Origin of the sequence: Listeria booriae (genome assembly GCF_000766865.1) — a bacterium.
GTDB lineage: Bacteria > Bacillota > Bacilli > Lactobacillales > Listeriaceae > Listeria_A > Listeria_A booriae.
Window position 1 is genome coordinate 115344 of record NZ_JNFA01000023.1, and the last position, 230686, is coordinate 346029.

Here is a 230686-nt window from a genome sequence, read left to right on the forward strand (position 1 = left end):
TGGTTACAGATGGCGTCGTACCAGGCATTTCCTACGCCGTCATCTCCCCAAACCGGACAAAACAACACGTGATCGGCATGAAACAACTCACCCCTGAAAAACTCATTCTAGAACCCGAGGCCGTCTATGATATCGCGTCTCTCACGAAAGTCATTGCGACAACAACACTTATTTTGCAACATATCGAAGCTGGGAAAATCCATTTGGAAGACCCCGTGATAACTTTTCTACCCGAATTTCGCTATCCAGAAGTCACCGTTTTGCATCTTTTAACACATAGTTCTGGGCTTGCAAAAAACATTCCGAACTATGCGATTGCATCGAAAGAAGACGTATATCGTTACTGCATAGAGACACCTCAAGCAACGCCGCCCGGCACAAATGTCACGTATGCCGATGCTAACTTTTTGTTGCTTGGCTATATTTTAGAAACATTGAGCGGTGATTTAGAAACACAAGTACAAACCAATGTGTTGGCGCCATTAAAGATGCGTGCAAGCAGTTTCAATCCTGATGCGACAAACACTTTCGTACCAACAGAACTTCACCCAGAACGCGGGCTTATTTCCGGGCAAGTCCATGATTTCAAAGCTTGGAAAATGGGTGGTGTCGCGGGACATGCCGGATTATTTAGCAATCTTCCCGACTTGATTCGCTTTACGAAAGGACTTTTGCATGAAGATAGCCCGCTTTTAAAACCAGAAACGATTGCCGCACTGCAACAAAACTATACGCCAAATTTAAACCGATCGCGCGGACTTGGTTGGGATTTAGTGCCTGCTCGTGACCATTTTGCGATTTACCATACGGGGTTCACAGGAACTTTTCTAGTCATTGACTTAGAGCAGAAAACAGCGCTCATCGTGTTAACCAATCGGGTCCATCCGAGCCGAGACAATGCGGAGTTTCTAGAGCGTCGCGAACATATTGTAAACCAATTTATGCAAGATATAGGAGGAAGATCATGACAATCGAAGAATACATGGAAGACGTTGCGCCAGAACAGAAAGAAGCTTTTGCAAGATTGATGCAAGTCGTGGATGAAAATATACCAACTGGCTTCACGAAAGAAATCCAATACGGCATGCCATCCTATGTCGTCCCAAAAACGCGCTATCCTGATGGCTATCATTGCGACACGAGCCTTTCGCTCCCCTTTTTCGCCATCGCCGCCCAAAAACGCCATATCGCGGTCTATCACATGGGACTTTCCGCTAACGAGCCGCTTCTTTCTTGGTTCCAAGCCGAATATCCTAAGCATATGACAACAAAACTCAACATGGGCAAAGGCTGCATTCGTTTCACCAACCCGAAAAAAATCCCCTACAAACTCATCGGCGAGCTAGCGAGTAAAGTCACCGTGGATGAATGGATTCACCAGTACGAAACAGCGATTAAAAACTAAAAAAGATTGAGGCGCTCCCAACATGGAAGTTTCCTCAATCTTTTCTTGTATCTTATCGAATTGCTGCGTTCACACCGGCTAATCGCCCTGTCACTAACGCACATGTGATATTATAACCACCCGTATAGCCATTAATGTCTAATATTTCACCACAGAAAAATAAACCTGGCGTCAACTTGGATTGCATTTCTTTTGGCACGATTTCCTTCACAGAAACACCGCCCCCAGTCACAAATGCCTTCTCAAAATCAAGCGTACCGTTTACTTGGAAAGCGAATTTCTTCAACGTTTCGAGGAAGCTTTGCCATTTTTTCTGCGCCACTGAAATACAATCCGCGTCTGGATCAATTTCCGCTCGCTCTAAAAGAAATAGCAACATCCGCTCTTGCATAAGCGATTTCAACGCATTTTTAGTCGCTTTTTTCGGATTATCTTTGACTAATTGCATCACTTGCTGTTCTAACTCACCTTTTGCAATGTCAGGAAAGAAGTCAATCGTCATCGTTAATTCAGGAACGGCAAATTTCTTCAACCCTTGAATCACGAACTGGCTACAGCGCAATGCGGCAGGCCCTGACACACCGAAATGTGTGAAAATCATATCCATTTGATGCGTAATAATCGCTTTTCCTTTTGGATTTAGTACCGATAAAGCAACATCGCGCAACGAGATACCTTGTAGCACTTTGCTTTTAATAAAAGGTTCGCTAGATGTAATCGGAACTTCTGTTGGAAAAAGCTCTGTAATCGTGTGTCCGGCCGCTTTCGCCCACGCATAGCCATCCCCAGTTGATCCTGTCCGAGGCACCGATTTCCCGCCAACAGCAATAATAACCGAGCGCGCAGTAATGTCTTGACCGTCTGTGAGCGTCACGCCAGCCACTTCCCCGTCCGCGTAATTCACCCGTTTCACTGGCGTTTTCATATATATTTTCACTTTCAATTTATCCAAACGCGAAATCATCGCATCGGCAACCGAACGCGCACTATCTGTCACCGGAAACATCCGACCATGATCCTCTTCCTTCAACGCCACGCCCAATTTTTCAAAAAAAGCGATAATATCTTCATTGTTAAATTCCGCAAACGGACTGTACATAAAGCGCCCATTTCCCGGTATATTCTTAATAATTTCATCCGCAGGCTTGCGATTCGTCACATTACAACGCCCGCCACCCGACAAAATTAATTTCCGTCCAAGCTTTGGCCCTTTTTCAACGAGTAGCACGCGCTTATTCTTCTCCGCCGCCGCGATAGCCGCCATCAACCCCGACGGTCCACCACCAATAACAATCACATCAAAATCCATCTTATGACCCCCATTAAAAAACGCCCTTTGCAGAGCGTCAAAAATCTAGTTTCGATTCATACCTGTAAAAATTAAAATCAATCTCAAAAGTTCCAAAACGGCTACTGCCATCGCTGCAACGTATGTCATTGCGGCTGCGCTCAACACTTTACGAGCTTGCGGTAATTCGTCTGATTCCACAAGTCCGAGTTGGTTAATTTGAACAAGTGCACGTTTGGAAGCATCAAACTCAACTGGCAACGTAATTAACTGGAACAATACACCGATTGCCATTAAAACAATACCAATCAACATCAAGTTTGGCAATGTCGCCAACATCCCGATAATAAGGAAAATCCATGAAGCGTTCGAGCTGAACATCGTAATCGGTACTAACGCGGAACGAAAACGCATAAATGAATAGTCTTGCGCATCTTGAATCGCATGTCCAACTTCGTGTGCCGCAACCGCAGTTCCGGCAATCGAACGACCATTGAAGTTCGCCGAAGATAAGAACACTGCTTTTTTACGTGGATCGTAGTGATCACTTAATACACCGCCAGTTTCTTGTACTGGAACGTTATGCAAACCATTCGCATCTAGAATTTGGCGCGCCACTTGCGCTCCTGTCAACCCTGTGCGAATCGCAACTTTCGAATAGTGTGAGTAGGTACTTTTTACACGATATTGCGCCCATAATGGAATCAAGGCCACAATCAGAAAATAAACAATATACATTTGTATACTCATAATAAATCCCCGTCCTCCTAGCTACTTAATACTTTTATTATATAGGAGAAACCGCCAAACCTCAATAACTTTTAAGCTTCATGAGGAAATTCTAATTTAAAAGCGGTATTTTTTAACGTTTTTTCATAAACCGTCCACAAAACAAAAATCGTCAGCCAAAAAGTGCAGTAGCCAATCACCGTGATATATTGATCCAAACCGCCATAAATCGGCATCTGGCCAAATAAGTAGTCAATCACATCATTATGTAACGTCCAAATCGCAGCAATCGCAAAATGCTGGAACTTAATTCGGTAAAACGGCGCATACACAAACGCCTGAATCGCCATCAAACCATGCGATACGAGCAACATCAAGGAAACCATATCCAGATGTCCCAAATCGATCATATACGCCAAATTCATCCCGACTGCCCACAGCCCATATTTCAACAGACATACAAACGCTAACGCCTCCATCAACGGCCAATGCTTCTTCGCAAGCCACGCCATCAACACAAACACAAAAAACAAAACAGCCGTCGGACTATCCGGCACAAACAGCCAAAAACGCGGCTCCGTAATTTCTAACTGCGGCAAATACCAAATAAACCCGTACACCGCTCCCAGTAAGTTCACTATAAATAACAGCCGCAAAAACGACCGATTCGCTAAATATCGATACATGACTCCCTGCTCCCCCAATCTTCTCATCTTTCTATCATACCAAACTTCGCCTAAAAAAACGAAACAAAAAACGAGTTCGGAACATAACCCAAATAAATCGGCGACAAGCGCTCGCATTCAGGGGATGCGAGCGTTTGTCGCCGATTTGTGTAAAGCAAAATTTTTCATCCTACCCAAAGTAAATGGCCCAGCGATTTTGCTTTATCTTGAGTTTTGTCCCAACCTCGTCACTATTTAACTATATTGTTTAAACTGTTCCATCAACTCTTGGAATCTTGCTTCATCATAATCATCTAGCGCCGCGTCAATTTCGACAAGTAACTTCTCTTTCGAAAAATGAGCCACTGCTGAATCTAAGAACTGGGCTGCTATTTGCTTATCAGAATCTGTGATAAGCAACTCTTGGAATGGGCTATCCTCGCGCACTAACGCATATTGCGGCGAAGTCACTACACCCGGAAAATGCAGCTGAATATATATTTCTTCGTCCCAATTCAAGCGAATATCGTGAAATGCTTTTTCTGGATCACTCGTTACGATATTGCCTTTAAAGAAACGAAACGGCTCATCATCCACACCATGAGAAGTGAGTACAAGTCCACGAGGGCAACCTTCCGCATTATCGACAAAATGAACATATTTCATAATTTGATCGTGCCCTGCAATATAATTAAGAATCCACATAGATTCTCTCATTTTCATTTGATGCTGACTTAATAACCATCTAACAAAGTCCTTTTTATCCTCAATGCTAATCGATGCTTTCATTTCACTCACTCCTTCCCATCAAAATGGGGATCTATTATTCATAATCTAACAAACTTAAAACTTCTTCATCACCAGGCTCAAACGTCAAATACTGCGCCAACACTTGCCCTGACTTCGCAACGTCACCATCTTCTCGCAAGAACAAACCGTATTCTTTTAAGAAAGTAGCATTATTTGCAAAATGCGGATAAGCAAGGTCATAACTTTCTTTTGCTTTATTATAATTATCTAGTTCCTGATATGCAACACTTACGTCCCAGAAAATTTGTGGCTCCGTTAAAATTTCTTGCTCAAGCGACTCTACCAACTCGACAATACCTTCGTAATCGGCTTTTTTCAGCAAAATCTTATTCACTTCCAAAATCGCATCAATGAACTCTGGATCAAGCGCAATCGCCTGACGGAAATAATGTTCCGCATCTTTTACCTGATCATTTTTCCAAGCCAATTTTCCAGCTTCTAAAAATAGTTCTTTATTGAATTCATCTTGTTTCAAACCATCTGCCAATGCTTGTAGCGCCTTGTCTGGTTCGCCATTTTCCTCATAGCTCTTGGCCAAATACGTGTATAGCGTCGTAAATCCAGGATCATGTTCTTTCAAATGTTCCAACGCATGAATCGCCTTCGTGTAATCTTTCGCTTGATAACTCGTCAAACCAAGCCCGAACAACGTATTCACATCTTCTTGTTCCGCTAGCGCCTTCTCATAATACGTAATCGCCTCTTCAAAAGCACCACTGCTCGCTAAACTTTCCGCAATTCGCTCATAAATCTGGCTGCCCGCAAACTCCGTCACGCCCGCATCAAGCACCGCCTGATAACTTTGCACTGCTGACGCAAATCGCGCAGTCGATAAATAAAATTCGCCTAGCGCAAAATCAATCACCGGTTCATTTGGCAATAACGCTTTAGCTTGTTCTAACTTCGCTTCTGTCACCTCATGAAGTCCTTGCATTTGATACAAATCAGCAAGCACAAGTAAACTCTCCGGATACGCGTCGTCTTGTTCATTTACTTGCTCCAAGTATTCCATCGCACCTTCGATATCGTCCTTTTCAATCGCAACTTCTGCGGCGCGAACGAGTAGCTCGCCTTCATCTTTATATTTGGCTAACAATAATTCATATAAATCCTCTGCCTCTTCTAGAAACCCAAGTTGAAATAATTGTTCCGCTAGCCAATATTGTTCTTCATCCGTCCCATCTTGTAATGCTTGTTGGAAATATTTCTGCGCCTCTGGCAAATTTTCTTGCTCCAAAGCCGCTAACATCTGCTCTGCAAATTTCATTGTTCATACTCCTCACATCTATCACATTTCGTAGGCTTATTATAACCAAAAGGTCAAAACAAGTCAAACAGTCTTTCTTATTTTCCTGATTTTACGCCAAACAAAAACGTGTGCTAAGTGCGCACACGCCAAGTCTTTTATTGGTATAAAGAAGCCACATCTTCAAAAAAGCTCGGATACGAAACATTGATTGCTTCTGCCTTTTCTAATGCAACATCCGAATCCGCTAACAAAGCTGCGATTTGTAGCATCATTCCCATGCGATGATCCCCGTAACTTTGAACAGTCGCGCCGTGCAATGTTTGGTTGCCTTCGATAATCATGCCATCGTCGGTCCCAACGAGCGCCACGCCCATTTTGGAAAGTTCCGTGACCACTGCATCAATCCGGTTTGTTTCTTTTACTTTTAGCTCTTCGGCATCTTTAATAACGGTTTGCCCATTCGCTTGCGATGCTAATAGCGCAATGACTGGCAGTTCGTCGATGAGGCGCGGAATAATGTCGCCGCCAATTTCAATGCCTTTTAAATCACTTGTTTCTACAATGACAGTTCCAGCGGGTTCATCCCCTGCCTTACTCGTCTGCTCCACCGTGATTTTGCCGCCCATTTCTTTGACAACATCAATAATACCCGTTCTTGTTGGATTAAGGCCCACATTTTCAAGCCGAATTTTGCTGTTAGGAATAATCAAACCTGCTACAATGAAAAACGCCGCGGAAGAAATATCGCCTGGAACGACAACATTTTGTCCTTGGAATTCTTGACCGCCGTTGACACGAATCGTTAAGCCGTCCGTTGTAATCGCGCCGCCGAATTGACGAATCATCTGCTCGGTATGGTCCCGCGTTTTTTCTTTTTCAATAATTGTTGTTTCCCCGTCTGCTTGAAGTGCCGCAAAAATAATCGCGCTCTTCACTTGGGCACTGGCGACTGGTAGCGTATACGTCATCGGTTGTAGCTTCGTTCCCGTCACTTTCACCGGAGCAAAATTGGCATCTTTCGCTTCAAAAATAGCACCCATTTCGCGTAACGGCAACATCACACGACCCATTGGACGTTTCCCAATCGACGCGTCACCTTCCAACGTGGCATCAAACGGACGTCCCGCTAAAATACCTAACATTAAACGAATCGTCGTCCCCGAATTCCCAACGTCAAGCGTCTCGTCCGGCCGTTTCAATCCGTCCCAACCCGTGCCATGCACCACAATCTTGTCCGGGAATTCCTCAATCCGAACACCTAGCGCGCGAAAAACACCAATCGTACTCAAGCAGTCTTCCCCTTTCAGGAAATTGCTCACCGTCGTTGTCCCGTTCGCTAAAGCACCGAACATAATACTGCGATGCGAAATCGATTTATCTCCAGGAACCCGAATCGTCCCGTTCAACCCTTGCTTATTCGTTACTAACTGCATCGTAATCCTCCCTCAAAAATGACATTGGTAATGGCTATACTTCTCAATACAGCGTTTTGCCCGTTCGCGGTCCTTCTCATTTTGGAACGTAATTTGCAAAATCCCCATAATGTCTTCCCGTGTTTCTAGAATTTTAATATTAATCAAGCTGATTTCTTCCTGCGCCAAAAATCCCGTCACTTCCGAAATCACACCAGGATAATCCGGCACATCAACAAACAAGTCATAAAAAGATGGAATCGCGCCTTCTTGATGCACCGGCAACGAATCCCGAAACTCTTTTGCCGTATCGAAAAAATGATGAATCGCCGTCGCGTCTTCTTTTTCCAACATCGCTAACGCCTCATTCATCCCGTCACGCCAGTTCCCAAGCAATTCGCGCAATGCCTCTTTATTCGAGAGCGAAATATCCGTCCACATCGTCGGATCAGAAGAAGCAATTCGCGTAATATCGCGAAAACCACCTGCCGCCAGTCGAAAAGCCGCTGGATGTTTTTGCGTAAAATCACTCGTCTGATTCACAAGTGCCGCCGCCACAATATGCGGTAAATGGCTAAGCATCCCGGTAATCGTATCATGTTCTTTAGCAGATAACTCCAAGAATTTCGCGTTCGTTCCTTCCAGCCACACCCGTAAGTCGGCCACATGCTTCGGATTCTCCCCCTCACTTGGCGTCAACAAATAATACGCATTCTCAAACAACAACGATTTCGCCGCCGTCACACCGCTCTTATGAGAACCCGCCATCGGATGCCCACCAATAAACACATGTCCTAACGCTTGAACAGCCGTCGCCTGCTCCATCACACGCTGCTTCGTACTACCCGTATCGGTAATAATGACATCCTCCTTCAACACATACGAAGGCAATTCCGCCAAAAAGCGCTCGGTTTGCTGCACCGGACAACAAAAAACAAGTAAATCCGCGCGTGACACGACATCCGCTAAGTTCGTCGTACCTTCATCAATAATACCGAGTGAATCTCCCGATAAAATCGTCTGTTCCGAAATATCAACCCCGATAATATGTGCCTGTGGATGTTTCGCACGAATACAAAGTGCAATCGACCCGCCAATCAGGCCAAGCCCGACAATAACGACTGTTCCTTTCATCTTTCAAAACCCCTTACTTCACTAATTGTTGTAACAACGCGATAACCGCCGCATTATCCGCCTTCGTACCCACTGTAATCCGCACTGCTTTTGGAAAACCTAAAGCCGAACCAGAACGCACAATATAGCCATTCTTCTCTAAATAACGGAAAACTTCATCGGCCGGCAACCCAATATCCACCAAAACAAAATTGCCTTGCGATGGATACACATGCACGCCCGCATTTGCCGCCGCAAAATCCTCATATTGCTTTCTACCCGCCGCATTTCCCTCGCGACAAGAAGCGATAAACGCGTCATCCGTCAACGCGATTTGCGCTAATTTTTGACCGAGTGTTGTTGTATTAAATGGCGGTCTGACGATATTGATTTGGCTAATAACAGCTTGGTTCGCCACACCATAACCAACACGCGAGCTGGCCAAACCGTAAATTTTACTAAAGGTCCGCGTAATAATCAAATTCGGAAATTCATGGATCAAGTGCATATGTTTTTCCGGTTGAGGGACAACGTATTCCGCATACGCCTCATCCAAAACAACTAACACATCACTAGGCACTTGGCGTAAAAAGTGAATGATTTCATCTAGTTCTATGTAATTACCAGACGGATTATTCGGATTGCACAACCAAACAACGCTTGTCGATGCATCGATAGCCGCTAACATTTGTGGTAAGTCATGGTCGCCCGCTTCTGTCAGTGGCACTTCGCGTAGTTCTGCACCTTCAATACACGCATTTTGCCGATATTGTGGGAACGTCGGTGTTGCCATCACCGTGTTTGTCGAAGGAGAAAGCAATGTCCGCGCTATTAAAGCAATCAGCTCGTCCACACCACTCGTGAAAACAAGTTCTTCTTCCTTCACACCATGATACGCCGCGACTTGCGTACGTAATTCCGTCGCCCAGCCATCTGGATAAATTTCTAAATCTATACGAGCGTCTTTCATGAACGCCGCAACTTTTGGTGAAACACCGTGTGGATTTTCATTGGAAGATAGTTTCGTAATTTCCGTTAAACCAAGTTCCGCCATGACTTGTTCTTCGCGTTTACCGGGCTTGTAAGAATGTAGCCCCGTCAATGTTTTTTTCCATTTCATGTTCCCATTCCTCCTACTTCGCCAAATCTGGTCGTAAAACGGTTGCACCTTCTAAATAAATATGCGCGACATCTTGTTGCGCCACATCGCCAACTTCCGCGTTGACCATCAACCGAATACACATCGCAAGCGCACCCGGAACTGGAATTTCCATCACACCCATAATCGGTACAAATTGAAACCCTGCTAGTTCACGAATCGGTTTGGCTGGAAATGCCGCATCAATATCGCTCGTCACCGAAACAATGACCGAGGAAATCGCTTCTGGTTCTAGTTTATTCGCCGTTACTATCTCCTGGAACAAGTCCGCCGAAGCTTTATAAATCGCCTCCGCTGTGTTCGTAGTTACCGTTGTTGCTCCTCTAATTCCTCTAATCATCCTTGCCCCTCCTGACTCACGCGCTTAAACGTCGCTTCAATGACATCATCCGTCACTTTTTGTATCGTAGGCTTGCCGATTTCCTCCAGCAAAACCATCGTTATTTCGTTAAATGTTGTTTTTTTGTCGTGTTTCATATGTTCTAATAGCACATCAAAATCAAGATTGTTCGGCAAATGAACCTCATAGCCTAGCGCCGCCAACCATTTCAATAACGCTTCCTTATCAAAATGAAGACCGAGCAACTGCTCACTCATATCCAGCGCGTAAATCATGCCAAACGTAATCGACTCACCGTGAAGCCACTTACCGAATGCGCCGTAAGCCTCCATCGCATGACCAAACGTATGACCAAAATTAAGAAATGCTCGAATACCTTGCTCCGTCTCATCTTGCGAAACAATCTCCGCCTTAATCGCAATCCCTCGCGCCAAGTACGGCGTCAAGTCCACCTCATATAAATCACGCGGTGTCTTGTACGTCTCCATCAATTCCACAAGCATAGCCGGATCGCGAATAAGCGCATGTTTCACTAATTCTGCAAAACCAGACCGCATTTCCCGCTCCGACAATGTGCCGAATAAAGACGTATCATAAATCACAGCTTCCGGTTGATAAAAATTCCCGACCATATTTTTGCCTAGCGGATGATTAATCGCAACTTTCCCGCCAACCGCACTATCATGCGCCAGCACCGTCGTTGGAATTTGATAAAACGCTATGCCTCGCATATACGTCGCAGCCACAAAACCGCCCAAGTCCCCAATCACGCCACCACCAAAAGCGACCAAAACCGATTTACGATCCAGCCCAGCCTCAATCGCTTTTGTCATCGCATCCTCATAAACCGCAAATGTCTTCGCCTCCTCGCCTGCAGGTGTCACATAATAAGACACCTTTTCAAGCGGGGCAAGCAGTTCATCCAATTTATTCAAATGCGCTTTCGCAACATTCACATCCGTCATCACAAACACTTGTGAAAAACGGCCAAGTTCTGCCACTAAGTTGTCCGCCTGTTCATGAAGCGCGTTTTTACTAATATAAACCGGGTATACTTTATCTTTCGTCGTCACTGTGATTTCTGCCATCTTTAAAACTCCTTCGTCATAGCACGATGTTCCTCCACATGCGCGCGAAGCACATCAAAACGATCGCTATCAAATTTATCTAAAACGGCTTGTGCGACTTCCCAAGCAACAACGGCTTCAGCAACAACACTCGCTGCAGGAACCGCGCAACTATCCGAACGCTCCACACTCGCATTAAAAACTTCCTTCGAATCAATGTCCACACTTTGTAATGGCTTATACAGCGTCGGAATCGGCTTCATGACACCACGAACAACGATTGGCATCCCGTTCGTCATCCCGCCTTCAAAACCACCCAAATTATTCGTCCGTCTCGTATAACCGTCTTCTTCGGACCATAAAATTTCATCCATCACTTCACTACCAGGCTTGCGTGCCGCCTCAAAACCAACACCAAACTCAGCGCCTTTAAACGCATTAATACTTACGATGGCTTGCGCAATTTTGGCATCCAATTTGCGATCCCATTGCACGTAACTGCCAAGTCCCGCTGGTACACCACCAACAACGACTTCCACAATCCCACCGATCGTATCGCCATTTTTCTTCGCGTCATCGATTTTTTGCTTCATTTCTTCTTCTTTTGCCGTATCTAAACAACGTACTGACGATGCTTCTGAGATTTCTTGAATTTCTTTAATCGAGTAATCCCGCGTCAATTCAGCGCGAACACCACCGATTTCAAGCACATGTCCTGCCACCTCAATACCAAGTTCCGCAAGCAACTTCTTCGCAATCGCGCCCGCTGCCACACGCACCGTTGTTTCACGAGCCGAAGAACGCTCTAACACATTTCGCATATCACGATGTCCGTATTTCATGCCGCCAATCAAATCCGCGTGGCCTGGACGTGGACGAGAAACTCTGCGCGACGCCTCGTTTTTCTCAGGAACAGGCTCAATGCTCATTACCATTTCCCATTTCTTCCAATCTTTATTCTCCACAAAAATAGCAACAGGCGAACCCATCGTTTTCCCGTGACGAATCCCTGCTGAAATCTGCGCGCGATCCGTCTCAATCCGCATTCTAGCGCCGCGACCGTGACCGCCTTGACGTCTTGTCAATTCTTTATTAATATCTTCCGCTAAAAGAGGCATCCCTGCTGGCAATCCCTCAATAATTGTCGTAAGGCCTGGGCCATGCGATTCTCCCGCTGTTAAGTATCTCATCTTCTCTACTCCCTTTCCATTTTTCAATCTATTAAAAACTAAAAATAATTTAGCGCTTTAAAGTGTATTTGTAATATCATATCATAATTCCAACCCGACGTAAACAAGAAAATGACGAAAGCACACGAGAATTCCCCATGTGCCTCCTATTCCTTATCCAGTTTATAACCAAACATCGATGGCTTTCTCATACGAAATCAATTCCTCTTCCTTGAAAAAAAGACCGATTTCCCGTTGCGCACTTTCCGGCGAATCCGAACCGTGAATCACATTCCGATTCATATGTACCGCCAAATCCCCGCGCATCGATCCTTGCTCTGCTTCTAACGGATTTGTTTTTCCCATCATATGACGCGCAAGCGAAATCGCCTCATCACCTTCCCAAACCATTGCAAAAACTGGCCCAGACGTGATAAAAGCTAATAAATCCGGAAAAAATGCTTTGCCGACATGCTCCGCATAATGTTGTTTTGCGAGCTCCTCATCAATTTGCATGAATTTAGCGCCGACCAATTTCAGTCCTTTTTTCTCCAAGCGGCCCACAATTTCACCGATAAGCCCGCGCTGTACACCATCTGGTTTTACCATTAAATACGTTTTCTCCATAGCTCATGCCTCCCTAGTATTTTCGTTTATCTAAAAACTGCACGATTTGTTTCAACGGTTTTAATTCTTTTGAAGGCGGGAATTCGTCTAAAATGCCGATTGCCTTTTGTAAATAGGTCTCGGCGATTGCTTCTGATTTAGCGATAGCTCCCGATGCCTTAATTGCCTCAATGAACGGCGCCATGTCTTCTTTCGTCGTCGTTTCTGAAATCTGACGAAGCTTCGCGCGAAACGCCTTGTCCTCCATTGCAAAAAAGACAGGCAACGTTACATTACCTTGGCGCAAGTCTTCTCCAGCAGGTTTACCGAGCGTTTTCTCCGATCCAGTAAAATCCAAGACATCATCGGTAATCTGGAAAGACATTCCCACATAATAACCGAATAAGAAAAGTTTGCGATGTAGCTTTGGATCAAGCTGAGCCACAATACCGCCAAGTTCACAACTAGCCGCAATCAATAATGCCGTTTTACGCTTAATGCGGCGCAAATACGTCCTCACATTTTGCTCAAAATCGTATTTTGCACGCAATTGCTCAATTTCACCAACAGCAAGTTCAACCGTTACTTTCGAAAGCACTTGATGCGCCTCTAAATTAGAAATTTTGGTCATGTATTCGAGTGATTTGGCAAATAGAAAATCACCGGTATACATAGCCACATGGTTGCCCCACTTCGATTTTATCGTTGGTAAGCCGCGCCGGACATCCGCATCATCCACCACATCATCATGAACAATGGAGGCCATATGTATTAACTCTACCGCGACAGCCGCCTGCTCCACTTGATTCCACTGAAAGTTGCCAAGTCGTGCCGTTAAGCAAACAAAAATCGGTCGAATCCGCTTGCCGCCAGCATTGAGCAATTGTAACGCAGCTTCTTCAACTAGCGGTGCTTGTTCGGATTTCACAGCAAGTCGCAACTCTTCCTCGATTGCCGCTACATCCGCTTGAATATTAGAATATAGAAAATTAAGTTTCATCTGCCCCACCTATTGTTCCTTCTTTTTATACCCAAAATGCGTCGCGCTTGCCCCACCACTATGTGGAACATAACGAACATGGTCAAATCCAGCCTCTTGAAACATATCTGCCAATTTCTTCATACCTGGGAAACTACGCGTTGATTCTTCTAACCACGCATACTCTTCATAACTTTTCGCAAAAAGTTTACCCATTAATGGCATCATATGGCGGAAATAAAAGAAGAACAACTGATTGTAACCCGGAATCGTTGGCGTGGACGTATCTAAACACGTGAGCAAGCCACCCGGTTTTAACACACGATACATCTCTTGCAACACCGTCATATAATCCGGCACATTACGCAACCCAAAACCAATTGTCACATAATCAAAAGAATCATCAGCAAACGGCAATTCCATCGCATTTCCGTGCATTAATACAATGTTATTCAGTCCCGTATTGGCAACTTTCTCTTTCCCTACTTCTAACATGTTCTCGCTGAAATCAAGCCCAATAACCGAACCAGACTCCCCTACAGCCTCCGCCATAGTAATCGTCCAATCCGCCGTGCCACAACAAACATCAAGCGCTGATGTACCTTCTCTCACACGCATTAATTCCATTGTTTTCTTACGCCATTTTGCGTGTAATCGGAAGCTAATCAAGCTATTCATTCGGTCATAACTCGGAGAAATTTTTTCAAATACGTTGTGCACTTTTTCTTCTTTCGTTTCGATCATTTTATCATTTCTCCTTATTGTCCGAGTAGCTCTTGCAACCGTTTCTCTGTCATTTCAGAAATCGCAAGCCCGTCCTTATTTGCCTTTATTTCCGTTTTTACTGTAACAATCAAATCTTCTAACCATGTCGCAAAATCAGCCTGTGCGTTCATTGCCATATAGCCATGCTCATACGCCGTTTTGAATAAAGATTCATTCTTTTTAAGCCACTTCTTGCGCTCTTCTAATAAATACGTCAACAAAATCGTGTATGCGCCAACTTGCACAAATGTTTCGCTACAACCAAAATGCGACGCAAATTTCTCGAAAATCGCGGTTTTGGATTTCACTAAATGCGCTAAATAATCCTCGTCACCCGTAATATGCAGCTGATACAAGTTCACCTTCGCCTCATTCGTCTCCTGCACCCCGCGCTGTAAAGATGCCAACAAATCAATCATGCCAAACTCGGCAAGCGTGCGGTAATACAAACTACTATAAAAATCGCCCGCAAGCACCGTCAACTGTCTTTCCTGCGACGTTTGCCGTGTGCGGTCGGTCACTTCATCAATGCCATCATGCGTATCATGCGCTAAAATAACATATAGTGTTGCGCCAATCACTTGGTTAGCTACAACATCATCCACATCCGTTCCTCTAATCGCCTCATGTAGCCACAACATCTGATCTTTATCCACTTCTGGTCCTTCAAAGTTCTCCCCAAGAAATCGATACGTCGTCCGATCTAAGACAAGTGCCTCTACCTGCTTTAACTGCGCTACGCCACCTTGATAACTCATTGACAAAATCCCCTTCAAATCTTGTTTATCACATACTCTAAATTATAGCATAATCGTTACAAAAACTGCTATATCTACTCGTTCATTAGTTTTTAATTAATGCCATCACTTCGCTGCGTAGTTTATCATCATTTCTAAAAGCACCGCGAACAGCACTTGTCACTGTTTTGGCACCAGGTTTATTCACACCACGAATTGTCATACACATATGTTCTGCTTCTACAATGACCATGACGCCAAGCGGTTTTAATTTGTCCATCATAATTTCGGCTACTGTCGTTGTGATTCGTTCTTGTAGCTGCGGACGTTTACTCACATCATCCACGACACGCGCAAGCTTACTAAGCCCAGCAACGCGACCATTTTGCGGTAAATAAGCAACATGCGCCACTCCGAAAAACGGTACTAAATGGTGTTCACACATCGATGAGAAGCGAATATCTTTGACTAGCACTAGTTCTTCATGTTGTTCTTCAAATACGGTATTAAAATGGACCGATGGATCTTTTTTTAGTCCAGAAAATACTTCTTCGTACATTCTTGCTACGCGCATCGGTGTATCTAACAAGCCTTCGCGCTCTGGATTCTCACCGACTGCTTCTAGTATAACTTTTACTGCATCTGCTATTTTTTGTTTATCTATTTGCTCCATTATTATTCCCCTTTACAAACCCGTTATAACCTACCTCGCTATTTTAACATAGGTAGGATATGAGGTAAATGTTAATTGCTTGGAGATTGGTCGTTTGGCTGGATAAATTCAAGATGTGACACCTGCTTCTATAAAATGAACCGCAGAATCATCCCAATATTTTTTGTAAACGGGACTCGTTTGGTCAGCCAGATTTAGTTGGTACATGCGGAATGTGACAAGTTGGTCTTTTGGTTGCCATTGTTCTTCATAGGAGTATTGGTAGTGCATGCCGAGTTGAATCATTACACCGCCGCTTCGAGGGTTGTTTCGGTCGTGTGTCGCCGTGACGAACGGGATGCCGTCTTTTTTTGCTTGTTCAAGAATGGCTTTGCCGGCTTCTGTTACGATACCTTGATGCCAAAATGCTTTGGTGAGGCCGTAGCCTAAGTCGTGGCTGTCGTTCATGCTGATGTTTATGTAGCCAATTGGGATGTTGTCTTCTTTTAGACAAATCGCGTATTGGTAGGCTTGCTTTTGTTTGTAGGCAGCGGCGTATTGGTTTTCCCAGTAGGTTTTGGCGTCTGTGAGGTTTTTTAAGGGGGACATTGGTAGGAATTTGTTTACTTCTTTGTCGCTGTGTATGTTTAGTAAGGCTGGTAGGTCGGATTGGGTGAATTTTCTTAGTGTTAGTCTGTTGGTTTGGAGGGGTGGGGTGTTTTGGATGGTCATTGGATTATCACCTCGGTTGGGATTTTGGTTGGTGCTGGGGGTATTTTCGTTTGGCATTTGAAAAGGTGTAGCAATAGATTAAACCCATGGATTAACCCATCGCTTCGCTCACGCTTATATTGGTGGCGTAATTCATTGCATTCAAACGCCACCAACAACAAAAAAAGAGCCCAAAGACTCTTTTTCCGTGCTTAAAAAGTGTATGTAATTATTTAACAGCTTCTTTAAGCGCTTTACCTGGTTTGAACGCAGGAACTTTGCTTGCAGGAATGTCGATCTCTTCCTTTGTACGTGGGTTGCGTCCTTTACGAGCAGCACGTTCACGTACTTCAAAGTTACCAAATCCGATCAATTGAACTTTTTCACCTTTAGATAAAGAAGTTTGGATAGTTTCAAAAACAGCTTCTACAGCTTTAGCAGCGTCTTTTTTAGAAAGATCTGCAAGCTCAGCTACGCTATTTACTAAATCAGTTTTGTTTGCCATTGTGTTTCACCTCCTTAAGAGAATAATACCAAGTGTTCAGGTCTTAGCTAACACTTCGCTATTCATTTTCCAAAATAAGCTAAACTTCTATGGAAATTCTCAGAAGAATTTCGGCTGGAATGGCATTTTACTGCCGTTTCAGTGATTCTGTTAAAAGATTATCACATTCTTCTTACAACTGCAAGGATTTAGAAGCGAAAGATAAAAAATTTCACGAACTTTTTTTCTTAAATCTTCTTAGTCCTAGTTGCACAAACGTGATTATATCAAGCTGTTAAGCATAATACTAACGCGAGAGTCCTATAATAGCAAGTAAAAACACGCCAAATAGCAAAAATAGTTCAAATTCCTTAAAAAAAACGCCGAAATCTGCTCCTTTGCCTGACAACTCTAGGTTTCAACTACTATTATCCTTCTAACATCATAGTTTGGAATTTTGCTTTTTCTGACGGGGTAATTCCGATTCCTTTTTCGAGATACGCGTCCACAGAACCGTATTCTTTTTGCATTTCATCGAAGGCGATTTCTAAATAGGCAGGTCGTGCTTCGGCCATCGGTCTGAAATTTTCTAAATCGATTTTTTTCTCGCTGTTGGAGAAGGCATTGACTAGCCCTTGCATTTCGCCTAGTATATTGTCGGCATATTGGTTTGTAAGCTCGTAATCCGCCAAAATCGTATTTTCAGGTATATCTAGTAATTTTAATAAAAGTGCGCCTAAAACGCCTGTACGGTCTTTTCCCGCGGTGCAATGAAATAGGAATGGCACTTCTTCTTTTTCGATGATGTCATTAAAAATCTCGCGGAAACCATCTTTGGACTGTACAAAAACGCGGTAACTCTCGCCCATCAATGGTTCATAGACGCGATGATCATCCGGAATATCGATTTTTTGTGATTCTGTAGATTCGTTTTTTGCAGTGCCGATTGGGATGTGCCGATTTTTGATGTGAGCTAGGGCTGGTGTCGGTTTGGCTGCGATTTCTGATGTACTGCGTAGGTCACAAATCCAACTCACGCCTAATTTTTCAAGTGTGTCTTTATCATTTTCGGTAATGTTGGTGAGCAGCGAAGATCGGTACAGCTTGCCCCACTTCACCGTTTTTCCAGCTGTATTGACATAGCCGCCTAAGTCGCGGAAATTAAAGCATCCTTCTAGCGGAATAGTCCGTTCGCCAATAACCGTATGCGTGCCATCGGGGTGCTGAATAATGAAAAATACTGGTGTGTCATCGGTTACAAGTACAAGCTTTGTTTCCTGATCCACAACGAGTAATTGTTTTTTCGAACTAGTAGGTGTTGCCGTATTGCTTTGAAAAATAATCGTACCTGCCAAAATATCCGTCGGCGACCAAGTCAATGTTAGCTGGTTGCCATGGCGATTTGTTTGTATCATATCTTTCCCTCCAAATCGTAATCTTTTCCTCTCCATCCTAGCACAAATCCAACCAAAAAACCTCTTACAGCCTAAGCCATAACAGGTTCTCGTTTTAGTATTCTTCTTTTTCGAGCTTCCGGTCGCGACCCATTAGGCGGTCAACGGCGGTTTGTGGATTTTCATCTTCGAACAAGACTTTGTAAATCGCTTCGGTGATTGGCATGTCGATTTGTAATTTTTGCGCCCATTGGTGAACGGCTTTGGCTGTGCGAACACCTTCGACAACCATTCCCATGTTCTCCAATACTTTGTCCAAGCTTTCGCCTTTACCAAGCATGTTCCCAGCGCGCCAATTTCGTGAATGGACACTCGTACAAGTGACGATTAAATCGCCAATACCTGTCAACCCGTAAAATGTTTGTGGATCAGCACCAGCCGTTACACCAAGTCGTGTAATTTCAGCCATACCACGCGTCATTAGCGCCGCCTTAGCATTGTCGCCATAACCAAGGCCGTCCGTAATACCAGCGCCAAGTGCGATAATATTTTTCAAAGCGCCACCGATTTCAGCTCCGATGACATCTTCGTTTGTATAAATACGCAAATTGTTGTTTAAAAAGGCATCTTGAACGATTTCCGCTGCTTCCAAATCTTTGCAACTCGCACAAAGCGTTGTCGGATGGTGACGAACAACTTCTTCTGCGTGACTCGGACCAGAAAGCACAACTAAAGCAGAACGTTTTTCAGGCGCTACTTCTTCTTCAATCACTTGCGTCATGCGTAAATTCGTATCAGGTTCAATACCTTTACTTACGTGTACAAGCAGTGTAGGCTCTTTTAAAGCATCATTTAATTGACTGCAAACAATTCTCATCGCGCTCGTCGGAATCGCAATAACGACCATCTGCGCGCCTTCTAAAGCTTCCTCTAACACAAGCGTTGCCCGCATCTTCGGAGAAAGCTCCATATCAGGAAGATAATGTTGATTGGTATGCTTCGTATTCAGTTCATCCACAACCTCCGGATGATTCCCCCAAATAACAACATCATGCCCATTCTCAATCAAAACCAACGCCAAACCAGTGCCCCAACTACCCGCACCAAGCACAGCAATCTTCTGTTTCTTCGTCATCAAACTCGCCCCTTTACTATTAAAAATTATGAGAGAACGTATAAATTAAGTTAAAACCTCTATCCTCAATATTTTCGCGTAAGACGTAAAATCCCGCTTTACACAAATCGAGCGAAAGCGTTTGTATCCTATCGGTTTGGTGGAAGCCGGAAGCGGAGCATACTTGTGTATGTGAGAACCGGAAGTCTACCAAACCGATAGGATGCGAGCGCTTGTCGCCGATTTACTCCGCATATGCACTAAAACCAATTTTATTTTCTTTGGCGTGGGATTAATCGAATTGGCGTACCGTCGAATGGGAAGGCCTCGCGGATTCGGTTTTCTAAAAAGCGTTCGTAAGAGAAATGCATGAGTTCTGGCTCATTTACGAATACAACGAATGTTGGCGGTCTAACAGCCACTTGTGTCGTATAGTAAATTTTCAAGCGTTTGCCTTTGTCCATTGGAGATGGGTTCATCGCCACGGCATCCATAATAACGTCATTTAGCAAGCTCGATTGTACGCGCAAGGAATGGTTATTACTAATATCGTTAATCATTGGGAAAAGATTCGTCAAGCGCTGTTTCGTCAATGCCGATACGAAAACAATCGGTGCGTATGTCAAGAACAAGAACTGTTCGCGAATATCTTGAATAAAGGCGTTCATTGTTTTCTCGTCTTTTTCAATCGCATCCCATTTATTTACAACGACTAAAATTCCGCGTCCTGCTTCGTGCGCATAACCAGCAATTCGTTTATCTTGCTCGCGAATTCCTTCTTCGGCATTTAGCACGACTAAAACAACGTCGCTTCGTTCAATCGCTCGCATGGCCCGTAATACGCTGTACTTCTCAGTGGATTCGTAGACTTTACCACGTTTACGCATACCCGCCGTATCAATCATGACGTATTCTTGCCCTTCATATTCATAATGCGTATCAATCGCATCCCGCGTCGTTCCAGCAACATCAGAAACAATCACGCGGTTTTCGCCTAGTAAAGCGTTCAAGATAGAAGATTTCCCAACATTCGGGCGACCGATAAGTGAGAATTTAATCACGTTATCATCGTACTCTTCCTCATCCAATTCAGGGAATTTCTTGAAAACTTCATCCAACAAATCACCAAGCCCCAAACCATGGGAACCTGAAATTGGGAAAGGTTCGCCGAATCCTAGAGAATAGAAATCATAAATTTGGTCACGCATTTCTGGATTATCGACCTTATTTACCGCCAAAACAACGGGTTTATTCGAACGATATAGAATTTTGGCTACTTGATCATCGGCATCTGTTACGCCTTCACGACCGTTTGTAATAAAAATAATCACGTCTGCTTCATCAATCGCAATCTCCGCCTGCGCCTTAATTTGCGCTAAAAATGGCTCGTCTCCTAAATCGATTCCGCCTGTATCAATAATATTAAAATCACGTCCAAGCCAATCTGCCGAATTATAAATCCGGTCCCGTGTAACTCCCGGAATATCTTCCACAATCGACACACGTTCGCCGACGATGCGGTTGAAAATAGTGGATTTGCCGACGTTCGGACGACCGACAATCGCTACTACTGGTTTAACCATTATTTCACCTTCTTTTTCTTTAAATTACTTTTTCAAACTTTCTTTAGTTTAACAGTAAATACGCCTAGTATCAACTTAAAGTTGCAAACAAAAAGCGAGAAATCAGTAGATGCGCAAACGATTATGCGTAACACCGACTCCTCGCTTCATTATAAAATCGAACTTATTTATTATCTGTGTCTAGATTTTTTAGTTTATCACCAATCAAGTCACCTAGTTGGAAACCAGTGCTTTCTTCTGGCAATTCGTAGTCAGCTACTTCTACAGGAGCCTCTGTCAATTCTTTAATGCTTAGTGACAAACGTTTGTCTGTTTCGTTAACATCAAGAACTTTGACTTCTACTTCTTGGCCTTCTTTTAGCACTTCTTGTGGTGTACCGATATGTTGATGCGAGATTTGTGAAATATGCACCAAACCTTCCACACCTGGGAAAATTTCAACGAATGCACCGAATGTTACTAAACGGGCTACTTTCCCTTTCAATACTGCGCCAACTGGAGCTTTTTCAGCGATATCATCCCATGGTCCTGGTTGTGTTTCTTTAATAGATAAAGAAATACGCTCATTCGCTGGGTCCACACCGATAACTTTTACTTTCACAGATTGACCTTCTTCTAATACATCAGAAGGTGCTGCGATGTGTTGGTACGAGATTTGTGAAATGTGAACAAGACCGTCGATACCGTCCATATCTACAAAAGCACCGAAGCTAGTTAGGCGTTGTACCGTGCCTTCTACAACGTCGCCTTCTTTAATTTCACTCAAACGAGCTTGTTTCTTACCAGCTTTTTCAGCTTCTACAACAGCGCGGTGAGATAAGATAACGCGGTTGTTCTCTGGCTCGAATTCTACTACTTTGAAAGTCAACGTTTGATCTTTATAAGACGCAAAATCTTCTACAAAATGGTCTTCAACAAGCGATGCTGGCACGAATGCACGAACGCCTAAATCAACCACTAAGCCGCCTTTTACAACGTCATTTACTACTGCTTCGAATACTTCACCAGATTCGAATTTCGCTTTAATATCATCTACAGAGCGAAGTGCATCTACTTTGCGTTTAGATAATACTAATACATCGTCTTCTACTTTCAAAACGATTAAATCCAACGTATCGCCAACACTAGCGACATCTGAGGCTTGTTCAATATGAACATTAGATAATTCACTGATTGGGACAACACCATCTAATTTGGAATCAGGTATGCCAACATACACCTGTTTATCCTCTACACTAGTAACAGTACCAGTGACTTTGTCGCCTTCTTCAAAATTTCTAACTTCTACATCATTTAATTCTTCAGACATGTATAGCCCTCCTCTAAAACATTTATCGTAATTAGGACTTCCCAAAGATTGACTGTTCCAAGTATAATTAAGCGCGTAAATGCGACAAATAAGCAGGAATATGACTTCAATCTAAAACGGTACTAGAAAATCCTATTGACGAGATAAATTCTCTCTCTACTAACTTCCTACAAAAGCACGAATTTGTCAAGTTTTTTCGGTTGTTTTTCGCGACTTTTCCTCATCTATGTGAAAAATAATTCGTAAGCCTAGACTTTTTCATTTTTTGTATAGACTACTGGTTGATTTTTGCTTCGGCTAATTTATGAATAGATGTAGCTACTTCGGCTATTGTCATCGATGTTGTGTCCAGTTCGATGGCATCTTCTGCTTTTTGTAGCGGGGAGTGCTCTCTTGTGTAATCGAGATGATCGCGCTCTTCAATTTCTTTCTTTAACTGCTCTAAATCGCTTGGGAAACCTTTTGCCACGTTTTCTTTGTAGCGACGTTCTGCACGTTCATCCACACTTGCTAGTAAAAAGATTTTCAGTTCCGCATTTGGCAAAACAGCAGTACCGATATCGCGACCGTCCATGACAATCCCGCCTTCTGTTGCAAAAACTTGTTGTCGTTTCTGTAGTTCTTCACGAACAACCGGATGTGCCGCAACTTCGGAAACATTCGCTGTGACTTCTAGAGAACGAATAATCTCCGTCACATTTTCTTCTCCGATAAACACTTGTTGTACTTCGCCTGGCTCAAAACGAATTTGCGTATTAGCAAGCATGTCGCCGAGCGCTTTTTCATCGTCTAATGGTATTTTTTGATCTAATGCAGCGTACGTTACGGCGCGGTACATCGCTCCTGTGTCAATGTAAATATAGTGTAGCTCTTTTGCGACAATTTTGGCTACCGTACTTTTTCCTGCTGCGGCAGGTCCATCAATTGCGATACAAATCTTTTTGCTCATGTCTTTATTCGACTCCTTCATTTATCTGAAATTGGTTTGGCAAATTTCTTCTCCAGCAGCAAGTAAAACGGCCAATTTCATGCGTGCTTTTTTGCTGTCGTAATCTTTTCCTAAAATAACGCCCCGCTTATAAAGATCGTACGTGCTACCTTCATAATCATACGTTGTGTACACATTGCCTTCTTCGGCACTCGTTGAAATCACAATTGGAATGCCGTCCGCTAACGCTCGTTCAATCGCTGGCATCATTTTCGGCGCTACTTGACCACGGCCAACACCTTCTAACACAATACCATCTGCACCAGCTTCTCGCGCCGCGTCAATGAACAGCCCGTCTGCTTCCAAATAACATTTCACAATATATATTTTCGGCATCTCCTGCTTAATTTCGTACGATTCATGCTCCACCGGTTTTTGATATAGAAAAACTTGGTCGTTATCGATAATGCCTAGGTAGCCAAATCCGAAGGCGCTAAATCCTTGAATGTTCGACGCGTGAACCTTCTTCACATAACGCGCCGCAAAAATCCGTTCATTAAAAACAACAACCGTCCCAGCATCGCGCAATTCCTTCACACTCGCCGTATAAATCGCATGACGAATATTAATATACGCATCCGACCCAGCTTCCCCTGGCGCCCGTTGCGACCCCGTCACAACGACCGGTCTAGCATCCCCAATCGCCAAATCCAAGAAATACGCCGTCTCCTCAAGCGAATCCGTCCCGTGCGTCACAACAATCCCGTCGTATGTATCATCTTCAAAAATCCGCAACACCAAATCCCGAAGCGACACTAAATCCGCAAATGTAATATGCATCGATGGCAACTGGAATGTCGAAAAAATATCAATTTGAATCTCCGCTGGCAACTCACATAATGCCGCCAACTCTTGTCCTGAAAGCTCCCCCGAAGCAAGCCGTCCAGACTCTGTTTTCGTACTAGCAATCGTCCCACCAGTCGTAATTAAAGCTACTTTCGCCAAAAAAACACCTTCTCCTCAGAAAAAAATCGAGAAAAACGATACACTGTTTGTTCTCGATTCTTCCATTATTTTCAAACTATCATTGTGGTATTTTCAGTACAGTGCCTACTGGTACATTATCCGAAGATAAACCATTGGCTTGTTTTATTTTTGCCACGTTTGCCGCTACATTTGTGCCACCATATGCTTTGCGTGCAATGCTGTATAGCGTATCACCTTTTGCTACCGTATGCGAAGATGAAGATGCTGCTGCTTGTTGTTCTTGTTTTTTCTTCGCTTCGGCGGCTGCCGCTGCTTGTTGCTGTTCTTTCTCAGCTGCTGCGGCTTGTTGTTTCCGCGTTTCTTCGGCTTTTGCTGCCGCTATGCGATCTTGTTCTGCTTTCTCAGCAGCTGCTTTTTGATCAGCTTCCTCTTTTGCTTTAGCGTCTGCTTGTTGTTTTTCAGCCGCCGCTTTTTGGTCAGCTTCTTCTTTTGCCTTCGCGTCTGCTTCTGCCTTCGCTTTAGCATCGGCTTCTTCTTTTGCCTTTGCTTCGGCTGCTGCTTTTTCTTTTGCTTCTTTTACTTTCGCTTCATTACTTGAAATATTGACTTCTTTTTCTTTCTTCGTTTCGGTTTGTGCTGTATTGGTCGTTACTGTGTCATCGCTATTCGGTCCGAAATTCAGCACAAATAAGTATACCGCTAAACAAACAATCGGGATAAGTAAGAAGAAAATGATTAGTAAGTTCAATATTGGATAACGAAATATCGCTTTCTTCGATTTATTAGCGCGTCTGCTTTGGGAGCGTGATGGGATTGAGTCTATATAGTCATCATCGTAATCGTCACCTAAATGTTTAAATTCTTGATCTTCTCCATTACCAAAGTTATCGTCGTCTTTCTTCACCATGCGCGACCCCTCCTCCATTCTGATATCTCATTCTCATATCCAGTGCACCAATAAAATTGAACAAGATATGAAACATAATCACCGAAATTAAATTCTGATTACTAAATTGAAATAGTCCTGCAATAATTATACTAGTTATTGTAACATTGAACAACAGATATACTTTATTTAAATAGCGAAAATGCACCAGAACAAACAAAATCACACTCGCCCAAAAACCAAAGTAAAATTGGATAACACCACGAAAAATCAATTCTTCCGTAAAACCAATCAGCACACAAAGTAACAAAATATCCAGTGGCTTCCGGTCTTTAAAAATCAGCTTATTCAGGCCCCCATCATCTGTAAAACGTTCAGGCAACACACGATCAAGCGCAATATTTATCGCCGCCCAAACAAGTGCAAGCCCCACCGCCCAACAAATCGGCTGCCAAGCAAAGCTCAATTCTTTCATCCATTGCAAAATACCAGTACTGATAAAAATAATACCAATTCCGAGTAAAATTAACAAGCCATTTTGGATGAAAAATACGCGTGTTATTTCTTTTTTCGTCATTTTCCGCATGACATCCACTTGGTTCGCCATAACTTCCTCCTATTCAAGCAAATATGCTAAATAATTTTGCCATGCCTGCTCGGTTTCGATTGGCTCGTTCTCACCATAAAAATCAGCCAGCGTCACACCGCAAATATCACAGCAGTTCACTGGTTTCGACATAGCGTCTGCCTCTTCGAAATAATCGCGAATAAACTGACGGCGACACGTGACTCCTTTTAGAAAGTTTAAGAAAGTAAATAGGTTTTCTTTTTTCCAGCGCTTACGAAATTGAATTTTTTCTTTGATTTGGTTTGGCGTGAAGCCCATTTCGCGGTAAAATTCTAGAAATCGCCGTTCCGTCACTGGCAATTGTTCCGTCAACGCTGGACTCAGGTGCACAAGCTCTTCTTCTGGCAAATCACGATCTTGCAATTGCAGCTGAATCGCCTCATCCCCATCAGCATACAGTAAAATCGCCACACTCGGCTCCCCATCGCGACCAGCTCGACCAATTTCCTGCAAGTACGCTTCTAAATCACCAGGCATATGGAAATGAATCACGAATCGAATATCGCCTTTATCGATGCCCATTCCAAACGCACTCGTCGCACAAATCAAATGCAACTGATTCTGGATAAACTGCTGCTGAATCGTCATCCGGTCCTCACCGCTCATATCCCCATGGTAAAACGCCGTTGCCAAACCGTGCATCTCCGCGATTTCATACGCATACCGCTCCGCTAATTTCTTACTAGAAAAATAAATAATACCCGGACCTTTGAGTGAGCCAACCAACTGGAGCAACTGCGCCTGTTTCGCGTTCCTCGTCTCCACTTGCTGTACCATCATCGCAATATTAGGGCGGTCCACCGAATGAATCACATCCACACAATCGGTTAACTGCAACTGCGTTTTAATATCCGCTCGTACTCTCCGCGTTGCCGTTGCCGTTAAAACAAGCGTGACAGGATTCCCCAACTGCGCACGAACAGTCCCAAGTTCCAAATAATCCGGCCTAAAATCATGGCCCCACTGCGAAATACAATGCGCCTCATCCACAACAAAAAGGCCAATCGACAACTGTGAGATCGCCGCCCGAACCCGCGGATTCCCAAGCATTTCCGGCGACACAAAAATAAATTTATAACTAGCAAGCGTCCCCATCGCCAACCGTTTTTCCTCACCAGTTAAAAAACTATTCAGCGCAATGACCCGTTTCTCGCCATTCGCCCGCATCCGCTCCACTTGGTCTTGCATCAACGAAAGCAGCGGCGAAACAATCAAAACCGCACCATCCATCAAATATCCAGGCAACTGATAACATACCGTTTTTCCAGTCCCCGTCGGCAACATCGCAAAACAATCCTGTCCTGCCAAAACTTGCTCAATGACTTCTTTTTGCCCCGCTCGAAATTCGCGAAATCCTAAAAACTGCTCTAACTGTTCCTCTAATTGCATTTCGCGCCGCTCCTTTTCACAATCAAAGCCAGCCGAATTTGGAAATAATCCAGTTCACCAAACGCCTCTTTGATTTCCTTCAACGACTGCCACGTTCCTTGCGCGACACCGTCCACTGCAGCTTCATCAATCCATGCACCTACCGAAAAATCAGGTACCGTCGCGGCAATTTCCACCAAATGATCTTGAATCGTGCTCCACTTCAAACGCCTAATCGCCATCACCCGCTCCGTATCAAGCCCTTGTCGCAACAAATGTAGCGTCTCTTGTGCCGAAGTCGTCAATTCCCGCGTCGCATCTGGCAGCAACTTCTGCAACATCGGAAACCGTTCCAACTGCGCCAACAACTTATGTAACCCGTCCAACCATTCAAAATAATACGCCCACGGCTCCATGTCGAGTTCCCCAGCAACCTGCAACCCCGTCTTACCAATGTAGTCGCCACCAGAAAACCGCGGCACATACAAATCCGCCTTCGCATCTTGCAACCACATAGCCAGTTCCCTATAAAACGCCGTCCGCGCCTCACTTCGCGTCTCTTCCTGCAACAAATAACCCAGCCACTGCTTCACGACAAACTGCGTCTCCTCATCGCGCACAATCGGCAAATAACGTTTCCGCTCATGCTTCCAGTTACTAAACACCTGCACCGCCAAAAGCAAGCGCTCAAAAAAAGGCGCCGTCCGACTCTGAAACGAAAACCCATCCAAATCGGCGAACCGCTCCGCAAAGCCCGATTCCGGCACACCCAAAAGCGATACGCCGTCCTCGTCCAACGCAATCCATCCCGCATCCCGCAACTGCCCCAAACGCGCATCAAAATACCGTTGTCGCATCATCGGCACACAGCCAAAAAAACGCGTCACATCAAACAAATGCGAATCCTGCACCGCCTGCCCCGTCCGTTTTCCCGTCACAATCGCATACAAAAAAGCAGGCTTACGCTTCCGCGGAAACGCAGCAATCACATGTAACAAATACTCATCCAACACATCCACATTCGCCCACTCCATTTCCGATACTTTCCCACTATTTTAACACGAAAACATCTGTTCGGCATCCCCATTTGCGAAATTTGCTAAAAAAGACTTTTGAGAGTAAAATCAAGTAGAATATCTCACGAAAGGAGTGTCTTCCATGAAATACACAATCGTCGACCAATCCACCTGCATTGCTTGCGGCGCCTGCTCCGTTCACGCCCCCGACCTATTCGACTACAACGACGAAGGCCTAGCATTCACGATACGAGACAACAACACAGGCACAGTACCCATTCCTGCTAACCTCGAAGAAGACGCCATAGACGCCGAACAAGCCTGCCCGTCTTTATCCATAAAAATAGCGGATCACCCGTTTCATGGCAACCCGCTCCAATATAATTCCTAATTTTTAAAAAGCATCTTACACCACACCATGATGCTTTTTATCTTTGCTTACTTTTAATTTAACAATCGTGTTTTTCATAATCCAAGAACGCATTCTGCCGTACACTAAGATAAATACCGCGCCGACAACCACACCTTTTAATAAGTTAAATGGTATAATCGCTGTCGTAACAAGCGCTGCAATATCTGTCCCAGCTGGCAAACCGCCCACCGTAATATAAAAAGGTAATACGACGAAGTAATTAAGTAGCGATATCACCACCGTCAACGTCACTGTTCCAATCCCAACCCCTAAAATCATTGCTTTGGTCGAACGCGCATAACGGAACACATAGTAGATTGGCAACACGAAACAAATGCCCGATAAGAAATTTGTCATCTCACCAACAGGTACACCAACAAAGCTCCCTGTCACTAAATACTCCAGCACATTCTTCACAAATTCAATTAAAATAATAGCTAGCGGACCAAACAATAAGCCACCAATCGCCGCTGGAACATCACTAAAATCAAGCTTCAAAAATGGTGCACTCGGCAATAACGGGAATTGAATCAACATGATGACAAACGCCACCGCTCCCAATACTGCAATACTTACAAACGTCTTTAAAGAATACTTCTTCATCAAAATCACTTCTCCTTAGATGTTCATCCTAAGAATCTGCGGTTTCCCTTTTTATCTACGACACTACACGAAAAAAATCCCCCGAAAAAAACAATCGAGGGATGGTATGTGAAATTCCAAACATGTCACGTATATTCAAACAAGACCTCCTGCAAACACAACAAAAACAAGTTGCGTCTTTAAAAGTGGTCACGCCAAAATAGACTACTGACAAGTCAATTTTTCAAGTAGGTACGCCAAACAACAAGCGAACCAACATCTCCTCCCATCCAGACTATACTGTCGGTTTTGGAATTGCACCAAATCAACCATCTCAAAAAGAAACAGTTCGTGGACTTTAACCACCGGTCGGGAATTACACCCTGCCCCGAAGATGAACGATATTTTATTTTTTGTTACTTGCTCATTGTATCATAAGCAATTCCTGCCTGTAAAGCCTGCAAAACTCATCCCCACGGAATATTGGTGGACAAAGATGCTGCAAGCGCCCGACTTTGTGTCAAACGTTTCTTACGAGCTTGACTCCGTTCCTCGGCATCACGACTAATCATTTTTTCCTCATCGCTTTGCGGGACAACAGTTGGTACTTCAACCGTTTTGCCATTATCGTCAATCGCGACAAACGTCAAAAACGAAGTCGCAGCCAAATAACGCTCGCCATCTTTTAAGTTCTCGGCAATCACTTTTACGAAAATCTCCATCGAAGAACGCCCTGTTGACGCCACATATGATTCTAAGCAAACCGAGTGATCATTTTTGATCGGTTGCAAAAAGTCCACGGAATCCGTCGATGCTGTGACAATCCCTGTACGGCAGTGACGGGATGCGCTAATAGAAGCCGTATCATCAATGTACGTCATCAAACGCCCACCGAAAAGCGTATTATGATTATTTGTGTCCGATGGAAACACCCGACTTGTTTTAATTACCAATGAATCTTTACAAAATTTTTGCATGCGTTCTGTCATTTTTACCAAACTCCTTTATACATCTGTGGAAAGCGGCAATGTGATAATGAATGTGGAACCAATGCCTAAGTTACTTTCCACGCTTATTTTACCATTATGCGCTTCGACAATATTTTTTACAATCGATAGACCTATTCCTGTGCCTGTTTTCCCGCGAACACGCGCTTTGTCGGCCTTATAGAAACGCTCAAATAGGAATGGGATATCTTCTTCGGCAATACCGCTACCGTTATCGATAATCTTAATCACCAGCTCGTCCGCATAGAAATTCGCCGTTTCATGGACTTCGACGACACCATCGTAATCCTCGCGCCCCGTATGACGAATCGCATTCATAATCAAGTTCACGAGCACCTGCTCCATCCGATCCTGATCAAATGTATATTCCAAATCCGGATCATCGGCTACCAACCTTAGCTTCACGTTATTTTCTTTCGCCAACACTTCAAAATTCGACACGACTTTATCAAGGAATGGCGCAATTTGTTCCCGTTCTTTATCTAATTGATTAAAACCTGCTTCCATCCGCGCCAAATCAAGCATATCATTCACTAATCGCCCAATTCGCAACGACTCATCATAAATAATCTGCGCAAATTCGCGAACTTCTTCATCGGTTTGCGCCACACCATCAATAATTGCTTCACTATAACCTTGCAACATCGAAATCGGCGTCCGCAACTCATGCGAGACATTGTTTACGAAATCCGTTTTCATTTTTTCTAGTCGTTTTTCCTCTGTCATATCACGAATAACCGTAACAATACTCCGGATGTCATCCCCGTTATAAAGCAATGTCAAAATCGCGACATAGGTCTGATCTCCGAACGAAATCTCGCCCACTTGCTCCTCACGCGTTTCCCAAATGTTCGACAACATCTCGTCTAGTTTTGGCGGAATTAGCACTTTATCGCTATTTTCCGTAGAAAAGAACCAGTCATGCAAGAACTGCTCTGCAGGCGGGTTGCTCAATATAATCGTCTTATCAATATTGAATTTAATAACCCCGTCCGCCATACCGACCAAAATATTCGATAACTGCTCCTTTTCTTGACGAAGCGCACTAATATTGTATTTCAGTTGCTGCGCCATTTTGTTAAAAGCAATACCTAAATCGCCAATCTCATCATGCGTATATGTCGGCACCCGATTATCAAAATTCCCTTTAGAAACCGCAATCGCAATCTTTTTCATTTCGCGGAGTGGGTAAGACATGCGCGAAGACAGAATATAAGACAAAATCGACGTCACAAGTACCGCTACAATCCCCGAAATAACTAGTGTTTTCGTCACTTGGCCGGTAATTTCTAGAATATCACCGTATGAGCGATACACATATACCGTACAAATATTCCCATCTAACGTCTTAAAACGCTGCGCTCCCATATGTACTGTTTCATCCGTCTGATCTTGATAGAAATTATAACTTTCACTAACGAAATCGCCTTTATCCAAATGTTCATTAAATTTCTGATTGCTAAATAGTTTCTGATAAGAAGCATCATCCAAGTGCATACTCGTTTGCTTAGACGCAATCACTTCTCCGTCCTGCTCCACAATAACCCCTATAGATTCATCCAAAAGATCAAAAGCCGGATCAAGCATATCCAAATTTTCTCCCGACTCAATCAAATTCCCTATGTGCTCTGTCGTTGTATGGATATCCTCTGTGATTTGTTCGGAATTCTTATCCCCATATGTAATGGCAATGAAAAAGCCCGTTGCAACAAGTACAGCCGTCAATAATAGAATGATAGAACCCCATATTTTCCCTACAATACTATGCCAAAATCTCATTCTCACCAGCCCTTTGATTTTGAATTTCATCCGCTTTTCACGCTTTATAGACCAAAAAAGATAGGCTTTGTCATTAATCGCACCATGCAAAACCTATCTAACTATTTTTTAACATTATTCCGTCTCTGTTACTTCAAACTTATAGCCAAGTCCCCAAACGGTTACAATCATTTTGGCAGCTTCTTCGGATACATCGTAAAGCTTCTCACGCAAACGTTTAACGTGGGTATCAATCGTACGCAAGTCGCCAAAGAACTCGTAGCGCCATACTTCTTTTAGTAACGATTCACGGTCAAATACTTTATCCGGTGACTTCGCCAAATAATAAAGCAAGTCATACTCTTTTGGCGTCAAGTTAATTTCTTGACCTTCCACGATAACGCGATGCGCCTCGTTATCGATTTTTAAATGTGGGAACGTAATAATATCCCCTGGAGCGCTCGTAGCAATTGGATGACTGTGTTGTTGCGCGCGTCGTAAAACAGCCTTCACGCGTAGTACAACTTCGCGCGGGCTAAACGGTTTTACTATGTAATCGTCGGCACCCACTTCGAATCCTTGAACACGATTGGCTTCTTCTCCTTTAGCTGTCAGCATGACAACTGGTGTTGCTTTATACTCCCGCAGTTCGCGGCAAACTTCGATACCATCTTTTCCTGGCATCATCAAATCAAGCAAAATAACATCATAACTATTATCAATCGCAAGCTGCAACGCTTGATCTCCGTCACTAGCTTCTTCAATTTTATAATTCTCACGTTCAAGATACATTTTCAGTAAACGCCTAATCCGGTCTTCGTCATCCACAACGAGAATTTTCACTTGCTCACTCATAGGTAATCATCCCCTTACTCGTTTCTCCAAAAAAACTGGAAACTTATTTCGGTATGTAGCTATTCCCCTAGTCTTTCGTACCTTTTTATTGACAGTTTGTTCACAACTTTAGCATAACATAAAATTATGCATATTGCTTCAACAAACCGCCATCTTTTGAAGAAATTATACATGTTTTTTTTAGTTTTAGCTATTTTAAAGCTTTATTTGGTCGAAAAAAGGCACATTTTTAGTTACTGACGGCAACAAAAAACTAGGGATAATGGCATGTATTCCCCTAGATTTTCATTAAAAATGTAAAATTATCTATGTTGTTTGCCTTACTAAATCTAGTTTTGCACCAACGTTATTATTTTTTGTCTCCAAATTGGGTTAAAGCTTTCAGTTTTTTTACTTCATGGTGGGTTAGTTCTCTTCGCTCACCAGCATTTAGCCCTTTTAAGTCTAAAAAGGCATAAGCTTCCCTTGACAATTTTTGCACAGGATGCCCGATGATGTCAAACATTTTACGCACTTGGCGGTTTCGGCCTTCATGAATGATGACTTCTACGATTGCTTTTTCTTTCTTTTTATCGAAAGATTGGAGGCGTACTTTTGCTCTAGCGGTTTTGCGACCTTCAAGCATAACACCGTTTTCTAGTTTGCGCAAGGCTTCTTTTGTTGGAATTCCTTTAACGCGGGCGATGTATCGTTTCTCTACTTCGAATTTCGGATGCATCAATTGATTCGCAAAATCGCCATCATTTGTCATTAATAACAAACCTGACGTATCGTAATCAAGACGCCCAACTGGATACAAACGTTCCGGAATATCCGTGAAAAAATCAGACACAACACGGCGCTTCTTATCATCAGAAACTGCAGACATGACGCTCCGTGGTTTGTACAGTAAGAAATAACGCTTCACTTCCTGTGTCAACTCAACGCCATTGACCTCGATTTTATCAGAATTGCCTACTTTTACGCCAAGTTCACGAACGACTTGTCCATTTACTTTTACTTTACCTTCTTCTATCATCACTTCTGCTTTTCTACGCGATGTGATACCTGCATTTGCAATTACCTTTTGCAACCGTTCCATCTTGCACCTCTTTTTTAGCACTGCTAATTATTCTTTACTTGCCGTTAAATCGATCGAAAAACAAATCCATTTCGTCTTGTACCATTTCCTCAGAATCTGCTGTATCCATCGATGGCAAATCTTCTATCTTATTCAAACCGAAACAATCCAAGAATTCAGATGTCGTCACATACAGTTTAGCACGACCAGCACCTTCTACGCGACCTTTATCCATTATTAACCCTTTAGCAATTAATGTATGAATCGGGCCATCCGTTTTCACGCCACGAATATCATCAATTTCCATCCGTGTAATCGGCTGCCGATACGCGATAATCGCTAGTGTTTCAAGCGATGCCTGTGACAATGTCGTATTTCCAGGAACCGTCACTAGTTTTCGCAAATAAGCGGCATTTTCCTTTTTTGTCGCTAGTTGAAATGTACCCGCAAGCTCTAACAAAAGAATGCCACGTTCTGGACTCTCGGCATAGCTATCACTCAATGTTTCCAATAAATTGAGGGCTTCAATATGGCTGATTTCCATAACCTCTGTTACTTGTTTTGTGCTTAATCCTTCATCACCCGCTGCAAACAGCAAGCTTTCCAGAATGCCTAATTTCTTATTCACGCCTCTTCTTCACCTCTACTAAAAACATATAACGTCGCAAAACTTCTAGACTGCGACACACCGATTTGGCGTCGCTTCATCAATTCTAGCACCGCTAAAAACGTAACGATTAACTCATCTTTTGTCGATGCCTCAAATAAATCTTCAAAAACAACACGGCCATCTGTCGCCTCAATATAATCCATCACTTCATTCATTCGCTGATCAATCGATATTTCTTGCTTTGTAATCCGCGTATGAAGCGGCTGGTTCAATTTTTTTCGTCGTAGCATCTTGTGGAACGCACCTAGCATATCGTTTAATGACACATCTAGATTCGCCTGTTTGCTTGACGTATCATATTCACCTAAGTCCATCGGCGCTTTACCAAAATAGAAATTACGCTCCGATTCTTTTTCCTTCAGTTGACGCGCAGCTTCTTTAAAGCGTTTGTATTCCATCAATTTCTCCACTAATTCATCCCGTGGATCGACCGAATCATCAAAATCCTCAAAATCGATTTCCAGTTCTTGTTTTGGCAGCAACATCTTGCTTTTAATCGCCAGAAGCGTCGCCGCCATTACCAAGTACTCGCTTGCCACATCTAGCTCCAGCTCTTTCATCATATGAATGTATTCCAAATATTGATCGGTAATTTCCGCCATCGGAATATCATAAATATCAATTTCCAGTTGCTGAATGAGTTGCAATAACAAATCAAGCGGGCCCTCAAAAGCCTCCACCTTAAAATTAATTCCTGACATACTTGTTCCCACCTTAATAAAGCGGTAAATCCAGTTGCACTAAGTTCTCATAGGATTCCCGTTGCACAACCAGTCTATCTTCTCCGTTTTCGACAAAAACAACAGCTGCCCGCGGAATTCGGTTGTAGTTATTGGCCATCGAGTAGCCGTAAGCCCCCGTACAAAATACCGCCAAAACTTCTCCTGCATCCGATTTTGGCAATGGTAAATCCCAAATCAGCATATCGCCAGACTCACAGCATTTCCCAGCAATCGCCACCGTCTCATCCGGTTCTTCCAAAGGACGTGACGCAATCACTGCATCGTATTTCGCTTCATATAAAGAAGGTCTAATATTATCCGACATACCGCCATCCACCGCAACAAATTTCCGAATCTCCGGCACCTCTTTACGCGAACCAATCGTATAAAGCGTCGTACCAGCCTCACCGACAAGGGAACGTCCTGGCTCAATCCAAATTTCCGGCATCGCAAGCGCATTATCCTGCGCCACTTCACGCACATCGGCAATAATCGCACGCACATACTCAGAAGGCGGCAACGGTTGGTCATCCGCCGTATAGCGCACACCAAATCCACCACCTAAGTTCAGCACCTCCGCATGAAAATCAAGCGAATCACGCCAAACCACCAATTGCTCCATAATCCGATGCGCCGCCAATTTAAACCCAGTCGTTTCAAAAATTTGCGACCCAATATGACAATGCAATCCAATCAACTGGAACGCCTCATTCGCCATCACACGACGAATCGCCTCTTCCGCCTGACCGTTCGTCAACCCAAAGCCAAATTTCGAATCATCTTGCCCTGTCAAAATATAATCATGCGTATGCGCCTCAATCCCAGGTGTCACACGAATCAATACAGCCATCCGCGCACCCTTCTCCTGCAACACATCCGCTAACAATTCAATCTCATAAAAATTATCAATCACGACACAGCCGATACCATAATCAATTGCCATTTCTAGTTCCTGTCTTGTTTTATTGTTCCCATGAAAATGAATCCGTTCCGCTGGAAAATCCGCTTTCATCGCAGTAAACAATTCGCCACCCGAAACAACATCTAACGACAAGCCCTCTTCATGCATCAATTGATAAATCGCCACCGTCGAAAAAGCCTTACTCGCATAAGCAACTTGCGCTTTCACGCCAAGCTCTTCAAATGTCTTTTTAAAACCACGAGCACGTTCTTTAATTAACGCAACGTCGTACACATACAGCGGTGTTCCATATTTTTGCGCTAGCTTTAAAGTGTCCACCCCTCCAATTTCTAGATGTCCAACTTCATTTACCCGCATCGTACCAAATGATTCAAACGCCACGTCAATCCCACCTTTTTGTTTAATTAGAATACAAAAGTTCTTTTATATAGTAGCATACAAGCGCACCGAGGTACAATAGCCAGTTACGAATTCATAGAAAAACGCCTCACACAAAATCAAGAAGGTGAGACGTCCACACATTATTTCACATTTTTCACAAGCGCTTTTACATACGTTAAAAATGTCTCTTTTACACGTTCCGTTGTTTCGATTACTTCTTCATGGTTTAGCGGTTGGTCAAGAATTCCCGCCGCCATGTTTGTAATGCACGAAATACCTAGGCAACGCAATCCGCAATGATTCGCGATAATGACCTCAGGAACAGTTGACATCCCAACCGCATCCGCGCCAAGTGTACGCAACATCCGGATTTCAGCAGGCGTTTCATACGTTGGACCAGTAAGCCCCGCGTAAACTCCTTCTTTCACGTCCAGTTCCAAATCTTGTGCTAGCAAACGAGCTTGTTCACGCAATTCTAAGCGATACGCATCCGACATATCTGGGAAACGTGGACCAAAACGGTCGTCATTTTTGCCAATTAGCGGATTTGTTCCTGTGAAATTAATATGATCCGAAATCAACATCAAATCCCCAGCGTGGAACAACTCATTCACCCCACCAGCCGCATTCGTCACGATTAAAATATCTACGCCAAGCTCCTTCATAACATGCACAGGGAACGTCACGTCTTGCATCGAGTACCCTTCATAAAAATGGAATCTACCTTGCATCGCAACCACTTCTTGATTTTCCAACTTACCAAAAACAAATTGACCAGCATGTCCTTCTACCGTCGATGTTGGAAAATGTGGGACTTGATCGTACTTCATCACAGTTGGCTCTGTAATCTCATCTGCTAAAACGCCCAAACCAGAGCCTAAAATCAAACCAATTCTCGGCTTGCCATCATAGTTTTCCCTAATTTTTTTTACCGCTTCCATTACATTTGTATAATTCATACTTCTTGTCTCTCCTTCTTAGCTTCTATATTTTAAGCACGCGGATGATATTGTTTGTAAACATCCTTTAATCGCGCTTTTGTTACATGTGTATAAATCTGTGTCGTCGAAATGTCTGCATGGCCTAGCAATTCCTGCACCGAACGCAAATCAGCGCCGTTTTCTAGTAAATGGGTTGCAAAAGAATGACGCAGCGTGTGAGGCGTAATCGGTTTATCAATGCCCGCTTTGGCCGCAATCTGCTTCAAATTCTTCCAAAAGCCTTGGCGTGTCATACCGCGACCATGATGATTCAAAAATACAAAATCATTGCGTTCAGAAGCCCGTCGCAAACGAGGCCGCCCGAATTCCAAATACCGTTCCAACACCGTCGTAGCCTTCTTACCGAGCGGAATAATCCGTTCTTTGTCACCTTTTCCGATCGTCTGAATGAAGCCCATCTGCAAATGTAAATCATCCATCTGCAAATTCACCAACTCCGTCACCCGAAGCCCCGTCGCATACAGAACTTCAAGCATCGCCTTATCGCGCATTCCAAGCGGTTTTGCACCATCTGGCGTTTCCAGCAACTTCTCCACATCATTCAAATTCAGTATTTTCGGCAACCCTTGCGCTTGCTTTGGCGTCTCAATCTGAATCATCGGATCACGATCCGCCAACTTCTCATGCAATAAAAAATGAAAAAAAGAACGCAAAGAAGCAATGTATCGCGCCACCGTTCGCGGTGACTTTCCTTCTGATTTCGCAAAAGCCATAAAGCCCACAATATGTATTCGTTCCACATCTCGAATCGCCATTCCGCCTTGCTCTTCCTCCAAATACCGCGCAAAATAACGCAAATCGCGCTCATAAGCCGTCAATGTATTCGTCGCCAACCCTTTTTCCACTTGCAAAAAATGCAAAAAATCGAGTATTAAATCATTCATTTCGTAATCTCCTCATTTTCGCGCGATGTCAACACATAGAGCAATTTTTCCTCGCTATTTTAGTATACCAAAAGTAAGCCTCATTACAAAATAAAAGAGGGCCCAAACATGATGAGCGCCTCCGATTCGTTTTATTCTGCTTTTTTTAATTTATTTTGGCAACTCGTGCAAATGCCTTGGAACGTCAAACGATGGTCTTTCACGAGGAAATGCCACTTCTGTTCCACTACTTTCTCCACGTCGTCCAGCAAATCTTCTTGAATCTCTTCTACCGAGCCACATTCTAAACAAACAAGATGATGATGGAAATGTTTCGCGCCTTCTTTTCGTAAATCATAGCGTGCCACACCGTCACCGAAATTAATTTTGTCCACCACTCGCAGTTCATTCAATAATTCGAGAGTCCGATATACTGTCGCCAAACCGATTTCTGGCGCTTTCTCCTTCACGCGTAAATAGACATCCTCCGCGCTTAAATGGTCCTTCTCATTCTCTAATAAAACCCGCACTGTCGCTTCACGCTGCGGCGTCAATTTATAGCTTGCTTCGTGCAATTGCGATTTAATCCGTTGAATTCGGCCTTCCATAACATGCCCTCCCTCAGGAACAAACAAGTATCCTTAGTAGCTAGTTTATAATAATTCTAAATAAAAATCAAGTCCTGTCATTTTCCAATAAATCTGCTAAACCAATTGAAACACATGGTTTTTTCATCTATTTAAAGATAGCATAAAAGGAATAAAAAGTCTATCGAGATTATCAATTACAACAACATGCCACTACTTATTTATACTAATTATCATTTAGCTTTCGCGAGCAAGTAAAGGAAATACGGTGCACCAATCACGGCCACAACAATCCCCGCAAAAATTTCAGAAGGCTGCACAATAATCCGTCCAATCGTATCCGCGACAAGCAATAATAACGCGCCGACCAACGCCGAAATCGGTAACACCCAACGATGTCCACTACCGACAAGCCGTCTCGCGATATGAGGCCCAATCAAGCCGATAAACGCAATGCCGCCACTGACCGAAACACAAGCCGCAGCTAAAGCAACTGCCACAACGAGCAAAATCAGTTTTTCCCGTTCCGTTCTCACGCCAAGCCCCGTTGCTACTTGATCGCCAAACCCGAGAATATCCATCGTCTTCACTTTGAACATCCCAATCGTCACCAACACAAGAAGCCACGGCAGCAATGCGAAAACATATTGCCAGTTACTCGCCCAAATATTCCCCGCAAGCCATTCCGCAACAATTTGATAATTTTCAGGATCTAGACGAATCGTTAAGAGTGTCATCAAGGCCGCGACCGCAGCAGACACCGCCACCCCAGTCAAGACAAGCCGGTTCGGTAACAATCCCTCTTCACGACTATACGACAACCCATACACGATAGCCGCGATAACAATAGCTCCCATAAATCCGACGAATGGCATAAACATAACAGGTACATCAAGCGTCGATGGAAAATACGAAATATACAACATCACCGCAAGCCCCGCACCATTATTTATCCCCAAAATTCCCGGGTCCGCCAAACCATTTTGCGAAACGGCTTGTAAAATCGCACCAGAAACCGCAAGTCCCGCGCCAACAAGCACCGCTACTACAATCCGAGGCAAGCGAAACTGCGAAATAATTAAAGTATCCTGCGCCGAACCTTGCCCAAATAACGTTTTAATAACATCTAGAAACGGAATTTTAGAAAAGCCTGCATTGACGCTATAAATGAACGTACCCACGAGCAAAATAATTAATACCGCCAAAATAACAAGGCGTTTGTTTCTCACTTTTTTCTCCATTGTCGTTCCCATCATTACAAACTCCTCCTTTCTTTCCGAGCTACATAAAGGAAGAAAGGAACCCCAATCAGCGCAAAAATAACACTAATCGGCGTTTCGTACGGTGGGTTAACCATCCGCGCGCCAATATCCGCGTACAGCGTCAATAAAGCCCCTACAATCGCCGAACAAGGAATAATCCAGCGATAGTCCACGCCAACCATATAACGCACCAAATGCGGCACAATCAAGCCGATAAAGCCAACAGGTCCTACAACCGAAACCGCAAGCCCTGCCAAAATAAGCACAATAAGCATCGACAATAACTTCGTCCGCGTCGTATTTTGCCCAAGACCAACCGCAATATCATCGCCCAAACTAAGAATTGTTACCGATTTACTAATCAAAATCGCCGCGAACAGCGCACCGAGCAACCAAGGCCAAACGACCGCAATTTGCGACCACTTCACACCAGCAACCCCGCCAGCAAACCAAAACGCCAAATCTTGACTCAGCTTAAAGTAAATCGCGATTCCTTCACTAAGCGCCGTCAACAAAGACGCAACTGCCGCACCAGCAAGCACTAACCGCGTCGGTGATAAACCACCTTTCACAAGCGCACTCACACCAAAAACCAAGACACAGCCAATCGCCGCACCAAGAAACGAAAAGAAAATCAGCGAATTGTAACTAAGCCCCGGAAAAAACGCAAAACAAACCGCTATCATAAAAGCAGATCCTGCGTTAAGCCCAAGCAAACCACTGTCCGCAAGCGGGTTTCGCGTCATCCCTTGCATTACCGCACCAGCAACCGCAAAAGCAGCACCTACCATCATGTCCGCCAACACTCGTGGAATACGCAATTCCCAAATAATTTGGTTTGTCGTAAGCGTCTTATCATAATGAAATAAGGCGTTCCATACCGTCGCCAAGTCAATATCCGCCGCGCCAACAGCAATACCAATAAACGCCGAAACTAGCAGTAAAGCAATACCTGCCGTCAGAATCACCGTCGCCATCACTGGACGCGTTTTTAATTGGGAAAGTTCTTTTGTCTTCATGTTTCCTAATCCCCCATCATATGTACGTGAAAACTGGCTTTTAAACCAGCTTCACCATTTTCTTACTCTTTTCCAGTTATTTTATTAACCAAAATTTCCATTTGTCCTTCAATCGCAATCGGATCATAATTATACATTTCATCGAAATCCATCGTATAAATATGTTTCGCTTTATATGCCGGCAAGTCTTTCCAAATGCTCGACTGCTCCATCTCATCTAGCGCCCCATTGCGGCTATCGCCGTGTTTAAAACGCGTGACAAACATGTAATCCGCCGCAAAATCAGGCAATACTTCTAACGATAATTGCTTGTAGCCATCACCTTTTATTACTTGATCTTGAATTTTTTGTGGCGCCTTTAATTGTAATGCGTTATACAGCACTTGTCCACCTCGACCCCAATTATCGCCGAAAACATAAAAGTTCTTATCATCGCCTTCATATAGTCCAACCGTTGCATCCGGCGCGATAGACCCTTTTATTTCTTCTCTTGCCTTCGCAGCTTTTTTATCGAAATCAGCAAGCCAATCTTTCGCTTCTTGCTCTTTACCAACTACTTTTCCAATCGCTGTGAGTTCGTCTTGCACATTTTTATACGTATTGTAAGGGATTAGGACTGTTGGCGCAATTTTTTTCATTTGGTTGTATTCATCTTCTTGCGATACAATAATTAAATCTGGTTGTAATTCCGCTACTTTTTCCGGGGAACCTGGATCACCAATGTCTTCCACACCTTTTTTATATGGCTCTAAATATGGATTTTGCAATACGAAAGATTTCGCGCCAATCGGTTTCACACCAAGTGCTGCGAGGGAACCCATGTATTCCGTCACCACAATTTTTTTCGGATTGTTAGGTATTTCTACTTTTTTACCGTTAGGCATGGTGTATGTATGCATTTCTGACTGCCCTTCCGCCTTTTGGTCACTACCACAACTTGCTAAAACAAGGCCCACAACTACTGTCATGGCTACCAGAATCATTTTTTTCATTTCAAACAAAACCCCTTTTCATTAATTGAGAATGATTATCAATATCACTTGAAAAAGTATAGCAATCTCCGTTTAAAAATGCAATCTTTTTAATAAAATTTTTTCTTGATGCCCCTTACCTATTGCAACTTGTGAGAAAAAAAACTATACTAGACGTGAGAATGATTATCAATCGCGCACAAAGGAGCGATGTTTCGATGAATAAGTTACAAACAGACAACTTACAAATAGCGTATGATAAGCGTGTCATTGTGGACGCTTTAAATATTGAAATTCCTAAAGGTAAGATTACGGCTTTAGTTGGCGCCAATGGTTCCGGAAAATCTACCATCTTAAAAACAATGTCACGCCTCATGAAACCATCCAAAGGCGGCGTTTTTCTGGATGGCAAGGCAATTCACCGACAATCAACAAAAGAAATCGCCAAACAACTAGCGATCCTACCACAAAATCCAACAGCACCAGAAGGATTAACCGTCACAGAACTTGTTTCTTACGGACGTTCCCCGCATCAAAGCGGCTTAAAATCCATGTCTCAAAAAGACCGCGACATGATTAGCTGGGCCATCCGCGTCACGAGTCTAGGCGATTTTGCCGACCGTTCCATTGATAGTTTATCTGGAGGACAACGCCAGCGCGCATGGATTGCAATGGCATTGGCGCAAGAAACAGATATTTTATTTTTAGACGAACCGACTACGTTTTTAGATATGACACATCAGCTTGAAGTATTGATGTTGCTCAAACAATTGAATTTACAAGAAAATCGGACAATTGTTATGGTTGTTCACGATTTGAACCACGCTTCACGTTTTGCCGATTATATGATCGCAATTCGCTCCGGCCAAGTCATTTCAGAAGGCGCACCCGCACAAGTCATGACCGAGCAGACGCTAGAAGACGTTTTTGGCATTAAAGCGGATATTATGGTAGACCCGCGGACTGGCGTGCCTTTATGCTTGCCATACGAAACGTGTCAAGCCTGTGAAATCCGACAAGTCGCAACAAAGATAGCAGGTGAAGTCATTGTCAAACTTGTATGACGTTACGATTATCGGCGGCGGTCCAGTTGGCCTTTTCACCGCATTTTACAGTGGCTTGCGCTCTTTAAAAACAAAGATTATCGACGCCGAGCCCGCAGTTGGCGGCAAAATCCGCTATTTCTATCCGGAAAAAGTAATTCGTGATATCGGCGGCATTCCTGCTATTAAAGGACACGATCTTGTGAAAAACTTACATGACCAAGCACTGACATTTAAGCCAACCATCGTGTGCAACGAACGCATTACCGATTTAAAGCGACAAACAGACGGCACATTCCTACTCATATCCGAAAACGGCACCCTACATCATAGTAAAACCGTCATCATCGCAGCCGGTAGCGGGACATATGAAGTGAACAAATTAGAAGCATCAGGCAGCGAGGCATTTGCGAGCCAGCTTCATTACGATATTCAAGACTTAACGATTTTTAAAGGGAAGCGCGTCGTTGTTTCAGGCGGTGGAAATGCAGCCATCGATTGGGCAGAAACACTCGATGCAATTGCCTCCGAAGTCCACCTTATTTATCGCGGTGAGAACTTCAAAGGACACGAAGAACGCGTCAAAGAACTGCACGATTCCAACGTCTTTATCCATGTGAATCACGAAATCACGGCACTTCAAGGCGACAGCCAAACGCTCACCAACTGCGTCATTCACTGCAACAAAGACGGCAATACAACCAAAATCGAAGCAGACGCTATTCTAGTCAACCATGGCGTCAAAGTCGACATCGGTTCCATGCAAAATTGGGGCTTCCATTTCGATGAATCTGGCATTGTCGTCAATCACGAAATGGAAACAAGCGTCCCAGGAATCTACGCATGCGGTGACATTTGTGCCTATCCACGTAAAATGCGAATCATCGCAGCTGGCATTCACGAAGGTCCAATCGCCATAAACAGCGCAAAAAACTACCTTGACCCCGACGCAGAACAAGTTGCCATGGTAAGCACTCACCATGAAAGTTTTCATGATTAAAAAATGCCTGAATCTTCCTTCTAAACAAAGGGGATTCAGGCATTTATTATTTTGCAGCTTTTCTCAATTCACAAGCCGCTTTAAAATTTTTCCAACTACCGAAATAGTAACGGATTAGCCGGAAATCTTGGCATTCGCTCATTGTCGGGAAACGTCGCATAATCTGCTCCATCTCCAACACATCGTCTATCAATTTATCCTTAATCGCTTGTCCCTCTTCTGCTTCGGCAAATTTCTTCAAACCAGCACGCGCTAGAAATGCCTCCCAGGAATCATAATATTCCATCACAGACATATATAGTGGGAATTCATACGGTCCACTAATAGGCGGTCTTCCTAATTCTTTGGCAATTCGTTGTACTTCTTCAATTAAGAACGCTTCCTTATACACTCGGCGTTGCACTTTTTCCAAGCCAGCAGCTCGTAATGCTTCTTGCCATGAGCCAAATAACCTGCAAGCAATTTTGAAATGTTCGTACATGCTTTGTCTAGGAACTCGTCCTTGCGTCGCTACTAACTGCTGTAATTCTGCAATAATAACTTCTTTCGTCACAATTGCTTCTTCTGCCATTCCCTTTACCCCTTTTCTTATGCCTTAAATAGTTGCGTTACATATATGTTTTATCATAAAATCAGCAAAGAAACAACTACCTATACAAAAAACAAACCCAAAATGAAACACTCAGGTTTGTTTTTGTTCTACCATACCACGTTCTGCAATCACAATCATCCGCATAAATTTATCAATAAGCGGTTGCATGTCTTCCATTGTCGCATCTGGATTTTTTTGAAGATAGACCGTCACTAATCGCGTAATATACTCAAATAAACTCTGGATCACATCAGACGCATCTTCCCGCGCCACATCCGCACGTAGCGTAAGCCCATCCAACATCTGATTAACAAACACGGTTTGCACTGCCATCATTTCTTTAAAGTACGCCGTCATACGCTCTGCCAAAGCTTCTGGAGGATTCGCAAACGACTGCATCATCAGCTTGAAAACAGCAGGATGCCGATGACTAAAAGCCAGTTTCTGCTTCGTCGACCAAATCGCCCCCTCCACAAAATTGCCCCTAGGCATATCATCCATCGACACTTCCTCCATCACCAAATCCACCGAATACGTCACCGCCGCCGTATAAAGCTTCTCCTTCGAGCCAAAATAATGGAAAATCAAGCCCTTCGACACACCAGCGACCTCGCAAATCCGATTCGTACTGGCCGCCTTATATCCGTGACTCGCAAACTCCTCCACCGCCACATCAAGTATTTTCGCTCGTTTGTCCTCCATCACACTTTCAAATCCTTTTTCTTATACAAAACAAACGTCAATGTCACGAAAACCACTAACGCACCAACAGAAATCCACACGTCCGTGCTATCCATCCAACTAGTCAATCGATCAGACGGAATCGCAAAATTAATCGGCGAAGCATATTGAAAGAAATCAACCGTATCATTCAGTCCAGAGAGAATTCCCAATATATACGTAATGAAAACAAGCGCCAAGCCAACCGGTGTTGATTGTTTTGCCGAACGGACAATCGCCGAGAAGCAAAAACCAGCACTCATAAACACAAAAGCAACCAATAATTCCGTTGTAAAAACACGTCCTAGCGACTGCATCAACTCACTCGTATTCGCCCCGTCCTGCTTCAAGAAAATAACCAGCACAGCAGAAATCACAAACGTAATCGCCCAAAAAGCAAGAAATGAAATCGCATTACCGACCATTTTCCAAGCCACAAGTTCCGAACGCGTAATCGGTTGCGCATAAAGAAACTCAATCGTACCATCCGTTTCTTCCTTCACAAGTGCCTGCGCCCCCATCATCGCCGCGTACACACAAGCCGCAATGAAAATATACTGGAAGACGTATGCAAAATAAGCATCAATTTTTGTTAAATCCGCCATTGAATTAATATGCAACACGCTCATCATTTCTTTTGGCAAAGCGTTCATCTTCGTGTTTACCAAATCCTGCATCGCGCTCGATTGCATACTAGGAAAGAACGCCATGAAAATACCGAGCACAACCGCCACAACTGCTGACCAAACAAGCAAGCTTTTAAAATGGGTTTTCCATTCAATTTTTAAAATGTTCATTTTGCCTTGCCTCCTTCGTACAACGTCATGAATTTATCTTCCAACTCTTGATTTGTAATCGACAAATCCTTAATCCCCTCGGCGCCAAGAATCGGCAACACCGTTTGCACATTCCCATCAAAAGTCAGACGAGCACTATTTTCCGTTGTTTCTACGACTTTCGCACCCGCATTCACGAGTTCCGTTACCGGCAAAGCCTGTCCTTTAAGCACGATAACTTTCCCTGACATCTCTTGATCCGCAATGTTTTCTAACGCAACAATCTCACCACCACGAATAAAAGCAGCCCGCGTACTATACTCCTGAATTTCGCGCAAATTATGACTGGATAAGAAAATCGTCATGCCGTCCTCTTGATTTTGGCGTGTCATTTCTTTAAACAAATGATGCTGCATCAACGGATCTAATCCATTCGTCGGCTCATCCAAAATCAACAATTTCGGCTTCGTAATAAGACCTGCCACAATTGCCACTTTCTTCTTATTCCCAAGCGACATATCCCCGAAATGCTTATGCGGATCAATATCAAACATCTCATAATAGCGCTTCATCTGCACTTGCGCCTGGTCAATATTATGAAACTTCGCCGCAAAACCGATAATATCATTAGCCGTCATTTGCGGATAATAACGCACCTCACTCGGCACATAACCGACCATTTTCTTAATTTCCGCCGACTGTTTCACAATATCCTTGCCAAGAACGGTCGCACTTCCTCTAGAAGCATAAATAAAGTTCAGCAAAAGCTTAATGGTCGTGGATTTCCCCGCACCATTTGGCCCAATAAACCCAAATAATTCCCCTTCTTCTACGGTCAAATTCACGCCTTCAATGGCTCGCTTCTTATGATAGAACTTCGTTAAATCGTGCGTTTCTATCGCCTTCATTTTCTACCCCTCCAATTCACAATTGACCATCTAGTCAATGCGATTATACTCCCGTTTGACCAAGTAGTCAATCATTAAGTTGCCCAACAAAAAAACGCACCAGCAAAACACTAATACGTTCTCATTTCTCACGATGAAACATTTAAAAATTCGGCGTAACTAAAATGCCACTGCACACCAAACTTATCAGCAATCATCGCGTATCCCTTACTCCAAAAAGTAGCTTCCAATGGCATATAAATTTTGCTATCCGCTTCGAATTTCGCATACATCGTCTGCAAATCTTCCAAATCATTGCTTTCAATAACAATACTCACATTATCGCCTACCGTCGCAGGAATCCCGTCCGGCATATCCGAAAGCATCACACGCAAGCCTCGCACATCGATTTCGCTGTACATAATCTGATCGCGATTCGCCGACTCACCCGAATTAGACGGGGCCTCTCCATATGTCGCCACATCTTTTGGCTCTACCTCAAAAATCGATGCATAATAATCGAGCGCCTCACGACAATTCCCTGTAAAATGTAAAAAAACAGCTGTCATCATTCTTCACAACCTCTCTTATCGCAGCGCATTTAATAATTGCCAATATTGCACAGCATACACCGTCTTAGCGTCACAAATCACTTTTTCTTCTATTAATTGTAACGCCTCATCGATATCCACTTCCACAATGTTCACAAACTCATCTTCATCCGCCTGCAATGGATTGGCCTGCTTCTTTAAATCCTTCGCAACATAAATATGTAACAACTCATCCGCAAAACCTGGCGACGTGTAGAAAGAAACAAGATGTGTCAGTTCATCCGTTTTAAAACCAGTCTCCTCTTCTAATTCCCGACCTGCCGTTAACATCGGATCTTCGTTTGGTTCAATTTTCCCAGCTGGTATCTCAACAATTGTTTTTTCTAGCGGTTTGCGGTATTGTTCTACCATAAGCATTTTATTTTCCGCTGTAATCGCAATCACTGCAACAGCACCAGGATGCTTGACAATTTCGCGCTTACTAAGCTTGCCATTCGGTAATTCCACATCATCTACGACTAATTTGATAATCTTCCCATCAAAAATCGTCTCACGTTTAACTGTTTTTTCTTCTAGTGAATCCATTCCAAACACTCCATTTCTCATTCGTTTTTCCCATTATACCATAACCTAGACTTAGGGTAATTTACATCGCACGACTGATAACATCTTTTCCGCCAATATGGTATGATATATTCAAATCAGTTAGCTTATATAAACGATTTTTTGTAACAGTTTCTACAAATACTTAATCCTTAAAAAAATAAGGAAGCCTAAGGAGAAGATAGACATGGTAGTATTTAAAAAATTTATGGCCTTCACTGGCTCAATCGTCTTAACACTTGTTTTGTTCGGTATTTTGGCAAGCATCTTTGTGAATAACTGGTTGCTCATTAGTAGCGTCACATTGGTTGTCGCTGTCGTGTTGTTCATCTTTTCTGCCAAAGCTGGGGATAAGGCACATGCGATTCAAACAGGTTTAACAAAAAAAGAATTTAAATACATTCGCACAAATCTAGAAGAATCCCGCGCCAAAATATTGCGTCTTCAAAAAATCACATCCGCACACCGTACGTTATTCACCTTCCAAGAACGCGATAAAACACTATTACTTACAAAACGCATCTACGGTATTGTGAAAGAAGAACCGAAACGCTTTTACGACGCAGAAGACTTTTTCTTCTCCCATCTTGATTCCCTTGTTGAGCTGACAGAAAAATATGCTTTCCTAGACAGCCAACCGGTGAAAGATAAGAAGATTTACCAAACACTTTCAGATACGCGTAGCCTTCTAAATGACTTAGGTCGCGTAATCGAGAAGGACCTTTTCTCGCTGCTAAATAAAGATGTTTCCAACTTGGATTTCGAGCTAGAAGTAGCCAAGAACTCCATTTCCAAGCAGCAGAAGAAATTTGAAAGGAGAACACCGAAATGACCGAAAACCAAAAGCCAAACGAACCTGAATTTCAAGCAAAAGAAGCACCAACATATACAGATCCAAAAGCAGAAGTAATCGATGCTAATTTCAACAAAACATTGGACGACCTGTTAGCCGATCCATTCGGAACAAACGGCTCACAAACCGTTCAAGAAATTGTAAATAACGAAAGCGATAAAGCCCCACGCCTTGTCGACATGTTGCCAGAAAACAACCGTCGCCAAGCCGTTGAGCTAGCTAAGCAAATCGAGCCAGGAAATCAAGCAGCAATTCTAGGTTACGGCGCACCTGCCCAAGCCAAATTGCACGATTTCTCCCACTCTATGCTCAACCAAGTTCAAAAGCAAGATGTTGGCCCAATCGGTGAAATTATCAGCGACCTGATGTTCCGCTTACAAGAAGCTGATCCCGATGAATTAGCAGCACGCAACAAGAACGTTTTCACAAAAATGTTCTCCCGTGTCAAACAATCCATCAACGAAATCACTTCTAAATATCAGAAAATGGGAACACAAATTGACCGCATCGCTTTGAAATTAGAACATGCTAAGAAGCGCTTAATGGAAGACAACTCCTTCTTAGAACAACTATACGACAAGAACAAAGACTACTTCCAAGCTTTAAATATCTATATCGCAGCTGGTGAACTAAAACAAGAAGAAATCAGTACCAAACTACTTCCAGAACTGCGCAAAAAAGCAGAGCAATCTGGTGATCAAATGGATTTCCAAGAAGTCAATGACTTAACACAATTCGCTGATCGCCTAGAAAAACGCGTACATGACTTAAAACTAAGCCGCCAAATCACGATTCAACAAGCACCACAAATCCGGCTTATTCAAAATACAAACCAAGTGCTAGCAGAGAAAATCCAATCTTCCATCATGACCGCTATCCCACTTTGGAAAAACCAAGTAGCTATCGCGCTAACATTGCTACGCCAACAACAAGCAGCTGAAGCACAGCGTCAAGTATCTGAAACAACAAACGAACTTCTAAAACGAAACGCGGATATGCTAAAAACAAATGCTATCGAAACAGCTCGCGAAAACGAAAGAGGTATTGTCGACATCGAAACACTAAAAGAAACACAATCAAGCCTTATCGAGACATTACAAGAAACATTGAAAATCCAACAAGAAGGCCGTGCCAAACGTGCCGTAGCAGAAAAAGAACTTGTTTCAATGGAACAAGAACTAAAAGACCGCTTGCTAGAACTAAAATAATTTGTCTAAAGAGGAGATTACGCCGATGTAATCTCCTCTTTTAATTTTGTTTTAAATTCTGATCGGAGCATGCTAAAGACAACCAAGTCATGATGCTCGTTTCGAAAATATTCATGTTCGCGTAACACGCCATCCTGCCTAAAACCCATCGCCTGCATCATACGAATAGATCGTTCGTTAAAGGCGTATACTTCACAATAGACCTTGTGCAAATGCAAATCATCAAAAGCTTCTCTTAAAAGCTCTAAAATTGCCTGCTTTCCATATCCCTGCCCCCAGCAATCGCGATCCCCAATCACAATCCCAAAAGCCGCGGTTCCATTCTCTCTGTCGATTAAACCAAGCTCTATCCGACCAATTACGCGTTCATTTAAAATAATACTGTACAATCGCAACGTATTATCCATTTTGACAAAATAACTTTCATACGAGGCCTTAAATGCTTCTAGCGAACGTGGTCTTGTTATACCGCTTAAATAAGCAATCTCGTCATCTAATTCCCAATCATGCATCACAGCCACATCTTCACGCTTGATAGGTCTTATACTTCCCTCTTTCTCCATTCTCCCTACAGCTCCCTATTACCATTCTAAATCAAGTATACCAATGATAGAAGCAGTCTTACAAGAAATTCCTTTAAAATCCTTCTAATTTCAAATTTTCAAATTGGAGTGGTCTCAAATTCGTCACTGTCAATCCGACTAATCTGACACTGTCTTCCCCACTATAAACATCATTCAAAAGACTAAGCCCCGCCTGAAAAATAATCTGCGCATCCTTCGTATATTCCATTAGCGATAATCGCCTAGTCACTGTATTAAAATCACTATATCGCAATTTCAAAACAACCGTCTTTCCCTGCTTCCCTATCTTCTCCAAAGAAGCTTCGATTTTCTGCGCGAATAAAAATAACGTATCTTGCATCAAACGCTCATCAAAAATATTATTCGCAAATGTTGTCTCCCTGCCTACCGATTTACGCTCTCGGTGTGGGTTCACTTTCGAATCTGATAAGCCCCTCACCGCACGATATAGTCGGTATCCTTGCTTATTCAACTCCCGTATTAAATCCCATTCACTCCAAGCCTTTAAATCGGCACCAGTTTCAATACCTAAGCGATGTAGCTTCTCAGCTGTCACCTTCCCAACACCGTGAAATTTCGTTACAGGTAAGCGCTCCAAAAAAGCCTCTGCCTCTTCAGGCAAGACAACTGTCATTCCGGCAGGCTTCTTAAAATCTGAGGCAATCTTAGCAATAAATTTATTATAAGAAACGCCAGCTGAGGCAGTTAGCCCAATTTCGTGATAAATGGCATACTGAATCTCCATCGCCACCTTCATTGCAGACTTAATTCCTCGTTTATTCTCTGTCACATCTAAATAAGCCTCATCTAACGACATCGGCTCTACTAAATCGGTATATCGATAAAAAATCTCACGAATTTGCATCGAGACTTCCCGATAATGTTCCATATTCCCATGAACAAAAATTCCATGCGGGCATAGCTTATACGCTTGTTTCGTAGGCATTGCGGAATGAACGCCAAACTTCCTTGCTTCATACGAACACGTCGACACAACACCACGCTTATTCGGGTCCCCGCCTATAATTAACGCCTTTCCGCGATATTCTGGATGATCACGCTCTTCCACCGAAGCAAAAAAAGCATCCATATCAATATGAATTATTTTACGCGTCTTATCCATGTCTTCATCGCCTTTCGATAACGAACGTTTGTTCTTATTTTTATTATACATAATACAGAACAAAATTTCAAGTATCTTTACGAACAAAAATAAAAAGCTGAAAAGAGCAAGGAAAAACCTAAACTCTTTTTCAGCTTCATTTCTTTTCGAAGGCACTTTTTCCAAAGAACTCAATCACGCGAGGCATTACTTGGTATAACCTAGAAATGATATTCATCGCGAATGGTAAATTGATTTCACGCTTGTTTTTCCCCATAATGGCAACTATTTTCGCAGCTACATCTTCTGGTTTTAACACGAGAAAGCCAACATTTTTTAAATAGTCACCCGATGCATCTGCAATGTCAAAAAAGTTCGTCGCAATCGGTCCTGGATTCACTGTTGTAACGTGGATTCCAGAAGGCTTCACTTCCATCCGTAACGCGTTCGAATAGCCCAATACAGCGAATTTCGTTGCAGAATACGCAGATGATTTCGGTGTTGCAATTTTTCCGGCTTGAGAGGCGATATTGATAACATGTCCTACTTTTCTAGCCATCATTTTCGGTAAAACCAATTGGGTTAGGCGCATCAGACCCAGTACGTTCGTGTCAAACATGCGCTCTACCGTATCAAAATCTGTCGTAACAGCCTCCTCAAAAATACCGAACCCGGCGCAATTAACGAGGACATCAATGTTTGTATCCGCCAATTTCGCCACCACTTCTTCAATTTCTGCAAAATTGGTCATATCCATTTTATGATACGTGCTAATTACGCCAAAATCTGCTTGAATCTGCGTTGTTAAACTCGCCAATTTCTCCGTACTACGCGCCGTTAAAATCGTGTGCGCGCCTTGTGCTGCGACCTGTCTTGCTAATTCTGCGCCAAGCCCGTTAGATGCCCCTGTAATCAGCACTGTTTTATCTTTTAAAAAATGATTCATCTTTTTTCAGACTCCTTTTTTATAGTTCAAATATGGCGAAATCTGTTGCTATTTCTGTGTTCGGAAAAATGGTACGGCATTCATCTACTAAGCTTTGATTATCATCCCGACTATACCGCGAACTGATATGCGTAATAATTAATTGCTTCGCCTCTGCATTTTTGGCAAGCGTTGCGGCTTCTAGCGTTGTCGAGTGCATATATTCACCAGCCATGTCTCCCATATCTGCAGCAAACGTGGCTTCGTGAACAACAACATCTGCATGACGCGCAACCGCTAGTTCGTTCGGCGTCACTTTCGTATCACCAAAAATCGCAATGACGCGCCCCTTTTTAGAAGGTCCAATAAACGCGCTACCATTAACAACGGTCCCATCTTCTAGCGTCACCGTCTTGCCTTCCTTCAACTCTTTAAAAATCGGACCAGGCTTCACACCAAGCGCAGCAAGACCAGCAGCATCAAGCGCTCCCGTCTTATCCGCCTCCTCAATCCGATATCCATAACTCAAAATACCGTGCTCCAATTCCTTACATGTCACTCTAAATGTCGCATCTTCAAACACGAGTTCATCTTCTATTTCCACAATCTCCAGCGGATATTTTAAATGCGTGCCACTAACCGCCAAGCTCGTCCGTATATAATTCGCAAGTCCCACAGGTCCATAAACCGTGAGCGCCGTTTCCCCGCCTTGAAAAGAACGACTACTAAGCAAACCCGGCAAGCCAAAAATATGATCGCCGTGCAAATGCGTTATAAAAATTTTTTCTAATTTACTCAATTTAATCGAGCTACGTAAAATTTGGTGTTGCGTAGCTTCTCCACAATCGAACAGCCAAATACTGTTTCGCTCATTTAGCATCGTGAGCGCAATCGCCGTAACATTACGACCTTTGGAAGGAACACCAGCCCCAGTCCCTAGAAAAATCAATTCCATCTTTGTCTCACAATCCCCTCGTCAACTTCTCACCATTAATAGTACCATATTTGCCAAATTTATTGAACTTCGCACCCCGCTAAAAATATATTTCGGCTCAATCAGTTGCACAAACCAAATCTAACCGCTAAAATAGTAAGGAATAATGAGGATGACTATGATTGCATTGTGTTCTATTACGCCTCATTTACGACAATACTCGAAATAAAGCCAGAAAGCGTGGTCCATCTATTTTTAGATTTTAGGATAAGCGTACATATGGCTTTACACAAATCGAACGCTTGCCGCCGATTTATGCAGAGTATGTCCACATATTTAAGAAAGAGGGTAAGTACGTATGACAGAAGTGAAAGAACAAGTGGCTTTAATAACTATTTTTGGCGGTACGGGAGATTTGGCAAATCGTAAACTTTACCCTTCGCTATACCATCTCTTTACAAAAGGATTTTTGAAAGAGAATTTTGCAGTGATTGGTACTGCTCGTCGTCCGTGGACAAATGATTTCTTCCGCGAAAAAGTAGTGGAATCTTTAAAAGGAATTGAAGAAGAAGGTTTTGATCCGCAAGATTTTGCTTCTCATTTCTACTATCAATCACATGATGTAACGAACCGAGAATCTTATGTTCAACTAAAAGATCTCTCCGATGAACTCGACAAAAAGTATGAACTGCAAGGAAATCGTCTATTCTACCTAGCAATGGCACCTAATTTCTTTGGAACAATTGCTAGTCGATTAAAGTCAGAAGGTTTTGTCGATAATGATGGCTTTAGTCGTTTAATTATTGAAAAACCATTCGGTCGTGATTTAGCGAGTGCCCAGGAATTAAATGAATCGCTACGTCAAGCTTTTGCGGAGAATGAAATTTACCGTATTGACCATTATTTAGGTAAAGAGATGATTCAAAATATTTCTGTTATCCGTTTTGCGAATTCTATTATTGAATCGCTTTGGAATAATCGCTATATTGATAACGTCCAAGTAACACTTAGTGAAACGCTTGGTGTAGAAGATCGCGGTCGTTATTACGAAGAAAGTGGCGCTTTGCGTGATATGGTACAAAATCATATTTTACAAATCGTATCATTGCTTGCCATGGAACCACCAATTAAGCTAACAACTCAAGAAATTCGCCATGAAAAAGTACGTGCGCTTCGTTCGTTACGTGTTATTGAAGGCGAAGATGTCTATAAATATTTCGTGCGCGGTCAATATGGTCCAGGTACTGTGGATGGCGAACAATTAGAAGGCTATCGTCAAGCTGAAAATGTCGATCCAGATTCTAATACCGAAACATTCGTAGCAGCCAAGCTAATGATTGACAATTTCCGTTGGAGCGGCGTACCATTTTATATCCGCACCGGAAAACGTTTAGCGAAAAAAGCAACACAAATTGCCATTCAATTCAAGAGTGTACCGATGAATCTATTTGGCGGCCAACAATCGCTTGCAGGAAATGTACTCGTGATACATATCCAACCAGACGAAGGTATCACACTGCACATGAATGTCAAAGAACCAGGCCAAGGAATGCTAACCATGCCAATCAACCTAAACTACGCCCACTCCTCACCAGACGGCATGAACACACCAGAAGCCTACGAAAAACTAATCCAAGACTGCCTAAACGGCGACGCAACCTACTTCTCTCATTGGGATGAAGTCTCCCTATCATGGAACTTCGTCGACAAAGTAGCCAACGTATGGTCCAACACGAAAGAACACTTCCCGAACTACACATCCGGCACAATGGGACCTAAAGAAGCAGATAAGTTGGTTGCGCAGGATGGGTTTGAGTGGTTTGAATGAAAAGCTGAAACAGCCCGTTTACCCCTGAAAGAGCTTGGAGCAGGCGCAATAAAAATCCTCTTTTGATTTTTATGGAGGCTGTGAAAGCTCCGAAGGGGTGGCTGTTGAAGCTGGATCGCGAGACATAGATACGTAACAACAGCATAGAATTCTCGCAAACATGATTGCCTAACCTAGAAAGCCTATCAATTAAGATTTGAAAACTAAATCCAAAAAGCAAGAACGGCCGCAGTAAAAAGCCGCTCTTGCTTTTTTTAGTCCTCTCAAATTCCCCAAAACCAAAACCATCTCCCCCCCACCCAATCATCGTTCCCTTTTTCACAAATCCATGTTACAATAAAATAGAACAAACCATAAAGGAGAATCAATATGCCAGAAAGCATTGACGATTATATCGATCGCGGAATTCATGGTGCGAAAGAAATCAATCCAGCCGAACGCAAGAAGTATCTCGGCACATTTCGAGAACGAATCGAAATCCAAATGAGCAAACAAGAAGTATTCGAAAAATATTGCACGAAAGAACTCGAACAAGAAATGAAGGACCATCCGAAAGCTAAATTATTGCTTAACGGTTCCATTTCCTACGAAATTTTGCGCGCGTATATTATGCTCGCAGAAAAACATAAACTGCCCTTCTCCATCGTTGCGCGTGAAGACGATGATACACCAGTTGGTCTCGTGCTAACGGAGGATTACGAAATCAACCGCGAAGACACGCACCTCCATGAAACACCGGCAATCACAGAAGACACCACGGGGAAAGTGACCCTGCTCGACAAAATTAGGGCTATATTTAAAGAATAAAAGGATGTGACACTTTATGCTTCACACGGTCGTTATCGCGCTTGCCATCCTTGTTTTCTTGCAAACGATTTATTTTTTCATACGAAAGAACACCGACATGGGCGTGATGTTTCTCCTCATCGGTGTTGCGTTATTAATTATTTCAACCATCGGCTAATTGAAAGGCTCGCCAGTATCCAATGCTGTGCGGAGCCTTTTTTGCATGTCGCCGATACCTTTTGAGCCGTGGAGTGGGAAGGAAAAAACTTGCTTTCCATTGGTTATTTGCTCTAGTAAGGGCTTAAATTTCTGTCCACCTAACATCGTAATGGATGCTTGTTGGATTCCAAGCGCCTGCCATTGCTGCGTTAACGCTTCTAGCCCAATCGTTTCTGGGGTCACTCCGCGTGCCGTAAACCTGACATCGTATGTTCCCAAAACAAGCGAATCGGGCTTTAAAAAACCATACTTCGGCGATAAAATAAGATAATCCCCATCAAACGTTTCCGCGTACGCCTTGCACAGCCGATGAAAATTCCCGGTATACGCTTCACTCGCCTTCACCGCACCTAAGTCGCTCTGTTTGTCCCAAATTTTCGGCTTTCCAGATGGAATAATAATCATGATACACCTTGATTCATCGGATATTCCCACAACACAATCCGACCGCGCGATTCGACTTTGTCTTGATCTGGCTGATACACGAACCCTGCTTTTTTCAACACTTGGATCGAATGCGTATTCGTTTCAAAACTCCTTGCAAAAATCCGCTTAATCTCCGGCTGAACTTGTAGCCACGCAAGCAATTCCATCAAAGCTTCTGACACGTAACCCTGATTTTGATACCCTGGTACGATGCTATAACCAAGCTCAATCTCCCCTGTTTCCTCAGGCTTGCCCTGTCCACCAATTTCGCCGATTATCTTGTTTTCCTCTTTCAAAACTATCAAATGCGTCCATTTCGTCATTTCTGGCTCTTTTTTGACGTTCTCTAACACATATGGTAGATAAAAAAAGAAATCAATACCTGGCCAGTCTCTGGACACCTCATAGCCCGATACGCGTTCTAGTTCGTCCACCCCTGCGATCGTTGCCTGAATCCACTCCAAATTATACTCTAACAACAACAGCCGTTTCGTTTCTAATTTTCCCATGACAAAACCCGACTTTCCATTCATTTATCTTACTCTAAAACTATCAAATTCTGCCTCAATGCGCAATTATTTTGCAGAATACCACCTGTTATTATTACCACATACTAATTTTTTCGAATCTTTTTTCATTATATTTGTATCCGCTTACACGTAGTTTTACCAATCAATTTGGCTATGTATTCTCGTTTTTCAATGAAATGCAAAAGCAATAAATTTTCAAAAAACAGTTGACATTTTCCCCTCAAAAGCTATAATTAATGTTATTACAAGCAACGTTATTTCCGACATACTTAAAACGGGCTACATAATCGAATTTTTAAGTATCTCATATTTTGATAAAAAGAGGAGCTAATGACTTATGAAAACTTTTAACCGAAATTACGTCATTACAATTTTATTACTCTAGCAAGGGTCTGGAACACTGTTTAAAACAAGCAGTCGTTTAGATCCTGTTTATCATTAAATGGGATTCTTATCTAGGCATCCCATTTTTTTACTCAAAAAATGGGGTGCTTTTTTGTTGCCAAGCACTTGATTTGCCGCTTATTTTTCAGACAAAAGGTCATGCTAGTGATTATATTCTAAAAATTCAGCTTCGACCAACAATTATAATTAAAGAAACGGGGTACATGCTCATGCGTAGTGATAAAATTAAAAAAGGTGTCGAACAAGCTCCAGCTCGGAGTCTTCTACATGCCACAGGTCAAATAAAAAGTCCAGGTGATATGGACAAACCATTTATCGCCATTTGTAACTCTTATATCGATATCGTTCCTGGCCATGTGCATTTGCGAGAGCTTGCGGATATTGCGAAAGAAGCGATTCGTGAAGCTGGTGGTATTCCTTTCGAGTTCAATACAATCGGTGTCGATGACGGAATTGCCATGGGACACATCGGGATGCGTTACTCCCTTCCGAGCCGCGAAGTCATTGCTGATGCTGCTGAAACGGTAATTAACGCCCACTGGTTCGATGGTGTTATGTATATTCCGAACTGTGACAAAATTACACCGGGCATGCTACTTGCCTCTGTTAGAACGAATGTACCTGCTATTTTTTGCTCTGGTGGTCCGATGAAAGCTGGTCTTTCTGCTACTGGTAAAGCTTTGACGCTCTCTTCTATGTTCGAAGCGGTTGGTGCTTTTAAAGAAGGTAGCATGAGCCAAGAAGAATTTTTAGATATGGAAGCGAATGCGTGTCCAACGTGTGGTTCATGTGCTGGTATGTTTACAGCAAACTCTATGAACTGCTTGATGGAAGTGCTTGGTATGGCGGTTCCTTTTAACGGGACAACGCTTGCTGTATCCGAAGCGCGTCGTGATTTGATCCGTGAATCAGCTTTCCATTTGATGGATCTTGTGAAAAAAGATATTCGTCCTCGCGATATTATTACACGTGATGCGATTGATGACGCTTTTGCGCTAGATATGGCAATGGGTGGTTCTACTAACACCGTGCTTCACGTTCTAGCTCTTGCAAATGAAGCGGAAATCGATTACGACCTAGAGCGCATTAACGAAATCGCAAGTCGTGTTCCCTACCTATCCAAAATTGCTCCGTCCTCTGCTTATTCAATGCATGACGTACACGAAGCAGGCGGCGTTCCAGCCATTATGAAAGAACTGGTTGAGCTTGGCGACGCGATTCATCCCGACCGAATCACCGTCACTGGCAAAACCATCCGCGAAAACGTAGAAGATGCCAAAATTCACAATACCGATGTTATCCATCCTAAAGAAAATCCTTATACAAAAACAGGCGGTCTCTCCATCCTATTCGGAAATATCGCACCAAAAGGTTCGGCTATCAAAGTCGGCGGTGTGGATCCTTCTGTATCCGTCTTTACCGGAAAAGCGATTTGTTTTGACTCGCATGACGCAGCGGTTGAAGCGATTGATAATCATACCGTTCGCGAAGGCCATGTTGTCGTGATTCGCTATGAAGGTCCTCGAGGTGGCCCAGGAATGCCAGAAATGTTGGCTCCTACTTCTTCCATCGTTGGACGCGGTTTAGGAAAAGATGTCGCACTCATTACAGACGGTCGTTTCTCTGGGGCAACGCGTGGTATCGCGATTGGTCATATTTCACCAGAAGCTGCAGCAGGTGGTCCGATTGCACTCATTGAAGATGGTGATACAATCGTGATTGACCTTCCAAACCGGACGCTAAACGTAGAAGTCGCGCCAGATGTTCTAGAAGCACGACGCGCCAACATCCCTAAATTTGTTCCGAAAATTAAAAAAGGTTATCTGGCACGCTACGCTGCACTTGTAACTTCTGCGCATACCGGTGGCGTAATGAAACTTCCAGATGAATTTCTAGAATAATAAGGAGAGGTGAAAAGAATGATGAAAGTAGAAAAGCAAGCAGCAACGACAACGAACAGTGGTGCTGAACTATTAATTCAAGCTTTAAAAGCGCAAGACGTGGATATGATTTTTGGTTATCCGGGTGGTGCCGTACTTCCTTTGTACGATGCTTTTTATGACTGTGATATTCCGCATATCTTAACCCGTCACGAACAAGGCGCGGTGCATGCTGCGGAAGGTTATGCGCGTGTAACTGGGAAAGCTGGCGTTGTTGTCGTAACTAGTGGCCCTGGCGCTACAAACGCACTGACAGGGATTGCTGATGCGATGAGCGACTCGATTCCACTCGTTGTTTTCACCGGACAAGTTGCGACGCCGGGTATTGGGAAAGACGCGTTCCAAGAAGCTGACATGATTGGCTTAACGATTCCGATTACGAAATATAACTACCAAGTTCGCGATGTAAAAGATATTCCGAAGATCATTAAAGAAGCGTTTCATATCGCTACGACTGGTCGTAAAGGTCCTGTTGTCATCGACTTACCGAAAGATATCTCGATTGCTTCGACCGACAAAGTCAACGATGACACTATCCATTTGCCGGGCTACCAACCTACTGTGATGCCAAACAGAATGCAACTTGAAAAATTAATGCAAGCCTTGGCCGAAGCAAGTAAACCTGTTATTTTGGCAGGTGCGGGTGTGAATCATGCTCGCGCTACGGCGGAACTACTTGATTTTGCAGAAAAGTATCAAATCCCAGTCGTCAATACACTACTTGGACTTGGTAGTTTCCCGCAGGATCATCCCCTATTCCTCGGAATGGGCGGAATGCATGGTTCCTACGCTGCGAACATGGCGCTCACAGATCCAGATTTACTGATTAACTTCGGTTCTCGGTTTGATGATCGGGTTGTCGGTGTGCCAAAAGAATTCGCGAAACACGCTGTCATTGCACATATTGATATCGACCCTGCGGAGATTGGCAAAGTCTTAACAACGAAAATTCCGATTGTTGCGGATATTAAAGAAACGCTGACACAATTGCTTGATATCGAAATCCCTGAAAAAGCAGATACGAGCCATTGGTACAAGTTAAATATGACGCGCAAAGAACGCCATCCATTCACGTATAATCGTGAGGCAAAAGCAGAAATCAAACCGCAAAAAGTTATCGAAATCATCGGTGACATCACGGCAGGCAAAGCATTAGTCGCGACCGATGTTGGTCAGCATCAAATGTGGGTTGCGCAATTTTATCCGTTTAGTCATGATCACCAAATCATGACGAGTGGCGGACTTGGAACGATGGGCTTTGGCTTCCCTGCAGCAATTGGTGCACAGCTTGCTTATCCTGAACAAACGGTTGTTGCTTTTGTTGGGGATGGTGGTTTCCAAATGACAAATCAAGAACTTGCGATTTTAAATGATTATATGATTAATCTAAAAGTCGTAATTTTAAATAATAGCACGCTCGGTATGGTACGCCAATGGCAAGAGAAGTTCCATAACGAACGCTACTCCCATTCGATTTTCCAAAGCCAGCCTGATTTTGTGAAACTTTCAGAAGCTTATGGTGTAAAAGCAGTTCGTCTGACGGACCCGACGACACTAGAAGCTGATTTAGCGGAAGCTTTTGCTTATCCTGGTCCAATGGTTATTGATTGTGTGATTTCACCAAACGAGCTCGTGTTGCCTATGATTCCACCAGGTAAAGCGAATCATCAAATGGAAGGAGTGGAATAAATGCGACGAATCATTACCGCAACAGTTAATAATTCAAGTGGGGTCCTCAACAGAATCACCGGCGTTATTTCCAGACGGCAATACAATATTGATAGCATTTCCGTTGGCTGGACAGAAATCGCCAATGTTTCCCGCATTACTATCGTCGTGCACGTCGACTCCCTTTATGAGATCGAACAAGTGACGAAGCAGTTAAACAAACAAATCGATGTGTTGAAAGTAAGCGATATTACCGATGACCCGCATATGGAGCGCGAACTAGCATTAGTAAAAGTCAACGCCCCTGCCGCAACTCGTGCTGAAATCAATTCCATCATCGAACCATTCCGAGCAACAGTCATTGATGTTGGTAAAAACAGCGTCGTTGTCCAAGTCGCAGGAACGAGCGAGAAAGTCAATGCCTTTGTGGACAGCATTCGCCCTTACGGCATTAAACAGATGGCACGAACTGGTGTCACTGGTTTTACACGAAGCGCCAAATAATTGTGAATCCCAGAAATCCTTTTTCTGAGAAATATAAAAAGATAAATCTATGGAGGTTAGGAAAATGACAAAAGTATATTATGAAGATGCAGTACAAAAAAGCGCGTTAGAAGGTAAGAAAGTAGCAGTTATCGGATACGGTTCACAAGGACACGCCCATTCGCAAAACTTACGTGACAACGGCAATAATGTCATTATCGGGATTCGCGAAGGAAAATCAGCAGAAGCTGCTCGCAATGATGGTTTTGAAGTATTATCTGTGGCTGATGCAACGAAAGCAGCAGATGTCGTGATGATTCTTTTACCAGACGAAACACAAGGCGATACGTATGAAGCTGAAATCAAGCCTAATTTAGAAGCTGGCAATGCCTTAGCTTTTGCACATGGTTTTAATATTCATTTTGACGTAATTAAACCACCGGCTGACGTGGATGTGTTCTTAGTAGCTCCGAAAGGCCCTGGTCACTTAGTTCGTCGTACGTTTGTCGAAGGTGGCGCGGTTCCTGGATTATTCGCGGTTTACCAAGATGCAACGGGAAATGCAACAGATGTCGCTTTATCATACGCAAAAGGCATTGGAGCAACGCGTGCCGGTGTTATCGAAACAACATTTAAAGAAGAAACAGAAACCGATCTATTCGGCGAACAAGCCGTATTATGTGGTGGTACAACTCACTTAGTACAAGCTGGATTCGAAACATTAGTAGAAGCTGGCTACCAACCAGAACTTGCTTACTTCGAAGTATTACATGAGTTAAAACTAATCGTTGACTTGATGTACGAAGGTGGCATGGAAAAAATGCGTCACTCGATTTCCAACACAGCAGAATATGGTGATTACGTGTCAGGTCCACGCGTTGTGACATCCGACACGAAAAAAGCAATGAAAGAAGTACTTACAGATATTCAAGACGGTACATTTGCCAAAGCATTTATTGATGATAATAAAAACGGGTTTAAAGAATTCCATCGCTTGCGTGCAGAGCAAAAAGGTCACCAAATCGAACAAGTTGGTGCAGCGCTACGCGAAATGATGCCATTCGTCAAACCACAAAACTAATAGGAAGAGAAATTGGGGATACGCAAAACTCGCCTGTCCCCTTTTCTAATATGAGGTGAAAAAACATGGCTTATATTCAATTTTTTGATACGACGCTTCGTGACGGGGAACAAACGCCTGGCGTCAACTTTAACCAGCAAGAAAAGATTCAAATTGCCAAACAGTTGGAAACGTACGGTATCGATGTTATCGAAGCGGGATTCCCGATTGCATCTGACGGTGACTTCCATTCTGTAAAAGAAATTGCTAGTGTGATTAAAAATGCAACGGTTTGTGGTTTAGCACGCTCGGTGGAACGCGATATTGATCGTGCCTATGAAGCGCTTCGTGACGCAGCAAACGCTCAAGTTCATGTTTTTCTTGCTACTAGTGATGTACATATGAAACATAAGTTAAAAATGAGCCGAGCCGAGGTTTTGCAGTCGATTAGCCATCATGTGGCCCACGCGCGTAAACTTTTCCCAATCGTGCAATTCTCACCGGAGGATGCGACGCGTACGGACCCTGCGTTCTTGGTACAAGCTGTGCAGGCTGCGATTGATGCGGGGGCAACGGTGATTAATATTCCGGATACGGTTGGTTTTACGAACCCGACGGAATTTGGTGCGCTTTTCCGCTACTTGCGTGAAAATATTCCGCGTTTTGATGAAGTCATTTTTTCGACGCATTGTCATGATGATCTTGGTATGTCGGTTGCCAATGCGCTTTCGGCGATTGAAAACGGGGCGCGTCGTGTCGAAGGAACGATTAACGGAATCGGCGAACGTGCTGGGAATACAGCGCTTGAAGAAGTTGCGGTTGCCCTGCATATTCGCAATGATTACTACAAATCGGAGTCAGGCATTATTTTGAATCAGACGAAGAAAACGAGTGACTTGATTAGTCGCCTTTCTGGAATGCCTGTTCCGCGTAACAAAGCGATTATCGGTGGCAATGCCTACGCGCATGAATCCGGTATTCACCAAGACGGTGTGCTAAAAGAACCTACGACTTACGAAATTATTACGCCTGCCCTTGTCGGTGTGGAGAAGAACTCCTTGCCACTTGGTAAACTTTCTGGACGTCATGCTTTTGTGACTCGCATGGAAGAGCTTGGTTATACGCTGACGGACGAAGAGAAAAACGATGCTTTCAAACGCTTCAAACATTTGGCCGATGTGAAAAAAGATGTGACGGAAGACGATTTGCACGCGTTGATCCTTGGTCAAAGTTCCGAACAAGCGGTTGAGCTAAATCATCTGCAAGTGCAATACGTGACTGGTGGTGTGCAAGGCGCGATTATCCGCATTCATACCGAAGATGGTACGGTATTAGAGGACGCAGCGACTGGTGCTGGTAGTATTGAAGCGATTTACAATACGATTAACCGCCTGCTAGAACAAGACGTGACATTAACAGATTACCGCATTCAAGCTATTACGGCTGGACACGATGCCCAAGCTGAAGTACACGTTGTCGTTCAAGACAACCAAGGCGAAACCTACCACGGAATCGGTATTGACAATGATGTGTTAACCGCATCCGCCAAGTCTTATCTACATGCAAGCGCCAAAGCCTCGGCTTCCAAACAACAACCAACAAATGAGGAGGTACCAGTCAAGTGAGCTACTCCATTACAGCCCTTCCTGGCGACGGGATTGGACCAGAAATTATGGCAAGCGGTCTAGAAATACTCGAGACACTTGCCGCAAAATTCCAACTCGATTTTACAATTGAAACACACCCATTTGGCGGTGCCGGCATTGACGCACATTCCGATCCACTGCCAGACGCAACACTTGCCGCGTGCCAAAAAGCAGATGCCATTTTGCTCGGTGCGATTGGTGGCCCTAAATGGGACGATGCGCCAAAACGTCCAGAACAAGGACTGCTTGCTCTTCGTAAAGCGCTCGGTTTGTTTGCTAATATCCGTCCTATTCAAGTGCCAGCTAGCATCACGCACCTTTCTCCTTTAAAACAGGAAATCGTTGAAGGCACCGATTTTATCGTCGTTCGCGAACTGACTGGTGGCATTTATTTCGGCGAACCAAAACATTGGGACGAAAACGGCGCGGTGGACACTTTAACGTACACGGCCGCCGAAATTGAACGCATCGCAGTTCAAGCATTTGAATTAGCGAAAACAAGACGCAATAAAGTTACCTCTGTCGACAAAGCCAATGTGCTTGCTTCTAGTAAGCTATGGCGCCAAATCGTCGAACAAGTGGCAACGCGTTATCCAGAAGTGACATTAGAACATCTCTATGTGGACGCTGCGGCGATGATTCTCATTCAGCGCCCTACCACATTTGACGTTATCGTGACGGAAAACATGTTTGGCGACATTTTAAGCGACGAGGCTTCTGTTCTTACTGGTTCGCTCGGCATGTTACCTTCTGCTAGCCATCCAGAATCAGGACCATCGCTTTACGAACCAATTCACGGCTCAGCGCCAGACATCGCAGGCCAAGACATCGCTAACCCGATGTCCATGATTTCATCGATTTCGATGATGTTACGGCAATCATTCCAACTTTTTGAAGCAGCAGATTATTTAGATCAAGCAGCCGCAGACACGATGGCAGCTGGTTTCCTAACGAAAGACCTCGGTGGCGACACATCGACTACCAATTTTACAAAAGAAGTTAAAAAACGAGTTAAAGGAGGAGAATAACAATGGCTAAAACAATGTTCGATAAATTGTGGGATCGTCACGTCATATTTGGAAAAGAAGGTGAGCCGCAATTATTATACATCGATCTGCATTTGGTACATGAAGTTACCTCCCCTCAAGCATTTGAAGGATTGCGAATGGAAGGAAGAAAAGTCCGCCGCACAGATCGCACATTTGCAACAATGGATCATAACGTCCCAACCGAAGATATTTTCAACATTCATGACGTCGTTGCAAAAAAACAAATCGATGCCCTTCGCAAAAACTGTGAAGAGTTCGGCGTAACACTTGCTGATGTCGGCAGTGAACGCCAAGGTATCGTACACATGGTAGGACCTGAAACCGGGCTAACACAGCCGGGCAAAACAATTGTATGTGGTGACTCGCATACCGCAACACATGGCGCTTTTGGGGCAATGGCTTTTGGTATTGGCTCCAGTGAAGTCGAACATGTCCTTGCTACGCAGTCCATCTGGCAACAAAAACCAAAATCAATGGGTGTCAAAATTAACGGTACCCTTCCAAAAGGTGTGTATGCCAAAGACATCATTCTCCACCTAATCGCAACATACGGCGTCTCATTCGGTAACGGATATGCCGTCGAATACTACGGAGAAGCCGTTCGCAATATGACGATGGAAGAACGCATGACCATCTGCAACATGTCTATCGAAGGCGGCGCTAAAATGGGCATGATGGCTCCCGACGAAACAACATTCGCCTACATCAAAGGTCGCGAATACGCACCAACCAACTGGGAAGAAGCCGTCGCTGATTGGAAAACACTGCCGAGTGATGCAGACGCAGCATATGATCGTGACATCGAAATTGATGTTTCTGAGCTAGCACCATATGTCACGTGGGGAACAAACCCAGGCATGGGCGTCCCTGTCACACAAGCCTTCCCTGCTATCGAAAATATCAATGATGAACGCGCGTATCAATACATGGGACTAGAACCCGGGCAAACCGCATCAGACATTGATCTAGGCTATGTTTTCATCGGCTCATGTACGAATTCACGTCTTTCCGATCTCGAAGAAGCCGCACAAATCGTCAAAGGCAAGCAAGTCGCCGACGGTATTCGCGCCATGGTTGTTCCTGGTTCGCGCCAAGTTCGCCTTGCCGCTGAACGCATCGGACTGGACCAAGTTTTCATCGATGCCGGTTTTGAATGGCGTGAGCCGGGTTGCTCAATGTGTCTAGGCATGAACCCCGACCAAGTACCAGAAGGCGTGCACTGCGCCTCCACATCCAATCGTAATTTTGAAGGACGACAAGGAAAAGGCGCCCGGACTCACCTAGTAAGCCCAGCAATGGCCGCAGCAGCCGCGATTCACGGCCGCTTTATCGATATTCGCAAAGGAGTGTGGCAAAATGGAAGCAATGGTGTTGCATAAAGGACGCACAGTCGCCCTAATGAATGACAATATAGATACCGATCAAATTATCCCAAAACAATTTCTAAAACGCATCGAACGAACAGGATTTGGCGAATTTCTCTTTGATGAATGGCGCTACCTTCCCGATCGTTCCTTGAACCCTGATTTCCCGCTTAATGCACCAGATCGTCAAGAAGCAACCATCCTGATTACAGGCGAGAATTTCGGTTGTGGCTCGAGCCGTGAACACGCACCTTGGGCCCTACTTGACTACCGTTTCCGTATTATTATTGCCGGCGGGTACAGCGATATTTTTTATATGAACTGCACGAAAAATGGTATTTTGCCAATCAGTTTGCCAAAAGAAGCGCGCGAGAAGTTGGCGACAATTCCTGCTTCTGAAGAAATCGCCGTTGATTTGCCGAAACAGCAAGTCATTAGCTCTGTTGGCACATATGATTTTGAGATTGACGCAACATGGAAAGAAAAGTTCATGAAAGGGCTAGACGATATCGCCCAAACAATGGAACACGAAGCAATGATTACCGCATACGAAAACCAAGCGCGTGCTTATTAAATAAAGGATGTGAGGAAGTTATGGAAATGGTTGATGTCGATGCTTTAGTTAGCAAACAAGACGTGCTAGACGCTCATGATACGTTAAAATCAATCGTCAAACACACACCTCTTGAAAAAGACTACTATTTATCGCAAAAATATGACTGCAATGTCTACTTAAAACGAGAAGATTTGCAATGGGTTCGTTCGTTCAAACTACGCGGTGCCTATTATGCCATCGCCCAATTAACCCAAGACCAATTAAAAAACGGCGTTACATGTGCTAGCGCAGGAAATCACGCACAAGGAGTCGCCTTCACCTGTCAAAAACTTGGCGTTCCTGCGACGATTTTCATGCCAACCACAACGCCCCAACAAAAAGTTTCGCAAGTGAAATTTTTCGGTGGTGAATTTGTGGAAGTTCGTCTTACTGGTGACACATTTGACGCCTCGGCGTACTCTGCGAAGAAATTCAGCGCAGAGCATAACAAGACGTTTATTGCCCCGTTCGATGATGCGAATATTATCGCTGGACAAGGAACGGTTGCCGTGGAAATGCTCGATGACCTAGACGCAGATTCATGCGATTTCGTTTTTGCAGCTATTGGTGGTGGTGGATTGGTTTCTGGCGTGGCCTCTTACGTTAAAGCTGTGAGTCCTGAAACGACGATTATTGGTGTAGAACCCTCTGGTGCGCCTTCGATGGCTAAATCATTGCTCGCCGGCAAGGTCGTCAATCTTCCGAAAATCGATAAGTTCGTAGACGGCGCGGCGGTAAAACAAGTCGGCCAACTAACGTACCAACATTGCGCGAAGTTGGTTGATGAAGTAACCGAAGTCGATGAAGGCGAAGTTTGCTCTACAATCTTAGACATGTACACAAAGCAAGCCATTGTCGCCGAGCCTGCAGGTGCTTTATCCGTCGCAGCGCTCAACCATTTCCGCCAACAAATCAAAGGTAAAAACGTCATCTGCATTGTCAGCGGTGGTAACAACGACATTAACCGCATGCAAGAGATTGAAGAGCGTTCCCTCGTATTTGAAGGCTTAAAACATTACTTTATCGTGAACTTCCCACAACGTCCTGGCGCCTTACGCGAATTCGTAAACGATGTTCTTGGTCCCTACGACGATATTACAAAATTCGAATACACGAAAAAAGTGAATCGGAATCAAGGCCCCGTTATCATCGGCGTCCTGCTCCAAAATCCAAATGATTATGAGAAATTATTAGAGCGAATTGCCGTCTTTGACCCAAGTTTCATGCCAATTAACGACAATCAAATGCTCTATACACTTCTTGTATAATAACTTAAAAAGATGCTGTCCACGTGGCAGGTCTTTTTATTTTGTGTAATATATTACTTTCCTTCTTTTTCCCAAACAGGTATAATGTTACAAACAGAATAAATAAATGCACACGCTATACAAAAAACTGGAGAAAGAAGTGATTTCAAATGACTGATTCAAGTAAAAACAGACTTTTTCAGCATGCCACATTAGCTTCATTGCTCGGCGGATTGTACGAAGGCTCGACGACATTTAAAGAATTGTTAACACATGGAGATTTAGGGATTGGGACACTTGATTCTCTTGATGGTGAATTGGTGATTTTAGATGGGGTTGCCTATCAAATACGGGCAAATGGGGAAGCTTATCGCATGAAAGAGACGGATACGACGCCTTACGCGATGGTCACGTTTTTTGAAGCGGATTTTGGTTTTGATGTAGATCAATTGACGACGAAAGAAGCGCTAGAAGCACGTATCGCACCCTTAACGCAAGGGCCTAATCTTTTTTATACGGTTAAAATGACGGGAAACTTCCGTATTGTTCATACTCGAACTGTGCAAAAGCAATCGCGCCCTTTTCTTCCACTCATGGAAATTTCGGACGATCAGCGCACCTATACGTTAGAATACATCACTGGAACAATTGTTGGTTTTTGGTCCCCTACGTATCTTCAAGGTGTTTATGTACCTGGATATCATCTGCATTTCATTGATGATTTACGAAAAGTCGGCGGGCATGTTTTTGATTATGAGATTTTGGAAGGTCGTATTGAAATCTCGCAGCAAACTGGAATCGAAATTGAGTTGCCGCAAAATACTGACTATTTAAAGAGCAACTTAGAAAATCCAGAAATAGCCGACCAAATTGAATCGATTGAAAAGGATGGCTAAAAAAAGATTGAGCAACCGCCAAAAATGACAGTCACTCAATCTCTATTCGCGTACTCTTGCTACCAAATTAAAGCTTAGTTACGTTATCAGCTTGAGGTCCGCGTTGTCCTTCAACGATTTCAAACTCAACTTTTTGACCTTCGTCAAGTGTTTTGAAACCTTCTCCTTGAATTGCGCTGAAGTGTACGAATACATCGTCGCCGCCTTCAACTTCAATAAATCCAAAACCTTTTTCGCCATTGAACCATTTTACTGTACCTTCTTGCATGTGTCAAAAACCTCCAAAAATTTTTTCTTAATATGTTCCTTTTACAAATACAAAACTTACTGGGAAACTGCTAAACAACAAGCTTACCTTTGTTTTCATATAAAAATTCACATATTATAAAAGATACTCATCGTACAAAGAATCAATATCCTTTATAACATGTGAATAAGCTCTTGCCAAGCCCACAGCATCCCAACAATGCACAAAAAGGGCAATATTAATTTTATTGATACACTTATTTTACCGCTTTCATTCTAAAAATGCAAGTAATATTTACCTATGTCAATGAATATTTTCGGGACATAAGAAGTGTTTTGTTTCACAATGTTTTCGCTATGAAAAAACCGCGACGGGCACTTTAGCCTTTCGCGGTTTTGTTAACTATTTTATGACGCTGCGATCTTTAATGCGCCATTTTACTAATAGATTATGCAGTGGTTCGCGCACTAGGAAATACACGCCGAGTGAGATGAAGATGGAAGCAACGCCAAATAGGAAGCCACCAAATACGTCTGTTGGGTAATGCACGCCTAGATAAACGCGGGAATACATGATGAAGAAAATCCAGCCTAAGCCGACAACACCAATCACGATTTTTGCCCACATTTGTCTTACTGTAAAAATTAAGAACATCGCTGCTAAGCCGTAAAAAACAGTGCTCCCAGTCGCATGCCCACTTGGGAAACTAAAGCCAGTCTCCGCAATCAATCGATCGAAGTTAGGACGTGGTCTTTGGAAGATGTCTTTTAAGATCGTGTTTAGCAAAACCGCACAAACAAGTACTGTTCCGCCAAACCACAGACCCACAACAAACTTGCGCATGAAGAATAAAATAACGACAACGATAACGGTTAAAATAATAGCGGTTTCTGCGCTTCCGATAGTTGTTAACGTCTCAATCAAACTTGTTTTGGAAGCGGAAATATTTGTTTGAATCCGGCTGATCCAATTTAAGTCAAATTTGGCAACCCAGCGCGGTTCTGAATTAACAGCCAGTGCTACGATAATAAAGATTAGTAGCGCAAAGCCACCGATTGCAAATAGCGGGATTGCTTTCTTTTTATTTGTGTTCATACATTTACTCCTTACATCACTTATTTTTTTGTAAAAATGCTTTCACTTCTTCTACCATTGCTTGATATTTAGCTTGTTCTCCTGTTTCGCTTTTTTCAAGAAGGTTCATTGTTGTTGCTGTGATAGCAAGTTTCCCATGATAAACAAAGGTGGCATTGCCGATAAGTTGCAAATGAAGCGCCCCTTCTTTATCTTTAGCTGCTGTCACTTGTACGCGCCCACCATTGTTATACACGTTTACAGGCGTTTCCAGTGTATCATTATGAAGCAGCTTTTTCATCAGACTTGAGGCCGACATCGCCGTTCCACACGCATTTGTAAAACCAACACCACGCTCGAACGTCCGCACATAAATCGTGTCTTCCGTGATATTTTTCACGAAACTCACATTCACGCCATCTGTAAAATAAGGATTTTTCCCATTTAAATACGTAGAAAGCGTTTCTTGTTTGTCCGAATCCAGCACATCCTGATCTACAAACGTAATTAAATGCGGATTGGGTACGGCTACCGCTGAAAAACGAAGCGTATCATCCAATGCAGGGATCACCTCATCATACAGCTTAGATTCCGGCCAGTTTAACGGCAAAGCTTCTGGTTCAAATAAAACAGGTGAAATTTCCACTTGATATGTCGGAATGTCATTGCCAATTTCAGCAGCTTTCGATACGTGCAGTGTTGCTTTCATCGTTTCTACCGTTGCTTCTGACACGCCCTCTTTTTCTAACAAGTAACGAGCCACCGTACGCAGCCCATTTCCGCACATAGACGCTTCAGAGCCATCTGCATTAAAAACTCGCATACGACCGATTGAGGTACCGTCTGAGGCTTCTGAGACGAATAAAATCCCATCCGCACCGCCGAGCATCTCATCACGATTACAAATACGAATAGCAAGCGCCGCCCGATTCGTATCTTCCCACGTCGAAATACCGTTAGCCACCTCATCAATCAGGAAAAAATCATTTTGCGAACCATGGACTTTTATAAAATCGATATGTGCCATACAAGGTCCCTCCAATTCTAAAAAACATCATGAGCACGAAGGAATACTCCCATCATGCTCACGCGTTTCAACGATTAATAATTTTCCGTTACAATTTCCGCACAACGTTTACACAAGGTTGGGTGGTTAGCATCTACGCCGACATCTTTCTTCACGACACGACAACGTTCACACGTTTCACCTTCTGCAACCGTCACGGCAACTGCTACATGCTGATCCTTCACCGCACCCTCAGGCGCCGCGTCAAGACCCGCCACTAATTCAAAGTCTGAGACAATCAATAATTGCGCAAAGTCACCTTCTAGTGAATCAAACAATTCTTTCGCTTCATCATCTGCGAATAATGTTACTTTTGCAAGCATTGATTTACCGATGATTTTCTCATTACGCGCTTCTTCCAATGCTTTTTGGACAACGTCGCGAATTTGCATGAACTGATCCCATTTTGCTGTAATCGCTTCTGTGCCTTGGTAATGCTTCACTTCCGGCATTTCCGACAAATGCACACTAGCTTCCGCCTGATTTCCAAGATGCGACCAAACTTCGTCCGCAGTATGTGGCAAAATTGGTGCTAATAACTTCGTAAGCGTCACAACAGCTTCATAGAACACCGTTTGCATCGCACGACGATCTTTGCTATCCGCTGCTTCAATATACACAACATCTTTCGCAAAGTCCATGTAAAACTGGCTAAGTTCTACCGTACAGAAATTATTGATTTGGTGATAAATCGCCGAAAACTCATATTTATCATAGTTCGCACGAACATTTTTTACTAACTCATCTAATTTAATAAGTAAATATTGATCGACTTCGCGTAAATCTTCGTAAGCCACGGCATTATTAGCTGGCGTGAAATCTGCCAAGTTTCCTAGTAAGAAACGCATCGTATTACGGATTTTACGGTAAACTTCCGATACTTGTTTCAAAATATTGTCACTGATACGCACGTCCGCTTGGTAATCAACAGAAGCAACCCATAAACGCACGATATCGGCGCCAAGTTGATTAATCACTTTACCTGGAAGCATTGTATTTCCTAGTGATTTACTCATTTTACGACCATCACCATCTAATGCAAAACCGTGACTCAACACATTACGATATGGCGATTCGCCAGTGATAGCAACGCTTGTCGTTAAGGAAGAGTTAAACCAACCACGATATTGGTCAGAACCTTCCATGTAAAGATCTGCTGGACGATTCAAGTAAGGACGCGCTTCTAGAACCGCTTGATGACTCGTTCCTGAATCAAACCAAACATCCATAATATCATTTTCTTTTGTAAATTCACCATTTGGACTACCTTCATGTGTAAATCCTTCTGGTAATAAATCTTTCGCTTCTCGTTCAAACCAAACGTCTGAACCATGCTCGCGGAACAATTCGGATACGTGATGAATCGTTTCATCTGTGATAATAGCTTCCCCGTTCTCTGCATAGAAAATCGGTAGCGGAACGCCCCACACACGTTGACGTGAGATAACCCAGTCGCCTCGGTCACGAACCATGTTGAACAAGCGTGTTTCGCCCCATGCCGGTGTCCAAGTTACTTTTTGTACAGCGTCTAGCAGTTCTTGACGGAATTTGTCAATAGAAGCAAACCATTGCGCTGTAGCACGGAAAATAACCGGTTTCTTCGTACGCCAATCATGTGGATACGAGTGCGTAATGAATTCCATTTTTAGCAATGCGCCGACTTCTTCTAGTTTTTCCGTTACCATTTTGTTCGCCGTATCATAAAATACACCTTCAAATCCTGGCGCTTCTTCTGTGAAAACACCACGATCATCTAACGGCGCCAAAACTTCTAAATTATACTTCTGTCCGATTAGAAAATCGTCTTCCCCGTGTCCAGGAGCTGTATGGACGGCACCTGTTCCAGCATCTGCTGTTGCGTGTTCCCCGTTCATTACTAAAGAATCGCGGTCATAGAATGGGTGTTTCGTAACGACGCGATCGAGTTCAGAACCACGAACGGTTTTGATAACTTCTGCATCTTCCCAGCCTAGTGTTTCACGCAAGCTGTTTAGCAAGCTTTCTGCTACAACGTATTTCGCGCCATTGACAGCAACGACTACGTATTCTAAATCTGGATTCACCGTAATACCCATATTGGCAGGCATTGTCCACGGTGTGGTTGTCCAAATAACGATGTTTGTATCTGTATCTAATACGCCTTTACCATCTGTTACTTTAAAAGCAACAAAGATAGATGCGGATTTCTTATCTTGATATTCGATTTCTGCTTCTGCTAGGGCAGATTCACTGGATGGTGACCAGTAGACAGGTTTTTTACCTTTGTAAATGTAGCCTTTTTTCGCCATTTCACCAAAAACTTTGATTTGTTCTGCTTCGTATTCTGGTTGTAGCGTGATGTACGGATTTGCCCATTCGCCAGTTACGCCTAGACGTTTGAAACCTGCGCGTTGGATATCGACTTGTTTGTAAGCATATTCTGCACAAAGTTTACGGAATTCAGCCACAGACATTTCTTTACGTTTAACGCCTTTGTTTGCTAATGCTTGTTCGATTGGCAAGCCGTGTGTATCCCAGCCAGGTACGTATGGGGAACGGAAACCGCTCATTGATTTTTGACGAACGATGATGTCTTTGATGACTTTGTTCATCGCGTGTCCCATGTGTAATTCACCATTTGCGTATGGCGGGCCATCGTGTAGGATAAATGTTGGTTTGTCCGCGTTTTTTTGTTGAATTTCGTCGTAAAGGTTCATTTCTTCCCATTTTGTTTGCCATTCTGGTTCTTTGTTTGGCAGGTTACCTCGCATCGGGAATTCTGTTTTTGGCATGAGTAGTGTATCTTTGTATTCCATTGGTTTTTGTCTCCTTTTTGTTTAAATATTTTTGAAAAGTGTATTTTGTTGATTTGAATGAAATGAAACTGCCTTCCTTTTAAAGGCTTTGTGATGAGAAACAATGTTTATGCTTTTGGAGTTTAGCGTCATGTTCGGCGCCTCCGGATCCAGCTTTGTTGTGGTTCTTGCGAAGCGTATTTTGCTGAGTTAGAACCTCAATATGCAGTTGAATGAAATGAAACTGCCTTCCTTTTAAAGGCTTTGTGCTGAAAACAATGTTTGTGCCTTTGGAGTTTGACGTCATGTTCAGCGCCTCCGGATCCAGCTTCACACGCCAGCCCTTCGGAAACTTCACGCCCTCCGAAAAAGTCAAAAGAGGACTTTTCCTGCGGCCGCTCCAGTTTCTGTCAGGGCTAAACGGGCGTGTTCAGCTTTTCGTTTTCAAAACAAAAAACCCATCCCCTAAAAAAGGGACGAGTTTATTTATCGCGGTACCACCCTTGTTGACATTGATTTTGTATCTTTGCCCACTTCGTTCCATCGTTAACGCCGACGTACGCTGTTTCTTAGTTGGCCATGTTCTGGCTGTTCGGAAAAAGAGCTCCAGAGTGATTTCTAATGTTCCATTCTATTGCTGTGCTTACACCGACCACAGCTCGCTTGAAAAATAGAATTTGGGTGGAACTTGTACTTGTCTCTATTATAGCTTCTCGATATTTAGTTCTTCTTCTACTTTCACTGGGTCAGCAGATTTTAACTCCGTCGCGTCGACTTCGTATTCCATCAGCTGTTGCCAGTCATCACTCTTAATTAAATCCATTTGTGTTTCTACTAGCAAGCGTAAACGTTCGCGGAAAACTTTCGATTGGCGTTTCAAATCTTCAATTTCAATCGCGATTTTACGTGCTTTCGATAATGAATCGCTTAAAATACGGTCGGCGTCTTTCTCTGCTTCACGTACAATTAACTTCGCTTCTTTGTCTGCATTATCAATCACTTGGTTCGCAGCTTCTTGCGCAACGATGAGTGATTTGTTCAGTGTTTCTTCGATGTTTGTGAAATGCCCTAGACGATCATCTCTGGAAGATAGTGTCTCCTCTAAGCGTTTCTTCTCTTTAATGAGTTGTTCATAATCCTTAATAATCTGATCGAGGAATTCGTTCACCTCGTCCTCTTCATAACCTCTAAAACCACGGCTAAACTCTTTGTTATGTATATCCAGCGGTGATAATGGCATGTTCAACACCTCCATATGGTCAAAGCCTAAGCAAATTCTAGGCTAGCCCTTCTATTATACCATAAAATTTGATATATACCTGTCTACTACTATAATAAAATTCCGACTTTCTCGCAAGTATTTTCGTCTTAAAAGTATAAAAATTACTTAAGATGACCGATTTCAATGCGAATCTTGTCTTTTTTCGTGTGTCCGTTGATTTCACCAAGTTTCACGCGACCAAATCCTCGAGCAGAAATAATATCTTTTTCCTCACATTCAAAATCTGGATTTTCTACCGTTTTCCAGTTCACTTTCACTAACTTCGCTTGCACGAGTTGTTTTGCTTTTTGACGAGAAATGTTATGCGCAGTTGCTACGACAAGGTCTAAACGCAAACTTGTAATCGTCGTGCTGGCGAATTCCCAGTCCAAATGAACAGGTAGCGAATCGGTCAGCGGCATTTCTTCCAACATGACATTCACTTTCCCTATTTTATCAAGTTGCAAACTAACATAGTCCTTCATTTCTGTCATCACGAAAAACTGCCACAGCTCTCCTTGTGTCAAAATGTCACCAAAAATATCGCGCTTCATTCCAAGCGACATCATCGTGCCCAAAATTTTCTGATGTGTTAGCGTCGTGAACTTCACCGGATAGCGAATATCATATAACGTAATATTAAAATCAGCGTCGGCCGGCTCATAATAGTCAGGGTAAATAAGCGCCCGTCTGCGTTCTGCATGGCTCACACCACCCCAGAATTTCACTTTTACATGCTCGTAACCACCAACAACCGTCTCTAGAATATAGCGTTGACGCGGGTCCATAAAGTCAGTCAAATGCGGCGTATACTGATCTTCGACTTGCACAATCCATTCCAAGGCCACATCAATAAACGCATGTTCTTCTGCTCTAAAATGTTGATAAATTCCTTCCATAAGCCCTTACTCCCTTTAAGTTAACTATTTCTTGCGCCACGTTAATATGGCCCCCATTTTAAATACCACTAAAAAAATACCGAAGACAAATCTACCTGATAAAACAGATAAGCTTCATTTCGGTATCCTTATTTACACAACAATCGGCAGTATATAATTATATACTAAGTACTGTAATCCAAACGTCGCCATTCGAATTGCAAAAAAGGCAATGATTGGCGATAAGTCAAGCACTCCACCAATCGGCGGAATGATTTTCCGGAACGGTGCTAAAACAGGCTCACAAATCTTGGACAAAAAGCGGCCAAATCCTGTTTCATACGCGCCTGGAAACCATGACATCAAAATATAAACGAACAGTACATACGGGAAGTAATCTAATACGACGAAAACATAATGTGCAATCTGATATGCTAAAATGTGTTACACCTCATTTACATAAAATCTTGTTCTTCCAACATCTCCGAAATCGCGCCATCAACTTCGACGTTCTCCGGTGTGCAAAGGAAAATATTATTACCGATGCGTTGGATATCTCCACCTAAAGCATACACTGTTCCGCTTAAAAAGTCTACAATACGAATAGCCTGATCGTGACTAATGCGCTGTAAATTCACAACGACTGTCTTATACTCTTTCAAGTAATCCGAAAGTTCTTGTGCTTCTGCGTAAACGCGCGGTTCTACTAATACCATTTGACTTGAAAATTGCGCACCATTCATGCTCACAACTTTATGCTCGTCTACCGCATCATTTTGATTTGTAAAATAATTTTTAGCTGTTGGTTTTTTCATCTTTTTCTCAGCGGGAACTTCACGAATGTATTGCTGTTGTGGTTTTGCTGCAACTGGCTGTTGTTCTTCTTCGTAATATTCTTCGCCTTCCTCATCTAAGAAAAAGTAAGATTTGAATTTATCTTTTAATCCCATCTGATTTACACCTCCACATTTAGTTTTCCTCTACTAAAGCTCTACCTACTCTGATAAATGTTGCGCCGTCTTCTATTGCAATCTCGAAATCGTTCGTCATTCCCATCGATAACTCATGACACGGAACGTTTGCGATTCCAAGCTTCTCTATTTCTAGTTGCAATGCTTTTAATCCTTGAAAAACGTGATGTAAAGTCTGCTCATCATCGGTGTTTGGAGCCATCGTCATTAATCCAACAATTTCGACGTGTTGATAGTTTTGTGATTGGACAAAAGCAAGCGCTTCTTCTGCGTTAAAACCGTGCTTTGTCTCTTCTTCGGAAATATTGACTTGTAAAAAACAGGCCACTTTTTCCGTTGCTCGTTTTTCAATCTCATCGGCAAGCGATTTGCGATCCAATGAGTGTAAAAAGCTTATATGTGGAAGGATGGCTCGGACTTTTCGTGTTTGCAGTGAACCGATATAATGCCAAACGATGTCGGTCTTATCCGCCAATGCTGCCACTTTTTCTGTAAAAACATCGGCACGATTTTCACCGAAATGGCGAACGCCTAAATCATATAGCTTTTCCATTGCCGCCACATCGACCGTTTTAGTTACGGCAACAAGATGGACATCACTTCTGTCGCGCCCACTTGTTTGTGCTGCTTTGGCAATCCTTGTTTCGATTTTTTGCAAATTGTCGTTATAGCTCATCTCATATCACCTAATTTTAAATAGTCTTTTTTAGCTGCGACGGTTACGATTGCGAATGAACGCTGGTACGTCAACATCTAAGTTCTGGCGTGGTTCTTCAACGTGTTGCGTTTGGCTTGGTTGCTCGTCTTGGGCTGGTGCTGCATCTTCTTTTACTGCGTAGCCTGGACGATTCACTTGGATTGCTGGGTTAGGACGACTTTGCGGTTGCGCTTTTTGTTTCGCTTGAGCTGCTTCGTCAAAACCTGTTGCGATGACTGTCACGATTAGCTCGTCTTGCAATTCATCATTGATAACAGAACCGAAAATCATGTTTACATCTTCATCTGAAGCCGAAGACACGATTTCTGCTGCTTCTTGTACTTCATACAAACTCAAATTAGAACCACCAGTAATGTTCATCAAAACGCCTTTCGCGCCGTCAATCGAAGTTTCTAGTAGTGGAGAAGAAATCGCTTTTTTAGCAGCGTCTGCCGCTCGATTTTCGCCTGTACCAATACCGATTCCCATCAATGCAGAGCCACGGTTTGTCATAATGGTTTTCACATCGGCGAAATCCAAGTTGATTAAACCAGGAACAGCAATTAAATCAGATATACCCTGAACACCTTGACGTAAAACATTGTCGGCTTCACGGAATGCTTCTAACATCGGCGTATTTTTGTCTACGATTTGTAGTAAACGGTCATTTGGAATAACGATTAATGTGTCTACTGCTTCTTTCATCGCTTCTGTACCAATCGCCGCTTGTTTCGTACGTTTCGGCCCTTCAAAACCGAATGGACGTGTGACAACGCCTACTGTTAATGCGCCCATTTCTTTTGCGATTGTCGCAATCACTGGAGCAGCACCCGTACCAGTTCCGCCACCCATACCAGCTGTAACGAATACCATATCGGCACCTTTTAATGCTTCTTCAATCATTTCGCGGCTTTCCTCAGCGGCTTTTTTACCGATTTCAGGAACAGCGCCAGCGCCTAACCCGCGTGTTAATTTCGTACCAATTTGTAAATGAACTTCGGCTTTGGATAGATTTAAAGCTTGTGCATCCGTATTGACTGCGATAAAATCAACGCCTTGGACACCATGCTCAATCATTCGGTTGACAGCATTGTTTCCGCCGCCACCGACACCAATTACTTTAATCGTTGCTAAACTTTCTGCACTCGTGTCAAACTCTAACATATTTTTTGCCTCCTAATTTTACCTTAATTACCGAAAAACACTTGCTTTCTAGTCGAAAAACGCGCCGAAGAAATTTTTCATTTTCGTGGATACTTTTTCTTCTTCTGTTTTCTTAGGTTTTTGTTTTGGCTTCTGATTGTAATTGTCTTCTGCGATTGGTTCTTCTGGAGCCGCGCCTAGGCTTCTGCCTTCTTTTTCGGCGGTTTGGTAGGCGTGTTTAATCAAACCAACTGCGGTTGTAAAACTTGGTTCGCGAACACCGATATAATCCGGAATCGCCAACCTTACATGGGCTTGAAAAACTTTACCGGCCAGATCAATCGCGCCAGGAATGGCCATCGAACCACCAGTTAGCACGTAGCCTCCTGGAAGATGTGATTTACCAACACGGTTTAATTCTTCTATCGTTAACATGAAAATCTCTTCCATGCGAGCCTCTACGATATCAGCGACTTCAAGCTGTGTGAAATGTTGTTGTTGGTCACTGCCAATGACATCAATGCCAAATGCGACATCAGAAGAAGCGTCGTCATAAAAAGCATAACCATGTTCTAATTTTACTTTTTCAGCGGTTGCTGTAGATGTGTTTAGACCAAGTGATAAATCTTTGGTAACATGATCTCCACCGACTGGCAACACGGTCGTATACGTTAACTTGCCTTGTTCAAAAACACTAATTGTTGTCGTTCCAGCACCAATATTAACGAGCGCTGTACCAAATTCTTTATCGTCTTCTGTCAATGAAATGGAGCCTTCTGCAAGGGGTTGGAGTACGATATCGGTAATTTCTAAACCAGCACGTTCAACGCAACGAAGCGTATTATGTAAGATCGTTTTTGAACCGGTAATCAACGTTCCTTCCATTTCAAGGCGCACACCTCGCATGCCTCTTGGGTCTGTTACTCCTTCTAGTCCGTCCACTACGTATTGCTCTGGGATGATACTAATGATTTCTCGTTCTGGCGACAATGGAACGACTTGCGCTGCGTCCATCACATTCCAGACATCTTCGTCGGTAATATCACGATTTTCGCTACTCACCGCGACGATTCCTTGGCAAGCTTCTAACTGCACTTGGCTAGAAACAATTCCAACAATAACTTGTGAAATATGCACTCCTACCATGCGTTCTGCTTGTTCAATTGCTTTTTTAATAGAATCCACTGTTTTATCAATGTCAATAATGACGCCACGTTTCACACCTTGTGATAGGACGTTTCCCACACCGATAATATTGAGTCTGTCGTTCGCCATCTCGGCAATAATTACTTTTACAGACGATGTTCCAATGTCTAAGCTTACGTAAATCTCGTTTTCTTCCATTTATCGGCACCTCCTTTATTTTGTTTTTACCTTTTATGTGTCTACTTGTAAAAATTTCAGTAGTAAGTTATCTATCAGTCATTTATGTTTTCAATTCATGGCGTTTGTCAGTTAAGATTCCCCTTTAGACAAACAAGATAGCAATCGTTAAAATTGCATAAAAATGTAAACTTGTTCTTACGATACCTAGTTACAGTCTACACCAAGAAACCTAGTAATAAAAGCACAAAGGATAATTTTCGGCAAATATTTTGATTTTTGTCAATTTCGCCTAAAAAAGAGGAATGTACGTTCTTGTTCTGCGGTTTTGCAGCCCGAATGAATGTTATTTTTCCCACATATTCACTTAATTCTTCTTACTGGCAGCTTTTTCTTCTTTATCCTTCAGATAGGTTCGGAAATAGGAGCCAATTTCCAAATCAATAATGCCTTTTTGGTCTGCTTTTAGTTGGGCAACGATGGACGGGTAATGCGACATTTTTTCCGCGAAGGTATTGATTGTTGCGGAGACTTCATTGCCGTCATTCATGTATAACTTGATGTGTTCGTCATCGCTTTTGGTTGGTGCGAAATGAATCTCGGAAATAGAAAGCAAGACGCCTTCTGGTAAGTCCATAAGTTGGCTCACCATGTCTTTTAGGACGGTTCCGTTTTTGAAGTTGCTAAAAATAGGATTGTTGCCGATTGGGAATTCTTTTGGCTGTGTTGTTAAAAGCTTGCCTGTTTCTAGCACGTCGTAGTATTTGCCGTCTTTTTCTTGGTAGCCGATGGTTTTATTTTCGGTGATGTGGACGCGTAATGTGTTTAGACCTTTTAGTTCGACGGTTGCTTTTTTAATTAACGGGTTTTGTTCGAGTGCGTCGGCGCTTTTTGATTTGCGCAAGCCAAACACGAATTCGTCTTGGTTGAGATTGCCTTCTTTTAGCACAGTTTGCTCGTCTACTTGTTTGTTGCCGTCCACGTAGATGCGTTGTACTTTACTGAGTGGTGACAGGAAGTACAGCGTGATTAAAATGAGAAGAACAAAGATGCTAATAATAATCGACATATGGCGAACGAGCTTCTTTTTGCGATATTTTTTTAGTTCTGGGATTCTGCTTTCGATGGATACTATTTTTTTATTCGCCATTTATTTGTCCTCCTCACTTTTGTATTATTTCGGAATGATGTCTAGGATAGCGTCTACTAGCTTGTCTGCTGCATCTGGGACGCCGAGTTGTTTTGCTTCGTATTGCATTTTTGCGAGTTTCTCTGGATTGTCCATGATGCTATCGATCACATCCAGCAAAAGATGCGGTGCGAGTGTTGCTTCGGAAATGATGACTGCTGCTTCTTTTTTCGCTAGTGATTCGGCATTTTTTTCTTGGTGATTCGCCGTGACATAGGGACTTGGGATTAAGATACTTGGAACGCCTAGTGCCGTAAATTCGGCGAGTGATGTTGCGCCAGCTCGCGATACGACTAAGGTGCTGACATTAAGTACTTTTGGCATGTCGTAGATGAAAGGCTGGACGCTAATGTTATCGTGCAAATTCATGTCCGCTAGCTTATCTTTGATTTTGTTGTAATGCACTTCGCCAGTCACGTAAAGCAATTGATACGGCCGCTTGCTGAATTTCGTCAAGTTCGCCTCCACTGCTTCGTTAATCCCACGAGCACCACGACTACCACCAAAAACAAGAACGGTCGGCTTGCCTGGTTCCAAATCAAATTCGGCTAAAACATCACCTGATTCGATACCAATCACTTCGGAAGCACGCGGATTACCGGTGAAAACAATCTTCTCAGCGGCAAACGAATCACTTACTTCTTCAAAACAAATCGCCACACGATCCGCATAACGGCTTAAAAACTTATTCGTTAAACCAGCGACACTATTTTGTTCGTGAATGACAGTCGGGATGTTCAGCTTCGCCGCGGCGTAAACGACAGGGCCACAAACATAACCACCCGTACCAATGACGGCATCCGGTCGAAAGTTGCGAATCAGTTCTTTACTTCGCGTCACACCTTTGAAAAAGCGCGTAATCGTTTTGATGTTTTCCATCGACAACGAGCGTTTAAAGCCAGTGATTTCAATCGCTTCAAAAGGAATGTTTTCGCGTCGGACAAGGTCTGACTCCAGCCCTTTTTCAGTACCGATGTAGAGGAATTCTGCTTCTGGGTCTCGTTTTTTGATCGCTCGGATTAAGGCGAGGGCCGGATAAATATGCCCTCCTGTGCCGCCTCCGCTTATGATAAATTTCATTTTTCCACCTCATCTGGTAGTTCGTCGATGGCATCCATAAAGGCGCGACCGCGAACTTCGAACGTTCGATATTGATCCCAACTCGCACATGCTGGTGATAAAAGAATAATGTTGCCGGGTTCCGATAATTCGTAGGCTAGTGGAACTGCTGCTGTAACGTCATGAACTTTATGCACGTCCACACCGGCTTCTTTTCCGACACGACCAACTTTATCTGCTGTTTCGCCAAAAACAATCAATGTTTTGACGTTTTTGAAAAATGGTTTTAGTTCGTCGAATTCGATACCGCGATCCAGTCCGCCAGCGAGTAGTACGACTGGTTTGTTAAAACCGCTAAGTGCGCTTTGTGTCGCCAAAATGTTCGTTGCTTTCGAGTCATTGTAGAACTTGCGACCGTTTAGTTCTTTGACAAACTGTGTCCGGTGCTCCACGCCTTTAAATGTTTCTAAGACGTGCATGATTTGTTCATTGCTCACTTCGCAAATTTTCGCAACGGCAATCGATGCCAAAATGTTTTCCAAATTATGCTCACCAGGAAGTAAAATATCTTCGCGCTTGCCGATAACTTCATCGTAAAACATGATGTTGCCGTCTTTGACATAAGCACCTTCCCCTAATTTCTGCGTCGGTGAGAATGGGATGACTTTGGCTTTCGTGCGTTTTGTCATGTTGCGCAGTTCGTCTTGATCCCAATTGATAACGAGAAACTCATTTTTCGTTTGGTTTTCTTGAATGCGCCATTTAGCTTTTACGTAGTCTTCGCGCGTTTTATGGTAATCGATATGTGCTTCGTAAATGTTCGTGATGACCGAGATTTTCGGGCAGAACGTGCGGATTCCCATCAGCTGGAAGGATGATAATTCCATGGCGATATATTGATCGGCAGTCGCTTTTTCGGCAACTTCTGAACCTGGGAAACCGATATTTCCGGCTAGCAATGCTTTGTTTGGTTCCATTTCGTTTAACATATGATGCACGATGGTTGTTGTTGTTGTTTTTCCGTTCGTTCCTGTGATGCCAATGATAGGTGCGTCTGAAATTTGGTAAGCAAGCTCGACTTCTGTAATAATCGGGATGAGCAGGTCTTGTGCTTTTTTAATCATTGGATTGTCATACGGGATGCCGGGATTTTTAACGACAAGTTCGAAGCCTTCATCTAGAAGTTCCACCGGATGCGAACCACAGATGACTTTAATGCCTTGTTCTAATAAGCCTTGTGCTTCTGGATTCTCGCTGAATGGCTTTTGATCGTTGACGGTAACGAATGCACCAAGCTTATGTAGCAAAGATGCTGCACTTACGCCACTTCTCGCCAAGCCCAATACAAGTACTTTGCGATGCTTATATTGAATAATGTTTTTCATTTTTACTCCCCCAGTTTTACAGTTCCCATTTTTTTAAAGAATAATTAGCAGTGCAAGAATCGCGCAAACAAGACCGGCACCCCAAAAAGTAAAGACGATACGCCATTCCGACCAGCCGATATCAACATGTTCGAAATGGTGATGAATTGGACTCATTTTAAATAATCGCTTGCCGTTTGTTACTTTGAAATAGAAGACTTGAATAATGACCGACGCTGTTTCGATAACGAAAACAAGACCGATAAGTAGCAGCATCCATTCTTGGTGTAGCATAATCGAAATCGCCGCAATAGCGCCACCGAGTGCTAAAGAACCTGTATCCCCCATGAAAATTTTCGCAGGATTCTTGTTGAAAATAAGGAAGCCTAGCATCGCCCCAACAATCGCCATACAGAACATCGCGACAACGCCTTGGTCTTGGTGATTAGCAATAATCGCAAGCGTTCCAAAAGCAATGACAGAAAGTCCGGAAACTAAGCCATCTAAACCATCTGTTAAGTTCACCGCGTTGGAAAAACCGACCATCCAGAAAATCACGAAGATAAGGAAAAACCAACCAAGATTGATTTCAATACTTGTGAACGGGATGTTAAGCGTTTCTGGATACCCGTTGAAATGATAAATAAGGTAGAACAAGACCGAAATAACAACTTGTCCTAAAAATTTTTGTTTCGATGTTAAGCCTAAGTTTTGTTTCTTAACGACTTTGATGTAATCGTCTAAGAACCCGAGTGCACCGAATAAAACAAGCGGGATAAGGAGAAGCAATGCCTCACTACCAAACCAACCACCGATGGATGCCATAATGATGAAGCTTAGAATCATCGCGATAAGAAAAACAAGTCCTCCCATCGTCGGCGTTCCTGATTTTTTTTGATGGCTTTGTGGGCCTTCTTCGCGGATGCTTTGACCAAATTTCAATCGTTGTAAAAACGGGATGAATAATGGTACCCCGACTACTGTAATAATGAAAGCCATCGCAAATGTTGTAACTATCCAATATAATGACACGCTTTTTCGCTCCTATCTCTTTGTCACAAACAAGATTATCTGTGCACTAAAATGTTTATCTTTTTGCTAAAATTGCCGCTCGGGCTTCTTTTCTATCATCAAAATCATGAACAACATCGCCAATGATTTGATATGTCTCATGCCCTTTGCCTGCAATCAAAATGACATCTTCTGGTTTTGCCGCTTCTACCGCATAAACAATCGCTTCGTGGCGTGCTTCTTTTACGGTATAATTCGCGTCTGGAACACCTGCTAACATGTCTTCGATAATTTGCGTCGGGTCCTCCGTCCTCGGATTATCAGAAGTGAATACAGGGTCAGTCGCGTATTTCACGGCAATTTGAGCCATCAATGGGCGCTTACCTTTATCCCGATCACCACCACAACCAACGACGACAAAAATACGACCTTTGGCAAATTCGCCAACCGTTTTCAAGACATTTTCTAGGCCGTCTGGTGTGTGGGCGTAATCAACAATGACTGGGAACTGTTGGCCTGCGTCCACTAATTCGAAGCGTCCAGCTACGCCAGTTACTTTTTCAAGGGAAGCAATGATTTCTGCCATCGTGTTTGGCGCCTCGTCTGTTGCATACACCGCAGCAATGGCAGCCAGTGCGTTGTAGACGTTGAATTTGCCGATAAGCTGTAGTTGTACTGGGAACGTTTCGCCTCTAAAATGAAGTTCGAATCGCGTTCCTTTACTGCTGATTTCGATATTTGCTGCTCGGAAAGTCGCCGCTTTATCAATGCCGTAAGTAAGAACGTGGGCGCTCGTTGCTTCCATCATGAAGTTTGCGTACGCATCATCGTTATTAATAACCGCCGTCTTTGTTTTACTGCTCGATTGATTGCCCAATTGGGCGAACAGTAAACTTTTGGCATGAGCGTATTCTTCCATTGTATTGTGGTAATCTAGATGGTCTTGCGACAAGTTCGTATAAACCGCCACGTCGTAATCAGAACCGTAGACGCGTCCTTGTACGAGCGCATGCGATGACACTTCCATGACTGCCGTTGTCACTTCCACATCGCGCATTTGTCGGAATGTTTTTTGCAACGTTAAGCTGTCTGGTGTCGTGTTTTTCGTTTCTAAAATTTCTGTTCCGATTTTGCGATACATCGTGCCGATAAGCCCAGTTGTCGCGCCATGGTCTGCCAAAATGAATTCAATCAAGTGGCTCACCGTTGTTTTTCCGTTCGTACCTGTGATACCAATCAAATTCATTTCTGCCGTTGGATCCCCATAAAACATCGCGGCGAGCCTTGCCATCGCTCGTTTGCCATCCTGCACTAAAACAATCGGAACCGCAACGTCGTCTAGCATGCGTTCTGCCACAATCACCGTCGCGCCACTCGCCACCGCCTTCTGCGCATAATCGTGGCCGTCCACAACTTCGCCATCCACACAAACAAATAGCGTCCCAGCCTGCACTTGCCGACTATCCTGTTCGATGGTCTTTACTTCCATATGTAGCGTATTTTCGTCGGCCTGCATGAGCTGACAATACGGAATCGCCTGTAATAACTTCTCTAATTCCATCATGAACTTCCCTTCCTTTGCCCCAACGCCAAAAAATGATAGCACCACCTTCTTAAAAATCCAAAAGGGCGTATCAAACCTACTTTGTGCGGCTGGCAAATCTTCTTCTACTATATTAGCAAAAACGCGCCACGAATACAATGCGTAGGACACAAAACACGTTGTATAAAATAAGCGCGCCCTGCAAAAAAACATAAGAGCGCGCACTATTTTCTATTGCTAATTTAATAATGCGTTTAGTCCGGTCGCTTCTTCTACGGATGTGTCTGTGGAGTCTTTTTTACTATCGTCGGCAACTGGTGCTTTATTGAAGTTTGGTATTTTGTCTGGTGTTGCTAACGTAATTGTGATTTTGGACTTATCGTTAATGACTGATCCTGCCGAAGCGCTCTGTTTTAGAACGTAGCCATTGCCTGTGACATCAAAAGGTACACCGGTGATTTCCGAGACTTTTAAGACATCGTTTTTCGCCCAGTCTCGCATGTCTGGAATCGTCATATCGCCTTCTGTCATCAAAATAACACGCTGGCCTTCTAAAATTTTCTCGCCTGGTTGTGGCAATTGTTGCACGATTTTCTTCCCATTTCCAATCACGACTGGCACTAGCTTTTTAGCCGTCAAAGCTTTTTTGGCCTCTGCTGGTGTTTTGCCTGTCACGCTGTCCATCGTCATCGTTTTTAATTTTGCCGTATCAGCGGATTTGATATTTAAATATTGTAGGCTATTTTTCATTACTGGGTTGAAAACTTCCGAGACAGCTTTGCCTCCCGTTTCGCTACCAGATAATTGCGGTTGTTGCATCGTCACATACATCACAAGCTCCGGATCGTTTGCTGGCGCCATTCCCATGAAGGAGAAAATGTAATTATTGTTCCCCGTCATGTAGCCGCCACCCTTCGGATTCGGGATTTGCGATGTGCCTGTTTTCCCGGCGATATCGTAGCCTTCAATCGCGTACAATTTCCCAGTTCCAACATCACCAGTAATAACATTGCGCAGTTCTTCGCGCGTTTGTTTCGCCGTCGCAGCACTAATCGGTTGCCCCGTCACAGTTGGTTTCGTCTCCGTAGTCTCGCCTGTATTTGGATTAACAATTTTTGACACAACGTAAGGCCGCTTCATCTTGCCATCACTCGCAATCGCCGTCGCACCTTGCAACATTTGCATCATCGAAACCGTCGTACCTTGCCCAAACACCGTTGTTACCTGCTCAATTTTATGGTCATACAAAATCTTTCCAGACGCTTCATCTGGCAAGTCGATACCCGTTTTTTGGCCGAAGCCAAAGTTTTGCAAGTACGTTTTGAATTTGTCAGGGCCCATGGCCGCAAGCAATTTCGCGAACGCAACGTTACTTGAGCGCTCCACACCTTCACGGTACGTAATCGAGCCCCAACCAACACCAGCATTATGGTCATGAATTGGAATGTTACCAACATTGTACGTTCCCGATTGGTAGTACGCATTCGGATTATACACGCCAAGATCAATCGCCGAGGCTAACGAGAAGATTTTCATAACCGATCCTGGTTCATACGTTGTTTCCACAGGCAAGTTCGCCCATTCTTTCGACAAACCTTCTTTTGTCGTCGGATTAAACGTATCACGCTGGCTCATCGCCAAAATTTCACCCGTTTTCGGATTCATCACGACCGCCATCATATTTTTCGGATTATATTTCGCATCCACCGTATTTAGCGTATCTTCCAAGAACGTCTGAATCTTCTTATCAAGCGTCAAATAAATATCGCTACCGTCCTGCGCTTTTTCAACCGCACTTTTCGTGTTCGGCAAAATGTAGCCATATTTATCCGCATCATAATTGATTTTTCCATTCTTACCCGTCAAAATCGAATTATACGCCTTCTCAATTCCCATCTTGCCAATCAACTTGGTCACGCCATCCTTACCTTCTTGTTGCTGCGCGTAACCAACTAGATGCGATGCAAACACACCGTTCGGATAAAACCGCTGCGCTTGTTTCGTGAAAATGAGACCCGGCAATTTCTCCGCCTCAATCTTATCTTTCACTTCCGCAGACAAGTTCTTCCCAGCTTTCCCAAATTCGACTTGGAATAATTTTTTTGTTTTTAATTTCTTCAACACATCGGCTTCTTTTAACGACAAGTATTTGGCTAACACTTTCGCTGTTTTTTCCTTATCTACCACGTGATGCGGCGTTTTCGTGCCTTGTGATTGTTTCGGATCAAGCACTGCCGCTAATGTATAAGAAGCAGTGTCTTTTGCAATCACTTCGCCCTTTTGATCTAAAATAGAGCCGCGATTTGCTTCAATGACACTGCTTCGTAAATGCTGTTGCGCCGCCTTGGCAGCAAGAGGAACGCCGTTGACATCGCCAACGACTTGCATGTAAAAGAAGCGTCCGATAACCGACAGAAAAATAACGCCAAAGATGATAAATAAGACAAGGGCCCCTCTTCGCATGTTTCCTACTCTTTTTTTCATTTGCCTTCCACTACTTTCACATTATCTGGATCAAGTTTCAAACCAAGTTCTTTCGCTTTTTGCCATACACGTTCGTAACGACTAAGGTCCGCCACTTCAGAAGACAAATCTTCGTTTGCTTTCACTTGTTTATCGACATTCGTTTGTTGCTCTTGAATGCCTTGATTCACACTATATATTTGCGCTTGTACACCTATAATTTTAAAAGCAAATACCGCAATCACAACAACAAAAATCGAGACAATCAACTTCTCGCCTAGCGTTATTTTGCCACGCTTTAGAATCTCTTTTTTAGGTTGTGGTTGTGGAGCTTCTCTATGTACGCGTTTTGGTTCTGCGTTTGTTTTGTAAGCTACATTATTACTCATTTACATCACTCCTAAATATTCCGTTCTACCACTCTAAGCTTTGCTGATCTCGCACGGTTGTTTTCCGTAAGTTCTTCCTCGGATGGGAGAATCGGTTTTCTTGTTACTAGCTTCATTTTCGGCTTATATTCATCTGGAATAATCGGTAACCCTGGCGGCAGTTCTGGACCTTTTGCTTGCTCGGTAAAAATTTGCTTCGTGATGCGATCTTCCAACGAGTGGAAAGTGATGACACTGATGCGTCCACCTGGTTTTAGCAACTCCATCGCGTCTTTTAGAGAATCTTCCACCGCGCCTAACTCATCGTTCACAGCAATTCGAATCGCCTGAAAAACGCGTTTGGCAGGATGTCCACCTTTCCTTCTGGCTGGTGCTGGAATCGCAGCTTTAATGCAATCTACCAACTCACCTGTCGTCTCAATTGGTGCTACTTCACGTCTGCGTTCAATCTCGCGCGCTACTTGCTTGGAGAACTTCTCTTCCCCATATCGGAAGAAAATGCGAACCAAGTCCTCGTACGGCCAATCGTTCACAACATCTCGTGCTGTAAGTGGTGCGTCCTGATCCATGCGCATATCTAGCGGCGCATCTTGGTGATAACTAAATCCACGTTCCCGCTCATCTAGTTGCGGCGATGACACACCTAAATCATATAAAATGCCATCCACCTCTGTGACACCAACTTCTAGCAATGCTTCCTTAATATATCTAAAGTTGCTTTTGATAAACGTCACTTGTCCTGCATACTCACTCAGTCGCTCTTTGGCGTGCGCTAGCGCTTTGCTATCTTGATCAAACGCAAATAAATGCCCTGATTCCGAAAGCTGGCTCAGCAAATACGCACTATGCCCCGCACCACCTAACGTACAGTCAACATACACACCATCTGGCTTTATATTCAGATTATCTACGGTTTCCTTTAATAAAACTGTTTCATGTTGGAACATGGTTGTTGCCCTCCTTTTAAATATCAAAGCCAATCATATTTTCGGCAATATCAGCAAATGATTCCTGCGCATCATCGTAGAACGCATCCCATTCCGACTTGCTCCAAATTTCAATACGACTCGCGACCCCGACAATCACTGTTTCCTTCTCAAGCGCTGCGTAACTCGTAAGGTTCGACGGAATATTCATCCGTCCCTGCTTATCAAGCTCACACTCTGACGCCCCTGAAAAGAAAAACCGAGTAAAAGAACGAGCATCTTTTTTAGTTAGTGGGAGTGTCTGGATTTTCTCTTCTACTTTCTTCCACTCATCAAGCGGATAAGCGAAAAGACATTTATCAAGCCCTCGGGTTATGACAAATTGGTCCCCTAATTGTTCACGGAACTTCGATGGCACGATTAAACGGCCCTTTATATCAATGTTATGTTGATATTCGCCCATGAACATAGTCCATCCCCACTTTCTTATTCCCTACTTTACCACAACTCCCCACTTCGCACCACCAAAAACTGCAGAAATGCATAAAAAATATAAAAAGGGCTCCGCAGAACCCACGAAACCCCCTGCTATATCAATGTTTTTCAGAAAGTGGTGACAAGGTGGGAGGAAATGAAGCGAATGCAAAAAATACTACAACTTTCCTGCAATTTAAGCGTCAATTAATGTGGAGTTTATTTTCATGTGCAATAATTATGTATGAAAGGAGGAATAAGGATGCGAAAATGGCTATTATCAACGTTAACAATCCTCATTCTGACGCTCACTGCCTGCACGTCAAGCGCCAACACACCCCCACCAAAAGAAGATGCGAAAAAACAAGAAGTGGAGGAAAAACCAATGACAAATAATAACGAATTAAATCAAGACTTACTACAAGCAATCGCGACACAAAATATAACAGAAATCAAAACCCTTCTCGAACAAGGTGCCAAAGTCGATGTTGTTAATAACAAAGGCGAGAGCGGCTTACTCATCGCAACACACCATAACAACATCGAAATGGCGCAACTTTTCTTAGATCACGGTGCCAATGTGAACTTGCAAGACCACATACAAGATAGCCCATTTCTTTATGCCGGAGCAGAAGGCCGCACAGAAATTCTGAAGCGCATGCTATCGCACAACCCCGACTACACATTAACCAATCGTTACGGCGGCACAGCACTAATCCCCGCCGCTGAAAAAGGCCATTTGGCAAACGTCGAACTTCTATTAAAAGAAACAACGATTGATGTGAATCATATTAACAAACCCGGCTGGACAGCACTTTTAGAAGCCATCGTCTTATCAAACGGCGGCAAAACACAGCAACAAATCGTTCAAGCTCTACTAGAAAACGGCGCTGACCCTAATATTGCCGATGCAAACGGCGTCACCCCACTAGCCCATGCGAAACAACACGGCTATAAGACCATCGCAGATTTATTAATATCGCATGGCGCCAAATAACACAAAAGAGACATCTACCATTCTCTGCGGTAAATGTCTCTTTCTTTATAACCCTTGCTTCACGCTGACCGTTTTTGGTTTTAGAGCCATTGCCGTCAGCATAATTCCAACGGCACCACACAGCAAGATAAACACGCCCATCCCATATTTGCCAATGTACGGTGCGAAAATCAAACTCCCAGCACCGATTAATTTTCCAATTTGAAATACGAAGCCGTTAAATGCCATATACGTCCCGCGCATTCGCTCATCCACAATGTCTGCCAAAATCGTCTGACGCGTTGGTACATAGAGCAATTCTCCAACCGATAATACGACTGTTGCACCGAGCAATACCCAAATACTACCCGCCACCGCACAAATCGCAAACCCAATCGCAAAAAGACCAAATCCGACATACATCCATTTTTGCAACTCACGGGTTCGAACCCATTTCGCAAACGGTGCTGTGAAAAAGACAATCATCAACGTATTCACAAGCGTCAACACACTAAGTAATTTTATACCATCAAAGGCAATATCCGAAAAGCCAAAGAAAGAATACAAACCTGGCGGAAAAATATCGGCCAGTCGCACAGAAATGAAGTTATTCCGCTGAAATTCAATCGATAACACTGCAATGCCACCAAGCGTAAAAAGTAAAAAACGTAAATCATACATAATTTTCCGATAACTTCGCAGTAAACTTTTCAAACCTATCGTATCTGTCGCTTGTATCATACTAAAATCAAGTGTTTCTGAAATCAAAGCAATCGTCAGCCAAGTTGTAATCAGCGAAAGCACAAGCAAAGCAATCAACATTTCAAATAAATAACTCTGGAATAGCCAGCCACCAATGACAACGCCAATCGTAACCGACAAGTTATTCGCCCAGTAATTAATCGAGTACATAAACGCCCTGACTTCGCGCGTGCTCACATCAATCAACATCGCGTCACTTGCTGGAACCGTCATCCCTTGTGAAACCGCGATAAGCAGCAACGCCACAAACGTAATCCAAGGTGACACAAACAACTGCGAGTTCACCAAAAGCATTACCGCAAAGCCAACGACCTTCGTCCATTCGCCCCAAACCATCAGCTTGCGTCGTCCGATATGATCCGCCAAATGCCCCCCATAAATACTAGCTACAAACTGAACCGCAATATTTAGCATCAACAAAATACCTGCAATCCCGACATTAATCTCTTTCGAAAAATAAATCGCCATAAACGGAAAAATCATCGAACTGGCTAACTTACTTAAAAACGAAATCGCAATCCGCGCTTTAATGTTCGGGTGTAACTCTTTAAACATTGACTTCACCTCCTAAACATAGTATAACTAGTTTTAAAAAGAGGAAAAAGGGATACTTATAATTTCTTTTGTCCCCTTTTAGTATTAGGAGGTTATTCCAATGCAGGATATGCGTTACTACGAAATGCGCGCGTTTTTATTCGAGCGACAAACAGCGAACAGTGTTCCTTTTACGTTACAGGAGCTCGCCGATTTGTGGGAATGCAGCACGAAAAATGCGAAGCGTAAACTAAAACAATATCAAGCGCTTTCTTTATGTGTGTATGAGCCTGGCAGTGGGCGCGGCAACATGTCGAAGCTGACTTTCTCGCAAGACTTCCAAGACGAAATCGATCAATTCATTCGTGCCGCAGTAGAACAGGAAAACTTAGATAAATTGCTCATTTTGCTACAACTCAACATTCCGCGCGACTGGTTTAATGCCGTTTCAAGCCAAATCAACGAACTTTTTGGCCTGCAAAGTAAAGACAATGACCAAGACGTACTTCGTTCCATCATCGCCCGTCCGTTCAGCGTTTTAGACCCATTGCACACCGCCATCAATATGGAAAGTTCCTTGCTGACCCAACTCGGCGACCCACTCGTTCAATTCGACGCTACAAACCAAACGATAAAACCGTGCATCGCGCACTACTGGACATCCGAGAACAACCATACCACGTGGACATTCTACTTACGAAAAGGCATCCGCTTCCATCACGGCCGCACCTTAACGAGCCAAGACGTCCAACACACACTCGAAAAAGCGATGCAAAAAGGCACCGTAGCCTACTGGCAACTACACGATATCCAACAAATCGAACGCCCCTCCAATTACAAAATTACGATTCAGCTTCATAAACCCAATCCATTTTTTATCCGCTACCTTTGTTTAGGCGCCCTCGTCATTTTACCGTACGATGTTCCTTTTGACGAATATAAATGGGTTAGTACCGGGGCTTTCAAAATCGCCGAACGAACACCAAAGAAGCTCGTACTAGAAGCCTTTGATAATTATTTCCTAGAACGCCCACTGCTTGACCGGATTGAGTTTTGGCTCGTCGAAAATCAGCGCAAACCGATGGCTGTCATTACGCATCTCGGCAACGAAGAAAGCGAGGACTATACTGACTATGCCGCAAAAGACTATGGCGTCAATATCATCACCTTCCATTTCGAACATTGCCTATTCGCACGCCACCCCGCTTTTCGCGAAGCTATGTTTCACGCTTTAAACCCAAAAGACATGTTGCAAGCAATGAAAGACATCGAAAACGTCGAAGCCTCCAGCTACTTCATCCAGAACTCCAAACCCCAACAACGAGACCCGAGCAAAATCAAAGCCCTATTAAAAAAAGCAAACTACAACGGCGAACCGCTACAATTTGCTGTCTTCTCACACGTAAAAACAGTCCAACAAGGAAAATGGCTCGTCACACACGCCGCCAAATTCGGCATTCAACTCCAATTGCGCATTATTGATTTAAGCTCCCAATTTTACGATAAAATGTTGTTTGACGACATCGACATGAGCATGGGTGGCGATGTCCCGTCTTATGACATCGAAGTAGCCTTCATGGACTTTTACAGCAATCCAAATTTAGCACCACAACGCTATTTAGCCAAAGAGGACCTCGCGCATATCGAGACATTGCTGCAACAAGCAAGACAATTCGAGAATCAGAGAGAACGTTACGCCGTATACGAGCAAGTCGAAAGCTACACCCGCGATAATCACTTGCTCTTATTCATGGAACACATCACCAAACACCAACAAATCCATTCCATGATCCAAACCGAAGAAAAACATCTCTACGGCCACCTAAACTTCAAAACATTGTGGATCAAATAAGCCTCACAAAACGAGAAAAACACTTTTGATAATGCCATAAACGAACAATAACAAATACAAAATCGCAAACGTAAAGAAACAAATGCGCCAGTAACCACGAATCACTTTGCGGAAATTAATTTCTCCTTGCGACTTCGCGTAAAGCGCTACAAAGGCAATTCCCACCAAGAATAACAACAACAAAATATACAACAAAAACGAGCGATCAAACAAGATTATCATGAAGAAATGCACCGCCAAAATCAGAAAAAACGTCGTCACATCCGCACTTCGTTTCACAGCTTTTGGCGTTCTTTTTGTCATGTATTGCGTCACCATAAACGTTATCGTAAAAATAAGCACAGGCGCCACAATAACAAGCGCCGTCACATTCGTCAACCAATTCACTGTAAGTACTCTCCTTCTAGCCCCTTCACTTGAGCATATAAAATCTCCGAAATCAGCGCTTCCTTCCCTTGCTGTTTCGCCAAACGAATCACTGCCCCTAAAATGCTATCAATCTCCGTTCGCCGCTTCTCCATCACATCCGTCGCCATCGAAGAATAGTTCATCGCCGTAGCCTCGCAAACCGCAGTTAGCCTTTCAAACCACTGCTCATCACGCTTCAACACATCCGCAACCTCGCGACCAAATTTTTCAAACACTTCATAAAAAAACGCATTATGTATCAACGCACCATTGCGCACGCTCAAAACAGCCGTCAACGGATTCACCACCGCGTTTATTAGTAACTTATCATACAACATTGCTTCAAAATCAGACTTTTCTACAAAAGGAAACCCAGTTTGTCCCATCAAGAAATCACGCAATCCAGCCTCCAAATTGCCACGAAAAACCGCCCAATTCGTCCGTCCCACACCACGCCATTCCACACTAGCGCCGTCCAATTTTCCAGCCCCATGTTCACAAGTCCCGACCAAAACCGTCTCATGCCCTAAGCTCTCCAACCACTCCAAGTGCCCAATCCCATTTTGCAAAAACAACAGCGGCGTCTGCATCGGAATCTCCCGAATCATCTCCGCCAAATCCGGCAACTGATACGACTTCACCGTAAAAACAACCAAATCAAGCCTCTCAAAATCCGCCTCTAGCACCGGCACCGCTTGAACAGCAACACGAGTCTCGCGCCCATCCCGAACTACCGTCACACCACCACGCACACCAATCAATTCCGCCTGTTCCACAGTACGCGTATAAACTTTCGCACCTAACAACCCAGCATACAAAAGCCCCAAAGCTCCCGCACCAACAACACCAATCCTACAACCCACAAGCTCCACCTCTTCACAACCACGATATATCTATTTTAACAAACTGCCCTCTATTTTGCATTTTTTAATGAACCTGTTCAAAAAAATAAACAAAAAAGATTGAGACAGCTCAAAATAAAGAAAAACCGCCCAGCCATTTAATTTTTTGGGGTAAGACGAAAAATCCTGCTTCACACAAATCGAGCGAAAGCGTTTGCAATCAGCGATTTTGGTGGAAGCCGGAAGCGGAGCATACTTACGTATGTGAGAACCGGAAGTCCACCAAAATCGCTGATTGCGAGCGCTTGTCGCCGATTTACTACGCCTATGATCTACACCCCTAGGAAAAATAAAAAACCAGAAGATCCATGGCGTCTTCTGGTTTTTTATTTGACAGACGTACGTATCGCCTGTTTGTTTACGCAATTAGTTGCTTTCTACTACTTCTTTGCCGTTATATTGACCACATTCAGGACAAATACGGTGAGAAAGTTTGTATTCGCCACAACTTGGGCATTCTACCATACCAGGCACTTGTAATTTGAAGTGCGTACGACGCTTGCGTTTTTTTGCTTTGGATGTTCTTCTAAAAGGTACTGCCATTTCCATACACCTCCTTCGTGATTTAACGGATATCTCCATCAACCACAATCCATTTAAGAAAATCTCTTCTCTTAAAATATATTCCAGCTCTTAGAATTAGTCTTCTTTCTTATCAAAGAAATCAGCTAATCCCGCAAGACGAGGATCCACTTTCGGTTCTTCTTGTATTGCTTGTTGTTCCAGTTCTTCTTCTGTCACGACATTCCAATCCTTACCTTCTGACAACGCATTTTCTACATTATCGCTGTAAACTTGCATCGGAATTTCTAACAAAAGCAGTTCTTCCACTACTGGCAACGCATCAATCTTGTCACCATCCATCATGTGGTGCATTTCATCGAGCACGTTCTCCTCTTTGTTCACATATGTTTCCACAGATTCGATGTGATACGGATAAATAACATCTTCAAATGTTCTCGCACACGGCAATGTAAAAGTTCCATCTAAAACAAGGCGAATCACAACACTATCTTGACGAACCGTAATATCTCCAGTTACACGCACAAGGCTTGCATCTCTTACATCATGATTATGTTCCTTCAAGTAAGTCGTTACATCGATTTCTTGTTCAAGCGGCATCTTTTTGCCACGATATTTCTGTAGTTGAATTAATGACCATTTCATAGTTTATCACTCCAAGCGCAACAAAAAATATTATAGACTTTTCTAAGCCTTTTGTCAATCCCTATTTCTCTAACGAACCATGTTATCATGCGCGATTTTATGGTATTCTGGAGATATTAGAAATTGAGGCTGGGAAAAACAGGACGAAAAAACTTTACTTTTACTTCAAAATTCGACTGCGTTTGCCAAACCTAAGTGTGTCAACGAATGCTTAGTTCCTAGGCAAAAATAAGTACCGGAGCGGCGTGTACGACTTGTACATAAGCACCGGAATGGAATTTTTAACGACGAAAATGAGTATTTGTCGATACACTTAGTATTATTGTGACATGGAGTGATGAATAATGAAAGCAACAGGACTTATCGTGGAGTACAATCCCTTTCATAATGGGCATTTACTACATCTGAACGAAGCTAAAAAGCAAACCGGTGCAGAGGTTATCATCGCTGTGATGAGCGGCTCTTTCTTGCAGCGCGGCGAACCAGCTTTACTGCCAAAATGGGAACGGGCAAAAATGGCTGTCGATGCTGGCCTTGATTTAGTCGTGGAACTTCCTTTTCATTTTGCGACTCAACAAGCGGCAATTTTCGCAAATGGGGCTGTGGAAATTTTGGCGGCGCTCGGCGTATCCTCGATTTTTTTTGGAAGCGAAAATGGGGATGCAAAAAGTTTTTCAAAAGCGGCTAGCGTAATCTCTGGACAAAACGATGCGTTTAAGGCTGCTATCCGTCGATATTTGGATGATAAGACACATAGCTATGCCACGGCATGGAACTTGGCAATTCGCGAGCTAGCGCCCGATTTAGCGCTTGATTTAACGCAACCTAATAATATTCTAGGTTTTCACTACACACTTGCTGCTGTCAGCCAACAAGTTCCCATCACTATGGCAACAATGAAACGCCAAAATGCAGCCTATCACGACCATTCGCCATCCCATCAATCCATCGCAAGCGCCACAGCAATTCGGCACATGCTTTTAAAAGACGATTTAGCGGCTGTTTCGCAATACGTTCCTGAAACCACATTCCGCATCCTACAGAATTACCAACAAACACACAATTTCGCGTCATGGCACCATTTCTGGCCACTCTTAAAATATCAGCTCATCACCGCATCAACCGAACAATTACAACAAATTCGCGGCATCACCGAAGGCATCGAAAACCGCCTACAAAAAGCCGCCCTGCACGCTGATAACTTCGAGGATTTCCTAGTCCAAACCGTCACCAAGCGCTACAGCAAATCTCGCATCCATCGCACTGCCTTACAAATTCTCATGCAACAACAAGAAGCAGAAGTCCCATCCCAGAACTACATCCGCATCCTCGGCATGTCAGCAACCGGCCAGCGCTACTTGAACCACATCAAAAAAGAAATACCATTACCGCTCGTAAGCACGATGTCCAAAGCAAACCCAGCACTTATTCAAAACGACATTCGCGCAACCCAACTCTATTCGCTCGCACCAACATTGTCCGACCAAATACAGCGCGACTTCCAAACCCCTATCTACCGAAAAAATCCTTAATCAGCGCGATTAAGGATTTTTTCATCTTATTTTGCTTTCACGGTTTTCAAATAATCGAGTGCATCTTGGAATGTCTTCACAGGAACCACTTTCATTTTCGAATCGATTGCTTTAGCTGTTTTCACCGCTTCTTCGTAATTACTCACAGCGCCCGGTTCCACTTTCTTCAGCTCTGCAGTCACCGTATCATCTGGCGCAAAGAAAATCTCTGCATCCGCACGATCCGCCGCGACGATTTTTTGGTCAATCCCGCCGATTCTGCCGACATTTCCGTCCACATCAATCGTTCCCGTACCTGCGATATTACGTCCTTTCGTCCAGTCCGTATCACCGAAATGATTATAAATTTCTAGCGTGAACATAAGACCCGCAGAAGGTCCGCCAATTTTATCAGAATCAATCTTTATTTTTGGATCGGTAACTAACTTCTGATCATCGACGAGCGAAATACCGATTCCGGGTGTGCCTTTTTTATCAATATCAATCAATTCAATCGACGCTTTCTCCGATTTATCTTCATGTTTGTAGCTCACTTCGACTTTATCGCCGACTTTTTTGCTACGTACATATTTAATAAATTCAGCGCTAGACGCAAAGGATTTCCCGTCAATTGCCGTGATCAAATCCCCTGCCGCAAGGTATTTCGCAGCTGGCGCATCCGGCATGACGCTAAGTACATACACACCACGATACTCCACTTTCACCGATTTCCCCGCCGCTTTATATGCTACTTGAATCGCATTGTTTTTCGATTGGTTCATGAGTGATAATTGACGAACATTGTATTCCTCATCCGTTTCATGTTCCCCACGAACATCGGATTCTTTCTCAAGCTCCTGATACGGCAACACTTTCGCCGCTAAGTAAGAATAAATATTGGCCTGCCCCATCGCAATCGTCACTAACCGAAACACGCCTTTGCCATTACTCGAATACCCTTCCACCGACACCAGCGGATCCAATTTATCTGCACTACCAGGCCTCGTGACATAGTACGGAAGCGGTACAAAGAACGCCACCACCAAAACTAACACAATAAGCCCAGCTAAAAGTTTTTTCCAATTTCGTCTAATCATCCTTATTTCTCCTGTATTCCTAGTTTATCTAGCAACGCCTGATGCACGACTGGCGGCACCAATTCCGCGATATTCCCATTGTACTGCGCAACTTCTTTTACAATACTCGAACTTAAAAACGAATACTGCGAACTCGTCATAATGAAAAACGTCTCGATATGATCATCCAACACACGGTTCATCGACGTAATCTGCATTTCATATTCAAAATCACTAATCGCCCGCAATCCGCGCACAATCACATCGGCTTCCTTCTCCTTGGCATAATCCACAAGCAATCCAGAAGCACTCTCCACGCGAACATTCGGCAAATGTTTCGTCACCTGCTCCATCAAATAAATCCGTTCCTCCACATCAAACAACGACTTCTTCGACGAATTATTCAAAACCGCCACATACAGCACATCAAAAACTTTCGCAGCACGCGTAATAATATCCAAATGCCCATTCGTAATCGGATCAAAACTTCCCGGACAAACCGCAATCTTATTCATTCTCAGCCACTTCCTTCACATATTCAAATAACGAAAGTACCGTAATCCCGTAACGTTCTTCGCGAAACTTCTTGAATCCCGCAATCGCTTCTGGCAATACCGCATCCGCATCATGCTCACACACAACAAGCGCGTCCTCATTCACAAGTCCAAGCGCGTCCAACGACTCCATCAACTGCTCTAGCTGCTGTTTCTTGTACGGCGGATCGAGAAACACCAAATCAAACGCCCACTCATTTTTCGCCAAAACTTTCAGCGCCCGTTTTGCCTCATTTCGAAAAACATGCGCCTGGTCCTCCAAATGACACGCCGACACATTCAAATGCACCGTCTTAATCGCTGCCTGCGCCTGATCAATAAACACGCACTCCGAAGCCCCACGGCTCAGCGCCTCTATCCCTAATCCGCCACTTCCAGCAAACAAATCGAGTACTTTCTCGCCATCAAAAAACGGCCCAATAATCGAAAACAGCGACTCTTTAATTTTATCCGTCGTCGGTCTCGTATTCGTTCCTGGAACAGCCTTTAGCGAATGGCCCTTCCTGCTCCCTGCAATAACTCGCATCTATGTACCCTCCTTAAAACATAAAACAGCACAACCCAACCTCAAAAAACGAGGTCGAATCATGCCGCGACAATTATTAAATACTAATTTGTACGTCTTCCATGCGGTCACGAAACTTCATGTCTTTCTTCGATTCGTATTCGGTGTTTAAAAACGGCCGATACGATAATTCCACACGTTTCACATAATGGAATCGCGATAACTTGGCTGAAATCTCTTCCACGTCCACCATATCGCAATAAAGCACCGCATATTTCAATTTTCGAGAAACATAATGCACATTTCCAAAACGCTTCAAAGAACGCACTTGCTTCAAATGATTCATCCAAATGATAATCGATTGGCGTTCATTCTCCATTGCTTATTTCCCCTTTCTTTAAGCAGAGCAGCCACAACCGCCGCCACTGCCACATCCCCCAGTGGAACAAGCCGATTTCGTTTCAAAAAACGGATTTCCCGTAGGAACTTTAATATTTTCCGAGACGGCTCCTGCCAAAATGAAACTGATTTCATCGAGTAAGCTTTGTAAATCCATCTCTGCTTGCCGAAACGCTGCGACATGTTCATCCATATCCACTTCGCGTTTGTACTGACGAGCCAAGCGATTCACTTCTTTATAGTCCGGATGATAGCGCCCAAAACGCTGCACTTCATCATACTGCTCTTTTATCTTTGCTAAGCGTTCGACACGCTGCTGTGTTTGTAAACTGTTCGTCATTTGCGAAAGACATACACGATAACGCTCCGCCTCCGCCGACTCTAAAATCATCGATGCAAGATCATCTGACAAATCTAACAATGCCAAATTTTCCATCGTAGCAAGCATCTTGCCACCTTCTTTCCATCGTAAATCGATAACACGGTCTATTATAGCACGATTCCACAAAAAACGCCTTATTTTTGCAAGAAGTTCTGCGTGTAATATTTCCGATAAGTTCCAGAACCGATATCCGTAAAGCTCTTATCAAACAAGTTCTTGCGGTGCCCAGCCGAGTTCAGCCAGCCTTCCACAGCCGCCGGACCGTCCAAATAATTAGACGCAATATTCTCCGCTGCTTTCTGATAATCAATCCCCGCCTGACTCATCCGATCCGCAAGCGAACCATACTTCGGCGAATCATGGTCAAAGTAATTGTTCTGTTGCATATCGACACTGTGCCCAAACGCCACTTCCGCCACACGCTCATTCCAAACCAACTCGCCCGCATCATAACGCTTCCTGAAAATATTTGTAATATCAAACACCTGCTGGTCCGACGCCTTATCAATCGCATCCCACTGCGCATCCGTCACCTTATCCTTAAAAATATCCCCTTGATATGTCATTTCATACGGATGCATCTTAATCAGCGATAATTTATTAAAATACCGGATACTAATCACCTTCGACTCAAACTTATCGAAATTAACCTGCGCATAAACCCCGCCACCTAAACTAATCAGCGGACGAATATTAAGCTCATCTTCCGACAACTCAAAACGATAATAATTGTCCTGATAATTAAACGTAATTTCCGACTGCAATTTCATATTCAAAAATACTTTTTCCGTGTCCATACCAATCTCAAACGGTTTTAGCGGCAAATCCTCACCCAGCGCATAAATCGTCTGCACCCGATTATTCAACACACCAACCTGCATATACTGCCCATCCGACCGATGAAAAATATAATTCTGATACCCATACGGCGTCGCATCTTTCCGTTTCGGAGCCCCGTACCGCTTCTCCAAAACCTCGACATCTTTATTCACATAAACAGCAAGACTCGCCTGATTCTCCACTTTCGCCTTGCCATCATCCGTCTTATTCTTATCCACATTTCCTTGCTGCACTGCTTTATCATCAACAGAATTAACCTCTGTAGGCTTCTCAAAAAACAAGTCTGTATAGTAACCAATAAATAAACAAATCACTACAACAGCCAGTGTACGTAAAATAAATCGCATATATTTCTGCACTCCTTCATGCTACTATACTCTATTGTATCGGCTTTTCCCCAAAAATACTAGTAGGAAAAACAAAATATCTTACAATAGAAAAACCTGACCTAAAAAGCAGATCAGGTTCCAAACAATTATAAGAACACACCGATAATAACCATCGATACGAATAAAATCGTCATATAATTAATCGAGTATACAAAACTAATACGCGCCCACTTCATGCTGTCTTCCATCTTGAATCCGTAGAAACAAATGGCCAACCAAATCACATTCAGTACCGTTGCCAGAATCACGTACACAAGACCTAATTCCCACATGAAAAACGGCAAGATGGTCAGTAACACAACCCAAAACAACGTACTCCATTTCGTCCGTTCAATACCTTTTACAACTGGGAGCATCGGAATTCCCGCTGCCGCATATTCTTCTTTCCGCTTAATCGCAATCGCATAAAAATGCGGCGGTTGCCAACAAAACATCACTAAGAACAACATAATCGGCACAGCGCTAAAACTTGGCTCTACTGCAAACCACCCAATAAGCGGCGGCACAGCCCCAGAAAAACTACCAATAACCGTATTACTCACAAGTTTACGTTTTGCCCACATCGAGTAAACAACAACATACAAGAAGATCCCGATTAAACCGATCACACCTGCTTGCCAAGTCGTCATAAACAACAATGCTTCCCCAACAACACCAAGCGCTACAGCAATAAGCAACGCTCGCTTACCTGAAATTTTGCCAGTCATTGTCGGTCTATTTTTTGTTCGTTCCATGATACCATCGATATCGCGGTCAATCACATTATTAAACGCTCCAGACGCCGCTACGACCATTCCCGACCCTAGGATTGTAAAAATAAGCACGTCTAAATTCTGTATAAATGAAACACCTGTTAACTGAAAAGCAAGCCACATTCCCGTAAAAGCAGTAATCGTGTTAGAGTTAACAATTCCTATCTTCACGAGCTCCGTAAAATCTTTCACAGTGAACTTAGCAGCAACATCGACCTTTGCTGTCTTTTCCATTTGATTCACTCGTATTTCCCCCTTAAATTCTGTGCGCATTAGAAATTTTTCACATAAGATTGCTTATTTTTTCACAATCTTTCTATAAATCTCATCCTACTCATTATCGGAAATAAACACCCTAATTGTCAACCATTTGGGCTTCATTTATATAAGAAAAATCCGATCCACAACTTTTCATCTCCTTCATTTTCACAAGCCACACCCTTTACTTACGCCAATAAACAAGTTAAAATGATAATTGTGCAATTATAAAAATAGCATTCCTACACGCAGTACATTGCTCAGTTTTGAATTAATACATATTTTAAGGGGGAAACAAGAATAACATGAAAACATTTCTAAAAGTCTGGTCCGTCCTGACAATTCTCTGCATGACGTTCGTTGTGTTCGGCGGCGCGCTCGTGACAAAAACCGGCTCAGCTGACGGATGCGGCAACACATGGCCACTATGTAACGGTCAATTTGTCCGCCTAACAGACATCACTCCAGAAAAAATAATCGAAGTTATGCACCGACTAACAACAGGAATTAGCTCGATTTTCGTTATCGTTTTGGCCATTTGCGCATGGATTTACATTAAAGACCGTCGCGAAACCAAACCGCTTGCAATCGTTGCTGTTGCTTTCCTTGTCCTACAAGCATTTATGGGAGCCGCTGCGGTTATGTGGGGTCAAAACCCTTACATCATGGCATTACATTTCGGAATTTCCATCATTTGCTACGCAGCCATCGTACTGCTTTGCCTACTTATTTTTGAAGTAGATAACAAGTTCGATGCCCGCAACATGGTCATTGGCACGAAGTTGAAAGTCAATCTTTACTTACTAACGATTTACACATACATCGCAGTCTACACAGGAGCCCTCGTTCGCCACGAAAAAGCGAGCCTTGCCGTTCCAGCTTGGCCGTTTGAAAATGGTTCGTTCGTGATGCCAACATCCGTTCAAGATTACGTCCAATATTTACACCGATTAGCAGCACTCATTCTCGTTGTTTGGATTTTATACGTCACTTGGATTGTGTTCCGCGAATATAGCCATTACCGCGTATTGAAATATGCGATGATTCTTGAGATTATTTTCGTAGCCGCGCAGGCCTTCACCGGCATCATGTCCGTCGTTACAAATGTCAATCTATACATCGCTTTAGCACACAGCCTTATCATCACGATGATGTTTGCCCTGATGACTTACCTATGCTTACTCGCCAGCCGCAGCAAACAAAATCGCCTCAAAATAAAATAATGTAGAAAGAACGGTCAAACTCATTTGTGAATTTGATCGTTCTTTATGTTAAAATGAAAAATATGTACAAAAAGAAAGTAGGCGATTCCACGTTGAAAGCACCGCGTCGAACGATTATTTATGAACTCTTCATGTTTTTGTTAATCTTGATTTCCGTCTTGACTATCCCGATTCAAACACCTGCCGTGAACATCCTTAACGGCCTTATTTGGGCGGTTTTCGTGGTCGATTATTTCGCGAGACTGATTCGAGCAAAAGACAAGAAAGAATACATCAAAACACATTTATTCGAACTGATTGCCATTTTACCATTATATAATCTATTTCGTCTTGCACGTATCGTTGGTTTATTCCGAATTCTGCGCCTGACTGCCATGGGAAAACGATATATCGTGCCTTTGTATAGTTTTTTGCGTACCAATGGCTTTAATCGAATGGTCGACGCGCTTGTCATTACACTCATTGTAATTCCGATCCCGCTTATTTTCATTGAACCAAGTATCAAAAATTACCCCGACGCCTTATGGTTCGCCATCGTCACGACAACAACAGTCGGTTACGGCGATATCGTTCCAGTCACACCAATCGGTCGAACACTCGCGATTTTCCTCATGCTATTTGGAATCGGCTTTATCGGCGCCCTAATTTCCACCATCCGCACCTACATGACAAGCAAACGAAAGCAATTAAACAGCTCCGAAAAAATTTCCAAAGTAACCAAAAGCATCGAACAAGTCGGTCCACTCACCGAATCTGAAATCACCATCATCGAAACTTTTCTTCATTCAAAAAAAGAATTAAAATAAGCAGGCCGAGTTCTTCGCTCACAGCCTGCTTTTGTTTGTTATTTCGTTAAATTAAAAGACCAACCAACACCGTATTTATCTGTTAACTGTCCAAATTTTTCTGACCAGAACGTTTGTTGTAACGGCATGATTTTTGTTGCACCATCGGACAACGCATCAAAGTAGCGCGTCAACTTATCGCCATCTGTCGTCTCCAACACAAGCGTGACATTATTACCACGAACAAGTTCTGACATAAAAGCTGGCGTATCAGAGAACATCACCGTTTGTCCTTCGATTTGAATACTTGCATTCATCACTAATTCTTTCGTTGCTTCATCCATCGGAAACTCATCGCCATGATCAATGGAACCGTAAGTCATTAAGTCCTCACAAGTTGATCCGAAAATCTCCCCGTAAAAAGCGATTGCCTCACGTGCTTCTGTTTTCAAGTTAATATATACCCCTAAAGTCATGTTCATTCCTACTTTCGATTAGTTTATAACGCTTTCATTCCAAGTAATTATAGCACGATATCGCAAGAAAAGAAAACATCCTACAATACGATACCGTCTACAAGATTAATCAAACGCGTCTCCACATCAAAGCGATAACGTTCCGCCAACGCCTCCACTTCTAAAATACGAATTAAATCATCCACCGTACCTTTTCCGTGCAAAATTTTATCATGACAAAAAGCAACCGTCACAAGATCATCTGGGCGTTCCAGACAAATTAATTCATCGCCAAGTTTGATTTCCCCAACTTCAATCGTCCGGCAAAGATATCCAGTATATCCCGTGTTTCTGACCTCTTTGAATAATTCAGATAACTCATTACGCTTCCCGATTGTATTGCATGGATTTCTGGCTTCCGTGACTTGAATAATCGCTCCACCAACTCGAAAAACATCACCGATACAAACATCTTTTTCTAACAAACCGGTGACCGTCAAATTCTCACCAAATGCAGCGTCTGGCAAAGTAATTCCAAACTGTTCGTTCCATCTCACATAATGCTCCGCCGGATAAATACAGACTGTCCGATCCACACCACCATGATGTTTTAAATCATGCGATGCGTCATTGACAAAGCCGTGTTGCGTCAGCATTGCTTTTGGAACTTGTTGCTTCATAATTCCCGTCGTCATTGTTCGATTTCTACCAATCGCCATCTCTTTTGGTTCACCAATTGCTAGCCCTACAATTTTACCAACCATGTATTCACCCCTCTGATGTTTTCAATTTAACAAAAAAACGCCGAACTTTCAAGCTCTGGCGTCGTATATTTACATTTTATTCGTCGCGACCTTCACAATTCTGACAATTATCCAAATAAAGATGATTACGTTCACAACGACCATTACAATCAGCATAAACAGCACAATAAACGTTGTCCCCGCTTCATCTCCAGTGGAAAAACCATACAATCCGACAACAATAATAAACAAAATGTTACATGCAGTCGGTACTAAGTCCACGAAAAAAACCGTTTTCGCATGCTTTTTTACATATCCTGATGACACTAATAACCAAACCAACGCCGGAAAAACTACCGGCAAAAAGAAATGGCTGGCATAAGATAAAATCACCCAAACCTTATCATATTTCATAAAACTTCATTCCCTTTTTAATTTTTACGTTTTCGAACCAATGCCCAAATTGCGATTAGTAAAGCAACAATCGAAACGCCCAGCGTCACCCATTGAACTACTGATATGCTATCATCTTTTGCCGTTTCATTCGCATCTGATTCTGCTTTCTTTCCGTGAGAGTCCGTTGCACTTTCTGATGCAGCCTTTGAAATCGTTGTTGTGGCATGTGGATAGTCTGCCGAAGCATCTCCCGTCCACTCCACAATCGAACCGTCCGCATAATACTGATACGCATCCCAGTTGACCGTCCCACTTTTCTCTGGATTTTGCGCTACAAAACTAAAACGTTGAAACTGCCCATTCAAAATGCCACTCCCAGTCGCCGTCCAAGTCACCGTTCCATTGTCCTTATTCACCGCAACATTCCATCCCGGTACAGGCTCATACGACTGAAACGCCACACCCGCAGGCATCTTCACAACCACTTTTGTCGTCGCGCTATCCTTTTCCACCGGCACTTTCACCGTATACGTCTCCCAAGCTCCCGTCGTCGATTCCATTGGTGCCACCGTCACATGCGCACTAGCAACAACCGGCGCCGCAACTAAAAATAAAATACCCATCAAACTCGCGATTAATTTTCTCATTATCTAATTCCCCTTTATCGTTACTGTAAATGCCTCATCAATTGGCACAAAATCCTCCGTCAACGCGTGGACTTCTAACTTCCAACGCCCTGGCGCATTCAAATACAACCCAGTCGCAACATATTGATTCTGCGCATTCTTCTTCGCCTCAAACGTACTTGATTTCTTATTCCCACGCGGAATCGCCGTCAATGTCACCTTCTGAAAATCCGTCCGCACTTGCCCATCCGAATCCGTAAACACGACCAAAAACGTATTATCCCCAACAACAGCAGGCATAATCTTCAAAGACACGAATCCCGTCTTCGTCGCCGTTTTCTCAGAAAAAGCTTCTGGCGGCTTCGGCGGTGGTGTCTGCACATTCGTAAGCACCGCGGCAACACCGAGCAACACCAAACCAACACAGAATTCCGCAATCACCGTCTTCCCAGAAACAAGCTTCCCAGTATTGCGCATATACAAATAATGCACCAATCCAAGTCCACCCATCAGCGCAAACAACGCTATTTTTAGCAGTATAACACGCCCATAATCCGTTGTAAACAAGCTCGCCATCGAACCAAGATTAATCACGCTCATCAATAAACCACTCACGATAATTCCCGCCACAAACACCGCCGCAAAAGGACTAAATCGACTCCAAACAAGACTAGCCGATGCCTCTTTTGCCAGCAGTACGAACAAAACAATAATCCCGCCGACCCAAGCCGAAGCACAAACCAAATGCACAAAATCCATCGGAATCGCCACACTTTTACTCGCACTTCCCGCAGCATGGCCTTGCATCGCTTTCGCAAACAAAATAACCGCAAAAAACACCGCCGGCAACGTCCATATCCAGACACGCCCAAACCATTCTTTGCCTAGCATCACGGCAAAACTCACAACAAGCAACACAAATGCGGCGACCTGTATCAACCACAAATGCCCAATACTAGCCTTCCGAATAATCGCCAACATCGCGTCAAAATTCCACACATCCCCACCAGTATAAATTTGCACCTGCACTGGTAAAAATAACAATAATCCGAGCAAAACTAGCCCAAGTCCCGCGCCAAGTAACCACACAGTCTTCCGTCGCATGCCCGCACTAATTTCCCCACGATACAGCGCCAAGAAAAACAAAATAACCCCAGCAATCAGACTAAAACCTATGTATAAAATAACCTTCATCACCGTACTAGGCCAAGACGCCGTCGCATTATTCGCCGCATTCGTCGTTACAAACGCCTGACTCGTCTTTCCAACCTTAAACGAAATCACACCCGAAACCGGATGCCCATCCGCGGATACCACACGCCATTCCGCACTGTACACATCATCCGCCAAACCATCTTGCAACGCCACTTCCACCACATGATCATTTTCTGGATGAATAAACGCTTTGCCCTTCTCCACACGATCCCCTTTCGAATCCCGAACAATAATCGATGGATACTCATTTTGAATCATCTCCGTAAACGTCAAAACAACATTCTCCGGCGCCACTTTCAACTCCGACTGATCCGCAGGCGTCGAACTTTGCAAATACGCATGCGCCTCAGCAACCGTCCCCGGCACGAAATAAAGCATCAATCCCGCAAGCAACGCAACACACCAACCATATACCGACCGCACATTCATCCCTCCGTCCCACTAAATTCTCCACCTTCTACAATACCATTCCTCCCGCCCTCAAAAAATAAATCTGCTCAAACAAAAAGAAGCCCGCATCGAAACTGCCGACTTCTCATCATTCTACTGCTTCACCCGCGCCACAAATTGGAATCTATTCCCGACATATTGCGAACGCGTAAATTCAAACGGTCTACCATCCTGTAAAAACGTAATCTGGCGTAATTTCATCACCGGTGATCCCATTTTCACATCTAAATATGGCGCTACCTTCTCAGAAACAAGCGCTGCTTCCATAATTTGTTCCGCTTCTCCGATATTTTGACCGAGTTTAGATAAAATCGCCTCATAAAGCGACTCCATAATGTCCTCTTTCGTCAATAAAGACGCAATGTTCTCCGGCACAACAACAATTTCAAAAAGAATCGGAATTTTGTCACCATAACGAATCCGTTCGATACGCATCACATTACTATTTTCCGGTAATTGCAATGCTTCCCGTTCTTGCGTACTTGCTGGACGAATTCCGTATGATACGATTCGTGAAGAAGGAACCTTCCCCTCATGAATCATCAAATTCGTGAAACTCGTAACCGCTTCTAAATGTTCCGTCATCTTCTTCTCAGCAATAAATGTTCCCGCTCCAACGCGCCGTTGCAAAATCGTATCATCCACAAGCCCTTGAATCGCTTGGCGAACCGTCATTCGGCTCACATGAAACATCTCCGCTAACTGTCGCTCTGCTGGAATGGCTTTACCGACTTGCCAAGTGCCATCTTCTATTTTCTGTTTAATTTCACTTTGAATCTGAATATAAATCGGTATTCCCGACGACTTATCTATCATTTGCCTCGCACCTTCTTTTTTATTGGAATGAATTATACCACAAAAGTACGCCTAACCACAACACACCAAACCATCATCGCTCTGTGAACAAAAATAGTTTGGTGCTTGATTTCGTTATTTTCTTATAAAAGGGATGCCGCTGCTTTATCGACAATAATCGTTACATCAGGATGGTTTTGTAAAACAGAAGCAGGAACACTTTCGTCTACTTTGCCTTCTACAGTATCTTTAATAGCTTGGGCTTTGTTTTCGCCAAACGCTAATAAAACAATTTTCTTCGCGCCCATGATCGATTTAATTCCCATCGAATACGCGTGTGTTGGCACATCTTCTTCACGTTCAAAATAAATTTTGTTAGACTCACGTGTAGAATCTGTCAAAAGTACTTTATGCGTTGGTGTTTCAAATGGCGTACCAGGCTCGTTAAAACCGATATGTGCATTCGTACCAATTCCTAACACTTGAATATCAATCGGATGATCCGCTAGCACTTGCTCATAACGCGCACATTCTGCGTCTGCATCTTTCGCTAAACCGTCCGGCAAATAGCTTTCTTTAAATTTCTTTTTCGAGAACAATACGTCGTTCATGTAGAAATGGTAGCTATTCGGATCATCAGCCGCAAGACCAACGTACTCATCTAAATTGACAGACACGATATCCGAAGTATCTAAATCGCTATTAACGAACTCTTTATACAGATCAGTAGGCGTGCTTCCTGTTGCTAAACCTAATGTTTTCGCTTCGCCTGCTTTGATTGCTTTCTCAAAAATTTGGAAAGCCTCTTTTGATGCTTCTGCTTTATTTTCTTTTACAATAATGTTCATGAATGATTTCCTCCTACTATTTACTATGCTTTGTTCCAAATGAATATGTGGCTTGGATTTCAAGCGCATCATCCAAAAGGTTAAAGTCAGCATCTTTACCTACTGCAATGCCGCCTTTTGTAGTTAATTTGAACTCTTCTGCTTGGTTCACAGAGGACATTAATACAGCGTCTTCTAGCGAACAACCAGTGAATTTAATCATGTTGCGGAATGCGTCGTCATAACATAACACACTTCCTGCCAGTGTTCCGTCTTCTAAACGTGCTTGACGGTCTTTCACATATACTTTTTGGCCACCTAATTCGTAGTCACCATCTGGCATACCTTTAGCACGCATCGCATCTGTGATAATGTTGATTCGCTTTGGACCTTTGACATTGTATGCTAATTTAATCATATCAGGATGTACGTGAATACCATCTACAATTAATTCCGCGTGAATGCTTGGTTCTAACATAACGTGACCAACAACGCCTGGTTCACGGTGATGCAGCGGACGACAAGCGTTATACATATGTGTCGCATGACTTGCCTTGCTATGAATCAATTCAGCACGAACAGCATTCGAGTGTCCTACAGAAGGTACAACACCTAATTCCAAACATAAATCTTCAAAAGCTGGTGACGTAGAATGTTCTGGCGCGTACGTTACTAACTTAATACGGCCTCCACTAGCATCAAACCATGTTTTAAATAATTCTAAATCTGGCGCTGTAATATATTGTTCCGGTTGCGCTCCTTTAAAAACTGGCGAAACAAATGGTCCTTCTAAATGAATCCCACCAATAAGTGGCTCGTCTTTCGCTACTTCATCAATGACTCTTAGCGCCTTCTCAATGTTTTCGCTAGATTGTGTCATCGTTGTCGGGAAAATAGTCGTAATCCCTTCTGCAAGCATCGAACGAACTTGTTTCTTCAACTTCTCAGGATCTGCATCCATCGCGTCAAAACTATAACCGCCGTGTGAGTGAACATCGATGAACCCTGGTACAAGCTTCTGTCCCTTGGCATCTAGTACTTCTTCATTCGCACTTTCTTGATAGTCAGACATGGCGCCTACTTCTGTTACTGCTTTATCGAATCGAACAAAACCATTCTCGATCACGGAATCCCCTGTGTAGATTACCGCATTCTTGATTACTTTTGAAGTCATTTAAATCATCCCTTCTATAATCGGTCTATACCAATTATTATACAACTTTTTTCAGAAATTGCAACCTCTTTACGTTTCTACTTTTACCCCACTTTTTGATAAAATAACCTCTTGTTAGGTAAAAATAAGAGACATAAATGCACGAGATTGGTGAAAATGGCTACACTAAAAAATAGTCCTGGGGATTAGTTCGCTAGCTTATAGAGGGTAGGGCGTGTGGGTATTTGGATATATTTAGTAAAAATAAGTTTGGCGTCGAACACTCTTTGAAGGATTAACCCATCGCTGCGCTCACGCTTATATTGGGAGTGTAACTCACTCTGTTCGAACACTCCCAACAAAAAGGATGCAACGTGTATATCCGCTACATCCTAATTTTTTATTTATGCTTGTGGGTTGTTGTCTTCTTGTTTTTCTTCTTTCTTCTCAAGTTCTGGAATCAAAACTTCTTTTTCTTCAACTGGCTGTTCTTCTTTTGCTTGTTTCTTTGCATCGCGCTCTAGTTCTTCTAGCATTTCTTCCATGGAAGCATTGTCTTTTTTCTTGAAGTTCTGTTTCTCGCGCTCGATAATGTCATCTACCATTTTTGTGAAATCTTGTGTTTTGCCTTTGATGGTTTCTTTGCCTTTTGCTGTTTTCTTCTCAAGTTCGGCCATTAATTCATCGAACGTTTGTGATAGTTCGCTTGTCATATCCGCTTGTTTCTTCGCTGTATCGGCTAGGTCGCGTTGCTTTTGTGCTTCGTGATAGTCTGTTACGCTGCCCCAGCTCATATCATGGATTACTTTGTCCATTTTTTCTGCTGTTTCTGTGGCGTTCTTCTCTGCTGTTTCTGCTAAATATTGTGTTTTCAAGTTCTTCCATTTCAGACGCATTTCGTGCATGCGTAATTCCAATTTATCGAGTTGTTCTGATGCGTTATCGTAATGAGATTGTGTTGTTGCCAACTGCTCTTTATATTGCGCTACTTCTTCTTTGGCAAAATTAGCTAGTTTTGTTTCGCCAGCTTCTTCTGCGATTCCTGCTTGATGCTCACGTTTTTCGATATACTTCTCGATTTCTGTGCATTCTTTATAGAATAAAGATTTCAATTCGCGTTGTTTGTCTACTGCGCGTTCGATGTCCTTCATTTCTTTCTTCGTTTGGTCCATGTAGTAGGATACAGAATTACGTTTCTTCTCATCGCGTTTTTCTTTCATTGTTTCCCAGTCGTTCGTTACTGCTGTTTTAAATTTATTAAAAAAGTTTGTCATTGTTTATTCCTCCAATTGTTTCGTCTATATTAATAATCAAATGTATTCGGATTGCTAGGTTTACGCTTATTTCTCGTCAAGAAATAGACAAGTGCGGCAATGATGGCTACGGTTATAACACCTTGTAAATTAGATAAGATGACTAGTGCGCCAACACCAATAAGTACGCCATACAGAATTTTTTCAGAAGTCGTGTTTGCTATCATTAATTGTCTTAATGCCCAAAAACCAAGTGCAGCTCCAAGCGCCGCCATAATTGCGGGCCATAGGAAAACAATGATTGCAATAATAAGTGCTGCGACTAATATTCCAATTATAATTCCTCTCATGACTTTGTCCTCCTCGCTTTACTATACAACTATCATAAAAGATATCCGCAACTTCGGTAAGCTACTAGGGTTGGAACTTTTACTACAACTCGAGTCCTACTATCTTAAAAACTTTCCCTTACTCCCAAATTCTATAATTTTCGCCTTGAAAAAGCAACTATCATTTTATTTTTCATTTTTGATTTATTTATTACAAATTCTATCGATTCAGATTTTTATTTTTTATTTACAAAGGTTATACTCTGGTTGGGAGGTGATAAAACAAGTAAAAACAATCTATTCTACTCGTACTGGGGGTGATTATCCACACATTAAAAAAAGGGATCTCCAATGTGTAAAGGATACGGTTTTATGGGATGAACTGAAATAGAGGTGAAGGGGAATGAATAGCGATATAAACAAACATTTGACCACCATTTTAAAAAGTTTGGAAGACGGTGGTTTATCATTAACAAATTTCAACAAGGCAAGTTCGCATATAGAGAGAAAAACAGATTTAAGTAAAGATATCATACTTTTAGTCCTCTACACATTGGAAAGCTACGGATATGTCTTTCGCGTATACCATTTGGATGATACCAGCTACCAAATAACACCCAAAGGGCAAAAACTAATAGAGAAAAGCCGTCATTGAGATGAAAAAAAAAGCCTGTTGCCAAGTGAAGATGCTTGGCGGCAGGCTACAATGAACGTGCGCGATATTTATTTCTTTTCTTGTTTTCGGTTTTCATAACTAATACTTGTCATCGCACCTTCTGAAACCATGTTATTTCCTTCTAAGTCCTCTACGTCTTCTTTGCCCTCTTCAAATGGGTCCAATGTGCGCTGATTTAAGATGGCGTACGTCACAATTCCACCGACTGCTCCAACGATAGAGCCAACCAATAACCAATTCTTCTTATTTTTCATTTTGTGAGCCTCCCTCAAATGTCTTCGCTTATGTTGTTCTATTTCCCACTCCAAAACAAAAATAAACCGCACCATGTAAAAAGGCACGGTTTCTTTCTTATATCGCGAACGGATCTTTTGGCTTGCGGACAAAGCTTAGAATCGCTGCAATAACAAGCAGTAATCCTGGTACAAAGCCTGCGACAACAAAGCCACCGATTGTTACAAGAATACCAGCAATTAAAAACATGAAACCAGCTAAAACAGGCTTCTTATTCCCTGTGATACAAACAAGTCCGATAATTACTAAAACCGTGAAGATAATGGCTGCAATCAAGGCCAAAATGGCATATGTATGTACCATATCTAGTATTTGTTTCGCGCTAGGCACTTCTGATACAGGAATACCAGATTCTTTTAGTTGTTTGTAATAATCTTCAGTAAAGGTTTCCGCTCCACCTGGCTTGTTAATCGCTTTATCTAAAATAAAACCGATAGCTGTAAAACCAAACAGCGTTACCATACCGAACAGCATCCCAATCACAGATAGAACAACCTCTGCTGTACGTTTAATCATATTAAAACTTCCCTCATTTCCTACATGTTTGCCTTTAAGTATACTATAAATTTAGCTCACTGTAAAAATAAAGTATTGTTTAAGATAAGTTAGAAGATGCGTTTTCCTTCAAAAACTTGTATAATTTACATAGAAATGTTGTTAAATTGGAAAAGAGGATATGGACTATGTGGAAAAAAAGTTTATGGATGGGGTTTCTGTCTGCTATTTTTGTGGCGGCGTCGGTCTTCATTTTGATTCAGTTACACGGGACTTACCCGAAAGTGAATCAAGGCGCGACACCGACTATTTTTATTCATGGGTATCGCGGGACAGACAGGTCGCTTCACGGGATGATTCGCCGTTTTGATCAGAAGTATGATTGGGCGACAGATGCTTTGACGGTGAAAGTAAGCCCCACTGGAGATATATCAGTGAAAGGGACGTATCCTAATGATAAAGATAACCCGCTAATCAATGTTGTTTTTGCGGATAACCGGGCGACGGTCACTCAGCAATCGCTCTGGACGAAGAAAGTGTTGCGTTATTTGCAAGATACGTATAAGGTCACGAAATTCAATGCGGTTGGCCATTCGATGGGTGGCGGTGCCTGGGTTTCTTACCTTGCCTCTTACGCTAACAAACCGAACTACCCAGAAGTTCAGAAAATCGTCTTTTTGGCGGTTCCATTCTACCCGGAAGAATATGTGAACGGGGATCAAGAAGTAGATTTGGATAATGCCAGCATGATTCATACGAAGTTCGCCAAGCAAATGGAAGACAGACTTACTAGCTCGACACAAATCCTGATTATTGGCGGTAATCTAGAAGATGGCTCCAATAGCGATGGTGAAGTGAAGATTGACAGTGTTATGTATGGGAAAAAATTGTTTACAAATCAAGAAGTAGAAGCACACACGCTCACAGGTCCTACGGCCAAACATAGTAATATGCACGAACTCCCTGTTGTCGATAATTATGTCGCCAAATTTTTATGGGGATTTAAGGAGTAGTCACACATGAAGAAAATTCTAACAGTTGTTGCAGTTATCGCCCTATTTTTTGTTGGGTTTGGTTTTATATTTGGCACGCATGACGTGGCGAAAGAGGATACAAAGAAGACAGCGGAAGTGAAAAAAGCGGCGGCGGTTAAAAACTCTGAGAAGGTGAAAACGATTGATGTACCGACGTTGTTTTTGCATGGGTATTCTGGGACGAAGAATTCGATGGGTCACATGATGGATCGTCTAGCAAGTAATGGCGATGCCACGCGTTCTTTAGTCGTTTCTGTTACTCCCCAGGGCGCTGTCAATGTGACTGGTGATTGGGATAAATTCGCGAAGAACCCGCTGATTCAAGTACTTTTTGAGGATAATAAAAGTTCCCTCACAAACCAGACAGTCTGGTTACAAAATGTCATGTTAAAATTAAAAAGCGAATACCATATTCCGAGTGTCAATGTTGTTGGTCATTCGATGGGCGGCGTAGATTGGACAGGCTATTTAGAAGAGGTTGGTAATAAACCCGACTTCCCTACTGTTAAGAAATTTGTCGCGATTGGCTCTCCGTTTAATGGACTAGAAATCGGTAAGGATGGCAAGACGGCTTATGATTTAACTGAAACTGGACCTGCGACGAAAACAGAGCGTTTCGCCAATTTTATGACGAATAAAAAAGTAATTCCTACAACACTTGAGGTTTTGAATATTGCTGGTGATGTAGAAGATGGTACGAAAAGTGACACGAGTGTTTCGCTAGCAAGTGCCTTATCAGGGAAATTTATTTTTGATCAGGTGGCGAATTATAAGGAGCTTACGTTTACAGGGAAACAAGCACAGCATAGTAAATTACATGAGAATAAAGATGTCGATGCGGCTGTGAGTGATTTCTTGTGGCCGTCGTCATAGTGTATAAGAAAACGCTGAATCCGATTGCGATTCAGCGTTTTTTTTATGCTTTTTTCTGCTTCTTTTTGAAGCCCCAGAAATTGCGGTTATTTAGTTCGCTCTCGTCCCCTCTTACGCCTAGAACGTCGAATAGGAAGACAACAACTGGGATTCCGACAATCAGTCCCCAAACGCCGAAGAAATGTTCTGAGAAGATGAGGATGATGAACGTGTAGAATACTGGTAAATCGGTTTTAGATGACATTAGTTTTGGATTTAAGAAATAGGTTTCGATGGCGTGCACGATGACAACGGTGATGAGGATGACGATGACATCTGTGATTCCGCCGACTGAGTACGCGATAATGGATAGCGGGATGCAGGAAATGATGACCCCAGCCACCGGTATTAATCCTAAAAGGAAAACCATGATCGATAATGTCAAAACTTGCGGGAAGCCCATCGCGATAAGCGCAATCGTCGTTAAGAATGTATTGACAAGCGCGATTAAGAATTGTGCTTCTAGTACGACGCCGAATGTGCTGATGAATTTTTTGCCGAAATAGGCAACTTCTCGGAACACTGGGCCGATTTTGCTTGTTAAGAACTTGCTTGAGAATTTGACCACGCGCTCTTGCTCGAGTGAGAAGAAAAGGCTTAGAATTAATGCCATAAAGAATGATATACCAATACTTCCAAGGCCACTCAGTGAACCAATAATGAATTTCAAGCCGGAATTGATATACGCTTTGATGTTTGAGTCATTAATTAGGCCCATGACATATTTGATAAAATCATTGTTTCCTGGGTTGTTGTAAAATTTCATGACTGCGTTGAACGTATAAATGATTTGCTCGATAATGATTGGCAAATAATGCGTTATCGCGATGTAAAGGAAGATGACAATCAGTATGTATAATACCGTCACGATAAGCTTTCTCGGCACTTTCACCCACCGCAAAATCACTTTTTCCAACCGTGTAATTAAAAATGTAAAAATAAATGTGAGTAAGATTAAGTCAATCATACTCCTTACTAGGTACAGTACAAAAATGAGTAGCGCGAAAATAAGAACTCGCTGCAATCCTATATTTGCTTTAAATTTCTCCCATAGTTCTTCCACTGAACACCACTCCAATCGTTTTCCTTATCATTCTAGCATACTTTTCTTTTTTTCTGAAAAATTATGTCGGTTTTTTATTATTTTCCTCTTTACTTTCTTCTAAAAATCGCGTAACATATCCTATGAACCAATCATCCTACCTTTAAAGGAGTTTTGAATATGTTACATAAATTAGAGAAGAAATCGTTGGTAGAGCAAGTATATAGCCAAATTGAAGAGATGATTAAGAGCGGTGTTTGGGAAGTCGGTGATCGGTTGCCGACGGAAGCAGAATTAATGGAGCAGTTTGGCGTGAGTCGTAATACGTTGCGGGAAGCCATTCGGGCGCTGGCGCATGTTGGTTTGCTTGAAGTGAAGCAAGGCGATGGGACATTTGTTTTAACGACGAGTGAATTAAATGCGGTTTTACAAAAACGGATTCAGAGTGCGGCGGTTTTGGAGATTTTAGAGGTGCGGCATGCGCTGGATCGTGAGGCGGTTTCGCTTGCTTGTTTGCGGCGTACAGAGGAAGATTTGACGGAGATGGAGAAGTTTCGCGATCTTTGTTTTCAATATACGACCGAGAATAATTTAGAGAAGTTTGTGGAATCGGATTGGCAGTTGCATCAGGCAATTACGGCGGCTTCTTATAATCCGTTACTGATTGATATGTACGCGCATTTATTTGAAGAGATTCAGATTTCGATTACGAGTACGACAGAGATGAACGATGCGAGTGCGGCTGGGCATAATGATTTGATTTTGGCTATTCGGAATCAAGATGCGGCTTCTGCGGTGCATTGTGTGGATATGTATATTTCGCACTTTAAACAAATTATTTTGCCGAAGAAAGGAGAATGAAATTGATGGGGAAAGAGCTTGTGAGTGCACAGGAAAACGTGAAGGTGCGCAGTCGGTTATTATTAATTATCGGAATTATACTGGTCGCCTCGAATTTACGAGCGCCAATTACGGCGATTAGTCCTTTACTTGGCTATATGCGCGCTGATTTGCCGCTGTCAAACACGATGACAGGATTTTTGACGACGCTCCCTTTGCTTGCTTTTGCAGGTTTGTCTCCTTTTGTATCGCAACTAGCACGGAAATGGGGCATGGAATTGCTCGTCTTTTTTGCGCTTTGTTTTATGGTTTTTGGGAGTTTGATTCGACCGTTTGGTGGCATTCCGGTACTTTTATTCGGGACTTTCTTGATTGGGCTTGCGATTGCAGTGGGAAATGTGTTGTTACCGAGCTTAATTAAGAAAGAATTTCCGTTTAAAATGGGCTTGATGACTGGGATTTACTCGATTTCGATGAATGTCTCGGCGATGCTTGCTTCCGGGCTTAGCGTGCCGATTGCGGTGAATGCTGGACTAGGATGGCAAGGGGCGCTTGTTATTTGGTCTGTATTTGCGGTTATCGCGCTCGTTGTTTGGTTGCCACAGTTGCGACACAATACGCGAACTGCTCCAGTGAACGTTGCGGCCACACCGAAAAGACAGAATATCTGGAAGTCCCCGCTCGCTTGGAAAATTACGATTTTTATGGGGATGCAGTCTACTGTTTTTTATGTGATGGTGGCTTGGTTGCCTGGGATTTTAATTGACCAAGGGGTGGCGAGTGCGCAGGCTGGATTTATGTTGTCGATTTTGCAACTCGGGATCTTACCTTTTACGTTTGTCGTGCCGATTATTGCTAGCAAAATGAAGTCGCAGCAGCCGATTGTGATTGTAATGTGCTTATTATTGCTTGCTGGAACGGGCGGGTTGATGTTTGGCTCGGGGCATATTTGGTTGATTACGGCTTCTGTGTTTATTATCGGGATTGCTTCGGGGACGGCGTTTAGTGTGTGTATGATGTTTTTCAATTTACGGACGACGACAGCGATTGAAGCGGCGGATTTGTCTGGCATGGCGCAGTCAATCGGTTACTTGCTTGCCGCGGCGATGCCAACTTTATTCGGTTTTCTACATGATTTGACGGGTGGGTATGTGATTCCGCTTGGGATTTTGGTTTTCGCGACGTTGGTATTGTTTGTTACGGGGCTCGATGCGGCTCGGGATAAGAAAGTGTTTTCTAAATAAAGAAATCCGCCAGGTGGCGGATTTCTTTATTTAGTGATATAAGCCCAACGGAAGCTATACGGGGCGCCAAATAGATGTTTGACAACGCCTTTTACGTATGGTTTTTCCAGAACTGCTGTCGCGTTTTGATATAGTGGTGCAATGGCTGCGTCATCGTCAAGCAGGACTTTTTCGGTTTGGAGCATTGCTTGCCAACGGGCTTCTGGGTTTGTAGCCAGTGTTGTTGTGATGTCTTTTGTTAGTTTATCGTAGGCTGGATTGGAGTAGCCCATGTTGTTGTAGTTGTTGCCTGTTTCCCAGCTCGCGATGTAGGTCATTGGGTCTTTATAGGCTGGTGCCCAGCGTGATAGTTGTACGGTGTAGTCTTGGGCTTGATCGAGTGCTAGTCGATTTTTGTATGGCACTGTTTTTAGTGTGATGGTAAGGCCTTTTAGGTTCGTCTGCAGTTCGCTTTGGATGAATTCTAGCGTTTTCTTCGCGAACTCTTGGTCATCGCCGACGATTTCAAGTGTGATATCGTTTTTTCCGAGCTGTTGTTGCGCTTTTGCAAAATTGGCTTGGGCGGCTTTGACATTGTGCGTTAGGTGGTCGCCGCTGTCTTCGCGGAAGTCTTTACCTGTGCTTGGATTTTGGGCAAAACCTCTTGGAATTTCGCCGTTGATTGGTGTGGCTCCGTTGGCAATGACCGTGTCGGCAAGCGCTTCTTTATTAATAGCTTGGGCAATCGCTTTTCGTAAATAGAGGTTGGCTACATCGGTTGCTTTGCCATCGCGCTTTTGGTTGAATTTAAGCCAGTAAACGTAAGAATCTGGTTCTGCGACGAATTCTTTGTTATCTTTGTATTGGCTTGCGTAGTCGCCTGTAAGTGGTGCGCGGTCGACCTTGCCTGTGTTGTATAGGTTTACTGCTGCGCCGGGTTCTTTGGCTACTTGGACGTCGATGCGGTCTAGTTTGACGTTGTCTTTATCCCAATAGTCATCGTTTTTTTCAAACTTCCATGATTTGCTTGTGCCGGACCAGTCTTTCATCGTGAATGGGCCGTTATAGATCATATGGTCAGAATCTTTCGCAAAGTCTTTGCCCTCTTTTTTCACGTAGCTTTCTTTTTGCGGGTAGAATGGACCGAATGTTAGAAGTGAATTGAAGTATGGTACTGCTTGTGTTAGGCTGATTTGAAGCGTTTTGTCGTCTAATGCTTTGACGCCAAGTTCGGTTGGGTCTTTTTTGCCGTCTAGGATTTCGCTCGCGTTTTGGACGATGTCGCGGTATAGGAAGGAATATTGAGCTCCAGATGTTGGATCTACGACTTTGCGCCATGCGTAGATGAAGTCATTCGCTGTAAGTTCAGAACCGTCCGACCATTTGGCGTTATCGCGGATTTGGATTGTGTATGTTTTTTGATCTTCGCTTATTTTTGGCATTGCGGTTGCTGCGGCTGGAATGATTTGGTCGTTTTTGTCTAAGGTGTACAGCCCTTCAAATACTTGATTCATTGCGGTAAAGCTGACGCCATCGGTTGCTAGCGTTGTGTCCATCAGTGGAATTTCTGTGGATTCAATGACGCGCAGGACTTGTTTGTCACTGGCTTCACTTGCTGTGTCTTTTCCTCCACCGCATGCGGATAAAATGAGTGCGCTCGCTAGTAGGATTGTGCCTAGTTTATATCTTTTTTTCATCTGTAACTCCCCTTTTTTGTGTGAATATGTTTATCATACATTATTTCCCCTCTAAAATAAACAATTATTTCTAAATTATTAGAATTGTTTTATTTATAACGTAAAAAAGAGACAAGCCGAGACTCGCCTCTTTCTATGCTAAATTTGTTTGGTTTCTTCGTATTCTTTCTTAATGTCAGCTAGTAGTTGTTGATCTGTATACAGTTCTAGCGCTGTTAGAGCGATGAGTTTCGCGCCTTTAATAAGGGCTTGATCACCGACTTCTGATCTAGCGGCTTCGCGGAATTCGACCGTATGCCCGACAAGATCACTTGGTCCGATTTTGATGTACGGATGAATTGTTGGTAGAACTTGGCTGATGTTGCCTGCGTCTGTAGAACCAATGCCGCGGCTATCTGTTTTTACCGGCTCGTCTAATTGTTCGGCAATGCGAGCAAAGACACGGTTGAATTGTTTGTTTATGAGGAAATCATCGACGCCGTTTTGGATGTTCGTTACTTTGAATGTTGTGCCGGTTTGAATCGCTGCACCCTCTGCTACTTGAATCACGCGTTTCGTTACTTCGTCCAGATGACGACGTTTGGCAGCGCGTGTGAAGAAACGGGCTCTCGTGTAGTCAGGAACGATATTTGGCGCTTGCCCACCGTCTAGAATGACGCCATGGATGCGCACATCAGATGTCACGTGCTGGCGCAAAGCATTTACACCGTTATAAAATTGAATCAAGCCATCAAGGGCATTAATACCGTCTTCTGGATTCGCCGCCGAATGGGCTGGTTTTCCGAAAAACTCGAATTCTAAAACATCAACCGCTAAAGATGGCGTTGTTAGCGCAGAATCGTTGGATGGGTGAATCATTAATGCCGCGTCAATGCCTCCAAGCAAATCATGTTTGACAAAACTTCCTTTGGCACTGCCGTTTGGTCCGCCTTCTTCGGCTGGCGTTCCAAGCACAACTACTTCGCCGCCCACTTCTTCAATCACTTCGGCTAGCGCAATAGCTGCCGCGACACTTGTTGTTCCGATAATGTTATGACCGCATGCGTGACCAAGACCAGGTAAAGCGTCGTACTCTGCTAGGAAAGCGACTGTCGTTCCTGGTTTACTTGCTTTTTTACGGGCGATAAATGCTGTTTTGTGACCTGCAACATCTAGTTCGACTTCAAAACCCGCTTTTTGCAAAATACTTGCCAATTTCTCGCTAGCGTAGAATTCTTCGTTACCGATTTCAGGGTGATCGTGAATGTCATGGCTTACTTCTATATAAAAGTCTTTATGTGCATCAATGTTCGTTTGGATTGTCTTTGCTAAATCGATTTTTGTTTGTACCATTGCGCGGATACCTCCTATTTTTTAATTTTTAGACCATGTTTCTTTGTATTTCGCTAGTTCGTCAAGTGGGATGAATGCTGGGATGGAGCTACCTTTATATGTTTTGTCGATAAACTGTTTCATTTCATCGGAGTGGTAAATTTTCACGATTTTTTGTAGCGCTTCACGTTTTGTGTCGCCTTTGCGTACTGCGATGATGTTGATATATGGTTTTGCTGTATCGGATTCTAGGAAAATAGCGTCATTTAGCGGATCAAGTTTGGCTTCGACTGCAACGCCGTTATTGATGGCAGCTGCATCCACGTCATCTAATGCGCGCGGGATTTGACCGGCAACCATTGGCTTGATGTCTAGTTTTTTCGGATTTTCTTTTACTGCATCAGGCGAGCCTTTTCCGTCAAAATCGTCGACTAACTTGATTAAACCTGCTTCTTGTAAAAGTAGTAATGCGCGGCCGTAGTTCGTGCTGTCGTCTGGAACTGCGATTGTTGCGCCATTTTTAATGTCTTTGATGTCTTTTACTTTGTTTGAATATACGCCCATTGGTGCGATAACTGTTGATGCAAGTGGTTCTAGGTCTAGTTTGTTTTCTTTAATGAAATCATCGAAATAGGCGATTGTTTGGAATGCGTTGGCATCTAGGTCGCCATCTGCTAAAGCACGGTTTGGTAATACGTAGTCGCTGAATTCTTTTAGTTCAATGTTGATGCCTTCTTTTTCAGCTATTTTCTTGATTTCTGGCCACGTACGGTCTCCTGCGCTTACGCCGATAACGAGGTTTTTCTCGTCGCCGCTTGCTTTTTCATCGCTGCCACCACATGCTGTAACGACAACTGCTAATAATGCTAAAGTTAAAACTAAAATTAATTTTTTCATGAATAAAAACTCCCTTTTATATAATTTTTTAACGTCTGCGAATTTTGCGTGAGATAAAGTTTCCGAGTGATTGGACACTTTGGACGATGACGACAAGAATGATTACTGTGACTAGCATCGTGATGTTGTCGTAGCGTTGGTAGCCGTAGGTGATGGCTAAATTCCCGATACCACCTGCCCCAACAACACCTGCCATTGCGGTTGCTCCAACCAGTCCGATTGTTGCGGTGGTCAATGTTAAGATGAGTGAGCTTAAGCCCTCTGGCAACATGAAGCGCCAAATGATTTGCCATGCGTTTGCGCCCATTGCTTGTGCGGCTTCGATAATGCCTTGATCGACCTCTAAGAGCGAGTTTTCCACAAGTCTGGCAATGTATGGACCTGCGTAGAAAACAAGTGGTACAATCGCTGCTTTCACGCCTATAGAGGAATCCACGATGAAGCGCGTAATCGGAATTAGTGCTACGAGTAAAATGATAAACGGCACGGATCGCAAAATGTTAATAATGGGGTTCAAAATATTGAAAATCACCGTGTTTTGTAAAATATGACCTTTTCGTGTAACGACGAGAAGAACGCCGAGTGGAATCCCAATGATACAGGCGAAAAGGAGTGACCAAGTGACCATGTAAAGTGTTTCAGTAAACGCTGTTAGCAGTTGTTCCGTTGTGACTTCCATCGACAGTTACCTCCTCTAGTTTGACGTTTTGTGTGGCTGCGTAATCGTATGCTTTCGCGATTTCGGTAGCATCTCCTGTGACTTCGACAATCATGTATCCGAATGCAATATCTTGAATTTCAGAAATATTCCCACTTAAAACACTAACGTTTACATCAAATTGTTTCGCAATATTCGATAGTAATGGATTTCCTGAAGATTCACCAACAAAAGTAAATTTCCAAACCGTTGCGTCATGATTCTGGATAAGCTTCCAAGCGCTTGCTGGAATATCGTCATTGATAACCGTTTTAACGAAGTTCCGAGCCGTCTGACTTTGTGGATTCGAAAAAATGTCAAACACTCTGCCTTCTTCAATGACTTTCCCACCTTCCATCACGGCTACGCGGTTGCATATTTCGCGAATAACAGACATTTCGTGAGTGATAAGTAGAATCGTAATATTGTATTCTTTATTGATTTTTTTAAGTAGTTCTAGGATTGCGCCAGTTGTTTCTGGATCGAGAGCACTTGTGGCTTCGTCGCAGAGTAGGATATCAGGGTTGGTTGCTAGCGCTCGGGCGATGCCGATACGTTGTTTTTGCCCACCGGATAGTTGGTCTGGGTAGTTTTTGGCTTTATCGGCGAGACCGACGAATTCTAATAATTCCATGACACGCTTCTCGCGCTCTTTGCGATTCGTATGTATTAATGCTAGCGGCACCGCGATGTTGTCGAATACTGTTTTCGAATTTAGCAAATTAAAATGTTGAAAAATCATTCCGATTTTCTTTCGTTCTGCGCGTAAATCTTTCGAGCTTAAACGGGTTAAATCTGTTCCTGCAATCGTTACTGAGCCTGTCGTTGGTCGCTCCAGCAAGTTCACCGTGCGAATCAACGTACTTTTACCTGCGCCACTAAAACCGACAACACCGAATATGTCGCCTTTTTCAATGGTCAAGCTGACGCCGTCTAGTGCTGTAATTTCTTTGCCGCCGCTTTTGAATGTCTTTGTTACGTCTTTAAATTCAATCATTTTCTCACTCCCCCAAGTTGTCCGAACCTTACCCACAAAAAAATCTCCCCTTAAGTTAATAAGAGGAGATTCTAATCCAAACATCTATGTACCGAATAATTATACAGTCATATTAATGCAGTCTTTGTCGTCCCACCTTATCTACCAAGCACGGTTATGCTTGTTGGAATTGGCACAGTATCATAATCTGATCTGTTGCCGAGGTTTCGTAGGGCCAAATCCCTCCACCTCTCTGGATAAAATGTGTAAGTCGTTATTTATTTTTTATAACTATATCGTTTATTTCGGATACTGTCAACCACTTTTTCAAAATTTCTTGGTGGCTTATTACTTCTTGTTGCGCAACTGCTCAAGCTTTGCGGCGATTCGAGCTTTATTTTCAGCGGTTGTTTTTGTGTCTAGTGTAATCTTTTTGCCTTGGATGATGACGGAGCTACCTTCGTGAATGCCTGCTGGTAATTCGGCTTGTGGAATCGTCCATGTTTGTTGGTTCGGTTCGAGTAGAAAAACTGCTTTTCCGTCTTCCACTTGGTCTAAAATCGCTTTTTTCATCTTGATTCACCTACTTTACGGTTGCTTTGCCTTGCTCTTTAATTTGCCGTACGATGCCTTGGCCGATGCCGTTGATTTTTTTGAGGTCGTCAATGGTGCGGTACGGTCTTTCAGCGATGATTTTATCGGCTAAAACTGGGCCGATACTTGGTAAATATTGCAATTGCTCGGCGGTAGCTGTATTGATGTTGATTTTGTCAGGCATTGGAATGGATTCGCCGGGTTCTTCTGTTTTTTGCTTGCCGTTATCGTTTCCAGGAGCTGGTGTGCCGGATTTCTCTGTTGCTACGTGGATCTGTTTGCCATCTGTTTCAATGGTTACTGTGCCTTCCACATCGGTGCCGTATGTCTTAATATCGCGGTCTTTTAGCCATTGGATAACTTCACGGTGCGGGTGACCGTAAGAATTGCCTTTTTCCGCAGAATATACCGCTACTTCTGGTTTCACAGCGTCTAAAAAGTATGGCTGGTTCGATGTCGAGGAACCGTGATGCCCCAAATCTAAAATCTGTGCATCCAGTTTCAAACCACTGTCCACCATCTCACGTTCGCGCCCTTTCTCCGCATCTCCCGTGAAAATCGCCGCAATATCTTTGTACGTCAAACGAATCGCAATCGAATCATTATTCGCGTTATCTGAAAGCTTGTCTGGACTCAACACTTGAATGCCAAAAGGTCCAAATGTCGCCTTCTCACCGCGCCGTGGTTCTTTATACTTCGCATCTGAAGCAAGCGCCGCGTCAATAACCCGCTCATAAATCGAACTGTTAAAAACAAGCCCATCCATCCAAATTTCTTTCGGTTTATATTGCTTAATGACTTTGTCCGCGTTCCCAATATGATCAGAATGCGGATGCGTCAAAAGCAACAAATCAATCTTCTTAATGTTCGCCTTCTCTAAATACGTCAAAATCCGATTATCATCATGACGGCCTGTATCAATCAAAATCGTCGTGCCGTCATCGGCTTGAATTAGCGTACTATCTCCTTGCCCCACATCGAAAAACGTGAATTTCGCGCCGTTCAATGTACTTTCTGTCATACTTGATGATGATGTGTTATTCGAGCATCCGCTAAGTAGCGCCAACATGAAAATCGTCACGATGCTCCATAATGTTAATTTCTTCAAAATCTCAACTCCCTAATTCTATCTCTTTAGAATAGCAGAATCGTTGCGGGGAGTAAATAGGCACGCCACAACTTGGGAGATTTCTAATCAAAAAACAGGCCCCAATTCTGGAACCTGTCAGGCTTACTTATTTTACTTTCTCGAAAAATTTAAAGGTTACTTCTTCGTTTTTAGGATTATAGTCAATTACCCAATCGTGGTCTTTGAAATACCAGTAATCGTGGTCTTCTACGTAAAATAAAATATCGTCGATTTGGTGTTGCAATGCCACTTCTGTAGGTTTTTCGGCCACCAATCCAATCGAAAATCCTGGATGGAGCGAGCTATTTGAGCCACCATATTTCGCGAATAGTCTGATTCCGTTTCCATCGCCCGTGTTAAACTCATTTCTAAACCATTGTTGTGCTTGATCGCTTACTTCGATTTGCATTGTCATCACTCCTCTTCCTCTTTCAATTACTGCAAGAATAGCAGATATCTATACATTTCGCATTATTTTTGCTTACAGAATAGATAATTTCTATTTACCACCGTTTGGCTGTGTTGAAACTTATATTATGAAATTTCAGTTATTTATGAACGTAGATATAAGCCTTCTGTTGTACAAATATGCTCCAAGAATTCGCGCGACTCCTCGTTTTCGATGAGACAAACAACATACAAATCGGAGAAAAATAAAATGATTTGGAGATCGCATAAATAAATCACAACATCCGTATAATCACGGAATGCTTGTTGAAATAAAGAAAGCAAGTCGATTTGTTTTTCTGGCTTTTCATTGCGAAATCTCTGATAAAAATAGCGCCAGTTCTTTCTTGGTTTTGCAAGATGAACATTTCCCATCGTGTCAGCAGGAATCGCCATAATGTCTGTCCCGTGTTTTTTGAGCAGTTCGTCACTTTCCACATATGTATCATGACTGTATCCCATGATTGTTAGTATTACTTTTAAGAAGCGTTCTTCGTATACCTTGTGTGCCGCTATGGCCTCTTTTTGCTTAGAGCGATAGTACACATTGAAATAGCTGTCGTATATATAGGCGTTCATCATGGCTTTTGGCAGAAAATCAATGCCATAAAGCTTGTCTTCATTTTCTTCAAAAATATCTAAAAGCGCGACGCCTTCATCGCGGATTGTTTCGATGTTTTTGAACGAGAATTGGTTTGTAAAATGGTATTTGTCCGTAGACATGTCTTTACCTCCGATATAAAAAACGCAAAGCCTCGAAAAAGAAGGCTCTGCGTCTTGTTCTACTTATTTCTCAAGTGGTGCTTTTCCTAGGAATGCTTTGAACATCCAGATATGTTTGTCGATGGAAGCCTTGAAGCCGATTAACATGTCTTGTGTTACGTCGTCGCCTTCTTTGCCAGTTAACTCGATACCTTGTTGGTATTCGTCACGTAGCAATTCTAGCGTGCCTGTAAGGTCTTCCATGAATTGATCGATTGTTTTTGGTTTTGTGTACGGTGCTTCTTCTACACTTGCGTTTTCGGAAAACTCTTTTAGTGTGGAGAATGGAGCGCCACCTACTGCTAATAAACGTTCTGCGATTTCGTCTAATTGTTCGCCGAATTCGCTGTAAAGATCGTCCATTTTTTCATGTAATGTAAAGAAGTTATGGCCACGCATGAACCAGTGGATTTGGTGAATTTTCACCGTAAATACGCTTAAGTTCGCCACCTGATGGTTTAAAAATTCCTTTGTGTCTACTGAATTGATTGTTTTCATTTATAATTCTCCTCCTTATTTATAATAACTATTATCTAATAATAATTATAAACTAGATTCCACGATTTGTCCAATCGTGTGTCGCCTCACAAACTTTTTTACCACATTTCTGCTGTTTTAAACACGAGGCGCGTCTATTGACTTCTTTCTGTTTTGTAACTACAATTGTTACAAAGGAGCTGATTTGGATGAAAATAAGTAGCCGTTTTACTGTTGCTACCCATATTTTATCACTAATTGCTATGGAAGAGCCACCATTAACCTCTTTGCGGATTGCTGCGAGTGTCAATACGAACCCTGTGGTGATTAGACGAATTAGCGGACAGCTGAAAAATGCAAGGCTTATTGCTGTGAAAGCTGGTTCTGGAGGCGCAACACTTTTAAAACCGCTTACTGAGATTACGCTTTTGGAAGTGTATAAGGCGGTGGATAGTGTAGAAGATGGCGAGCTGTTTCAATTTCACGAAAATCCCAATCCGAATTGTCAAGTTGGGGCGCATATTCAAGATGCCATGGAACAGACGCTGATTGAGGCGCAAAAAGCAATGGAGCAAGTATTGGCGAATCGGACAATGGCTGATGTGGTAGATACGATTCGTACGGAAATAGCAGAATAAGATGGGAAAATCAGTTTTGATGCTGGCAATGGTCAAAACTGATTTTTATAAGGAGGCTTTAGGTGATGGGTGTTTGGTTACGCGGACGAAAGCCTGCTTCGGAGCATTCGATTGTGGCTTGGGAACAGGAGCATGAACTGGTTTTGCCGGCGCTTTATAAGGAATTGTTATCGGTTCATGATGGCGGGCTTTTGGCGAAAAACCATTTTGCTGTGTCGGAACCGACGTCTTATGGTTTGGCAGATGCGGAAATTTATACGCTTGCAGGACTTGCTGAGTTGCAGATGGCGATTCCTCAGGAGGATGATGTCGATTTGCCGGGACGCCAAGTGTATTTTCATCGGGATGGGGATCGGTATATTGGGCTTGATTATCAGACGGATGCGCCGCGTGTGATTTATGTGGATTTTGAGACATTGCAGACGTTGGTTGTTGCGGAAAGTTTTGCGGCGTTTATGGATTCGCTTTACTTTTCTCCTTTTCCGGTCGAGTCGGTGCCTAGTTATCCGCTTGTGAAGGTGGAGCAGATGTTGGCGCTTGCGAATGTGGCGAAGACGTTGCAGATTCTTGAATTGCTGGAGGATTGTGAGGATAAATCGTGGTATTTGGCGCGGATTGATGGCTTGTTGCATTCAGAGGAGTCGCCGTATCAGCAGATTGGTGTGACATTGCTGGAAAATCAAATCTTTTATTTCCGGCGAAAATTGGACGAAAGTCGTGTGACTGCGATGCTTGAATGGCTGGAATCGCAACACATTTGGCCTGAAAAGATTGCGGAATTGCGCAAAGAATGGGAGGATTAGGATGGTTGTTCGTGTATTATTTGTATGTTTAGGGAATATTTGCAGATCTCCGATGGCGGAGGGTATGTTTCGCGCGAAGGTAGATGCGGCAGGGCTTAGTGATGCGATTCGGATTGATTCTGCGGCGACGGGAAATTGGAATTTGGGAAATCCGCCACATCGCGGCACGCAGCAAGTTTTGACGAAGCATGGGATTGATTATTCGCAAATGCGGGCGCGATTGATTGATAAGGATGATTTCGCCGATTTCGATTATGTGATTGGCATGGATGGCTCAAATATGCAGGATTTAGAAGCGTTAAAACCACTGGAAAGCGACGTTGCGTTGAAAAAATTGATGGACTTTGCGCCTGATGAAGGGCAACATGATGTGCCTGATCCGTACTATACGGGAAATTTCGCAGAAACAGAGCGGCTTGTTAGCGCTGGATGTGATGGGCTTTTAAAAGCGATTCGGGAAAAGTTTTCATTATAAACAAAAACGTATCTCCGCACTAGCTGGATGATACGTTTTTTGTTGTTTATTTTTTACCTAATTTTTTGCTTTCTAAGAAGCTTTTTAGGTCAAGTCTTGTGGAATGTTTTAAACCACGTTCGATTTGGTCTGTCCAACCTTCTACGCGGTTTCCGCCAGTTCTTGCGGTGTAATAGTCGCGAATGGTGTTGTCGTATTGGATGAAGTCGTCCATTGTTTTTTCTTGGTACTGATTTTCGTGGTAGACCAGTTCGGATGATAGGCGTGGTTTTGGTGCAGAATTGGCTGTTGGATGTCCGACTGTTAAGCCGAATAATGGCGTTGCGTAGTCTGGAATATGTAGAAGTTCGGCCACTTTTGCCAAGTCATTGCGGATGCCTCCAATGTAGCAAATTCCTAAGCCCATGGATTCTGCTGCAATAGCCATGTTTTGAGCTGCTAGCGTTGCGTCAATCGTTGCTACGAGTAAGCGCTCCATCGATGATAAGGAGTCTGTCGCTACGCCGCGCGCCTCGCCAATTTTGTGATGCCGTGATAAATCTGCCACGAAAACAAAGAATTGCCCTGTTTTGATGACATATGGTTGATTTCCTGCAATTTCAGACAGCGATTCGCGCAAGGCCATGTCTGATACGCCAATAATCGAATACGCCTGTACAAAACTAGATGTGGAGGCTGCTTGGGCACTTTTTACAAGTAGATCAATTTCTGCTTTTGTCAGCGCTTGGTCGGTGAATTCCCGAACCGAATAGTGACTTAAAATTCCTTCAATCGTCTCGTTCATACGACTCATCCCCTAATCTTTAAAAATTTTACGATCATAATGTGGCATTTGGTCCAATTCGCCAAATTGTTGTTGTCGCAAGCATTCGTAAATCAAAATGGCCGCGGTATTCGACAAGTTGAGCGAACGAATGTGGTCTGTCATCGGAATGCGCAAACACGTGTCTTCATGCGCCGCTAGAATCTCGTCTGGTAGACCCGTTGTTTCCTTCCCAAAAATAAAGAAGTAATCCTTACCTGTGTCTTGATAATCGACATCGCTGTACAAATGGCGCCCAAATTTCGTAATAAAATAAAATTCGCCGCCAGCATTCTTTTCAAAAAATTCCTCAATCGAGTCATAATATGCCAACTTCACATGATCCCAATAATCGAGCCCTGCGCGTTTTAACATCTTGTCATCCGTCGAAAAACCGAGTGGGCGAATCAGATGCAAATAAGTATCCGTCCCCGCACATGTTCTCGAAATATTTCCCGTATTTGCCGGGATTTCTGGTTGAAAAAGTACTATATGATTTGCCAATCCGTTCACCTTATTCCTATTAAATTCTTCGCCCGCGTAATTTCTGCGAGCACTTCATTGTCCTCGTCGTGCGCCACTTGCAACGCTTCTTTGGCTTCTTCTCCGCCAATTTTACCAAGCGCCCAAGCTGCCGTCCCACGAATAACTGGCCGCGTGTCTTCCGTCATACACCGAATCAACTCGGGTACCGCGGTCTTGTCTTTATAGCGCGCCAACACAATAATCGCATTGCGCTGAATGGGCTTTTTGCCGCGCCACGAACCTGCCATCGGTCCGAATTTTGCCTTAAACTCTTTATTTGAAATCGAAAGAAGCGGCTTTAATTCAGGCTTCACAAGTTCAGGATCTGGCTCCATCGCCTCATGGAAATGAAAGTCATGCCCGCGGTTGTAAGGACAAACCACCTGACACGTGTCGCAACCATATAACCGATTATGCAACACATCGCGATATTTTTCATCCAAAAAGCCTTTCGTCTGACTCAAATAGCTCAAACAAATCTTCGGGTTCATCTTTCCTTCACCGAGCAAACTGCCGGTAGGACAAGCTTCGACGCACTTATTACAATCCCCGCACAAATCCCCCATCGGTTTATCCGGCGCCAAAGGTAAATTCGTCACCATCTCGCCCAAATAAATAAAAGAACCGAATTCCGGCGAAATAAGCAACGTATTCTTGCCCCGCCAACCAAGTCCAGCGCGCTCAGCCACTGCAACGTCCGAAAGCTCTCCCGTATCGACCATTGATTTAAACCGCGCCTCCGGAACAAGCTCCGTAATAAAAGTCTCTAATTTCGCCAACTTCTCACGCAACACCGTATGATAATCCGTCCCCCACGATGCCCGTGAAAAAACACCACGACGCGCTTCCCTACGACTCACAGGCTCCTCTTTCATCTTCGAAGGATACGCCAGCGCAATCGCAATAATCGACCGCGGTTCATCAAAAATAAGGTCAGGATACACCCGCTCATCGATGTTTGGATGCTCAAACCCCGTCAACACATCCTCTTTCACAGCGACTTCCAACCTAGCCTTCAACTCCAAAAAAGGATCAGCCGAAGCAAATCCTATTTTTTGAATACCTATTTCGTTCGCGTATTGAATAATGTCTTGTTTTAACTGCTTCATGTCTATATTTTGCAAGGTTCGCACCTCGGTTCTTAGATTTTATCTTTGTCTTCCATAAAAGTCATTGTTACATAAAAAAGGCCCAGCGTCATGTTCTGGGTTGTTTGGTTCGCGCTCCATTCGTGTCTAGCTTCATCGGCTAGCTCCTCGAAAACTTCACGCCCTCCTTAAAAATCAAGAGAGGATTTTTACTGCGGCCGCTCCAGTTTTTGTCGGAGCTAAACGAGCCGATTCAGCTTTTCAAATAATAAAACGCAATGCTTCGCTTATAAAGTTCGAAACACTGCGTTGATAACATATTTAAGAGCGGGTGATGAGAATCGAACTCACGACAACAGCTTGGAAGGCTGTAGTTTTACCACTAAACTACACCCGCATAGTTTAGAACAACTTGTTCTAGCAACATTTAATATATTATCACTACTACGCAGGTTTGGCAAGGGGTTTTTGAAATTTTTTTTAGTTATTTGCGATTGAGATAGATTTTTATCATTTTATTGCTAATTTGCCTGATATTTCATAACTTTAAACGCAGATAATTTTTAAAACTTATTTCCTACCCTGTTCATCCTTTTTTCACATTTCCCAGCTACACTTGATTTATCAGCAAATGAAGGAAGTGATGGAAATGGTGAAGAAACGACGAATTGATTGGTTTTTGATAGGGATTGCAGTGCTTGCTGCTTTCTTAAATTTCTGGGGTGTTTGGAACGATGATGCGGTGAACCCCTACTACACGGCCGCGGTGACAAGTATGACGGAAAGTTGGTCGAATTTTTTCTACGGGGCGTTTGATCCTTCGGGGTTTGTAACGGTGGATAAGCCGCCTGTTGCGCTCTGGCTACAAACGATTAGTGCACTTATTTTTGGTATTCATGGTTGGAGCGTTATTTTACCGCAAGCTCTTGCTGGGGTTGGCTCGGTCTTATTGCTTTATTTTTTAGTAAAACCGACGTTTGGCTCTTGGGCGGCTCGGATTGCTGCGCTTGTGATGGCTACGACGCCGATTGCAGTTGCGGTTAGTCGGACAAACAATGTCGATAGCATTCTTGTTTTCACATTATTACTCGGTGCTTGGGCGCTATTCAAAGCCGTGAAAAAAGGCAAAATTGGCTTCTTATTACTAGCTTTTGTATTAATTGGTGTTGGCTTTAATGTGAAGATGCTACAGGCGTATATGGTCGTACCAGCGTTCTTGCTCTTCTACCTCATCGCCGCAAAATTGAATTGGAAGAAAAAGGTGTTACATCTCGTGATTGCTTTAGTGATGATGCTTGGCGTCTCTGTTTCTTGGGCTGTCATCGTCGACAACACATCGGCAAGCGCGCGGCCTTATATCGGCAGTAGTCAAACAAACTCTGTCTTGGAGCTCGCATTTGGCTATAATGGCGTGGAACGTCTGCTAGGTCAAGAAACGGGCATGAGTAATGGCGGTGGTGGTGATAATTCACAAATGACGCCTCCTAATTCGCAGTCTGGTTCGTACAGCATTGCGCCAGATGCAAGTACAGAAAGCACACAAGGCGGGCAAAATAACATGTCTGGCCAACCGCCAACGCCTCCAAGCGGCGGTATGAACGGTGGCGGACCTGGTGCTTCAAATGGCAAAACTGGCGGTGGCCCTGGTGGTCAAGGCGGTGGTAACGGCTCGAAAATGATGGGCAGTACCGGCATGTTTGGTACTGGAAAAGCTGGGCCATTGCGACTTTTCCAAACAGCTCTTGGGGATCAAATTAGTTGGCTCCTTCCGATGGCACTTTTCGGCATTGCGGCTATCTTTATCGCAAGTTGGCGCCGGACACGACGCTTCTTCCAATGGGACACAGCACAAAAAGAAATGATTTTCTGGGCGGCTTGGCTCGTTCCTGTCGCAGGATTTTTCAGTGTTGCAGGATTCTTCCATCATTATTATTTAATTATGCTGGCTCCAGCGATTGCAGCTTTGACGGGCGCAGGATTCATGGCACTTTTAAATCTGTATCGTAAAAACACAGGTGTGCCGGGTTATCTGTTGCCTAGTGCAGTGGCGATTACGACTGGCTTGCAAATGTTCTTTATTGCGCAATATTCGATTCTTGGCATGAGTTTCATCGGTGTCCTTGGGCTTGGCTTGGCGACAACGTTATTTATTATAAAAGCCAAACAACCCGCGTGGACGTCATGGATTGCAGTCGCTTCACTTATTGCCATGCTACTCGCACCGATGTATTGGGCACTGACGCCAATGATGTACGGTGGTAACAGCTCGCTTCCTGAGGCTGGACCTCAATTAAAAACAAGTGGTGGTGGCGCATTCGCGGATGCATCTGTCAACGAAACGCTGATTTCCTACTTGGAAGAAAACAGCGCGGATACCGAATTCTTATTTGGTACTACCAATGCCTCCACAGCAGCGCCATACATTATTAAAACCGGCAAATCGGTCATGGCACTCGGCGGCTTCAACGGGACAGACCCAATTTTGACAGTAAAAGAATTGAAACAAATGATTAAAGATGGCAAAATTAAATATTTCTATCTTCCATCCAACAATAAAGGTAGCAGTTCTGATGTCGTGACTTGGATTGAAGAAAACGGGACAAAAGTGGATAGCTCAGAATGGGGCGGCGAAACAACATCCACAGACGCAACAACAAGCGCATCAACGACTCAAGACGGTTTTGGCGGTGGTGGTATGCAAGGTGGACCTGACGGACAATCGGGCGGTACACTTTACAAACTTAACTAAAAAGGAGTGATCTAAATGACAAAGAAAATCTCTGTGGTCATCCCACTTTATAATGAAGAAGCCGTTATCGAGCAAACTTACACGCGGCTAAAAGATGTGATGGAGACGCTAGCCATGGATTACGAACTCCTTTTTGTGAACGATGGTAGTAAAGATAAAACATTGCAACTTGTTCAAGCGCTTAGTTTCGCAGATAAACACGTGAAATGTCTCGCTTTTTCACGAAATTTCGGACATCAAATCGCGATTACCGCAGGAACGGATTATGCAAGCGGCGATGCTGTTGTGGTCATTGACGCGGACTTGCAAGACCCTCCCGAACTCATACCCGAGATGATTCAAAAATGGCAAGACGGTTTCGATGTTGTTTACGCGAAACGAATCAAGCGAAACGGCGAATCGTTTTTCAAGAAATGGAGCGCCAAAATGTTTTACCGAACATTGCATCGACTAACAGATGTGGAGATTCCCGTTGATACCGGGGATTTCCGCCTCATGGATAAGAAAGTGTATACCGAGCTTAAAAAAATCAATGAGAAAAATCCATTCGTTCGCGGTTTAGTAAGCTGGCTTGGTTTCCAGCAAGTAGCTTTAGAGTATGAGCGAGAGGAACGCGCGGCTGGCGAAACAAAATATCCGCTGAAAAAGATGATCAAACTCTCACTCGATGGCCTCACCTCTTTTTCGCATCAACCATTAAAAATAGCGAGTTATGCGGGAGTCGTGTTATCTATCGCTGGCTTTATCTACATGCTAGTCGTGCTTTTCCAAACCCTCTTCACAGCGACAACCGTCAACGGCTGGTCTTCGATTATTATTATTCAACTTCTGTTTAGCGGCTTTGTTCTTATTATTTTAGGCATGATTGGCGAATATATTGGCAGAATTTACGATGAAGTGAAGGATCGACCTTTGTATATCGTTGAAGCAAGTTATGGTTTTGAGCAACGAGAAACCGTGCGATGGATGAATCAACAACAGAATCAAGGCTAAAAAAGAGCAGTTTTTCATCAGTTTTTATTGGCGGGAAACTGCTTTTTATGTTGCCTAATAGCTTAGAACTGCATTTTTACGGGTATTGTGAGAAAATAATAAAAAAGTAATGGAAGTCAGGTGGAGCGCGTATGATGGATATGTATAACTCGGTGAAAGAGTTTTTTTCTTATGAAAATATAATGCAGTGGATGCAGTCATATCGGGCATTTGGTCCTTTATTAGCGTTTTTCCTCCCCTTTATTGAAGCTTTTCTGCCGTTTCTGCCATTTTCTTTATTCGTTATCGTGAATGTTAGCGCGTATGGTTTGTTTTGGGGGTTCACGATTTCGTGTTCTGCCGCGATATTAGGAAGTTTATGCGTATTTTGGATTGTTCGGAAGTTTGGACAAACGCGGTTTTTGCATTTTTTGACGAACCATAAACATGTTCGCAAAGTGATGGATTGGATTGATGAGCATGGTTTTGGCCCGATTTTCATTTTGCTTGTTATGCCGTTTACGCCTTCTTCTGCGGTGAATGTTGTCGCTGGGCTTTCGGAAATTCGATTTTTCCAGTTTTTGATGGCGTTGATTGGTGGGAAAGTGATTAAGGTTTTCGCGATTAGTTATATCGGTTATGATTTGCGGGATATGATTGAGCATCCGGTGAAATTGCTTGTTTTAGTTATTATTGTGGTGATTTTATGGTTTGTCGGCAAGCGGTTGGAGCGTTGGATGAGTTCGAAAAAGACAGGAGGACATAATGAGCATTCATGAGCTATTTTTTCATATTCATTATTGTAATGGCGGGAAATATCGACAATTTAGGACATTGACGCGAAAAATGACACGGACGCTGCAACATCATGAGTTGGTTTTGGTGACTGGTGGCGCTGGGAAATATGAGACAGAGGGCAAAGTGTTGCATTTTCATGAAGGAATGCTTTTTTATATTGCGCCGAATGTGCGACATTCTTTAGAAACAAGCGAGGCCTCTCCGGCTTCTTTTTTAACGGTACATTTCAGTTATGCGCGGGTCGGTTTTACAGACGCAAATTGGACGATTCAACCCGAACCGACTTTGCTTAGCTTCCCTCCTGTTTCGACATTGCACGATTATTATCCAGTCAGCGATACTTTCGAAAAATTAGTAGCCAATTGGCACGCGAAGCTACCTGGTTACGAATTCACGAGTAAAACATTGCTGCAACAGTTACTCATCGCGATCGAAGAAAATTTACGAAAACAGCATAAAAATTACGCAACAAGCCTAAAAATCGAAAAAGTCATTGATTATATGCGACAACATCTACATACAAGCGTCACATTGGAGGAATTAGCGGCTTTGGTTCAACTATCACCGACATATTTATCGCGGCTCTTTAAAGAAACGACAGGCTATCCAGTCATCGCTTTCTTCAATAAAATCAAGATGGATCGCGCAAAAGAACTCATGATGGACGGCACGAAAAAAGTGAAGGACCTTGCGAATCAGCTCGGATTTCATGATGAATTTTATTTTAGCAGGCTTTTTAAACAACAAGAAGGCGTTAGTCCTACCGAATATTATCATAAAAATATCCATGGTTTTTAATATTGTGCATGGATTATAGCCAACTACTCTTTTATAATGAAGTTGTTATTGTCTAAGATAACAAAAGGAGATGGAACGCATGCCGATTTGGAAACGAAATTTAATTGTTTGTTGGTTTGGAACATTTGTGACCAGCATCGGGATGAGTCAGATTGCTCCGGTTTTACCGCTTTACATAAAGCATTTAGGAATTGAGAACGCGGGACAGATTGCGCAACTTTCTGGATTAACATTTGGAATTACGTTTATTATGTCCGCGATTTTCTCACCGATTTGGGGGCAGGCAGCCGATCGTTTTGGTAGAAAGCCGATGTTGCTCCGCGCTAGTTTTGGTATGGCGATTATTATTGGTTGTATGGGGTTTACGCACAATGTGTATGAATTGATTGCATTGCGTACTTTGCAAGGCGTTGTGACGGGGTTTGCGACCGCTTGTACGGCGCTTATTGCCACACAAGCAGATAAATCTCACGCAGGTTGGGCGCTTGGAACGCTATCTACTGGTGGGATTACAGGTTCGCTACTCGGACCATTGGTTGGCGGTTTTATTGCCGAACATTTTGGTTTGCAAAATATCTTTTTCATTACCGGTGGATTGTTGTTCGTGGCTTTTATTTTGACAGCTTTGTTTGTAAAAGAGGACTTCAAACGCGCAGATACAAAAGTGATGAAAACAAAAGAAGTTTGGCAAGCGCTGCCGAATAAAAGTTTTATCATCACGATGTTTATCACATTCTTCATGATTACGTTGGCGCTTTATTCTGTGGAACCGATTATTACCGTCTATATTCAACAACTTTCATCGGGAACGTCGCACATCGCCTTGCTTTCAGGGTTGGCGTTTTCCGCATCAGGACTTGCCAGTATCATTGCAGCACCGCGTCTTGGCAAACTTTCCGACAAAATCGGGGCACAGCGCGTTATCTTTGTCGCCCTCATCGTCGCAGGGATCGTCTTTATTCCGCAAGCTTTCGTCAAGAGCCCGTGGGAACTTATCGCCTTGCGCTTCGTACTTGGACTCGCCGTCGCTGGACTCAATCCTTCCGTCAACATCCTCATCAAAAAACTAACGCCATCTGAATATACCGGTCGTGTTTTCGGAATTACCAACTCGGCAAGTTATTTAGGCGTGTTTACAGGTTCTATTTTAGGCGGACAAATCGCGTCGTCTCTAGGTATCTCCTATGTTTTCTTCATCACGAGTGCCCTGCTTTTAGCAAACGCAATATGGGTTTATTTTAAAGTATACAAAAAATTAAATGCGCGAGAAGTTCGCATAAACCAGACATTAAAGGAGCAAAAATAATGAATATACAAGTGGAAAAAACAGCATTAGTCTTAATTGATTTACAAAATGGGATTCTAGGCCATCACTGCGCCCCGTATACAGCGAAAGAAATTGTCGAACGAGCAAAAACATTAATCGAAGCATTCACTGCAAAAGGCGGCTTTGTGGTACTTGTTCGTGTTTCATCACTCGATGGTAAAGATATGTTACAGCCAATTACAGATGCACCTGCTGTACAAGCGACAGGATACCCAGAAGGCTGGGACCAAATCGTACCTGAGTTAGCAGAATTACCAGGAACGTATACGCTCACAAAACGCCAATGGGGTGCGTTTCATGGGACAGATTTAGATGTGCAATTGCGTCGCCGCGGTATAGATACGATTGTCCTTGGTGGCGTGTCCACTGGCATCGGTGTTGACATGACAGCACGTGAGGCTTTCCAATTAGGGTACAATCAATTTTTCGCAGAAGATGTAATGGGTGCGGCTGATAAAGAGATGCACGATTACGTTCGCGCGAATATTTTCCCACGCATCGGTCGTGTTCGTTCTAGCGCCGACATTATTTCTTACTTATAAAAATAAGGCTACCAATTCCAAAAAATGAGGAGTTGGTAGCCTTATTTTATACGTAGAAAAAGTCGTGTGGTGCGATTGTGTTCCCTTGAATATTCAAGGCTTTCAAAATGTCCTGCCACCTGCCACTTTCTGGATAGCAAGTTGCCAAGTCTACTTTTTGCGCTTCGTCCGTTGGGTTTACGATAAACACATGCCAGCTATCACCCGCCACATACCGAATCACGCCGAACAAATTATTTAATGAGAACGGATAGTAATCCCCTTTTCGCAAAGCTTCTGTCGTATTTCGCAACTGAATCGCTTCACGGAAAAAGCCACTGATTTCCTCATCTTCGCGTCCCCACGGATAGAACTTCCGGTTGTCCGGATCAGCCCCACCTGTAAGTCCTGCCTCGTCACCATAATAAATACACGGCACACCCGGCAAAACCATCAACATATAAATCGCCAATCGCAATTTCGCCTTATCTTCATGCAACATGGTCAAAATGCGCGCCGTATCATGCGTTCCGATATTATTTAAATTCGCCGCCAACGCTTCTGCTGGGTAGTTTTCTTTAATCCCCATCGTTTTTAGCGTCGCCTGTTTGGTCGTTATTTGCCCGTTAAGCAAGTCAATAATAACTTGGCGGAACGGGTAGTTCATCACACCTTGCAGCATGCCGCCCTCTAAATAATGGCGCCGCTGATCATAGGCAATTTTGTTCGTCGCATCTTCCCAAACTTCTCCAATCAACACACGGTCTGGATATTTCATCAACGTCTGGCGAATACCCGCAATAAAAGCATCCGGCAGCTCATCAGCAACGTCTAAACGCCAGCCAGCAACACCTCGCTCGGTCCAATAATCAATCACGCTATCCTGTCCTGCGTAAATCATCTCCTGAAACGATTTGCTGTCTTTATTCACCACCGGCAAATTGCTCACGCCCCACCACGCATCATATTTATCCGGAAAATGTTGAAATGTAAACCAGTGATGATACGGCGAGTCGATACTTTGATACGCACCTAAAGAATCAAAATGACCGTACCGATTAAAGTACAAACTGTCCTCACCAACATGATTAAATACGCCGTCCAAAATAACACGCATGCCTAATTCTCCAGCTTTTTGAATCAGTTCCGTCAAAATCGACTCATCGCCAAACATCGGGTCAATTTTTTTGTAATCAGATGTATCGTATTTATGATTGCTCTTCGCTTCGAAAATGGGACTTAAATAAAGACCAGAAATTCCGAGTTCTTGTAAATACGTCAATTTCTGCGTTATGCCGTCCAAATTGCCACCGTAGAACTCCCAGCGCACAATCTCGCCCTTGTCGTTCTTAATATAATAAGGCGTATCTTCCTTCCGCGCATAAATAAACGAATCCGGCTTCGGCTCTCGCACCACATCATCCGCATTATAAAACCGGTCCACAAAAATATGATAAAAAACCGCGTCCCGATACCATTCTGGCGCCTGATCCGCATACTCAAAACACGTCAACTGATACGTACAAATATCATGATAGTTCTCCGTGAAAAACCCTTCCCCACCATGCAAATCCCGATTATTAAAATAATACGTCGTTCTCGTTTGCGTATCAAAATTTTGCTGAATCTTAAAATAATAAAAATACAAGCCCGTCTCTGCGTACGGTTGGAATCCCACTTCATAAACACCATTTTCCGTGTGCTTCATTTCAAAACTTTGCTCATCCATCCCGTCTTTATGGATTTTCAGCTCTACTTTTGAAACGTAAGGAAGCGCGACATCGATTCTAAAATCTACCGTCGCGCCTTGCTTCACTGCACCGAAAGGTCGTTTATATCGCTCATTCCATGAATCAAATACAACTACCTTCGCCATTTTCCAAACTTCCTCTCGTTACAGGTTTTTATTATGATGGACGTTCCAAATTTCATCCGCATAATGCATAATCGTATAATCCGATGAGAATTCCCCAGCGTGCGCAATGTTTAGTAGCGACATCTGGTTCCATTTCTTACGATCCGTGTATAAACTATCGATTCGGGACTGTGCCGCAACGTATGCGTCATAATCTTTCAACACGAAATATTCATCGTTATACTTCAACAACGAATCAAAAATTTCCTGTCCTTCCGCCTCAATATTTGGTATCGTACCATCTACTAATGCATCAAGACAACGTTTCAAACGTGGGTTATGATCATAAATCTCATGCGAATGATACGAATGCGAATCATAAAAATGATACAATTCCGCTTCTTGCATACCGAATAATAACATGTTCTCATCGCCGACTTTATCGCGAATTTCAACATTAGCCCCGTCGAGTGTCGCAAGCGTAATCGCGCCGTTTAACATTAACTTCATATTACTCGTTCCTGACGCTTCCTTCGTTACGAGCGAAATCTGCTCACTAATATCTGCGGCTGGAATTATTTTTTCAGCTAGTGTCACGCCGTAATTTTCGACGAAGACTACTTTGATTTTATTATCAATCGACGTATCATTATTAATTAAGTCTGCCACTGCATTGATAAGCTTGATAATTTCTTTGGCGTACGAATAACTAGGCGCTGCTTTTGCTCCAAAAATGAACACGCGCGGTACCATTTCTTGCTCTGGCGTTTGGCCTTCTTTTAGTTTCAAATATAGCGATAAAATATGCAGGACATTTAATAATTGCCGTTTATACGCGTGAAGTCGTTTAATTTGAACGTCAAACACAGCATGCGGATCAATCTCAATCCCCATCGTTTCCTTCACATACTCCGCTAGACGCGCCTTATTATCCAGCTTCACCTGCTCCAACTTGTCCAGCAAAACCGTATCCTCTTTAAAAGCCTTCAATAAGTAAAGCTCATTCGGCTTCTTCTTCCATTCCGTACCAATATAATCACTAATTAAATCACTCAAACCCTCATTGCTTAGCAACAACCAACGACGGTGCGTAATTCCGTTTGTTTTATTATTAAATCGCGCTGGAAATGCCAAATAAAAATCATGCAACGCTTTTTCCTTCAAAATTTCTGTATGCAATTTGGCAACACCGTTAATGCTATGGCTGCCGATAATCGCCAAATGCGCCATGTGAATGACGCCATCTTGAATAATCGATGTACGCCAAGTAAATTGCTCGCCATAAAGTGGGGTCATGCTTTCAATATGCCGACGATTGATTTCGCAAATAATTTGGTAAATCCGTGGAACTAGCTCCGAAACCATGTGTTCTGGCCATTTTTCCAAAGCTTCTGCCATAATCGTATGGTTCGTATAAGAACACGTCTTCATCGTAATCGCCCAAGCTGCATCCCACGTCAAACCTTCTTCATCTAGCAAAAGTCGCATCAATTCAGGAATACACATCGTTGGGTGCGTATCATTAATATGAATCGAAATCTTCTCCGCCAAATGCTCCATCGGCACACCGAGCTTCCGGTAATAACGCAAAATACTCTGCACACCCGCCGACACGAAAAAGTACTCCTGCTTCAAACGCAACATCCGACCATCATAACTCGAATCATCTGGATAAAGCGTATCAGAAATGCTATGAATCGATTTCCGCATTCCTTCCGAAGAGTAATCCATCTCCGCACTCGCTGGAATTTCCGCTGACCAAAGTCGTAAATTATTCACCGTATCATTCGCATACCCCGTCATCGCAGTATCATAAGGCACTGCCAAAACATCTTGTGTATGCGTATACGTAGGAACAATGCGACCCTCCTCATTTTCTTCTAAGTGCACTTGCCCATAAAAACGAACTGTTTCTGCCTTATTTTCACGTCTTGTTTCCCAAACATTTTCATGGCGCAACCAGTTATCCGGCAACTCAACTTGATACCCATTGACAAACTTTTGCTTAAACAAACCGTGGCGATAGCGAATCCCGTTTCCGTTTCCTGGCACATCACATGTTGCCATTGAATCCATAAAACAAGCCGCCAGACGTCCAAGTCCGCCATTTCCAAGCCCTTGATCGGCTTCCACTTCTTCTAAATGCGTGAAATCCACACCTAAATCGGCCAAGCCTTCACGCACCGTATCCAAAATTCCTAGATTCAACAAATTACTTTTTAATAATTTTCCTGGAAGAAACTCGATGGAAAAATAGTAAACTTGCTTCGCTTGATCTTGCTGGTATTCTTTCTTTGTCTGCATCCAGTTCTGAGCGGTGTATTCTTTCACCACACTACCCAACGTGATGTATTGCTCCAGTGGCGTTAAATCGTGCACTTCGGTAGCATAAAGGCTCGTCAGTGCGCGATTGTACTCTTTTTTAAACTGCTCCTTACTAATTTCCAATCTGATTCCTCCTCGAACTAAGGTTGGCAAAATTTTTGTCTGCTATTTTTAAAAACTAGTATTCCTCGTAAATACCCTTGTATTTTTCCGCCGAAACTTTCCAGCTGAAATCTTTGGCCATGGCTTGCGTCACTAATTGCTCCCACGCATCCGGATTTTCCGAATAAACAGTGATAGCCATCTCTAGTACTTTTCCAAAAACAGCGGCATCATACTGGTTAAAACTAAAACCAGTTCCCTCACCCGTATATTGATTGTACGGCGTCACAGTATCTTTCAAACCGCCCGTCTCATGCACGACAGGAAGCGTCCCGTAACGCATCGCAATCAACTGCGAAATCCCGCATGGCTCAAACCAAGAAGGCATTAACAACATGTCCGCCGCCGCATACAACTGCTGCGCAAAACCGATATCAAACGTCATATTCGCCGACATTTTCTCCGGATAGACGTATTCGAAAAATGGAAACGCCTCTTCAAATTCGCGCTCACCCAAACCAAGAATCGCAATTTGCACATCCTTTTGCAGTAAAGCGTCCAAATTATCGACAAGCAAATGGCAGCCCTTCTGATGCGTCAGGCGAGAAACCATAATAATGAGCGGAACATCCGGGCGAACCGGCAAGCCTAGTTTTTCCTGCATCGCCGCCTTGTTCGCCGCTTTCCCAGCCAAATCCGTCGCACTAAAATGATTCGGAATCAGCGGGTCACTCTCAGGATCATTCAAATCCTGATCAATCCCATTCAAAATCCCCGTCAATTTCCAAGCATTCGCACGAAGCAAGCCGTCAAGCCGTTCCCCATACATCGGCGTCTGAATCTCCTCCGCATAACTCGGACTCACCGTCGTAATCCGGTCCGCATACTGAATCGCGCCCTTCATAAAGTTCACATCATCATAGTACTTAATCCCGTCCTCATGCCACGTCTGCATCCCAATTCCAAGCAATTCCTCCAACACGCGCGGCGAATAAATCCCTTGGAACTGCAAATTATGAATCGTAAGCACCGTCTTAATCCCACGATACGCCTCAATCCAGTGATACTTATCCGCCAGAAGTAGCGGAATAATCCCCGTATGCCAGTCATTCACATGCAACCAGTCCGGAATAAAATCAATTTTCTCCATCATTTCACAAACCGCCATCGAGAAAAACGCATAACGCTCCGCATCATCATAATCCCCGTACACATTCGGCCGGTCAAAATAATACAAGTTATCGATGAAATAAAACGTCACACCGTCACGCACCAACGTCTTCACACCACAAAACTGCTTGCGCCATCCAACGTCCACCGTAAACTGCGTCACATCCTCCATCTCATCCTTAAATTCCTCCGCCATCTTCGTATGAAACGGCAACACTACGCGAATATCCACGCCTTGCTTCACCAATTCTTTTGGCAACGCGTACGCCACATCCGCCAAACCACCGACCTTCACAAAAGGAAAAACTTCCGCTGCTGCAAATAAAACCTTCATTATTGTACCTCCGCCCCTCTGTTGCAATCGATATGCTCATCTTTCTTCACCACAATTGGCGCATCCTTCGTACCAATCAATGTCACCCCAGGATCAATCACACTCTTCTTATCCGCAATCACATATTCCAAATGCGCCCCAGCCCCGACTTTAGCACCTTGCATAATCATCGAATGACGCACCATCGCGCCTTCTTCCAACAGCACATTCCGGAAAATCAACGAATGCTCCGCCGAACCGCGCAATAAGCAACCATTCGCCACAAGGCAATCGACAATATCCGATTCCTCCGCATAAAACGTCGGCACTTCATTTTTGGCCTTCGTATGGATCTTCTGATTCTCTTGGAAAAGCGCCGCCAAATTACGATCGTGCAACATATCAAAATTGCCATCAAAATACGATTTCGTCGAATAAATTTGACGCATATAACCGGTGTACTCAAAACCGCTCGCATTCGTATGCGCAACAGCCTGCTCCATCACGGCATCCAATGAAAAATCGCGTCCCGTTTCCCGATAATTCGCAATCAGTTTCAATAATAACTCCTGCTTCAATAAGTATATTTCCAAACTAAGCGCACTATCTTCCGCAACGACTTCCCCTTTTGGCACAGCCGTGCTTTCCGTAATATGACCCGTCGCATCCAATGTCAAAACGTCCAGCTGCTCATGATCTTCCGCACCAATCGCACTCGCCAGTCGTTTATAAACCACCGTCACATCCGCGTCCTGCTGTTTATGGTGCTGCAAAATCGCCTTCACATCAATATTGCAAACCATTTTGCTTCCCATAATCACCACATACTCCGTCGCCGATTTCGTCAAGAAGTTCAAACTATTATCATAATTCTCCTGCGAAAAATCATCCGAATTCCGCTCATCAAACACGAATAAACCACCATACATCGTATTCAAATCCCATTCTTTCCCACTCCGAATATGGTCAAACAACGACCGATTATTCTCATTCAAAAACATCGCAATCGTATTAATACCAGCATTCGTCATATTAGAAAGCGGAAAATCAACCAACCGATACCGACACGCAAACGGCATTGCCGCAAGAGGCCGATTTTTCGTCAAAGGTTGCAAGCCCGTTTTGTTTTCCGATAGATTTAAGATTCCACATATTTTATTAGTCTTCATCTTCAGACACCCCAATCATCGCATAGTGACCAACAACTTCAATGTCATCCTCACCAATAATTTCGACATTATCCGCAATCTGTGCGTTTTCGCCAACAATAACGCGTTTTAGCACCACATTCTTCCCAATGACCGCATTTGGCATGATGACGCTATCTTCAATCACGCTATTCTCCCCAACATTGACATTTTGCGATAAAATCGAATGTTTCACACGCCCGTTAATATAGCAACCATCGACAATCAGCGCATTTTTCACATCTGCCTGTTTCGTAATATGTTGCGGCGGCGCAATCGGATTTTTCGAATAAATACGCCATTCGCGATCACGAATATTCAACTCATGACACGGATTAATAAACTCCATATTGGCTTCCCAAAGGCTCGAAATCGTTCCAACATCTTTCCAATAACCCGAAAAACGATACGCAAACAAATTCTCACCATTGTTCAAATACGCCGGCACAATATTTTTACCAAAGTCGCTCATATCAATGTCTTTCGTCTGCGCCTCTTTCAAATATTGCTTCAACAAACTCCATTTAAAAATATAAATTCCCATCGACGCCAAATTACTCTTCGGCGCAGCAGGCTTCTCTTCAAATTCAATAATGCGATCCGTGCTGTCCACATTCATGATGCCAAACCGTGAAGCTTCCTCGATTGGCACCTCAATAACAGCAACCGTCAGCGCCGCATTTTTTTCCTTATGGTAATCCAACATTTTTTCATAATCCATTTTGTAAATATGATCGCCCGACAAAATCAAGACATACTCTGGATTATGGCTATCAATAAAGCTCACATTTTGGTGAATCGCGTGCGCTGTTCCTTTAAACCACTTCTCACCTTCCAAACTAAGATGCGGTTGCAAAATCGTCACACCACCACTTTTATAATCTAAATCAAAATACGAGCCATCCCCGATATGGTCGTTTAATTCAAGCGGCTGATACTGCGTCACAACGCCAACTGTATCAATACCCGAATTCGAGCAATTACTTAACGAGAAATCGATAATCCGATATTTCCCGCCAAATGAAACGGCCGGTTTAGCCATTGCTTTTGTTAAATCTCCAAGCCTTGAACCTTGTCCACCTGCTAAAATCATTGCAATCATGTCATTTTTCATAATCCATTGGGTTCGCCATTACAACGAAACCCTCTCACCGCCCTTTATGATATCCTTTTATTCTCTTCGGCTTAATTATAAGTACACTCATTGCTGGCAAAATAACTTCAATACTGTAAGGTAAACCATTATGACCTTCCGTGCTCGTCTTCATTTCCGGCTGCGCAAAATCCCAAGTTCCCCCAAACTCCCGCGCCTCCGTATTCAGTAACTCCTCATAAATCCCCTCATAAGGCACACCAATGCGCACACGTTGCCGCTCCACTGGCACAAAATTACAAGCCACCACTAAGAAATCCCGCGGTTTCACGCCTTGACGAATAAATGTCAAAATCGACTCATCCCGATTATCCGCATCTAAAATATCCATTCCTTCTGGCTGATGATCCTGTTCAAAAAGCGCCTTGTGACTCACATACAACTCATTTAACGTCCGCACAAAAAACTGATACTGGTGATTTAAATCTTGATTCAAATCCGTCCATTCCAACTCCTCGGCGAACTTCCATTCCAAAAATTGTCCCGTTTCATTGCCCATAAAGTTCAACTTTTTCCCCGGATGCGTCATCAAGAACGCCTCAAGCGTCCGCAATCCCGCAAACTGGTTATAGCGATCCCCCGGCATTTTGTGCATCATCGACTTCTTGCCGTGCACCACTTCATCATGTGACAGCGCCAAAATATAATTTTCCTTAAACATATACATAAACGAAAACGTCACGAGATTAAAATGATCTTTTCGAAACAGCGGGTCCATCTCGAAAAACTTCAAAATATCGTTCATCCACCCCATGTTCCACTTGTAATTAAAACCAAGGCCATTCGTGTCCACCGGCTTCGTCACATTCGGATACGCCGTACTTTCTTCTGCAACCATCAACATATCCGGATACCGTCTAAAAACTTCCGTGTTCAACTTTTGCACAAAATCGATACCCGCCTTGTTCAAGTTGTTTCCGTCCTCATTCGCTTCCCAATACCCGTCGTCATAATCCAAATAAATCATGTTCGAAACCGCATCCACACGCAAACCGTCCAAGTGACACATCTCAATCCAAAACAGCGCATTCGAAATCAAAAAGCTATGCACTTCACCCTTCGATAAATCAAAATTCAGCGTCCCCCAACGAACATTGTCCGCCTGAAACGACTTCCAATACTCAAATTGAGGCGTACCATCAAAATAAGCAAGCGCATTATCATTCCGACAAAAATGTCCCGGTACCCAGTCCATAATTACGCCAATATTAGCCGCATGACACGCATCCACAAATCCCATGAACTCCTCAAGCGTCCCGTATCTCGCACTAAGCGCATAATAGCCCGTAATCTGATATCCCCAAGACGCGTCCAACGGGTGTTCCATAAGCGGCATAAACTCAATATGTGTGTATCCCATCTCCGCAACATAAGGAATCAACAACTCCGCCAATTCCGCAAAATTATAAAACTCCTGTTCCCCGCCACCTTTTGGCTTCCGCCACGAACCCGCGTGCACCTCATAAATATTCAGCGGCGCCTCGTAAACACTTCTTCGCTTCCGTTTCGCCATCCAGCGCCCATCCGTCCACTTAAAATCAGGCAACTTCGTGACCACAGCCGCATCTTTCGGCCGCAACTCAAACGCAAAAGCATAAGGGTCCATCTTCAATTTCCTGTTCCCTTTCGCATCCTCCACCAGAATCTTATAATGCTGCCCCGGCTTCGCGTCCGTCGAAAACCCTTCCCAAATTCCTGTCTCCCCAAGCAATGTCAATGAAAAACCCGTATCCCAATTACAAAAATCGCCAACAATCGCAATTCCCTTGGCATTCGGCGCCCAAACACGAAACGAAAATCCCTCATTGCCATCCCTATCCGTTGCAAACTGACATCCCATCAGCTGATAACTTTGGAAGTGACTCCCATTATTAAACAAATATGTATCCGCCTCTGACATGTTTCCAATCAGCAATTTGTTGCTCACTTCATCACATCCTTTTTGAATAGTCTGTCTATTCTGTCTACCGAAGTTAATAACGCCTCTGCCGCATTCCGAAGAAGTTTTCAAGAAACAAAGCATTCGTTTCCATACATCTAATATACCAGATTTTCACGTCATTTGAAAATAATACCTCTAGTAATAAAGTTAACATTTGCCCTTTTATAATCACGCTCCCAATTCCACGCCAAAAAGAAAGAACGCAAACCGATTGGCCGCGCTCATTTCGTCTTATTTAATAAATTAAATCTAGGAAATCTTCCAACGTAATATTTCCAAAATAGTGCTTAATATCTACACCTTGCAACGCCGCTTCGATGGCTTTTCGGTCATAATTCACACCGCGCAACTTGTCCTCAATCTCCGTCACATCGCCAACACCGAAGAAATCACCAAAAATCTTCACGTCCGCAATCACGCTTTTAACAACGTCAAGGCGCACATCAATACCACCGACTGGGAAACGTTTTGTCCGTTCCAAATTAAACTTCGGAGACTTCCCATAATTCCAGTCCCAATTGTTGTAACGCTTCTCAGAAATGGCGTGAATCTTCTCCCAATCCGCCTCTGTTAGCACATATTCTTTCACATCTTTCACATTCTCCACATCAAACAAATCAAGCAACAATAAATCACGAAATGCTTCCGTCGTCATTTTTTGCTCCATAAATTCCGAAATGTTAGCGACACGGCTACGCACCGATTTAATGCCTTTCGACTCAATCTTATCCTTGCGTACTTTGAGGGATGCCACGACATTATCCAAGTTCAAATCAAGCATCAACGTTCCATGCGAGAACATCTTGCCTTTCGTTGCAAACTGAGCGTTCCCAGACACTTTAAACCCATCAATCAAAAGATCATTTCGACCTTTTAACTCTGCATTCACGCCTTGTTTTTTCAACGCTTCCACAATCGGCTGTGTAAATTTGGCAAAGTTATGGAACGAATCACCGTCATCTTTCGTAATAAAGCTAAAATTCAAGTTCCCTTCGTCATGGTACACCGCACCACCACCAGATAAACGTCGCACGACTTTAATATTATTTTTAGCCACATATTCTGTGTTAATTTCTTCAATCGTGTTCTGATTGCGCCCAATAATAATCGACGGCTGGTTAATATAAAAAAGCAACACCGGCTCGTCCAAATCAAGCTCCGTCAAAATAAATTCTTCCACCGCCAAATTAATCGTCGGATCTTTCACATTCTTATTATCTATAAAATACACGCCTTACTTCCTCCTTAAAACTCGATAATCAGGCCTTTTTCAGCCAACACAATCTGTCCTTTATATTCCGATGCAGCCTCGGCTTTCAATGTCGCCAGCTCGCCAAACTGCGGTAAATGCGTTAACAACAATGTCTTCACGCCTGCGTCATGCGCAAGCTTGCCAACTTCCGTACTCGCCATATGAATCTGGCTTTTCCCAGCCAAATCCTGATAGAAATTCGTATCCGTCATCAACAAATCCGCATCCTTCGCAAAAGCCGTAAACACCTCCTGGTACGCCGAATCCGCCGTAAATACAAACGTCTTCCCGTTGGCCTCAATCCGCATCGCATAACAAACAACCGGATGCACCGTTTTTAGGAACGTAATCGTAAAAGGCCCAACCTTAAGCTCCTTGCTCGGATCATACGCAATGCCTTCCGACACGTTCGGCATGGATAAATAAGAAAAACCACGCGCATCCTCATCATGCCCATAGATTGGCAACACAGGCACATCTTCATTCATCCCGCCAATCAACCGATAATGCTGCAAAATCCCGACATCCGCCACATGATCCGGATGATAATGCGAAATAATCGCCGCATCAATCGTATTTGGGTCCACATAATTTTGCATAATAGAAACGGCGCTAGCACCAATATCAATCAATAACTTAAATCCGTCCTCTTCTAATAAGTAACTAGACGTCCCTTCATCCACTTTCGGATAACCGCCCCAATGACCAAACACAGTCAACTTCATGACCCCACGTCCTCTCTCGAATTGGTTTACTAGTTTATCATACACTAAAATCAGCACAGATAACAGATTTTGCGACTAAAAAAAGCGCACACCATTTCTGGAGATACGCTTTATTTTGTAGACGCTTTACATGAATACTCTCACTGACCAAAACCTAATATAAGAAACTTGCGTGTGCATAAAACGTTCCATCATTTTAAGCTATTATACTTTGTTAAATCAATGGTTTCACAAACATTCTTCGTTTCCATTTTAAGTCAAGCAGTTCAGACGCCACTTCTCCATCTTTCTCCCACGTGATTTTAAATGTTGTACCACCCTCTAAATCTTTTTTTCTAGGCGGATTATAATACGTTTCATTATCCACCAATTTTTTCCCATTAAAATTACCGGCCTCTACAGCTAATATTTCTCTATCGAATAATGGATATGTTTTCTCACCTTCTATTTGTTCCATTTTCAATAATTTAACTTTTCCTGATTTTTTCCATTTTATTGTGCCCATCCATGGATATTTCTCAGTATCTGCCTCATCACCTTTTCTCGGTTTATAAACCGCGCTCCAATTTTCACTACTACCTTTAAGAATTGGTGGTTGACTGAAAGAAATTCCTGCATAAACTAAAATTAGGCTTAGCACTATGCCGATACATATTTTTTTCATATACCCTCCTAAAAATGAATCTGATTCTTCTTAGAAAAACGGTATTAATATACGCTTATACATTTTCAATTTCACGACTTCTTCATGTTTTTTACCATCTTTCTCCCAAGCTATTTTTATTGCTTGAACACTACCAAGATCTGGACCATCATAGAATGTCATAGAATCAGATATAGTTCGCCCATCAAAGTTAGCATCTTTTTTTAAATCACGCTCCTCGAATAAATTAACTAACTCCCCGTCCATCACCAAGTCTACTTGTAAAACTTTCGGTTCCATAAGTCCTCGCCATTTTATATAACCACTCCAAGGATGTCCTACTGAATCCGTTACTCCACCACCCCTTGGTTTATAGACTACTTTCCAACGCTCGCCTTTGGAATATACTATAGCTGGTTGCAATAAGGAATATGTTATCCAACTACCTAATAAAAGCACCCCAATTAACAAAATATACTTACGCATCATACAACTTCCCATCATTATCAATTAAAGTCCCGCCTAACAATATACCAATACATATTTTCTTTTTCATATACTCTCCTAAAATAAATTGACAGCTATTTGATATCATTAACATCCATAAAGTCAGGTCTTCACTAGTTCAACAATAGTGCTATCTTAAATTAAAATAAGGGCTTAACAAAAAGTCTTTTTTTGCGTTCAAATATAATCTCATCCGTATGCTTTGTACCATCTTTCTTCCAAATAATCCGCATACCTTGTATTGTTTTATCTGGCCCATTGTAAAAAGTTTCAGGATCATCCAATACCTTACCGTCAAAGTTCCCATTTCCTTTTTTTGTAGCATCTGCATCTAAATCATTTATATATTTACCTTCAATCAGCAAATCTACAGATACTATTTCTGGCTCTCCTATAAGATGACGCCAAATTACCTTTCCCGACCAAGGATACTCCTCTGAATCAGCTACATCACCTTTTCTTGGCTCATACACAACCTTCCAATCCCTCGACTTTCCAACAATAATCGCTGGCTGGTTTAGTGAAAAAATTACCCAACCAATTATTAGTATCGTACAAAAAATAAATATGTAGTATTTCTTTTTCATTTCTCTATCCTTCCACACTTAATATCAAATCACTATAATAAGTTTTACACCATTTTTCAATGTATACAAGTTAGATACCAGAACATTCTTGCAATCACTCCTGCTCACCTATGAGCATATTTTTATACATGTTGGCTATGATATTGTTTACTCAAAAAGTGTTGTGCTGGATTTCATATTATCAAAAAACTATTTTCTTTGACGGAAGTATTATACGTTAGATTCGGAAAATCCGTGCTTTTAACATATTCTTGTAACAGATAGACATTTCACAGTCTCTTTTGCCTATTAACTTTTCCAACTCACTTCTCTACATCTATTTTCCAACATGCAACCTAAAAATATCACACAACTTTCAAGTAAGCAATTACATTTTAAGATTCTTTATAAAATTTTTAACATTTTAAGATTCCGTTTCATAAATTGACTAAAATAATAGTTATATGGACTAACGCAAAAAAAGCGCAAGAACAATTATCTCGTCCTTGCGCTTCTTTGCACACCATGAATCTAATTTCTAGTTAAGTCCTGTAACATCTACTAAAGATATGTTAGAGAAATTAACAGTACCTGAAGTTAGCACTCCATAACCGCCTAGCTCTACAAAGTATACCGTAGTACTTGTTGTGGTAGCCGTGAAAGTTAGTGTGGTCATTGTTCCTGTAGGTTGTTTCCAACCACCAGTTAATGTTCCTCTATCGGCTGCCAATGTTTGTCCTGTGGATATTTGCGAACCGGATATGACAGTGGCGTTGTAATAGCCATGTCCACCGTCTGTCGCTACATATTTAAAACTATACTGATGTCCTGGGATTGTTGCCACAGTTTGTGCAAGTAAACCTGCATGGTTTGCGCCCGATTTCATGTCAACAGAGCCGTTACCATTTGGTTTAATATCCATTTGTGGACCTAATATGCCTTTGCTTACAGTTGTCCAAGTACCGACTGCGCCGCTATAGTTATACAAGTTATCTGCTTGTGTGCCTATTGCTCCTGTATATGCGGTTTCGCCCCATTGGCCTAATCCGTTAAACTCTGGGTTGATAATCATGTTCTCGCCATTTACTCTCACCGTAATCGTTTTGCTAATGTTACTACCATCTGTTGTAGTAACCGTGATAGTTGTTGCGCCACCTTTTTTAGCTACCCAGTTTCCATTTGCATCTACTGTAATGATACTTGTGTCGTTTGATGTGTAAGTTAGTGTTTTGTTCGTTGTGTTTGTTGGTAGTACTGTTGCATCAACTTTGCCTGTGTCATTAACGTCTGCTGTGATGTTGGTTGCTGCTAATGTGATGTCTGTTGCTAACACGGTTGGATCTGTTACTGTTACATTGACTGTTTTCGTGATGTTGGAGCCGTCTGTTGTTTTTACTTGAACGGTTGTTGTTCCTGCTTTTTTCGCTGTCCAGTTTCCGTTTGCATCTACAGTGATGATGCTAGAATCGGCTGGTGTGTAAGTCAATGTTTTGTTTGTTGTATTACTTGGTTGAACTGTTGCGCCAATCGCGCCTGTTGTGCCGACCGTTGTGTTAATGTTCGTTGTTGCTAGGTCAATGTCTGTTGCTAACACGGTTGGAGCAGCTACAGTTACGTTGACTGTTTTCGTGATGTTAGTGCCGTCTGTTGTTTTCACTTGAATAGTTGTTGTTCCTGCTTTTTTCGCTGTCCAGTTTCCATTTTCATCAACGGAGATGATGCTGGAATCGGCTGGTGTATAGCTTAGTTTTTTGTTGCTAGCGTCTGTTGGCTCGACTGTTGCACCAATGGTTCCTGTTTCGCCGACTGTTGTATTGATATTTGTAGTTACTAGATCAATGCCAGTTGCTGGAACATTAGCTGGTCCTGTGATGTTGATTGTGAAAGTCCGGACTGTTTTGCCTGATGCGTCTTTCACTGTTACGAGTGAGCTACCTGTTTTATCCGTATGTGTGAACGCAAATTTGACGTTGTTTGTTTGCACATTTGAGAATAAATCAGGGTTAGAAAGTGTCAATGTATAGATGCTAGGGTCTATACGTGTATCTGCGCTGTTATAAAGAGCCACATCGATATTGCTGTTGCCGTATCCATCTTTATATGTGTTTGGTACTGTGATTGATCCGCCTTCTGCAATGTTTGTGTCTGGTGTAAAGTCTGTTTGATAAATCCATTTTGCATTTGCTACTTCATTTGGATCCGTAACGGTTACATTGACTGTTTTTGTGATGTTGGAGCCGTCTGTTGTTTTCACTGCAATCGTTGTTGTTCCTGCTTTATGTGCTGTCCAGTTTCCGTTTGCATCTACAGTGATGATACTTGCGTCTGCTGGTGTGTAAGACAATGTTTTATTCGTTGTGTTTGCAGGCTGTACCGTTGCATCAACTTTACCAGTTGCATTTACTGTTGTGTTGATATTTGTTGTATTAAGTGTTAGGTCTGTTGCTACAACTGTTGTTGAAACGAGTGCAGCGTTCATATCTGTGCGTGTTTGTTGTGCTGCTATGCTGATGTAGCCAGAAACACCGTCGCTACCAAATGCTGTGTTCGCTAAGTTATTATAACCTGTTGGTGGTGTGACTCTGACATAGTAAGTTCCTGGTGTAATCGTTTCGAATTTGTACAAACCATTGGCATCTGTCGTTGTTGTTTCTACCGCGGCACCTGTATTGCTGTAAAGTGTTACGGATGCTCCAGCGACACCGGATTCGCCAACTTCTTGTGTTCCATTTTTGTTCAAGTCGTTGAATACTGTAGAACGAATTTGGCCTGTTTTTTGTGCTAGTGTCAAGCGTAGGTTAGAGATGTTCGTTGTACCATCAGCTTGTAAGTAGTAACTATTTCCGTCGCTACCGAACCCTTGAGAAGAATCAAATGTGTAGCCTTCTGGTATCGTTGCTTTTACATAGTAGTTTCCTGCTGCAATGCCAGTGAAGCTGAAGTTTCCTTGCGTGCTTGTTGCCACTGTTTTCACAAGCGTTCCATCTACACTATAAAGGGATACGTTTTCGCTCACGCCTTGACCGCTTGGTGTATTGATTACGCCAGAGATCGTTGTGTTCGCTTGTTTTCTTAGTGAGATAGAGTAGCTAGATGCTGTGTTGCTACCATTTAGGCTGATGTAATTACTGTTGCCGTCACTACCGTAGCCGTTACTGCTCACGAAATCGTAGTTGCTTGGAATGACTACTTTTGTATAGTAATTGCCTGCTTCTAAGCCTGTGAAGCCGTAATGACCGCTAGAATCTGTTTGGACAGAAGTCACTAGATTCCCTTGTACGTCGTGTAATTCTACGCGAATGTTCGCAAGTCCAGTACTCGTTGATGCATCTGTTACTACACCACTAATCGCAGAATTGTTCAATGCCGCTAAACCTAAATTCAGCTCGTTGCGAAGTGTTTGTTCGCTTGCAACTGTGAAGTAATTTGTAGCGCCGTCACTTCCAAAATATGTGCCTGACTGATATTTGTAGTTAGCTGGAATATCTGCTTTTGCGTAGTATTTGCCTGGTTTTATGGCGTTAAAACTGTATGCGCCTGAGCTGTCCGTTGTTGCATCGGCTACTTTTGTTCCTGTTTCATTGTATAATGCCACATGCACTCCGTTTATGCCTGCTTCTCCGCTATCTTTTAGGCCGTTTCCATTGGCGTCATTATACACAAAGCTTTGAATAGCACCTTGTTCTGGATAGAAGCCAAAATGATAACCTGTAACGGCATTGCCACCAGAAATGGTGAAATAGCTTGAGTTACCATCTGAACCGTTGATGCCTTGTGTTGTGTAAAGTTTTTCATCAGTTGGTAAGGTCGACATGTCTACGTGCAAATAGTAAGTCCCGTCTGGAACGTTTGAGAATGTATATCTACCGTCCGTTCCTGTTGTTGCTGTTCCTATCAGTGTTCCTTGGTCGTTGTATAACTCGACTTTGATGCCTGCTATACCTGTTGTTTCATTACTGTCTTGCACAGCATTTCCGTTTAAGTCCTCAAACATCACATCACTAACACTACCTTCGCCAGATGCTTTTAATTGTTTGATTGTATTTTCTGCTGCGGATACTGTCGTGTAGGGTTGGATAATTGGTGTTAAGCTTCCAAGGACTAACACACCTGTGACAGCTCCTATACCCCACTTCTTCATGATTTTCTTGCTCATAAATAAATTCATCCCCTCATCATTTAGAATCGAAATAGTATACATCACTTTAACTATTTCATTGTCTACTTTATTGAATTGTGTTCAAAATAAAAACAGTAACTTGACACTTTTCAAAACTTTTTTTTGTACTTTTCGTCACAATTGCTTTTTTGGCGTTATGATATGTGTTGATGCTGCTTCTTTTTATTATTTGCAAATAAAAGAACAGCTGTGACTGCTGCAATTCCTATGCCTATCGTTGCTGCCATAAGTGGGTAGCCTTGAAGCATTGCTGCACCGATAATCGGACCGCCACCAGTCATCGGGACTAATGGATTTAGATTTCCGCCTTGACTCAATATTTTGCCTCCTCTTTACGTTGATTTTGTACCCTGATATTTCCAGAATCAACTGGTATCAGGTCGGTATGCGTTTGCCATGTGTTTTCCCCCTTAGCAAATCGGATTATAATCTGATTTTTTAAACTATTGATAAAGATATGTATGGTAGATTAGAAGCCGTTCTTTTTTGGCCTTTCCTATTTTTTATCTTAGCATGTAGTTTTTTACGTAGATGGAAACTATGCGTCATAAAGCTCTGTTTTTTTCAGAGAATTTGTGAACGTTTTTCTAATCTATGCGCAAAAAACGCCTTGCACAGAATTTTTATCCATGCAAGGCGTTTCTTCGTATTATTATTTGAAATACTTGTCTTCTTTTTCTTTGGTTAGTTTCTCCGTTGAGACTAGCTTGCCAATGGCTACGAATCGTTTATTTGTCTCTGTCGCTACGTCACACGTAATCAGCGTGATTTGTGGCTCGGTGGTGTTGTCGATAATGCCCACTTCGGTATCTTTCACGATTTTTGTACTTGTTACTTCATAGGTGTACAGATTCGTTAAATCCGTTAGGTACACTTTGGCGCCTTCTTTCACATCCATGACCGGGCCAAATAGCATCGACTCATTTCTCATATGGTGACCTGCGAGTGGGTAATTTCCTTTGCCCATGACTTGATCTTCCCGCATAGTTGTCGCACCTGCCAGTAAGTTCGCCGTGTTCGTTCCTTTTAAGACCATTAAATTAAGGTCTACGCTCGGAATCGCAATGGAGCCAACGACTGCGTCTTTGTCGTAATTCGCTGCGCCTTTCACAACAGAGGTCATCGATGGGAGTTCTACGCTTGCGAAGTCGAATGTGGCATCTCTACTATTGTTTTTATTAATCGTTTCCGCGCTGTAATTCGTTACGGAATCCCGTCCGCTTAAATATTTTACAATGCCGCTCTTAATGAATGGTGAAAGTACGAGCAGTAGCCCGATAATTAAAATGATAATTGCTATTGTTTTCTTCAATATACTAAGCCCCCTTGCAGTTCTCTCTCGATTATATAGTAGGAACCTTTCCAAAAGCAACGATAAAACTACGATAGCAAAAATGGACGGCTCCTTCGCGGCACTCTATATCCGTTTCAGCCCTGATACACCAAGGTTTTAGAAATATCTCGGGCTTGCGACGCATGTTTTTTAGTTTCGTTTTTGTTAAAGTTATGTTACTATTAGATTAACGTGGGTTTGGAATTAGCGCAAAGCTCTTTACATAGCAACCCAGTTTTTTTTATTCTTTTTTGTCTTAAAAAATGAAACAGTACTTACTCACACAGAGTGTTAGGAGAGGTGAATTATGAACGCATGGAAAGAAAAGGTCCTAGGTTTCTTAAGTAAGAACTACGGATTTTTTATTCTAGCCGTCATACTATTTTGGCTAAAATCGTATATTGCTTATAATGTCGCATTTAACTTGGGGATTGAGAACCCAATGCAACAATTCTTATTACTGATTAATCCGCTAAGTTCCGCAGTATTCTTCATGGGACTAGCCTTATTTGCAAAAGGAAGACGGTCGTTTGTTTGGATTATCGTCATTGACTTTATACTTTCATTTGGCCTTTATGCAAACGCGGTTTACTATCGCTTTTTCAGTGATTTTATTACGTTGCCGAATATTCGAGAAATTGGTAGTCTTGGTGAGCAAAGTGGTAGTCTTGGTGCCCTTATGCACTGGAGCGATATTCTCTACTTCGCGGATATACTCTTCTTGATTGCATTACTTGTTTTCCGCATTGTAAAACCAAGTAAAGAAGCGCGTATTCGTGCTCGCAAAACAGTTGGTGTTTTAACGCTTGGTGTTGCGATGTTCTTCGCGAACTTAGGTCTTGCGGAAATCGATCGTCCAGAACTATTAACACGTACATTTGACCGTACTTATATCGTGAAATACCTTGGAATGACGAACTTCCAAATTTACGACGCTGTAAAAAGTACACAGAACTCCACACAACGCGCGCTCGCGGATAGTAGCGATGTCAACGCTGTGTTGAACTATACGAAATCGAATTATGCACAGCCGAATCCAGAGTATTTTGGCAAGGCGAAAGGTAAGAACGTTATTTATATCCATTTAGAGAGCTTCCAGCAATTCTTGATTGGCTATAAACTACACGGACAAGAAGTGACGCCGTTTATTAACTCGTTCTTTAAAGATAAGAACACGATTAGCTTTACGAACTTCTTCCATCAAACAGGTCAAGGGAAAACTTCCGACGCCGAAATGATGCTGGAGAATTCATTATTCGGACTTCCACAAGGTTCTGCCTTCTCCACAAAAGGTAAGAATACGTATCAATCAGCGCCAGCGATTTTAGGTCAGCAAGGCTATGATTCAGCGGTTTTCCATGGGAACTATAAGAGTTTCTGGAATCGCGACGAAATTTACAAACAGTTCGGCTACAATCATTTCTTTGATGCTAGCTACTATGATATGAACGAGAAAGACGTTTCCAACTATGGCTTGAAGGACAAACCGTTCTTCCTAGAGTCAGAGAAGTATCTACAAACATTGAAACAACCGTTTTACGCGAAATTCATTACGTTAACGAATCACTTCCCTTATCCGATTGCTGCGGATGAAGCAACGATTCAACCGGCTGATACTGGTGATACTTCCGTGGATAGTTACTTCCAGACTGCTCGTTATTTAGATGAAGCTGTGAAGAGTTTCGTGCAGTATTTGAAAGATAGCGGTTTGTATGACAATACGGTAATTGTTATGTACGGCGATCACTACGGTATTTCCGATAATCACGCGCAAGCAATGAGTAAAGTGCTCGGTACCGATTACGATGCTTATCAAAACGCACAAGCACAACGTGTTCCATTTATGATTCGCGTTCCTGGTGTTGAAGGTGGCGTAAAAGATACGTACGGCGGTGAAATTGATGTTTTACCTACCCTACTACACTTATTAGGCACAGATACGAAGAATTACGTACAACTCGGTAGTGATTTGCTTTCTAAAGATGTGAAACAAGTCGTTCCATTCCGAAATGGTGATTTCATTACACCTGCTTACTCGATGATTGGCGGCAAGTTCTACAATCAGAAGACTGGCGAAGAAATTACGACGACAACAGACGAAATGAAAGCAACGAAAGACAATGTTGCTAAAGAACTCGAATTATCTGATGAAGTCTTGCAAGGCGATCTACTTCGCTTCTACACACCTGAAGGCTTCAAGAAAACCGATCCTTCGAAGTATAACTATAATAACAAAAACAAATCTACAACGACAGACAAGAGCAGTACAGACACAACAACCACTGAAAATTAATTTTAGAACCATCAAATCCTTTGTTTCAAGGGTTTGGTGGTTTTTTTATGCCCCTTCCCTCAAAAATGGCTTCCCTTTCCATTCGCAAAATGCTATTCTAGAAAAAGATAAAGGGAGGTCAACTACATATGAAAGTACTAAAAAACTATCGATTTAGCTTATTTTTACTTTCCGGAATTATTCTTGGCGGAGCTGCTGGGGTTATTTTTGGAGAGAAAACAGCTGTTGTTAAACCGATTGGGGAAATCTTTTTAAATTTGATGTTTGTTGTGATTGTGCCGCTTGTTTTCTTGAGCATCTCTTCTGCCATTGCGAATATGAACGGAATGAAGCGGCTTGGTAAGATTATGGGGACGATTTTTGCGGTATTTTTCTCGACAGCGATTATTGCTGGAATTATTGCTTTTATCGGGACAACGATTTATAACCCGCTAAAAGGCGTTGATTTGACGCAAATTATTAAAAACTTGCCTGCTGCTCCTGAAGCACAAAGTAGCTCTTTAGGTGAGACGCTCGTTAAGACGTTCACGGTGCCTGATTTTCTCGATTTATTTTCAAAATCGAATTTATTGCCTTTGATCGTGTTTTCGATTCTTCTAGGGGTCGCTACATCGCTTGCTGGTGATAAAGGAAAGCCGCTTGCCGATTTGTTAAATAGCGGTACAGAAGTGATTTTGAAGATTGTGCAAATTATTATGTACGCAGCACCGATTGGTCTTGGTTGTTACTTTGCGGATACAGTTGGAAAACTTGGACCCCAAATTATTAATGGGTATTTGAACTCATTCTTACTTTATTTAGTGTTAGCGGTTATTTATTATTTCGGCGCGTTTACGCTTTATGCTTTTATTGCTGGCGGTCCGCTCGGTGTTAAAGTGTATTGGAAAAACGTGATTACGCCTTCTATTACAGCGATTGCAACGTCTTCTAGTGCCGCATGTATTCCTGTGAATCTGCAGGCAACGAAGAAAATGGGCGTTCCTGATGATATTGCAGAAACGATTATCCCTCTAGGAGCAAATACCCACAAAGATGGTTCTGTTATGGGTGGTATTATTAAGATTATTTTCTTGTTCACTTTGTTTGGAAAAGACATGACTTCTCCGATGAGTATACTGGCCATTCTTGGCGTAGCTTTTCTCGTTGGTGCTGTGATGGGCGGTATTCCAAGTGGTGGCATGACTGGGGAATTAATGATTTGTGCGGTTTTCGGTTTCAATCCTGAGCTGGTTGGAACGATTATGATTATTAGTACGATTATTGATATTCCTGCAACATTACTAAATTCAACGGGAAATACGGTTTGTGCGATGCTCGTTAGTCGTTTTGTGGAAGGTAAGAACTGGCTATCGAAACAATTTGCATAGCTCTATACGAAAAGCGAAATGTAGTTTTTTAGACTCTTTCGCTTTTTTATTTTGTCTCCAAATGTGGCACCGTCTCACTTGAAAAAATTTTTTAAGATTTTGGTTTACTTTTTGCTTAAATAGGAGTATGATATGTCGCATAGCTCGGAAATAGGAATAATAGTTCACTTTATGAAGTACTGATATAACTAGGGTTTCGTGTTTTTTGGTAGCTATGTTAGCTTTTTAAAAATCGATTTTTTAACAATTGTATAAGCGTGATTTAATTGGATACAGAACCTCTATGTCACGATTTAGAAAAAGGGAGATGAAATGGCGTTTGATTCCTCGTTCTATATCCGCGGATCGGAATCTGGGGTGTTTTTTTATTGGAGTTATGACTGAGGAGGATTTACGATGATTGCGATTTTGTTGTTTGCTGTACTGTTATTAGGATATCTAGTGTACGCATTGGTTCATCCAGAGAAATTTTGATTGAGGGAGATAGTTAAACATGGAGATTTTACAAATCATTGTTGTCATTTTGATTTTGTGTTGTTTAATCAAGCCGCTTGGGACGTACATGTACGCGATTTATGCGGGGGCACCGATGAAAGGAAATCGTTTTTTTGAAAAGGTAGAGCATGGTATTTACCGATTGGCAGGTTTGAAGGACCGCCCAGCGATGAGTTGGAAGCGATATGCTGCTTCGGTGTTACTCTTGAATGGGATTTTGATGGTATTTGGGTTTTTAGTTGTTTTTATGCAAGGTTTATGGGCGAATCTGCATGGTTTACGTGGGCTTGATCCGACGCTTGCTTTTAATACAGTGATTAGTTTTATGACGAATACGAATTTGCAGCATTATAGTGGCGAAACAGCGCTCACGAATATGACGCAGATGATTTTTATTACGATGATGATGTTTACCTCAGCGGCTACTGGACTTTCGGTGGCGATTGCGTTTATTCGTGGGATTACGAGTAAGGGTACGACACTTGGGAATTTCTATGAGGACTTTACACGCTCGATTACGCGCTTGTTGTTGCCTTTTGCGTTTATTTTGACGCTTGTCTTGGTGGCTCTTGCGGTTCCGCAGACGCTGGCTAGTTCGCATACGGTAACGACATTAGAAGGTGTGAAGCAAACGATTGCGCTTGGTCCAGTGGCTTCGCTTGAGGCGATTAAGCATTTAGGCACGAACGGCGGCGGCTTCTTCGGAGCTAACTCGGCGCATCCTTTTGAGAATCCGACACCGCTGACAAACGTGATTGAAATGCTTGCAATGTGGGCGATTCCCGCTTCACTCACCTATACTTACGGACGTTTTGCCAAAAATCAAAAGCAAGGCTGGGTTATTTTTTCAGCGATGTTTGTGTTGTTCCTTGTTTTTCTTGGTCTGATTTTCATGTCGGAAAAAGCAGGAAATCCGGTATTGACGCAACTTGGTGTTTCGAACGCGCAAGGCAGTATGGAAGGTAAGGAAATGCGCTTTGGACTTGGTGGTTCCACCTTGTTTAGTACGATTACGACGGCTGCAACGACTGGGTCGGTGAACAATATGCACGATACGCTGACACCGCTTGGTGGTATGGGTACACTTGCCTTGATGATGCTTAATGTCGTGTTTGGCGGCGATGGTGTGGGCTTGATAAATATGTTGATGTACGCGATGCTTGGCGTCTTTTTGTGTGGCCTGCTCATTGGTCGTACGCCAGAGTTTTTAGGACGCAAAATTGAGCCGCGTGAAATGAAGCTCATTACGCTGACATTGCTTGTGCATCCGATTATTATTTTAATTCCAACAGCCACGGCTTTGCTGACAACGGTCGGTACGGAAGCCATTTCTAATCCTGGTTTTCACGGGATGACGCAAGTTTTGTATGAATTTACTTCTTCTGCGGCTAATAATGGTTCTGGATTCGAAGGTCTTGGCGACGATACGTCCTTCTGGAACTTGATGACTGGAATCGTGATGTTCTTAGGACGCTATATTTCCATGGCTTTATTGCTTGCCGTTGCAGGTTCGATGACGAAAAAACAATTCATCCCAGAAACGATTGGGACTTTTAGAACGGACAATGGCTTATTTACAGGGATTTTAGTGATGGTTGTGCTCGTTATCGGCGCCCTCACCTTCCTGCCTGTTTTAGCGCTTGGTCCAATTGCCGAAAGTTTAACTTTGTAGGAGTGTAAAAAAATGGAGAAAAAAAAGGCGTTATTTAACCGTGATATGATGTTTACCGCGATAAAAAATAGTTTTATAAAATTAAACCCTGCTGACATGATTAAAAATCCCGTCATGTTCGTTGTCGAAGTCGGAACTTTTGTTGTCTTGTTGCTTATGCTTTTCCCTTCCTTTTTCGGCGTCACTGGCGCATTTGGTTATGAATTAGCGATATTTATCATTTTGTTCGTAACGATTCTGTTTGCCAATTTTGCGGAAAGCTTGGCGGAAGGACGCGGCAAGGCACAAGCCGATTCGCTCAAGAAAACGAAATCAGATACGACTGCAAAACTGCTTCAAAAAGATGGCTCGGTGAAACAAGTAGCTGCATCTACCCTGCATAAAGGCGATGTCGTACTCGTTGAAGTTGGCGATTTAATTCCAAGTGACGGCGAAATTATTGAAGGGCTCGCGTCCATCGATGAATCTGCAATTACTGGTGAATCGGCTCCTGTTATCAAAGAAAGTGGCGGTGATTTTGCTTCTGTCACTGGCGGAACGATGGTGTTAAGTGATGCCATTAAAGTCCGCATTGAAAGCAATCCTGGCGAATCGTTTCTTGATAAGATGATTTCCATGGTAGAAGGCGCTAAACGTCAAAAAACTCCGAACGAAATAGCACTCACGATTTTGCTTATTACGCTCACGATTATTTTTTTAATTGTTGTTATTACGCTTTATCCGATTGCCCGTTTTAATGGTGTGATGCTGTCAATGACGACGCTTGTGGCTCTGCTTGTTTGCCTTATTCCAACGACAATCGGCGCCCTCCTTTCTGCTATTGGTATTGCGGGAATGGACCGGGTGACTCGTTTTAACGTTCTAGCGATGAGCGGGAAAGCCGTGGAAGCCGCTGGAGACATCAATACGATTATTTTAGACAAAACTGGCACGATTACGTTTGGGAATCGGATGGCGAGTGAATTTTTACCAGTTGGCGGGCATTCTGTGGCAGAAGTCGCGGAAATTGCTGCAATCAGTTCTTTAAAAGACGATACGCCAGAAGGAAAATCCGTGCTTATCCTTGCAAAACAAATGGAAATCGCGTTTCTAGACGATACATCACAAATTGCCGAAGAAATCGAATTTCAAGCGAACACTCGCATGAGCGGCATCACTTTACAAGACGGACGCAAAATTAGAAAAGGCGCAGCCGACTCGATTAGCCGCTGGGTACAAGATCTAGGCGGCGAATTACCAGCGAATATGCAAGAAGTTGGCGACAGCATCGCTAGACTTGGCGGAACACCGCTTGCCGTCTCGGTAGATGATGAAGTATACGGTTTTATCTACCTAAAAGATACCGTGAAACCTGGCATGCAAGAACGCTTCGCCGAACTTCGCAAAATGGGCATTAAAACCATTATGTGTACCGGCGACAATCCATTAACCGCCAAAACTATTGCAGCAGAAGCAGGCGTAGATGACTATATCGCTGAATCCAAACCCGAAGACAAAATCCAAGTCATTAAAGATGAGCAAGCACTCGGTAAACTCGTAGCGATGACAGGCGATGGCACTAATGATGCGCCGGCACTTGCCCAAGCGGACGTTGGACTGGCGATGAACTCAGGAACAATCGCAGCTAAAGAAGCCGCAAACATGGTCGATCTTGATTCTGACCCAACGAAAATCATCGAAGTCGTTTCTATCGGGAAGCAACTGCTGATGACTCGTGGTGCGCTAACAACATTCAGCATTGCAAATGACATCGCCAAGTATTTCGCGATTATACCAGCGATGTTTGCTATTGCCATCCCAGCAATGAACCAACTCAACATCATGCAACTCGCCTCCCCGACTAGCGCTATTATTTCGGCCCTGATTTTCAATGCGATTATCATCCCGATTCTAATACCACTAGCCATGAAAGGCGTGAAATACGTCCCAATGAAAGCCAGCAAGCTACTACAAAAAAACTTATTCATTTACGGACTCGGCGGAGTTATCGCCCCATTTTTCGGTATAAAAATAATTGATTTGGCCGTTTCGGTCTTCATCTAGGAGGAAAATAAAGATGAAAGCATTACGATTATCACTTGTCTTTATCGTTATTTGCGGACTTATTTATCCGCTCGCAGCAACCGGAGTCGCCCAAGTCATTTTTCCAAACAAAGCAAATGGCTCCCTTATCGAAAAAAATGGAGAAGTCGTCGGCTCAAAATGGATTGGTCAAAATTTTGCATCGAATAAGTATTTTCACGGCCGCGTTTCGTCTATCGCTAACAACGCTAGCGCCAGCGGTTCTGAAAACTTAGCTCCGTCCAATCCAGAACTAAAAAAACGCGTGGAAAACAGCATCGCAACACTACAAAAAGAAAACCCAACAATGTCTAGCAGCAATATCCCAGCCGATCTTGTCACTAATTCAGGCTCTGGACTTGATCCCGATATTTCCGTCGCTAGCGCAAAACTACAAGTAGACCGTGTTGCCAAAGCAAACCAGCTCGATACAAAAATCGTTTCAGAACTCGTATCTGATAACACAACGAACCGCTCCCTTGGCATTTTTGGCGAACCACGTGTTAATGTTTTGCAACTGAATTTAGCACTAAACGAACTCATTGATTAAGGAGGTGACACATCGATGTCCGAAGAACAAGATTTTTCATTCCGCCGCAAAACCCCTGAAGAACTTTTAGAAGAAATCGAACGGCTAAAAAAAGGCAAACTAAAAATCTATATTGGCTCTGCGCCTGGCGTTGGGAAAACCTATCGCATGTTGACAGAAGCGCATGAACTTGCGAAAGAAGGCATCGATGTCGTTATCGGCCTTGTCGAAACGCACAACCGGGAAGAAACCGCCGCTATGATTGGCGATTTAGAAATTATTCCGTTAAAAAGCATCGACTACAAAAGCACCACCTTTCACGACCTCGATGTAGAAGCGATTATTGCTCGCAATCCTGACGTGGTTGTCATTGACGAACTCGCCCACAGCAACATTCCAGGCTCCAAGCACGCCAAAAGATTCCAAGACGTACTGGAAATTCTCGACCACCGAATCAACGTGCTATCCGCGGTTAATATTCAACATTTAGAGAGTCTGCACGATGTCATTCAAACAATTACAGGCGTCAAAGTCCGCGAACGCATTCCCGATTATTTGCTGGATGTCGCAAGCGAAGTCATCCTCATCGACATCACCGCCGAAACACTACAAAAACGATTGCGCGAAGGAAAAATTTACGCCAGCAACAAGATTAATCAATCTCTTGAGAATTTCTTTACACAGCGCAACCTTTCCGCGCTCCGAGAACTAGCTTTGCGAGAAGTCGCCGATGACGTAGATGACAAAACCGATAAAGAAGAAGCAAGACGCCAAGCCATCGCCATGAATGAAAAAATCCTCGTTTGCGTCAAAAACGATGACAACGCAGAAAAACTCATCCGTCGCGGCTGGCGTATCTCGAACCGTTTACGAGCCGAACTCTTCATCCTAACAGCAATATCAGGCGATTACAACGAGCTCGATCCCTACACACAGAAAAAATACAACACATGGAAAAAACTCGCCACAGAATTCGGTGCTACTTTTATCATGGAGAAAAAGAATAACCGTAAAATTTTCCATATCATCACAGAAATCGCGAAGAAGCACCACATCACGCAAATCATCCTCGGCCAATCCGTCAAAACCCGCCTAGAAGAACTCACCAAAGGCTCGATTGTCGGCGCGATTATGCGCGAAACCGATGGCATTGATATTCATATCGTCGCCGATTCACGAAAAAATTAGACACAAAAGAAGGAACCTCCACCATCGAGATTCCTTCTTTTTTCATGATATACCATTTAAAATACACGTCACCGTACGTTCAATTTCCGCGTCATCTTCCCAATTCGCTTGAGGCATAATCATAAAACGCGTTATCAAAAAGCCAATTATGTTTGTAATCAATGCCCGCATGATTGTACTATTGGGCATATCATTAATCTCCCCACGTTCCTTATAAAAATTAATAATCCGATCAAACTGCCCCTTCACATGCACCATAAAAATCTTCGAAAACTGTTCTCTCATCTCATCATGATACAACAATTCCTGCATGTAAATCTTCACGACACTACTATTTTCGCGCGCAAATTCAAATCGATTCCGAACTAACGCCATCAAAAATGTCCGAAAATCTGGATATTCCTGCTCAAAAACTTCCGCAACAAAATTCCTAGCTAAAAATGGCGCGACGCTTTCAATCATAATCGGCATCGTAATCGAAGTCAGCAAATCTTTCTTCGTCTTATAATGCCTAAAAATCGTCCCTTCCGCAACACCCGCACGCTTCGCAATCTCACTCGTAGATGTTGCCGCAAATCCGCGTTCTGCAAACAATTCAATCGCCGCCGCAACAATTTTTTTCTGTTTTTCACTCATTTTCTTATCCTGTTCCGCTACCTCTAACATCTGCGTCAGAATATCATTACTATTCCCCATTGCCGCTACTCCTTTCTATATTTTACGATATTTCTTCAATGCAAAAATGTTTAAAATCATAAATACGAGCGCAAATCCTACTAAAATATAGAAATCCGTTGCAAAACCTGCAAAGCCCTCGCCCTTCACCATAATCGATGTCAACGCATCTGCGCCATAATAAAGCGGCATAATATGCGCAATCCACTGCAACCAATCCGCCATTCCTTCTAACGGGAAAATCCCACAGAACAAAACTTGCGGTACAATAACAATCGGAATAAATTGCACAATCTGGAACTCATTATTCGCAAATGTCGATAATAAAATGCCTAGCGTCAAAGCAACCATCGCCAACATCAACGTAATCAATAACACATACCAAATCGAGCCCATCTGCACCATATCAAGCACATGAATCGAATACAATGCCACAATAATCGACTGCGCCAAAGCAAAAATCCCGAAACCGAGTAAATATCCCGTTTCCAATTCCCAGCGCTTAATCGGAGTTGCCATCAAACGCTCCAAAGTCCCCGTTGTCCGCTCGCGCAAGAACGAAATCCCAGCAATCAGGAACACAAAGAAGAATACAAAGAAGCCAATGAAAATCGGTCCAATCGTATCAAAAAACGTCGTATCCGCATCCCCGTATATATAACCCGTCGAAATCGCCAACTGCTGCTGATCTGGAATTTGCAAATTCACCTTCGGAATATCCAATTGCTGACCAGTTTGCGCCGCATATTGTTTCGCCACCGCCGCCAAGGACTGTTGCACCTTTGCCGCTGTTTCCTGCATCGATTCCCCCAACTGTTTCATCGCATCTTTCTGCTCCGCCATCAAAGCCGCCTGCAATTTCATCTGAATTTGCTTACTAACCCCAGGGTCACTATTCTCAAAAGTCAATTGAACATCTGCCCCATCTTGTTTGATAAAAGCATCTAGATCATCTGACTTAATCGTATTTTTCACATTGGAAACAGCATCATACTGCTTGACCTTAATATCCGTGTCCTTCAGTTGCGCCACCATTTCCGATGAAACGCCTTGTACACCGACTTTCGGGTCCACAGCATCTCCATCGAACAAATAATTAATCAGCGTAATCAAAATCAGCGGAGCAATAAACATCAGTGCCAACGTTCGTTTATCCCGTCTAAACTGATTCGCAATCCGTTTCACAATCGCCATGACTCGTATCATGATTGCACACCTCCAAACTGTAAGAAGGCATCTTCTAATTTTCCAGTAGACGTCTTCGCCTCAAGCTCCTGAGGTGTGCCTACTGCGATAATTTTTCCATTACGAACCATCGCTAGCCGGTCACATTTCTCCGCCTCATCCATCACATGCGTCGTCACAAGAATACATTTCCCCTGCTCCTTCAACATATCCAACTCATCCCAAATCGATTTACGCAACTCCGGATCAATTCCGACAGTCGGTTCATCCAAAATCAACACATCCGGGTCTTGCAACATCGAAATCGCAAGCGACAAACGCCGTTTCATCCCGCCCGAAAAATCGCTCACCTGCTTGTTCAACTCACCTTCCAAGTTCACCAATTTCGCTGCATACGCAATCCGTTCCTTGCGCTTAGCCCCCTTCAAAGAATAAAGCGCCGCGAAAAACTCCATGTTCTCCTTCGCCGTCAAATCAATATACAGCGCGTCCGATTGTGCCATATAGCCGATGTTTCCAATAACACCAAGATTCGGCATCCGCTTATCTAAAACCGTCACCTCGCCAGTGTCTCCTTTTTCCATTCCAACAATAACCTTCACAAGCGTCGTTTTCCCAGCACCAGAAGGACCAATCAATCCGAAAATCTCGCCCTTATTCACTTCCAGTCCAATATCCGTCAAAATCTGCTTTTTCCCAAACGATAGCGCAAGATTATCCACCCGAACTGCCACTTCTCCCATTTCAAAAACCCTCCTCCACAAAAATGAGTGATTACTCACTTTCATTGTACAACAAAAAAAATAATTGTAAAGCAATACGCTAATAAGGGCTTAAAAATCCATATAATCATTTAAAATACAACTTTGTGAAAAATGCTTAAACACTGGCAACAAGCGTGCTATAATGGATTTGTCGTCAACCTTCGAGCTCGTTTTTATGGAAGGAGGTGTGTCTGTTGATTCTGATTTTTTCCAGTCTAGTAGCTCCGATTCTTGTAGGAGTGACACTCGTTACTTACAAGTACTGGTTGGAACATCGTAGCAGCCGGACTAAAAATGGACGATAAAAGTTCCAATCACAACGCAATAAAAAAAGCCCCGATGTCTTTGAGCAGCTTCGGGGCTCTTTCGTGTGTCTATCGATTCTTTTTTTCCTTAAAATCATTCTACCATGTTTCTTCTCTCTTTTCAACTCTATTTCTACTTCCTCAAATAAACGTCTGAAATCAGATGATCTGCGCCTTTTTTCAGGATGAGTTGGGCGCGGTATTTGGTTCGCTCGATGTTTTCTTTCAGATTGACACCATTAATTTTCTCCCAGGTATCTAGAGCAAACTTGCGTGCTTCGTCTTCGCTAATTTCTGTATATCGATGAAAATACGAGCTTGTGTCTTGAAAAGCGGTCTCACGCAGCATAAAAAACCGCTCCAAATACCAGCGTTTAATTTGGCTTTCTTCTGCATCAATATAAATAGAGAAGTCAAAGAAGTCACTTGGAAAAACTGCCTGTTCAGGGTCTACTTGTAACACATTAATCCCTTCCACAATCACAATATCCGGCTGATTAATGACACGCGTCTCCTCCAAAATATCGTATGTAAAATGTGAATAAAGCGGTACTTCAATATTCTCTTTATTACTCTTCAAATCATTCAAAAAAGCAACGAAGCGACCTCTATCATAACTTTCCGGAAATCCTTTACGCTCCATCAAGCCTTTTTCTTCCAACACAGCATTTGGGTGTAAGAAGCCATCCGTTGTGATAAGCTCTACCTTGCGTGTTTTAGAAAACCAGCGATCTAGCATGATTTTGAGTACTCGCGCTGTCGTACTTTTACCAACAGCAACGCTTCCTGCAATCCCTATGACAAACGGTGTATGCGTGGCATGGCGCTTTAAATACTCCATCTTCTGACCGTGAATAAACACTTGTTCATGGTAGTGGATAGCTAATAATTTAACGAGTGGTAAATATATTTCAGCAACATCTTCGAGTGAGATGCGATCGTTTAATCCTCTAATATTTTCGAGTTCTTCCGCTGTTAACATCTGGTCTTTACTTACTTCCAGCTTACGCCAATCTTCGCGCGGAAAGTGAAAGTAGGGTGAATAATGATTCATATTCATTTCCATCCTTCTCTAGTTTGTTTTCGTTTTCACACGGTTAAGCATAACGCATCTTCTCCATTTACGCAACAACGTATATTGAGGCAATGTCCATAAATCCAAGACATACCCCAATACGTGTTGTCTGAGCTTAATAGGTGCGGTAGACATACACATCTTTCGGTTTTGGAATTTCGCCGTATTTCTCGACTTTTACAGCAGGAATGTCCATTTTGAAAGGTGCGTAATATTCTTGTGCAATCGTTCCGCTCACTTTCACCCACGTGTCATTAGCAAGGTCGGTCTCCTCATCAGGCATATGTACCAACATCCCGTACACGCCAGAATCTGCCACACAGTGAATAATACCGAACCGGAAAACAAATAAGTTGCCGCCTTTTGTCACGGGATCATTATACACAAAACCAGTAAATTCAATCTGCTTCCCTTCAAATTCGCCAGGATACGTATAAATAATTTCCATTGTCATTAAATAATTCGCATCCGTCACCTTAATCGGATTATCATGAATAATCGCTGCTTTTTCCTTGGCAATCATCTTATCATAATCCGATTTTCCAAAATAACCACTCGTATCTGGCTTCAAAAATTGATTCATCGCGTAAGGATCATCGCCCGCCGCATCATTTTTTGGAAAGTGAAACCCTTTTGCATCGACAATCGTTGAATTAAGCGTTGCAATTGGAAACATAAAACCAGCGATTAGCGGATAAATCAGCAAGCCATAGACTAAAATTTTGCGCCAAAAGGTATTTTCGCCTTCATGTGTATGCCCATTATGCTCGTGGTCGTGCGCCAAATCTTCGTCACGGAAAATCATAATTAGCTGTACCAAACCGAGTAAAAACGCTGCAATCATCGCCGCTAGTGACAAATACGAGTACTTCATGTTGATGTACTTACTAATATCTCCGGTAATATGCAGCTGCATCAAATAGAAGGCGAAACCAAATAGTATAAAAACACGAAACATAAAACGCCCTCCTTCTAGATTAATAATGCATAAATAAACACAGTAACGGTTACACCAATAACAATAAACGCAACAAATTTTGCTTTAAAAGTTGCCATCATCATCATCAAATTTTTAATATCAAGCATTGGGCCGAACACTAAAAATGCGACGATGGATTGTGTAGAAAAAACACTGCGGAATGACGCACCAATAAAAGCATCTGCTTCCGAACAAAGCGATAAGATGAACGCGAGTGCCATCATGAGTAAGATTGACAAGACAGGACCGTGTCCAATAGAAACAAGTGTGGATGTTTTAATATATGTCTGCATTGCCGCCGCAATTAACGCCCCAAACACGAGAAATTTCCCCACAGAGAAAAATTCATCCACCGCGTGTTGCAATGTATGCCAAATTTTAGACTTCATCGGCATCGCTTCTGCTTCATGTTCGTGGTGATGATGCTCATGATGGTGTTCATGTTCGTGGGCTAATGTATGCGCCGAACCTGTTGATATACCAACATCCATTCCCGCAATCGCCATGACTGGTTGTTGTTCTTTCGCCTTCTTTTCGCCAGCAGTTTCATATAACATAAATTTCTCTTTCAAGCCGTTCCCTTTATAAAAATAAGCAATCGCGCAGCCAACGACCATCGCGACGACTAAGCTCCCTGCAACACGTAATAGTGGTATTTCCCACGTACTACCAAACGCGACATACGTTGAAAATAACACCACTGGATTAATAATCGGCGCCGTCAACATAAAAGCGATTCCCGCATGTAATGGCACCCCTTTTGCAATCAAGTTTCGGACGATAGGCACAATCCCGCATTCACACGATGGGAAAAGGACACCAATCACCGAACCAACAATCACCGCTAAAAATCGGTTTTTAGGCATTATCTTAGCAATAAACGCCTCAGAAATAAACATTTGAATGAAGCCTGCAATAAAAACACCAATCAATACAAACGGCAAAGCCTCAATCATAATCGAAATAAAAATCGTATTCATCTGTAAAAATGAATCAGGTAAATGTTGAAACATGTGTTCACTTCCTTGCACTTTAAAGTTTTGCTAAGCTAACTTCTTGATTTTATGCTTCTTTCGCAAGGAAATCAAGTTATAAAAGGGCACATTCTCGCTTAAACCGCAAGAACATGCCCTTTTTTATGATTATTGTAATTTCGAATACGGTTGCGCGTGGAACATCCATACAAGACCGTATTTATCTTTAATAATACCCATTTTGCCGCCCCAGAATTGTTCTTTTAGCGGATCGATAATTTCTACGCCACTCTCTGTTACTTTCTTATAAAGCGAATCGAGCGCTGCAACATCTTCTGCATCTTCTGAGTTGAAATCCAGCATCACGGTTACGCTTGAGGAGAATGGCTCCCCGTCACGAGTGCGGTCACTACAGAAAATCGTGTTTCCAAGTACAACAAATCCACCGTGAATCGTTGTGTTTTCTAGGTTATCCGTTGGAAGTCCCCATTCTTTAGCCATGTTCTCATCCATCGGCATGCGTTGTAATAGCGTTGCACCAAATACATCTTTGTAGTAATCCATTGATTCTTTCGCATTCTCAAAACTTAAATAAGCATAGAACTTTGCCATTTTTTCTCCACCTTTCGAATTGTGCTACATCTGGATTATAGACGATGAAAGGTTTCATTACAATTAATAACTGTAAAAAGTATCCCGATTGGGCGATTTTAATCAAATGGTCTACTTACGATACATCTTAAATTCTAAAAATAACTCATTGTAATACGACAACATTCGCTTACCGAGATTATCATACACTTCCAAGTTCTTCAATTGGTCTAGGTCTGGGTAGAAACGTTTATCAGAAGAAATTTCTTTTGGCAAAAGTTTCACGGCCGCTTCATTCGGCGTCGCATAACCAACATATTCCGCATTTTGCGCCGCATTTTCAGGTTTTAGCATGAAATTGATAAATTTATGCGCCCCATCGACATTTTTAGCAGTCTTCGGAATGACCATATTATCAAACCATAAATTCGAGCCTTCTTTTGGAATCACATATTCTAAATTCTCGTTTTCGCTAAGCATTTCTGCTGCTTCTCCAGAGAAAGTTACCGCCACGCCAGCTTCATCGCCTGCCATCAAAATCTTGATTTCATCGCCAACAATTGCTTTTACGTTCGGCGTCATTTCTTTTAGTTTCATCAAAGCTTCTTGCAGTTCCACCTTGTTCTTACTGTTCAATGAGTAGCCGAGGCTGTTTAGGCCAAGCCCCATCACCTCACGCGCACCATCAATAAGCAAAATTTGATTTTTCAATTCAGGGCGCCATAAATCATTCCAACTCGTAAACGGGATATCTTGAATCATTTTCTTGTTGTAAATAATGCCGAGCGTGCCCCAGAAATATGGCATCGAATACTTATTCCCTTCATCAAAAGACAAATCCATAAAACGCGGATTTAAATATTTCATATTCGGCAACTTCGATTTATCAAGCGGAATCAACAAGTTCTCTTCGCGCATTTTACTGATCGCATAGTCACTCGGAACAGCAATGTCAAACGTTGTCCCGCCTTGTTCGATTTTTGTCATCATCGCTTCATTCGAGTCAAACGTTTGATAAATGACTTTAATGCCAGACTCTTTTTCGAATTTTTTCAGTAAGGCAGGGTCCACGTAATCACCCCAATTATAGATTGTTAGCGTGTTCCCGCCAGAATAACCTTCCGACTTGTTCAATGAAAACGCGAGCACCATCATCAGCACCGCTGCAATAATAACCACACCAAAAACACGAACTAATTGCTTCATTTTGGCGGCACCTCCAATCCTTGCGTGCCCTTCGCGTTCCGTTTGTTAATGAAGTAATAACCAATAACAAGCACGATTGTGAATAGGAATAGCAACGTCGACAAGGCATTAATCGAAAGCGAAATCCCTTGGCGCGCCCGCGAGTAAATCTCAACAGACAGTGTTGTAAAGCCATTCCCCGTTACAAAAAATGTCACCGCAAAATCATCCAGTGAATACGTCAGCGCCATGAAAAAGCCAGCAAAAACGCCAGGCGCAATGTACGGCAAAATCACTTTGCTAAGCACGTTCCATTGGCTAGCACCTAAATCACGCGCTGCATCAATCAATGTTGGGCTCATCTCTTGTAATTTCGGCAATACCATCAAGACAACAATCGGAATACTAAACGCAATATGCGAAACAAGTACCGAAATAAAGCCTAATTTCACACCTAAAATCGTGAAGAAAATCAAAAATGATGCCCCAATAACAACATCTGGACTTACAATTAAAACATTGTTCAAACTAAGCAAGGAGTTTTTCGTGAATGGCCGCGGCATGTAGCGAATCGCAAGCGCACCAAGCACCCCGAAAATCGTCGCAATCACTGATGAAAGCAAAGCGACCACAAACGTATTCAACACAATGATTAACAATCGCGTATCCTGAAAAACCTCTTTATAATAATCTAGCGTAAAACCACTGAAATGGCTCATTTTCCCGCCAGCATTAAAGGAATAAAACATCAAATAAAAGATTGGTGCATACAAAACAATGAATACGACGGCTAAATAAAGTTTGCCCCATTTGTTTCCTTTTTTCATTTCGCCGCCCCTTTCCGTTTCGCGCCAGAAACAAACATAATAATAATCATCGCGATGATTAGGAATACACCGATTGTCGCGCCCATTCCCCAGTCTTGCGTCACTAAGAAATGTTCTTCAATCGCGGTCCCAAGCGTAATAACGCGGTTTCCAGCAATTAACCTAGTAATCATGAATAGCGAAAGCGCAGGAATAAACACCGCTTGGCAACCCGCTTTCACGCCATCCAGCGTAATCGGGAACACGACACGCCAGAACGTTGTCCAACGAGAAGCTCCCAAGTCTTGCGCCGCATTCGTTAACGATGGACTCATCTCCTCCAACGCATTAAAAATCGGCAAAATCATAAATGGAATAAAAATATACGTCGATACAAACAAGAAACTAAAATCCGTAAACAAAATCTGCTTCGTACCAACACCAATAAATCTCAAAAACTGATTCGCCGTCCCGTAAGTCCCGAAAATCCCCATAAACGCATAGGCTTTGAGCAACAAATTAATCCATGTCGGCAAAATAATCAGTAGCAACCACAGCTGCTTATGCTTTAATTTCGTCAAAACAAGCGCCGTCGGATACGAAATCAGTAACGTAAATAACATAATTAAAAACGCATACCAAAACGAACTCAGCGTCATTTTTAAATAAACTGGCGTGAAAAAATCAACATAATTCGAAAACGTTAAATTCCCGTCAATATCAAAAAACGAGTAATACACAATTAACAAAATCGGTGCGATAACAAATAATAAAATCCAGATGGCATAAGGAACAAGGTAGAATGTACGCGCTCGCTTTGTCATCGCTTACGCCTCTTCATAACTTTCCAGACGCGCATCGAACTCTTCTTCTGTCTCGCCAAGGCGCATGACGTGAATCGCCTCAGGATCGAATGCTAAGCCTAATTTTTCACCGATTTTTGCTTTTTTCGTAGAATGAACCAGCCACTCGTTGCCATCTTCATCAATACAACCAATTTCGTAATGCACCCCGCGGAACAAGACCCAGTCGACTGTGACACGCAAATTGCCTTTTTCTTCGGTCGTAATTTCCAAATCCTCAGGGCGAATAATCACTTCCACAACCTCATTCGGGTTGAAACCTTGGTCGACACATTCAAAACGACGCTCCACAAATTCCACTTCGAAATCTTGAATCATCTTCCCAGAAACAATGTTCGACTCTCCAATAAAGTCCGCCACAAAGCGATTAATCGGCTCATCGTAAATATCAATCGGCGTTCCACTTTGCTGAATCTCGCCTTTATTCAAAACAAAAATCTCATCACTCATCGCAAGCGCTTCTTCCTGATCATGCGTCACAAAAATAAACGTAATACCAAGTCGGCGCTGCAAATCACGCAATTCATACTGCATTTCCGTACGCAATTTCAAATCCAGTGCAGACAACGGCTCATCCAGCAAAATAACTTCCGGCTCATTCACAATCGCGCGAGCAATCGCCACACGTTGACGCTGACCACCAGACATCTCCGTAATCTCCCGTTTTTCATAACCAGCTAAGTTCACAAAACGCAAGGCTTCCACGACTTTTTGCTGAATCACGTCTTTCTTCATTTTCTTAATACGCAAGCCAAAAGCCACGTTTTCAAAGACATTCAAATGCGGAAATAACGCATAATCCTGAAAAACCGTGTTTACAGGTCGCTTGTTCGCTGGAATTTCATTAATGACCTTATCGTTTAGAAAAATCTTGCCATCACTCGCCTCTAAAAAACCAGCAATCAGGCGCAAAATCGTCGTTTTACCACAACCAGAAGGTCCGAGTAACGTATAAAATTTCCCTTTTTCAATCTCAAAACTAACATTATCAAGTACCGGTGGGTCATTATCGAACTGCTTTGTTACATTTTCAAAGCGAATAATTGTTTCTGCCATCCGTGTTTCCTCCTTACAAATACGAATCCGTCGCAACCAGAATTACGGTCGCCGGCGTGTCTTCTTCATTACAAATTTGATGTTCATCCGAAGCATGGAAATAAATCGCTTCCCCTTGTTTTGCAGTATATGTTTTTTTACCTAATTTAATCGTTACTTTGCCTTCTAATACATAGGCGAATGTTTCTGAAAGTGAGGGCTCGAACTGCTTGAATGCCCCTTTGGCAAACAATGTGACATAGACCGGTTCCATTTCTTTCTCGTTAGACTCTGGAACAAGCCACTTTACTTGATACCCTTTTTCCTCATCTTCAAAAAAAGTATGCTCCGTTTCGTCGTACACCACTTTTTGTTCCTGCTCTTCTTCATCGAAAAATTCCTTCGGTGTACAGCCAAGCACTTCTAAAATGTCAAATAACGTTTCAATGGAAGGCGAGCTTAAATCGCGCTCTAATTGCGATATGTAGCCCTTCGTCAAGTCCGTTCGTTCCCCAAGCTCTTCTTGCGTCAAATTCTTACTAAGTCGTAAATTCTTAATCCGCTTCCCTATATCCATAGTCGCAACCTTCCTGTTAGTTTAGTAGAAGTAAACTCTAAGTCAGTATTGTTTAGTAATATTAAACTTCATGTTTACCACAGCAATGACTATTATACAACACGAAGCCGCTTCCCCGCAATACTTTTTTATGAAAAAAACTAATGAAGCTCCCGTTGCTCCATTAGTTTTTGCTCATTTATGCTAAGTCTTCTGTTCCTAAATAATATGTCTCGTATAAACTTAGATTTTGTCGTAGTTCACGTGCTAGATCACGCGAAATCTTGCCTTTTTCAAATAGTTCTTGAATGATGTCTCGTTCCAGTTGGACGGCTTGTAGTTGGACATCTTTTTTCTGTTGTTCGAATTTCTCTCTTGATTTTGGTACGACGCGATCACGGCGCATTTGTTCTGCCACGCGTTTGTTTTCATTGATGAGCGGCCAAATAACGGCTGGGTTCATGTCGCCAATGCGTTCGTTTAATTTCTCCGTCACGAACGCTGCATTTTTCTCACGTAGCGAACGGATGATTTCCATTTGCTCGCGGCCACGCTCTGGATCTTGTTTCATTTCAGCAATTCGCTCTCTCGCTCTCTTCCACTCTTTTGGATGTAAAAGCTGGCGAGTTAGACGCTTGGCCATCATTCCCATCATGCGATAACGCGTTTTTAATTTGTGCGTCAAAGCATTTTCTAACGCATCGATGTATTTTTCATAGCGGTATGCTGTTTTTTCATCAATTTCGCCGTTTTTAAGAAGGAGCTGGGTATTTTCGCGTTCCCAGCCTAAAATCTCTAAGCGTAATTGTTGCTGACCAATCTCGATGTCCCGCTGTTTCGTCATATCTAAATCTTGTTTTTGCACATCGCGCATCCGTTGACGATAATCATCCATCACGGCTTGTGCTGCGGCTTTGTTTTCGGCGTCTACTTCTTTGCCGAGGTTCTCAATCACATAACGGTAAACCGTCAGCTTCATCGTTTGCTCCGCGCGCGGGCTATCAGATTTCGTCTCATCTTTTCGAGCCAAAATTGGCAAAATCGCCGTCGCAATAATCAGCGAGCACAAAATAACGCCTGATGCGATGCAAATAATGAGCGAGCGCTGCGGGAACGGGCTACCATCGCCAAGTACAAACGGAATCGACAGCGCCGAAGCTAGCGTTACCGCCCCACGTACTCCGGACAGCGATGTTAACACCGTGGCGCGCAGATTCGGCTTACTCATATCCTCTTTTTTCATTAAATGCGGGATGAGCCAGCCAAAGTGAATCCACAAGAAGCGAATCGCAATAAGCCCAAATGTGATGAGTAAAATATAGAACAGCACTTGTAAATTACTAATTCCCGAGTTTTCCCATACGACTTGAATAATATCTGGTAATTGTGTTCCTAAAATAATAAACACTAAACCGTTCAACACAAAAATAATAACCGACCAAGTTCCCTGTGATACCACGTTTAGCTTCACAGACATCGGGTCCATTTTCTTTCTTTCAAAAGCGTGCATAATTCCGGCAGCAACAACAGCTAGAATTCCTGAAACATGAAATTCTTCTGCCACCAAATAAATCACAAATGGCGTCAAAATTTGAATTAACATATGTAACGTGACATCTTCCATGCCCAGCTTACGCATCCATTTTAAAAACCGAAATTTAATAAAAGTTAGCACGAGACCACAAATAATCCCGCCGACTGCAACCACAACAAATTCAACAGAAGCATCCCAAAGTGAGAACACGCCAGTTACCATCGCTGCAATCGCAAATTGGAACGCTACAAGGCCCGATGCGTCATTCATGAGCGCCTCGCCTTCCAGCAAATGCGTAATTTTTTTTGGCAAATCAATACGTCCCGATAAAGAGCCTACTGCTACAGCATCTGTTGGCGCAAGTGCCGCTGCCAGTGCAAAAGCTGCCGCGAGCGGTATCGTCGGAATCATCCAATTGACGAAATAACCAACCACAAGCACCGTTACAAAAACGAGCCCTAACGCTAACATCAAAATCGGTGCCCGCAAATTCCAAAGCGCCTGGCGATCTGATCTTTTCCCATCATTAAATAGTAGCGGTGCGATAAACAGCACTAAAAATAATTCTGGATTTAAATTCAACTCAAAAGCGAGCGGTAAAAACGCCACTAGAACCCCTAATCCAATTTGAATTAGCGGTATCGATACGAATGGCACAAACCGGTTGATAACATTCGAAATCAAGATGGCAGCTAACATAATGAGTACGTAATAAAATATATCCACCTTTTTTCCTCCCCTTACTCCTTGCCTTCTACCTCATTTTTATACTGGTCAATTTCATCATTTAAATATTTCATCTTGTCATCTAAATGCTGAATAATCGCCGCAGCCTCGTACAACTCTTGCGTCAAATGCGCCGGGGCCGTTGATTTATACTTATAATAAATCTTATGCTCGAGACTTGCCCAAAAATCCATGGCAACCGTGCGAATTTGAATTTCAACACACATTTTGCGCGATGTATTCGTTAAGAAAATCGGCACTTCGCAAATTAAATGAAAACTCCGATAACCATTTGGCTTAGGATTCTCCACATAATCTTTCACATTTAAAATAGTCATATCATCTTGGTTCGCTAGCATCTCATAGATTTTATAAATATCGGAAACAAAAGAACAAGTGATACGGATTCCCGCGATGTCACGAACGTGAGCATAGGCGTTCTCCGGCGTGATATCTAAGCCTTTTCGTTCTAGCTTTGTTGTAATACTTTCGAAGCTTTTCACACGTGATTTCAAATGTTCCATCGGATTATAATCATGAATAAATTGAAACTCATCATTTAAGATTTTTAACTTCGTATTGACTTCCTCTAAGGCGAAACGATGCATTAACATCACATTACGCCATTCTTTTAGCTCTTTTATAGAAGGTTGCTGCACAAAAATAACTCCTCTCTCTTCTTTCTACATTACCTTCTTATGTTACTACATTTTTAAAGTTTTCGCACACCAATTCATTAAAATAAGGCGATTTCTTACTATTTTATCATCATTTTATTATTTTTAGGATTCCTATTTTTTGTGGTTTTTGGTATGATGGGGTTGTGTAAATCAAATGGAATGGGTGTGTAGCAGGTGTTAAACAAGGAAGCGAAGTTACAGTTTCGAATTATTTCTAAAGCATTGGACATGACTAGTGTCGGCGTAGTGATTACAGATGGTGACCTGCCGAAAAACCCAATTATCTATGTAAACAGTGGATTTGAACGGATTACTGGTTATACATCAGAAGAAGTAATGGGCAAAAACTGCGGTATGCTTCAAGGTCGCAAAACCGATAAAGCCGCACTTGCAAAAATTAGTCAAGCCGTGAAAAATCGAACAAACGTCAATGTTTTCTTACAAAACTATCGCAAAAATGGCGAGATTTTCTTCAACGAACTAACTATCGATCCAATCTACGACGAAGAATCTGGGAAAAACTATTTTATCGGGATTCAAAGAGACGTTACTCGCGAAGAAAAATACAAAATGCTACTGGAAGACTCGATCGAAGAAATCGTGAAAATGTCCACACCAATCGTTCCCGTCCAAGAAGGTGTTGCAGTATTGCCGCTAGTTGGCGCGCTTTCTACCGATCGGTTTGAGGAAATGACGCAAAATGTCGCGTCGTATCTCGATGATAGCCATATTGATTATTTGATTATGGATATTTCAGGTCTTGCGGACTTCAATGACGACGTTGCAGCGAATCTCATTAAATTCCTAGCATTGACGAAATTAACTGGCGTTAGCCTAATGTTGACCGGTGTTTCGCCGAAATTCGCGATGCTTATGGTCAATTACGATAGCCGCTTACCAAACATTCCTACTTTCAGCACCGTTCGCGAAGCTTTAAAAAACGTCTAACACCAGGCATCCAAAAACCGCATTTTTCAAAAAAAGCCTTGCATTTACGTGCTAAATTCGTTAGTATAGTACATGAAAAACTTAATAAAATCCTCATCAATGGTGAGGTAGAGGTTGCGAAATTCACGATTAACGGTTAACGAGGCGCATGACACGCCAATGACTAACCGCGAAAAGGATGCTCGCCGAAGTGAAAATAGGTGTCAGACTATTTAAGCTGGGGCTGTTATCGAAAGAAACAGAACTGCTGTTTTTGCCAATAGCTTGGCGGGACGGGTGTGCTATCTAATGCTGTTTTGACGTTGGTATTATAGAACTGGTCTCTTAAGAAACATTTTCGGGATCAGTTTTTTTGTTCCCAAAACCTCATTTTTCAACTCAGAAAGAAAGGGAGTTTTACAAGTGAAAAAAGAACAACAAGGTCACATACGGAGAGATTTAAAAACGCGACATTTATCGATGATTGCGATTGGGGGCTCGATAGGAACAGGATTATTCTTAGCGAGTGGTAATGCGATTGCTACGGCTGGCCCTGGTGGCGCATTGGTAGCTTATGCTGCGATTGGTTTAATGGTTTATTTTTTGATGACAAGTCTTGGTGAGATGGCGACGTATATGCCTGTTTCAGGTTCTTTTAGTACGTATGCTTCGCGCTTTGTTGATCCTGCTTTTGGATTTGCGCTTGGTTGGAACTATTGGTTTAACTGGGCGATTACGCTTGCTGTTGATATTTCTACGGCGGCACTCATTATTCAGTTCTGGTTTCCGCACGCCCCTGCTTGGTTATGGAGCGCAGTGTTCTTGCTCATTATTTTTGGCTTGAATGCTCTGTCTGTTAAAGCTTATGGTGAATCGGAATATTGGTTCTCGATTATTAAAGTTATTACGGTGATTGTCTTCTTAATCGTCGGTGTCTTGACGATTTTCGGGATTCTCGGCGGTCAATTTATCGGTTTTTCTAATTTTACGACTGGGGATGCACCGTTTAATGGTGGTTTCTTCGCGATACTCGGGACGTTCTTGCTCGCTGGTTTCTCTTTCCAAGGTACAGAGCTTGTGGGGATTGCTGCTGGGGAGAGCGCGACTCCTGAGAAAAGTGTACCCAAAGCGATTAAGCAAGTTTTCTGGCGTATTTTACTGTTTTATATCTTTGCGATTTTCGTCATTGGGATGATTATTCCTTATACTAGCCCGAATTTACTCGGCGGCGAAGCAACAGATGTAGCGATTAGCCCATTCACACTTGTTTTTGAAAAAGCGGGGTTAGCCATTGCGGCGTCAGTGATGAATGCGGTTATCCTAACTTCGGTATTGTCTGCTGGTAACTCTGGCCTTTACGCTTCCACACGGATGTTATGGTCGATGGCTAAAGACGGCAAAGCACCGAAATTTCTATCAAAAGTAAATCGTCGCGGTATTCCGATGGCGGCACTTATTTTGACAACGATTGTTGGTGCGATGACGTTCATTACAACACTTAGCGAAAATGGAACCGTCATTTATACGTGGTTGCTAAGCGCTTCTGGTCTTACTGGTTTTATTGCTTGGGTTGGGATTGCGATTAGTCATTATCGTTTCCGCCGAGCGTATGTGAAACAAGGGCTGGACTTAAATGCACTGAAATATAAAGCGAAGTTCTTCCCGTTCGGGCCGCTACTTGCGTTAGTATTATGTATTTTAGTGATTGTCGGGCAAGATTACAACGCGTTCCTACATCCTGACATTTCCAACCCAGAATGGTGGCAAAAAATTGCGATTTCCTATATCGGACTCCCAATTTTCCTAGCGTTCTGGCTCATCTATAAATTTACGAAAAAATCAAAAGTAATTCCGCTTGATGAGTGTTCATTCGATGAACATTCGTATGTAGATGGAAAACGCGATTAAGAAAAAAGCAGATTGGCTCGGGAGCCAATCTGCTTTTTAGTCTGTCTTCAACAACTTCTCGATTTTATGGTTAATCTCGATAAGTTTATCAATCTCTTCATCATCCAGTTCTTCTAATGCCTTCATCATCGCTTTGTAGGCAAACGCATTTTGTGTGGAGCGCTCTGACATTTCTCTGCCTTTATCGGTTAGTTGCAAGCGCCACGCATCGGCATTTTCTACGAATGCTGTATTTAATTTCTCAACAAGTCTTCCATGAACGAGCCCGTTAACATTGGCTGTAATGACTTCGGTGGAGGTAAACAATTTCTTTTTTAGGTCATCGATAGTGGAATCTGGTCGTGTGTATAAAATATTAATAATCGCCATTTGCTGCAATGACAAACCTAGGCTTAGTGCGTTTTGTTCAGCGTGTTTGGCAGTGATGCGGTTGATGGCCCAGTAAGACCCTAATACTTCTTGTACACGTTTTACTTTATCTTCACTTAATTCCATCTTTCTCACCTCTTTATCTCTATTTTACGCTATTATACATGATACACAAGCATCTTTACACAAATTTAACGAAGAAACTTTTATTTTTTTGCGTTTATCTATTGACTTACTTTTTACAAGTATGTTATTATTTGTTTGTAAGATATTTCGATATTAAAACATTTGACTGAAACGAGGTGTTTTCTGTGGAAGATATCGACTTGAAATTATTCACCGTCTTGTTGCGATCTGCCAATTGGATTCAGAAGGTTCATGCGAATTTAGTGGAGTCTCATGGAATTACGCCGAGTGAATTCGGTGTTTTAGAACAGCTTTATCATCTTGGCCCGCAACAATTGCAGGCACTTGGACAGAAGAATTTGATTTCTAATGGCAATACGACTTACATGGTCACCAAGCTTGAAAAGAAGAACTATCTTGTCCGCGTCAATGATCCGAATGACCGCCGCGTTGTTTATGCGAAATTGACCGCACAAGGCACACAATTTATCAGCAATCTTTTTCCCCAGTTTGAAGTCTTGATTAAAGAACAACTCACGATTTTGAACGAGGAAGAGAAAGAAATACTCATTTCGGGATTAAAAAAAATCGGTTTAAACGCCGAGTCCCACTGGCGAGCTAATTGAAGATGGCGCCAAATAAAACCAATATTGGAGGAATTTTAAAATGACAGTAGAAAAATGGAATGTAGACCCAGCACACAGTTCAATCGAGTTTCAAGTAAAACACATGATGGTATCAAAAGTAAAAGGTGCTTTCAAAAACTTCAGCGCGGATTTAACGCTTGATCCGGAAGATTTAACAACAGCTAACCTTTCTTTCACAGTGGACGCAGCTTCTATCGACACACGTCAAGAACAACGCGATGGCCATTTGAAGAGCCCAGATTTCTTCGATGTTGAAAACCACCCATCCATCACGTTCCAATCAACAAATATCGTAGCCGATGGTAGCAACGAATACAAAGTGACTGGTGACTTAACGATCCGTACGATTACAAAACCAATCACATTTAACGTGGAATATGAAGGAACAAGCAAAGACCCAATGTCTGGTAACATGGTTGCAGGCTTTGAAGGAACTGGTAAATTCAATCGTAAAGACTTCGAACTAAATTACAACGCAGTGCTTGAAACTGGCGGCGTATTAATTGGTGATGAAGTGAAACTAAATATTCAAATCGAAGTTTCTAAATAAGATGTAAAAGCCCGAGTGCGTGATGGTTGCACTCGGGCTTTGTTCTATATTTTGCGCCAGATGACGGTTGCTGTGATGAATCCTGCTATACCTAGTATGAGTTCGATAAGCGCTCCACTTGAAATGACTTTTCCGAAGTTCGGTAGGATCATAAGTAGGAATACGAGCACGAAAACATACATAATAAGGATTCCGCTACCGATTAGAAAGTATGCGGCAATCGATTTGGCGGCGGTCACAGTGTAGTGTTTCCAGAGGATGTAGCCACCAACGAGCATACATACGATACAAATAAATACGAGCAAAATGGATACAACAAATGTCCCGACGTAAAACACATGCTCTTTATTTATAAAATGAATGATGCCCATCACGACTAAAAAAGCGCTCATGATTAGCGTTCCAATAAAGACGAATAGCGGAATTTGATTGGTTTGCGTTACGTCTGGTAGTTTATGTGTGAGCTGTCTGGCGTATGTTGTCGCGTCCATGCCAAGCGTTTCTTCTGGTGCTGCATCTTTTGCGTTTAATAAGCGTTCGATGGCTTTTAGCAAGGCTTCTTCTTTGTCGTGTTCTGCTATATTTTTATCGGAAGCGACCACCCATTCCACCGTTTTTATGTAGGCTTGTTGTGCTTCGGTTAATTGGCCGCTTTTTTCTTGAATTAGTTGTTTCTTAGTCAGCATTAGATTATCTTCTCCCCTTCTCTTCTTTAGTTAATCATATGCGAAAAAATATTTTTCAGCAACTTTCAACTTTTTCGGGGGAAATATATGTTACAATGGTTCTATTATTTTTAGAAAAAGGTGAGGACATGTATTCAGAGAAAGAAAAGACGCTGGGGATTTTAACTGCGATTGCCGCGTACATTATTTGGGGTGTTTTACCACTGTATTGGAAGTTAGCAAGCGATGTTCCTGCCAGTGAAATTCTAGCATACCGCATTATTTGGTCCTTTGTTTTCATGGTGATTGTTATTGTGTTGCTAGGTAAGACGAAGGAAATTTGGGCGGAGATTCGGGCCCTCTTTAAAAAGCCAAAATTGATTCTGGCGATTACGACGGCGTCTGTGTTAATTACGGCGAACTGGTTTATTTTTATTTTCACGGTCAACGATGGGCATGTTATTAGTGCGAGTCTTGGCTATTATATTAATCCGCTAGTCAATGTGCTTCTGGCAACGGTATTCTTGAAGGAAAAATTAAGTCGGGGCGAGATGTTAGCGGTGCTTTCGGCGGCGATTGGTGTGTTGATTTTAGCGATTCACCAAGGCGTTTTCCCATGGGCGGCGATTTCGATGGCGGTGACATTTGGGCTTTACGGCTTGATTAAGAAGTTGGTGCCAGTCAGCGCTTGGGGCGGACTTACAGTTGAAACGATTATTATGACGCCATTTGCCCTTGTATTTTTGTTGTTCTTTGCTCGTGATGCGTTTATGCACTTTGGCTTTGATACGAACCTTGTATTGTTTGGCGCTGGGGTGGTGACTGCGATTCCGCTTTTATTATTTGCGACGAGTGCGCGGCGGATTTCTTATGTCATGCTCGGTTTCATCCAATACGTAGGACCAACCTTAATGCTGATTCTCGGCGTATTTGTATTCCACGAAGCATTTGATTTCATCCAACTAATCGCCTTCATCTTCATTTGGGCAGCATTACTGATTTTCACTATCTCACACGTAGTCTTTGCCGCAAAACTCAAAAAAACAACTGTATCATAAAAATAGGATGGGGTGTCCGAGTCATGGACACCCCATCCTATTTTTTAGTTGCGAATCATGTAGTCGAATGCGCCAAGTGCTGCGGTAGCGCCTGAGCCCATCGAGATGATAATCTGTTTGTAAGCACTGTCGGTACAGTCGCCTGCTGCAAATACGCCGGGAACGTTTGTCGCGCCATGTTTGTCGACAATGATTTCTCCCATTGGATTGCGGTCTACAGTGTTTTCAAGCCATTCTGTATTTGGTGCTAGGCCAATCAGGATGAACACGCCTTCGACATCGATATGCTTTTCTTCGTTTGTTTCGCGGTCCACGTATGTAACGCCATCCACTTTTTCTTGTCCGGTGATTTCTTTTGTCTGTACATTTTTTAAAACAGTGACGTTTGGTAAAGAGTACAGGCGTTTTTGTAAGACATCATCGGCTTTTAGGTCTGGCGCGAATTCTAGAACGGTCACGTGTTTTGCGACACCTGCAAGATCAATTGCGGCTTCGATACCGGAGTTTCCGCCACCAACAACGACTACATTTTTACCTTCGTAAAGCGGGCCATCGCAGTGTGGGCAGTATGCGATTCCTTTATTCTTGAATTCTTGTTCGCCTGGAACACCAATGTTACGCCATCTTGCACCAGTCGAGATAATTGCTGTTTTTGTGGTTAAGACTGCGCCGTTTTCGAGCGTTACTTCTACGTTGTCTTTTTTCTGAATGCTTTTCGCGCGTACTTGTTTCATTACGTCGACATCGTATTCGTTCACGTGTTCTTCTACTTGAGCCATCAGTTTTGGACCCTCTGTATATTTCGTCCCAATTAGATTTTCAATGCTCATCGTTTCTAACACTTGTCCTCCGAAAGTATCGGCTACGATTCCTGTTCGAATGCCTTTACGGGCTGCATAAATCGCGGCACTGGCTCCTGCTGGACCGCCACCAATAACTAATACATCAAAAATTTCTTTGTCTTCAAACTCCGAAGCATCAGCTGCTCCGACGATTTTTGTTATGATTTGGTCAATGCTCATCCGACCGCTGCCAAACGCCTCGCCCTTGTCAAAAATAGTTGGGACTGCCATGATGTTTTTGGCTTCGACTTCGTCTTTGAACATGCCGCCTTCGATCATGGTGTGTGAAATATTTGGATTCAGCACACTCATAATATTGAGCGCTTGAACGATGTCTGGGCAGTTATGACATGTCAAACTAACATATGTCTCAAATTGGTGCGGTGTATTGATTTTTTGAATTTGGGCTTTGATTTTATCATCGATTTTCGGTGGACGCCCACTTACTTGAAGCAGTGCCAAAATAAGCGATGTAAATTCGTGACCTAATGGAATTCCTGCGAAAACAATGCCGTAATCTTCGTCTTCACGCGCGACGCTAAAACTTGGTGTTCTTGAAAGCGAAGCGTTTTCCATACGAATCTTGGGAGACATGTCCACAATTTCACTAACAAATTCAAGCAACTTCTGCGAGTTTTCATCTGTTGCGACACTTACTTTTAAAACAATGTTTTGTTCTAGTAAATCCAGATAACCGGCAAGCTGTTCCTTGATTTCTCTATCTAAAGCCATTTTTAGATTTTACCTACTAAGTCTAGGCTTGGTTTTAATGTTTCGGCGCCCTCTTTCCATTTCGCTGGGCAAACTTCGCCTGGATTGTTGCGCACGTATTGTGCAGCGCGGATTTTGTCTACTAAAGTACTAGCGTCGCGACCAATACCATCTGCATTAATTTCTACTGTTTGAACTACGCCTTCTGGGTCAAGAATGAATGTTCCGCGATTTGCCAAACCTTCTTCTTCGTCTAAAACGTCAAAAATACGTGAAATCATATGGGAAGGATCTCCAATCATCGTGTATTCAATTTTCCCAATGGCATCTGAAGAATCGTGCCATGCTTTATGTGTAAAGTGTGTATCTGTTGAGACCGAATAAATCTCCACACCTAAATCTTGTAATGTACGATATTGGTCTTGCAAGTCCTCAAGTTCTGTTGGACAAACAAACGTAAAGTCTGCTGGATAAAAACAAACCACGCTCCATTTTCCTTTGAAATCTTCAGATGACACATCGATAAATTCACCTTGGCGAAAAGCCTTTGCAGCAAATTCTTCTATCTCTTTTCCAATCAACGACATCTATAACTCCTCCTTGAATCTTATTTATTGTGAACTCTCACACTTAAAATTATCAACTTAATTGAAGGAGATGTCAAGTGTTGTTTATAATATATCTTATTTGAAAACAAATATTGATTGGATTTACCTGTTGCGAATTCTATTATATTCAGCATTTCCCGTTGATGATATCGCATAAGCCTCCCATTTTATCAATTGCTATCTCTATTTCTCATTTAGAAAATTATCGTAAGAAATAACTAGGTGAAACTTTATGCTTTACATTTCGGATATATAGCAGTATACTAAAATCAATCGTTGTAACAATAATAGTTACAACTAAAATTTCAAGGAGGTTTTTATAATGAAAATTGGTATTATTGGAGCAACTGGTCGGACAGGTTCGAGAGTTTTAACAGAGGCAAAGAATCGTGGGCATGAGGTAACGGCGATTGTTCGTAATGCTAGCAAAATCACAGATACTTCCATTGATGTATTAGAAAAAGATATTTTTAGCTTAACAAAAGAAGATGTTGCGGGATTTGATGTCTTGGTGGATGCGTTTAGCGCGCCAATCGAAGAATCGGATAATCATTGGAAATCAATCGATCATTTAATTGCTATTTTGAATGGCACGACTTCTCCACGTTTAATCGTCGTTGGTGGTGCGGCAAGTTCATTCGTAGACGATAAAGGGACACGCGTGTTGGATACACCATCTTTCAAAGAAGCGCCTTATTATGCGACAGGTGCAGCACAAGCCATTCAATTAGATCATTTAAAACAAGATGCAACGTTTGATTGGACATTTATTAGCCCAGCTGGATTATTCGAGCCAGGCGAACGCACAGGTACTTATGCAACTGGAACAGACGAATTAATCGTAGACTCAGAAGGTAATAGCTACATCAGCATGGAAGACTACGCTATTGCACTGATCGACGAAGCAGAAAACGCCAAACATATTCGCGCACGCTTCACTGTCGGACAACGTTAATAACGAAAAAGCGAACCCTTTTCCAATGAGACCAGAACGGCAACTCATTAGAAAAGGGTTCGCTTTTTTTTACTATTGGGCAGTTCCAGTAAAGAATGCTAGGTAAAGACTTTGCGCAAATGTGTCAGCGTCTTTGATTTTCCACTGATCTTTATTTGACTCTAAGTTCATCTTCACTTTGACAGCTTTATCAGAGACTTTCGCTTTTGCAATCGTTTCTTGATATACTTCAAGCATTGCATTGGCTGCTTTTTTAGCGTCTTCTTGAATAGAAGGGTCAGCTTTTACTTTTTCTTGAAGTTTTGTTGTCATATCCGCTTGGACAGTCGTCATATCAAGTCCGTTGACAGAGATTTCAACAGTTGGTTTGTCTTTATCGTTGTTGGTTACTTTTGTTTTGTATTTCGTTACTTCACCAACACGTTTTGTGAATGTGTCGTAAAGCGCATCGACTTCTTTGTCAATGCTACCGTCTGTGATGTTTAGGCTACTTGTGAAACCTTTTTTGAAACCATCTTTGATTTCTTTTTGTAAATTCGTGGCATCTTCACCGAAAACATCTTTGAATTTATCTGTGTCTTTATTGTAAATGATTGTGTTAACGGCAACATCAGCGGCCTCTGTTGGTTCTACTCGGTTATCTCCACAGGCTGCCAGTGTTATTGCAGCAGTTAAAACAAGAACGAACATTAAAGCTAACTTTTTCTTCACGTTGTACACTCCTTTTCCCCATACCTTATTTTCATACCTCTCCTATTCTAAAGGATTATGCTAATATTACAAGCTTTTCGCCGGTAATGTCACAAATTATCCATAAAATAAGCGATTTCGTATTACTATTACTTACCCTTTCCAACACAATTCAAGCTTGATTATAGGAAAAAACTTGGTGCTAACGTTGACTCCTTCGCGTATTATTGCTCCGGTTGTACATTCTCGGTTTCTGTTCCTGCTTTTACTTTGCTGGCAATATGACCGACTGGATCTGCTTCACGAGCGCGCTTCACGGTACTGCCGATTTTTTCGATTGGCGCTGAATCGCGGACGCGTTTTGCTGTGTCGACAATTTTATCTTTTGGTCGGAATGCTTTTGTTGTTATGGGTGCTTTTTCTGTTTGAGTCGTTGTTTCTAGTTGTTTTTTGGCGATGGAGAGCATTAGTTTAATTCGGTTTAGTTGGTTGACGGAGCTTGAACCTGCGTCGTAATCGATGGACATGATATTTGCCGCTGGGTACATTTTTTTCAAGCCTTTAATCATGCCGCGGCCAGTGATATGGTTCGGTAAGCAGGCGAATGGTTGCAGGCAGGCAATGTTTGGTACGTCGCTATCCAGTAATTCAATCATTTCTCCGGTTAGGAACCAGCCTTCTCCCATTTTATTGCCGAGTGATAAGAGTTGACTTGCTTTTTCTGCGATGACTTCGATATTTTCTGGTGCGGTAAATCGCTTGCTTGCGCGCAGAGCGTCAGACATTGGTTTGCGGTATTTGTTGATTACTGGAATGGCAATGCTATGTTTAGCGAATGATTTCACTTTGGACATGCCGAACGTATTGGCTGCAAAATGGCTGTCGTAGCAACAATATAGCAAGAAGTCTACAAAATCTGGAACGACTGCTTCCCCGCCTTCTTCTTCAATCACGCCGACAATATCGTTATTGGCACCTGGGTGGAACTTCACTAAAATTTCACCGACAACGCCGACTTTTGGCTTGACTTCTTTTGTTAGCGGGATTTGATCAAAAGCTTCTACCATCTCACGGCAAAATTTAGCGTAAGCGGACGGGCTATAATTCGCGAGCATTTCTTTTCCTGCTTCGATGAAATGGCGGTGCAGTTTGTTCGCGCTACCTGCTACTCTTTCGTATGGGCGTGTTTTGTAAAGCATCCGGTCTAACCCGTCGCCAAGACAAAGACCCACGAGGAATCGAACGCCGACTTTTGGTGTAATTTTGAAGCCTGGTTGTTTTTCAAGACCGTTTGCGTTTAGCGAAATAACTGGGATGTGATCAAGTTCGGCTTGGCCTAGCGCTTTTTTCAACATTGAGATGTAGTTCGTTGCGCGACAACCTCCGCCTGTTTGTGTCATTAAAACGGCCAAATTATCAAGGTCATAATCCCCGTGTTTTAAGGCATCCATCATTTGACCAATTGTTAAAATCGCTGGGAAACACGCGTCGTTGTTGACGTAACGCAATCCTTCATCGACGGCACGCGGTGTTACGGCTGGTAAAACTTCCAAATTATAGCCTACTTCGCGACCTGCTGCTTCTAGTAATTCGAAATGCGTTGGTGCGAGTTGTGGCGCCAAAATTGTATAGTTCTTCTTCATTTCTTTGGTGAAAAGGACACGTGGTTTCGGAGCTGGCATCGCTGTCGGTAAAACGTTATTGCGTTCGCGTTCGTCCATCGCGGCTTTTAAGGAACGGATTCGGATTCGCGCTGCGCCTAGGTTGTTGATTTCATCGATTTTTAGGAGCGTGTAGACTTTGTTGTGACCTTCGATGATTTCTTGTACCATATCCGTTGTAATCGCGTCAAGACCGCAACCAAATGATGTGAGTTGCACGACTTCGAGATTTTTCTGTTCTGCTACGAAACTGGCTGCGCGGTAAAGTCGGGCATGATATTTCCACTGGTTTTCCACGCGAAGTGGGTGCTTGATTTCGCCAAGATGTGATACGGAATCTTCCGTCAAGACTGCCATGCCGTTCATTGTGATAAGTTCTGGTAAGCCATGATTTACTTCTGGATCGATATGATATGGATGTCCGCACAAGACAATGCCGCGGATTTTGTTTTTGCTAATGTATTCGAGTGCTTCTTCGCCTTTTGTTTGGATGTCTTTGCGGAATGCTTGTGCTTCTTCCATACCTGCTTTTACGGCGCTTTCCATTTCCGCAAGCGGGATTTCTGGGAATGCCTCGTGCAACCCTTTTAGCAACGCTTTTTCATTATCTAATGTCAAAAATGGCGCGATCAGAGGCACGTTTTGTTCTTCTAGCGCATCGACGTTCACGCGGATAACTTCTGGATAACCCGCGACAACAGGACAGTTGAAGTTATTCGTCGCTTCGCCGTATTCCTTATTCTCATACACGACGGACGGATAAAAAATGCAGTCGACTTTCTTCTTAATCAAGTCCATCACATGACCGTGCGTTAATTTCGCAGGATAACAAACCGCCTCAGACGCAATCGTTTCAATGCCTTTTTCATACAGGTTCTTCGAGGATTTCATCGATAAAGTGACACGGTAACCTAAGTTCGTAAAAATCGTATGCCATAAAGGATAGTTCTCAAACACATTCAGCGCGCGCGGAATCCCAATCGTGCCGCGGGTCGCTTCGTCTTTTTTCAATGATTTATAATCAAAAACGCGTTTGTATTTATATTCAAATAAGTTCGGTAACAAATTCTTCTTCGATTCGACACGTTCCCCGCGTTCACAACGGTTCCCACTGACAAACTTGCGGTCATCACCAAATCTCGTAATCGTTAATTGACAGGAATTGCTGCATAAATTACAGCGTGATTGCGACGTTTCAGCTTGAAACTCGCGTAATTTCTCCAAAACGAGTAATTGGCTAACTTCTCCTGTTTCGTAGTTTTCTTTGGCGATTAGCGCTGCGCCATACGCCCCCATCATTCCTGCGATGTCGGGACGGACAACTTCACGCCCTGTTAGCAATTCAAATGCGCGTAAAACCGCTTCATTATAAAATGTGCCGCCTTGAACAATCACCTTTTCGCCGATATCTTTTGGACTGCGTAACTTGATGACTTTTTGTAATGCGTTTTTGACAACAGAATAGGCTAGACCTGCGGACAAGTCTTCCATTGATACGCCTTCTTTTTGCACCTGTTTCACTTTTGAATTCATGAAAACGGTACAGCGTGAGCCTAAGTCAACTGGTTCTCTTGCCTGGAGCGCTTTGTCTGCAAATTCTTGAATGGTCACACCTAGCGTTTGCGCGAATGTTTCTAGGAACGAGCCACAGCCCGCCGAGCATGCCTCGTTTAGCATTAAACTGTCTAACGCTTTATTTTTGATTTTCATACATTTCATATCTTGTCCGCCGATGTCCAAAATAAAATCCACATCCGGCAGAAATTCGCGAGCTGCCCGATAATGCGCCACGGTCTCAATTTCACCAACATCGATTTTCAGCGCCGCCTTAATTAGCGACTCGCCGTAGCCCGTAATCCCCGACTGTCTAATTTTCACCGTTTCTGGCAAAATTTCATACAGATGACTCGTCGCATCAATTACCGACTGCAACGGATTTCCTTTATTGCTATCATAAAAAGAGTACAAAATCTCATTATCTTTCCCCATCAAAACAAGCTTTGTCGTCGTGGAACCCGCATCGATACCTAAATAAACATCGCCTTCATAACTCGCCAAATCACCACGAGGCGCTTTCATTTGATTGTGCCGCTCGCGAAAAGCCGCCAAATCTTCCGCACGCGTAAATAGAGCTGGCAAAATTTCTGTATCTGTCGCCATACTCGAAAAATCCAAATCACGAAGTCGCGTAATAATATCTTCTATCGCAAACGCTTCGTCTTTCCAACCATTATAAGCCGTTCCAAGCGCGATAAAATACTCCGCATTTAGCGGTGCAATAATATCGGAATCTTTCATTTTCAACGTCTCTGTAAAACGATACCGCAACTGATCTAAAAACGTCAGCGGTCCGCCTAAAAACGCGACTTTCCCACGAATCGGGCGACCACAAGCCAAACCACTAATCGTCTGCGTCACCACACTTTGAAAAATCGAAGCCGCAATATCTTCTTTTCGCGCGCCTTCATTCAATAACGGCTGCACATCTGTTTTCGCAAATACACCACAACGCGAAGCAATCGGATAAATCGTCTCAGCGCCTTTTGCCAAGTCATTTAAGCCGTTCGGGTCTGTCTGTAACAACGAAGCGATTTGGTCAATAAACGCACCTGTCCCACCAGCACACGCATTGTTCATCCGTTGTTCGATGCCACCTGAGAAATAAATGATTTTCGCATCTTCCCCGCCAAGCTCAATCACCACGTCCGTTTCAGGAATAACCTGCTCCACCGCTTCCGTACACGCAATAACCTCCTGAATAAACGGCACCTGCAAAAATTTCGCAATCGCAAGTCCCGAAGAACCCGTGATTTTAAACGTCATTTCAGTTTCCCCGCACGTCTCTTGCAAATCACGCATAATGGCTAAAGTGACCGATTTAATATCCGAAAAATGTCGCCGATACGTCTGGAATACGATTTTCCCCGTCTCATCCATCGCTACCGTCTTCGCCGTCGTTGATCCCACATCTAATCCTACATGAATCATAATTCTGTCATCCCCTTTTCTAGTATAAATGCTCATAAAATCACAATGATTAGCGCAAAAAATGAGTGATTACTCACTTTAAAAATATAAAAAGGTATCTATATACAGCTCATTCTACACACTTCCATTTAAAAAGTAAAGTAAAAACTAGGCATCTGCGCACCGGCAAACACCTAGTTTCTATCGTGCTTATTTCAACAAACTAATGCGGCGAATACTCTCTTCTGTCGCAGCATTTAAAATCTCATCTTTGCGCGTTGGATCATAATCCACACCTTCTACAAAAACACTCGGCAATGTTTCGATACCAATAAAATTCAAAATCGTATTGATATAAGGCTCGCCGTGCGTTTCCAAATCTGATTCACCAGTGGAATAAACCCCACCACTTCCGTGAATTTGCAAGGCTTTCTTACCTTTTAATAAGCCTTCTGGACCTGTTTCTGTATAGCGGAACGTCTTACCTGCAACAACTACTGTATCAAAATATGCTTTTAACATCGGTGGAATACCTAAATTCCAAAGCGGTGACACGATAACATACTTGTCCGCGTCGATAAATTGCTGTGTCAACGCGTCGAATTGCGTCAATTTCTGCTGCATTTCAGGGTCTAAATCGGTGAATGCTTTTCCTTCACGCAGTGCATTTCCAGCCGCCATAAACGCACCGTCAATCATCGGAATGTCGTGCGTATATACGTCGATGCGCTCCACAACATCATTTGGATTTTCTTCTTGATATTTCTCTAAAAAGGCAGTTGCCACAACCATGCTTCGCGATACATCATCAGGAAGTGGTGACGCTTTAATAAATAGTAATTTTGCCACTAGATTCAACTCCAATTTCTACTTTAAATATGTTCCTCCTTATTTTATCCCAGTTCGACTATGCTCGTCAATGTACAAAGCGACAAAAAGTAAGGCAATTGACAAATAAAATTCGCGTGCTAAAATGGATACAGAACATCGCTAGTGTATTAATACACTATTTTTTCTACAAAATAAAATCGGAGGCAATGTCATGAAGCGGATTGAGCGTATTTATCACTATGTCCAGCAGCAAAACCACGATAACTTAAAGCAACAACTCGAACAAAACCAAGGTATCACAGCCACGGAAATCTCTGAAGCGCTGTCTATTTTACGAAATAATGTCAGTATGGAACTAAATGAACTGCATCGCCAAGGGAAAATTATTAAGATCACCGGTCGACCCGTGCGTTATTTTGACCGCCATTCTATAGAAGCAAAAATCGAAAACCTCCTTGCAGATGACGAACTGGAATACGATAATTGCCAAGCCTTACTTGAAAAATTCTCAGAAAACACCGTCGCAAGAAGCCCATTCGATGATTTAATTGGCTCTGATGCTAGTCTTAGAACACAAGTCGAGCAAGCCAAAGCCGCCGTCCTTTACCCTCCAAATGGATTGCATACACTCATTGTTGGACAAACTGGTGTCGGAAAAACACTTTTTGCAAATTTGATGTATCGTTATTCACAACACGCCGAGCGTTTGGGCGCTGAATCCCCATTCATTATTTTTAACTGTGCCGATTACTATAATAACCCGCAGCTTTTGATGTCACACATTTTTGGACATATGAAAGGTGCTTTTACGGGTGCTGAGAACGAAAAAGAAGGCCTCGTCGAAAAAGCAAATGGCGGCATTTTATTCTTAGATGAAATTCATCGTCTCCCGCCAGAAGGTCAAGAAATGATTTTCTACTTGATGGATACGGGAACGTTTAACAAACTTGGCGAAACAGATCGACGTCGCAAATCCAATGTCTTAATTATTGGCGCTACGACCGAAGATCCCGAATCCTCTTTATTACGCACCTTTGTCCGGCGGATTCCAATCGTTATCTCCCTACCAAGTCTCGAAGAACGAACACCGAAAGAACGCGTAGACTTATTGAAAAACCTGCTTTCTAATGAAGCTCACCGGATTAGTAAGCCACTTCGCATTGAAGATGAAGCTGCTAAAGCCTTGATTGGCAACACTACGTTTGGTAATATCGGTCAGCTAAAATCAAATATCCAACTTGTTTGTGCGCAAGGTTTTCTCAATAGTTTTGATACAAATGAAGAAATTCTGATTGAGTTTAAGAAACTGCCGATGAATATTAAGGATGGGTATTTCCATTTTAGTGGTCGGCGTAAAGAACTACAAGAAATTTCTAAATATCTCGATCCCTACACAGTAATTATGCCAGAACGCGGCAAACAGCTCATCAATTCCGATGAATATGAGCCCGATTTCAACCTCTACAAAATCATGGAAGACAAAGCTTCTATTTTGATGGATCAAGGCGTGGAAAACGAAGATATTAAGAAGTTCATCACAATGGATATCGATGTCCACCTCAACAGCTTCTATGCCAAATTCAAAAACACGATTCATGACCGCGAAAATATTTTGAAAATCGTCAATGAAGATATTTTGAATTTCACAGAAGACATTCAAGTCAAAATTGAGCGCCAGCTTGGGAAGAAGTTAAACGAACGTTTCCTACTTGCTTTTAGCCTCCATCTGACATCCTTTTTAAAACGCGCGCGCAGCAACAAACCGCTAAAATACACCAATATTGAAAATGTCGTCAACGATAAGCCGGAAAGTTATGCGATTGCGTTAGAAATGAAGAAAGAAATCGAATCCGAGTTTCACATTCGCGTACCTAATATGGAAGTGCTGTATTTAACACTGCTCATCAGCTCGCTACTCAAAGACCAAGAAGAAAATCGTGTGGCCATTCTTGTTGCAACACACGGAAATAGTACCGCTTCAAGCATCGTCAATGTCGCTAAAAAACTCCTCGGCGAAGGCCTGGTGGATAGCATCGACATGCCGCTTGACCTCAGTCCGAAAGTCGTTCTAGACAAAATTACACAGCGCGCACGCGAACTCGACATGGGGCGTGGTGTCCTGTTACTTGTTGATATGGGTTCACTCACAAGTTTTGGCTCGGTAATTACGGAACGAACTGGCATCCCGGTCCGCACGCTTGACATGGTTTCCACCGCTACCGTAATCGAAGCCGTCCGCAAATCAAATATTTTAGACATGGATCTAGATAGCATTTACGATTCGCTAAAAGATTTTCGCGGGTATGGTGGTTACGATTCTGAATCAAGCACACTTACAGGTGATAAAGCGCATGCCATCGTCACCATTTGTGCGACCGGTGAAGGTACCGCTGAGAAATTACAAGCCTTCATTCAGCGTATCCTAGACACGATTACAACCGATAACATCAAAGTCATCCCTCTTGGCGTTCACGAGGCAGCCGGAAAAATCGAGCAACTTCAAGAAGAATACGATATTCTCATGATTGTCGGCATCCACGATCCAAAAGTGCAAATCCCGTTCATTCCAATCGAGCGCCTATTTGCCCAAGACGGTGAAGAACAAATCATCCAGCTCGTCAGACAACGCGACATTTTCATCAAAAAAAGCGAAACCAATTGGATCGCCCGCGAAGTCATCGAAGACAGTCTCAGCGAATTTCTCACATATCTCAACCCGAAAAAAATCATTCCAGTCTTATTAAAATTCGCCGCTTCCCTGGAAAAAGAATTAAATATGACGATGGAAAATACACAAAAAATCAACCTATTAATCCACATCGGTTGTGCCATCGAACGCATGGTTGTCAAAGACGGTTTAGCTTATCATGACCCGTCAGAGGCAATCGTTCAGACACCTATTTTTAAAGCTATTGAGCAAACAAATCGGGAATGTTTAAGCCCGATGAAACTTTCGCTAACACTTGATGAACAGCTCTATATATACGATATTTTAACGAAGACACACCAGTTAACAACATAATTTAGAAATTATTGCGCGGCATTGCTACTTATTAGGATGCCGCGCAGTTTTTTTTACGTTTTTTGTTTTTAAGCTTTCAGATTAGGGTAATGAACATTGTATGTACGAAAGTTGATATTCTAATGGCCTAGCTAGCGTATTAGATATAAATTTAACTGTATCATGTTCATTCGCGCATATTTTTTTCAGGATACCATACCTTTACATAAGCCCTTACAAATTTGGAGTAACAGACCTGGTAAGTGTATCCTAATAAAGAGAAAAAGGAGGAATTAATATGCCAGTAGGTATCATTATTGGAACGCACGGCGAATCAGCGCGTGAATTGCTTAAATCGACAGAAATGATTATCGGTAAGCAAGACAATGTGGAATTCATTACGTTTGTTCCAGGAGAGAACACAGATACATTAATTCAGAAATTCACCGAGAAATTAAACGCCATTGATGCTTCTGATGGAGTTCTTTTTATGGTTGACTTATTTGGCGGTAGCCCGTACAATGCAGCTAGTCAGATCGCACTACCACAAGAAAAAATGGATGTCATCACAGGAGTTAACATTCCAATGTTACTGGAAACGTTATCCATGCGTGCCGTCAGTGGTTTCGACGACTTACTTAACACAGCTCTTACCGCTGGAAGTACCGGAGTAAAATCACTAAAACAATCACTAAAAGATGTCGAGGAGGATGATTTATAATGGATATTCGTTTAGCAAGAATCGATGACCGCCTAATTCACGGTCAAGTAGCAACAGTTTGGACAAAAGAAACAAAGGTGGAACGTATCATTGTATGTAATGATGACGTTGCCAAAGATGAAATTCGTAGTACCCTATTAAAACAAGTTGCCCCACCAGGCGTTAAATCAAGCGTCGTTGATGTAGAAAAAGCAATCCGCGTATACAACAACCCGAAATATGAAACAACACCGGCAATGCTTCTTTTCACAAACCCAACAGATGTACTTCGCATGGTTGAAGCTGGTGTTCCAATTAAAACCGTTAACATTGGCGGTATGGCCTATCGTGAAGGTCGCACACAAATCACAAATGCCGTCTCTGTAGGACCAGAAGATGTCACAGCATTCCGTGCACTAAACGACAAAGGAATCGAACTTGAAATCCGCAAAGTTGCTGCGGACAGTAAAGTTATGATGATTCCATTACTAGACAAAGAAAACATGTAATTTTTGGGATAAGATGTAGGTGTATACAACTTGCATCTTGAACGTCCCTACTTTTTGGGGATGGTTTTCCATTAAAAATAATTACATCATTTCTTTTCAGCCATTATTCATTTGTTTCGTAAAGAAAAATTGGGAGGGAATTTTATATGGATGCAATTCAATTAATCCTTGTCTTCCTCGTAGCTTGTATCTGTGGTATGGGTAGTATCTTGGATGAGTGGCAATCTCACCGTCCGTTGATCGCGTGTACGTTAACAGGTCTTGTACTTGGCGACATGACAACTGGTATTATTATCGGTGGTTCACTTGAAATGATCGCATTAGGTTGGATGAATATCGGGGCCGCTGTTGCACCTGATACTGCCTTGGCATCACTAATTTCAACAATTTTGGTTATTACAGGGGGACAAGACATCAGCGTTGGTATCTCACTTGCGATTCCACTTGCTGCTGCTGGTCAAGTTTTAACAATTCTCGTTCGTACGATTACTGTAGGTTTCCAACATTCAGCCGATAAAATGGCGGAATCAGGGAATCTGAGGGGACTCGATCTCCTGCATGTCACGGCACTGCTCCTCCAGGCGATGCGTATTGCGATTCCAGTTCTAATCGTAGCGCTATCTGTTGGTACAGACGCCGTTACCAATATGTTGAACGCCATCCCGGATTGGTTGGTTAACGGACTAAACGTTGCCGGCGGATTCATCGTTGTTGTCGGTTATGCGATGGTTATTAACATGATGGAAGCGAAATATTTAATGCCATTCTTCTTCTTGGGATTTGTAGTCGCAGCCTTCACAACGTTCAACTTAGTAGCACTAGGTGTCCTAGGACTTGTAGCAGCTATTATTTACATCCAATTAAGCCCTAAATATTATCTAAAAGAAGCACTTGCCCAATACGGAGCGGCAGGTGGCGGCGGTGGGTCGAAACCAGAGAACGATCTGGATGACGACCTAGACGACTAAAAAAGGGAGGTAACCAAATTATGAGTAATGAAACTGCAAAAGTAACCGTTGGCGAGAAGAAGCTAACAAAAGGTGACTTAATGAGCGTATTTATTCGTTCTAACCTGTTCCAAGGTTCATGGAACTTTGAGCGTATGCAAGCGTTGGGATTTTGTTTTAGCGTTATTCCAATCATTAATCGCTTGTATGAAGGCGACGAACGTAAAGAAGCAATTAAACGTCATTTGGAGTTTTTCAATACACATCCATATATGGGAGCTCCGATTTTAGGGGTAACCGCTGCGATGGAAGAACAAAGAGCAAATGGCGCACCAATCGATAATGCCGCTATCAATGGTATTAAAGTTGGTTTGATGGGACCACTTGCTGGTGTTGGGGATCCAATTTTCTGGGGAACTATTCGTCCAGTATTAGCCGCGTTAGGTGCATCTTTCGCATCAACTGGTAATATCTTTGGCCCACTGCTATTCTTCGTACTTTTCAATGGGATTCGTTTAGGCTTCCGTTATTGGGGCGTGTTCTACGGTTATGGTAAAGGTACAGACGTTGTATCTGACATGTCCGGTGGCGTGCTTCAAAAACTAACAGAAGGCGCGTCCATTCTCGGTCTGTTCGTTATGGGTGGACTGGTTAACAAATGGACAACAATCAACATCCCGATTGTCGTATCAAAAACAACCAACCAAGAAGGTAAAACAACAACGACCACTGTTCAAGATATTTTGGATAGCTTAATGCCTGGTATTCTTGCATTAGGTCTAACATTTGCTTGTATGTGGCTGCTCAAGAAAAAAATCAACGCTTTGTGGATTATCTTGATGCTATTCGTTGTTGGTATCGTTGGCTATGTACTTGGTATTTTCTCTGTTCCGGGTGCGTGATTAGATAAAAATAGGGCTTTTCGTCTTTTGTTGACGGAAAGCCCTATTTTTTATTTGAAAACTACGTATAACATCACAGTTTGTTCTTGGTTTTTGAAGCCATTTTCAGAGAATGTGTTTTCGTTCATTCCTGTACCTTCTTTCCCCATAATCCATCCTTGCAATATATATTTTTTTCCTTTTTTTATTTTGCCATCTTCAAATGATTGTGTTTGTGCGCCTGCGTCCTCTATTTTACCAAAAATATCTTTTGGAATAGCAAATGAATCTTGGGAAGTTGCTCCATCATTTGATACTGCCGCGCGAATTTCAGTTGGTTTAAAAACATCAAAGCCAGGAATTCCCCAAACAAGAGTGCCGCTCAGTTGTGTATCTTTTTCACTTCCAAACTCTGTAACTAGCTTATGTAGCACACGTTTGTCACGTTTATATACATCAAAGTAAATACTCACGTTGCTGCCTTTTACGTTATAGCCAACTTTACCACTCGCTGCTAAAAGTAAGGATAATTCGTCTGTTCTATCAAGTTGATTCATATTTTTAATTTCGCCGTCTGGAATTCCTTTCTCTTTATCGGTATGGAACGGCCAATAGTTCATGTGATTCAAATACAGTAACGTGCCACCTAAGATGACGATGATACCTACTACTATTAGTCCTATTTTTTTCATTTTCTGTTTCTCCCCTTTTCTTTGTTGTTTCAAGTGACTTGAATTTTAATTATAATATGCTATTCACCATTTCACAAGGATATTTTGGTTATTTTTGCATATCGCACGCTCGTTCTTGAGAAATAAGACTTGGAATGATGTGATTCGGTTCCTTTTTTTAGTATAGAATGGTACAATGAAGTGAAATTTAATGAATGTAGGTGTAGTTAATGAGCTTTGATGCAACAAATATTTTCTTGCTGATTATGATTGCTGGAGCCTTCTTGTTCTCCTTTTATGATGGCGTTGTGCTTCATTTCTGGAAAGGGAAAACGGTTCGCAGTATTCCGCTTCGCTCGCGCGGAAAATGGGATGGATACATATTCGTTGGGTTAATTACTCTCTTGTTTATCTCCAATGCGTTTTTACGTCACGGACCAACTTCAACTTCTGTTTTGCTGGCGATTCTTGGTGTTTTATTTTTCTACATTTGTTTTATCCGCAAAGGTCGTATTATTTTTAAAGAGCATGGTTTCTTTTATGCCCTCCTCTTTTTTGAATATAAGAAAATGGAGCGGATTAACTTGTCGGAAGATGGTGTCTTGGTGATTGAAACAGGGCGTCAGCGCTTGCTATTGTTTGCGCGAAATGAACAAGATTTAGCAGATATGTTACAAATTTTTACAGAACGCAGCTAAAAAAATCGAGTCTGGGAGCTACCCAAACTCGATTTTTTATATGCCGACTTTACTTAAATGAATCCGTTCTACTTCAAACTCGATAAATTTACCATGTAAGGCTTCGATTTGTTCGTCGTATTGCGTATTGAAACAGATGATGCTATCTTCTAAACGAAGTACCGCAAAACCGTCCTCTTCGTAGTCCTCTAGTTGTCCGACGATGTGAACGAGTGCGTCTTCGGTTGTCTCTAAAATACAATGTTTCTCGTCGCTCTCAGCAAGCCTTGCCGCCGTCAAATCTTCTGGAATTTCAATTTCTACCGTATATTTGCGATTCGACTCCGGCTCGTCATCGTTCCAAATTCCTTCACACGTGCCGAAATCACTTTCAAATCTAACTTGCCCAGAAGCAAGCTTTTTCTGAACCTTAATTTCCACTAAAAAATTCCTCCTGAAGTTTTTCACTTTATTGTTTATTATAGCATGAAATGAAGAAATCGCACCTATTTTTTACTGCAAAAGTCCATAAATTTCTTTTGTTAGTGCTACGTTTCCTTTTTCTGAACGTATATTGGAGAATAGAATGACCGCGTCTTTGTGATTTCTTGAAAAACTGTTGATTGTTTCGTAGTTGTAAATAACGCCGCGTGATAAATAAAAAGTAGATTTATCATAAAAGCCAAAACCATAATATCCAGCGCCAGGTTGGAGCATTCTTGTAAGACTTGCTTGATTGATTAGTTTGCCGCTTGTTAATGCTTTATCGAACAAATAAATGTCTTTTGGTGGCATATACATATTTCCAGCACCGAATAATTGAGAATTGTCTTGAAGATACGGATTTTTGATAAGCGTGCCGTTGCTTAATTTATAGCTTACTGCTTCATTTGGATTCGTGAAAAAACCATCGCCAATGCCTGTTTGGGTCATTCTAGCGGGTGTGAAGATGTGTTGCTTTAGATAATTGGTAAGGGTTTGGTTCGTTAGCACTTCGATTAGACGTCCCATCACCGCGTAATTATCATCGCGATAATCCCATTTGCCTGGTTGGCGATAAATTCCGCCTGCTTCAATGTCTCGTAAAATTTGTTCAGATGTTATTGGTTGATTTCCTTTCTTGCGCCCGTTGATGCCTGACGTGTGACCAAGGAAATTCTTTATTTTAATATTCTTGCCGTTAGGGAAATCAGGAAAATATTTATTGATTGGGTCTTCTACGTTTAGCAGACCTTTTTCTTGTAATTGCATAATTGCTGTTGCCACGACTGCTTTTTGCATGGAGCCGATGATGTATAGGCTCTTGTCGTCGGTCATTTTGCCGATGGTTTTGTTTGCGATGCCGAAGCCTTGGTTTAGGATAACCTGATTGTCTTTTACAATATAGGCGGTACCGTTGAATTGGTTCGCTTTTAGTGTTGTTTCGATCTTTGCTTTGGTCGAGGCATGTGGGTCTACTACAATATTGGCCTTTCGACTAGTTGTTGATTCATCGTTCATGGTAATCTCGTTCGCTGTTACTTTAGGATGCATCTGCACGAATGCATAACTGCCTCCCACTCCCACAACTAACAAGCACGTTATAACGGTTGCAATGGTTCCTAGACGGCGCTTATGACGTTTCTTGCGCGCCTTTTCTGCTCTACTCATGTGCATGTTAATCCTCCTTCACGCTTATGTCTGACATAATTGTAACACTTCGTAATATAATTGTAAAATGTTTTTTAGACAATTTGTTTTTTAACACTTGTTTTTTCCTCTACCGCAACGTATGCTTAAGATAATTCATAGCAAAGGAGTTAGGTTAAATGACTTTATTAGCATTCGATATGGGTGGAACTGCCGTAAAATACGCCCTCATGGAAAAAGACGGTACTGTTTTAGAGAAAGGCAACTTCAAAACCCCAAATACTTTAGAAAAGCTTACCACAGAATTACAAAATGTCAAAAATACATACGCCAATCACACGTTCACTGGTGCTACTTTTAGCTGTCCTGGAGCCGTTGATAATGAAAGCGGTGTAATTGGCGGTGCTAGCGCGATTCCCTACATTCATCACTTCCCGATTAAAGCAATGCTGGAGGAAAAATTAGAACTGCCTGTCACGTTAGAAAATGACGCGAACTGTGCGGCATTAGCCGAAACATGGCTCGGTGTTGCTAAATCCGCGCAAGACATTTTATTTATTATCGTTGGCACTGGTATTGGTGGTGCGGTCATTAAAGACGGCAAAATCCATGCTGGCGCTCATCTTCATGGCGGCGAATTTGGCTATATGTTGATGAATGACAAACTAGAAACGTTAAGCGACACAGGAACAGCCGTTAATGCAGCAAGTCGAATTGCCAAAAGAAAAGGCCTCCCAACATTGAGTGGCCTCGAAGCTTTTCAGTTAAAAGAAAACAATGATCCAATCGCTGTGGAAGAAATTCAAACGATGTATCAAAATCTCGCAAAAGGAATTTTTAATTTACAATATGTCTATGATCCGGAAATGATTGTCATTGGTGGCGGCGTCAGCGAACGTGAGGACTTCCTGCCATCGATTCAAGCCGAGTTAGACAAACTACTAGCCAAAATTACCATTGCCAAAATCGCGCCTAAAATCATGTCCTGCGCCTTCGGTAACGACGCTAATCTTATCGGCGCTATAGCGAACTTCAATCAGGTTCATCCATAAACAAAAAATAATATCTTAAAACATCATTTACGTGTTTTAAGATATTATTTTTATTTTTTAACTAATTTCTCTGTCTCACCACGCGTAGCAAGTACTTGTTCCAGCGCAGCGAGCCATTTCTTTTGTTTGTTGATGATAAATTGATATTGTTTGCCATCTTTTGTTTCCACATTCAGCAAATTCGACAACATGTCGCGACCTAACACCTTCGTCATAGCCCCCTCAATTCGAATAATATCGTCAAAGGGAATCGTTAAGTCTTCTGTAAAATAATCATTCGGTTTATGAATCAAATACGTTGCTGTAATGAAAAGCTTTCCTGGTACTGGCTTGAAACCATTTTTTAAATTGGCTAAGCCTTTGTAGATAACGTCAACCGTTTCTCCCATACATCATCACCCTCGTCCTTCTTTTCCCATTACTATTGTATCAAAAATAACCTTAAATTTGTAGCAACTTCCGACGTATTCCATGCTGTTCACATTTCCTTAACATTTATCCACGTTTTTTTACAAAAAGGCTTGGCATAAGGCTTTAAGAAGCTTAGAATGAAACTATGTAATACATGCTTGGCTTTTTTGAGAGGGGCTAATTAACTTGCGCGCAATTATTTATATCGGCAATGGAACACAACTGGCAGATGGTAATGCAGAATTTCACCAATTTATTAATCAAATGAAAAAGAAACGACCTGAAAAAATTCAAGAACTCGGCTTCCTAAGCATGAGCTATCCTACCATCGAGATTGCCTGTGAGAAAGCAATCATCGCAGGAGCTACAGACTTAATTATCGTTCCTGTATTCCTATTTTCTGCAACAAATATCAAACATGAAATCCCTGAAATTTTACGTTCTGTAGAAGCAAAACACCCAGAAGTCACCATTAAGATGACAAAAACATTCGGTTTTGACCCTGAAATAATTACATTGGCGGAGCAAAATATCTTACAAACGAACATCGATCAAGATGCCGCCGTCCTATTAGTTGGTCTTGGAAGCACGCACGATCAGGAACCTGCTAATCGACTTTACAGTGTCGCACAACTCCTCGAATCGCAACTACATTTCCCCGTTTTCCATAGCGAAATCAAAGGCGAACCTGCGTATTCCAAACAACTCGCACAACTTCTTTCCAGCTATCCAAAAATCTATATTATCCCTTATTTCCTATTTACCGGTGCCCACGTTGTCACCATCGACCAAGAGCGGATGTGCTTACAAAAACAATATCCAGACGCAGAAATCGTGGTTTGCGAATCTTTCCACTATCACCCGTTGTTAGAACAAGCCGTCCTGCACAAAATCGCAGAATTAGTAGGCGAATAAGTATAAAAGCATGAGTCAAGCAAAGCCTCCACTTACAAGAAGGATTGCAGTAGCTCATGCTTTTTATTTATCTAGGAACAAGTACTTCCAAATGTTCTTTCAAAACTTCAATCTTGATTGGGAACGTATCACCAGGGTCCCCGTCCACATTCACCTTCACTTCAGGCTCCGTACAATCAATCTCAAGCGTTGTTGTCGAGAAGTACATCACGCCATCCGCTTTTTTCAAAGTTCCTAACGCGATTTGTGGTAAAATTTTGGCCGCGTCAATGATGCCTAATTTCGTAATAATGAAGACGTGAATCAATCCGTCATCGACTTCCGCTTCTGGCGCCCATTGCTCCATACCGCCCACAGAATTCGTCAAACTCGCAATGACAAGGGCAGCCTCACCCTTCCAGTCACCTTCATCATACTTTATTTCAAAATCCAATAACTCATGCCGCGAAAATGCCTTCAAACCTTCCGCAAAATAAGCAACTGAACCAAATCGTGTTTTCTGCTCCACGCTCACTTTATCGACAGCTTCCGCAATCATGCCAGCTGCCAACACGTTCATGAAGTACGTATCACCAATTTTGCCGATGTCCATCGTGCGCTTCGTCGCTGTTTCTAGCGCCTTAATCGCCTTGTCTGGCCGCAAAGGAATACCGAGCGAACGAGCCAAATCATTCACCGTCCCAAGCGGTATAAAGCTAAACGCCGGTCTGTTTTCCTGCTCCGCCAAACCATTAATAACCTCATTTAGCGTCCCGTCACCGCCCATCGCTACCACGACATCAAATCGTTCCTGTGCCGCTTGTCTTGCAAATTCTGTTGCGTCGCCGCCTTTTTGAGTCTCTTTGACCACTACTTCACGATAACGCCTAAATAAAGCTTTCCGTGCTTTTTCCGCGTAAACTTTTCCTTTTTCCTTACCAGAAGAAGGATTCACTATTAACATTGCTTTTTCCATTATGTATCACTCCCCAACGTTACTCTAATACATTATACCCCGTATTCCGTATAAAAAAACAGCAAAACCACATTTTCAAATCATTATTACTTGAAAAATTGTACATTTGGCGTTACAGTTAAAGCATAGTATTTCACTAGGATATACAAGGAGGAACGAAAAAATGGAACGCGTCACCTTTAAAAACGAAGCTGGTTTATCATTAGTTGGTCATTTTTATGCTGCTCCTTCTAAGTCCATCGTCATTATGACGCACGGTTTTTTATCTAATAAATCATCCAGCGGTCGCTTCGATAGTTTTGCCTTAAAACTGCAACAAAATGGCTATAATGTATTAACCTATGATTGTGGCGGCTACGGCGAAAGTGACGATACCGCGATTCATTTCGATAAGCAAGTCACCGATTTACAAGCCGCAAAACAGTTCAGCCAGTCGCTTGGCATGGAGAGGTTCGCCTACTGGGGTCATAGCCTCGGTGGTCGGTTATCGCTAGCCTGTTATCAGGATGATATTGATACGATGGTTTTGACGGGACCTGTGACGGGGGCGATTTTTTATCAGCATGTCGATTATTTTTCGCAAGAGCAGATTACGCAGTGTGAGTGCAACGGCAGCATGATTTTTTATGTCGATGACCCTTGGCGCTCGGAAATTGTGCTAGACAAACAAATGCTCACCGATTTTGACACGATGGATCAACAAGCAACATTAGCGGGCGTTCATTGTCCGGTTTTAATTATTCACGGCACGAAAGGTGCACTCGAACAAGAACTTGCCCAGATTACAAAACAAGGCCTAAACTTGTTTCCAGAAGGTTCGAAACTGATTGAGCTGGACGGCGCCGATCATGGCTTTATGGAACAACTAGATGAAATCGAAACACTAGGACTCCATTGGTTGCATCAACAATTCGCATTACAATAAAAAACAGCTTGAAATCTGGATATGCGTCCGTGATTTCAAGCTGTTTTTCTATTGTAAGGCGGCTTGCATCGACATTCCTGGTACCATCCGCACGCGAGGTAATGTGTACATGCCGTCTTCCTTATTCGCTTTGCCAGGTTGTGTCGTGAAGCCCATCGTATAGCCAGCCGCTTCTGCTGCGCGCTTTGTGTCTTCGTTGTAACGACCAACAGGATAACAGATAGTGTTCACCTTTTTGCCTGTCAATTGTTCCAATGTAGCTTTAGAATCTTTCAATTCCGCTAGTTGCTGACTGTACGTCAATGTGTTTAACTCCTGATGATGCACCGTATGACTCTGCATCTCAATGCCATTATTGCTCATTTCTTTCAAAGCCGCTTCGTCAAAATGGTTATTTTTCGCGATTTTGTCTGTAATAACAAAAATATTCGCTTTTAGTCCGTATTTCTTCAAAATCGGATAAGCATTCGTGTAATTGTCTTGATATCCGTCGTCAAACGTGATAACAATTGGCTTCTCCGGCATGTTCTTCCCTGTTAGAAGCAACGTATCCAACTCTGACAAAAATAGCGGATGATAGCCATTGTCCGCGAGCCATTTCATTTGCGCATCGAATTCTTGCGGCGGCGTAATGAGGTTATTCTTTACATTCTCATTGATAGAATGATACATCAAAACAGGGATTTGCAAAGTTTCCGGGTTCACATCTGTACCAGTCTGCATAACTGTCGGCTCTTTTTTCTGTGGTTCTTGCACCGGTTGGTTATGTGGTGCTGGTTCTTGTTGTGCTTGCTGTTCTTGACCACACGCACCAATAAATAGGCAGGCCACGACAACCGCAATGGTTCCTAAAAATCGTTTCATCTAGTTGCTCCTTCTTTCATCTAAAAATAAATAAAATCCGATCATTAATAATTTGCTTCACAATCGCACGTGCCTCGTCAAACTTATGAAACTCGATAAATCTGCCACATGCAATATAATTGTCCAATGTCTTATCAAATAACTTCATCGCTGACTGAAAAACATCCGGTTCCCCAAATTCCAATAAATCATCGTAAAATTGATTCACGACTTGCAAATAATATTCATTCTTCGCATAACTGAGTATTTCATTGATAAACCAGCGTTGATACTCCATACATTCACGGTCTGTTGGGTTTTCAATACTTAAAAACTTCGCAACCATATCAAACAAATGCTGATTACTAAAATTCAACGACTTCGCTTCAATTTTGTCAATCGTCGCAATCATAAATAACTCCATTACATCCAGCATTTCGATATAGCGCTCTTTTGTGATGGCACAATTTTTGACGATAACGCCTTTGTAGTCTTCGAATTCTAAATAACCGTCGACGGTCAGCATCGCAAAAGCCTTACGTACCGGTGTTCTACTCAATTCTAATTCCCTCGAAACATCCGCTTCAATCAGTCGTTGTCCAACCTGATACTCGCCACAACGGATTTTCTCCTTAATCATGCGATGCGCCTTACTTTCTAACGTTTCTTGCCCTGTTTTGCTCATAGATAGACCCCTTTTAGTTCATTTTTCAAGAAACCTGTCAGCTTAGAAAAAAGCCTTCTCCCCAATAATTTCTCGCAAAATATCATTATTCTGAATCACTAATTCCATCTCTCGGTATGGCTGGTATTCTGTGTTTTTTTGCGCCACATAACTTGCGCGAAGCTCTTTAATATCGCGTACTAAAGCCCTTTCGTTCCGCTTCTTAGCATCGACAACATGAGAAACAACATAGCTAATGCCTCGCAAAACAACGGCGCTAACAACCACAAGAATAGCAAGCAACACGGCCAAGAAAATGCGGTGTCCTTCTGGATTTGCCTCTAAAATAAAAACAGCTCCAAGCGCTGCAAAAAGCAACACAACGAGTAAAATAGCCGTATTTTTTATCGTCACGATTTTTGTAAAAGAAGTAGTGTCTTCTTCAATCATTTGCTGCAAAACCGCCAGTTCTTCTGGTGATTGAAAACCGTTGCGCGCCAAATAATTCCGAAGCAAACATAATTTTAATAGTTGCAACTTCTGGAAATCACGAATTCGGTATCGTTTCCACAGGACTTTGCGAGCTTTGCGTACAATGAGCACGTAGTAAAACAAAATTAAAAGCACTGCATAAATCGCAATCCCCATCCACAAACCATTGATACCGTAGGCTAAACCAAAAGCAATGGGAAACGCCAAGCAAAGAACCATCGTCAAACAAAAGCCGACAATATGCTGCATCATGAAATAATATATTAAATTATAATTACTCAGCTTTGTCCGATAAAACCGAATTAATTTCTCCCCTGCCATATGCCCATCATTCCCTCTTATTTCTATCATTCAAGTTTATCACGTAAAGCCAAATATTAAAAGCGCTAGATGTAGATAATCTGTCCAAATAAAAAAGACACCCACCTTTTTTGGTAGAGTGCCTTATCTTCAATTAGTCGTCTTGTTCTGTTGACAATACTGCTAATGTTTTTGCATCTAATTTAATATCGAATGTTTGGTTACCATTGATGATTTTTACTTCGAAATATGTTTGGTTCATTTCACGCTCAATTGTCCATTCGGAGACAGTTCCTGATTGCTGTTTTAGCGCGGCTGTCATTGCTTCTTGTGGCGTTTTGATGCCGTTTAGGTCTAGTTTTTCATTTGCTCGCTCTTTGCCGTTCGCATCTTCTGCATCTAATTTCTCGTTGTTATCTTGTAAAATTGCTTTCGTGTCCGCATCGAATTTCATTTCGTATTCGTTGTTATCGTCCACGCCGTCGATCGTGTAAACATATTTGCCAAGTTCTTGAGACAGCTCAACAGATGTCACGTCAGCTTCTGGATGCTTGTTCTTGAAAATTTCAATCGCGTCTGTGTAGCTCATGGAGAATTTCTTATTGTTTAAATCTACCGTATTGTTTGAATTACTATTGGAATTTGAGTTAGAATCCGTTGTTTGCTCTGTGTTGTTGTTGCTATTTGATGAATTGTTCGAATTTGCATCGTCATCCCCACACGCTGCGAGCGCCCCGACCATCACCGTCGTCATTGCTAGTACACTAATTTTTTTCCACATAATTTCTCTCCTACTTTCTTTTGTTTATAGTAACAGTCTAACATTTAGCTACTATGCAATACATCATACCAGAGTCTTATTTATGCTCAGATTGAAAAAATATGTGTCGCTAATTCCGATTTCGTTATTTGACCAAAGTAAAGAGATACGTCGAGCTGTGTTACAAATGCGGCTAAATCATTTTGCGTGTAAGGCATTCCTTGCAGCTGCTTCTCCACATCCTGAATATCTCCTGTTGCGAAAAAGTCGCCGAAAATGCGGGCGGACTGGATTCTACCGTGTTCGACTTGCAACTGCATCTCCACTAAACCACCAGGGAATTTATGTTCTTTTTTAATATTGCATTTCGGTGATTTACCGTAGTTCCACTCCCAGTTTTGATAGCGTTGCTGCTGGATTTCGGTGATTTTTTGCCAATCGGATGGTGTGAATGGGTAGGTTGGAATGTCGGATGATTGGAAAATATGTTGTAGTAGAACTTGCTTGAACGCTTGAATGTCCATATCTTTGGCTAGATGTTCTCGGATATTGGTTACGCGGGAGCGGACGGATGGGACGCCTTTTGCTTTTAGTTTGAGCGGGTTGACGTGAAGCGCTTTGGCAACGTTATCTAGTTGGACGTCAAAAAGTAATGTACCGTGGCTATAAAGTCTGCCTTTTGTTGTGAACTGGGCGTTTCCTGAGATTTTTTTGCCTTCGATTTCAATGTCGTTCCGGCCATTTAGTGTTGCATTTAGGCCAAGCGATTGCAGTGCCTCAATAACTGGTTTTGTGAAACGCGCGAAGTTATGGAAAGCATCGCCATCGTCCTTCGTAATAATACTAAAACTAATATTGCCTTCATCATTGTACACCGCACCACCGCCAGAAAGCCTGCGCAAGACAGGAATTTGATGTTCCTCCACATAAGCCGTATTAATTTCCGCGAGCGTATTTTGATTTTTCCCCACAATAACAGTTGGGTGCATACGGTAAAACATGAGGCACGTTTCATTTTCGTCCAGATGCCGCAACGCAAATTCCTCTATCGCGAAATTTCTCGTCTGGTCTAAGCAATCCCCATTATCAATATAAATCATTCCTATTCTCTCCCTAGAAAAAAGGACTTGAAACATAAGTTGCGCTTCAAGTCCTTTGTTATTATTTACTGTGTAGTGTGATGAGTGGCATTTCAGGTTCATTGAAAACGCGCGGTATTATTGTCGCATTCCCGATGCCGCGGCTTACTATCATTTGCTTGCCATCTTCTTCATGAATACCGGCAGTCAACTTCGGCATGAAACCTTGGTGCGGCGCATAAAGACCTTCTGTATACGGCAACCGCACTTGACCACCATGAGCATGTCCACAAAAAACAAGATCAATCGGTGCTTGTTGATAAATCGGCCATTTCTCCGGTCGATGCGATAACAAAATCGTAAACTGCGAATCAGGGATTCCAGCTGTTGCTTCTTTTATTTTGTGTTGGACAATGACTTCTTCTAACATAATTTCTTCATCGCGGCTCAAATCGTTCGGTTTATCAATCGCGATACTCGGGTCATCAATACCTGCAATCGCAATGGATTTCCCATCACGCGTTATATACGCATGATCGTTTTGCAAGTAGGTAACGCCCATTTTGGCAAGTTCAGGAAGTAAATCTTGTAAGTTCGCACTTCTCGCTTCGTGGTTGCCGGTCACATAATAAATCGGGCAGACTTTGATTAATTTGCGCATCAGTGTTACCGCAATATTAATGCCTTCATCGCCATCTAGCAAATCGCCCGTCACGACAATCGCGTCCGGCTGAATCGCCCAGATTTTCTTAATTAAGCGGTGATTGTAGCGACCAAATACACTACCATGAATATCTGATAGTTGCAAAATTCGCAAGCCGTCAAGCTCTGGCGCGATTTTGGAAGACGTAATGTTATATTCTGTCGTTCTTAATTGTTTCGTTGACCAGTACGCATAGCCCGTAAAAAGGAGCGCAGCGGCACCAGTTGCTTTTAAAAAAGGTTTTTTCATAGCTTTTTGATTCCTTCACAATAGTTTCCCTCATTATAACAGAGAAATTCAAGATTCGTCTTCTATTTGCGTCTCTTTTTCAATGAAAGCGTTAAATTTCATACGATCTGCTTGTTTCGCGTTCACTTTTATACGCGTTCCCTCTTCTTCATACGCTGTTTCCAAAACTTCGGCATGCTCGTTCAAATATGATATAACATCGCCGCGTTCAAATGGGACATGCAATGTGACAACTTCATAGTCGCCAAACACGTGCTCTGTAATCATTTGTACTAAAATATCTAAGCCTTCTTGTTCCTTAGCCGACATATAAAGCGTATCGCCTTCACGACGAGGATACATCGTGTTTAGCGCCATATCAGCCTTGTTAAATGCATAAATAACCGGAATATCGACAACATCCATTTCTGCTAGCGTTTCTTCGGTCGTTTGCATCATCGCTTGAAAATGCTCATGTGATACGTCAACTACGTGAATTAACACATCGGCCATCGCAGCTTCTTCCAATGTCGAACGGAAAGCTTTTACCAAATGATGCGGCAATTTACTAACAAAACCAACCGTATCCGTTAGCAAAAATTGCTTCTTATCTGGCAAAATAATTTCGCGAACACTCGTCTCAAGCGTCGCAAAAAGCATATCTTTCTCAAAAACTTGCTTATGCGTCGATGTGCTGTGTGCCGAAACCATCGCGTTCATAATCGTAGACTTCCCAGCATTCGTATAGCCGACTAGGGATACGATTGGGATTTCATTTTTCTGGCGCTGGCGTCGTTGCACTTGTCGTTCAGCAACAAGGCCATCTAATTCTTTATTTAGCTGGCTAATTTGTTGCTTGATGCGGCGGCGATCCATTTCAAGTTTCGTTTCTCCAGCCCCACGGTTTTTTAGCCCGCCTTTTCCGCTTTGTTGGTCCATTCCTTCACCTTGACCTACCACTCGCGGCAACTCATATTTCAAACGCGCGACTTGAACTTGCAGCTGCGCCTCTCTTGTTTTTGCCCGATCCGCGAAAATATCTAAAATCAAACGCGTCCGGTCCATCACTTCGATTTCTAACAATTCTTCTAAATTACGAATTTGCGAAGGAGAAAGTTCATCGTTGAAAATAACTAAATCAACATCTTCATAGTCCGCTAGTCCTTTGATTTCGTCTACTTTTCCTTTACCTACGTATGTTGCTTTGTTTGTGCGATCGATTTTTTGCGTAATGACGCCGACTGGTTCAATCAAATTCGCTTCCGCTAAATTCGCCAGTTCTTCCATCGAATAGTCAAAATTGGCTTGATTCATCGTTATTCCTACTAATATCGCTGTTCTTGTCATTGTTCATTCCTCCAGTGTTTTATTCTTTTACACGTGCGAGGGACTTTTGTGACCTTCCAATTGAAAGCGCCAACTATTAAGTTATGACCATATTTAAGCATAACAAAAAGAAGCAAAAATTCATCTGCTCCCCCTGTTAAATACCGTTGCGGCTTAAAAATTTCAAAGCACGCAACCTATTTATTTTAGTATCACAACTAAAAATGGGTTCCTTCCTGTAAAGGCAGACCAATCCCGTTCGAGTGTAGAACATATTCTATCAAATGTATTCTAAACTCAATCTCGCACTATTTAATTACTGTTTGCGAATTTGGAATTCTAAGTCTAACACTCCACATTTGGCAACCCTCCGTTCACTTTAATTAGTCACATTGTAACATGTTGGAAAACGGTTGGCAAGTGCTAAATGAGTTTGGAAAGCCAATATGTATCGTAATATTCATTTCCTATCATGAAAGAATCACGATGTGTGCCTTCAATTTCATAGCCAAGTTTTTGATATAAACGTAGGGCTTTTTGATTTTCACATAAAACACCGAGTTCGATACGACGAACGATGCCACGACCCCTAGCCCACGTTTCCATGTGCTCGAATAAACGCGTTGCAACGCCTTGCCCCCAATAATCTTTCAGCACCCCAACCGCAATGTAAATACTGTGCTGCATACGATTTGGCGGATTCCCATCAGCAATCAAAAAGCCAACCAAGCTCTCCGTTTCCATATCCTCAGCCACTAAAATAATCGAATACGGCAAGTCCGCGAAGTATTCCAATCGCTTCTTCGCATCTTTCGTTGAAATCTCTCGCTCCCCAGCGCCGTACAACATATAATCCGTCTCACCATCAATCTGTAATTGCATTTTGGCAAACCGCTTCGCATCATACTCACAAGCTTCCCGAATCTGAATCACTGGCGCCACCTCCTCCAAAAATTATTCTTTGTTTAGTATAACAGAAAAAAGACGATCAATAAAAAATCAACCGTCTTTCAAAAATTAATTGGGGCGTGTTACTGTAAAAACATCGCCAAGTTTCGCATAATCATTCCCGGCTAAACGCGCTACAGGAGCCATTTTTGCGGCATCAATATAATGTTTTTCCTCATCAAAAACCGTGTTATCAAATACATAATAACTGACTTTCGCCAAAATTAAATCCGTCACGACTTCCCCAGCCTCGTTTGGAATCGGAATGTGCTGAAAAAGCTTGGCTTCCATCCGAATTTTCGCCTCTTGTATCGCAGGCGTTTTCACACTTACGCTCGGCGTTATCGTTAACTTAGTCCGCAATAATTCATTATCATTTGGCGCAAGTCTAGCAGCCGTCGCGTTCATGTCTTCCGTCAACGCCTCATCAACAAGGTGAATCACCAACTCGCCCGTTGCAAGCACATTGCGCGCCGTGTCCTTCATCATGCCACCATCTCGCTGAATCGCTAGCGACACAATCGGCGGATTACTCGACACCACATTGAAAAAACTAAACGGCGCCGCATTCAAAATACCGTCTTCCGAAACCGTCGTCACAAAAGCAATCGGCCTCGGAATAATCGCCCCACTCAAAAATTTATAATGATCCTTCGCGTCTAACGTCGCTGCATCAAAAGCTATCATAACAGCGTCCCGTACCAATCTCTAGCCGCCTCAACTTCTGGCAGCGTCAACTGATGCCCCTGCTGCGTCCAAACATCCGTCACAACAGCATCTCGGTCCACCAACAAATCAATCAATTGTTGCGAACCTTCCGCACTAATCAGCGGATCATTCACACCCGCCGTCAAAAAGACCGTCGCATCAGCAAGCGAAAAGTCCGGCATCGCAGCACCAGAAGGCATCGCGTGAAACAAAATCGCCTTCCTAAAACCATCTTCCCTTGTCAAAATCGCGTTCGCCGCAATGTTCGCACCATTCGAATACCCGACCGCAATCGCGTTCTCTAGCCTAAAATCATATTCCGTCGCCAATTTTGCCGTCTGCACCATGAGCTGTTCCGTTTTCTCCGCTAAGCTTTCCAAGTCAAACGACCCGTCCGCATACCGCGCAAAAAACCGATTCGCGCCCTGCTCCGGCACATCCCCACGAAAAGCCAGCACCGCAGCATCCGGCGCAATCAATTCCGCAATCTGAAGTAGCGAACGCTCATCGCCTCCCGTCCCGTGAAGCAGAACAAGTGGCGGTAACGCAGGATTTTTGCCTGGAATAAAAATGTGTTCCATCATATTTACTAACCCCTTTTCGTGTTTAATGGTCGAACCTCAGCCTCAATCGCGGCCCGCTTGCTTTCCAAAAACGGCGGTAAAGACAACTTCTCACCCATCGTCTCATACGGCTCATCTTGCGCAAAACCAGGACCATCCGTCGCAAACTCAAACAAAATCTGTTGCGAAACCGGCATGTATAGCGATTCAAAGTAGAAACGATCCACGTAACCAGAATTCGGCGCTTGAAACTCATTCGCACGCGCAATCCATTTCTCAAGTTCCGCATGATCTTCCACTCGGAACGCCACGTGATGCACATTGCCATACCCTTGCATAGCCGGCAAAATATCCGTCCGTTCCTCCACAATGACTTGCGCACCATTCCCGCCTTCGCCGACTTCATATAAATGTTCGCCACCCTCCGTTGCCACTTCACGGAAACCAAGAATCACCGTCAACACTAAGCCGATATTTTCCTTATTTTGCACTGTCAAATACACTGGGCCCAAACCATAAATCGCGAATTCTGCAGGTACTGGTCCATTTTTCCAAGGAATTCCTGGCGCCACACCTTCATTATTCTCATCCGAAATCAACTGCAATGACTGCTCGTCAAAATCGCGGAATCCCAACACTTTCTTACCGAAACTTTCCGTAATCGCATCATGATCCACACCTAGAGAATCAAAGCGTTCCACCCAATAGTCAAGCGCCGCATCACTTGGCACACGGAACGATGTTTTCGAAATACTATCCGTGCCCTTACGACCTTTCGGCAAATTTGGAAAATCAAAGAACGTCATATCCGTTCCCGCTGAACCAGCATCATCCGCAAAAAATAAATGATACGTCTGAATATCGTCCTGATTCACCGTTTTCTTCACTAATCGCATACCTAATGTTTCCGTATAAAACGCATAATTTTTCTCCGCACTACTTGTCATCGCCGTTACATGGTGGATTCCTTTTAATTCTTTCATTTGTCATTCTCCTTTAAATTAGATTCTATTTGTTCCCGTTTCGCTTCCAAAAATGGCGGTAAAGCCAATGTCTCGCCTAACGTATCAACTGTTTCATCAATCGCAAAACCCGGCGTATCGCTCGCAATCTCAATCATCAAGCCATTCGGTTCGCGGAAATACAAACTCGTAAAATACGCCCGATCCACAAACTCTTCCACTTTCAGTCCAGCATCTAACACCTTCTGATGCCACATAGCCACAGCTTCCTTCGACGCCACCCGGTATGCCACATGGTCAATACTGCCACGTCCCATCCGCGTCTGCTTATCCGAATCCGTCGCCACAAAAGACGTAAAGCCATCTTCCGGTAACGCCAAAAATTCCGTCGCAAAATCCGTCAAACGCGCCGTATCACGAACATGCCAATCCAATCCCAGCACCCGAATAATCTGCTTATCCGCCGGAATATCCGTATGCCGCGTCGCATTCTCCGTCGCAATCCGTTCATCTACCTCAACAAGCATAATCGCAAACGTATCCGCATCATCCAAGTAAAGTCCACGCTCCGTCCGCCGCATCACCGTCACATCTGCCGCCACACGCGCTTCCCAATAATCCAGTGACCCACGCGGAACCGCCAAATACGTCGTCCCATAATAATCCTGTTCCCGTCTGGCCCCGCCTAACCTTTTTATCTCAAAAAAAGTAAGCAACGTTCCCGGGTTCCCTTGATAGTCCCCATAAAACAAATGACGCATCCGCGTATTATTCTGATTCACCGTATTTTTCACAAGCCGCAAACCAAGCACTTCCGTGTAGAAATGTCGATTCAGCGCCGCCGATTTCGTAAACGCAGACACATGATGAATACCCGTAATCATGTTCGCCCACTCCTTTCTGTTATCTTTAAAAACAGTTTACCACTAAACTATAAAAGAGTAAAGCATTTTCTCTTACAAAAAGTAAGTGAACCAAAAAACAAACATTTCTACAACATCCGATTATCCGTATGAAACTCCTGAACAGAACTCCGATCATCCTTTGCATCATATTTTTCAAAATACCGATTCCCAGTATACTCCGAAATCACTTTTCGCCAAAAAGCTTGCGCCGCATAATTATTCTTCACTTGCAAAACACGCCATTTACCAGGAAACAAATCAAAAACTTGTTTCGCAGCAGCCCTTCCAACGCCCTGACCCGCATAATATTTCAGCGTGAAAAACTGCTCCACATTACTAAACTCACCGTTACTCCGGATTCGTCCAATAATTCGCAATCCCCATCTTCTTAAAAAGCCCATCCGCATTCACCCGCAACACTGGCACATACTGACTAAATTCATAATGATAAAACTGAATCAAATTTTGAAGCACATAATCCTCACTTTTTAATACCCGATTAAGCGTTACTTCCATTCTCTCTTCCCCATCCCTTACAATATAATTTAAACATCCCTGTTATTGTATCATCATTAGCGCCCTTGTTATAAGCAATCACTATCCATGAAACGATAAATCCGAGTATGCTACAATATAACATAATACGTAAAAAAGGAAGATAAACAAAGAGGAAGTCCATAGACGCAAATAAAACTACGTATCGAAAATCTAATCTCAGATTTCCGATACGTAGTTTTTCTATCAATATACGTCACGTTTCATAAATACCCAATAAGATACGATTAATCCAACCACAGTCCAAACGAGCAATGTCACAACAGAAAATCCGAGTGTCATTCCGTCAACCGGCGGGCTTGTGCCGTTTAAATAATTCGTAAGTTGCAAGTTTACCATGAATAAATATTTCGCGCTCGGCCACGATGAAACCAAATTACTCAAAATTGATCCGGTAATGAGCGCCGAAAGCATAATCCCCATGACCGCCGCCGTACTGCGAACAAGGACGGAGCACATCAGCGTCAACACGCCGATAACCATCGCTACAAGCCATGCCAAACCAAATTCCATCAATAAATACTGCCACATTGGTAAGGAATACACACCAGCCGTTCCAACCGTATCCCCGCTCACATCAAATCCCGTCAAAATCGGCGCTGTCCAGCCACCATAGCCAAACACCACACCCGAAATCGCATACGCAATCAAGGCCGAAGCGAGCAAAATAATCGAAACCGAAAGCATCATCGAAATAAACTTACTCGTCAAAATGCGCCATCGTTTCACCGGTCTGGTCAGCAAGAACTTAATCGTCCCACTTCCCGACTCAGACGAAATCAAATCCGCCGCAATCACCATGACAAACAACGGGAACAGCAATCCGATGCCATTTTCCACAAATGATTTTAAGAAAGTCGGTGCACCTGGTGAATTTGGGTTCACATCTTCATCCAAGTAATATTGCAGTTGCCCCAACGTTACGCGCATATACTTCTTATATTCATCGGGAATCCGATTCGAACTCAGCCGGTTTTCAATATCCACCACTTGCTGCTGGACTTGCACATGCCAATCCGTCGTTCCCGATTTCTTCTCCGTCTCCTGATGTTCCCGAAACTGCGCATACGTAAAAATACCAACAATAATCGCGACAAGAAACAAAATAATCAGGAGGCGCCGCTTGCGATAAAGCTTCAGTTGCTCATTGTACACTAAATTAATCAATGCCTTGCCCTCCTGTCAACTCAATGAATAAATCTTCTAATGATGGTGTGATTTTCTGCATTTCAAGCACTTGCACACCTGCACGAACCACGCGACTATTCCAAACTGGCAACTTATCCGCATGAAACGGCGTATATAGCGCTCCATCACGCTCTTCTACTTCCGTCATACTTTCCAAAATCGCCTTTCCTTTTGCCATAGGTTCAAAGCGCCATCTTGCTTTTTCACGATCCGACAAAAGCCGGTGCACATCGTCCGTTGCAATAATCTCACCTTGCGTCATAATCGCCACACGATCGCACAACAGCTGAATCTCACTCAGTAAATGCGAAGAAACTAGCACACTAATCCCTTGATCCTTCGCCAAAAAACGAATAAAATCGCGCATTTCTCGAATACCCGATGGATCTAACCCATTCGTCGGTTCATCCAAAATGAGTAACTTCGGATTCGACAACAACGCCTGAGCAATCCCTAAACGTTGACGCATCCCGAGCGAGTAAGTCGAAACCCGGTCATGTACGCGCGCTGTCATACCAACCAATTCCGCAACTTCATGCAACCGTTCTGGTGGAATCGTTTTATCCATCCGCGCAAAGTACGCCAAGTTCTCCCACCCCGTCAAAAACGGATAGAATTCCGGATTTTCCACAATACAACCAAGACTCTTCATCGCTTCCGTGAAGTTCTTACGAATATCTTTACCACCAATTAAAATCGTACCTGATGTTGGCTTAATCAATCCGACAAGCATCCGAATCGTCGTAGTCTTCCCAGCGCCATTCGGTCCTAAAAAGCCAAAAACTTCGCCTTCATTGACCTTGAAACTAATATCTTTAATAATCTGCCGCTTGCCGATTTTTTTATTTAAATCTTGTACTAAAAGCGCCGCCGTCATTTGCTATCACCTGCCCCATCTGTTGTCATTACGCTATTTAAGCGGTCCGCGAACAACTGATAGCCCGCTCCATTCGGATGAAAATGATCGCTTGATAAATATTTTTTACCGTTCAAAATGAAATAATCGTACGTCGGCACATAAACTACACGCGAAAACTTGCTTGCCAAATTCTCCGTATCCATATTCCACTTCGACGCAATGTTCGCTAATTCGACGCGATTTTTCACATCAACGAACGGATTATACAAACCGAGATGATACACGACAGCATCTTTATTCAGCTCGCGAATCCGTTTATAAATTTTCTCCAAATTGTTTAAATACGCCGTCTCATTCTTCTGAATTTCCGCCGCATTCAAATTCTCAAGCGCTGCACCACCGCGAAACAAATCGTTCCCGCCAATCGTCAAGAAAATCACATCGGCATTCGTCACTTGTTGCCCGATTTCTTTTTGTCCGAGCTGGGCCAGCAACTGGTTGCTTCGTGCGCCACTGATGGCAAGATTGGACAGCGTTACGTTTGTGCCGTCTTTTTCAAGCGTATCAATGACACGGCGGACATAGCCTTTGCCATCCGTATCGCCCACGCCTGCTGTTAATGAATCGCCGAGTCCCGTCACTTGGAATTGCGATGCTTTTTTGACATCTGTTTTTGTCTCTGTTGTTGTCGTTGTACTTTTACCTGTTTGACCTAGTGCCACTGCGACGATTCCGCCTAGGCAAAGCAATAATGCCAATACCGAAAGCCACGTCATCATGACAACCCATTTATTTCGTTTCAAGTTGTTTCCTCCTGTTCGCCTCTTTTAGCCCCACCAATAAATAAGAGGAAGCCTACAAATCCGATAATTCCTATAAACAATGGCAATAATGCTTCCATCGTTAATCCTGTTCCGTTCGGTTGCCCTGTATTAAATTGCAACCATCCGAATAATAATTCCCGCAACGCAATTCCCATTCCAACATAAGCAAACACTCGCTGCCATTTGACGAATAAAAGAACTGCCAAAACAATAAAGCCAAGCGCTACAAAAAGATATTCCCCAATCGCAATCATCGCTGGATAAAAAACCATCGTATCAAAAGTAGCACCGCTCCATTTCTCCACACCTAAGTACGTCTGATATCGCAAAATCGCTAACACAAGACCTAACCCCGCACCAAGGAGTAGCAAAACAAAACCGCTGACCGTTACCATTCGATTCTCCGCTTTTGGCAAAATCGGTTCCGCTTCAATCGTATAAAAAAGAACAAACGCGGAAAACATCGCCAGCCCTGCAATTAAACATAAGAGATTCGCATTTTGAATATTCACAGTTTCTTCTACACCCATCACCGCACGAATAACAAAATATGTGAAGTAGGTGACAAATAACAGACTCACAACTACTTCGGTTCCCTTTAATTTATAGCCAGCATATGAAAGCACCGCTGTTACAATCATAATAACCGCTAACCCTAATTCGACTGTCCAATAAATACTAGACCGTTCTTGATTTAGTAGCAAGATGTAAAGCACCCGTCTCACCGCTCCAAGCCCCGTCGTCACTCCAAGCATTAGCATTAACGCTATACCAATTTGATGTCGATAATATTTACGCATCCCCTTATCAGCCCCTTTTTACGAACAAACTCACTTTCGCTTAAGTATAGCAGAATTACCCGTAAACCTAAACAAAAAAGCCAGCACCGCGTAAAAACCAATCCATTGTTGGCTCTTACCGGTTCTGGCTCTATTTTATTCCTCTGATTCGGCTAATTTTTCTTGCCAAAGTTCTAAAATCACTTCTAATTCTTCTTTAATATCGTCATTTGTCATTTCGTCTTTAATATCGACAAGCTCCAGTTCCTCAAGCTCAATCGTATCCAAGCCATATTTCGACGCTTCATCCGCCATAATCCAAGGCAACGCGCCTGGTGACTTCATCTTAATCGCGAATTGGTATTTGTTTTGAATACCGCGTAAATCCATGCTCGCTGCCAAAACATATTTCCCTGTTTCGCGGCTCACAAAGCGGTACACACCGGCCCGATGCTTCGTCTGCTTATATTCATTGATCATTTTCTTCTTCGTATCTCGGTCCATGCTCACTTTAATAACCTGCTTCCTTCAAAATTCGACTTAACGTGCGCAACCGCTCACTTAAAAGCTCATCGCTATCGGTCATCGCTTGCTGGAACAACGCAATGTCCTCATCAATTCTTTCATTATCATCACAAACCGCAACCGTCATCGCGTCACCTTGCAAGCCAATCCGGTCAATCTGCGGGTTCTCTTTATCATAAAAATTATCGTGTTTATACGCATCACGAAAATATAATGTCGAACGACTAATCAAAATCGCTAAATCTAACACACGGTGAAGCGGTAATTCTTCTGACTGGCGAGACCATTTCCCGCCCGTATGACGCCAAACTTTCGCTGAAATATCAACTTTGCCGCGATCATTCCATTGTGCCAAACCAAGTGACAAGCCTTTCGCATCTGAGTTGTAAGCGTATTTGCCATCCACATCATCGTAGTTCTCTGCGACAATCACTGGCTTATGTTTCAAATTTGTTGGGATATTCATGGTATCTCTCCTTTTAGTAATTTAGTAAATTAGTAACTTACTAAAAAATATTATAACAGCATTTACCACAAAAAGCAACCTAACAAAAAACACCACCTTATTTGGCAGTGTTAAATGTTATTTGGGCAGGAGTTGTAACTTCTGGTAGCGCAATTCGGTCGGCATTAATAATTTGAATTCGCCTTTGCTCGCCATTTATCGTGACATCGTACTCGCCTGCTTTCGGAATAACATATTCGTCCATTCCAGTCAGCCAATACGTTCCACGCTTTTCAATCACTTCTCCTTCTATAAAATAAGGATGTCCTAGCAAAAACTTCGCCGTCGCAAAATCCCCGTCAGCGATTGCCGCACGAATATCTGTGGAACTGATTTTGTGGGCGTGATCTTTGACAAACGGTACTTCCGTTACTGGTACAGAGCGTTCGCCGCACAAATTAATGAGCAAATCGACATCTGAATCGCGTCCTTTTCCGAAGTTGAAGCTTTCGCCAACCACGATATGCCGTAAGTTTAG

General features: G+C 42.8%; 236 protein-coding genes, 1 tRNA gene, 3 riboswitches and 1 other annotated feature (2 of these 241 only partly in view). Of the genes, 62 read left to right on the top strand and 175 right to left on the bottom strand.

What is annotated here, in order from left to right; translation table 11 throughout:
* Together EP57_RS08465 and EP57_RS08470 are read left to right on the top strand one after the other, a co-directional pair.
* A protein-coding gene (locus EP57_RS08465; RefSeq protein WP_036085827.1) for a serine hydrolase domain-containing protein crosses the window boundary here: on the top strand, positions 1-968 show its 3' portion. 25 nt of this gene lie to the left of the window's left edge; only the last 968 of its 993 coding nucleotides appear in the window; the start codon falls outside the window, past its left edge; the stop codon is at positions 966-968.
* Positions 965-1405 carry a DUF1801 domain-containing protein gene (locus tag EP57_RS08470; RefSeq protein ID WP_036085829.1) on the top strand — a complete coding sequence of 147 codons (441 nt, stop codon included), beginning with the start codon at positions 965-967 and terminating at the stop codon, positions 1403-1405. The genes EP57_RS08465 and EP57_RS08470 overlap by 4 nt, the downstream gene beginning before the upstream one ends.
* A 52-nt stretch (positions 1406-1457) precedes the next feature.
* Here the strand turns inward: EP57_RS08470 and EP57_RS08475 are convergent, their stop codons facing one another.
* From EP57_RS08475 to EP57_RS08610, 28 genes are all read right to left on the bottom strand, one after another.
* On the bottom strand, positions 1458-2714 hold the full coding sequence (locus tag EP57_RS08475) for a BaiN/RdsA family NAD(P)/FAD-dependent oxidoreductase (protein ID WP_036085830.1): 1257 nt from the start codon (positions 2712-2714) through the stop codon (positions 1458-1460).
* Positions 2715-2759: 45 nt separating this feature from the next.
* On the bottom strand, positions 2760-3443 hold the full coding sequence (locus EP57_RS08480) for a zinc metallopeptidase (protein WP_036085831.1): 684 nt from the start codon (positions 3441-3443) through the stop codon (positions 2760-2762).
* 71 nt (positions 3444-3514) lie between these two features.
* Positions 3515-4108: a lipoprotein heptaprenylglyceryl N-acetyltransferase LhaT gene (lhaT, locus tag EP57_RS08485; RefSeq protein ID WP_036085832.1), complete on the bottom strand. Its 594-nt coding sequence runs from the start codon at positions 4106-4108 to the stop codon at positions 3515-3517.
* 234 nt (positions 4109-4342) lie between these two features.
* Positions 4343-4876, bottom strand: coding sequence for a ReoY family proteolytic degradation factor (locus EP57_RS08490; RefSeq protein ID WP_036085833.1), 534 nt, complete (start codon positions 4874-4876; stop codon positions 4343-4345).
* A gap of 34 nt (positions 4877-4910) precedes the next feature.
* Positions 4911-6164: a tetratricopeptide repeat protein gene (locus EP57_RS08495; protein WP_036085834.1), complete on the bottom strand. Its 1254-nt coding sequence runs from the start codon at positions 6162-6164 to the stop codon at positions 4911-4913.
* A 137-nt stretch (positions 6165-6301) separates the two neighbouring features.
* Complete coding sequence (aroA, locus tag EP57_RS08500) at positions 6302-7579, bottom strand: 3-phosphoshikimate 1-carboxyvinyltransferase (protein WP_036085835.1); 1278 nt, start codon at positions 7577-7579, stop codon at positions 6302-6304.
* A 12-nt stretch (positions 7580-7591) separates the two neighbouring features.
* The gene (locus tag EP57_RS08505; RefSeq protein ID WP_036085837.1) at positions 7592-8692 is read right to left on the bottom strand and encodes a prephenate dehydrogenase; all 1101 of its coding nucleotides are present in this window, start codon (positions 8690-8692) and stop codon (positions 7592-7594) included.
* Between the two features lie 13 nt (positions 8693-8705).
* A complete protein-coding gene (gene hisC / locus EP57_RS08510; protein ID WP_036085838.1) occupies positions 8706-9791 on the bottom strand; it encodes a histidinol-phosphate transaminase in 1086 nt (361 codons plus the stop codon).
* A gap of 13 nt (positions 9792-9804) precedes the next feature.
* The gene (aroH, locus tag EP57_RS08515) at positions 9805-10167 is read right to left on the bottom strand and encodes a chorismate mutase (protein ID WP_230910707.1); all 363 of its coding nucleotides are present in this window, start codon (positions 10165-10167) and stop codon (positions 9805-9807) included.
* On the bottom strand, positions 10167-11258 hold the full coding sequence (gene aroB / locus EP57_RS08520; RefSeq protein ID WP_036085840.1) for a 3-dehydroquinate synthase: 1092 nt from the start codon (positions 11256-11258) through the stop codon (positions 10167-10169). Before aroB ends, aroH begins: the two co-directional genes overlap by 1 nt.
* Positions 11259-11260: 2 nt before the next feature.
* Positions 11261-12427, bottom strand: coding sequence for a chorismate synthase (aroC, locus tag EP57_RS08525; RefSeq protein ID WP_036085841.1), 1167 nt, complete (start codon positions 12425-12427; stop codon positions 11261-11263).
* A gap of 162 nt (positions 12428-12589) precedes the next feature.
* Positions 12590-13033: a nucleoside-diphosphate kinase gene (gene ndk / locus EP57_RS08530; RefSeq protein ID WP_036085842.1), complete on the bottom strand. Its 444-nt coding sequence runs from the start codon at positions 13031-13033 to the stop codon at positions 12590-12592.
* Positions 13034-13046: 13 nt separating this feature from the next.
* Complete coding sequence (hepT, locus tag EP57_RS08535) at positions 13047-14012, bottom strand: heptaprenyl diphosphate synthase component II (RefSeq protein ID WP_036086190.1); 966 nt, start codon at positions 14010-14012, stop codon at positions 13047-13049.
* A 9-nt stretch (positions 14013-14021) separates the two neighbouring features.
* Positions 14022-14735, bottom strand: coding sequence for a demethylmenaquinone methyltransferase (menG, locus tag EP57_RS08540; protein WP_036085843.1), 714 nt, complete (start codon positions 14733-14735; stop codon positions 14022-14024).
* A 14-nt stretch (positions 14736-14749) separates the two neighbouring features.
* On the bottom strand, positions 14750-15514 hold the full coding sequence (locus EP57_RS08545; protein ID WP_036085845.1) for a heptaprenyl diphosphate synthase component 1: 765 nt from the start codon (positions 15512-15514) through the stop codon (positions 14750-14752).
* Between the two features lie 85 nt (positions 15515-15599).
* Positions 15600-16166, bottom strand: a complete 567-nt coding sequence (folE, locus tag EP57_RS08550) for a GTP cyclohydrolase I FolE (RefSeq protein ID WP_036085846.1) — start codon at positions 16164-16166, stop codon at positions 15600-15602.
* A 108-nt stretch (positions 16167-16274) separates the two neighbouring features.
* The gene (locus EP57_RS08555) at positions 16275-16877 is read right to left on the bottom strand and encodes a GNAT family N-acetyltransferase (RefSeq protein ID WP_036085847.1); all 603 of its coding nucleotides are present in this window, start codon (positions 16875-16877) and stop codon (positions 16275-16277) included.
* A gap of 208 nt (positions 16878-17085) precedes the next feature.
* Positions 17086-17361 carry an HU family DNA-binding protein gene (locus tag EP57_RS08560; RefSeq protein WP_003720260.1) on the bottom strand — a complete coding sequence of 92 codons (276 nt, stop codon included), beginning with the start codon at positions 17359-17361 and terminating at the stop codon, positions 17086-17088.
* A 407-nt stretch (positions 17362-17768) separates the two neighbouring features.
* On the bottom strand, positions 17769-18752 hold the full coding sequence (locus EP57_RS08565) for a tyrosine-protein phosphatase (protein WP_376700987.1): 984 nt from the start codon (positions 18750-18752) through the stop codon (positions 17769-17771).
* Between the two features lie 97 nt (positions 18753-18849).
* The gene (locus EP57_RS08570) at positions 18850-19869 is read right to left on the bottom strand and encodes an NAD(P)H-dependent glycerol-3-phosphate dehydrogenase (protein WP_036085849.1); all 1020 of its coding nucleotides are present in this window, start codon (positions 19867-19869) and stop codon (positions 18850-18852) included.
* Between the two features lie 251 nt (positions 19870-20120).
* A complete protein-coding gene (der, locus tag EP57_RS08575) occupies positions 20121-21431 on the bottom strand; it encodes a ribosome biogenesis GTPase Der (protein WP_036085850.1) in 1311 nt (436 codons plus the stop codon).
* Between the two features lie 163 nt (positions 21432-21594).
* Positions 21595-22740: a 30S ribosomal protein S1 gene (rpsA, locus tag EP57_RS08580; RefSeq protein WP_036085851.1), complete on the bottom strand. Its 1146-nt coding sequence runs from the start codon at positions 22738-22740 to the stop codon at positions 21595-21597.
* A 274-nt stretch (positions 22741-23014) separates the two neighbouring features.
* Positions 23015-23689, bottom strand: coding sequence for a (d)CMP kinase (cmk, locus tag EP57_RS08585; RefSeq protein WP_036085853.1), 675 nt, complete (start codon positions 23687-23689; stop codon positions 23015-23017).
* A gap of 21 nt (positions 23690-23710) precedes the next feature.
* Positions 23711-24673, bottom strand: coding sequence for an asparaginase (locus EP57_RS08590; protein ID WP_036085854.1), 963 nt, complete (start codon positions 24671-24673; stop codon positions 23711-23713).
* A 79-nt stretch (positions 24674-24752) separates the two neighbouring features.
* The gene (locus tag EP57_RS08595) at positions 24753-25562 is read right to left on the bottom strand and encodes a LysM peptidoglycan-binding domain-containing protein (protein ID WP_036085855.1); all 810 of its coding nucleotides are present in this window, start codon (positions 25560-25562) and stop codon (positions 24753-24755) included.
* Positions 25540-26148 carry a CPBP family intramembrane glutamic endopeptidase gene (locus tag EP57_RS08600; RefSeq protein ID WP_036085856.1) on the bottom strand — a complete coding sequence of 203 codons (609 nt, stop codon included), beginning with the start codon at positions 26146-26148 and terminating at the stop codon, positions 25540-25542. The genes EP57_RS08595 and EP57_RS08600 overlap by 23 nt, the downstream gene beginning before the upstream one ends.
* Before the next feature lie 9 nt (positions 26149-26157).
* Positions 26158-27558, bottom strand: a complete 1401-nt coding sequence (locus EP57_RS08605) for a RecQ family ATP-dependent DNA helicase (RefSeq protein WP_036085857.1) — start codon at positions 27556-27558, stop codon at positions 26158-26160.
* Complete coding sequence (locus tag EP57_RS08610; protein WP_052167616.1) at positions 27549-28571, bottom strand: YpbB family protein; 1023 nt, start codon at positions 28569-28571, stop codon at positions 27549-27551. Before EP57_RS08610 ends, EP57_RS08605 begins: the two co-directional genes overlap by 10 nt.
* A gap of 124 nt (positions 28572-28695) precedes the next feature.
* Here EP57_RS08610 and EP57_RS08615 point away from each other — a divergent pair, with 124 nt between their 5' ends.
* Positions 28696-28944 (top strand): ferredoxin, encoded by a 249-nt coding sequence (locus EP57_RS08615; RefSeq protein WP_036085858.1) that lies wholly within the window; start codon positions 28696-28698, stop codon positions 28942-28944.
* A gap of 15 nt (positions 28945-28959) precedes the next feature.
* Here the strand turns inward: EP57_RS08615 and EP57_RS08620 are convergent, their stop codons facing one another.
* The 14 genes from EP57_RS08620 to EP57_RS08685 all read right to left on the bottom strand — a co-directional run bounded on the left by EP57_RS08620 (position 28960) and on the right by EP57_RS08685 (position 42646).
* Positions 28960-29568 (bottom strand): ECF transporter S component, encoded by a 609-nt coding sequence (locus EP57_RS08620; protein WP_036085859.1) that lies wholly within the window; start codon positions 29566-29568, stop codon positions 28960-28962.
* A 253-nt stretch (positions 29569-29821) separates the two neighbouring features.
* Positions 29822-29947: riboswitch (FMN riboswitch) on the bottom strand.
* Between the two features lie 67 nt (positions 29948-30014).
* A complete protein-coding gene (locus EP57_RS08625; protein WP_036085860.1) occupies positions 30015-30536 on the bottom strand; it encodes an acyl-CoA thioesterase in 522 nt (173 codons plus the stop codon).
* A gap of 15 nt (positions 30537-30551) precedes the next feature.
* On the bottom strand, positions 30552-32333 hold the full coding sequence (locus EP57_RS08630; RefSeq protein WP_036085861.1) for an ATP-binding protein: 1782 nt from the start codon (positions 32331-32333) through the stop codon (positions 30552-30554).
* Positions 32334-32447: 114 nt separating this feature from the next.
* Positions 32448-33167, bottom strand: a complete 720-nt coding sequence (locus EP57_RS08635) for a response regulator transcription factor (protein WP_036085862.1) — start codon at positions 33165-33167, stop codon at positions 32448-32450.
* Between the two features lie 349 nt (positions 33168-33516).
* Positions 33517-34248, bottom strand: a complete 732-nt coding sequence (locus EP57_RS08640) for a pseudouridine synthase (RefSeq protein ID WP_036085863.1) — start codon at positions 34246-34248, stop codon at positions 33517-33519.
* Between the two features lie 34 nt (positions 34249-34282).
* Positions 34283-34855, bottom strand: a complete 573-nt coding sequence (gene scpB / locus EP57_RS08645) for an SMC-Scp complex subunit ScpB (RefSeq protein ID WP_036085864.1) — start codon at positions 34853-34855, stop codon at positions 34283-34285.
* Positions 34852-35598: a segregation/condensation protein A gene (locus EP57_RS08650; RefSeq protein ID WP_036085865.1), complete on the bottom strand. Its 747-nt coding sequence runs from the start codon at positions 35596-35598 to the stop codon at positions 34852-34854. The genes scpB and EP57_RS08650 overlap by 4 nt, the downstream gene beginning before the upstream one ends.
* Before the next feature lie 13 nt (positions 35599-35611).
* Entirely contained in the window at positions 35612-36922 is a 1311-nt protein-coding gene (gene lysA / locus EP57_RS08655; protein ID WP_036085867.1) for a diaminopimelate decarboxylase, read from the bottom strand.
* A gap of 140 nt (positions 36923-37062) precedes the next feature.
* A complete protein-coding gene (locus tag EP57_RS08660; protein WP_036085869.1) occupies positions 37063-37881 on the bottom strand; it encodes a purine-nucleoside phosphorylase in 819 nt (272 codons plus the stop codon).
* Between the two features lie 32 nt (positions 37882-37913).
* Positions 37914-38807 carry a site-specific tyrosine recombinase XerD gene (gene xerD, locus EP57_RS08665; protein ID WP_036085870.1) on the bottom strand — a complete coding sequence of 298 codons (894 nt, stop codon included), beginning with the start codon at positions 38805-38807 and terminating at the stop codon, positions 37914-37916.
* A gap of 131 nt (positions 38808-38938) precedes the next feature.
* Complete coding sequence (fur, locus tag EP57_RS08670) at positions 38939-39394, bottom strand: ferric iron uptake transcriptional regulator (RefSeq protein WP_036085871.1); 456 nt, start codon at positions 39392-39394, stop codon at positions 38939-38941.
* A 212-nt stretch (positions 39395-39606) separates the two neighbouring features.
* The gene (locus EP57_RS08675) at positions 39607-40629 is read right to left on the bottom strand and encodes a FecCD family ABC transporter permease (protein ID WP_036085872.1); all 1023 of its coding nucleotides are present in this window, start codon (positions 40627-40629) and stop codon (positions 39607-39609) included.
* The gene (locus EP57_RS08680; RefSeq protein ID WP_036085873.1) at positions 40629-41654 is read right to left on the bottom strand and encodes a FecCD family ABC transporter permease; all 1026 of its coding nucleotides are present in this window, start codon (positions 41652-41654) and stop codon (positions 40629-40631) included. The genes EP57_RS08675 and EP57_RS08680 overlap by 1 nt, the downstream gene beginning before the upstream one ends.
* 62 nt (positions 41655-41716) lie before the next feature.
* The gene (locus EP57_RS08685) at positions 41717-42646 is read right to left on the bottom strand and encodes an iron-hydroxamate ABC transporter substrate-binding protein (RefSeq protein ID WP_036085874.1); all 930 of its coding nucleotides are present in this window, start codon (positions 42644-42646) and stop codon (positions 41717-41719) included.
* A gap of 197 nt (positions 42647-42843) precedes the next feature.
* On the opposite strand from EP57_RS08685, the gene EP57_RS08690 reads away from it, so the two are divergent.
* On the top strand, positions 42844-43689 hold the full coding sequence (locus EP57_RS08690) for an ABC transporter ATP-binding protein (RefSeq protein ID WP_036085875.1): 846 nt from the start codon (positions 42844-42846) through the stop codon (positions 43687-43689).
* Positions 43673-44668, top strand: coding sequence for an NAD(P)/FAD-dependent oxidoreductase (locus EP57_RS08695; RefSeq protein WP_036085876.1), 996 nt, complete (start codon positions 43673-43675; stop codon positions 44666-44668). The genes EP57_RS08690 and EP57_RS08695 overlap by 17 nt, the downstream gene beginning before the upstream one ends.
* A gap of 46 nt (positions 44669-44714) precedes the next feature.
* Here the strand turns inward: EP57_RS08695 and EP57_RS08700 are convergent, their stop codons facing one another.
* The 6 genes from EP57_RS08700 to EP57_RS08725 all read right to left on the bottom strand — a co-directional run bounded on the left by EP57_RS08700 (position 44715) and on the right by EP57_RS08725 (position 48779).
* On the bottom strand, positions 44715-45239 hold the full coding sequence (locus EP57_RS08700; protein ID WP_036085877.1) for a homing endonuclease associated repeat-containing protein: 525 nt from the start codon (positions 45237-45239) through the stop codon (positions 44715-44717).
* 111 nt (positions 45240-45350) lie between these two features.
* A complete protein-coding gene (locus tag EP57_RS08705; protein WP_036085878.1) occupies positions 45351-45962 on the bottom strand; it encodes a TetR/AcrR family transcriptional regulator in 612 nt (203 codons plus the stop codon).
* Positions 45962-46777, bottom strand: a complete 816-nt coding sequence (locus tag EP57_RS08710) for an ABC transporter permease (RefSeq protein ID WP_036085879.1) — start codon at positions 46775-46777, stop codon at positions 45962-45964. Before EP57_RS08710 ends, EP57_RS08705 begins: the two co-directional genes overlap by 1 nt.
* Entirely contained in the window at positions 46774-47664 is an 891-nt protein-coding gene (locus EP57_RS08715; protein ID WP_036085880.1) for an ABC transporter ATP-binding protein, read from the bottom strand. The genes EP57_RS08710 and EP57_RS08715 overlap by 4 nt, the downstream gene beginning before the upstream one ends.
* Positions 47665-47792: 128 nt before the next feature.
* Positions 47793-48215, bottom strand: a complete 423-nt coding sequence (locus EP57_RS08720; RefSeq protein WP_036085881.1) for a VOC family protein — start codon at positions 48213-48215, stop codon at positions 47793-47795.
* A gap of 15 nt (positions 48216-48230) precedes the next feature.
* Positions 48231-48779: an NUDIX hydrolase gene (locus tag EP57_RS08725; RefSeq protein ID WP_036085882.1), complete on the bottom strand. Its 549-nt coding sequence runs from the start codon at positions 48777-48779 to the stop codon at positions 48231-48233.
* 205 nt (positions 48780-48984) lie between these two features.
* Here EP57_RS08725 and EP57_RS08730 point away from each other — a divergent pair, with 205 nt between their 5' ends.
* Both EP57_RS08730 and EP57_RS08735 read left to right on the top strand, forming a co-directional pair.
* Positions 48985-49629, top strand: a complete 645-nt coding sequence (locus EP57_RS08730; protein ID WP_036085883.1) for a 5-bromo-4-chloroindolyl phosphate hydrolysis family protein — start codon at positions 48985-48987, stop codon at positions 49627-49629.
* Positions 49626-50858, top strand: a complete 1233-nt coding sequence (locus tag EP57_RS08735; RefSeq protein ID WP_036085884.1) for a toxic anion resistance protein — start codon at positions 49626-49628, stop codon at positions 50856-50858. The genes EP57_RS08730 and EP57_RS08735 overlap by 4 nt, the downstream gene beginning before the upstream one ends.
* 17 nt (positions 50859-50875) lie before the next feature.
* Here the strand turns inward: EP57_RS08735 and EP57_RS16510 are convergent, their stop codons facing one another.
* The 4 genes from EP57_RS16510 to rnz all read right to left on the bottom strand — a co-directional run bounded on the left by EP57_RS16510 (position 50876) and on the right by rnz (position 54424).
* A complete protein-coding gene (locus EP57_RS16510) occupies positions 50876-51421 on the bottom strand; it encodes a GNAT family N-acetyltransferase (protein ID WP_052167617.1) in 546 nt (181 codons plus the stop codon).
* A 73-nt stretch (positions 51422-51494) separates the two neighbouring features.
* A complete protein-coding gene (gene dinB, locus EP57_RS08745; protein ID WP_036086194.1) occupies positions 51495-52565 on the bottom strand; it encodes a DNA polymerase IV in 1071 nt (356 codons plus the stop codon).
* A gap of 136 nt (positions 52566-52701) precedes the next feature.
* On the bottom strand, positions 52702-53490 hold the full coding sequence (locus tag EP57_RS08750; RefSeq protein WP_036085885.1) for an SDR family NAD(P)-dependent oxidoreductase: 789 nt from the start codon (positions 53488-53490) through the stop codon (positions 52702-52704).
* 19 nt (positions 53491-53509) lie between these two features.
* A complete protein-coding gene (gene rnz / locus EP57_RS08755; protein WP_036085886.1) occupies positions 53510-54424 on the bottom strand; it encodes a ribonuclease Z in 915 nt (304 codons plus the stop codon).
* Between the two features lie 337 nt (positions 54425-54761).
* Between rnz and zwf the strand changes: the two genes are divergently transcribed.
* The 3 genes from zwf (at position 54762) to EP57_RS17060 (ending at position 57195) form a co-directional block, all read left to right on the top strand.
* On the top strand, positions 54762-56231 hold the full coding sequence (gene zwf, locus EP57_RS08760) for a glucose-6-phosphate dehydrogenase (protein ID WP_036085887.1): 1470 nt from the start codon (positions 54762-54764) through the stop codon (positions 56229-56231).
* 369 nt (positions 56232-56600) lie between these two features.
* A complete protein-coding gene (locus tag EP57_RS08765; RefSeq protein WP_036085888.1) occupies positions 56601-57038 on the top strand; it encodes a YueI family protein in 438 nt (145 codons plus the stop codon).
* Between the two features lie 16 nt (positions 57039-57054).
* Positions 57055-57195, top strand: coding sequence for a hypothetical protein (locus EP57_RS17060; protein ID WP_173405084.1), 141 nt, complete (start codon positions 57055-57057; stop codon positions 57193-57195).
* Here the strand turns inward: EP57_RS17060 and EP57_RS08770 are convergent.
* Both EP57_RS08770 and EP57_RS08775 read right to left on the bottom strand, forming a co-directional pair.
* Positions 57192-57671 carry a DUF6884 domain-containing protein gene (locus EP57_RS08770; protein ID WP_114982925.1) on the bottom strand — a complete coding sequence of 160 codons (480 nt, stop codon included), beginning with the start codon at positions 57669-57671 and terminating at the stop codon, positions 57192-57194. The genes EP57_RS17060 and EP57_RS08770 overlap by 4 nt on opposite strands.
* Positions 57638-58171 carry a GNAT family N-acetyltransferase gene (locus EP57_RS08775; RefSeq protein WP_036086196.1) on the bottom strand — a complete coding sequence of 178 codons (534 nt, stop codon included), beginning with the start codon at positions 58169-58171 and terminating at the stop codon, positions 57638-57640. Before EP57_RS08775 ends, EP57_RS08770 begins: the two co-directional genes overlap by 34 nt.
* A 635-nt stretch (positions 58172-58806) precedes the next feature.
* On the opposite strand from EP57_RS08775, the gene ilvD reads away from it, so the two are divergent.
* The 10 genes from ilvD (at position 58807) to budA (ending at position 70545) form a co-directional block, all read left to right on the top strand.
* On the top strand, positions 58807-60498 hold the full coding sequence (gene ilvD, locus EP57_RS08780) for a dihydroxy-acid dehydratase (RefSeq protein ID WP_036086197.1): 1692 nt from the start codon (positions 58807-58809) through the stop codon (positions 60496-60498).
* 18 nt (positions 60499-60516) lie between these two features.
* Positions 60517-62226 (top strand): biosynthetic-type acetolactate synthase large subunit, encoded by a 1710-nt coding sequence (ilvB, locus tag EP57_RS08785; RefSeq protein WP_036085890.1) that lies wholly within the window; start codon positions 60517-60519, stop codon positions 62224-62226.
* Complete coding sequence (gene ilvN / locus EP57_RS08790) at positions 62227-62709, top strand: acetolactate synthase small subunit (RefSeq protein ID WP_036085891.1); 483 nt, start codon at positions 62227-62229, stop codon at positions 62707-62709.
* 64 nt (positions 62710-62773) lie between these two features.
* Positions 62774-63769, top strand: a complete 996-nt coding sequence (gene ilvC, locus EP57_RS08795) for a ketol-acid reductoisomerase (RefSeq protein ID WP_036085892.1) — start codon at positions 62774-62776, stop codon at positions 63767-63769.
* Positions 63770-63834: 65 nt separating this feature from the next.
* Positions 63835-65373, top strand: coding sequence for a 2-isopropylmalate synthase (locus EP57_RS08800; RefSeq protein ID WP_036085893.1), 1539 nt, complete (start codon positions 63835-63837; stop codon positions 65371-65373).
* Entirely contained in the window at positions 65370-66422 is a 1053-nt protein-coding gene (leuB, locus tag EP57_RS08805) for a 3-isopropylmalate dehydrogenase (protein ID WP_036085894.1), read from the top strand. Before EP57_RS08800 ends, leuB begins: the two co-directional genes overlap by 4 nt.
* A gap of 2 nt (positions 66423-66424) precedes the next feature.
* Positions 66425-67822, top strand: coding sequence for a 3-isopropylmalate dehydratase large subunit (gene leuC, locus EP57_RS08810; protein WP_036085895.1), 1398 nt, complete (start codon positions 66425-66427; stop codon positions 67820-67822).
* Positions 67800-68381, top strand: a complete 582-nt coding sequence (gene leuD, locus EP57_RS08815) for a 3-isopropylmalate dehydratase small subunit (RefSeq protein ID WP_036085896.1) — start codon at positions 67800-67802, stop codon at positions 68379-68381. The genes leuC and leuD overlap by 23 nt, the downstream gene beginning before the upstream one ends.
* Before the next feature lie 20 nt (positions 68382-68401).
* Positions 68402-69670, top strand: coding sequence for a threonine ammonia-lyase (gene ilvA / locus EP57_RS08820; RefSeq protein ID WP_036085897.1), 1269 nt, complete (start codon positions 68402-68404; stop codon positions 69668-69670).
* Positions 69671-69819: 149 nt separating this feature from the next.
* Positions 69820-70545 carry an acetolactate decarboxylase gene (budA, locus tag EP57_RS08825; protein ID WP_036085898.1) on the top strand — a complete coding sequence of 242 codons (726 nt, stop codon included), beginning with the start codon at positions 69820-69822 and terminating at the stop codon, positions 70543-70545.
* A gap of 67 nt (positions 70546-70612) precedes the next feature.
* Here budA and EP57_RS08830 read toward each other — a convergent pair whose 3' ends face one another.
* From EP57_RS08830 to mraZ, 21 genes are all read right to left on the bottom strand, one after another.
* A complete protein-coding gene (locus EP57_RS08830) occupies positions 70613-70813 on the bottom strand; it encodes a cold-shock protein (RefSeq protein ID WP_036064277.1) in 201 nt (66 codons plus the stop codon).
* 381 nt (positions 70814-71194) lie between these two features.
* Positions 71195-71887: a phosphatase PAP2 family protein gene (locus tag EP57_RS08835; protein WP_036085899.1), complete on the bottom strand. Its 693-nt coding sequence runs from the start codon at positions 71885-71887 to the stop codon at positions 71195-71197.
* A 16-nt stretch (positions 71888-71903) separates the two neighbouring features.
* Positions 71904-72893 carry a diaminopimelate epimerase gene (gene dapF, locus EP57_RS08840; RefSeq protein ID WP_036085900.1) on the bottom strand — a complete coding sequence of 330 codons (990 nt, stop codon included), beginning with the start codon at positions 72891-72893 and terminating at the stop codon, positions 71904-71906.
* 74 nt (positions 72894-72967) lie between these two features.
* Positions 72968-75727, bottom strand: a complete 2760-nt coding sequence (gene ileS, locus EP57_RS08845; RefSeq protein ID WP_036085901.1) for an isoleucine--tRNA ligase — start codon at positions 75725-75727, stop codon at positions 72968-72970.
* 79 nt (positions 75728-75806) lie between these two features.
* On the bottom strand, positions 75807-76082 hold the full coding sequence (locus tag EP57_RS08850) for a hypothetical protein (RefSeq protein WP_036085902.1): 276 nt from the start codon (positions 76080-76082) through the stop codon (positions 75807-75809).
* 93 nt (positions 76083-76175) lie between these two features.
* Positions 76176-76422 (bottom strand) — a binding site (T-box leader).
* Positions 76410-76946 carry a DivIVA domain-containing protein gene (locus tag EP57_RS08855; protein WP_036085903.1) on the bottom strand — a complete coding sequence of 179 codons (537 nt, stop codon included), beginning with the start codon at positions 76944-76946 and terminating at the stop codon, positions 76410-76412. Its footprint overlaps the feature before it by 13 nt.
* A 143-nt stretch (positions 76947-77089) precedes the next feature.
* Positions 77090-77866, bottom strand: a complete 777-nt coding sequence (locus EP57_RS08860) for a YlmH family RNA-binding protein (RefSeq protein ID WP_036085904.1) — start codon at positions 77864-77866, stop codon at positions 77090-77092.
* Between the two features lie 132 nt (positions 77867-77998).
* Positions 77999-78286 (bottom strand): YggT family protein, encoded by a 288-nt coding sequence (locus tag EP57_RS08865; RefSeq protein ID WP_052167618.1) that lies wholly within the window; start codon positions 78284-78286, stop codon positions 77999-78001.
* A gap of 14 nt (positions 78287-78300) precedes the next feature.
* Complete coding sequence (locus EP57_RS08870; RefSeq protein ID WP_036085906.1) at positions 78301-78795, bottom strand: cell division protein SepF; 495 nt, start codon at positions 78793-78795, stop codon at positions 78301-78303.
* Between the two features lie 19 nt (positions 78796-78814).
* Positions 78815-79492 carry a YggS family pyridoxal phosphate-dependent enzyme gene (locus tag EP57_RS08875; protein WP_036085907.1) on the bottom strand — a complete coding sequence of 226 codons (678 nt, stop codon included), beginning with the start codon at positions 79490-79492 and terminating at the stop codon, positions 78815-78817.
* 30 nt (positions 79493-79522) lie between these two features.
* Entirely contained in the window at positions 79523-80677 is a 1155-nt protein-coding gene (gene ftsZ, locus EP57_RS08880) for a cell division protein FtsZ (protein ID WP_036085908.1), read from the bottom strand.
* Positions 80678-80725: 48 nt separating this feature from the next.
* On the bottom strand, positions 80726-82000 hold the full coding sequence (ftsA, locus tag EP57_RS08885; RefSeq protein ID WP_036085909.1) for a cell division protein FtsA: 1275 nt from the start codon (positions 81998-82000) through the stop codon (positions 80726-80728).
* Positions 82001-82346: 346 nt separating this feature from the next.
* Positions 82347-83129, bottom strand: coding sequence for a cell division protein FtsQ/DivIB (locus EP57_RS08890; protein WP_036085910.1), 783 nt, complete (start codon positions 83127-83129; stop codon positions 82347-82349).
* 24 nt (positions 83130-83153) lie between these two features.
* Positions 83154-84248, bottom strand: coding sequence for an undecaprenyldiphospho-muramoylpentapeptide beta-N-acetylglucosaminyltransferase (gene murG, locus EP57_RS08895; RefSeq protein ID WP_036085911.1), 1095 nt, complete (start codon positions 84246-84248; stop codon positions 83154-83156).
* The gene (gene murD, locus EP57_RS08900; RefSeq protein WP_036085912.1) at positions 84245-85612 is read right to left on the bottom strand and encodes a UDP-N-acetylmuramoyl-L-alanine--D-glutamate ligase; all 1368 of its coding nucleotides are present in this window, start codon (positions 85610-85612) and stop codon (positions 84245-84247) included. Before murD ends, murG begins: the two co-directional genes overlap by 4 nt.
* Positions 85613-85645: 33 nt before the next feature.
* Positions 85646-86623, bottom strand: a complete 978-nt coding sequence (gene mraY, locus EP57_RS08905; RefSeq protein ID WP_036085913.1) for a phospho-N-acetylmuramoyl-pentapeptide-transferase — start codon at positions 86621-86623, stop codon at positions 85646-85648.
* Between the two features lie 55 nt (positions 86624-86678).
* Positions 86679-88163 carry a UDP-N-acetylmuramoyl-L-alanyl-D-glutamate--2,6-diaminopimelate ligase gene (locus tag EP57_RS08910; protein WP_036086198.1) on the bottom strand — a complete coding sequence of 495 codons (1485 nt, stop codon included), beginning with the start codon at positions 88161-88163 and terminating at the stop codon, positions 86679-86681.
* 219 nt (positions 88164-88382) lie between these two features.
* On the bottom strand, positions 88383-90629 hold the full coding sequence (locus EP57_RS08915) for a penicillin-binding protein (RefSeq protein WP_036085914.1): 2247 nt from the start codon (positions 90627-90629) through the stop codon (positions 88383-88385).
* On the bottom strand, positions 90626-90997 hold the full coding sequence (gene ftsL / locus EP57_RS08920) for a cell division protein FtsL (protein WP_036085915.1): 372 nt from the start codon (positions 90995-90997) through the stop codon (positions 90626-90628). Before ftsL ends, EP57_RS08915 begins: the two co-directional genes overlap by 4 nt.
* Before the next feature lie 11 nt (positions 90998-91008).
* On the bottom strand, positions 91009-91944 hold the full coding sequence (gene rsmH, locus EP57_RS08925) for a 16S rRNA (cytosine(1402)-N(4))-methyltransferase RsmH (RefSeq protein ID WP_036085916.1): 936 nt from the start codon (positions 91942-91944) through the stop codon (positions 91009-91011).
* A gap of 16 nt (positions 91945-91960) precedes the next feature.
* Positions 91961-92392, bottom strand: a complete 432-nt coding sequence (gene mraZ, locus EP57_RS08930; protein WP_036085917.1) for a division/cell wall cluster transcriptional repressor MraZ — start codon at positions 92390-92392, stop codon at positions 91961-91963.
* A gap of 267 nt (positions 92393-92659) precedes the next feature.
* Between mraZ and EP57_RS08935 the strand changes: the two genes are divergently transcribed.
* Positions 92660-93394, top strand: a complete 735-nt coding sequence (locus EP57_RS08935) for an ankyrin repeat domain-containing protein (protein ID WP_173405085.1) — start codon at positions 92660-92662, stop codon at positions 93392-93394.
* A gap of 45 nt (positions 93395-93439) precedes the next feature.
* Here the strand turns inward: EP57_RS08935 and EP57_RS08940 are convergent, their stop codons facing one another.
* On the bottom strand, positions 93440-94690 hold the full coding sequence (locus EP57_RS08940; RefSeq protein WP_036085918.1) for an MDR family MFS transporter: 1251 nt from the start codon (positions 94688-94690) through the stop codon (positions 93440-93442).
* 100 nt (positions 94691-94790) lie between these two features.
* On the opposite strand from EP57_RS08940, the gene EP57_RS08945 reads away from it, so the two are divergent.
* Positions 94791-96521: an ABC transporter substrate-binding protein gene (locus EP57_RS08945; RefSeq protein ID WP_077916822.1), complete on the top strand. Its 1731-nt coding sequence runs from the start codon at positions 94791-94793 to the stop codon at positions 96519-96521.
* 3 nt (positions 96522-96524) lie between these two features.
* Here EP57_RS08945 and EP57_RS08950 read toward each other — a convergent pair whose 3' ends face one another.
* The 4 genes from EP57_RS08950 to EP57_RS08970 form a co-directional block, all read right to left on the bottom strand.
* The gene (locus EP57_RS08950) at positions 96525-96908 is read right to left on the bottom strand and encodes a DUF3397 domain-containing protein (RefSeq protein WP_036085919.1); all 384 of its coding nucleotides are present in this window, start codon (positions 96906-96908) and stop codon (positions 96525-96527) included.
* Positions 96905-97792: a ketopantoate reductase family protein gene (locus EP57_RS08955; RefSeq protein WP_052167619.1), complete on the bottom strand. Its 888-nt coding sequence runs from the start codon at positions 97790-97792 to the stop codon at positions 96905-96907. The genes EP57_RS08950 and EP57_RS08955 overlap by 4 nt, the downstream gene beginning before the upstream one ends.
* A gap of 405 nt (positions 97793-98197) precedes the next feature.
* Positions 98198-98374 carry a 50S ribosomal protein L32 gene (rpmF, locus tag EP57_RS08965; RefSeq protein WP_036085922.1) on the bottom strand — a complete coding sequence of 59 codons (177 nt, stop codon included), beginning with the start codon at positions 98372-98374 and terminating at the stop codon, positions 98198-98200.
* A gap of 96 nt (positions 98375-98470) precedes the next feature.
* On the bottom strand, positions 98471-98998 hold the full coding sequence (locus EP57_RS08970; RefSeq protein WP_036085923.1) for a YceD family protein: 528 nt from the start codon (positions 98996-98998) through the stop codon (positions 98471-98473).
* Positions 98999-99342: 344 nt separating this feature from the next.
* On the opposite strand from EP57_RS08970, the gene EP57_RS08975 reads away from it, so the two are divergent.
* Positions 99343-100530, top strand: coding sequence for a nucleotidyltransferase (locus EP57_RS08975; protein ID WP_036085924.1), 1188 nt, complete (start codon positions 99343-99345; stop codon positions 100528-100530).
* 26 nt (positions 100531-100556) lie between these two features.
* On the opposite strand, the gene EP57_RS08980 is transcribed toward EP57_RS08975, so the two are convergent.
* The 7 genes from EP57_RS08980 to cyoE form a co-directional block, all read right to left on the bottom strand.
* Positions 100557-101603, bottom strand: coding sequence for a SepM family pheromone-processing serine protease (locus EP57_RS08980; protein ID WP_036086201.1), 1047 nt, complete (start codon positions 101601-101603; stop codon positions 100557-100559).
* A 5-nt stretch (positions 101604-101608) separates the two neighbouring features.
* Positions 101609-102100, bottom strand: coding sequence for a pantetheine-phosphate adenylyltransferase (gene coaD / locus EP57_RS08985; RefSeq protein WP_036085925.1), 492 nt, complete (start codon positions 102098-102100; stop codon positions 101609-101611).
* A complete protein-coding gene (gene rsmD / locus EP57_RS08990) occupies positions 102093-102665 on the bottom strand; it encodes a 16S rRNA (guanine(966)-N(2))-methyltransferase RsmD (RefSeq protein WP_036085926.1) in 573 nt (190 codons plus the stop codon). The genes coaD and rsmD overlap by 8 nt, the downstream gene beginning before the upstream one ends.
* Positions 102666-102741: 76 nt before the next feature.
* Positions 102742-103023, bottom strand: a complete 282-nt coding sequence (locus tag EP57_RS08995) for a DUF2129 domain-containing protein (protein ID WP_036064215.1) — start codon at positions 103021-103023, stop codon at positions 102742-102744.
* Positions 103024-103041: 18 nt separating this feature from the next.
* Positions 103042-103491, bottom strand: coding sequence for a YlbF/YmcA family competence regulator (locus EP57_RS09000; RefSeq protein WP_036085927.1), 450 nt, complete (start codon positions 103489-103491; stop codon positions 103042-103044).
* A gap of 68 nt (positions 103492-103559) precedes the next feature.
* The gene (locus tag EP57_RS09005) at positions 103560-104612 is read right to left on the bottom strand and encodes a CAP domain-containing protein (protein WP_036085929.1); all 1053 of its coding nucleotides are present in this window, start codon (positions 104610-104612) and stop codon (positions 103560-103562) included.
* Between the two features lie 128 nt (positions 104613-104740).
* Complete coding sequence (cyoE, locus tag EP57_RS09010; RefSeq protein ID WP_036085930.1) at positions 104741-105649, bottom strand: heme o synthase; 909 nt, start codon at positions 105647-105649, stop codon at positions 104741-104743.
* Between the two features lie 320 nt (positions 105650-105969).
* Here cyoE and EP57_RS09015 point away from each other — a divergent pair, with 320 nt between their 5' ends.
* Both EP57_RS09015 and EP57_RS09020 read left to right on the top strand, forming a co-directional pair.
* Positions 105970-106887, top strand: coding sequence for a COX15/CtaA family protein (locus EP57_RS09015; protein WP_036085932.1), 918 nt, complete (start codon positions 105970-105972; stop codon positions 106885-106887).
* Between the two features lie 92 nt (positions 106888-106979).
* Positions 106980-107693, top strand: a complete 714-nt coding sequence (locus EP57_RS09020) for a potassium channel family protein (RefSeq protein ID WP_114982968.1) — start codon at positions 106980-106982, stop codon at positions 107691-107693.
* 38 nt (positions 107694-107731) lie between these two features.
* Here the strand turns inward: EP57_RS09020 and EP57_RS09025 are convergent, their stop codons facing one another.
* The 10 genes from EP57_RS09025 to EP57_RS09070 form a co-directional block, all read right to left on the bottom strand.
* Complete coding sequence (locus EP57_RS09025; protein ID WP_036085934.1) at positions 107732-108148, bottom strand: VOC family protein; 417 nt, start codon at positions 108146-108148, stop codon at positions 107732-107734.
* 80 nt (positions 108149-108228) lie between these two features.
* Positions 108229-108891, bottom strand: a complete 663-nt coding sequence (locus EP57_RS09030; protein ID WP_036085936.1) for an MOSC domain-containing protein — start codon at positions 108889-108891, stop codon at positions 108229-108231.
* A gap of 69 nt (positions 108892-108960) precedes the next feature.
* Positions 108961-109284 (bottom strand): magnetosome magnetite crystal formation protein family, encoded by a 324-nt coding sequence (locus tag EP57_RS09035; RefSeq protein WP_036085938.1) that lies wholly within the window; start codon positions 109282-109284, stop codon positions 108961-108963.
* A gap of 17 nt (positions 109285-109301) precedes the next feature.
* Positions 109302-109913, bottom strand: coding sequence for a YcnI family copper-binding membrane protein (locus EP57_RS09040; protein WP_036085939.1), 612 nt, complete (start codon positions 109911-109913; stop codon positions 109302-109304).
* Positions 109914-109916: 3 nt separating this feature from the next.
* The gene (locus tag EP57_RS09045) at positions 109917-111530 is read right to left on the bottom strand and encodes a copper resistance CopC/CopD family protein (RefSeq protein ID WP_052167620.1); all 1614 of its coding nucleotides are present in this window, start codon (positions 111528-111530) and stop codon (positions 109917-109919) included.
* Between the two features lie 120 nt (positions 111531-111650).
* Positions 111651-112373, bottom strand: coding sequence for a GntR family transcriptional regulator (locus tag EP57_RS09050; protein ID WP_036085941.1), 723 nt, complete (start codon positions 112371-112373; stop codon positions 111651-111653).
* 122 nt (positions 112374-112495) lie between these two features.
* The gene (locus EP57_RS09055; RefSeq protein WP_036085942.1) at positions 112496-113200 is read right to left on the bottom strand and encodes a glucosamine-6-phosphate deaminase; all 705 of its coding nucleotides are present in this window, start codon (positions 113198-113200) and stop codon (positions 112496-112498) included.
* A gap of 16 nt (positions 113201-113216) precedes the next feature.
* The gene (nagA, locus tag EP57_RS09060) at positions 113217-114353 is read right to left on the bottom strand and encodes an N-acetylglucosamine-6-phosphate deacetylase (RefSeq protein WP_036085943.1); all 1137 of its coding nucleotides are present in this window, start codon (positions 114351-114353) and stop codon (positions 113217-113219) included.
* A 383-nt stretch (positions 114354-114736) separates the two neighbouring features.
* The gene (locus EP57_RS09065; RefSeq protein ID WP_036085944.1) at positions 114737-115606 is read right to left on the bottom strand and encodes a PspA/IM30 family protein; all 870 of its coding nucleotides are present in this window, start codon (positions 115604-115606) and stop codon (positions 114737-114739) included.
* A gap of 29 nt (positions 115607-115635) precedes the next feature.
* Positions 115636-115935: a lmo0954 family membrane protein gene (locus tag EP57_RS09070; protein ID WP_036085945.1), complete on the bottom strand. Its 300-nt coding sequence runs from the start codon at positions 115933-115935 to the stop codon at positions 115636-115638.
* Positions 115936-116317: 382 nt separating this feature from the next.
* On the opposite strand from EP57_RS09070, the gene EP57_RS09080 reads away from it, so the two are divergent.
* On the top strand, positions 116318-116569 hold the full coding sequence (locus EP57_RS09080; protein ID WP_036085947.1) for a DUF3116 family protein: 252 nt from the start codon (positions 116318-116320) through the stop codon (positions 116567-116569).
* Between the two features lie 68 nt (positions 116570-116637).
* Here the strand turns inward: EP57_RS09080 and EP57_RS09085 are convergent, their stop codons facing one another.
* Positions 116638-116844, bottom strand: a complete 207-nt coding sequence (locus EP57_RS09085) for a hypothetical protein (protein ID WP_036085948.1) — start codon at positions 116842-116844, stop codon at positions 116638-116640.
* Positions 116845-116941: 97 nt separating this feature from the next.
* Entirely contained in the window at positions 116942-117400 is a 459-nt protein-coding gene (locus tag EP57_RS09090) for a DUF4064 domain-containing protein (protein WP_036085950.1), read from the bottom strand.
* A gap of 167 nt (positions 117401-117567) precedes the next feature.
* Here EP57_RS09090 and EP57_RS09095 point away from each other — a divergent pair, with 167 nt between their 5' ends.
* Both EP57_RS09095 and EP57_RS09100 read left to right on the top strand, forming a co-directional pair.
* Positions 117568-118392, top strand: coding sequence for an alpha/beta hydrolase (locus EP57_RS09095; RefSeq protein WP_036085951.1), 825 nt, complete (start codon positions 117568-117570; stop codon positions 118390-118392).
* A 6-nt stretch (positions 118393-118398) separates the two neighbouring features.
* Positions 118399-119286, top strand: a complete 888-nt coding sequence (locus EP57_RS09100; protein ID WP_036085953.1) for an alpha/beta hydrolase — start codon at positions 118399-118401, stop codon at positions 119284-119286.
* Positions 119287-119329: 43 nt separating this feature from the next.
* Here the strand turns inward: EP57_RS09100 and EP57_RS09105 are convergent, their stop codons facing one another.
* Positions 119330-120388 carry an AI-2E family transporter gene (locus tag EP57_RS09105; protein ID WP_052167621.1) on the bottom strand — a complete coding sequence of 353 codons (1059 nt, stop codon included), beginning with the start codon at positions 120386-120388 and terminating at the stop codon, positions 119330-119332.
* Between the two features lie 159 nt (positions 120389-120547).
* Here EP57_RS09105 and EP57_RS09110 point away from each other — a divergent pair, with 159 nt between their 5' ends.
* Complete coding sequence (locus tag EP57_RS09110) at positions 120548-121228, top strand: FadR/GntR family transcriptional regulator (protein ID WP_036085954.1); 681 nt, start codon at positions 120548-120550, stop codon at positions 121226-121228.
* A gap of 5 nt (positions 121229-121233) precedes the next feature.
* On the top strand, positions 121234-122451 hold the full coding sequence (locus EP57_RS09115) for a CynX/NimT family MFS transporter (protein WP_036085957.1): 1218 nt from the start codon (positions 121234-121236) through the stop codon (positions 122449-122451).
* A 26-nt stretch (positions 122452-122477) separates the two neighbouring features.
* Here the strand turns inward: EP57_RS09115 and EP57_RS09120 are convergent, their stop codons facing one another.
* The 10 genes from EP57_RS09120 to EP57_RS09165 form a co-directional block, all read right to left on the bottom strand.
* Positions 122478-124127: a peptide ABC transporter substrate-binding protein gene (locus EP57_RS09120; protein WP_036085960.1), complete on the bottom strand. Its 1650-nt coding sequence runs from the start codon at positions 124125-124127 to the stop codon at positions 122478-122480.
* Positions 124128-124265: 138 nt separating this feature from the next.
* Entirely contained in the window at positions 124266-125468 is a 1203-nt protein-coding gene (locus EP57_RS09125; RefSeq protein WP_376698013.1) for a M20 family metallopeptidase, read from the bottom strand.
* Positions 125469-125480: 12 nt separating this feature from the next.
* Positions 125481-126335 (bottom strand): MetQ/NlpA family ABC transporter substrate-binding protein, encoded by an 855-nt coding sequence (locus tag EP57_RS09130; RefSeq protein ID WP_036085962.1) that lies wholly within the window; start codon positions 126333-126335, stop codon positions 125481-125483.
* A gap of 28 nt (positions 126336-126363) precedes the next feature.
* Positions 126364-127014: a methionine ABC transporter permease gene (locus EP57_RS09135; RefSeq protein ID WP_036085966.1), complete on the bottom strand. Its 651-nt coding sequence runs from the start codon at positions 127012-127014 to the stop codon at positions 126364-126366.
* Positions 126974-128029, bottom strand: coding sequence for a methionine ABC transporter ATP-binding protein (locus EP57_RS09140; protein ID WP_036085971.1), 1056 nt, complete (start codon positions 128027-128029; stop codon positions 126974-126976). Before EP57_RS09140 ends, EP57_RS09135 begins: the two co-directional genes overlap by 41 nt.
* 134 nt (positions 128030-128163) lie before the next feature.
* A riboswitch (SAM riboswitch) is annotated at positions 128164-128272 on the bottom strand.
* A gap of 84 nt (positions 128273-128356) precedes the next feature.
* Complete coding sequence (locus tag EP57_RS09145) at positions 128357-128581, bottom strand: DUF3006 domain-containing protein (protein ID WP_036085972.1); 225 nt, start codon at positions 128579-128581, stop codon at positions 128357-128359.
* A 10-nt stretch (positions 128582-128591) separates the two neighbouring features.
* Entirely contained in the window at positions 128592-129713 is a 1122-nt protein-coding gene (locus tag EP57_RS09150) for an MBL fold metallo-hydrolase (protein ID WP_114982927.1), read from the bottom strand.
* 124 nt (positions 129714-129837) lie between these two features.
* Positions 129838-130140 carry a HesB/YadR/YfhF family protein gene (locus EP57_RS09155; protein ID WP_036085975.1) on the bottom strand — a complete coding sequence of 101 codons (303 nt, stop codon included), beginning with the start codon at positions 130138-130140 and terminating at the stop codon, positions 129838-129840.
* Between the two features lie 143 nt (positions 130141-130283).
* Positions 130284-130901: a hypothetical protein gene (locus EP57_RS09160; protein WP_036085976.1), complete on the bottom strand. Its 618-nt coding sequence runs from the start codon at positions 130899-130901 to the stop codon at positions 130284-130286.
* A 63-nt stretch (positions 130902-130964) separates the two neighbouring features.
* On the bottom strand, positions 130965-131438 hold the full coding sequence (locus EP57_RS09165; protein WP_036085977.1) for a Dps family protein: 474 nt from the start codon (positions 131436-131438) through the stop codon (positions 130965-130967).
* Between the two features lie 188 nt (positions 131439-131626).
* Here EP57_RS09165 and EP57_RS09170 point away from each other — a divergent pair, with 188 nt between their 5' ends.
* From EP57_RS09170 to EP57_RS09180, 3 genes are all read left to right on the top strand, one after another.
* Entirely contained in the window at positions 131627-132055 is a 429-nt protein-coding gene (locus EP57_RS09170) for an Rrf2 family transcriptional regulator (protein WP_036085978.1), read from the top strand.
* Positions 132056-132120: 65 nt separating this feature from the next.
* Positions 132121-132858: an SMI1/KNR4 family protein gene (locus EP57_RS09175; RefSeq protein ID WP_036085979.1), complete on the top strand. Its 738-nt coding sequence runs from the start codon at positions 132121-132123 to the stop codon at positions 132856-132858.
* A gap of 1 nt (position 132859) precedes the next feature.
* Positions 132860-133333 carry a low molecular weight protein-tyrosine-phosphatase gene (locus EP57_RS09180; RefSeq protein ID WP_036085980.1) on the top strand — a complete coding sequence of 158 codons (474 nt, stop codon included), beginning with the start codon at positions 132860-132862 and terminating at the stop codon, positions 133331-133333.
* A gap of 46 nt (positions 133334-133379) precedes the next feature.
* Here EP57_RS09180 and nfsA read toward each other — a convergent pair whose 3' ends face one another.
* The 4 genes from nfsA to EP57_RS09200 form a co-directional block, all read right to left on the bottom strand.
* Positions 133380-134117, bottom strand: coding sequence for an oxygen-insensitive NADPH nitroreductase (gene nfsA / locus EP57_RS09185; RefSeq protein ID WP_036085981.1), 738 nt, complete (start codon positions 134115-134117; stop codon positions 133380-133382).
* 12 nt (positions 134118-134129) lie between these two features.
* Complete coding sequence (gene trmL / locus EP57_RS09190; RefSeq protein WP_036085983.1) at positions 134130-134639, bottom strand: tRNA (uridine(34)/cytosine(34)/5-carboxymethylaminomethyluridine(34)-2'-O)-methyltransferase TrmL; 510 nt, start codon at positions 134637-134639, stop codon at positions 134130-134132.
* 5 nt (positions 134640-134644) lie between these two features.
* The gene (gene queG / locus EP57_RS09195; RefSeq protein WP_114982971.1) at positions 134645-135769 is read right to left on the bottom strand and encodes a tRNA epoxyqueuosine(34) reductase QueG; all 1125 of its coding nucleotides are present in this window, start codon (positions 135767-135769) and stop codon (positions 134645-134647) included.
* A 305-nt stretch (positions 135770-136074) separates the two neighbouring features.
* Positions 136075-136145: transfer RNA gene (locus EP57_RS09200), tRNA-Gly, on the bottom strand.
* 246 nt (positions 136146-136391) lie between these two features.
* On the opposite strand from EP57_RS09200, the gene EP57_RS09205 reads away from it, so the two are divergent.
* From EP57_RS09205 to EP57_RS09230, 6 genes are all read left to right on the top strand, one after another.
* Entirely contained in the window at positions 136392-138497 is a 2106-nt protein-coding gene (locus EP57_RS09205; RefSeq protein WP_462937946.1) for an ArnT family glycosyltransferase, read from the top strand.
* A gap of 15 nt (positions 138498-138512) precedes the next feature.
* Positions 138513-139490: a glycosyltransferase family 2 protein gene (locus tag EP57_RS09210; protein WP_036085986.1), complete on the top strand. Its 978-nt coding sequence runs from the start codon at positions 138513-138515 to the stop codon at positions 139488-139490.
* A 134-nt stretch (positions 139491-139624) separates the two neighbouring features.
* Entirely contained in the window at positions 139625-140248 is a 624-nt protein-coding gene (locus tag EP57_RS09215) for a TVP38/TMEM64 family protein (RefSeq protein WP_036086210.1), read from the top strand.
* Positions 140235-141065, top strand: a complete 831-nt coding sequence (locus EP57_RS09220; RefSeq protein ID WP_036085987.1) for a helix-turn-helix domain-containing protein — start codon at positions 140235-140237, stop codon at positions 141063-141065. Before EP57_RS09215 ends, EP57_RS09220 begins: the two co-directional genes overlap by 14 nt.
* 79 nt (positions 141066-141144) lie before the next feature.
* The gene (locus tag EP57_RS09225; RefSeq protein WP_036085990.1) at positions 141145-142371 is read left to right on the top strand and encodes a multidrug efflux MFS transporter; all 1227 of its coding nucleotides are present in this window, start codon (positions 141145-141147) and stop codon (positions 142369-142371) included.
* Positions 142371-142934 carry a hydrolase gene (locus EP57_RS09230; protein WP_036085994.1) on the top strand — a complete coding sequence of 188 codons (564 nt, stop codon included), beginning with the start codon at positions 142371-142373 and terminating at the stop codon, positions 142932-142934. The genes EP57_RS09225 and EP57_RS09230 overlap by 1 nt, the downstream gene beginning before the upstream one ends.
* Positions 142935-142980: 46 nt before the next feature.
* On the opposite strand, the gene EP57_RS09235 is transcribed toward EP57_RS09230, so the two are convergent.
* The 14 genes from EP57_RS09235 to EP57_RS09300 all read right to left on the bottom strand — a co-directional run bounded on the left by EP57_RS09235 (position 142981) and on the right by EP57_RS09300 (position 162148).
* Complete coding sequence (locus EP57_RS09235; protein WP_036085997.1) at positions 142981-144789, bottom strand: glycoside hydrolase family 13 protein; 1809 nt, start codon at positions 144787-144789, stop codon at positions 142981-142983.
* An 18-nt stretch (positions 144790-144807) separates the two neighbouring features.
* Complete coding sequence (locus EP57_RS09240; RefSeq protein ID WP_036086002.1) at positions 144808-147216, bottom strand: glycogen/starch/alpha-glucan phosphorylase; 2409 nt, start codon at positions 147214-147216, stop codon at positions 144808-144810.
* A gap of 55 nt (positions 147217-147271) precedes the next feature.
* On the bottom strand, positions 147272-148699 hold the full coding sequence (glgA, locus tag EP57_RS09245) for a glycogen synthase GlgA (RefSeq protein ID WP_036086005.1): 1428 nt from the start codon (positions 148697-148699) through the stop codon (positions 147272-147274).
* On the bottom strand, positions 148699-149847 hold the full coding sequence (gene glgD / locus EP57_RS09250; protein ID WP_036086011.1) for a glucose-1-phosphate adenylyltransferase subunit GlgD: 1149 nt from the start codon (positions 149845-149847) through the stop codon (positions 148699-148701). The genes glgA and glgD overlap by 1 nt, the downstream gene beginning before the upstream one ends.
* A complete protein-coding gene (locus EP57_RS09255; protein ID WP_036086012.1) occupies positions 149837-150979 on the bottom strand; it encodes a glucose-1-phosphate adenylyltransferase in 1143 nt (380 codons plus the stop codon). Before EP57_RS09255 ends, glgD begins: the two co-directional genes overlap by 11 nt.
* Positions 150980-151013: 34 nt before the next feature.
* Entirely contained in the window at positions 151014-152945 is a 1932-nt protein-coding gene (gene glgB, locus EP57_RS09260; protein WP_241480719.1) for a 1,4-alpha-glucan branching protein GlgB, read from the bottom strand.
* 250 nt (positions 152946-153195) lie between these two features.
* A complete protein-coding gene (locus tag EP57_RS09265; protein ID WP_036086014.1) occupies positions 153196-154191 on the bottom strand; it encodes a lipoate--protein ligase in 996 nt (331 codons plus the stop codon).
* Between the two features lie 14 nt (positions 154192-154205).
* Positions 154206-154937 (bottom strand): MBL fold metallo-hydrolase, encoded by a 732-nt coding sequence (locus EP57_RS09270; RefSeq protein WP_036086016.1) that lies wholly within the window; start codon positions 154935-154937, stop codon positions 154206-154208.
* 214 nt (positions 154938-155151) lie between these two features.
* A complete protein-coding gene (locus EP57_RS09275) occupies positions 155152-155601 on the bottom strand; it encodes a hypothetical protein (RefSeq protein ID WP_036086019.1) in 450 nt (149 codons plus the stop codon).
* 30 nt (positions 155602-155631) lie between these two features.
* Complete coding sequence (locus EP57_RS09280; RefSeq protein ID WP_143812835.1) at positions 155632-156069, bottom strand: hypothetical protein; 438 nt, start codon at positions 156067-156069, stop codon at positions 155632-155634.
* A 158-nt stretch (positions 156070-156227) separates the two neighbouring features.
* Positions 156228-156674 carry a hypothetical protein gene (locus EP57_RS09285; protein WP_036086026.1) on the bottom strand — a complete coding sequence of 149 codons (447 nt, stop codon included), beginning with the start codon at positions 156672-156674 and terminating at the stop codon, positions 156228-156230.
* Positions 156675-157191: 517 nt separating this feature from the next.
* Complete coding sequence (locus tag EP57_RS16515) at positions 157192-160809, bottom strand: SdrD B-like domain-containing protein (protein ID WP_052167622.1); 3618 nt, start codon at positions 160807-160809, stop codon at positions 157192-157194.
* A gap of 158 nt (positions 160810-160967) precedes the next feature.
* Positions 160968-161150 (bottom strand): hypothetical protein, encoded by a 183-nt coding sequence (locus EP57_RS09295; RefSeq protein WP_036086027.1) that lies wholly within the window; start codon positions 161148-161150, stop codon positions 160968-160970.
* A 335-nt stretch (positions 161151-161485) separates the two neighbouring features.
* Positions 161486-162148 (bottom strand): class A sortase, encoded by a 663-nt coding sequence (locus EP57_RS09300; RefSeq protein WP_036086217.1) that lies wholly within the window; start codon positions 162146-162148, stop codon positions 161486-161488.
* Between the two features lie 325 nt (positions 162149-162473).
* Here EP57_RS09300 and ltaS point away from each other — a divergent pair, with 325 nt between their 5' ends.
* The 7 genes from ltaS (at position 162474) to kdpDN (ending at position 171771) form a co-directional block, all read left to right on the top strand.
* Positions 162474-164459, top strand: a complete 1986-nt coding sequence (ltaS, locus tag EP57_RS09305) for a lipoteichoic acid synthase (RefSeq protein ID WP_036086028.1) — start codon at positions 162474-162476, stop codon at positions 164457-164459.
* A 128-nt stretch (positions 164460-164587) separates the two neighbouring features.
* Positions 164588-165826: a dicarboxylate/amino acid:cation symporter gene (locus EP57_RS09310; RefSeq protein ID WP_036086036.1), complete on the top strand. Its 1239-nt coding sequence runs from the start codon at positions 164588-164590 to the stop codon at positions 165824-165826.
* Positions 165827-166222: 396 nt separating this feature from the next.
* Positions 166223-166300, top strand: coding sequence for a K(+)-transporting ATPase subunit F (gene kdpF / locus EP57_RS17355; protein ID WP_077912875.1), 78 nt, complete (start codon positions 166223-166225; stop codon positions 166298-166300).
* A 19-nt stretch (positions 166301-166319) separates the two neighbouring features.
* Positions 166320-167993 carry a potassium-transporting ATPase subunit KdpA gene (gene kdpA / locus EP57_RS09315; protein ID WP_036086038.1) on the top strand — a complete coding sequence of 558 codons (1674 nt, stop codon included), beginning with the start codon at positions 166320-166322 and terminating at the stop codon, positions 167991-167993.
* Positions 167994-168005: 12 nt separating this feature from the next.
* Complete coding sequence (gene kdpB, locus EP57_RS09320) at positions 168006-170036, top strand: potassium-transporting ATPase subunit KdpB (RefSeq protein ID WP_036086039.1); 2031 nt, start codon at positions 168006-168008, stop codon at positions 170034-170036.
* A 13-nt stretch (positions 170037-170049) separates the two neighbouring features.
* Positions 170050-170604 carry a potassium-transporting ATPase subunit KdpC gene (gene kdpC / locus EP57_RS09325; protein WP_036086041.1) on the top strand — a complete coding sequence of 185 codons (555 nt, stop codon included), beginning with the start codon at positions 170050-170052 and terminating at the stop codon, positions 170602-170604.
* Positions 170605-170619: 15 nt separating this feature from the next.
* The gene (gene kdpDN, locus EP57_RS09330) at positions 170620-171771 is read left to right on the top strand and encodes a KdpD-like non-kinase potassium sensor (RefSeq protein ID WP_036086042.1); all 1152 of its coding nucleotides are present in this window, start codon (positions 170620-170622) and stop codon (positions 171769-171771) included.
* 42 nt (positions 171772-171813) lie between these two features.
* On the opposite strand, the gene EP57_RS09335 is transcribed toward kdpDN, so the two are convergent.
* Genes EP57_RS09335 through EP57_RS09345 form a run of 3 tightly spaced genes read right to left on the bottom strand, consistent with a single transcriptional unit; the run spans position 171814 to position 174374 of the window.
* Positions 171814-172467: a TetR/AcrR family transcriptional regulator gene (locus EP57_RS09335; RefSeq protein ID WP_036086044.1), complete on the bottom strand. Its 654-nt coding sequence runs from the start codon at positions 172465-172467 to the stop codon at positions 171814-171816.
* A gap of 15 nt (positions 172468-172482) precedes the next feature.
* Entirely contained in the window at positions 172483-173649 is a 1167-nt protein-coding gene (locus EP57_RS09340; protein ID WP_036086219.1) for an ABC transporter permease, read from the bottom strand.
* Positions 173649-174374: an ABC transporter ATP-binding protein gene (locus tag EP57_RS09345; protein WP_036086045.1), complete on the bottom strand. Its 726-nt coding sequence runs from the start codon at positions 174372-174374 to the stop codon at positions 173649-173651. Before EP57_RS09345 ends, EP57_RS09340 begins: the two co-directional genes overlap by 1 nt.
* Before the next feature lie 206 nt (positions 174375-174580).
* On the opposite strand from EP57_RS09345, the gene EP57_RS17360 reads away from it, so the two are divergent.
* Positions 174581-174700 (top strand): type I toxin-antitoxin system Fst family toxin, encoded by a 120-nt coding sequence (locus EP57_RS17360; protein WP_368656532.1) that lies wholly within the window; start codon positions 174581-174583, stop codon positions 174698-174700.
* Between the two features lie 133 nt (positions 174701-174833).
* Here EP57_RS17360 and coaA read toward each other — a convergent pair whose 3' ends face one another.
* The 11 genes from coaA to EP57_RS09400 all read right to left on the bottom strand — a co-directional run bounded on the left by coaA (position 174834) and on the right by EP57_RS09400 (position 185683).
* Complete coding sequence (coaA, locus tag EP57_RS09350; RefSeq protein WP_036086221.1) at positions 174834-175754, bottom strand: type I pantothenate kinase; 921 nt, start codon at positions 175752-175754, stop codon at positions 174834-174836.
* Positions 175755-175890: 136 nt separating this feature from the next.
* Positions 175891-176733, bottom strand: a complete 843-nt coding sequence (locus EP57_RS09355; protein ID WP_036086047.1) for a TIGR03943 family putative permease subunit — start codon at positions 176731-176733, stop codon at positions 175891-175893.
* Between the two features lie 14 nt (positions 176734-176747).
* Complete coding sequence (locus tag EP57_RS09360; RefSeq protein WP_036086050.1) at positions 176748-177767, bottom strand: permease; 1020 nt, start codon at positions 177765-177767, stop codon at positions 176748-176750.
* A gap of 129 nt (positions 177768-177896) precedes the next feature.
* Positions 177897-178340 carry a VOC family protein gene (locus tag EP57_RS09365; RefSeq protein WP_036086052.1) on the bottom strand — a complete coding sequence of 148 codons (444 nt, stop codon included), beginning with the start codon at positions 178338-178340 and terminating at the stop codon, positions 177897-177899.
* A gap of 111 nt (positions 178341-178451) precedes the next feature.
* Complete coding sequence (locus EP57_RS09370) at positions 178452-179525, bottom strand: ABC transporter substrate-binding protein (protein ID WP_036086053.1); 1074 nt, start codon at positions 179523-179525, stop codon at positions 178452-178454.
* Entirely contained in the window at positions 179522-180331 is an 810-nt protein-coding gene (locus EP57_RS09375; protein ID WP_036086055.1) for an ABC transporter permease, read from the bottom strand. The genes EP57_RS09370 and EP57_RS09375 overlap by 4 nt, the downstream gene beginning before the upstream one ends.
* Positions 180328-181134: an ABC transporter permease gene (locus EP57_RS09380; RefSeq protein WP_036086056.1), complete on the bottom strand. Its 807-nt coding sequence runs from the start codon at positions 181132-181134 to the stop codon at positions 180328-180330. Before EP57_RS09380 ends, EP57_RS09375 begins: the two co-directional genes overlap by 4 nt.
* Positions 181135-181137: 3 nt before the next feature.
* Positions 181138-182229: an ABC transporter ATP-binding protein gene (locus EP57_RS09385; RefSeq protein ID WP_036086058.1), complete on the bottom strand. Its 1092-nt coding sequence runs from the start codon at positions 182227-182229 to the stop codon at positions 181138-181140.
* Positions 182230-182242: 13 nt separating this feature from the next.
* Positions 182243-182785, bottom strand: coding sequence for a helix-turn-helix domain-containing protein (locus EP57_RS09390; protein ID WP_036086059.1), 543 nt, complete (start codon positions 182783-182785; stop codon positions 182243-182245).
* 178 nt (positions 182786-182963) lie between these two features.
* Positions 182964-185024: a Na+/H+ antiporter gene (locus tag EP57_RS09395; RefSeq protein WP_036086061.1), complete on the bottom strand. Its 2061-nt coding sequence runs from the start codon at positions 185022-185024 to the stop codon at positions 182964-182966.
* Positions 185025-185038: 14 nt separating this feature from the next.
* On the bottom strand, positions 185039-185683 hold the full coding sequence (locus EP57_RS09400; protein WP_036086062.1) for a GTP pyrophosphokinase: 645 nt from the start codon (positions 185681-185683) through the stop codon (positions 185039-185041).
* A gap of 195 nt (positions 185684-185878) precedes the next feature.
* On the opposite strand from EP57_RS09400, the gene ytvA reads away from it, so the two are divergent.
* Entirely contained in the window at positions 185879-186652 is a 774-nt protein-coding gene (ytvA, locus tag EP57_RS09405; protein WP_036086064.1) for a YtvA family blue-light photoreceptor, read from the top strand.
* 100 nt (positions 186653-186752) lie between these two features.
* Positions 186753-186944: riboswitch (Lysine riboswitch) on the top strand.
* Positions 186945-187054: 110 nt separating this feature from the next.
* Positions 187055-188539, top strand: coding sequence for an amino acid permease (locus tag EP57_RS09410; RefSeq protein WP_036086065.1), 1485 nt, complete (start codon positions 187055-187057; stop codon positions 188537-188539).
* Between the two features lie 36 nt (positions 188540-188575).
* On the opposite strand, the gene EP57_RS09415 is transcribed toward EP57_RS09410, so the two are convergent.
* A complete protein-coding gene (locus EP57_RS09415) occupies positions 188576-189034 on the bottom strand; it encodes a MarR family winged helix-turn-helix transcriptional regulator (RefSeq protein ID WP_036086067.1) in 459 nt (152 codons plus the stop codon).
* A gap of 185 nt (positions 189035-189219) precedes the next feature.
* On the opposite strand from EP57_RS09415, the gene EP57_RS09420 reads away from it, so the two are divergent.
* Positions 189220-189660, top strand: a complete 441-nt coding sequence (locus tag EP57_RS09420; protein WP_052167623.1) for a MarR family winged helix-turn-helix transcriptional regulator — start codon at positions 189220-189222, stop codon at positions 189658-189660.
* A gap of 40 nt (positions 189661-189700) precedes the next feature.
* The gene (locus EP57_RS09425) at positions 189701-190231 is read left to right on the top strand and encodes a YceI family protein (protein ID WP_036086072.1); all 531 of its coding nucleotides are present in this window, start codon (positions 189701-189703) and stop codon (positions 190229-190231) included.
* Between the two features lie 44 nt (positions 190232-190275).
* On the opposite strand, the gene EP57_RS09430 is transcribed toward EP57_RS09425, so the two are convergent.
* Positions 190276-190917 carry an MFS transporter gene (locus tag EP57_RS09430; RefSeq protein WP_036086073.1) on the bottom strand — a complete coding sequence of 214 codons (642 nt, stop codon included), beginning with the start codon at positions 190915-190917 and terminating at the stop codon, positions 190276-190278.
* Positions 190918-191012: 95 nt separating this feature from the next.
* Between EP57_RS09430 and rarD the strand changes: the two genes are divergently transcribed.
* A complete protein-coding gene (gene rarD / locus EP57_RS09435; RefSeq protein ID WP_415820788.1) occupies positions 191013-191954 on the top strand; it encodes an EamA family transporter RarD in 942 nt (313 codons plus the stop codon).
* 44 nt (positions 191955-191998) lie between these two features.
* Here rarD and ahpF read toward each other — a convergent pair whose 3' ends face one another.
* Both ahpF and ahpC read right to left on the bottom strand, forming a co-directional pair.
* A complete protein-coding gene (ahpF, locus tag EP57_RS09440) occupies positions 191999-193528 on the bottom strand; it encodes an alkyl hydroperoxide reductase subunit F (RefSeq protein WP_036086074.1) in 1530 nt (509 codons plus the stop codon).
* Positions 193529-193530: 2 nt separating this feature from the next.
* Positions 193531-194094, bottom strand: a complete 564-nt coding sequence (ahpC, locus tag EP57_RS09445) for an alkyl hydroperoxide reductase subunit C (RefSeq protein WP_036086075.1) — start codon at positions 194092-194094, stop codon at positions 193531-193533.
* Between the two features lie 343 nt (positions 194095-194437).
* On the opposite strand from ahpC, the gene EP57_RS09450 reads away from it, so the two are divergent.
* Positions 194438-195070, top strand: coding sequence for an NAD(P)-dependent oxidoreductase (locus EP57_RS09450; RefSeq protein ID WP_036086077.1), 633 nt, complete (start codon positions 194438-194440; stop codon positions 195068-195070).
* 72 nt (positions 195071-195142) lie between these two features.
* Here EP57_RS09450 and EP57_RS09455 read toward each other — a convergent pair whose 3' ends face one another.
* The 3 genes from EP57_RS09455 to EP57_RS09465 all read right to left on the bottom strand — a co-directional run bounded on the left by EP57_RS09455 (position 195143) and on the right by EP57_RS09465 (position 201237).
* Positions 195143-195781 (bottom strand): DUF5105 domain-containing protein, encoded by a 639-nt coding sequence (locus EP57_RS09455; RefSeq protein WP_036086080.1) that lies wholly within the window; start codon positions 195779-195781, stop codon positions 195143-195145.
* 203 nt (positions 195782-195984) lie between these two features.
* A complete protein-coding gene (locus EP57_RS09460) occupies positions 195985-200409 on the bottom strand; it encodes a 2-hydroxyacyl-CoA dehydratase (protein ID WP_036086082.1) in 4425 nt (1474 codons plus the stop codon).
* Between the two features lie 189 nt (positions 200410-200598).
* Complete coding sequence (locus EP57_RS09465; RefSeq protein ID WP_036086084.1) at positions 200599-201237, bottom strand: FMN-dependent NADH-azoreductase; 639 nt, start codon at positions 201235-201237, stop codon at positions 200599-200601.
* 193 nt (positions 201238-201430) lie between these two features.
* Here EP57_RS09465 and EP57_RS09470 point away from each other — a divergent pair, with 193 nt between their 5' ends.
* The 5 genes from EP57_RS09470 to EP57_RS09490 all read left to right on the top strand — a co-directional run bounded on the left by EP57_RS09470 (position 201431) and on the right by EP57_RS09490 (position 207278).
* On the top strand, positions 201431-204241 hold the full coding sequence (locus EP57_RS09470) for a sigma-54-dependent transcriptional regulator (protein ID WP_036086086.1): 2811 nt from the start codon (positions 201431-201433) through the stop codon (positions 204239-204241).
* Between the two features lie 277 nt (positions 204242-204518).
* A complete protein-coding gene (locus EP57_RS09475) occupies positions 204519-204941 on the top strand; it encodes a mannose/fructose/sorbose PTS transporter subunit IIA (protein ID WP_036086088.1) in 423 nt (140 codons plus the stop codon).
* Positions 204941-205429 (top strand): mannose/fructose/sorbose PTS transporter subunit IIB, encoded by a 489-nt coding sequence (locus EP57_RS09480; RefSeq protein ID WP_036086089.1) that lies wholly within the window; start codon positions 204941-204943, stop codon positions 205427-205429. The genes EP57_RS09475 and EP57_RS09480 overlap by 1 nt, the downstream gene beginning before the upstream one ends.
* Positions 205430-205575: 146 nt before the next feature.
* A complete protein-coding gene (locus EP57_RS09485; protein WP_036086090.1) occupies positions 205576-206397 on the top strand; it encodes a PTS mannose/fructose/sorbose transporter subunit IIC in 822 nt (273 codons plus the stop codon).
* A gap of 20 nt (positions 206398-206417) precedes the next feature.
* Positions 206418-207278 (top strand): PTS mannose transporter subunit IID, encoded by an 861-nt coding sequence (locus EP57_RS09490; RefSeq protein WP_036086092.1) that lies wholly within the window; start codon positions 206418-206420, stop codon positions 207276-207278.
* A gap of 50 nt (positions 207279-207328) precedes the next feature.
* Here EP57_RS09490 and EP57_RS09495 read toward each other — a convergent pair whose 3' ends face one another.
* A complete protein-coding gene (locus tag EP57_RS09495) occupies positions 207329-207949 on the bottom strand; it encodes a hypothetical protein (protein ID WP_036086093.1) in 621 nt (206 codons plus the stop codon).
* A gap of 209 nt (positions 207950-208158) precedes the next feature.
* Between EP57_RS09495 and EP57_RS09500 the strand changes: the two genes are divergently transcribed.
* Positions 208159-208626 (top strand): DUF986 family protein, encoded by a 468-nt coding sequence (locus tag EP57_RS09500; RefSeq protein ID WP_036086094.1) that lies wholly within the window; start codon positions 208159-208161, stop codon positions 208624-208626.
* Between the two features lie 36 nt (positions 208627-208662).
* Here the strand turns inward: EP57_RS09500 and EP57_RS09505 are convergent, their stop codons facing one another.
* Entirely contained in the window at positions 208663-209046 is a 384-nt protein-coding gene (locus EP57_RS09505; RefSeq protein ID WP_036086095.1) for a hypothetical protein, read from the bottom strand.
* Positions 209047-209118: 72 nt separating this feature from the next.
* Positions 209119-210261 (bottom strand): serine hydrolase domain-containing protein, encoded by a 1143-nt coding sequence (locus EP57_RS09510; protein ID WP_052167624.1) that lies wholly within the window; start codon positions 210259-210261, stop codon positions 209119-209121.
* 152 nt (positions 210262-210413) lie between these two features.
* On the opposite strand from EP57_RS09510, the gene EP57_RS09515 reads away from it, so the two are divergent.
* On the top strand, positions 210414-211286 hold the full coding sequence (locus EP57_RS09515; RefSeq protein ID WP_036086096.1) for an ROK family protein: 873 nt from the start codon (positions 210414-210416) through the stop codon (positions 211284-211286).
* A 50-nt stretch (positions 211287-211336) separates the two neighbouring features.
* On the opposite strand, the gene EP57_RS09520 is transcribed toward EP57_RS09515, so the two are convergent.
* Positions 211337-211675 carry a GRAM domain-containing protein gene (locus EP57_RS09520; RefSeq protein WP_036086099.1) on the bottom strand — a complete coding sequence of 113 codons (339 nt, stop codon included), beginning with the start codon at positions 211673-211675 and terminating at the stop codon, positions 211337-211339.
* Positions 211676-211883: 208 nt separating this feature from the next.
* Here EP57_RS09520 and EP57_RS09525 point away from each other — a divergent pair, with 208 nt between their 5' ends.
* Complete coding sequence (locus EP57_RS09525; protein ID WP_036086100.1) at positions 211884-212612, top strand: sirohydrochlorin chelatase; 729 nt, start codon at positions 211884-211886, stop codon at positions 212610-212612.
* A 67-nt stretch (positions 212613-212679) separates the two neighbouring features.
* Here EP57_RS09525 and EP57_RS09530 read toward each other — a convergent pair whose 3' ends face one another.
* The gene (locus EP57_RS09530) at positions 212680-213567 is read right to left on the bottom strand and encodes a diacylglycerol/lipid kinase family protein (RefSeq protein ID WP_036086103.1); all 888 of its coding nucleotides are present in this window, start codon (positions 213565-213567) and stop codon (positions 212680-212682) included.
* A gap of 163 nt (positions 213568-213730) precedes the next feature.
* Here EP57_RS09530 and EP57_RS09535 point away from each other — a divergent pair, with 163 nt between their 5' ends.
* Positions 213731-214492 carry an alpha/beta hydrolase gene (locus EP57_RS09535; protein WP_036086106.1) on the top strand — a complete coding sequence of 254 codons (762 nt, stop codon included), beginning with the start codon at positions 213731-213733 and terminating at the stop codon, positions 214490-214492.
* A gap of 48 nt (positions 214493-214540) precedes the next feature.
* Here the strand turns inward: EP57_RS09535 and EP57_RS09540 are convergent, their stop codons facing one another.
* The 21 genes from EP57_RS09540 to EP57_RS09635 all read right to left on the bottom strand — a co-directional run.
* Entirely contained in the window at positions 214541-215356 is an 816-nt protein-coding gene (locus EP57_RS09540; RefSeq protein ID WP_036086108.1) for a polysaccharide deacetylase family protein, read from the bottom strand.
* Positions 215357-215372: 16 nt separating this feature from the next.
* The gene (locus tag EP57_RS09545) at positions 215373-216020 is read right to left on the bottom strand and encodes a GntR family transcriptional regulator (RefSeq protein WP_036086110.1); all 648 of its coding nucleotides are present in this window, start codon (positions 216018-216020) and stop codon (positions 215373-215375) included.
* Between the two features lie 42 nt (positions 216021-216062).
* Positions 216063-216842, bottom strand: a complete 780-nt coding sequence (locus EP57_RS09550) for a hypothetical protein (RefSeq protein WP_143812837.1) — start codon at positions 216840-216842, stop codon at positions 216063-216065.
* 103 nt (positions 216843-216945) lie between these two features.
* The gene (locus EP57_RS09555) at positions 216946-217572 is read right to left on the bottom strand and encodes a PepSY domain-containing protein (RefSeq protein ID WP_036086114.1); all 627 of its coding nucleotides are present in this window, start codon (positions 217570-217572) and stop codon (positions 216946-216948) included.
* 86 nt (positions 217573-217658) lie between these two features.
* Positions 217659-218651, bottom strand: a complete 993-nt coding sequence (locus EP57_RS09560; protein WP_036086117.1) for a lipoate--protein ligase — start codon at positions 218649-218651, stop codon at positions 217659-217661.
* A gap of 61 nt (positions 218652-218712) precedes the next feature.
* On the bottom strand, positions 218713-219582 hold the full coding sequence (locus EP57_RS09565) for a metallophosphoesterase (protein WP_036086119.1): 870 nt from the start codon (positions 219580-219582) through the stop codon (positions 218713-218715).
* A gap of 48 nt (positions 219583-219630) precedes the next feature.
* Positions 219631-220908: a GTPase HflX gene (hflX, locus tag EP57_RS09570; RefSeq protein WP_052167625.1), complete on the bottom strand. Its 1278-nt coding sequence runs from the start codon at positions 220906-220908 to the stop codon at positions 219631-219633.
* Between the two features lie 402 nt (positions 220909-221310).
* A complete protein-coding gene (locus EP57_RS09575; protein ID WP_077916825.1) occupies positions 221311-221820 on the bottom strand; it encodes a GNAT family N-acetyltransferase in 510 nt (169 codons plus the stop codon).
* An 84-nt stretch (positions 221821-221904) separates the two neighbouring features.
* Positions 221905-222522, bottom strand: coding sequence for a flavin reductase family protein (locus EP57_RS09580; RefSeq protein ID WP_036086122.1), 618 nt, complete (start codon positions 222520-222522; stop codon positions 221905-221907).
* Entirely contained in the window at positions 222519-223124 is a 606-nt protein-coding gene (locus EP57_RS09585; RefSeq protein ID WP_036086236.1) for an alpha/beta hydrolase, read from the bottom strand. Before EP57_RS09585 ends, EP57_RS09580 begins: the two co-directional genes overlap by 4 nt.
* A gap of 8 nt (positions 223125-223132) precedes the next feature.
* The gene (locus tag EP57_RS09590) at positions 223133-224089 is read right to left on the bottom strand and encodes a ring-cleaving dioxygenase (RefSeq protein ID WP_036086125.1); all 957 of its coding nucleotides are present in this window, start codon (positions 224087-224089) and stop codon (positions 223133-223135) included.
* Positions 224086-224952 carry a VOC family protein gene (locus EP57_RS09595; protein WP_036086127.1) on the bottom strand — a complete coding sequence of 289 codons (867 nt, stop codon included), beginning with the start codon at positions 224950-224952 and terminating at the stop codon, positions 224086-224088. Before EP57_RS09595 ends, EP57_RS09590 begins: the two co-directional genes overlap by 4 nt.
* A gap of 107 nt (positions 224953-225059) precedes the next feature.
* Positions 225060-225350 carry a hypothetical protein gene (locus EP57_RS09600; protein ID WP_206539132.1) on the bottom strand — a complete coding sequence of 97 codons (291 nt, stop codon included), beginning with the start codon at positions 225348-225350 and terminating at the stop codon, positions 225060-225062.
* Entirely contained in the window at positions 225322-225489 is a 168-nt protein-coding gene (locus tag EP57_RS17090) for a hypothetical protein (protein WP_206539133.1), read from the bottom strand. Before EP57_RS17090 ends, EP57_RS09600 begins: the two co-directional genes overlap by 29 nt.
* 225 nt (positions 225490-225714) lie before the next feature.
* Positions 225715-226695 (bottom strand): ABC transporter permease, encoded by a 981-nt coding sequence (locus EP57_RS09605; protein ID WP_036086129.1) that lies wholly within the window; start codon positions 226693-226695, stop codon positions 225715-225717.
* Positions 226688-227593: an ABC transporter ATP-binding protein gene (locus EP57_RS09610; RefSeq protein WP_036086131.1), complete on the bottom strand. Its 906-nt coding sequence runs from the start codon at positions 227591-227593 to the stop codon at positions 226688-226690. The genes EP57_RS09605 and EP57_RS09610 overlap by 8 nt, the downstream gene beginning before the upstream one ends.
* Entirely contained in the window at positions 227590-228378 is a 789-nt protein-coding gene (locus tag EP57_RS09615; RefSeq protein ID WP_036086132.1) for an SGNH/GDSL hydrolase family protein, read from the bottom strand. The genes EP57_RS09610 and EP57_RS09615 overlap by 4 nt, the downstream gene beginning before the upstream one ends.
* On the bottom strand, positions 228375-229199 hold the full coding sequence (locus EP57_RS09620; protein WP_036086134.1) for a hypothetical protein: 825 nt from the start codon (positions 229197-229199) through the stop codon (positions 228375-228377). The genes EP57_RS09615 and EP57_RS09620 overlap by 4 nt, the downstream gene beginning before the upstream one ends.
* Before the next feature lie 135 nt (positions 229200-229334).
* On the bottom strand, positions 229335-229682 hold the full coding sequence (locus EP57_RS09625; RefSeq protein WP_036086238.1) for a GIY-YIG nuclease family protein: 348 nt from the start codon (positions 229680-229682) through the stop codon (positions 229335-229337).
* A 7-nt stretch (positions 229683-229689) separates the two neighbouring features.
* The gene (locus EP57_RS09630; protein ID WP_036086136.1) at positions 229690-230169 is read right to left on the bottom strand and encodes a DUF6530 family protein; all 480 of its coding nucleotides are present in this window, start codon (positions 230167-230169) and stop codon (positions 229690-229692) included.
* Between the two features lie 97 nt (positions 230170-230266).
* Positions 230267-230686, bottom strand: partial view of an adenylyltransferase/cytidyltransferase family protein gene (locus EP57_RS09635; RefSeq protein WP_036086138.1) — the 3' portion only. Its footprint extends 339 nt past the window's final position; the window shows 420 of its 759 coding nt (coding positions 340-759); its start codon lies beyond the right edge, outside the window; it ends in the stop codon at positions 230267-230269.

Excerpts from the sequence above, each read along its gene's own strand:
- EP57_RS09450 (WP_036086077.1), top strand. The coding sequence starts at position 194,438 with ATGAAAATTGGTATTATTGGAGCAACTGGTCGGACAGGTTCGAGAGTT.
- EP57_RS08700 (WP_036085877.1), bottom strand. The coding sequence starts at position 45,239 with ATGGCAGAAGAAGCAATTGTGACGAAAGAAGTTATTATTGCAGAATTA.
- EP57_RS08835 (WP_036085899.1), bottom strand. The coding sequence starts at position 71,887 with ATGAACACAAATAAAAAGAAAGCAATCCCGCTATTTGCAATCGGTGGC.
- coaA (WP_036086221.1), bottom strand. The coding sequence starts at position 175,754 with ATGAATCATTATTCACCCTACTTTCACTTTCCGCGCGAAGATTGGCGT.
- glgA (WP_036086005.1), bottom strand. The coding sequence starts at position 148,699 with ATGAAGGTTTTATTTGCAGCAGCGGAAGTTTTTCCTTTTGTGAAGGTC.
- glgD (WP_036086011.1), bottom strand. The coding sequence starts at position 149,847 with ATGAAGACTAATAAAATATGTGGAATCTTAAATCTATCGGAAAACAAA.
- EP57_RS08890 (WP_036085910.1), bottom strand. The coding sequence starts at position 83,129 with ATGGCGAATAAAAAAATAGTATCCATCGAAAGCAGAATCCCAGAACTA.
- EP57_RS09385 (WP_036086058.1), bottom strand. The coding sequence starts at position 182,229 with ATGGCAGAAACAATTATTCGCTTTGAAAATGTAACAAAGCAGTTCGAT.
- EP57_RS09545 (WP_036086110.1), bottom strand. The coding sequence starts at position 216,020 with ATGAGCAAAACAGGGCAAGAAACGTTAGAAAGTAAGGCGCATCGCATG.
- EP57_RS09375 (WP_036086055.1), bottom strand. The coding sequence starts at position 180,331 with ATGAAAAAAGGAAACAAATGGGGCAAACTTTATTTAGCCGTCGTATTC.
- EP57_RS09100 (WP_036085953.1), top strand. The coding sequence starts at position 118,399 with ATGAAGAAAATTCTAACAGTTGTTGCAGTTATCGCCCTATTTTTTGTT.
- ilvD (WP_036086197.1), top strand. The coding sequence starts at position 58,807 with ATGCGTAGTGATAAAATTAAAAAAGGTGTCGAACAAGCTCCAGCTCGG.
- ilvA (WP_036085897.1), top strand. The coding sequence starts at position 68,402 with ATGGAAATGGTTGATGTCGATGCTTTAGTTAGCAAACAAGACGTGCTA.
- EP57_RS09480 (WP_036086089.1), top strand. The coding sequence starts at position 204,941 with ATGGATATTCGTTTAGCAAGAATCGATGACCGCCTAATTCACGGTCAA.
- kdpF (WP_077912875.1), top strand. The coding sequence starts at position 166,223 with ATGATTGCGATTTTGTTGTTTGCTGTACTGTTATTAGGATATCTAGTG.
- EP57_RS08490 (WP_036085833.1), bottom strand. The coding sequence starts at position 4,876 with ATGAAAGCATCGATTAGCATTGAGGATAAAAAGGACTTTGTTAGATGG.
- EP57_RS09030 (WP_036085936.1), bottom strand. The coding sequence starts at position 108,891 with ATGGTTGGTAAAATTGTAGGGCTAGCAATTGGTGAACCAAAAGAGATG.
- EP57_RS09210 (WP_036085986.1), top strand. The coding sequence starts at position 138,513 with ATGACAAAGAAAATCTCTGTGGTCATCCCACTTTATAATGAAGAAGCC.
- EP57_RS09370 (WP_036086053.1), bottom strand. The coding sequence starts at position 179,525 with ATGAAGCAATTAGTTCGTGTTTTTGGTGTGGTTATTATTGCAGCGGTG.
- EP57_RS09490 (WP_036086092.1), top strand. The coding sequence starts at position 206,418 with ATGAGTAATGAAACTGCAAAAGTAACCGTTGGCGAGAAGAAGCTAACA.
- EP57_RS09055 (WP_036085942.1), bottom strand. The coding sequence starts at position 113,200 with ATGAACATTATTGTAAAAGAAAATAAAGCAGAAGCATCAAAAGAGGCT.
- rnz (WP_036085886.1), bottom strand. The coding sequence starts at position 54,424 with ATGGAATTGATTTTTCTAGGGACTGGGGCTGGTGTTCCTTCCAAAGGT.
- EP57_RS08910 (WP_036086198.1), bottom strand. The coding sequence starts at position 88,163 with ATGGAATTAGAGAAGTTATTACAGGCGATTCCGTATTGTCAGCTCATG.
- EP57_RS08495 (WP_036085834.1), bottom strand. The coding sequence starts at position 6,164 with ATGAAATTTGCAGAGCAGATGTTAGCGGCTTTGGAGCAAGAAAATTTG.
- EP57_RS08720 (WP_036085881.1), bottom strand. The coding sequence starts at position 48,215 with ATGATGACAGCTGTTTTTTTACATTTTACAGGGAATTGTCGTGAGGCG.
- EP57_RS08475 (WP_036085830.1), bottom strand. The coding sequence starts at position 2,714 with ATGGATTTTGATGTGATTGTTATTGGTGGTGGACCGTCGGGGTTGATG.
- ahpC (WP_036086075.1), bottom strand. The coding sequence starts at position 194,094 with ATGTCGTTGATTGGAAAAGAGATAGAAGAATTTGCTGCAAAGGCTTTT.
- EP57_RS09485 (WP_036086090.1), top strand. The coding sequence starts at position 205,576 with ATGGATGCAATTCAATTAATCCTTGTCTTCCTCGTAGCTTGTATCTGT.
- rsmD (WP_036085926.1), bottom strand. The coding sequence starts at position 102,665 with ATGCGAGTTATTGCAGGGAGCAGGAAGGGCCATTCGCTAAAGGCTGTT.
- EP57_RS09475 (WP_036086088.1), top strand. The coding sequence starts at position 204,519 with ATGCCAGTAGGTATCATTATTGGAACGCACGGCGAATCAGCGCGTGAA.
- EP57_RS08630 (WP_036085861.1), bottom strand. The coding sequence starts at position 32,333 with ATGAGATTTTGGCATAGTATTGTAGGGAAAATATGGGGTTCTATCATT.
- EP57_RS09625 (WP_036086238.1), bottom strand. The coding sequence starts at position 229,682 with ATGGACCGAGATACGAAGAAGAAAATGATCAATGAATATAAGCAGACG.
- ltaS (WP_036086028.1), top strand. The coding sequence starts at position 162,474 with ATGAACGCATGGAAAGAAAAGGTCCTAGGTTTCTTAAGTAAGAACTAC.
- EP57_RS09080 (WP_036085947.1), top strand. The coding sequence starts at position 116,318 with ATGAATAGCGATATAAACAAACATTTGACCACCATTTTAAAAAGTTTG.
- EP57_RS09365 (WP_036086052.1), bottom strand. The coding sequence starts at position 178,340 with ATGGCAAAGTTCTATGCTTATTTAAGTTTTGAGAATGCGAAAGAATCA.
- EP57_RS09550 (WP_143812837.1), bottom strand. The coding sequence starts at position 216,842 with ATGATAGAAATAAGAGGGAATGATGGGCATATGGCAGGGGAGAAATTA.
- EP57_RS09590 (WP_036086125.1), bottom strand. The coding sequence starts at position 224,089 with ATGAAAGAATTAAAAGGAATCCACCATGTAACGGCGATGACAAGTAGT.
- xerD (WP_036085870.1), bottom strand. The coding sequence starts at position 38,807 with ATGAATGATTTAATACTCGATTTTTTGCATTTTTTGCAAGTGGAAAAA.
- EP57_RS09170 (WP_036085978.1), top strand. The coding sequence starts at position 131,627 with ATGAAAATAAGTAGCCGTTTTACTGTTGCTACCCATATTTTATCACTA.
- EP57_RS08975 (WP_036085924.1), top strand. The coding sequence starts at position 99,343 with ATGAAAGCAACAGGACTTATCGTGGAGTACAATCCCTTTCATAATGGG.
- EP57_RS09000 (WP_036085927.1), bottom strand. The coding sequence starts at position 103,491 with ATGCTTGCTACGATGGAAAATTTGGCATTGTTAGATTTGTCAGATGAT.
- ahpF (WP_036086074.1), bottom strand. The coding sequence starts at position 193,528 with ATGGCTTTAGATAGAGAAATCAAGGAACAGCTTGCCGGTTATCTGGAT.
- EP57_RS09285 (WP_036086026.1), bottom strand. The coding sequence starts at position 156,674 with ATGAAAAAGAAATACTACATATTTATTTTTTGTACGATACTAATAATT.
- EP57_RS09540 (WP_036086108.1), bottom strand. The coding sequence starts at position 215,356 with ATGAAACGATTTTTAGGAACCATTGCGGTTGTCGTGGCCTGCCTATTT.
- kdpA (WP_036086038.1), top strand. The coding sequence starts at position 166,320 with ATGGAGATTTTACAAATCATTGTTGTCATTTTGATTTTGTGTTGTTTA.
- EP57_RS09070 (WP_036085945.1), bottom strand. The coding sequence starts at position 115,935 with ATGAGAGGAATTATAATTGGAATATTAGTCGCAGCACTTATTATTGCA.
- EP57_RS09460 (WP_036086082.1), bottom strand. The coding sequence starts at position 200,409 with ATGATTCATGTAGGATTAGATGTGGGATCAACGACGGCGAAGACGGTA.
- EP57_RS08600 (WP_036085856.1), bottom strand. The coding sequence starts at position 26,148 with ATGGCGAACCAAGTGGATGTCATGCGGAAAATGACGAAAAAAGAAATA.
- EP57_RS08570 (WP_036085849.1), bottom strand. The coding sequence starts at position 19,869 with ATGACGAAGAAACAGAAGATTGCTGTGCTTGGTGCGGGTAGTTGGGGC.
- aroC (WP_036085841.1), bottom strand. The coding sequence starts at position 12,427 with ATGAGATACTTAACAGCGGGAGAATCGCATGGCCCAGGCCTTACGACA.
- EP57_RS09500 (WP_036086094.1), top strand. The coding sequence starts at position 208,159 with ATGAGCTTTGATGCAACAAATATTTTCTTGCTGATTATGATTGCTGGA.
- EP57_RS09560 (WP_036086117.1), bottom strand. The coding sequence starts at position 218,651 with ATGATTTATATTGATAATGGGGATTGCTTAGACCAGACGAGAAATTTC.
- EP57_RS08875 (WP_036085907.1), bottom strand. The coding sequence starts at position 79,492 with ATGAGCTATAACGACAATTTGCAAAAAATCGAAACAAGGATTGCCAAA.
- EP57_RS08750 (WP_036085885.1), bottom strand. The coding sequence starts at position 53,490 with ATGAATCATTTTTTAAAAGATAAAACAGTGCTGATTACAGGGGCATCT.
- EP57_RS09515 (WP_036086096.1), top strand. The coding sequence starts at position 210,414 with ATGACTTTATTAGCATTCGATATGGGTGGAACTGCCGTAAAATACGCC.
- kdpC (WP_036086041.1), top strand. The coding sequence starts at position 170,050 with ATGAAAGCATTACGATTATCACTTGTCTTTATCGTTATTTGCGGACTT.
- EP57_RS08650 (WP_036085865.1), bottom strand. The coding sequence starts at position 35,598 with ATGTCAGGAATTAATTTTAAGGTGGAGGCTTTTGAGGGCCCGCTTGAT.
- aroB (WP_036085840.1), bottom strand. The coding sequence starts at position 11,258 with ATGGCAGAAATCACAGTGACGACGAAAGATAAAGTATACCCGGTTTAT.
- ftsA (WP_036085909.1), bottom strand. The coding sequence starts at position 82,000 with ATGGAAGAAAACGAGATTTACGTAAGCTTAGACATTGGAACATCGTCT.
- EP57_RS08800 (WP_036085893.1), top strand. The coding sequence starts at position 63,835 with ATGGCTTATATTCAATTTTTTGATACGACGCTTCGTGACGGGGAACAA.
- EP57_RS09345 (WP_036086045.1), bottom strand. The coding sequence starts at position 174,374 with ATGGGAGAAGTGGCAGTTCGGGTGGATAATCTTGCGCTATCGTTTGGG.
- EP57_RS08765 (WP_036085888.1), top strand. The coding sequence starts at position 56,601 with ATGCCAGAAAGCATTGACGATTATATCGATCGCGGAATTCATGGTGCG.
- EP57_RS08855 (WP_036085903.1), bottom strand. The coding sequence starts at position 76,946 with ATGCCATTATCACCGCTGGATATACATAACAAAGAGTTTAGCCGTGGT.
- dapF (WP_036085900.1), bottom strand. The coding sequence starts at position 72,893 with ATGGCACATATCGATTTTATAAAAGTCCATGGTTCGCAAAATGATTTT.
- rpmF (WP_036085922.1), bottom strand. The coding sequence starts at position 98,374 with ATGGCAGTACCTTTTAGAAGAACATCCAAAGCAAAAAAACGCAAGCGT.
- EP57_RS08690 (WP_036085875.1), top strand. The coding sequence starts at position 42,844 with ATGAATAAGTTACAAACAGACAACTTACAAATAGCGTATGATAAGCGT.
- EP57_RS09025 (WP_036085934.1), bottom strand. The coding sequence starts at position 108,148 with ATGACTTTAGGGGTATATATTAACTTGAAAACAGAAGCACGTGAGGCA.
- murD (WP_036085912.1), bottom strand. The coding sequence starts at position 85,612 with ATGAAAAACATTATTCAATATAAGCATCGCAAAGTACTTGTATTGGGC.
- hisC (WP_036085838.1), bottom strand. The coding sequence starts at position 9,791 with ATGAAATGGAAAAAAACATTGACGGGGCTACATTCTTACAAGCCCGGT.
- EP57_RS08940 (WP_036085918.1), bottom strand. The coding sequence starts at position 94,690 with ATGTTTAAAGAGTTACACCCGAACATTAAAGCGCGGATTGCGATTTCG.
- EP57_RS09140 (WP_036085971.1), bottom strand. The coding sequence starts at position 128,029 with ATGATTGAATTTAAAGACGTAACAAAGACATTCAAAAGCGGCGGCAAA.
- EP57_RS08715 (WP_036085880.1), bottom strand. The coding sequence starts at position 47,664 with ATGAAGGCGATAGAAACGCACGATTTAACGAAGTTCTATCATAAGAAG.
- EP57_RS08685 (WP_036085874.1), bottom strand. The coding sequence starts at position 42,646 with ATGAAAAAAATGATTCTGGTAGCCATGACAGTAGTTGTGGGCCTTGTT.
- EP57_RS09530 (WP_036086103.1), bottom strand. The coding sequence starts at position 213,567 with ATGGAAAAAGCAATGTTAATAGTGAATCCTTCTTCTGGTAAGGAAAAA.
- EP57_RS08870 (WP_036085906.1), bottom strand. The coding sequence starts at position 78,795 with ATGGGATTAAAAGATAAATTCAAATCTTACTTTTTCTTAGATGAGGAA.
- EP57_RS08680 (WP_036085873.1), bottom strand. The coding sequence starts at position 41,654 with ATGAAGACAAAAGAACTTTCCCAATTAAAAACGCGTCCAGTGATGGCG.
- EP57_RS09630 (WP_036086136.1), bottom strand. The coding sequence starts at position 230,169 with ATGAATATCCCAACAAATTTGAAACATAAGCCAGTGATTGTCGCAGAG.
- queG (WP_114982971.1), bottom strand. The coding sequence starts at position 135,769 with ATGAAGCAGTTAAAACAAGACATTATTCAATACGCGAACGAAATAGGT.
- ftsL (WP_036085915.1), bottom strand. The coding sequence starts at position 90,997 with ATGAGTAATAATGTAGCTTACAAAACAAACGCAGAACCAAAACGCGTA.
- EP57_RS09065 (WP_036085944.1), bottom strand. The coding sequence starts at position 115,606 with ATGACAAACTTTTTTAATAAATTTAAAACAGCAGTAACGAACGACTGG.
- EP57_RS09180 (WP_036085980.1), top strand. The coding sequence starts at position 132,860 with ATGGTTGTTCGTGTATTATTTGTATGTTTAGGGAATATTTGCAGATCT.
- EP57_RS08915 (WP_036085914.1), bottom strand. The coding sequence starts at position 90,629 with ATGAAAAAAAGAGTAGGAAACATGCGAAGAGGGGCCCTTGTCTTATTT.
- EP57_RS09620 (WP_036086134.1), bottom strand. The coding sequence starts at position 229,199 with ATGCGTAAATATTATCGACATCAAATTGGTATAGCGTTAATGCTAATG.
- kdpDN (WP_036086042.1), top strand. The coding sequence starts at position 170,620 with ATGTCCGAAGAACAAGATTTTTCATTCCGCCGCAAAACCCCTGAAGAA.
- EP57_RS09015 (WP_036085932.1), top strand. The coding sequence starts at position 105,970 with ATGAAAACATTTCTAAAAGTCTGGTCCGTCCTGACAATTCTCTGCATG.
- EP57_RS17060 (WP_173405084.1), top strand. The coding sequence starts at position 57,055 with ATGCTTCACACGGTCGTTATCGCGCTTGCCATCCTTGTTTTCTTGCAA.
- EP57_RS09355 (WP_036086047.1), bottom strand. The coding sequence starts at position 176,733 with ATGTTTCGTGTTTTTATACTATTTGGTTTCGCCTTCTATTTGATGCAG.
- hepT (WP_036086190.1), bottom strand. The coding sequence starts at position 14,012 with ATGAAACTTAATTTTCTATATTCTAATATTCAAGCGGATGTAGCGGCA.
- ilvC (WP_036085892.1), top strand. The coding sequence starts at position 62,774 with ATGACAAAAGTATATTATGAAGATGCAGTACAAAAAAGCGCGTTAGAA.
- EP57_RS09040 (WP_036085939.1), bottom strand. The coding sequence starts at position 109,913 with ATGAGAAAATTAATCGCGAGTTTGATGGGTATTTTATTTTTAGTTGCG.
- EP57_RS09005 (WP_036085929.1), bottom strand. The coding sequence starts at position 104,612 with ATGCGATTTATTTTACGTACACTGGCTGTTGTAGTGATTTGTTTATTT.
- EP57_RS08635 (WP_036085862.1), bottom strand. The coding sequence starts at position 33,167 with ATGAGTGAGCAAGTGAAAATTCTCGTTGTGGATGACGAAGACCGGATT.
- EP57_RS09035 (WP_036085938.1), bottom strand. The coding sequence starts at position 109,284 with ATGAAATATGATAAGGTTTGGGTGATTTTATCTTATGCCAGCCATTTC.
- EP57_RS09310 (WP_036086036.1), top strand. The coding sequence starts at position 164,588 with ATGAAAGTACTAAAAAACTATCGATTTAGCTTATTTTTACTTTCCGGA.
- rarD (WP_415820788.1), top strand. The coding sequence starts at position 191,013 with ATGGTTCTATTATTTTTAGAAAAAGGTGAGGACATGTATTCAGAGAAA.
- EP57_RS08725 (WP_036085882.1), bottom strand. The coding sequence starts at position 48,779 with ATGGATTCACTAGAAGAAAAAACAGTTAAACGTGAGACGATTTTTGAT.
- der (WP_036085850.1), bottom strand. The coding sequence starts at position 21,431 with ATGGTTAAACCAGTAGTAGCGATTGTCGGTCGTCCGAACGTCGGCAAA.
- EP57_RS09110 (WP_036085954.1), top strand. The coding sequence starts at position 120,548 with ATGTTACATAAATTAGAGAAGAAATCGTTGGTAGAGCAAGTATATAGC.
- EP57_RS08735 (WP_036085884.1), top strand. The coding sequence starts at position 49,626 with ATGACCGAAAACCAAAAGCCAAACGAACCTGAATTTCAAGCAAAAGAA.
- EP57_RS09555 (WP_036086114.1), bottom strand. The coding sequence starts at position 217,572 with ATGTGGAAAAAAATTAGTGTACTAGCAATGACGACGGTGATGGTCGGG.
- cmk (WP_036085853.1), bottom strand. The coding sequence starts at position 23,689 with ATGAGCAAAAAGATTTGTATCGCAATTGATGGACCTGCCGCAGCAGGA.
- fur (WP_036085871.1), bottom strand. The coding sequence starts at position 39,394 with ATGGAAGGCCGAATTCAACGGATTAAATCGCAATTGCACGAAGCAAGC.
- EP57_RS09215 (WP_036086210.1), top strand. The coding sequence starts at position 139,625 with ATGGATATGTATAACTCGGTGAAAGAGTTTTTTTCTTATGAAAATATA.
- EP57_RS08615 (WP_036085858.1), top strand. The coding sequence starts at position 28,696 with ATGAAATACACAATCGTCGACCAATCCACCTGCATTGCTTGCGGCGCC.
- EP57_RS09610 (WP_036086131.1), bottom strand. The coding sequence starts at position 227,593 with ATGACGGCGGCGCTTTTAGTACAAGATTTAAATAAAAAAATCGGCAAG.
- EP57_RS09425 (WP_036086072.1), top strand. The coding sequence starts at position 189,701 with ATGACAGTAGAAAAATGGAATGTAGACCCAGCACACAGTTCAATCGAG.
- EP57_RS09595 (WP_036086127.1), bottom strand. The coding sequence starts at position 224,952 with ATGATTACGGGTATTCATCATGTGTCTGCGTTTACGAAATCGGCGGCG.
- mraZ (WP_036085917.1), bottom strand. The coding sequence starts at position 92,392 with ATGTTCATGGGCGAATATCAACATAACATTGATATAAAGGGCCGTTTA.
- EP57_RS09390 (WP_036086059.1), bottom strand. The coding sequence starts at position 182,785 with ATGGATATAGGGAAGCGGATTAAGAATTTACGACTTAGTAAGAATTTG.
- EP57_RS09470 (WP_036086086.1), top strand. The coding sequence starts at position 201,431 with ATGAAGCGGATTGAGCGTATTTATCACTATGTCCAGCAGCAAAACCAC.
- EP57_RS09135 (WP_036085966.1), bottom strand. The coding sequence starts at position 127,014 with ATGGAAGTCACAACGGAACAACTGCTAACAGCGTTTACTGAAACACTT.
- EP57_RS09205 (WP_462937946.1), top strand. The coding sequence starts at position 136,392 with ATGGAAATGGTGAAGAAACGACGAATTGATTGGTTTTTGATAGGGATT.
- nfsA (WP_036085981.1), bottom strand. The coding sequence starts at position 134,117 with ATGAACGAGACGATTGAAGGAATTTTAAGTCACTATTCGGTTCGGGAA.
- EP57_RS09155 (WP_036085975.1), bottom strand. The coding sequence starts at position 130,140 with ATGCAAATCGAAGTAAGCGATCAAGCACAACAATGGTTTAGAAATGAG.
- budA (WP_036085898.1), top strand. The coding sequence starts at position 69,820 with ATGACTGATTCAAGTAAAAACAGACTTTTTCAGCATGCCACATTAGCT.
- EP57_RS09130 (WP_036085962.1), bottom strand. The coding sequence starts at position 126,335 with ATGAAAAAATTAATTTTAGTTTTAACTTTAGCATTATTAGCAGTTGTC.
- ftsZ (WP_036085908.1), bottom strand. The coding sequence starts at position 80,677 with ATGTTAGAGTTTGACACGAGTGCAGAAAGTTTAGCAACGATTAAAGTA.
- EP57_RS08970 (WP_036085923.1), bottom strand. The coding sequence starts at position 98,998 with ATGAAATGGTCATTAATTCAACTACAGAAATATCGTGGCAAAAAGATG.
- EP57_RS09235 (WP_036085997.1), bottom strand. The coding sequence starts at position 144,789 with ATGGCGAAGGTAGTTGTATTTGATTCATGGAATGAGCGATATAAACGA.
- EP57_RS08610 (WP_052167616.1), bottom strand. The coding sequence starts at position 28,571 with ATGGAGTGGGCGAATGTGGATGTGTTGGATGAGTATTTGTTACATGTG.
- EP57_RS09510 (WP_052167624.1), bottom strand. The coding sequence starts at position 210,261 with ATGCACATGAGTAGAGCAGAAAAGGCGCGCAAGAAACGTCATAAGCGC.
- EP57_RS09270 (WP_036086016.1), bottom strand. The coding sequence starts at position 154,937 with ATGAAGTTGACTGTGTTTGGTCATTGGGGCGGTTATCCGAAAGTGGAT.
- menG (WP_036085843.1), bottom strand. The coding sequence starts at position 14,735 with ATGATCGAAACGAAAGAAGAAAAAGTGCACAACGTATTTGAAAAAATT.
- EP57_RS09415 (WP_036086067.1), bottom strand. The coding sequence starts at position 189,034 with ATGGAATTAAGTGAAGATAAAGTAAAACGTGTACAAGAAGTATTAGGG.
- EP57_RS08730 (WP_036085883.1), top strand. The coding sequence starts at position 48,985 with ATGGTAGTATTTAAAAAATTTATGGCCTTCACTGGCTCAATCGTCTTA.
- EP57_RS09095 (WP_036085951.1), top strand. The coding sequence starts at position 117,568 with ATGTGGAAAAAAAGTTTATGGATGGGGTTTCTGTCTGCTATTTTTGTG.
- EP57_RS08545 (WP_036085845.1), bottom strand. The coding sequence starts at position 15,514 with ATGAGTTATCAAGGTGGCGTAGCGCAGTTAAAGCAGGTAGAGGCACTT.
- leuC (WP_036085895.1), top strand. The coding sequence starts at position 66,425 with ATGGCTAAAACAATGTTCGATAAATTGTGGGATCGTCACGTCATATTT.
- folE (WP_036085846.1), bottom strand. The coding sequence starts at position 16,166 with ATGGAGCAAATAGATAAACAAAAAATAGCAGATGCAGTAAAAGTTATA.
- hflX (WP_052167625.1), bottom strand. The coding sequence starts at position 220,908 with ATGACAAGAACAGCGATATTAGTAGGAATAACGATGAATCAAGCCAAT.
- EP57_RS08605 (WP_036085857.1), bottom strand. The coding sequence starts at position 27,558 with ATGCAATTAGAGGAACAGTTAGAGCAGTTTTTAGGATTTCGCGAATTT.
- EP57_RS17090 (WP_206539133.1), bottom strand. The coding sequence starts at position 225,489 with ATGGAAGTAACGCTTAATCGGGTATTAAAAAGTGAGGATTATGTGCTT.
- EP57_RS09580 (WP_036086122.1), bottom strand. The coding sequence starts at position 222,522 with ATGATAGCTTTTGATGCAGCGACGTTAGACGCGAAGGATCATTATAAA.
- rsmH (WP_036085916.1), bottom strand. The coding sequence starts at position 91,944 with ATGTTCCAACATGAAACAGTTTTATTAAAGGAAACCGTAGATAATCTG.
- EP57_RS09380 (WP_036086056.1), bottom strand. The coding sequence starts at position 181,134 with ATGACAAAGCGAGCGCGTACATTCTACCTTGTTCCTTATGCCATCTGG.
- EP57_RS09090 (WP_036085950.1), bottom strand. The coding sequence starts at position 117,400 with ATGATTAAACGTACAGCAGAGGTTGTTCTATCTGTGATTGGGATGCTG.
- EP57_RS08620 (WP_036085859.1), bottom strand. The coding sequence starts at position 29,568 with ATGAAGAAGTATTCTTTAAAGACGTTTGTAAGTATTGCAGTATTGGGA.
- EP57_RS09145 (WP_036085972.1), bottom strand. The coding sequence starts at position 128,581 with ATGAAAAAAGCGATTTTAGACCAAGTGGAAGACGGAAAAGCAGTTTTT.
- EP57_RS08995 (WP_036064215.1), bottom strand. The coding sequence starts at position 103,023 with ATGGAGAATGAACGCCAATCGATTATCATTTGGATGAATCATTTGAAG.
- EP57_RS09275 (WP_036086019.1), bottom strand. The coding sequence starts at position 155,601 with ATGAAAAAAATATGTATCGGCATAGTGCTAAGCCTAATTTTAGTTTAT.
- EP57_RS09520 (WP_036086099.1), bottom strand. The coding sequence starts at position 211,675 with ATGGGAGAAACGGTTGACGTTATCTACAAAGGCTTAGCCAATTTAAAA.
- EP57_RS08470 (WP_036085829.1), top strand. The coding sequence starts at position 965 with ATGACAATCGAAGAATACATGGAAGACGTTGCGCCAGAACAGAAAGAA.
- zwf (WP_036085887.1), top strand. The coding sequence starts at position 54,762 with ATGACAGAAGTGAAAGAACAAGTGGCTTTAATAACTATTTTTGGCGGT.
- EP57_RS09120 (WP_036085960.1), bottom strand. The coding sequence starts at position 124,127 with ATGAAAAAAAGATATAAACTAGGCACAATCCTACTAGCGAGCGCACTC.
- EP57_RS08625 (WP_036085860.1), bottom strand. The coding sequence starts at position 30,536 with ATGACAGAACGCATGCAAAAATTTTGTAAAGATTCATTGGTAATTAAA.
- EP57_RS09535 (WP_036086106.1), top strand. The coding sequence starts at position 213,731 with ATGGAACGCGTCACCTTTAAAAACGAAGCTGGTTTATCATTAGTTGGT.
- EP57_RS08935 (WP_173405085.1), top strand. The coding sequence starts at position 92,660 with ATGCGAAAATGGCTATTATCAACGTTAACAATCCTCATTCTGACGCTC.
- EP57_RS08830 (WP_036064277.1), bottom strand. The coding sequence starts at position 70,813 with ATGCAAGAAGGTACAGTAAAATGGTTCAATGGCGAAAAAGGTTTTGGA.
- coaD (WP_036085925.1), bottom strand. The coding sequence starts at position 102,100 with ATGAATAAGATTGCGGTTTGTCCGGGAAGTTTTGATCCGATTACGAAT.
- EP57_RS09115 (WP_036085957.1), top strand. The coding sequence starts at position 121,234 with ATGGGGAAAGAGCTTGTGAGTGCACAGGAAAACGTGAAGGTGCGCAGT.
- EP57_RS09280 (WP_143812835.1), bottom strand. The coding sequence starts at position 156,069 with ATGATGCGTAAGTATATTTTGTTAATTGGGGTGCTTTTATTAGGTAGT.
- leuD (WP_036085896.1), top strand. The coding sequence starts at position 67,800 with ATGGAAGCAATGGTGTTGCATAAAGGACGCACAGTCGCCCTAATGAAT.
- EP57_RS08775 (WP_036086196.1), bottom strand. The coding sequence starts at position 58,171 with ATGGGAAAATTAGAAACGAAACGGCTGTTGTTGTTAGAGTATAATTTG.
- lhaT (WP_036085832.1), bottom strand. The coding sequence starts at position 4,108 with ATGTATCGATATTTAGCGAATCGGTCGTTTTTGCGGCTGTTATTTATA.
- EP57_RS09255 (WP_036086012.1), bottom strand. The coding sequence starts at position 150,979 with ATGAAAAATGACATGATTGCAATGATTTTAGCAGGTGGACAAGGTTCA.
- EP57_RS09430 (WP_036086073.1), bottom strand. The coding sequence starts at position 190,917 with ATGCTGACTAAGAAACAACTAATTCAAGAAAAAAGCGGCCAATTAACC.
- EP57_RS09165 (WP_036085977.1), bottom strand. The coding sequence starts at position 131,438 with ATGAAAACAATCAATTCAGTAGACACAAAGGAATTTTTAAACCATCAG.
- EP57_RS09565 (WP_036086119.1), bottom strand. The coding sequence starts at position 219,582 with ATGAAAAAACCTTTTTTAAAAGCAACTGGTGCCGCTGCGCTCCTTTTT.
- EP57_RS08505 (WP_036085837.1), bottom strand. The coding sequence starts at position 8,692 with ATGAAAGGAACAGTCGTTATTGTCGGGCTTGGCCTGATTGGCGGGTCG.
- EP57_RS08480 (WP_036085831.1), bottom strand. The coding sequence starts at position 3,443 with ATGAGTATACAAATGTATATTGTTTATTTTCTGATTGTGGCCTTGATT.
- EP57_RS16510 (WP_052167617.1), bottom strand. The coding sequence starts at position 51,421 with ATGGAGAAAGAGGGAAGTATAAGACCTATCAAGCGTGAAGATGTGGCT.
- ndk (WP_036085842.1), bottom strand. The coding sequence starts at position 13,033 with ATGGAGAAAACGTATTTAATGGTAAAACCAGATGGTGTACAGCGCGGG.
- murG (WP_036085911.1), bottom strand. The coding sequence starts at position 84,248 with ATGAAATTTATCATAAGCGGAGGCGGCACAGGAGGGCATATTTATCCG.
- EP57_RS08595 (WP_036085855.1), bottom strand. The coding sequence starts at position 25,562 with ATGGTGAAGAAAGACGACGATAACTTTGGTAATGGAGAAGATCAAGAA.
- EP57_RS09495 (WP_036086093.1), bottom strand. The coding sequence starts at position 207,949 with ATGAAAAAAATAGGACTAATAGTAGTAGGTATCATCGTCATCTTAGGT.
- EP57_RS09175 (WP_036085979.1), top strand. The coding sequence starts at position 132,121 with ATGGGTGTTTGGTTACGCGGACGAAAGCCTGCTTCGGAGCATTCGATT.
- EP57_RS08660 (WP_036085869.1), bottom strand. The coding sequence starts at position 37,881 with ATGAATTATACAAATGTAATGGAAGCGGTAAAAAAAATTAGGGAAAAC.
- ileS (WP_036085901.1), bottom strand. The coding sequence starts at position 75,727 with ATGGAATACAAAGATACACTACTCATGCCAAAAACAGAATTCCCGATG.
- EP57_RS08555 (WP_036085847.1), bottom strand. The coding sequence starts at position 16,877 with ATGACCATCCAAAACACCCCACCCCTCCAAACCAACAGACTAACACTA.
- EP57_RS09585 (WP_036086236.1), bottom strand. The coding sequence starts at position 223,124 with ATGGAACACATTTTTATTCCAGGCAAAAATCCTGCGTTACCGCCACTT.
- EP57_RS08640 (WP_036085863.1), bottom strand. The coding sequence starts at position 34,248 with ATGGAACGGTTGCAAAAGGTAATTGCAAATGCAGGTATCACATCGCGT.
- dinB (WP_036086194.1), bottom strand. The coding sequence starts at position 52,565 with ATGGATAAGACGCGTAAAATAATTCATATTGATATGGATGCTTTTTTT.
- EP57_RS08945 (WP_077916822.1), top strand. The coding sequence starts at position 94,791 with ATGCAGGATATGCGTTACTACGAAATGCGCGCGTTTTTATTCGAGCGA.
- EP57_RS16515 (WP_052167622.1), bottom strand. The coding sequence starts at position 160,809 with ATGAGCAAGAAAATCATGAAGAAGTGGGGTATAGGAGCTGTCACAGGT.
- EP57_RS09335 (WP_036086044.1), bottom strand. The coding sequence starts at position 172,467 with ATGGGGAATAGTAATGATATTCTGACGCAGATGTTAGAGGTAGCGGAA.
- EP57_RS08710 (WP_036085879.1), bottom strand. The coding sequence starts at position 46,777 with ATGAACATTTTAAAAATTGAATGGAAAACCCATTTTAAAAGCTTGCTT.
- EP57_RS08860 (WP_036085904.1), bottom strand. The coding sequence starts at position 77,866 with ATGGAAGGAATTTATCAACATTTTAGAGCAGAAGAACATGCGTTTATT.
- EP57_RS08675 (WP_036085872.1), bottom strand. The coding sequence starts at position 40,629 with ATGATGGGAACGACAATGGAGAAAAAAGTGAGAAACAAACGCCTTGTT.
- EP57_RS09225 (WP_036085990.1), top strand. The coding sequence starts at position 141,145 with ATGCCGATTTGGAAACGAAATTTAATTGTTTGTTGGTTTGGAACATTT.
- aroA (WP_036085835.1), bottom strand. The coding sequence starts at position 7,579 with ATGCAGTTAGTAACGAATAAGCAAGGGTTGAACGGGACGATTCGGGTT.
- EP57_RS09050 (WP_036085941.1), bottom strand. The coding sequence starts at position 112,373 with ATGATAGATAAGTCGTCGGGAATACCGATTTATATTCAGATTCAAAGT.
- EP57_RS09220 (WP_036085987.1), top strand. The coding sequence starts at position 140,235 with ATGAGCATTCATGAGCTATTTTTTCATATTCATTATTGTAATGGCGGG.
- rpsA (WP_036085851.1), bottom strand. The coding sequence starts at position 22,740 with ATGTCTGAAGAATTAAATGATGTAGAAGTTAGAAATTTTGAAGAAGGC.
- EP57_RS09230 (WP_036085994.1), top strand. The coding sequence starts at position 142,371 with ATGAATATACAAGTGGAAAAAACAGCATTAGTCTTAATTGATTTACAA.
- EP57_RS09360 (WP_036086050.1), bottom strand. The coding sequence starts at position 177,767 with ATGTTTCAACATTTACCTGATTCATTTTTACAGATGAATACGATTTTT.
- EP57_RS08705 (WP_036085878.1), bottom strand. The coding sequence starts at position 45,962 with ATGGAGGACAAACGAGCGAAAATACTTGATGTGGCGGTGGAGGAGTTT.
- EP57_RS09160 (WP_036085976.1), bottom strand. The coding sequence starts at position 130,901 with ATGTCTACGGACAAATACCATTTTACAAACCAATTCTCGTTCAAAAAC.
- kdpB (WP_036086039.1), top strand. The coding sequence starts at position 168,006 with ATGGAGAAAAAAAAGGCGTTATTTAACCGTGATATGATGTTTACCGCG.
- ilvB (WP_036085890.1), top strand. The coding sequence starts at position 60,517 with ATGATGAAAGTAGAAAAGCAAGCAGCAACGACAACGAACAGTGGTGCT.
- nagA (WP_036085943.1), bottom strand. The coding sequence starts at position 114,353 with ATGACTTCAAAAGTAATCAAGAATGCGGTAATCTACACAGGGGATTCC.
- EP57_RS09085 (WP_036085948.1), bottom strand. The coding sequence starts at position 116,844 with ATGAAAAATAAGAAGAATTGGTTATTGGTTGGCTCTATCGTTGGAGCA.
- EP57_RS08560 (WP_003720260.1), bottom strand. The coding sequence starts at position 17,361 with ATGGCAAACAAAACTGATTTAGTAAATAGCGTAGCTGAGCTTGCAGAT.
- ilvN (WP_036085891.1), top strand. The coding sequence starts at position 62,227 with ATGCGACGAATCATTACCGCAACAGTTAATAATTCAAGTGGGGTCCTC.